We start from the raw sequence: 230686 nt of genomic DNA on the forward strand, positions 1-230686 counted from the left end.
GAATTAAAGCTTGATCGCGATCTTTTTGTTCTAAGTCACCGTGTAACGCTAACGCGCTGTAACCGCGGTTAGCCAGTTCTTCAGCTACCTCTTGCACTTCACGTTTAGTGTTACAAAAGACCACACTTGAGTCAGGTTGATAGCGGTTAAGTAATAAACGTAACGCTAACATACGCTCTTGATTATTTTGCACCGAATAGAAGGTTTGCTCAATACTCGCATTATCATGGGTTGCAGCCACAGTTACCTGCTTTGGCTCGGTTAATATACGCTTGGCAATTTGTTGAATGCCTTCTGGGTAAGTGGCACTGAATAAAAGCGTTTGTCGTTGTTTCGGACAATGTTCAATAACAGTATCAATCGCATCTTGAAAGCCCATCTCTAGCATACGATCTGCTTCATCAAGCACCAAAACAGATAAGTTTTGTAAGTTTAGTGAGCCACGTTTTAAATGGTCTTGAATACGTCCTGGTGTGCCAACAATAATATGTGCACCATGCTCTAGCGACCCCGCCTGTGGACCTAATGGTGTACCACCACATAATGTCAGTACTTTAATATTATGAATAGCGCGTGCTAATTTTCGAATTTCAGCGGCTACTTGGTCGGCTAGTTCTCGAGTTGGGCAAATCACTAACGACTGAATATTAAATTGCTTAACACGTAAGTGATGTAAAATACCTAGGGTAAATGCCGCAGTTTTACCTGATCCGGTTTTACCTTGTGCAATAACATCTTCACCTTTTAAAATAAGTGGTAAAGATTGCGCCTGTATCTCAGTCATCTGCTGATAATTTAATGATTCTAGGTTGCTTAAAAGGCTCTTTGATAAAGGCAAACTTGCAAAAGAGGTGTCACTCACGATAATAATTTCCTGATCGGCTAATAATGACCGCTACAATAACAGTTTGTGGGGTGGTGAACAAAATTATTAGGTCAAAATACAGTATTACTTACAAGGTGATGGAAAAAGCTACTTTGAGGGGCAATCAAAAATTAGTTGATTAAGTGACCAAAGCACAAATTCGTGACTTTGGCCGGCAAATTGAAATTTAAGTTATAGTTGTGGTGCGTCGAAGTTAGCGGGTTGATCGCTATAAACACATACATTGTGAGCTTCCACTAAGCCGTCTTCGGCAACACATTGTTGTTCAAAAAATGCCACTATCTCTTTTCGTTGACAATGTGCTTCAAAAGCTGCTTTATTTGCCCAAATTTCATTAAATACAAAGGGAAAGCTTTCACCTGTCGCGAAAGGATTATCTATTTGTCTTGTAACCAAGTATTGAATACAACCATCTTCGCGTTGAGAGTTAGGCTCTAGTGATTGAAGTACCTTGAATAACTGCTCTTCTTTGCCTGGTTTAGGGCGAAACATAGCGATGCAATAAATTTTTTGTGACATTATTTTTCCTCTATCGGGACAGATACATCATAGGATGTATGTTTAATACATTGTGAGCTAAATAGTGGTATGACGCGTATCAATAATATCAACGTCATTCTGAATATTGTTATAGGTCTAGCGTATTTCACTTAACCTTTACTGTATGATATTAAAATACATTGATGATATTAAGCTTAATTCTAGGTATTTAATACGCATTACAGAGTCTTTGTCTTATTTGTTAAACAACCAGTTACTATCATTTATACCAAGCATTTAAAACTATTTTTTATTTAAGGAAGTTAACATGGATATCTTATTGGAATACGTACTGAATATACAAGTGTTTATCTTGATATTAGTGGTGATCATTTTAAAGAAATCAATTATTTTTGTACCACAAAATCGAGCCTATTTAATTGAGCGTTTTGGTAAGTATCAGTCAACACGTGAAGCAGGTTTAAATTTTTTAGTGCCATTTATTGATCATATTGGTGCAAACCGTTCTTTGAAAGAACAAGCGGTTGATGTACCAAGCCAAAGTGCTATTACACGAGATAACATCTCATTGAGTGTGGATGGCGTATTATTCTTCCGAGTATTAGACCCGTATAAAGCTACTTATGGGGTTGATGATTATGTGTTTGCTGTGACGCAATTATCACAAACTACGATGCGTTCAGAGTTGGGTAAAATGGAGTTAGATAAAACCTTTGAAGAGCGTGATGTATTAAATACTAATATTGTTGCATCAATTAACGAAGCTGCTGGCCCTTGGGGCATTCAGGTCTTACGTTACGAAATTAAAGATATCGTACCACCAACAACCGTCATGGAAGCCATGGAAACTCAAATGAAAGCAGAGCGTGTTAAACGTGCTCAAATTTTGGAGTCAGAAGGTGATCGCCAAGCGGCTATTAACGTTGCGGAAGGGCAAAAACAATCAGTAGTATTACAAGCACAGGCTGAAAAAGAAGAGCAAGTATTACGTGCACAAGGTGAAGCAGAAGCGATCATTGCTGTTGCAGAAGCACAAGCTGAAGCATTAAATAAAGTAGGTGAAGCTGCGAATACAGAATCAGGTCAAAAAGCGATTCAGTTAGACCTCGCAACCAAAGCGATTCAAGCTAAAGCGGCCATTGCCAAGGAATCTTCAGTAGTACTGCTGCCTGATAGCGGCAATGATGCAGCTTCAATGGTAGCGCAAGCAATGACAATAATTACTAGCTTGAATAATAATAAAGGCTAATTATGGAATATCTACTGGCACACCTTCCGCAAACACTCGTCGTACTAGGCTTGATCTTTTTAGTGATTGAGGTCTTAGTGTTGGGCTTCTCAACTTTTGTTTTATTATTTGTTGGTATAGGTACCATTGTTACTGGTTTATTAATGGCACTAGGTTTTTTACCTGAAACATTAGTAAACGCATTACTCGCGACGGCGGTTTTATCGTCGTTGGTGGCTTTAGTGAGTTGGCAGCCCATGAAGCGTATGCAGAACAAAGTAGAATCTCATCAAGTCGATAACGGTATGGTAGGAGAAACATTCACCTTAGAGGAAGATCTACTGGTAGGCAAAACAGTGAATCATCGATATTCAGGAATTGATTGGCAAGTGAAATCTAAACAAGCTTTATCGGCAGGCACTGAAGTTAAGATAGTCAATATGCAAGTGGGTGTATTAACGGTGGAATCGGTTTAGTTCAGATGGTTTTGATTAACAATAAAGTTAAGTGAACAGTAGATGTAATTTAACGACACTCATTCAGCCAAAAATAAAGCCGATAATTATATCGGCTTTATTGTTTTAGCTGTTATGGGGTAACTAATCGCTAGGATTAAGCACGACCCATGAATTTCTTTTCTGTAGTGTTCACACGGATTTTATCACCCGTTGAAATGTGCTCTGGTACTTGTACTGTCAATCCTGTTGTTAAGATTGCTGGTTTAGTACGTGCCGTCGCAGAGCCGCCTTTGATTGATGGGTCAGTTTCTGTGATAGTTAAATCAACACTTGCAGGTAACTCAACACCTACTGGTGCACCATCAACGATAACTACTTGTAAACCTTGTGTATTTTCATCAATGAATAATACTTCTTCAGCGATGCTTTCTTTGTTTAAGTTATAAGGAGTGTAGTCTTCGTTATCCATGAAGACATACTCTTCACCGTCAATGTAAGAAAACATAACATTACGACGAATTAAGTCAGCCAAAGTTAACATGTCGCTGTCTTTGAACGTTTCATCGGTTTTTGCGCCAGTTACAACATCGTACATACGCATACGGTATAAACTACCTCCAGCACGCCCTTGTGGGACAGAACGTTCGATGTCTTTGATAATGTAAACGCTGTTATTAAATTCAATCGCGGTGTTTTTCTTGATATCACTTGCCTTAGGCATCTTATCTTTCCTTTATTAAGTACTTAAATACATCTAGCAGGTTTTGGTAAACCGGCTATTTTCGTGGCTTGCTTTGCAGGACCATCGGGGAATAATTTATACAGGTAACGACTACTGATTTTATCTTTACCATATTTATTTTGCATTGCTTTTACTAGGGCTCTAATCGCTGGAGAAGTATTAAACTCTTCATAAAATTCGCGTACAAAGTAAACCACTTGCCAGTGTTCATCTGTCATTGTAATTGTTTCTATATTTGCAATTGATTCCGCTAAGGCAAGATCCCATTGAGTGGAATCGAGCAAGTAACCTTGGGCATCTGTTGCAATTTCTTGACCATTAAAAAGCAAGTTGTCTTCCTCTAATCTTTGGGCGCTTGATTGCTGCAAAATTCTATAATAAAAGTCGCAAATTTCCTATCTTAAAAGCACGCTTAAGCTTGTCTACTGTGCATTGAGTCTATTTTTCTCATTAGCACTTTCAATCTTGGCTAATAATAACTGTATATCCATTGCTGAAAATGCAATCAACCTTAGTTGCTCAACAATTAACTTAGCTTCATCAGACATATTTTGTTTGTATTTCTCAAAGCTATCAATGTCGATTTTAGTGTCCGATGATTGTTTTAATTCAGGACGGTAGGTATATAAAATTTGTTGCGATGTTGCCTCAAATAACTCTGATAACACGGCTAATTCAGTTACAGATTCTATTTTATGGCGATGCGATGAGAGTGCGGCAATATAACAACATAAAGCATCACATCGATTAACCAACCCATAGACTTCTTTTTTAAGGTGTTGTTTAGAGTTGGGTTCAAACAACATGCTTTGCCAAGCATTGGTTAACGCAGAATCAGATTTAAAAGCGGCAAAACGGGTTTGACGGAAGATAATACTTTCGCTTCGACCAAACTGATACTGCTGAGCAACTTGCTTAAAATAACGGCTCGTTTTTAAAAGGTGGTTATTTACCAAGCCAGGAAAACGTTTAAATTGCCAGTCGGGATAGATAATACTAATGGCCGCAAAGCTCAAGGCACAACCAATTAAGGTTTCATAAATACGAGCGTATAAAAACGCGACACCAGAAGGAGCCAATAGATTTGTTAAGATCATTACCATGATAGTAATAAAAATAACCGCGAGTCCATAATTGGTTTTGACATAGGTGATAAATAAAAATGCAGCTAAAACCATTAGTACACTTTGTGAAACAGTTCCGTGCAGAAAATAGAAGATGGGGAAGCTGAGCAAAATACCTAATAAGGTGCCAAAGCTTCTTAACATTAATCGCTTTCGTGTTTCACTAAAGCTAGGTTGGCAAACAAATAAAACGGTTGGTAATATCCAGTAGCCATTATTGAGGTTGAACTTAGCTTGAATCGCAAAGGCGATTACTAATGACACACTTATACGAACAGCATGTTTATAAACAGGTGTTTTTTGTTGGTAAGCTTTGTATAGCACCTTCCAAAATGAACGTGGTAATTGTTGTTCGTTATCTACAATAATTGGATGTTGTTGCGATTTAACATCGCTTAAAGACATTAATAATGCATCTATCCCATTTAAATTGTCATAGATTGCCTGTAATGCTTGCATTGCTTCCTGGTTATTATCGAACAATTGTAATTTTTGTTTTAATAATAACAGTTGATCTGACAAGGCTTGAACTGTCCACTTTAATCGCTTGCTATGTAGATACGGTTTTTTATCTTTAATACAGCTACCAACTTGATGACAATCGCTACTAAGTTGTAATAATAGCTGGTGGAAACCTTCTAAAATCTGACTACGCCCAAAGGTATGCTCTAGTTGACTGTATAGATATTGACTGGCACAAATGCGTTCATGGATTTGCTCTGCAACGAGGTAATATTGATTAAGGCGTGCTAACTCCTGTTGGCGCCTATTGGCTTGGTATTGGCCTTTTACCATATCTTTAGAAGAAGCTAAGCGAGCCACAATACTAATATTTAATACTGCTAATTTTTGTCTAGTATCGGTAATCGCCTGTCGAGAGTTTCCTTTTTGAGTATCGAACAATTCCGATTTTTGTAATTGATAGCGGCTTAATGCATAAAATAACTGTGCTAATTGTTCGCGCAGTGTTCGGTTAGGGCTCAAATGTGACCAAGCAATAGCAAACAGTCCGTACCATAAAGCACCTAAGGCTAATAGTAGTGGGGATTCAAACCATGCAGCCTCTGGTTGATGGCCAATCAGGGTATAAATAGCAATAAGGATTGCACCAAATCCAATACGGCTATAGTGCATACCTAAACTTGCTAACATCATAAAGGCAAAAGTAGATACCCCTAAACCCGCTGCAAATAAAAAAGGGTAGGGTAAAAGCAATTCAACGCTCGATGAAGCTACAAAGAAGCAGGCAATGACAGTTGCTATAAACTTTTGTCTATCTTTAGTGTTCTCATCAACCTCTACAATAGCTGACGCTAACACACCTAAACATAATGATAGCGAAATTGCTAAACTTGATTGTTTAAAGAAACCAAATTGTAGATCAAAAATAGCAGGGACAAATACACAAGCCATTGCGATTACAATTCTAAAGCCGGAATGGGTATTAGAATCTGTAACTAGGCGTCTGAGCATTAAAGTAAAAGAGTGTTGCATGCAAGACTTCTCATGAGAGTGAAATGGGTCAAATAGAAAGGTTATTTTATACTAATCAGATAAATTAATAGATCTAATTTCTTATTCATTTAAGCATATTTTGATGACAAAAAATGAGCCTATAGCGAGTCTCTTAATGATCATTTTCAAGCTGCGCATTATAGACATTATCAGGATCAGAATGAAATAGTAAAAATCCTCACAATCAAAGGGATAATTTGAACTTTTAAGGTTTATTTTTAGTTATTAAATTTTGTATGTTTGGTGTGACTTCTTAAGTGAGTTTTGCGACAATAGCGAGAATTTCTTAACTACAAAGAGTATTGCTTGATGTCTGCACAAATCATTGATGGGAAAGCGATTGCGGCTAAGGTTACTGATAAAGTAACTGAAGGTGTGAAAGCACGTATAGCAAAGGGCCTTCGCGCTCCCGGTCTCGCTGTTGTGTTAGTAGGTGGTGATCCTGCTTCACAAATTTATGTTCAAAGTAAACGTCGTACTTGTGAAAAAGTTGGTTTTACATCTAAAGCCTATGACCTACCTGACACTACCACACAAGATGAGTTATTGGCTTTGATCGATCAGCTTAATGATGATGACAGCATTGATGGTATTTTAGTGCAATTCCCATTACCAAAATCATTAGATGAAACGCTAGTGGTTGAACGTATTCAACCAAGCAAAGACGTAGATGGCTTCCATCCTTATAACGTAGGGCGTTTAGCGCAACGTATTCCTAAATTACGCTCTTGTACGCCACGTGGTATGATCACTATGCTAGAAACTATTGATGTTGACCTACATGGCAAACATGCAGTAGTAGTCGGGGCTTCTAATATCGTTGGTCGTCCAATGACTTTAGAGTTATTGTTAGCGGGCTGTACAACAACGACTTGTCATCGTTTTACGACTGACTTAGAGCATCATGTGCGCCAAGCGGATATTTTGGTCGTTGCTCGCGGTAAAGCTAACTTTATTCCTGGTGAATGGGTTAAGAAAGGTGCGATCGTACTTGATGTAGGTATTAACCGTCTAGAGAATGGTAAAATTACTGGTGATGTTGATTTTGAAGTAGCTAAAGAAAGAGCTGCGTACATTTCGCCTGTACCAGGTGGTGTTGGCCCAATGACAGTGGCTACTCTGATTGAAAATACGTTATTTGCTTGTAACGAATTTCATTCATAATTAGTGAGTTTATTTAAGTTAGCAATAAAAAAGACTGCCTAGGCAGTCTTTTTTGTATCAGAGCCAAAATAGTGGATTAACTACTTTAGGTTATCTAAATATCTTTCAGCGTCTAGAGCTGCCATACAACCTGTCCCAGCAGAAGTAATTGCTTGGCGATAGATGTGATCAGACACATCACCAGCAGCGAATACACCAGGAATAGTAGTTTGAGTTGCATTACCTTCGCTACCTGTTTGTACTTTAAGGTAGCCATGGTTCATTTCTAATTGGTCGATAAACATATCGGTATTTGGTTTATGTCCAATTGCAATAAACACACCCATTACATCAATTTCTTCGGTTTTTTCAGATAACGTATCTTTCAGGCGTAAACCTGTTACACCCATATCGTCGCCTAAGACTTCTTCTAAAGTGCGGTCAGTATGTAAAATGATATTGCCGTTTTTGACTTTTTCATTTAAACGATCTAATAGAATTTTTTCTGAACGGAATTCAGTACGGCGATGTACAAGGTGAACTTCAGATGCGATATTTGATAAATAAAGTGCTTCTTCAACAGCCGTGTTACCACCACCAACAACCGCAACTTTTTGATTACGGTAGAAGAAACCATCACAGGTTGCACAAGCTGAAACACCACGTCCTTTAAATGCCTCTTCAGAATCTAAACCTAAGTAACGTGCTGATGCACCTGTAGCAATAATTAATGCATCACAAGTATAAGTGCCAGTATCACCTTTTAAAGTAAATGGAGGTTTAGTCAATTCTACTTCGTTGATATGATCAAAGATGATCTCTGTATCAAAACGTAAAGCATGTTCTTTCATGCTTTCCATTAAACCTGGGCCCGTCATATCAGCTGCGCCACCAGGCCAGTTTTCAACTTCAGTTGTTGTGGTTAATTGTCCACCTTGCTGCATACCAGTGATTAAAACTGGTTTTAGGTTAGCACGTGCTGCATAGACTGCCGCAGTGTAACCAGCTGGGCCTGAACCTAAAATTAACAATTTGTTATGTATTGCTTCGCTCATATTATTACCTTGAATAATGCTACTCAATCGAACCTTTAAACCATCACCAGTAATGAAGTGAGGTTGATTAATTGATTGTTGATAAATGCTATTGATTCTAAACTGTTGGGTGACAAACTTCAGTAAAAAAAACGGATATTCCATAGGAATATCCGTTTTTATCAATAGTTATTATCTACTAATTATAATGATGTTTTAACTGTTTCACTACTTGAACGGTTACTAGCAAAAGAGCTACCAGCTTGTTGTGATGCTTTCACAATCGCTTGACGTTCAGTCGCTGCAACGATCTTTATCTCTTTAGAAAGATCTAAAGGCTCTGAAATCGTTTTAACCATAGCTGAAGTTGATAAGCCTTTAGCGATACTGACCGTACCCGTTTTACCTATTACAGTGTCAACTGGTGTTGATTTAACCGGTGCTGCTTCAACGGCTACTGGCGTCTCTTGTTCAGTTGATACTGGAGATACTTCCGTAGGCGCTTCTTCTACCGTTTCAACTTCAGGTGCCGATTCAGGTGTTACAATAATTGGCTCTGGTGTTTCTTCAACGACTACAGTTTCAACTGGCTTAGCTTGCTCAGGTACAGTTTCTGCTGGTGCTGCCGCTTTTTCTGCTAACGGTAAGATTTTTTGAGCAGGAGTGACTACAGAATTTTCAACACTTTTTTGCAGCTTTTCAGCTTCTTGTTGAGGGGCTTCAGTTGGAGCAATGCTATCTACTGTTTCTGCCACTGGCGCTGCTGATTGCACTTTTGGTGCTTCAACTTGCTCTGTTTCAGTCTCAGGATAGCGTGATGTTACTGCTTCTTTAGCTGAATCATTCTGTTGATCGCGCTTATTACGTTGGCCATTGTTACGTAGGTAACGAGAGCGACGTTGTGGAATTTCAACCGGTGTATACGCTTCTTCTGTATTCGCTGTTACTTCTTCTGCGACTACTTCCGTTGCTTTATCTTCAACGTTAGGCACTGGTTGCTTTTTCGTTTCTTTAGCGGCTTCAGGTGCTTTTTTAGCTTTGTTTTTAGCTTTTGGCTTTTTAGGCTCAGCGGCTTTAACAGGAACTTCATTGCTGACGTTAGCTGCGTCATTTACGTTCGTTTCAACAGCATTTTCAGGCTGTTGCACACGTACTTTTTTACGCATATTGCGACGTTTACGACGTGCTACGATCACTTCTTGGTTATTACCTTTCTCGTTATTATCTTGAGCTGGTTTTCCTTCGCTTTCGTATTTTTTAGCTTGTTGCGTTGGTTTACGATCTGATGGTTTACGATTATTTCGACGCTCATTTGAGTGCTCAGCCGATTTGTCATTGCGGTTATTACGCTGACGATTACGGTTTTGATTACCTTTATTATTGCGTGGATTACGTGTCGGCTCTTTTTTAGTTTGTGGCTCTGGTTGAGGTGTTTTCTCTACTTCAACTTTTGGCTCGGCACTAAAGAACTTAACGATAGACTGAATCAATTTAGCAACAAAAGAAGGCGATTGCTCAGCAGCTTTCACTGGTGCATTCGGTTTAACTTCTGCTTGTGGTGTTGCATCTTTCTTCGGCGCACTGAAGCCATTTAATAGTGGCTCTTCAAGCTCTTCATGTTCTTTCTGGGCACTGTTTGGAATGTATACCGTATGTTGCTTCTCAAGTGCATCATAGTTGATATCTTCTTTACCATCTTTACGCGTGCGCTTAACTTCGAAGTGCGGCGTTAATAGGTTGGCATCAGGCACGATATACACTTCACAGCCGTGACGGTTTTCAATTTTAGCGACTGCTTTACGTTTTTCATTAAGCAGATAAGCTGCAACAGCTACCGGTACACGCGCTTGAATCTGTGCTGTGTTTTCTTTTAGGCCTTCTTCTTCGATTAAACGAAGAATCGCTAATGATAATGAGTCATTATCGCGAATAGTACCTTGACCATGACAACGGGGACATACACGAGACGCTGATTCACCTAAAGAAGGGCGAATACGCTGGCGTGACATCTCCATTAAACCAAAGCGAGAGATACGACCTAATTGGATACGAGCTCTATCTTGACGAACAGATTCTCGCATTCTATTCTCAACTTCACGTTGGTGGCGGGCAGGGGTCATATCGATGAAATCGATCACCACTAAACCACCTAAATCACGTAAACGTAATTGGCGTGCAATTTCTTCTGCTGCTTCTAAGTTAGTGTTAAAGGCAGTTTCTTCGATGTCTCCACCACGTGTAGCACGTGCAGAGTTGATATCTATTGAAGTTAATGCTTCAGTTGGGTCAATAACAATTGAACCACCTGATGGTAGACGCACTTCACGTTGAAATGCCGATTCAATTTGGCTTTCAACTTGATAGTGAGTAAATAATGGAATTTCACCTTGGTATAGTTTTAAACGGTTAACGTAGTCTGGACGTACCATTTCAATGTGGCTTTTAGCCAGCTCGAAGGTTTTAGCGTGGTCAATAACGATTTCGCCAATATCACGACGAAGATAGTCACGAATAGAGCGTACAATGACATTACTTTCACGGTGAATTAAGAAGGGTGCTGCTTTGGTTTTTGATGCTTGATCAATGGCTTGCCAATGATTAACCAGTACATTTAAATCCCATTCAAGTTCTTCAGCTGATTTGCCAACACCTGCGGTACGAACGATTAATCCCATACCTTTAGGTAATTTAAGATCAGATAAAGCTGCTTTTAACTCGGTACGGTCATCTCCTTCGATACGACGTGAAATACCGCCAGCACGAGGATTATTTGGCATTAATACTAAGTAACTACCAGCTAAACTAATGAAAGTAGTTAAGGCAGCGCCTTTATTACCACGTTCCTCTTTTTCTATTTGAATAATTACTTCCTGGCCTTCTTTAATCACATCCTTAATGTTTGGGCGGCCTTTGAATGAATATCCTTCTGGGAAGTAGTTACGTGCAATCTCTTTAAGTGGTAAAAAACCGTGACGTTCTGCGCCGTAGTCTACAAATGCAGCTTCTAAACTTGCTTCTACACGTGTGATTTTACCCTTATAAATATTTGCTTTCTTTTGTTCGTGACCAGGACTTTCAATATCAAGATCATACAGCTTTTGCCCATCGACGAGGGCTACACGTAACTCTTCTGCTTGAGTTGCGTTGATTAACATTCTTTTCATTTGTGAACTCTTGTAGTATTTTTTTCGTTATTTTCTATATGTACTAACTGTTTTTCTGCATGCTTGACCTCATGTCTGGTTATACAATCTCTCGACTGGAAGTATTCAGAGGTGCGTTAAAAAGCGGATACAAAAAAGGTTAAATCAAAATTAATTCAACACATCAGCGTTACATTCTAATCATTTGATTTGCTTTCATAATAGCCATGCCTACCAGCAATCTTATAGTGAAGTAATTGCGAGGCATTAACTTTGTTATTGTCGCATTTATATCTACTTACAAGCAACAAAGTTTTTGCATATTATGCGATCAGGCATGATAAACTTAACGAATGGAACAGATAAATCACTCAGTACGCATTATTGACATCGCTCAAGAAAATGCACAACAACGTATCGACAACTTTCTTCGCTTACATTTGAAGGGCGTGCCTAAAAGCATGATCTATCGAATTGTGCGTAAAGGAGAGGTTCGAGTTAATAAAAAACGCATTAAACCCGATTATAAATTGCAGGTAGGCGACAGTGTACGTATTCCGCCTGTTAAAGTAGATCCGGAAAATGCATTACCTTCACCCAAACTCAACAGCATTAAAAATTTAGAATCCGCTATTGTCTATGAAGATGATGCCCTAATTATTTTAAACAAGCCTTCTGGGCTGGCTGTACATGGTGGTAGCGGACTTGATTTTGGCGCAATTGAAGGCTTACGAGCATTACGCCCTGATTCACGCTTCTTAGAGTTAGCTCACCGTTTAGATAAAGCCACTTCTGGCTGTTTATTGATTGCCAAAAAGCGCAGTATGTTACGTGCATTACATGAGCAATTACGTCAGAAAACCATGAAAAAACAGTATTTCGCGTTAGTAAAAGGCCAATGGGATAAAAAAGACCGTTTGGTACGTGAACCTTTATTAAAAAATGCCCAAGATTCAGTGGTCAAAGTCAGTCCACTAGGTAAAGCATCTGAAACTCATTTTAAAATTATACAGCGCTATGAAGGCGCAACATTAGTCGAAGCAAGCCCTGTCACCGGACGTACTCACCAAATTCGTGTGCACAGCGCATGTAAAGGTCATAATATTGCTTGTGATGAACGTTATGGTGACAGTGCCTTTGATAGTAAAATGACGGCACTAGGATTAAACCGTCTTTTCCTGCATGCAGCGCATATTACTTTCTTTCACCCTGTGTTAGAGAAAAGAATGACCGTTAGTGCACCACTTTGTCCTCGCTTAGAGGCACTTTTGAGCAAATTACAACGAAGCTAAGATGAAATATCAATTAATTATTTTTGATTGGGACGGCACGTTAATGGATTCGCTTGATAAAATTGTGCTGTGTATGCAACAGGCGGCACAAAAAGTTGCGATTCCAGTGCCAAGCGAAGAAGCAGTAAAACATATTATCGGTTTGAGTTTGGAAAAAGCAGCAGAGCAATTGTTCCCTGCATTACCTTATGGTAAGCAACAAGCTTTAGTGGATGCCTACCGAGACCAATATCATGCTAATCAACACATTGATACGCCATTCTATAACGGTATATCAGAGTTGTTGATTAATTTACAACAACGCGGTTACTTATTAGCCGTTGCAACGGGTAAAGGCAGAGTTGGCTTGGATCGTATGATTGCCAAAACTAACACGTCTACTTTGTTTAATGCCACTGTCTGCGCAGATGAAGCTAATTCTAAACCTGATCCGTTAATGATTAGACAGTTATTAGATAAGTTAAGCATTTCTGCGGACCAAGCTATCATGATAGGTGACTCTATTTATGACTTAGAGATGGCCGCAAACGCAGGGGTTGATAGTTTAGGTGTAAGTTATGGTGTGCACAGTGCAGAGCTGTTGATGCAAGCTAGACCTAAAGCCATTTTGAATTGTCTTGCGACTGAGCTAGATAGTTATATTTAAGTTATTTATGAAGGGTTTATTGTGAAAGAATCAGCTTTGAAAGATAAAGTATTGTTTAGCGAATATATAAAATTAACTGGACGTGGTGAAAAAGGTCGTCGTCCTTTAACCATGGCTGAAGCAAAGCAAGCATTAACTGATTATTTACAGGGTGATGCCAGTATTTTGCAACTGGCTGTGTTGTTAATGTTACAACGAGTGCGATGTGAAACGCCAGAGGAAGCGGCTGGCTACATTGAAGCGCTACGTGCACAATTCTCTGAGCAATGGCAAACTTTACCTGTCGATTTAGATTGGCCATGTTTCGCAGGTAAAAAAAGACAACCACCTTGGCTATTATTGGCTGCAAAAGTATTAGCAGCAAATGGTATTAAGATTTTTTTGCACGGTCACATGACAGTCGATTTAATCAAATACCAAGTGGAATCAGCTTGTCCGCTATTAGGGATTGAAATTGCAGATACACCGGAAAAAGCTAAACTCGCTTTAGAAAAAGAGGCATTAGTTTATGTTCCTTTATCTGCATATTGTCCTGAATTAATTGAGTTATTAGCCTTGCGTGAACAAGTTGGCCTACGCACACCATTAAATACAGTCGCTCGAAGTGTTAACCCTACTAAAGCACCCTATAGTATTCACGGCGTTTTTCATAAAAGTTATGAAAAAATACATGCTGAAGCTGCACTATTAAACAATGAGCATAGTATCATCGCTTTTAAAGGTGAAGGGGGGGAAAGTGAAGTCAACCCACGCGTTTCAACCTTAGCTTGTGGTGTGACACAGGTAGATGGTCAAACTCGTTATATTGAACAAGATTGGCCAACTTACCTAGCAGACTTTTCCGGAGCACACACCGAAGTCTCTGCAGAGTATTTATTAAAAGTATGGAACAAAGAAATTGAAGACGTATATGGTGATGCTGCCGTTATTACTACTATGGCGATGGTATTAAAGCAGATGCAGCCGGCATGCTCACAGGATGAAGCGTTACAAAAAGCAAAACAGTTATGGGAAACTAGAACTATTTAGTCAGCCAGTTGTTAAATGCTCTATTAAAAAGGAAGCGAATAGCTTCCTTTTTTACTTTCTACTGACTAACTCTTAAATAGCTAAAACGCTAAGAGTAGATGTCTGTTAATTTTATCTGATTTTTCTGATTTGAATGATCATGCCAAATAGAGGGTGATCAAAATAGTGTATCTCGCCACTACGCAAACGGGTTGATTGATCAAATAATGTTTCAGTAATTACTTTTTCAGTACGTACATTTCGTTGTACTGGTTCTTGATTAACAATTTGTACTACACCATCTTGTTCAATTGCTTTTGTTTCTGGAGCTCGAACAGATAAAGGTGATGAAACTGCCTTTTCTGTTTCAGTTCTTACTATTAATTGGCTATCGATGTGCAGGTAGCGCTCTACATAAATCAGTAAATTACCATCGATTTCATAAAGGTCTTGTAGTATCTCTTTCTTTTGTAAGGCAGCTAAGACATCCAACGATTCATCTGATTGTGCTTTGTCTGTACTTGAAGGTGCGCTAGATAAACCAGTTTGCTCCATGGCTAAAGCATAGTTTTTTCCTGCAAAAAGATGAATAGGTAATGCATTCTGTTTACTTTGTATTGGCATACGCCAAGCTGTATGCAATAAAGGGGTGAACAATTGATGATTATTCAGTCTATTAAGTTGCTCGTTAAGTCTTGTACCATTTAATCGCTTTAATCGATGACCTCCCTGTACCATTTGAGCATCAGTGAGACGTACCGGGTTTTGTTGATGTAAACAAGGCTCCCCAGCTAAACAGCTTGTCGCTGGATTGGCTTTAATAACTTCTAAGCGATCACGTTGTTTTAAATAAACATTATTTTGGTCGAGTTGTTCACTGTTATCTTTTACATCAACATTACGTTTAAATACGAGTACTTCAACGTCAAACCAACGGTCACCAGCTGCCTGCACATTTAAAGAACAAGTTGCGGCAAAAAACAATGATAAAATATAACGTAAATTCAAAAGGTTATCCTTTTTTTGATTTATTTAATAAGGTTTAATTTAAAACTATCAAGTAACTGTTTCAACCAGTTTAAGCGTTCTGCACTATTCTCTAATGCAATACTGAATTTTAATTTACTCGGTCCATCAAGTTTAAAGGTATTTGATTGTGTTTGCAGTAATGAAACAAGGAACATTGGATCAACTTTTGAATGCTCCGTAAAAGTTACGGCGCCACCTAAAGCATGTGCTTCAATACGTGCAATGCCTAACTTCGAACATCTTTGTTTGATTGCTGTTACTGCCACTAAATTTTTTGTTGAATCTGGTAATAATCCAAATCGATCAATTAGTTCTACTTGTATCTCATTAAGTTCATTATTATTTTTACTATTTGCAATACGTTTATACAAAGATAAACGCATATTCACATCCGGAATATAATCGTCTGGAATAAGTGCAGGAATTCTTAACTCAACTTCTGCTTGAGTTGATAATAGGTGTTCTAAACTTGGTTCTTGACCATTACGTAAAGCCTCCACCGCTTGATTAAGCATATCCATATATAGATTGAAGCCAATACTGGTAATTTGCCCTGATTGTTCATCACCTAGTAATTCACCGGCACCACGAATTTCTAGATCGTGTGTTGCAAGTGTAAAACCTGCACCTAAAGTATCCAGTGAACCGATTGCTTGAAGACGCTTTTTAGCATCTTTAGTCATTAACTTTGGTGTTGGTGTTAATAAATAAGCATAAGCTTGATGGTGCGAACGACCAACACGACCACGTAATTGATGTAACTGTGCTAAACCAAGATGATCGGCACGGTTAATGATAATGGTATTCGCAGTAGGTATATCGATACCAGTTTCTATGATAGTCGTACAAACTAATACATTTTGGCGCTGATGATAAAAATCAGACATAACGCGTTCTAGCTGTTGTTCATTCATTTGACCATGGGCAATGGCAATTCTTGCTTGCGGTAATAAAGTTTGTAAATCAGCTGCCGCTTTTTCGATAGTATCGACATTATTGTGTAAGAAATACACTTGACCACCACGCATAATCTCACGTGTAATCGCATCACTGATGGTTTGATCACTGCGTTGTTCTACAAAGGTCTTCACAGCTAAACGTTTGGCTGGCGGGGAGGCGATGATAGAGAGATCACGCATTCCATTCATCGACATATTTAAAGTACGAGGAATAGGTGTTGCTGTAAGCGTTAAAATATCGATTTGCGCTCGTAAACGTTTAATTTTTTCTTTTTGGCGTACTCCAAAACGATGTTCCTCATCGATTATTAGTAAGCCTAAATCCGCGAAATTAATACCATCACTTAGTAATTTGTGTGTACCGATTAGAATATCCACTTTACCGTCAGCGGCATCTTGTAAAATCAGCTTCTGTTCTTTAGCTGTCTTAAAGCGCGATAATACCTCAATTCTCACTGGCCAATTAGCAAATCTATCTCGAAAATTTTCAAAATGTTGTTGAGCGAGCAAAGTGGTCGGTACTAATAAAGCCACCTGGCGCGCATTGTCGGTTGCCATAAAGGCTGCACGCATTGCAACTTCAGTTTTCCCAAAGCCTACATCACCACAGACCAGTCTATCCATAGGTTGTGATGAACACATATCGGAAATAACTGAGTTGATGGACAGCGCTTGATCATGTGTCTCTTCATAGGGAAAGTCATTACTAAATAATGCATAGTTTTCTTTATTTAATTGATACCTAAAGCCTTTTTTAGCTGCGCGTTGTGCATAAATCTCAAGTAGTTCAGCGGCGACGTCACGAACTTTTTCGGCGGCACGTTTTTTGGCTTTTGCCCAGGTATCATTGCCTAATTTACTAATAGGCGCGGTTTCTACGTCACTGCCACTGTAACGACCGATCAGGTGCAATGAGGTAACAGGTACATACAGTTTATCACCACGCAAGTACTCCAATGTTACAAACTCATTAACACTGCCAGAGACTTCGATAGTTTGTAGTCCTAAATATCGAGCAACACCGTGGTCAATATGCACAACAGGCTGGCCTACTTTTAATTCGGCTAGGTTACGAACGATATGTTCTGAGTTTTCTTCACCATTATTATCTTTATTTTGGCGTCGTCTTTGGGTTATTTTGTTACCCAATAATTCTGTTTCAGTGATAAAGGCAAAAGCGGAATCAATGATCAAAAAGCTATGTTCAACACGACTAACGGTGATATACACTTTGTGTTTATCTGGCTTACATTCACTTAGGTGGTTGACTGATTTTATGTTGAGTTTAAGTGGGCTGAGTAACTCTAATAATGCTTCTTTACGACCTGCCGATTCAGCACTGAGTAAAATGGTGCCATCAAAACCTTCAATAAAAGCACTGATATTAGCTAATGGATTTTTATCTTTATGGTGGATCTTAATATCTGGCAATGTGGTCAGCGGTAAATTAGTTTTACCAGCTTTAGGTAATGCAAAAGAGGCGTTTTGTAACTGATACTTTGGAAACTCATTGAGTCGTCTGAAACATTGTTCTTGGCGAAGGTAAAGTTCAATGGGCTGCAATAGCGGACGAAGTAAATCAACGCCTCGCTCTTCGAAACGATGTGTGATGGTTTTCCAGAATTCGTCGATAGCAGTACCAATATCACCAAGGATACATAAACGACTTTGTTTAGGAAAATAATCAAATAAAGTGGCTGTCTCATTAAAAAATAGCGGCAGATAATATTCGATACCAGCAGGTAAGTTTGTTTGTGAAATCTGCTGATAAATCGAATCGTTACTGGTACATATTTTTGCTGGGAATTTATCTTGGTAAGCTTGTTTAAAGTTTTCGATAGCCTGTTTATCTGTTGCAAACTCATGAGCGGGTAACATCTTTATCTGTTTGATAGTTGGTAAAGAGCGTTGCGTTTCAGTATCAAAAGGGCGAATGGAATCAACTTCATTATCGAAAAAATCGATACGGTAAGGAGTGTCGCTAGCCATTGGGTAAATATCAAGTAATGAGCCCCTTGCACAAAACTCACCGTGTTCTTGTACTTGGTCCACTGCGTAATATCCAGCTTCTTGTAATTGCTCTCGTAACAGTTGTAACTCTAATTGTTGTCCGGTTTTAACCACTAATGTATTTTGTTTTAAATAACTAGGCGGCGCTAATCTCAACAATAGAGTCGTTACTGGGATAATCAAAATACCTTCTTTCATAGAAGGCAGTTGATACAAGGTTTCGATACGTGTTGAGATAATATCTTGATGCGGTGAAAAATGATCGTAAGGTAATGTTTCCCAGTCTGGAAATAGATTTACTTCAAATTTGTTCTCGGCAAAAAATAATAACTCTTGATGCAACTTAATGGCACTGGGTGTGTCATTAACGATGACGATTAACGGCGACTTTTGTGGATTAGCCTGGGCACATTGGCTGATCACTAAACTTTGACTACTACCGACTAAATTGGCTAGTTGTTGTGTGTCGGTTGTTGATTTTAATGTTTGTATGTCGAGTAAATTGTTCATGTTTTGACTTATTTTATTTATTTAATTGCTAAGAAAAGTGCGTGTGAAAACAGTGCGTATAGGTAATTGTAATGCATAGTTATAGCGCTCTTTAACTGTTAGTTTCCCGTAATTTCGCTCTGTCTTTTAGCTGTTGAGATTGTATATGTAAACTGGCACGAATTAATAGCTCACGATCTTGGTCTCGAATAAGAGTGTAAGTTAATGTACACTGCTCGGCGCTTATTTCTGTGACGTTAGCATAACAATAAATAGCAGAGGATTCTTCAGGTAAAAATATTTTTAACCTGACAATATCTTCTTTTTTCAGTGTGTTATTGTTTTTTATGATTAAGCTACCCGCACTAAACTTAATGCTTTGATGACGTGATTTTTCTTCATCTTGTTGGGTTAGTACATAGCTTAATAGGGTATTAATTTTTTGGTTTTGGGCTTGCAGATATTGCCATAGCGCTTTACTGGTTTCATTGTTTAATTTTAATGGTGTCAAGATGTTTGCATCGGCTTGTGCTAAGTCACTGGCCATTCTAAATGGGCCTGGAATCTCTTGCTCAAAAGCCTGTTGATTGAGAGGGATTTCCTCTTTACCAATTGATTTTAAGTTGATTGAAAGTGTATGTTCTACCAAAAAATATTCATTATTATTCATATTTACAAACCAAGCAGTAATTAAGTGGTGGCAAAACACCTTATTCTAGGAGTTTTGTCTGTCTTAGCGAATAAAGATACATTAGAATGGCTTGCATTAAAATGTAATCAATAAGTTAAGTCTAATTTAGTGAGGTTAATGATGGATTGTGTGGCACATTTCTTCATATTAATCACGTTAGTCTGAATTAAAGATAATTATTATAAAAGGTAACTATGTTTTATCCTTTAAGTGTTTTCATCGGTTTACGTTATACAAAGTCAAAGCGTAATAACCAATTTGTCTCGTTTGTTTCCTTATTTTCTACTGGTGGCATTATTCTCGGCGTCTTAGCATTGATCACTGTATTGTCGGTGATGAATGGTTTTGAAGCTGAATTAAAGCAGCGAATTTTAGGAGCAATTCCCCAAGCTAAGTTAACTAACCAAACTAATACTATTACGGACTGGCAACAGCGTATAGATCAACTTCCTGACGATCCTTTAATTGTTGATGTTGAGCCAATGATTAATGCTGAAGCGATTTTGCAAAGTAAGATTGGTTTACAAGGAGTAAAAATTGAAGGTGTTTATCCTGATAAATATGCCAGTGAAACAGTCAAAAGCAATATAGTGGTAGGTAGTTTAGATAAGTTAGTTGCAAGCGAATATAAGATCATCATTGGTGACCAGTTAGCACGCATGTTAGGTGTGACGATTGGCGATAAGGTAAGAATAACATCTACCAGAGGAGTGCGTTATACGCCTTTAGGGCAAGTGCCTAGCCAACGCAACTTTACTGTTGCGGGCTTGTTTGATGTTGGCTCAGATGTTGATAAATATCTGGTGCTGATGCATGCCCAAGATGCCGCACGTTTAATTCGTATTCAGACAGACCAAGTGACTGACTTACGTTTCTATTTTACTGAACCTTTTGCGGTGGAGTCATGGACACCTCCGGCATTACAAAAAGATGAGATGATTATTGATTGGCGTAGCACACATGGAGAGTTATTTGCGGCGGTGAAAATGGAAAAAAATATGATTTGGTTACTACTGTGTTTAATTATAGCAGTGGCTGCATTTAATATTTTATCTTCCTCGGTGATGGTGGTTACTGATAAAAGTGCCGAAGTAGCGATATTAAAGACTCTTGGCATTAACGCCAATACGATTAATTTGATATTTATTATTCAGGGGGCATTTAGTGGCATCGTTGGAGCATTAATTGGTACAGGTTTAGGGCTATTATTGAGCACCTACATCAATGAAATTATGTCGTTTTTAGGCCTACATTTATTGGCTAATGCATCAGGCGGCACCCGACTTCTTCCCGTTGTACATGAGCCTGTGCAAATAGTATCCATTATGTTAGGTGCAATGTTTTTAAGTTTATTAGCAACTTTATATCCGGCTTACAGAGCGGGTAAAGTTAGCCCAGTTGAGGCATTAAGATATGAGTAATTCAATAGTAGTTTGTCAGGATTTAAGTAAAGTTTATCAAGAAGGGCGTTTAGCAACATCGGTGTTGCAAGGTGTTAACTTAGCCGTTGAACCAGGTGAGTTATTAGCAATTGTAGGCACATCAGGCTCAGGTAAAAGTACTTTACTGCATTTATTAGGTGCTTTAGATGCTCCTTCAACGGGAGATGTTATTTTTAATGGTAAAAATATTCATAAGTTATCTGCAAAACAACAAGCAAAGTGGCGTAATCAAGAGCTAGGGTTTGTTTATCAATTTCATCATTTGTTATCTGAGTTTACGGCTTTAGAAAATGTCGCAATGCCGCTTTTAATTGCTGGTGAGCCGATTAAAGTAGCACAGCAAAAAGCCTTAGATTTATTAACCCGTGTTGGCTTAAGTGAACGAGTTGCACATCGTCCATCGGAGCTTTCTGGTGGTGAAAGACAACGTGTTGCAATCGCAAGAGCACTTATTAACAAGCCTTCTTTAGTATTAGCAGATGAGCCCACAGGTAATCTAGATGCAAAAAGTGCAGAGTCTGTCTATCAGTTATTAAAAGAGCTCAATGCGGAACTGGGAACTGCTTTTATTGTTGTTACTCATGACCAGCAATTGGCTAATAAATTAGATCGACAGTTATATATGAGTAACGGCATTTTACAGGATACGCAGTAATGTTTAGACCTTTATCATTATTTGTTGGTTTACGTTACAGCAAAGCAAAGCATAAAAATAAGTTTGTCTCATTTATCTCCATGGCCTCGATTTTTGGGATTATTTTAGGTGTGGCGGTATTGATCGTGGGCCTTTCTACCATGAATGGTTTTGAAAAAGCATTAAGAGACCAGCTGTTATCGGTTATTCCCCATGCCGAGCTTGAAGTAGTAGAGGGTGACTTTGAAAACGAAAAAGCAGTGTTATCTAAAGTTAGAGAACACCCAGGCGTAGCGGGTGCTAGCCCGTATATCGTGATGAATGCGCTGTTACAAAATAATATTAATATGAAAGCATTACAAATGCGTGCGATTAATCCTGAAACTGAAACTCAAGTGACTGCGGTTGAGCAGTATATTAAACAGGGGGGCTGGGAATTATTATCCAGTGAAGAAAACAGTATCATATTAGGAGAGCCTGTTGCTCAACAGCTTAAGCTAGCTGTTGGTGATACGGTAACACTATTATTACCTCAACCGAGTACGGTTAAATTAAGAGCGCCACGTAAATTTGCATTTACGCTGACCGGGACTTTTAAAATGGGGGGGCAAGTTGATACGACCTTAGGCTTCATCCATATTAATAAAGCCAAACAAATATTAGATGTACAGCATGCAACAGGCATTGCTTTTAAAGTCGATGATGTTTTGCAGGCACAGACATTAGCTCGCGAAGTGGCCTATAGCATCCCTGTGTACATGTATGTGAAGAGTTGGATCACTAGCCAAGGATATTTATACCAAGATATTCAAATGGTTAAATCATTGATGTATGTAATCCTTTTGTTAGTTGTTGCGGTGGCTTGTTTTAATATCGTTTCGACACTAGTGATGGCAGTTAACGAGAAACGAGGTGACATCGCTATTTTAAAAACAATGGGGGCTAATAAATGGTCTTTACGTGCTATTTTTATGGTACAAGGGGCATTTAATGGGTTGATGGGTAGCTTTTTTGGCGCTTTATTAGGTACTTATCTTTCTTTAAATTTAAGTTCTATTTTTGCTGCAATTGAAAGTTTATTAGGACGTAAATTTCTATCTGGTGATATCTATTTCATTGATTACTTACCATCACAAATCGATTATCAACAAGTAGTTGTTATAACTATTGTTGCTTTTGTTATGAGTGTTGTAGCGACTATTTACCCTGCATGGACAGCAAGTAATATTGAACCAGCTAAAGAGTTAGGCTATAGCCACTAAACTTAGCTATTAAATACAAGGTTAAAATATGGTGTGTTGTTAATTCAACGCACCATACTCTGCCAGTAAGTCATATACTCCCTCCGCAATTAATCGATATCCTTGTGCATTTGGATGAACTGTATCGCTGTGTAACGCTGGTTTCTTTAATACATCTCTCATAATGCCATTGCCCAGTGGAATCTTGTACTGTGTTGCTAACGTTTGGTATTGCTCAATATCAGACAAAAAGATCGTGGCTTCAGGCACGGACAATAAAATAACTTGAATATCTCTGTCTTGAGCCATTTCAATCATCTGTGCAAGATTGTCCTGCATTTTATCTAAATTTCTATTTCGTAAAACGTCGTTACCACCATGACAAAGAATCAATAACTGTGGCTGATATTTATCTAATAGTTTAGGTAAGCGTTTAAGTCCTTGTAGGCTAGTTTCGCCGCTAATACCTGCATTGATTACCTGTCTGTTTAACAGCAAGCCTAGTTGGACCGGATAACTTTCTTGTTTATTAGCTCCGCGACCAGAGGTTAAGCTATCACCAAAAGCTAAGATAGGTTGCTGCTCATTTAGAGGAGTTAAAGATGGAGAGTCACTACAGGCCATTAATAGTAAGGTAAACATTAAACAAAGGGGTATTTTCATGGACTAGGCTCGATAGTAACAATAATAAAAACAGCTGAGTGCTATAAAATATAGGCAAAAAAAAGCGCACTATACAGTGCGCTATGGGCATTTTTATATTAATTAATCGTCTAAAATACCTAGGATGCTCAATAGGTGAACAAAGATATTAAAGATGTTTAAGTATAATGAAACGGTTGCACGGATGTAGTTTGTTTCACCACCGTTAATAATACGGCTTGTATCGACTAGTATTAATCCAGACATAATCATAACTACAACACTGCTGATAACCAGTTGCATTAATGGAATTTGTAAGAATATGTTAGCAATCATCGCAACGATTACTGCAATCATACCAGCCATTAAGAAGCCACTCATGAATGAGAAGTCTTTACGAGAAGTTAGTACATAAGCAGATAAAGCAAAGAAGATGATAGCCGTTGTACCAAGTGCTTGCATAATTAGTGCAGGGCCGTTTGCCATTGTTAGGTAGTGATTTAACATGTTACCCAGTGATGCACCCATCACGCCAGTAAACATAAATACCCAGAAAAGGCCTTTGCTTGAATCAGCTGTTTTAGAAACAACAAATAATAAACCGAAGCCAACTAGCATTAATACTAATGACATTATAGGCCCAATGCCGACCATGGTTGCTATGGTTGCAGTAACGGCACTGAATGCAAGTGTCATCCCTAACAGCATGTAAGTATTTTTTAATACTTTATTGATTGATACACCAGCACCACGTGCTTGAGTGTTAATTGAAGAATTCATAATGTACTCCAGTTGATTAAATAATAATTAATAAACATCATAACACTTGGATTTAGCTTGTGTAGTGTTTTCGTATGAGATTAGTTAACAGAGTGTGATATATGTAATAGTAATTTTAAAAAGATAGTGTTTAGGATAAGTAAAAGGACTATTTACACTTTTTAAGTAATAACAATTAGTTATGAGGATTTATAGGAAATGAATATCAGTGATATAGACATTGGTAGCTGAGCAATGATAAAAATAAAAAAGGCACCGAAGTGCCTTCATAGTATTAGGTCTTTTAAAAGGGCTTATTTAGCGCCTTCGATGATACCAACAAACTCTTCAATAATTAGTGCTGCACCACCTACTAAACCGCCGTCGATGTCAGCTTGAGCAAATAGCTCTTTTGCACTGTTTGCTTTAACACTACCACCGTAAAGAATTTGCACTTTCTCTGCAACTACTTCACTTTGTGCTTTTAACCATGAGCGGATGTGGGCGTGAACTTCTTGAGCTTGCTCAGAAGTTGCAACTTTACCTGTACCAATTGCCCATACTGGCTCATATGCGATTACTGAGTTTTCAACTGCTGCAATACCTGCAACGTCGATAACAGCTTTAAGTTGTGCTTCAACTACTGCGAATGTTTTATCAGTTTCACGCTCTTCTAGCGTCTCACCGATACAAAGAACAGGAACCAGGCCATTTTCTTGAATAGCCACAAATTTAGCTGCAACAACTGCATCAGTTTCATTGTGGTATTGGCGACGCTCAGAGTGACCTACTAGGCTATATTTAGCACCAAACTCTTTAACCATTACTGGTGAAGTTTCACCTGTGAATGCACCAGAAACATTTGTGCTTACATCTTGAGCACCAAATTCAATGCTGTTGCTTGCTGTTAAGTTAGCAACTTGCTCAATGAAGATAGCCGGTGGGCATACTGCAACTTCAACATTGCTTGCTGCATCAGCTGCGCCTTCAATGCCTTTGATTAAAGTTGCAACTGATTCTTTTGTACCGTTCAGTTTCCAGTTACCCATTACAAGAGGTGTTCTCATGTTTAACTCCGTTAGTTTATTTAAATTGTATGCTTTTCAGACATTTTGGTAATTAAAAATCACTTTACTTACCATATTGTGATCTATCCCAGTAAATTATCTGTTATCTACTGTAAATACAAGTAAGGCTTCAATGAAAGTCCCATTTTTATTGTGTTCAATCAATAAAGTCTTAGTTTACTTGCGTAAATTGCACTGCAGGTTGCTGTTGATAGAACTCGTTGTCATTTTGTTCTTCAACTTTTGTTGGATTCGTGAAAGCTTCTTTGTCAAAAGCGATATCTCCCCCATCAATTACGCCTGAATTACTATCTATCGATTTAAAATCAAATAAATCAGTATCTGCTAAATGAGATGGGACTACATTCTGCATCGCGGTGAACATAGTTTCTAAACGACCAGGAAATTTTTGGTCCCATTCGCTGAGCATCTCTTCAGTTAATTTACGCTGTAAGTTAGGCTGAGAACCACACAGGTTACAAGGAATAATTGGGAACTTTTGTAATTTAGCAAAGGCTTCAATGTCTTTTTCTTTACAGTAAGCCAAAGGGCGGATCACAACATGTTCACCATTGTCAGAGACTAGTTTTGCTGGCATTGATTTCATTTTTCCTGCAAAAAAGAGGTTAAGCATCATAGTCGCAAGCATATCATCACGGTGATGGCCCAGTGCAATCTTTGTTGCTCCTAGCTCTTTTGCAGTATTGTAAAGAATGCCACGACGTAATCGAGAACATAGGCTACAGGTGGTTTTACCTGGTTCTAGTTTTTCTGTGACTATGCTGTAAGTGTCTTGCTCTACAATTTTATAATCAACACCTAACTTAGCTAGGTATTCAGGCAGAATATGCTCAGGGAAACCCGGTTGCTTTTGATCCAAGTTAACAGCAATGATATCAAAGTTAATCGGTGCAACAGCTTTAAGTTGACTCAACATCTCTAATAATGTGTAACTGTCTTTACCACCAGAGACACATACCATGACTTTATCGCCATCTTCAATCATATTGTAATCTGCGATAGCTTGACCTGTTTGTCTACGCAACACTTTGTTTAATTTTTTGAGGTTAAATAATTCTTTTTCTGAAAGTTGCTGCGTCATTGTAAACCTTGTTTATGGAGAGTTATAAGCACGCGCATTGTATAAAAAGAGATGAGTGTATGTAAAGAGCTGAGCCCTTTATATTGGTGAGGGGCGAGCGATTAGAAAGCCTTGTATGCCATCAATATACATATGTTCTAAGATATGCTTTTGCTCAAGGCGTTCGATACCTTCAGCTACCACTTGACATTCCATTCGGTGAGCAACATCAATAATCATGCGAATAAACTGTTGATTGGTACTGTCATGCTCAATATCTACAATTAAGCTTGAATCAATTTTAATATAATCTGGCTTTAACTCTTTGAATAAACGGAATGAACCGATTCCTTTGCCAAAACGGCAAATCGCAGAGCGGCTACCTGCACGTTTTAACATATCAAAAAATCGCTTACTGGCTGTAAGGTGGTTGTCTAATGGTTTTTCATGCACTTCAAATACTAGTGATCCCGCGATATCAGCTTCACGCAATAATAGGCGCTCTAACCAAATAAGAAATGCACTATTTTGTAAAGAAGCATAACTTATATTAATTCCCCAATGTGTATTTAAGTCTGCTTTCAATCGGTAACTCGCTATCGTACGTTCAATAATCAATTGTTCTAGTTTGACTATAGTATCGGTACGTTGAGCCATTGAAAAAACAGTGCTTGCAGGAATAACACTACCCGTTTCCCCTAAAAATCGGGTGAATATTTCTTGGTATCCTTTCATGTTACGGTGTATGGCATGGACCGGCTGTTGTAAAAATTCAAATGAACGATTAGTCATCAATGCATTGATCGCCGTCCGCCAGTGTTGTTCACCTAATTGGAACTCAGTATTTTCTTCAAGCACCCATGAGTTAGGGCCTGCAATTTGTGCTTTAGCTAATGCGATATCTGCTCTAGCAAGAACATGTTCAGGTAACTGTTTGGCAGAAATACGTGTCATACCATTAAAAGCGACACTTTCTAGATTATGCGTTGCTTGATATTGGTCAAATTTAAACTTTAACTCCTCACTATATTTATGTGCATGAGGGGTGGTCATATTATGGGCTATCACTGCGAAATCTGACCCACTAATACGGAATACTTCAGTATTCGCAAAGTTTGCTGACACTTGTTTAATCATTTTCGAAACACTTAATAAATAGTCATCGCCTTGATGAAAGCCTAGGCTAGCGTTTACCGTAGATAATTCAAAAATTCTTATAATCGATAAAATAGCATGATCCTGATTATTTTCGGCTGATAGCAGGTCAGTTAACTCCCTACGAAATGCATGGCGGTTATTCAAGCCCGTTAAACTGTCTTTATTGGCTTGGGTAGTTAACTTAAATATTTGTTCATTTTTTTCCGCTAAGTCATGGGTTAATTGTTTTATTTTTTTCTTAATCGTGTTCGCGGCTATGGTAAATATGGACTTTACACTTTCGTCATCGAGTGTTTCTTTAATTAATAGGCGTTCATTTTTTCTGAATAAGGTCAGATATATAAGATTGCAAAATAGTGTCGCAATGACTAAAGCGGCAATAATTAATAAAATAATTTGATGGTATAACTTGGAGTATTCGACATTCTTAGCCGTGTATTCGATTACTTGATTTGTTGAAATTGAATATTGCTTTGAGGTGGAGATCGGCAAAACTTTACTAAAAAGCTCATTATCAGGTTGTTCTGATAAGATCAGGGGAGCTGCTAGCTGATCATTCGTGATCTTAATGTAACTGAAATCTTTAGTATTTATTTTGTTTTTTAAGTCAGCTTCAGAGGTGATGTCATTTAATACCGCTAATCTTTTATCAAGACCATATAAGTGCTGTTGTTTTGATAAAATAGGGTTGAATAATGCTTTTATAACAAAAACCAAGGCGATGATAATTACAGCAATAAGAAAATTAGAGATCCAAAAATTTCGTCCAAGGTTGTTCATTTGTAACCTCCTTTGATCTTAATGACTTATTGAAACTCGCTTTATTACCACCTAGGGTAAAGTATAGTTAGAAACTCTTTAATTGCAGAAAATAGTTTCATTTACTATTTTAATGAATGAAGAGTGTCACGTTTCAATAGTGCTATGATTAATAATTAATTTTTTTATTATATAGCAATTTAAAATCATAATTTAGTTTTTTTGTTTAATATTTGCTACTTGCGATAATCCGGTTGGTGCGTTAATAGTAAATATTTTGTTTGCTCATGTTGTGGGTTATCACAAATCTCTTCTGAAGAGCCTTTTTCGACAATCTTTCCTTGATGCAAGACCATGATTTGATCACTCATATGTTTAACAAGGTGCATATTGTGTGCAACAAAAATATAACTAGTCCCTTTAGTTTGTTGAATCTTTAATAGTAAATTAACAATCTTAAATCTAAGTGAAATATCTAGTGTGGTTAAGATCTCATCGACTAAAATAATGTCTGGATTTAAGATCATAGCTCTGGCAATAGCAACTTGGTGTTTTTGCATACTTGAGAGCATGTTAGGGTAAAATGCTAAATAATCAGGTAATAGACCTACTAACTTTAAAGTTTCAATAATTCGTTGATAACGCTGCTTTGCGTCTAAACTCGTATTTAACTCAATTGGTGCATTTAAGATTTTCCCTATGGTCATTTTAGGGTTAAGTGAACTACTTGGATCCTGGAATATCATACGGACTGATACACAACGTTTTTGTGAACTTAAAGTACGAATGGAGTGGCCTTTGATATAAATATCACCTGCATTTGCAGTTAATACACCTGCAATGGTTCTTACTAAGGCACTTTTACCTGAGCCACTTTCGCCTACAACCGCCAACGTTTCACCTTTTTCTAAGGTAAAACTTACTGGTCCAAAGGCTATTTTTTCTTTACTTCCAAAGAAACCAAAGGGTTGCTTAAAGCTTTTACACAGATCGCTTACTTTTAATAATGACGACATAACTAACTCAGCTTACTTGGGTAGTGGCAACGAAAACTGTGTCCTTTTTTAATGGTTAAGGCTGGATTTTTAACACATATTTTTTGAGCTTTTGGACACCTAGGACCTAATCGGCACCCGATAGGTAGTTGGTTTGATGAAGGGATATTACCTGGCAAAGTATATAGTTGTGCTTTATGTTCGTTGATCTCTTCATTATTGATCATGGTTTTAAGCATCGCTTGTGTGTAAGGATGCATTGCGGAACCCATGATTTGTTTATAAGAGCCTGACTCAACGGTTTGTCCACAATAAACCAGCGTCATGTAATCTGAGATACTACTGGTATTAGCAAAGTTATTACTTAGTATTAATAAAGTCGTGTTATTGAGTTGATTAAGTTTATAAAGAAGACGATAGATCTGCGATTGTGTCACTGATTCCATTGCTGTTGTTGGCTCATCGGCAATGATGAGACGTGGATTATTAGCAATCGCCATAGCAATCATTACCTTTTGGCAAACACCTTCAGATAATTGATGCGGGAAACTTTTTAATACTGCTACATCGTTTTGTATGCCGACTTTATGTAATAGTTCTTTAATTTGTAAGCGTCTAGAAGGCACTGTCACACGCTTTATTTTACTTAAAATAGGTCTAAAGCGCTGCTGCCAGGTTTTTTTAGGTAGTACGGATTCAATTTGCGTACGTATTCTTTGGCTAGGGTCTAGGTAAGAGCTAGGCTCTTGGAAAATAACTGAAATTTCAGTACCTAGTATGTTTCTTCTCTCTTTTTGAGATAGTTTCGTTAGATCGGTTTTATCGAGGAACATACGATCTGCGGTTACTGTCCAGTTACTGCTATGTAAGCCTAAAATAGCTTTGGCAATTAAGGTTTTACCTGAACCAGACTCACCAATTAGACCATGGATTGATCCATCAACAATATTAAGTGTCGCTTTATCGATAACCCGAATTGTGCCTTGGGCAGTTTCTATATCTATGCTGAGGTTCCTGATATCTAATAAAGCCATTATTCTTCTCCCTCAATCACCGCGTGACGTAAACCTTCTGCAAATACATTCACAATAATAATGATGATAAAGATCGCTAACCCAGGAAAAGCGACTAACCAAGGAGATAAATAGATTAACTCCATATTATTGGCAATCAAGGAGCCTAATTCTGTTTGTGGTAGTTGTGCACCAAACCCCAAGAAGCCTAAGGTCGCAATTTCTATAATCGCCATGGTAAATAACCGGTTTAAGATAGTGGTCGTTGGCTCAAGAATATTGGGCAATATACCATATCTGAATAAGCGTGTTTTGGCTGCACCGTCCAACTGTAAGGCAATGATATATTGTTTATTCAACTCTTGTTCAATGGCCAGATAACTTGCTCTGATGAATTGAGGTAATAAAGATAAGGCGATTGCTAATAAGCAGTTAACATAACTGGGACCAAAGAAAGTAATTAAGATTAGCGCTGACAGTAAAGAAGGGATCGCGAGAAGGGCATCTAACAAATGGTGTAAAATACTAGCTTTCACTCCTTTAGTGAGAGCCGCACCTGCACCAATTGACATGCCTATAATAGATACAAAAAACGTAATTAATAGCGCGCCACCTAGGGTATATTGAATGCCATGAAATAGGCGTGACAAGGTATCTCTTCCTAGGTCATCGGTACCTAATACATGGTCAATAGAGCCTCCATCTACCCAATAAGGCGGGAGTAACATTTTATCGGGATCTTGAAGTAAAGGTGAGTGAGGCACTAACCATGAGGCAAAGAGTGATATCAAAATTAAACACACAATAACCCACATTGCGACAACAGCAATACTTTTACTTTTAAAAATCGACCAGATATAACGTAGTGGTGATTGTATTTTATCTTCATTAAAGCCGTTATTTATCAGCATATAACGAACCTCTTCTAATTGGGCTTATAATCACCATAATGATTTCTATCGCGATACTGAACATTAAAATAAAGCCAGTGATAATTAACATACCAGCGGGTAACGCGTGATAATCACCGGTTTTCAATGAATTAAACAGCCAAGTACCTATACCGTTAAGATTAAATACAATCTCAATAGTCATCGCAAAAGACAAGATGGTACTTAGTTGTAATCTCAATTGCGGGATAATCGGAGGTAATGCATTGTTCAGTGCATGCTTAAAGACAATTTTAGTACGAGAAAAACCTTTTGCATAAGCAGTTTGGATATAGTTACTACGCATTACCATGGTCATTGAATGACGTGTTAAACGCACAATTTCAGCAATTAAAAAGAATGACAATACCGCCGCTGGTAAAATAAGGTGAGCAACCCGATCAAAAAAGGCAAATAAACCGTATTCGGGAGTAACAAATAGGGTATCTATTAATAGAAAACCGGTCACAACTGGAATGTCGTAAACTAGGCTCATATTACCATCTACGGGTAATATATCACCCCACACACTGGGTAATAATACAGCCATCACACCAACCCAAAAAACAGGTAAAGCTAAGCCAATAATTGCCACCGTCATGATTGCGTAATCTAATTTAGTATTTCGAAATAAACCCGCTAATAAACCTAATGGGATAGCGATAATACAAGAAAATAGAAGTGCAACAAAACACAGTTCTAAGGTTGAAGCAAAAAAGGTTAACCCACGTTGTAGCAGTGGTTGTTGATCTAAAGCTGAGTGTCCGAGGTCAGCACTAAATATGTGCCATAAATATGAAAAATACTGTAGCACATAGTCTTGTTGCACAAGAGGCTGTGTTTGATGGTGAACAAGAATAGTTCGATCGATTGCAAAGGCAATAATAGTTAGAATAAACGCCGTAATTAACAATAAATTTAAACGTCTTATTAAGAATGACAGCATATTAGTTCAAATCTTGTTTGATGGCATTTTGAAAGTTAATGCCAGTTAATGGATTGACTTCTACGTTTAAAATAGATTTAGAAATCGCATCTAATCTTAAAACATGTGCAATAGGCAGATAAGGTCGTTGTTGATAAACTATATCCTGAATTTGATAGTAGTTTTTAATACGCTGCGCAAAATTACCCTCAGTTAATGAGTCATCCAATAAATCTTGAGTCATCGTATCACACCAATAACTAGTATTACCCGTTTCTGGCGTTGAATGACAACTGAGTAATGGTCTGAATATGCTATCAGGATCGTTAATATGTACATTGATGCCAGTCAGGTAAGCATCATAATCCCCGCTATTTAAATGGCTTTGTAATGCGTTGTCGTTAAGGCTGATAATCGTACTTTTTACCCCTATTGCGAGTAAATTAGCCTGAATTAATTCCGCTGTTTTATGAAAATTAGGGTTAAAGACATTAGCACCATCAGGCAACAAAATTTGTAAAGATTGGTTGAAATTAAATTGCGCTGCATTTAACTCTTTTTTAGCTTGCTCTGGGTTAAATAGTTGTTCATTAAACCGTGGTTTTAATGCCCAAGATTGTTTACTTAACAATGTGTCGGTTTGCATTGCACTTTGAAAATAAACAGCCCTAAGAATGGTTTCTGTATCTATTGCTTTAGCTAATGCTTGACGAACCCGAGGATCACCTAATTTTTCTGCTTTAGTGTTGAATGCCAATAAGGATATATTTGCTGTTGATTTACTGTTTAAACTGATTTGTTTATTTTCACTAATCGTTTCTAATTGACTGGCCGCAGGGTAAGAGATTGCATCACATTCACCGGATAATAATTTAGTATAGCGTTTTGTTGCACTTGGATTAGTGAAGAAAATGAGATTTTCAATATTACTGATCGAATGCCAGTATTGCTTGTTTTTTTGATAACGAATCGTACCGTTGTTATCAAAGCTTTTGAACACAAATGGGCCTGTACCTATAGGTTTAAAATCAATTCTTTCCGGATGACCTTCTGCTAATAATTGTTGTGCATATTCAGCGGAATGGATCACTGCATAATGTGCAGCTAAATTAGCGAGCAATGTCACGTCTGGTTTCGACAAAACAAACTCAACTGTATGCTCATCTATTTTATTTATAGAGGAAAGCAGATCAGTGAAAGGATGGTTATAAAAGTAATTCACGGTTTTATTATTGATCATATGGTAAGGGTGTTGGTGATCAAACATACGATTAAAACTGAATAACACATCATCTGCATTAAAATATCTGGTTGGTGTAAAATAGTCGGTTTGATGAAAACTAACATGCTCTCGGAGGGTAAAACGATAGCGTAGCTTGTCGTCACTTTGTTCCCAACTTTCAGCTAAATCAGGTACAAACTCATTTGTATTGGGATCAACTTTTACTAAACGATTAAACAGTTGATGTGTTGTGGCATCTAAACTAGCTATGTCATCGCTTATTTGTGGATTGAATGACGTCGGTTGACTATCAGTACAATAGATAAGCGTATTTTGTGTTAACGTTTTGTTTTGATAACAACCGCTGAGGCTAACAATCAAAGACAATAAGCATATTAAACGCATAGCATTACTTTATTCCATTATGATAATAATACGGTTCATCTTTAGAAGATAAACGGTATCAGGTTAACTTAATATTTAATAAGTTAATTCAATTATTTAGTAAAATCAATCACACTGATATTAGTTAATTATAATCTAACTTACCTAGGATTTGATAGCACAATATAATGGCGATGAATGCAAAGCTAATACTACCGAGTGCTTGACCAATAAGTATACCATGTGCGCCATAGTAATAAGCACCAATACTGACAAAAGGAATTGTCCCTAAAGACATTTTTCCAATATTAAGCAGACTAGCTAATTTGGGGTGACCAACATTATTGAGAAATGACATTGCCACTAAGTTCATTGCCACAAAAATAAAGCTTATGCAGATATATTGGCAAAAGAAGCGTAGTAAGCTCGCAGTTTCACCCGTTGCATTAAAGAGCGTTACAATTAATTCTTGGGAAAATGATAAAAGTAAAGCGACTACAAATACATAACGGATAATAAAATTTAAGGAATGATTCAAGGTCAATTTTACTCGTTTGAATTGTTTTGCTCCCATATTTTGGCTGATGATTGGACCAATAGCACCGGGCATCGCAAATAAGATCATAAAAATGACCGGAATTAATCGACTGATTACTGCCCATCCTGCCACTGTATCAGCACCTAATTTCGCTATTTCATAGGTGACATATAAATGAGTAATTGGTGTTGCTAGTTGTGTAAAACATGCAGGATAAGCAATTCTGGTAATCTCTGGTATCGTTTTTATTAAGCTATTAAGCGGGATTTTAGTAATGAAGTTAGCTTTTATTAATAGATAGTAAACGGCTAAACAAACCATAGTACTTCGGGCAATTAATGAAGCGATTGCCGCACCTTTAATATCTAAATCAAAATAGAAAATAAATAAAGGATCTAACAGTAAATTAACGATACCTGCTGACATAGTGCAGTACATGCCAATTTTGGCTTTACCCAGCGCTCGTAAGGTCGCGATAGCTTGCATACCAAGTGCCACGACTGGAAAGGTGAGGATAGTGATAGTGAGATAATCGTAAGCTGCTTGCAATGCGATACCTTCGGCACCTATCATTTGAAGTAAGCTTTTTGCGTTACAGAATACTAATCCACTCAACAATATACTAATAACAAAGGTTATTAGGTAACTAGTCATCGCTGACTGTTGTGCTGTTTGATATTGCTTTTGACCTATTTGCCGAGCTACTACTGCTGAATTAGCAATCATCATTGCAATGGTAAAAGAGGTGGTGAAAAAGAGTATGGCGGCCGCATAAGCAATGGCCGATAGTAAATGGGGTTGTTTTAGTAAACTAATGAAATAGATATCGATTAAATCAACCATAAAAAAGACACTTAAACCAACCACGTTGGTTAGTGCCATTTTCGTAATATGCTGTGCAATATCACCCTGTGTAAATTTAGCTGTGATCGATGTCATTAACTAGCGTGCAAATTAGCAAATTTATCAAGCAGTTGCTCTTGGGTTTCAATATGTTTTGGATCGATAATGATACAGTTGATAGGGCAAACTGCGACACAAGTTGCCTTTTCATAAAAACCGACGCATTCAGTACATAAATCAGGATTGATCTCGTATATTTCAGCACCAAAGGTGATCGCTTCATTAGGACATTCAGGATCACACATATCACAGTTTATACAGCTGTCTTCTATTAATAGTGCCATATTAGTTTTTGTGCGGCTGACGGGTATCGTTACCCTGAGTTAAGTGACGCATTAATAATCCATGGTTTAAATCAATCTCTTTTGCTATTGGCATATATAAGGTATGGCCTGATCCTGGTGCAACCTCTATTTGCTCACCTTTACGGTTTTGTAGTCCCTCAAGTTTAAAGTTGATATTACCCTGTGGGGTCATTAACTCCAATTTATCACCGACTAGGAATTTGTTCTTTACATTTACCTCAGCTAAGCCATTGCTATCACGCCCGATGATTTCACCGACAAACTGTTGCGTTTCACTCACCGAATAACCAAAGTCGTAATTTTGATATTGATCATGCGTATGACGACTCAGAAAGCCTTCCGTATAACCACGATGAGCAAGGTTCTCTAATGATGACATTAATGATGAATCAAAGGGGTTACCGGCGATCGCATCATCCATGGCTTTACGGTAAATTTGAGCAGTTCGTGCGCAGTAATAAAAGCTTTTAGTGCGACCTTCAATTTTTAGGGAGTGTACGCCCATTTTTAATAATCGCTCGACATGTTGGATTGCACGTAAGTCTTTAGAGTTCATGATATAAGTACCATGCTCATCTTCATAAGCTGGCATGTACTCACCTGGACGCCCTTGATCCTGTAAAAGGAACATTTGATCCGTTGGTTGTCCTTCACCTAGTGTTGGCTCTACTGGTTGGATGGCAACTATGTCACCAGTTTCATTCTGTGTTGCTTGATGGGCATCGTATTTCCAACGGCACGAATTAGTACATGTACCTTGGTTTGGATCGCGTTTATTAATATATCCCGATAATAGGCAACGTCCTGAATAGGCCATGCACAATGCCCCATGTACAAAGACTTCAATTTCGATTTCAGGACAATGGAAACGAATGTCTTCTATTTCATCCAAGGAAAGTTCACGAGAAAGAATGACTCGTTCGATACCTTGTTGATACCAAAACTTAACGGTAGCCCAGTTGACGGCATTAGCTTGTACACTTAAATGAATTGGCATATCAGGGAAGACATCACGTACCATCATAATTAAACCAGGGTCAGACATAATTAATGCATCTGGTTTTAAATCAACCACGGGTTTCATATCTCGGATAAATGTTTTTAATTTAGAGTTATGTGGTTGGATATTACACACGACATACAGTTTTTTGCCTTGAGCATGGGCTTCATTTATACCTATTTGTAGTTTTTCAAGGTTAAACTCATTGTTACGTACACGTAAAGAGTATCGAGGTTGACCGGCATAAACTGCATCTGCACCATATGCAAAAGCGTAACGCATGTTTTTTAAAGAGCCTGCTGGCGATAATAGTTCAGGTTTCATCGGTCCCTCTAGGTTAAAAATCAAACAAAATAACTTGTAAATAATGTGAAGATTCTACTTGTTTTTATAAAAAAGGGGTAGAACAAGTAGATAAACATTAACTATTCATAATAAATATCATTAAATTAGCTGGAATAAGCGGCTAGAGCGATAATTCGTTTCACATTTAATAAACGCAACATTATACTACTGAATAATTTTCTTAATGATAATCAGAGATTTACTTTGGCTATCTTTCAACATCGTTTTTAAATATTAGGTTTTACATGGAAAACACAGAAAAGTTTACAAATAACAAACAAATCATTGCCTTCTTAACAGAACAGTTCCCAGCTTGCTTTATCGCTGGTTCTGAGTCTGCAAAACCATTAAAAATTGGTGTATTTCAAGAATTAGCTGCTCGTCTAGAAAATGAACCTCGTGTTAGTAAAACACAATTACGTGGTGCATTACGTCAATACACAATGAGCTGGCGTTACCTGCACTGTGTAAAAGCCGGGGCAAAACGTGTTGATTTAGACGGTGTTGAAGGTGATGAAGTATCACAAGAACATGCTGATCACGCACAGTTATCATTAAAAGAAAGCAAAGAAAAAGCCTTTGCTAATAAAAAGAAAAACGAGACGGCTAAAACGCCAAATCGTGCAGCTAAAAAAGTGGCTATTCCAACGCGTAAAAAAGATGCACCCAAGAAAGCTGCTAAGAAACCTGAAATTGACTTAAGCCAATATAAAGAAGCTAACCATAATGAACTTAAAGTTTCTCAGCCAGTCAAAGTCTTGCTAGGTAAGTCTCCCGTCTCTGCTACAGTAGTAGAAATCTTAAAAGAAGAAGTTCAAGTGCAACTAGATTCAGGAATGGTTGTGAAAGTGAAAGCTAAGCATTTAATCGTATAAAAGGTCTTTTTAATGAAAAAACTCTTTCGTCATGTATTAATTTTATCCCAGCTCTGTTTTGTTGGGGTCACCTTTGCCGCCTCTGATAGTACAACACTAAACGAGATTCCACAGCTGCATCAAGAGTCTCAACATGCAAAAGTGGCGAAAAGAGTGAGTGACTTATTTAGTCGCTCTCATTATAAATATATTCCTCTAAATGATGAATTATCAAAAAAAGTATTTGATCGTTATATTGAGCAGTTAGATTTTAATAAACAAATCTTTATGCAAAGTGATATCGATGAAATGAAAGCTTATCAATACAGCTTCGATGATAACTTGAAGTTTGGTCAGTTAGATTCTATCTACGCTATTTACCAGTTAAACTTAACACGTCGATTTGAGCGTTTCAGCTATGCATTGTCGTTATTAGATAAAGAGATCACGTTTGATACAGAGCAATCTTATCAATATGATCGTACCGATGCGGATTGGCCGAAAGATAAGCAAGAATTAGATGCGTTATGGCAAGCTCGTGTTAAGTCTGATGCACTCACTTTAAAACTATCTGGTAAAGAATGGCCTGAAATTAAAACGTTATTAACTAAACGTTATAATTATTCGTTGAAATACCTAACACAAACTGAAAGTGAAGATGTATTCCAAACTTTTATGAATGCGTATGCTTATACTATTGAACCGCATACCAGTTACTTATCACCTCGCAATGCAGAACGTTTTAAAATGGAAATGAATCTGTCATTAGAAGGGATTGGTGCAGTGCTTCAGCTAGAAGATGATTACACTGTAGTGCGTAGTTTAGTGCCAGGTGGACCTGCTGAAAAATCCAAACTATTAGCAAAAGACGATAAAATTATCGGTGTCGGACAAGAAGGCGAGAAGATCGTTGATGTGGTTGGCTGGCGTTTAGATGACATAGTTGAGCTTATTAAAGGGCCAAAAGGCACTACGGTTCAATTACAAATATTATCTGGCAAAACCGGTGATGTGAACAAAGTCATTAAAATTGTGCGTGAAGAGATTCACCTTGAAGACAGAGAAGCGAAGTCGTCTGTTGAAGTGATTGATGGCAAAAATATTGGTGTTATTTCGATTCCAAGTTTCTATATTAATTTAAGTAAAGATGTTGAACGTGAATTGGCTTCATTAGCGAAGAAAGATGTTAAAGGTATAGTGATTGATCTGCGTAACAATGGTGGTGGTGCGTTAAGTGAAGCTACATTACTAACAGGTTTATTTATCAAAACTGGACCTGTTGTGCAAGTTAGAGATAGCCGCCAAGAAATCTCAGTACAATTCGATGATAATGAAGATATCTCTTATGATGGCCCATTGACTGTGTTAATTAATCGTAATAGCGCTTCTGCCTCTGAAATCTTTGCTGCAGCCTTACAAGATTACGGCCGTGCAATTATTATTGGTGAGCAAAGTTACGGTAAAGGTACCGTTCAACAACATCGTCGTATTGCTCGCTACTATGATACAAATCAAGATGCTGTAGGCTCTGTACAATATACTATCGCTAAGTTCTATCGCATTAATGGAGGCAGTACACAAAACAAAGGTGTAGTACCTGATATTGCTTTCCCGACAGCAATTGATTCAAAAGACACAGGTGAAAGTTTAGCGAAAAATGCACTACCATGGGATAATATTAAATCAGCTAAATACAACAAAGTCGATGATTTGAGCAAGGATGTTAAGATCCTTGAAGCAGAGCATCAACAACGTATTAAAAAAGAAGTTGAGTTTACTTACTTAGCTGAAGATATCGAAGAGTATCGTCTAGAAAAAGATGATAAGAGTATCTCTTTAGTAGAAAAAGAACGTGTAGCCGAGCGTGAAAAAAATAAAGCTAAAAATCTAATTCGTACTAACGAACGTCTTAAACGTGCAGGGCTTAAAACAGTTAAGTCATTAGACGATGTGCCAGATGATTTTGAACCGCTTGATGCTTTTTTAATAGAAGCTGCACATATCACTTTGGATTATGCTAATTTATAATTTCGGTTAAAAATTAATTTTAAAAGCCGACTTTGCTAGTCGGCTTTTTTATGTCAGTAGGAATGACTCATGTATAAACCATGGCTAGATAATTACCCGCCCGGTGTCAGTGCTGAAATTAATGAAAGCACATTAATCAATCTTGTTGATATGGTGGAAGATACCTTTGAACGCCATCCTGAACATACTGCCTACATTAATATGGGGCATAAATTGACTTTTGCTGAGTTAGAAGTGAAATCTCGTCATATAGCGAGCTATTTACAGCATGCAACAACCTTAAATAAAGGTGATCGGGTTGCTGTTATGATACCTAACTTATTACAATATCCGATTATCTTGCTCGGTATATTAAGAGCAGGGTTAATCGTTGTTAATGTCAATCCTTTATACACTCCTTTTGAACTAAAACACCAGTTAAATGATTCCGGTGCAAAAGCGATTTTTATTGCTGAAAATTTTGCACATACACTGCAAAGTATTATTCAAGAAACTAATATTAAACACCTCGTATTAACCAAAATAGGTGATGGCTTGCCATTCATCAAACGCCGCTTGGTCAATTTTACCGTTGCTCATGTTAAATGTATGGTACCTAGATTTGAGTTGGCGAATACCTGTGATTATCATAGGGCATTAAAAATAGGCGCTAAAGGGCAATATACTCGTCCTATGATCAGTATTAATGATATCGCATTTATTCAATATACAGGTGGCACGACAGGCATATCAAAAGGTTCAAGTATGAGCCATCGTAATATAGCTGCAGTACTTGCTCAAGCAGAGGAAACTTTTGGTCTGGGTTTAACCCAAGGTAAAGAGATGATGGTTACTGCATTACCATTGTTTCATGCGTTTGCATTAAATGTTAATTGTTTCTTTTTTCTTAAAAGGGGGGATACAAATTTACTGATTGAAAATCCACGTAATATCGGGGCTTTCATTCGGTATTTAAGTAATAACAAATTTACTTTTATTACTGGAGTGAATACCTTGTATAAGGCATTACTTAATCATCCTAAAATTGATAAGGTTGATTTCACTAATCTTAAATTTACAGTGGCTGGTGGAATGCCAACACACCATAAAGTAGCCGAAGATTGGAAAAATATTACTGGTAATACGATCATTGAAGGCTATGGATTAACTGAAACAGCAGCGATTATAAGTGTTAATGCCTATAATTCACCCAAACATACAGGTGCAGTAGGTCTTCCTATGCCAAGTACAGATCTACGTTTGATGGACCAATATGGTCAAATTGTTAAACAACAGAACTGCGTCGGTGAAATTCAAGTCAAAGGGCCACAAGTTATGACTGAATACTGGAATAACCCTACTGAAACTGAAGTTGCTTTTGATCAGGGGTGGTTTAAGACAGGTGATATTGGATTATTTGATAACGATGGTTTATTACGTATAGTTGATCGTAAAAAAGATATGATTTTAGTATCTGGCTTTAATGTGTACCCTAATGAGATTGAAGATACAGTACTGAAATTAGCTGGTGTTTATGAAGCTGCAGTAATTGGCGAAAAAGATAAAGACGGTAATGAAGCGGTTATATTATTTGTTGTTATCAATGATCTGCAAGTGTCCATTGATAAGATAAAGGCCCATTGTCGCGATTATTTAACAGGTTATAAACAACCTAAAAAAATCAAAATAGTTAATGAGTTACCTAAGAATAATGTGGGTAAAGTACTAAGGCGTTTATTAAAAGAAAAACCATAACAGCAATTAACTTATCTATTAACATAACTTATTTAATATAATTGCTGTAACAAGTTTATTCTTAATCGATGAGATTTATTGTTGGTAATAATCAATTGGTAATACAACCAATTCAGTACCTTCAGGGTTTGCATCTACAAAGCTTAAGTTTTTATACCAATCACCAACATCAAAGCGATTGCCTGTTTGACCATTGACTTCAAATTGATGGTTAAAGGCTTGGTGTGTATGTCCATGAATTAATTGCTGGACACCGTGGTATTCCATTAGGCGGATCACTTCCTGTTCTGTCACTCCCATCATATTATTATTTTTATATTGTTTTTTTGATTGGCTTGCAGTACGAATTTTCCAACCAATTCGTTTACGTAAGCTCAATGGCAAGCAATTAAAAATAAACTGTAAAACTGGGTTATGGATCACCTTACGCATACGCTGATAATTCTTATCATAAAGACATAAAGTATCGCCGTGCATGATTAAGGTTTTGGTACCATACAAATCAATTTCAGTGTGCTCTGGCAGAAGTATCATCGAAGCTTGCTTCGCATATCGTTTGCCAAGCATAAAATCACGATTACCATGAATATAATAGATTTTAGTATTATTCTTTTTGGCATAGGTCGTTAATTTTTGCGCAACTTCATCCATTAACGGGGTATGTTCATCATCTCCGATCCAAACTTCAAACATATCCCCCAAAATATACAGGGTTTCTGCATTGGTTGCTTCTTTATCAAGAAAACCAAATAGGGCGTCGGTAATATGACGATGATGCTCACTTAAGTGTAAGTCGGCAATGAATAAAGTGCGCATAATAAGTTACGCTACAGTAACTTTATTAATCACTACATCTTCAAGTGGTACATCTTGATGTACAAAATGAGAGTTACCTGTTGCAACACCTTTGATTTTATCTACTACTTCTTCACCAGCAACTACTTTAGCAAATACACAGTAACCCCAACCATCAGTGGTTTCTGATTTAAAGTCTAAGAACTTGTTATCACCTACGTTAATGAAGAATTGAGCTGATGCTGAATGTGGTTCCATAGTACGAGCCATTGCTACTGAATACTTTACATTTGATAGACCATTATTTGCTTCATTTTTAATTGGCTTTTGGCTATCTTTTTCTTCCATGTTAGGTGCGAAGCCACCACCTTGGATCATAAATCCGTCAATAACACGGTGGAAAATTGTATTGTCATAATGACCACTTGTTGCGTAATTAATGAAGTTGGCTACTGTTTTTGGCGCTTTTTCTTCGTTCATTTCTAAAGTGATATCACCGAAGTTTGTATGTAAAGTAATCATTGTTAAATCCTATCTATAAAAAGAGTTTCATCATACCTTAAACGCCTTTAAATTAAAAAGACAGGTAACTTTGGAAAGATAAAATACTGGTAAAATAATACCTTTTTTAACGTTATTTTAATGGCTTAGTATTTCAGATAAATTATTGACAACAGAAATTGATTAATTACTTCAATGAAGTGATAGAAAGGGTGAATTTGTCCTTTTTGCAGGTTAGAATAAGATTTTTACAGTAATCGTATTGGATGGAAAATGTTAAAGATCTATAACACCCTAACTCGAACCAAAGAAGAATTTAAACCCCTTGTAGCCGGCAAAGTGGGAATGTATGTATGTGGTGTTACTATTTATGATTATTGTCATATTGGCCATGGCCGAACCTTTGTAGCTTTTGATACTGTTGCTCGTTATTTCCGCTTCAGTGGTTATGACTTAAGCTTTATCCGTAACATTACCGATGTCGATGATAAAATTATCAAACGAGCAACAGAGAATGGTGAAACTTGTGATCAGTTAACCGAACGTTTTACCGATGCGATGCATGCCGACTTTGATGCATTAAATATGATTCGCCCGGATATCGAGCCACGTGTAACGGATCATATGCCAGATGTTATTGAAATGGTTGAAAAGTTGGTTGAAAAAGGTCATGCCTATGTTGCTGATTCTGGCGACGTGTTGTTTTCTGTTTCTTCATTTCCAGAGTATGGACAATTAAGTGGTCAGAACTTAGAAATGCTTCAAGCAGGCTCTCGCGTTGAAGTAGAAGATAGCAAGCATGATCCTTTAGACTTTGTATTGTGGAAAATGGCTAAAGAGGGCGAGCCATCTTGGTCTTCTCCATGGGGCGAAGGTCGCCCAGGTTGGCATATCGAATGTTCTGCAATGAATAAAAAACATTTAGGTGAAGTGTTTGATATTCATGGTGGTGGTTCAGACTTAAGTTTCCCTCATCATGAAAATGAAATTGCACAGTCATGTTGTGCTCATCACGGTCAATACGTAAATACTTGGATGCATTCCGGTATGGTGCAAGTTGATAAAGTAAAAATGTCTAAGTCTTTAAATAACTTTTTTACTATTAAAGATGTATTAGAAGTTTATGACAGTGAGACAGTACGTTATTTCCTTATTTCAGGTCATTACCGTAGCCAGCTAAACTATTCTGAAGATAACCTTAAACAAGCGAGAGCTAGTTTAGAGCGTTTATATACAGCGATTCGTGATGTTGAATTGGTTGATCTTGCTAATGTTGATCAACAAGTTAAAGATAGTAAATTCTACCAAGGTTTTGTGAAAGCCATGGATGATGATTTTAATACACCTGAAGCGCTAGCGGTATTGTTTGATCTAGCTAAAGAAATAAATCGCACCAAAACCGATGATGAACAACAAGCGTCATTATTGGCTAGCATGTTGGTAAATTTCGCTAACGTCTTAGGTTTATTATCTCAATCACCAGAGCAGTTTTTACAAGGTGATGCGGGAACATCGGATGAAGTGGCTGAAATTGAATCATTAATTTTACAACGTAATACAGCACGCGCAAATAAAGATTGGGCAAGTGCCGATGATGCTCGTGATAAATTAGCCGCTTTAAATGTTGTCTTAGAAGACGGTGCTAACGGCACTACTTGGCGTAAAGTATAAGCCACTATAATTTATGTTAAATTTTACAATATCGAGGTTAAGTAGGTACTTTGTTGTTGCATAGATAAAAAAAGGAGAACTCAGGTTCTCCTTTTTTTACAATTGCTTATTTTTTGGGGCTTGTTTATGGGTTCATCATTTGCAAATTTCCAAGAGGTTATTTTACTCGGAGATAGGGTGTGCGCGTTTGTTTTTGAAGTCCTTTAATGCAATTTCTAAAGCTGAGATGGTCGTTTCTAACTCAACATCAGTTTCTTCCAACAATTGAATAAGGTCCACAGCTAACTTAATTTCAATAGGGGCATTGGCTAGAGTTGTCCTAGCTTCAGTAACTTCTTTAGTCATTATCTAAGGCGTCCATTTTAAATTCTAAGGATTGAGTAAACTCATTACATTTTTGGTAGCGCTCTTTTAATACATTGACACGACTTCTATGAATCTCTTTATGTGCCAGTGGCGCTGCCTCGTATAAGATATTTTCTTCATCAATCATGGTCAAGAGCCTTTTTTCATATTGATATTGACGCTGTAGCTGTTGATATACTTTTTCCTGTTGCGTTGAGTATCGTTTATATAATCCTTCGGCTTTACCAGCATCCAATTGATTAACGATATTAAGCAGGGCAGAAAATTGATTAACGAATTGCTCACACTCATAATTAATAATGATTTCACCCATATTATGACTGATCACATAACGTAAATGTGAAAGGGTATTTGATAATTGTTCACTGTAACCGCTTAAAGTTAAGCTACTTTGTTTGAAAAGATGTACTTCAAATCGGAACGATTTATTTTCCGTAAGCGTTATTTTACTATCCCATTCTTGGCAACGTAAATGTAAGGCTTTTACTTGTTCATCTAACGCTGCTAAGTGTTTTAAATCGACGGACTGAACCATGCATTGTATCCTAAATTAAGTGCCATGATTAAGACAATAATAATAAATAACGGGCGAATAAATTTAGCACCAAAATAGATCGCTGAGTGCGCACCAATAAACGCACCAAGCATTAGGCATGCTCCCATGGTTAAACCGATAAACCAATTAACCTGCCCAAAATAAATAAAAGTTAATAGAGAAACAAAGTTACTAGTGAAGTTCATGGCCTTCGCTACACCACTAGAAAGTAGTATATTTAAACGGTATAAATGCATATTTGATATCACCCAAAAAGCACCGGCACCTGGACCAGAGGCACCATCATAAAAGCCTAAGATAAACCCTTGAACTCGTTGGGTGAATCTTTGCATTGGTGACTTTTTAGGTAATATCGCATTGTCAATTTCTTTAACTCGACTGATTAATGTATAAATAGCGGCTATCATAATAACAACAGGTAAAAATTTATTAAGTAGTGAAGCTGATATGTAGTTGACGAAAATGGTGCCACATAAGGCGCCGATCAAAGTGCTATAAAAGCAATGTTTCCAGAAAGCGGGATCAAATAATTTCTTACGAAAGTAAGTAAAAGCGGCTGTACCAGAGGCAAAACTAGCGGAAAGTTTATTCGTACCCAATGTTAAATGGGGCGGTAAGCCCACACTTAATAGTGTAGGGACAGTTAGCATACCACCACCTCCAACAACGGCGTCGATAAATCCTGCTAATAAACCAACAAACGCTAATACCATCCAACTATGTGGATCTAATACAAATTCAGTCATCTATTTCTCTATCTTTAAAGCAAAGGGGGGAAGAGCATCAATAAGGCTTTTTCCATAACGTTTAGTGATCACGCGTTTGTCTAGCAAGGTGATTTTACCAGTATCAGTCTCTTTACGAATTAAACGTCCACAAGATTGGATCAGTTTTTTACTGGCCTCTGGAATAGTAATTTGCATAAATGGGTTACCACCTTTTGAGGTGATCCATTCAGCATGGGCTTCTTCCACTGGGGAATCTGGTACAGCAAAGGGTAATTTAGTAATAATTAAATTAGTCAGGTAATGCCCAGGCAGATCTAAACCCTCGGCTAAACTACCAGTACCAAATAAGATACTGGTCAAACCTTGGTCGCAATTGTTTTTATGCAGAGAAATCATTTTAGTGCGTGATGTTTCACCTTGTACTAATAATGATTTAGGAAATTTACGTCTTAATTTCTCGGCCACTAAATTCATCTGCCAATAAGAGGCAAATAAAACTAAATTACCTTCTTTCAATTCAATACGTTGAGCAATGTTGTCGATTAATTCGTTATCAAAACCTGACTCTGTTGGGTCGTTTTTCATTGCTGCTACATGAAGGTTGATATTGGGATAATCAAAAGGTGATTTTAAACGTAAATACTGTGTGCCGTCATTTTGTGCTAGGCCAGCTTGGCGCATGAAATAATCAAAACTGTTTAGTGATGTTAAGGTCGCTGAGCACAATACAACTCCTGCGGCTTGCGACCACAGCATATATTCTAACAAGCCTCCGACTTCTAAAGGACTTGCGCATATCGTATAAGCGTCATTTTCATTATTTATCCAGGCTGCGATTGGCGCTTGATTTGAGCTGCGATCTTTTAAAAGCATTTTCCACAGGTCAGAAAGCGCTTCTAAGCGTTGAATATAGAAACCCGTTTCAATCAATATTGGTTCTGCATCGCTTAGTTTAATATTGTCGTCTTTTAATTCTTCAGAGGTAATATTAGAAAGTTTGTTTACCGCACTTAGGCACTTTTTAGTCTCTTCTTTTAAGCTAATCAATGAGTTAACAATACCTTGCGGAACTTCACCCATGCTAAAACGATATTGATTAGACTTGTTATAATTAAGAGGGTTGTTTCTAAAGTAAAGCTCAATATTATTTAAATCTTTAACCATTTCGTTCGCACTTTCCAGCATATTTAAGCCGGGTGTAATAGTGGTTTGTCTATGTACCACGCGATTGACATGGGTGCTGACTTGTTTAATCTTTTTTAACCAGTCTTGGCTGGTTTTAATATTAACACTGGCACTAGAAAAGTCTCGAGCAATTTTTGGTAGATGATGTGCTTCATCTAACACATAAAAAGACGCGTCTGGTTCAGGTAAAATAACACCGCCACCTAATTCTAAGTCTGCTAATAGCAGGGCATGATTGACTACAATGACATCTGCTTTATTGATCTTGTCTCGGGCACGATGAAAAGGACACTGACGATGGTTAGCTAAGGCTTTTTTACAGCTGTGCTTATCGGAGATAATTTGTTGCCATACACGACGCGGGATCGGCTTTGGCCAACTATCCTGATCACCATTCCATTTACCGTCTAAGTAAGCATTTCTAAGTCGATCTAACAACTCACGGTCACCCGCTTGTGGCTTTTCAGTAAATAGCTGAGTTTGTTCTGTATTGTCTACTTGTTGGTTGAGTAACTTGTGTTCACAACAGTATCGTTGTCTGCCTTTAGCTAGGGTAAATGTAAATTTGTAATCACTGTGACGGAGAAAGAAAGGCAGATCTTTAGTTATCAACTGCTCTTGAAGTGTCACCGTCGCGGTTGAGATGATCAGTTTCTTATTAGCGCGCAATGCAACAGGTAATCCTGCTAAAATATAAGCTAGGGATTTACCAATACCGGTTCCTGCTTCGGCCACTAAAATACGACGTGCTTTATCATAGTTCCCTGCTAAAACTTTTGCGATTTCAGCCACTAAATAGTTTTGTGCTTTACGCGCTTTAAATTGCGGTAATGCCTGTGTAATGAGTTCGTAATTGGTACGAATTTCTTTTTTTAGTGAGTCTGAAAGCATAGCTACTATTACTGTTTCTCAATGTCATTGTGCAGAAATTAGGGTGGAATTAAACGCAAAAAACCTTTATCTGGTAGTGTACCAAAATAAAGGTTCATTATCTGCGATAATATCGCTATATGATATGTCGATATTGTGTGCTATTGAAGAGGTTGTAAGCGTTAAAAACCGTTTATAAACAACTTATTTTGGTTGCTCTAAAAACAATACAGCAGCTTCAACTCGAGACTTAATTTCAAGCTTTTTCAATAGACTTTTTACATGTACTTTCACAGTACCTTCAGAGATATTAAGGTTATCTGAGATTTCTTTGTTACTTAATCCTTTTGAAATTTCTCCCATAATTTGGCTTTCACGACGGGTTAATGTCGCAATCTTTTCTCTGATGTTATTTTCTTGATCTAAGCAATCGAGGTATTCAGTTAGTTCTTCACTAACGACTAATTTACCTTGTTGAATACGGTGTAAATTTTCCAGCAAAATCTCAGGATCTGTGTCTTTTAAAAGATAGCCATCAGCACCTTGGTTAATTAATGAAATAACATCTTGTTTTGCATCCGAAACAGTTAAAATAACAATTTTACTGCTGATGCCATCGTTACGTAATGCCTTTAAAGTTTCTAAGCCTGAAACTGCTTTCATGTTTAAATCTAGCAGTACCATATCAGGGTGTTGCTTTTTAACCATGCTCACAGCTTCAATGCCGTTGGTTGCTTCATCTATTACCACAAAATTTGGGTCAATACTGAGTAGTTGTGTCACACCTTTACGCATAAGTGGGTGATCATCAACAACAATAACGGTAGATACATTGTTCATTTGTAATTCCTTTATCGAGTCATAGTTAAAATACAATAATCGAAAACAATATAATGTAAATTAAAAATAGTAAGAAAAATGAAATATAAGTGATTTTTGTGAATCTTAAATTTCAAATATAAGTTTGATTTCAGTGCCAAGTGGTAAGTTTGTTATCTCAAATTTAGCATTAAGTTCAGCAGCGCGCTGATTCATAATTTCTATACCGTAGTGATTGTCTTTACCTGGCTTCTCTTTAATACCGATACCATCATCTGTAATAGTGATGATAACTTTTTGATCTATAATGACACAGTTTACAATAATATTGCTACAATTTGCATGTTTCATTGCGTTGATCATGGCTTCGCGAATAATTTGCAATAAATGTATGTGTTGGTTTGCATGTGTTTGGAAATTAGACTCAAATTCACCTAATTGAATTTTAGCGGTAGTTTGTTTCTGCAATTGAGAAATCATCACTAGTACAGCTTCTTTAAAATCAGACTCGCTGATATTTAACCTAAAGGTAGAGAGTAATGAGCGTAGTTGAACATAAGCATCACTAACCGCTTCTTCAATATTACTGACAGAATTTTTGACCGCTGTCTTTTCACTGTCAGCGTCTATTTGTCTATTTAACACAGTGCATTGTATTTTAAGGAAAGATAAAGCTTGTGCGATGGAGTCATGTAATTCACGGGCAATAACGCCACGTTCGTCCATTAATAGTAATTTTTGTTCTTGTAAGCTGTATTCTTCTTGGTATAAGGCTCGGGCTAATAAACTACTAAAGCTTACGATTATTGAGGTGTTTTCAGCCATTGGAGTCGCTTGAATATAATTTAAATACCCAAAAGGTTCTCCATTAATCATGATTGGAATACGTTTGTTATTCTGGTTATTTTTTGTGGCACAGCCGTAATCACTGTCTATTTCAACCCCGTTTACTAGTTCTAAACATAACTTACTTAAATTAGTTTGTTTGGCCAAAGCGTTTAAAGCTTCAATAATGATTGGATGGGTCAATTTAACCGTACTCAGGGTTTGAGAGATGGTAAATAAAAACTGAATACTTTCATTGGCCGTTTCTAATTCCGTCTTCTTATCAAATACCTTCTTTTGCATTGCTGTAATTAATGACTCAAGCTCTTCGGACATACTTTTTAAGCCAGTCGATAGAAATCCAATTTCATTACTGGTTTCTATGAAATCAACATTAAAGTGGTGATTAGAAATGGAGTATACGTTTTCTTCCAGTTTGTTAAGTGGTGTGACAATACAACGGCGACAGTAAAACAGCAGAAATATCGCGCTGAGTACCATAAAGCTGAACATTATCATCTGCGATACAAAAATAACCGATGACTCTTTTTCGATCAAAGCTTGATATTGCGTGATAGTAAATTCAATACTTTCTTTTAAATGTGTTAACTTTAGGGTTAGCTCTTCATCGGACAACTGATCAAGCTGTTGTTGAATAGCGATGAGTTCAAACCTTAACTCTATATTAGCTTCGTGTATTTGATTAACATCAAAGAATTTGTTTTGTAAAAGCTGATTTGCGACTAAAGGGGAATACTCGTTGATTATTAGTTGAATTTTTTGACGATCTAATCGATTAGGAGAGATAAAACTTTCCGTCTCATATCGAAGAGTCGTTAAACTTTTGATAGCATCATCATTACTGCTTTGGCTCTGTGACGTTGTCATAAAAATAAAAACGTGCGTCCCTGATAAAATTAAGATCAGTAAAGCAATCGTCGAAATCACTTTTGTTATAGAAAGTGAATGTAATAGTAGATTAATCTTCATAGATAGTTAAAAATAAAAGGTTACAAGTTGATTGAGAGGCCCAAGTAGGGAATTGATTTCATTCATATATTAATTAGCTCCGAGCTTTTATCACTAAGTTTAGCACGTTTTGTTTTAAATATGTGATGCTAGCCGCTTAACTGAACTTTTGGTTAAGAAGGGTATGCTTAGAAATGAGTTTGCCTCCCGTGTTTGGAAAGGAACTGACCATGCAATTAGTCGATAAATTTTATCGAAAGTTTGAATATTTGCGCCTATCGATCACCGATGAGTGTAATTTTAAATGTAATTATTGTTTACCCGATGGATACCAACGTACTCATCAAAAACAATTTTTGTCACAAAATGAAATACAAAACTTAATTACTGCCTTTGCAGAATTAGGAACCAGTAAAGTTAGGATCACAGGTGGTGAGCCCAGTTTACGTAAAGACTTTTCTGGAATCATAGAACAAATTTCTGGTGTGCCAGGAATAAAAAAAGTCGCCACCACAACGAATGGCTTTAATCTTAGTAAACATGCTATTGATTGGTATCAAGCAGGGCTGAATACTATTAATGTTAGTGTTGATAGCTTAGATGCTAATACGTTTAATATTATTACCGGTAAAAATATCTTCCATAAAGTGATGGAAGGTGTCGAGGCTTGCGTGCAAGCAGGGTTTGAGCAGGTGAAAGTCAACAGTGTATTAATGAAAGGGTTAAATGATAACGACCTTAATACTTTCTTGTCCTGGATAAAAACGCAGCCTATTCAATTACGCTTTATCGAATTAATGCAAACCGATGATAATAATGAATTTTTTAGTCGTTATCATCTTTCTGGTGAAACCATTAAGCAAGCTTTGTTAGCGCAACAGTGGCAACAGAAACCGCGTATTGCTAACGACGGTCCTGCAGAGGTTTTTTCACACCCAGACTATCAAGGTGAAATTGGTTTAATCATGCCTTACAGTAAAGATTTTTGTGATAATTGTAATCGTCTACGTGTGTCTGCAGTAGGGCGTTTACACCTTTGTTTGTTTGGTGAAGAAGGTGTCGACTTAAGGCATTTATTACAAGATAGCAAAGATAAAGCAGAACTCAAAAGTACTATATTAGCCGCTCTAAAAGAGAAGAAATCATCGCATTTCCTCGATTTAGGACTCACCGGTGGCACGCCTCATTTAGCGTCAATTGGTGGTTAAGATAGTGTTTATTTATTGAAAAATTATTTTGAACATAATTTAATTGTAGTGCTTATCTTTCGGACTCTTAATGTTGAGTATGAGAGTGGGTATTGAGAAAGTCATGAATGTAAAAATAGCGGGTATTGTCCTAGCGGGCGGACAATCTTTGAGAATGGGACAAGATAAAGCCATGCTCACCATTGATCAACATACCTTATTGGTACGTGCATTTAACTTACTAAAGCAGGTCGGCTTAAGCGATTGCTTTGTAAGCGGGGATTATCCTGATTTTCCTTGTATTACAGATAAGCATAGCGGGTTAGGCCCACTTGCTGGTATTGCAGCTTGTACTGAACATTTTTTTGATGATTATAATGCACTATTTATCATGCCAGTGGATATGCCTTTTTTGGCAGCACAAGATTGTATTACATTAATTGAGGCTTATTCACAAAGGTTGTCGCAACAAGCAAGCTCGCCACAATCATTACCTCAAATAGCTGGCGTTTATTATCAAGAGGCTATTTTCCCATTAATTTTGACCCTAAATAAGCCATTACGTGATTATTTGTCAGATATCATTCAAACACCTCATAAAAAACATCGTTCTTTATATCGCTTATTTGAAACCCTTTCAGTACAAGGTATTCCAACTAATGCGAATAATATACAGCGATTTGAAAATACCAATACACCTGAACAATGGCTGCGCTGTTTAAGCAATTTTTCGAAGCCAAGTCAGTTCAAATAAACATTTTTATAACTTTATATAGTGACAAGGATTAACATGAGCCATCTATCAACCAAAGCATTTACACCGGCTACTATTGCCGTATTAACTGTCTCAGATACCCGTGATGAATCGACAGATACCTCGGGTGGTTATTTAGTCGAATCTTTAAAAAAAGCTGGGCACCACCTTGCAGATAAACAGATCGTTATCGATGATCCCTATAAAATACGTGCCGTGGTATCTCAATGGATTGCAGACCCTGCCATAGAAGTTATTTTAACGACTGGCGGAACTGGTTTTACAGCAAGAGACACAACGCCTGAAGCAGTATCTGTTTTATTCGATAAACAGGTGGAAGGCTTCGGAGAGGTATTTCGTGCTGTCTCATATCAAGAAATTGGGTCATCAACAATTCAAAGCCGTGCGCTCGCTGGGTTTGCTAATAATACAGTTATTTTCTGTATGCCGGGCTCAACAGGTGCTTGTAAAACTGCTTGGACAAATATCATTGAGGAGCAAATAAACTCTCAACATAAACCCTGTAATTTTATGCCACATGTAGGAGCTAAATAATGTCTAGCGGTTTTACACATATTAACCAAGATGGTAAAGCGAATATGGTTGATGTAACAGGCAAAGACAGCACAGTTCGTCAAGCTATTGCAGAGGCCTATGTTGACATGTCTACAGAAACATTAGACCTAATTATTAACGGTCACCACCATAAAGGTGATGTCTTTGCCACTGCACGGATTGCTGGAATAATGGCGGCTAAAAAGACTGCTGATTTGATCCCATTATGCCATCCATTAGCATTGACCAAAGTAGAGGTGCATATTAATGCTGAGCCTGAATCTAATCGGGTTAGAATTGAAAGCTTATGCAAACTTTCTGGTAAAACGGGTGTTGAAATGGAGGCGCTGACAGCTGCTTCTGTTGCCGCTTTAACCATTTATGATATGTGCAAAGCCATTCAAAAGGATATGGTGATCTCAGCGGTTAAATTACTTGAAAAAACCGGCGGGAAATCTGGGCATTATTCATCACAACAGAATACACAACAGGATAAGGCATGATTACGGTTTTATTTTTTGCTAAATTGAGCGAGCAATTAGGCGTTAGAAGTTTGCAAGTTGAATGGCGACAAGCACAAGATACTGATCAACTATTTCAATATTTAACTGAATACAAAGCAGAGTGGGCGGTTACGTTAACTTCTCAACCTTGTCTGAAAGCGGTTAATCAAGCTATGGTTAATAATAATATTGCGTTAAAGGAAGGTGATGAAGTTGCTTTCTTTCCACCTGTTACAGGCGGTTAAATGATCAGTGTGCAAGAGCAAGATTTCAACCAACAGGTTGAGTATGAACGTTTACGGTGTCAGTCATCAATTGGTGCTATCGTTACTTTTACAGGTTTAGTGAGAGATATCAATGACGGGCATACAGTCAGTGATTTATCTCTAGAGCATTATCCTGGTATGACTGAAAAGTGCTTGGTTGAGATAGTTGAAAAAGCTAAAGTTCGCTGGAATATTATTGCTTCTACCGTGATTCATCGAGTTGGGCATTTAACTATTAATGATCAAATTGTATTTGTTGGTATAGCCAGTCAGCATCGTGGTGATGCTTTTGCGGCTTGCGAATTTATAATGGATTACTTAAAAACTGAAGCGCCATTTTGGAAAAAAGAAACCATGGAAGGTGGCGAAACAAAATGGGTTGATGCTAGGGAAAGCGATCAAAAGACACTCTCTAAGTGGGCTTTGTAATGAACTTGTAGGTCATTGCTGCCATTTATTTCTCTATTCATATCCTACACAAATCCGTGTTATGGATAGTAATTAAGGTGCTCAAAAATGTATGGTTATGTTGCGTGTTTTTATTTCGTAGTCTTCAGTTTGTTTAGTATATCAAGTCAAGCGGCAATTAATGTTGCAGTTGCCAGTAACTTTAAGATATCTGCGGTGGAGATAGCTGAGCAATTTACTGAAAAATATAATATCAAGGTAAATATTTCTAGTGCATCAACTGGAACTCTGTATCAACAAATTTTACATGGTGCACCTTTTGATCTCTTTTTATCAGCCGATCAACAACATGTACAGTTACTGCAAGAGGCGAATAAAGTCGGTAATAACCAAAGTTTTGTTTACGCTCAAGGACGGTTAGGTTTTTGGATGCCTTCAGCTGAAAGCGATCCTACTATTGAAGATTTTATGGCTTACGCTGGTCGTTTGGCCATTGCTAATCCTAAGTTTGCACCCTATGGAGTGGCGGCACAACAAGCTTTAACTTCTGCAGGTAAATGGGGTAAACAACAATACATACAGGGCAGTAATATTAGTCAAACTTATCAGTTTGTTGAGTCAAATAATGTTGCTGCAGGCATGGTTGCTTTTGCTACGTTAGTACAAAAAAATCAACAACATTATCTGTTGATTCCAGCTAAGTGGCATCAACCAATCATACAAGCTGGTATTGTTTTAAATACTCAACAAGTTGAGCAAGCAAACTTATTTCGTGATTTTCTACTTTCAAAACCAACCCAACAATTGATTCATGCACAAGGTTATAATTAGTGTTAAGTGATGGTGATTTACAAGCGATTTGGCTTACTCTTAAATTAGCAGGGCTAACGACGCTTTTATTAATGATTATTGCGCCACCTTTAGCTTGGTGGTTAGCACGAAGCCAAGCTAAAATTCGACCTTTAGTGGAGTCGTTAGTGGCGTTACCATTGATCTTACCACCCACAGTGCTAGGCTTTTATCTATTGATCGCATTTTCCCCTAATCATTTTCTAGGCCGTTGGTGGTTAAGTTTTAATGAGCAATCTTTGGCCTTTTCATTTACTGGATTAGTGATTGCCTCCATTGTTTACTCTTTACCTTTTGTGGTGCAACCTCTGCAAAGTGCCTTTGTGCATTTAGACAAGCGTTATCTTGAGGTCAGCGCTACCTTAGGTTATGGAAAGTATGAACGGTTATATAAAATAATTTTTCCGATGTTGTTGCCTAGTTTTATTATTGCAGCAGCATTAGGTTTCGCCCATACGATTGGTGAATTTGGGGTGGTGTTGATGATAGGGGGTAATATTCCTGGTGAGACACAGGTGCTATCAATTCAATTATTTGATCACGTGGAGTCATTACAATATGACCAAGCGCATCAACTATCTCTTATGTTATTGGCCTTTTCTGTTTCTTTGTTAGTGGTGATCTATGGCTTTTTACAGAAAAGACAACAAAGGATATTAAATGCTTAAGTTTGATATTCAAAAGTCATTTATCAATCAACATACTGGGACGAGTAGCGAGCTTCATTTTAAAGCTCATATCGATTTGTCTGGGGTATGTGTTATTTTTGGCGACTCAGGTGCAGGAAAAACAACATTATTGCGTTGTTTGATTGGCTTAGAGGAGTGCGTTGGTGATATTCAATTTAAACAACAGGTTTGGAAATCTAAGTATCAAAAGCAATATGTGCCAACGGAAAAGCGTCGTATTGGTGTGGTATTTCAAGAGCCAAGATTATTTCCCCACTTAAATGTACAGCAAAACTTACAATTAGCTGTGAATAAAGCGTCTTCAAATACCTTCAATATTGAACAACTTGCTAATAAACTAGGGTTTTCTGAACTTTTAGCACATCAAACCACTCAGTTGTCTGGGGGGCAAAAACAGCGTGTTGCTATTGCGCGTGCTTTATTAACAGATCCTCAGTTATTGGTCATGGATGAGCCACTTTCATCCTTAGACCAAGGTAGCAAGCAATTGTTATTACCCTTCATCAAAGAGATTAGTCAGCAAATCCCTATTTTATATATTACTCATTCTGAACAAGAACTGTTTTATCTTAGTCGTAATATGTTGCTAGTGAATGATGGGCAAATAGAAGCGAGTGGCGAACCGCAACAGTTGTTTTTAAACAGTGATTTATCATTAATTAAATTGGCACATCAAGGGCTAATATTAAGCGTAGATGTAAAAAGTTATGATCCAGATGAAGCATTAATTAAAGGCTGTTTAGATGGTCAAAATTTGTATATTTCAGCTGAAACTTCACCATTCTCTGAGCAGGTACAAGTCAAAATTAATAGCCGAGATGTCATTGTGGCACTACAGCCTATTGAGGGTAGCTCTTTATTAAATTGTTTATCTGCAAAGATAGTGGAGTTCGCCATTGATACGCAAAAAGCAGTGGTATTGACCTTACAGTTCGACTCACAATATCTGTATGCCTACATCACCCTACGGTCATTTAACAAACTGCAGTTAGCGGTAGGCAGTCAAGTCTTTGCACATGTAAAAACCATGAGCATTGTTAATTAGTTATGTTTATTGGTATGGTTTAACCTTGCCCTAATCCGGGGATGCTATGCCAATAACCGTTACATTGTGAGCTATTTAGTGGGCGGTAGTGGTTTTGCTGCAATAGTTGTCGTTTGAACTCAGTTACCGTTTCTAAACTGTTTAGGGAGTTTGGACTGATCCGAAGGATATCCACTAAATCGTGCATGCTTTCAAGGTCATTAATTAAGTTATAACAATATCCAGACAAGGTTTGTATACCATTTAGTACAAAAACTTGTTGCTCCTCTTGAGTATGAATCAGGCGACCTTGTGGATAGTTGATGCAGGTTAAACCACAATCGTCTTTTGCTTTATTTTCTGAACGAGCAGTGAAACACCGAGCTGAATAAGCTAGGGGTAAGTGGCCATAGGAAAACACCTCTACTTCATATTGGTCGCGCAATCCCATTTTATGGGAGTCTTCAACTAGGTCCGCTAACCAATCTCGTGATAACTCTACAGGCATCACCCAGCGTTGCATACCTTGATTAATCAGTAATTTTAATGTTTGTGCGTTGTAACAGTTGATAGCGGGCCCACATATAAAGGGCAATTTCTTTTCGGTTAATATCTGCACTGTCCCTAGGTCATTGGCTTCAATACTCACCTCTCCATTTTCACAAAGCTTTTTTATGACACTTAATTCAGATGGTGCCTCTAATAGCGCCATAGTAGATAACACTATCTCCTTATTATGTTTATTCAGTGAGCTAGCTAATTCAATCCAATCTCTGGTTTTTAGCTCTCTGCGTTTACTGCATACGGTTTCACCTAGATAGATAATATCAGCATCGCTGCTGATTGCATGTTGGTAAAAATCTATAGTTTGCTGTTTTGGCCAATAATATAGCAATGGGCCTAATGATACTTTCATATATTTCCTGTCGTGACTTTTTATTGCCAGCTACGGTGATAGGCACCAAGCGTAGTTTGATTACCTTCGGAGAGATTTTCTAATTGCTGATCCCATTGTGGCTTCACTTGATATTGGGCTGGGGACTGCATGTAGCTATCAATGGCTGCTCGCCACACTCTGGTTATTTGTTCCACATAAGCTGGGCTGCGTTGACGACCTTCAATTTTTACTGAGCTAATACCCATCTCAATTAAGTCGGGTAAAAGTGATAGGGTATTTAAACTGGTAGGCTCTTCGAGTGTATGATATATCTGCCCATCAAGGTTAAAACGACCTTTGCATAAAGTGGGATAGCCTGCTTTTTCATCATTATGATATCGGTCGATTAAGATGTTATTTAAACGCGATGTTAAACCTTGTGACGTTTCTTGCCAGCGAACAAATTTGGCGGGAGAACAGGCTCCAACAGTATTGGGTGATTCACCCGTAAAATAAGAAGATAAGTAACATCGTCCCTCTGCCATAATGCATAAGCTACCAAAGGCAAATACTTCTAAAGGAATATGGCTGTTACGTGCGAGTTGTTTAACTTGATGCAGCGATAAAACACGCGGTAATACCACGCGTTTGATATTAAAATTACGCTGATAAAACTCAATAGCAGCGGTATTAGTAGCAGAAGCTTGTACAGATAAATGCAGTGCTAAATCTGGGTATTTTCGGGTGGCGTAATCTAAGGTGGCAATATCTGCAATAATTGCGGCATTTGCTCCTAGGTCAACACATTGGTCAACCGCATTATACCAACGTTTTTCTTGACCTGGGTGAGCAAAGGTATTGATTGCCACATGTAAATGTTTGTTATTATCAGCAACGTACTGCGCACCTTTTACTAGCTTGGATGCATTAAAGTTAAGTCCTGCAAAGTGTCGTGCATTAGTCTCATCCTTTAAACCGATATAAACAGCATCCGCACCGCAATCAATGGCTACTTTCAACGCAGGTAAACTGCCAGCAGGGCATAATAATTCCATACTTACTCCTTTTTAACCACTTATTGTAGTGGGTAAATGGATGGTTTTATTGATGTAGGGCATACATTGTAGGGTTAATAGTGATCCCATCAAATAATTGAGATATGCGAAAAAACATGATTAATTGATGTATAGCAAGTTGTTTTTAGCGGAACAGATTAGAGTAAACATTCCATTCGTCATAGACTAAGAGTAATGATTATGTTGGCCTTGTTTAAAAAAGAGATACACCATCAACTTGTTATTAACGCACCTAAAGTATTAGCTATTCCGTCTCGGTTGATGCCTTTTTATATGCAGAAAAAGGGATTAACTGTAATATTAAATCGATTATTTGATGAACAGATTAAAGAGGGGGATTTAGACTTTTTAAAGGGTAAGTGGCTGACGATTGCTATCGATGACCTGTCTGTATCCTGGCAAGTAAGTTTTAATAAGGAGCTGGTTATTAAAGCAAATGATGGTACACCGGATGTTACTTTCACCTCTAATATTAATGACTTGATTTTAATAGCAGGGCGAAAAGAAGACCCAGATACATTGTTTTTTCAGCGTCGCTTAAACATTGAGGGAGATACTGAACTAGGATTAGAAGTGAAGAACCTTTTAGATAATATTGATTTTGATAATTTTTCCCCTTTTTTACAAAAACTAATGACGCAATTTTCTTTGTTTGTGCAACAGGGCGTTAATCAACCTAATCATTTTATGCCAATTATATTAAACGACTAGATTAAATTTTACGCAAGGAAATAGCCATAGTTAAAGAGGGCAGCTTGAACCCCATAAAATTAACTCGGTTAATTTCTCGGCGGAGGAATAAGGAAAGGTGATAATTATTAAATGGTACTTCCCTTTACGAAACTTACCATAAAGAAATAAGTTATTTTACCCAGTAAAATTGTATGGGAACGGTATCTTTTAAGCGCCAAGGTCTATAGGCTTAGTATTTTATATTTAACGCCAGTGAACAGATGCCAAACGATAACTCAACTCCAACTGCTGAATCGATAGCAGTGACCAATATAGATAAAAGTGAATTAACTTGTGCTAAATGTAATGCTGCCTGCTGTCAGTTAGAAGTGATGTTGATTACTGATACGGGTGTACCTGAACAGTATATTGATCGCGACCAATGGGGTGGTGAAACTATGAAAAAATTAGATGATGGCTGGTGTATCTGTGTCGATCGTGAAACCAAGTTGTGCACTATTTATGAAAATAGACCTTGGGTTTGTAGAATTTTTGAAATGGGGTCCTACGAGTGTAGCGATGAGTTTATTCCAGCAAATTGACATGAGTTGAAGCTAGTAAGTTAATACAGTAAAAAGGAGGTAGATTAACTAACCAACCTCCTTTTTTATTATTGAGTCGCTAGTTGTTTGAAATACAAACAGGTATCAATTAAGCGATTAGCAAATCCCCACTCATTGTCACACCACACTAGCAATTTTACTAAATGGCCATCACTGACACGTGTTTGTGTTCCATCAATAATGCAAGATCGTGGGTCATGATTAAAATCCACCGATACTAAAGGTGCTTCCGTATACCCTAAAATCCCTGATAAAGATGTTGTTGAGATCTGTTGTAAGCATTGGTTAATGTCATCAATGGATACTTTTTTATCAACAGTAATACTTAAGTCCATTGCAGTGACATTGATGGTGGGAACACGTACTGCAATGGCTTCGAATTTATCTGCAAATTTAGGTAAAATACGTTCAATACCTGCCGCTAATTTAGTATCAACGGGAATAATTGATTGGCTCGCCGCGCGTGTTCTGCGCAAATCATGGTGATAAGAGTCAATCACAGGTTGATCGTTCATAGCAGAGTGAATGGTGGTGATCGTGCCACATTTAATATCAAAGGCAGCATCTAAACTGGCAATTACTGGTACAATACAGTTAGTAGTGCAAGAAGCACCTGAAATATAGGTTTCTTGTCCTGTTAATGATAAGTGGTTAACACCATAAACAACTGTTGCATCTACATCTTGATCAGCTGGGTGAGAAAAAATAACTTTTTTAGCGCCGGCTGTTAAATGTGCCTGAGCATCTACCTTTGAGCCATAAATCCCAGTACAGTCGATGACTATATCGATATCTAATGCTTCCCATGGCAAATCACAGATCTTTTCAAAGGCTAACAACTTGATAGCATGATCGGCAATAATGAGATTTTGCTCACTTTGTTTTACGCTAAAAGGAAAGCGTCCATGGGTTGAATCATATTGTGTTAAATGGCAGATAGCATCCGCAGCTGCTAGTTCATTAATGGCCACAATCTCTATTTGAGTTTGATGATTACCTTCAAATAAAGCGCGCACCACACTGCGGCCAATGCGGCCATAACCATTAATTGCAATTCGAAGAGACATTTATTGTTCCATAGTTGAAGGTGGATAGCAGATCATCACTGATAAAGACAACTTATGTTGTGCTCAGGTATTTATATGGCGGTTAACTATGTTAGAAAACGCTATGCTGAATAGAAATGCTATAAAAAGCACATTGTAAAACAAAAACATCTGAAGCACAGAAAAAACTGTCTGAATTTATGGAAAGTAATCAATTAATTAAAAGTGCGCTTATCACTTATTGATGTTCATCTAATATAAGTAAAACTAGGGGGAGCAGAGTGATACGAATCGTTTTTATGAATAGGTTAAAAAACTAAATTTATTTAAATCACTGAAATGTCATATTGGTTTTGTTAACATAGTCACGGTTTTAAAGATACACAAACAGAGTGAATACTCTAAATGAGGAAAAATGAGTTTAAATAAGGATAAGTACAGTATTGATAATACTGACTACACAGTAGGTCAAGATAACGTACAAAAGTGGGGTTTTGATGTTCATAACCCTGTATTTGGGTTTAGTGCAGGTTTTATCGCACTATTTTTAGTGACGATTATGTTTGTTGACCCAGAGTTATCTAAAGCAACATTAGATGGGTTAAAATGGGAAATAATTGGTTCATTTGATGGACTATTTATGTGGTCTGCCAATATATTTGTCATATTCTGTCTTGCATTAATTGTATCACCTTTTGGTAAAATTCGTCTTGGTGGTGCAGAAGCAAAAAGTGATTATTCAACACTATCATGGTTATCTATGCTATTTGCTGCCGGTATGGGGATAGGTTTAATGTTTTGGGGGGTTGCAGAGCCAGTTGCTTATTTCACTGGTTGGTATGAAACGCCGTTGAATGTTGAACCTAATACACCGGAGGCTGCTAAACTGGCACTAGGTGCAACTATGTTCCACTGGGGGCTTCATCCTTGGGCAATTTATGGTGTTGTTGCATTGTCATTAGCTTTTTTTGCTTACAATAAAGGCTTACCGCTTTCAATGCGTTCTATTTTTTATCCAATCTTAGGCGATCGTACTTGGGGTTTACCCGGCCACATTGTTGATATTTTTGCGGTCATCGCGACATTATTTGGTTTAGCAACATCTTTAGGGCTAGGTGCACAACAAGCAGCAAGTGGTTTTCATCACGTTTTTGGTATTGATGATGGATTAACTACACAAGTCTCAATCATTGTTGGTGTAACTATTTTAGCCATCATATCAGTTGTACGTGGCATTGACGGTGGTGTTAAATTAATTAGTAACATCAATATGCTACTGGCAATTGTGTTAGTGGTGTTTGTTGCATTAGTCACTCTAGCGGTTTCTATGGGAACTATCCCAACAACGGTCATGGGTTACATTGAAAATATTATTCCTTTAAGTAACCCACATGGTCGTGAAGATGAAGCTTGGATGCATGGTTGGACAGTGTTTTACTGGGCTTGGTGGATTTCATGGTCACCATTCGTAGGTATGTTTATTGCGCGTGTTTCACGTGGTCGTACAGTCCGTCAGTTTTTGACTGCAGTACTAATTATCCCAACATTAGTGACTATTCTTTGGATGTCTGTATTTGGTGGTGTTGCAATTGATCAAATTATGAATAATGTTGGTGAGTTAGGTACTAATGGGTTAACCGATGTATCACTTGCGATGTTTCAAATGTTTGACCAATTACCATTGGGTAATATTTTATCTTTAATTGCTGTTGTATTAGTCTTGGTATTTTTCATTACCTCTTCTGATTCAGGTTCATTGGTTATCGATAGTATTACTGCTGGTGGTAAAGTTGATGCACCTGTTCCACAACGCATTTTTTGGGCTTCAGTAGAAGGGGCGATTGCTATTGCATTATTGTGGGTTGGAGGAACATCATCAATTCAAGCGTTACAAGCGGGAGCGATCTCAACGGCATTACCGTTCACAATTATTCTATTAATCATGTGTGTAAGCTTGATTATGGGAATGAGAACAGAGCCTAAATTAACAAAATAGAGAAACGTTAAGCTACATTAAAGTGACTTAAAAACCGATTAATCTGTGATTAATCGGTTTTTTTATATTTAGTGGATATCAAAACAAGCAAGTACAACTATCGTTCTAACACTATAACCATAAGTCTTTGATTGGTGTTTCTGGACTGTAATGATAACGCACTTGAGCTTGTAGTAATTCTGCAGTAGCGATGGCATCAGTTAAGGCATCATGAGGTTGATAACTGGGTAGATTATAACGTAAACGGCTGTTCCCTAAACGAATCGATCCCGGTTTTTTACGTTTTAACCAGTTTAAAAATCCCTCACATTGTTTGCTTTGTATAGTAGCTTCAATTTGCATGGTATCTATGACTGGAAAAATGACACCTTCATCGATGAGCGCTCTTAAGTTTAAGTCTAAGAAAGCTCTTTCAATGTTGCGGTAATGGACCACGACCACTTTACCAGCTATTTGTTCTAAAAAGGGCCCTAAAACTCGTAGTAAATCTGGTGCACCTTTTAAATCTGAGTGAGTGATTCCATGAATAATAATTGATTCTTCCTCTAACTTATCTTGCGGAGTGATATACCATTTTTTGGCTTTACGGCATAAAACTCGATTTAAATTGAAGGGCACTAAACCAATGCTAATAATACTGTTTTGTTTGGGGTCTAAACCTGTAGTTTCAAAATCTAACGCAACAAACTCTATCTCTTTCAGTGGGGTGTCATCGTTGTAAGTGCCGGCCTGATAGAATTCAGCTAATCGTTTATCTTTACAATGTCGCCCCTGCAATTGTAAATAAGCATTCCAATTTAAAATCTCTTTATTAATAAAGTTATGCATATAAAACCCTAAAAAGTATTAGCCGTATAACGGTATTTTAAAAAGTTTTGTGCGTTACTTAATACTAGAAAGGCATCTTTTAAATAACGTCTTTCAAGGTCAGACATATTCTCTGGCTCAATATTATTATCTGGTTCAATATCTGATTCGACATCAAGCGCCTGATGACGTAAGCGGACAATTGATATCAATTCCATTGCATGATGTAAATCAGCCCCTTTAGATTTTGGTAAAATTCCTGCTTCAATAATATCATCTAAGCGTTGAAATGAGTTTTGAGATTGTGAACCAATGGCTAATGCATGAACACGTATCAAATCTGCTAATGGTGCAGTACCACGGCGTTTAAGATTAATAGAGTTATTATGACGTCCATCATTTTCCATAACAAAATCTTTGAAGAAACCCAAAGGTGGTTTACGGTTCAATGCGTTACGCGCTAAACAAGCTAAGAAGCGTTTATTGTTTTTAGTGCGGCTAAGAATAAAGCGGTTCAGTTGTTCAGCCCATTTTGTACGGCCATACACTCCATTTAAATCAAAGAAAATATTACAGTTTAATAACGCTTTCGGATTAGGATCGTCAATCCATTCACCAAAGCAGGCTTCCCACTGCATTTGTGTCTTACGGTACTCTGGATTAGTGGCCATAATATCGCCAGTACAATAAGTGTAACCACAAGCATCCAATCCATCACACACAAAATGCGCTAGTTTTTCAAAGTATTCACCATGTATTTCTGGATCATAGTTATTATCCAGTATTAAACCGTTGTCTTGATCTGTTACCAAGAGTTGCTCATCACGTGCCATTGAACCAAGAGCTAAAAAGCAATATGGTATAGGTGGTGGGCCAAATTTTTCTTCAGCAAGTTCAAGTAAACGTTGTTTAAAGCTCCGTCCAATTTCAGACATCGCTCTTCCCACCATGTGCGAGTTAGCATCTTCATTAACCATACGGATAAAACAATCTTTCAATTGGTTAGATAATTGCGCTAAATCTTCGGTGCTTTGTTGCTGGAAAATACTGCTTACAAATAATAAACTGTTTTGCGATTCATACCTTACGATATCAGATACTTCGATTAAACCAATCGGGCGATCTTTCTTTAAAATGGGTAAGTGATGGACATTATTACGTAGCATTAACAACATAGCTTCGGAAATATAAGCATTGTGATCCAGTGAGATAAGATCCGTAGACATAACACTTGAAACAGGGTTATCTACCGTTAAACCTGAGGCAATCACTTTGGCACAAAGATCGTGCTCTGTAATTAATCCCACAAAGTGTTTTTCTTGCTCATTGTTAAGGTCGTTAATTAAGGCTGCAGATTGACCTTCTTCTGCCATAATTTGAGCAACACGTTGAATAGTTGTATCACTAGCAAGGATCAATGGTTCACGAGTTAACAGTGTGGTTACTTTAGAAGTGGTTAAATCAGATCCTTGATTTTTACTGGTTACTGCTTGTTTTAAGCGTGCGCTATCTTCCGATTCTACATAATCGGCAAAGTATTCAAAACGTTCACATAAATCATAAAAAATATGACCTGGAATACAATAGAGCAAGGTGTCTTTAGTTGCTTTTGCTGGAAAGCGAACTTTATTATTAGTTAGTAACCCCATTTGGCCAAACAAACCGCCTTGGTCTAATCGGTTATAAAGGTTGCCGTTACGTCGATAAAGCTCAACAACACCACTGCGTAGCATATATAATTCATTGATTTCATCTTTGAACTCAACAATATTAGTATTCGCACGTTGATAAGATATTTCTATGCTTTTAACAACCTCTATCAGGGCATCTTCAGGAAGCTCATCAAAAGGGGGATATTGGCTGATAAAGTCTTGAATTTCTAATAACTCAACTTCCATGGTGTTCTCGATAATGTTGGGGATAGATTAATGCCGATATTACACAAGTTTATTTGAGTATGTTAGTGGTGAATAAAGAAAATAATAGGATCAATGATCGCTATAAATAAGTAAAAATATTGAATTACATTAGTTTGTCTTCATTTACAAATGTTCAACGAAGAAAGCAGTGTTGAGAAGACTATATTTATGATAAATATAGATATTTTAAGTAAGAAAATGTATACATCCAGTCTGACTTTATTTAGCTTTTCGTGTATTTGACTGTTTTGTTATAGGCTAGCTGTTTGCCTGATTAGTTTGCGCTAATGATTTATTAAAGGATTAATTATAATGGGTATGTCAACGAGACTCGATCTCTTTTTAGATGTTGTACAGCATGGATCGTTTGCTAAAGCTGCAGGGGTAAGAAACATTGATCGTTCTGCGTTATCGAAGCAGATAAAAATATTAGAAGATGATTTAGGTGTGCGATTACTGAATCGTTCAACACGCGCTTTATCTTTAACTGATGCCGGCAAAGAGATTTTAAAACAAGCCGAATCAGTGCGTGAGTTATTAGCTAATACACAACGTTTAGCGGAATCTTATCATTCAACACCCAAAGGATTATTAAGAGTTACTAGTCCCTCTCTGTTTGGGAAAATGTATATTCAAGATGCAGTTACCCAGTTTATGGCGGAGTATCCAGAGACACATATAAAACTTGTTTTAGAAGATAGACGCGCAGATATTATTGGTGAGCGTTTTGATATTGCATTTCGTATAGGGCCTCCACGAGATTCTAGCCTTATTGCACGTAAACTGGCGAATAATAATACCGCTATTTTAGCCTCACAACATTTTATCGACACTTATGGAGAGCCTACCACACCTGAAGAGTTAGTTAAGTTACCGGCTATTATCTATTCTAATGGTGAAATTACAGCCAATAAATTAATTATTTCAGATAAACCGAATAGTGAACAGATGGAGACACATGTTTTATCTGGGAGACTTGAGGTGAATGAACTGAGTGTATTGATGGATGCAGTGGAAGCAGGACTAGGCTTTTCACAACGTAGCCTATTTGCATTAGACAAAAATATTAAAGAAAAAGGCTTAGTGCCACTTTTAACTAATTATAAGTTACCTGAAACAAATTGGGGATTATATGCAGTATATCCACACCGAAATCAAACGCCATTAGTAAAGTTATTTATCGATACAGTGCAAAAGATGATAGGAACACCACCTATTTGGGAGTCGTACATAGATGACTATAAAGAGATGTATAAATAGTAGAAAGCAAAATGCCAGCATAAAAGCTGGCATTGATTCAATTAAGTTTAGCAATCAGATTAATGATTTTCAGACTTAATTGTAGAGAAGTGGTAGTCAACATCAACTACAGCACGGTAAACAATTTCACCACGTTGTTGAGCAAATTCTTGAACTGATACTTTAGAGTTATCAATTTCAATGTTGTTTGCCGGTGATTGAGTGATGATCAATAATTTTTGACGTAATTGAGCATCAGATAAATTTTCTAGGTTATCGACATAAGCAAAACCTGCTTCGTATGCTTGTGCTTTATCAGCAAATGCATCTGTGTTGAAGTTTTTCTCTGAGTGTACAACTTGTGTGCTTGCTAGTGCGCCAGTGCTGATTAATAAAGCGGCTGCTAATGTAGTTAATTTTTTCATTTTTTATACCTTAATTCTGTTCGTTTCTGTACCGTGTGTGGCGATTAAAAGGCTCCGTTACGCGGAGCTACTTCATATAATTAGTTGTCGTTTTTAAGTGTAGTAAAGTGGTAATCTACATCTACAACTGCACGGTAAGCTACTTCGCCACGAGCTTGAGAGAATTCTTCAACAAATACTTTAGAGTTGTCGATTTCAATGTTTGTCGCTGGAGTTTGAGAGATAACTAATAATTTTTGACGTAATTGAGCGTCAGATAAATCTTTTAAGTTATCTAGGTAATCAAAACCTGCTTCATAAGCTTGTTCTTTATTATCGAAAGAATCAGTGTTAAAATTTTTGTCAGAGTGAACAACTTGTGTACTTGCAAATACGCTTGTGCTGATAAGTAAAGTTGCTGCTAAAGTAGTTAATTTTTTCATGTTTGTTGCCTCTATAAAATTTCAGAAAGTTTGTTTATTACTTCTATTTATAGAGTGAGTAGCATATCCCTATAGGCTTTCCTCTCACTCGATGGAAACATTATGAGCTTATTTTTTGTGATCGTCATCACATTATATTTCCATTCATTGTGGCATTTTTTGCACCAATCATTTTATTCTTATACTGTCCGAGCAAATTACTAAATAATAAAAATCATATTAAAATTTATAGGGCCACTTTAAGTAATTGATTTTATTTGTTTAATTTTCCCATAGAGATATGTTGATTTTTCGTTATTATTTTCGCCCTTAAACAGACGTTGCTAATATGTTTGTAAAATTACTATTTAGGGTATTTCTTATGCTTTTTTTGAATAATGCCAAATATATTAATGAAGAGAGCTAAATTTAAGTAGGTACAGGCTTAGTTTGAGGCTTAAGTAGACATTTGTTCTGCTGGGTAATAAGTGGTTAAATGATTTCAGTTATAGTTTCAATAAATCACCTCGTACCGCGTAACACTGATGTCATTGTATAATCTAAAAAATATTATAATTTTAAACATAATTCCCCTTTCATTAACCAGAATTGACGCTATATAGCTAGAGCTTGATAGTCACAAAATTTATATCTGCAAGCGCTACTTAAAATAAAGGCACGTTAAAACATCAGCCTACCACTGCCTGTATGGCGTTTTACATGATGCCCTGGTAGTCGGCTTAAACAGTAAGCATTTTTAACTTCACCTTTTAAAACTGATTCCATTGCGTAAATGGGCTACCTTCACCTGGTCCCTTTGTACTTTCTTGTGAAAGAAAGTTATATAACGTTCTGTATGAAACCGTTGTAATGCTTATATTGTTGCTAAACATGAATCAATAGACGTTTGGTTTCTGGGTTTGATAGGAAGTCGTTGCTTGAAAATAAATGCCACGGTCATCATAAATAGAGCGATTGCCTGTATCGTGCTATATACAAATGTCATGGTATAAAAAGCCTATTTTATCTGTCATAGAAAACCTTATTTAGTCTAACCTTAAAATATAAAGACATCTAAGCTTAATCGCTTAGATGTCTGTGCACTTCTATTTAAGGGGGGATGATGCGATTATTCGCTAATTTCTTTGGTCATTTTACTTAACTATTTTTATAGACTTTTAAGCAAGAATAAGAAAAAACACAACAGATATTGCCGCTGTGATTAACGTATAAGGTAATTGCGTTAAAGCATGATTCATTGGGCTAATGCCGCATGCTTTAGCAGATAACACCGTTGAATCACCGTAGAAACAAGCATGTGAACCAAAGGCCGATGCGGATATTAATGCACCTACGACTATGGGTAAATCTGCACCTAAGTTCATTGCTAGTGGTATAACAATCGGCATCCCCACAACAAATATGCCCCAGAATGATGCTGTTGCAAAAGCCAATGCTGCCATGGTGATAAATACAAGGGCAGGTAAGTAATCCACTGTCATGAATTGAGATACGGATTCAATCACATAGGATGTTGTTCCTAATGAATCATTTACCTGTGCTAACATAAAACCACAAAATAAGGTGCCTAATGGTGCAATCATATCGATAAAGCCACTTAAAATAGCATCGAACATTTTTCCGATAGGCATAATATTTTGTACTGCATATAAACCTACAGTTAAAAAAATGGCAGCCATTGCACCGGCCATAACGTCGATATCAAATAACCAAGTAAAGAATATTAGCGCACCGATTGGGATAAAGAAGTTAAGCATATTACTGTTTTTCACTGCTGGTTTTATTTCTTGCTCTGCTGCTGCATCTTCTTCACACAATACCGCTCCAGTAGTCATTGCACGTTCTTCAGCTGCTTTCATTTTACCGAATAAAGGAATGTTACGGTTAATAACTAAAGCAACAACAATAAGACAAACCCAAGCATAAATCATATAAGGAATAGCGCTAATAAATAGATCCATGCCTCCACCTTCTCCAGCAGCGCCAGTTTCCTCAAGCAAGCCAGAGAAAAATACAGCCCAAGTTGAGAAAGGTAAAATGATGCACACTGGTGCAGCTGTCGAGTCAACAATATAAGAGAGGAATTCACGAGATACTTTAACTTTATCGGTTGCTTTACGCATTGATGAACCAATGGTTAGGGCATTTAAATAATCATCAATAAAAATCACCAACCCCAATGCCATAGTAGAGAATAATGTGCCTTTGCGACTAGTCACTTTATTGGATAACCAGTTACCAAAGCTGTCTGCACCACCAGCACAACTTATTAAAGCAATCATACTGCCCATCAATCCACAGGCAATAAATATCCACGCAACAACATCATTTTGAAATACGGTTAAAAATATATCACCTAATGATGGAATAAATTCAGCCGGTGATTTAGTCATTAATAAGCCTACTATAACCCCAATAAATAGAGACTCAACCGTACGTTTAGTGTAGATAGCTGTAGTAACGACAACCAATACGGGTAATAAACTCCAAGCACCATATTCAGATTTTTCTGCGCCTATTACGTGGTAGCAAGCTAAGGCAATGGCGGCGACTATAAATGCGATAATGGTTACTTTAATATTGATATGATTTTTTTGTATACGGCCTAATTCGGGACCCATCTTTGGTCTTGTCATGATTAACTTCCTTTGTATTCTCTTTCAGAACCATGATGCATCAGCAATGATAATGGTTCATGGTATTATTTTTAAAACATTAAATTGCAATGTTTGGCAATCTAATGTTTTTTAATTAAAGGGGGGTTATTTTTCGGTATTAATTACTTTAGGTTGTTGCTGGGTGATACAGTGGATATTGCCCCCACCAAGCAGTATTTCTCGAGCGGGAATACCAATGACTTCTCTATCTGGAAATTGTTCCGCTAAAATCGCTGCTGCTGTTTCGTCTTTTTTAGGATCTAATTTTGGAAAGACAATATGTTTGTTAGCAATATAAAAATTCGCATAAGAGCCTGCTAAACGCTGACCTTCTTCGCGTGGTTGACTATCTTCATTATCATCAATACCGGTGGCTTCTTCTTTACTGATAAAGAGTGGGCCAGGGTGGGGTAATTTGACCACTTTTAATTGTCGGCCTTGCGCATCAATGCTGTTGGTTAAAATATGATAAGCATCTTTAGATATTGCGTGTTGAGGGTCATTTGGATCATCACAGTAATGAAGAGCTACAACACCTGGTTTAATGAAGCAACATAGGTTGTCGATATGTCCATCCGTTTCATCTTCTATGGTGCCTTGGTCTAACCAAATAATACGTTCCACATTTAAATAGGCTTTTAATAATTGTTCAATCTGCTCTTTACTTAGATCTGGATTACGGTTTGGGTTAAGTAGGCACTCTTTTGTTGTAATTAATGTTCCTTGGCCATCAACATGAATTGAGCCTCCTTCTAAAACGAGTGGGGCATCAAAACGCGTTGCATCGGTAATTTCACATACCTTTTGTGCTACGCGACTATCTTTAGACCAATCAGGATAAAGTCCACCTTGTTCACCACCCCATGCATTAAAGTCCCAATCGACAGCGGCAAGATCGCCGTTGTCGTTGACTAAAAAACTTGGGCCAATATCACGCATCCAAGCATCATTGCTACTCATTTCTACTACTTTAATATGGTCAGGTAATAGGTTACGGGCATTATCATATTGCTGATCACTCACTGCCACCGTCACTTCTTCACTTTTAGCGATTGCACAGGCAACTTCCACAAAAGATTTTTGGGCAGGTACGGCGTTTAAACGCCATACATCATTACGTTCAGGCCACAGCATCCAACAGCCATCGTGAGGTTCAAACTCACCGGGCATTCGAAAACCTGCTTCTACCAAACTATTGTTATTTGTCATGGCCACCACCTATATGAATTTGTCTATTTTTAAGTCTTCAATAGTCGATTCGATTGCAGAACGAAGAATAGACACAACCTCATCTACTGTATCGCGTGTCCAAATAAGTGGAGGTGAAAGTACATTTAAGTGTGCTATTGGTCTAACGATTAATCCTAAATTTTGGCAATGTTGGGCAATACGCTTTCCAACATTGGCTTCATAAGGAATAAGTTCTTTTGTCTCTTTATTAGCAACACTCTCAATGCACATCATAAAATGACTACCACGTACATCACCTACAATTGATAACTCTTTTAATGTTTTAAGTTGTTGCTCTAAATAAGGGCCTACTGCTAATACGTTTTCACATATTTTTTCACGTTCCATTATTTCGATATTTTTTAATGCTACAGCACAGGCAACAGGGTGACCAGAGTATGTAAATCCAGTACTAAAAACCGCACCTTTGGCTTGTGGTTTTTTGATTACATCGTAAATTTCATCACTTAATAATGTTGCACCTAATGGGATATAACCTGAAGTTATTCCTTTTGCACAAATGATGATGTCAGGTTGAATACCAAATACTGACTCACTAGCAAAGAAGTGTCCTAAACGTCCAAATGCGGTCACTACTTCATCTGAAATAAATAGGATGTCATTGGCTTTACATAAATCAAAAATTCTTTTGTGGTAACCTTCAGGTGCGACTAAAACACCGCCTGCTCCCATAATTGGCTCTGCTATAAAGGCGGCAACTTGATCTGCGCCTCCCATTTCAGAAAGGTTGGTTTCAAAGTCTTTGACTAGATAGTCACAGTATTCTGCTTCATTCATTCCTTCAGGCATGCGGTAACAATTGGCTTCACTAATATGCGTCACTAAGTCGTTGACTACATCAAATCCTTCATTATTACCGACAGTCCCAGTAAGCGTTGATGCCATGTAAGTGGTGCCATGATAACCACTGTGGCGAGACATAATTTTCTTTTTACTTGGCTTACCAATCTGGTTGAAGTAATAATGGACAATGCGTATTGCCTGATCATTCGCGACTGAACCACCACAGCTGTAAAATACATGATTTAAATTAGATGGTGCTAGGGAAGCAAGTTTGGTTGAAAGTTGAATTGCAGGGATGTTAGATAAGTTATTAAAAGGTGAGTAATAAGCCATTTTAGTTGCTTGTTCAGCCATTACTTGACCCAACTCAGCTCGTCCATGTCCTATATTGACACACCATAATCCTGCAATACCATCTAAATACTTATTGTCATTGATATCATAGATATACGCACCTTCACTGTGAGCGATGATATCGCAGCCAGATTGATGAAAGTCTGAGAAATCAGTAAATGGATGTACGAAGTGGTCTTTATCTTGTTGCCATAGTGCTTTAACATCATATTGCATATTTATAACCCATTGTTTATTATGAAGTAAGTATCATTGAAGATATATCATGCTTTTTAAATTACTATCAGTGCTAAGATGTTTGATATACCGCTAGGGGGGTAAATAGTTAATTTATTCATCTTTTATTACACTAAAGGACAGTTATGGATTGGAATAAATCAATAGCAAATATGATCAATCATATGTCGCTACAGAGTTGGCCTGGTGTCATGATTGAAAGTCTACAAGACTTAGCGCATTTCGATACTTGGTTAGTTGCTACCTATAAACAACAATTCAAACCGATCGTTGTTCACACTTCGTATCAGATTGAATCGCAGAAGAAAATTCATCGCTTTCTTAATAAAGCCTATTTATTAGATCCGCTTTTTAACGCTATAGAAAATGGGTTGAACGACGGTTTATACCGTTTGCGAGATCTCGCCCCAGATCAATTTAATAATACAGAGCAATATAAAAGTTGTTACAGCGATTTTGATTTAAGTGATGAGATAATTTTTGTCACCCGTTTTGATAATGGTGTGGTGTTTACTATCTCTTTAGGTAGAACATCAAAATTAGGTGGAATTAGTCGTGTTGAGCTTAATCGATTAAAGAGTGTACAGCCTATTTTACAAGCAATGAGTAAACAATTTTGGAATACACAATTTTCCCAGTATGTGCATGATGAGCAATCACGTTACTCCTTAGAATATGCAATTAATACTTTTGATAGTAACGTATTGACGCCTCGTGAAAAACAAATAACTGGTTTGATATTGCAAGGACATTCATCTAAATCAATTTCTGAGTCGTTGAATATCAGTGTGGGAACAATTAAGGTGCACCGTAAAAGCATTTATATGAAACTGGATATCTGTAGAGAGTCAGAATTATTCTCACAATTTATTAATCATTTACGCACCCTCTCATAAATATACCCCTCTCTAAGCAACCATTCTAGATAACTTATACCTGTAGGGGTATAGGTTTGCTATCGGATGCTCCTTATTATCAAGGCAAACAGATAATAAGGAGGTGTAATGAACAACCCAAGAATTAATCAAAGTAGACTCTGGGATAGCCTGATGGAAATGGCTAAAATTGGTGCTACAGAAAAAGGAGGCTGTTGTCGTCTTGCTCTGACTGATATTGATAAACAGGGACGTGATCTATTTATTGACTGGTGTATTAAAGCTGGTTGTTCAATTCATATTGATAAAATGGGTAATATATTTGCTCGCCGTGAAGGCAGTGAACAAAGAGTTGCAGCTATTGGCACAGGAAGTCATTTAGATACACAACCTACTGGTGGTAAGTTCGATGGTATTTATGGTTGTCTTGCAGGTCTAGAGGTGATTCGTAGTTTAAATGACCAAAACATCACAACCAGTCGTCCCATTGAAGTGTCTGTTTGGACTAATGAAGAGGGCTCGCGTTTTGCTCCTGCTATGGTTTCTTCTGGAGTATACAGTGGAAAATTTGATTTAGAATACGCACATCAACAAATAGATAGTGACGGTATCAGCATTGCAGAAGCTTTGCGTGCAATAGGGTACATGGGAGATGATGAAGTCGGGCAACGTGACCTGCATAAGTTCTTCGAGTTACATATCGAGCAGGGCCCAGTACTAGAGCAAGAAAATAAACAAGTTGGGATCGTTACGGGTGTGTTAGGCATGCGCTGGTATGACGTTACCCTAACGGGTACCTCTGCACATGCCGGCCCAACACCAATGAGTTACCGTAAAGACGCTCTTTATGCTGCAACACAAGTGTTTAACGAACTTTATCAAATTGCTGAAAGAGGTGAAGCTGAAGGTGCGCGTTGTACAGTGGGTGAGTTAGCTATAATCAAAGGTTCACGCAATGTTATTCCCGGAGATGTAACCTTTACACTAGATTTACGTCATGCTGAGTTAGCGGGTTTATCTGACTTAGAAGTACAAGCGAAACAAGTTATTAAAAACGTGGCAGAAAGCACTGGTGTAGAAATTAAGCTTGATAATATTTGGGATAGTCCTCCTGTTGCCTTTAATGATGCTTGTATTGCCGCTGTTAGTCATGCCGTAGAAAACTCTGGATTAACTTACCAACGCTTAGTCAGTGGTGCTGGACATGACGCTGTTAATATCGCCAGTGTAGTGCCAACCTCTATGATCTTTATCCCCTCTATTGGCGGTATTAGTCACAATGAATCAGAATATTCTAGCCCAGATCAAGTGGGAGATGGCTGTCAGATTCTGTTTGATGTGATACTTAATGAAGCGAATAAATAAAGGCGCTAAATAAACTAATAAACAAGAGAAAATTTAATAACCAATCACCTCTTGTCTATTAACTACTTTATAACTAGCTACTATTTACCAACATAAACTTCATATGTGTTGAGTTGGTACCTGAATAAATTAATCATTTAACATGGAGTATGGAATGAAAAGTTACTCACAATGGCAAGAGATGGCCAGCTCAATCAAATTTAACACGGATGCTTTTATCAATGGCACATTTGTTCCTGCGCAATCAGGGGAAACATTTTCATCAATTAACCCTGCTACAGGAAATGTACTTGCTGAGGTAGCAAGTTGTGATAGCGAAGATGCCAACATTGCTGTAGCAGCAGCGAAGCAGGTATTTGATTCTGGTACTTGGTCTAGAAAGCCTGCTTTAGAGCGCAAAAAAATATTATTAAAGTTTGCCGATTTAATCGAACAACATACCGATACCTTGTCATTAATTGATACCCTAGATATGGGGAAACCTATTTCAGATTGCGTTGGCTTTGATCTACCTAATACAGTAGAAACATTTCGTTGGACTGCCGAAGCAATTGATAAAGTTTATGGTGAAATTTCACCGACTAATACTAACAGTATGGCGTTAATGACCCATGAGCCGATTGGGGTAGTAGCGGCGATTGTTCCTTGGAACTATCCATTAATGATGGCTAGTTGGAAAATTGCTCCTGCATTGGCGGCAGGTAATAGTGTCATTTTGAAACCTTCTGAGAAATCGCCATTGAGTGCACTGTTTTTAGCAACGCTAGCAAAAGAAGCTGGTATTCCAGATGGTGTTTTTAATGTTTTACCTGGCTTTGGTCATACAGTCGGTAAGGCACTTGCCTTACATAATGAAGTTGATGTGATCACCTTCACTGGGTCTACCAAGGTAGCGGGTCAGTTAATGGGCTATGCTGGGCAATCAAACTTAAAACGGACTTGGCTTGAGGCTGGTGGTAAATCACCTTGTATTATTTTTGCCGATTGTGAAGATTTAGAAGCTGCTGCGTTTGCTGCTGCATTTGGTATCTTTTCAAATCAAGGCGAAGTGTGTATTGCTACTTCACGGCTATTAATAGAAGAGTCTATTAAAGATAAATTTATCAGCTTATTAGTAGAACAAGCGAACAAATTTATTCTTGGTGATCCCCTTAATCCAGAGACCAATATGGGCGCTATTGTTGACCAGCAGCACCTTGATAATATTCTTAGCTTTATTGAGTCTGGCGTTAGGGAAGGGGCTAATTTATTGTACGGAGGTAAACAAGCCACAGTGGATGGTCAAGGCTGTTTTGTACAACCAACTATTTTTACCGATACGCAACAAAACATGAACATTGTTGAAAATGAAATCTTTGGACCTGTTGTTGCTGTGAATACTTTTACAACATGGGAAGAAGCTGTTCGCTTAGCAAATGATAGTAAGTATGGCTTAGCAGCGGGGGTCTGGACTGATAACCTGAAAAAAGCACATAAAACAGCACGCGTATTGCAAGCGGGTATGGTATGGATAAATAATTGGGCTGGCAGTGATTCGACAACACCTTTTGGTGGTGTGAAACAGTCAGGCAATGCACGGGATAAATCTCTTCATTCTATTGATAAATATACTGAGATGAAAACCACTTGGATTGATTTAAGCTAATAGTCGTTAATAATACTGTTACTCATAAAAATCCCCCCTAATGCATTCATTAGGGGGGATTTTTTGTTAGCAGCCTTTATAAAAACCTATCAGGGAATACCGCGGATAGGTTTAGGAAGAGGAGCAATTTAACTAACTATTTTTATCTACCACGCTATTAAATAAACGAGTAAATTTATCTAAACCTTCATTAATAATCTCGTTTGAAATAGTTAATGCTGGTAGGAAGCGGATAACATTACCGTAGAAACCACAGGCAAGAAGTACTAAACCATGTTCAGCAGCATTAGCAATAATAGCTTGGGTTAATGCGGTGTTTGGCTGTTCAGCATCACCATTTTTAACAAACTCAATGGCTATCATTGCACCTTGATTTCTGACATCTAGAATGACGTCAGGATGCTGTTGTTGTAATTGACTTAAACGTTGATGAAACAAATCACCTATCTCAACAGAGCGTTGTACTAGGTTTTCTTCTTCGATTACCTCTAAAACAGCTAAAGCAGCCGCGCAAGCAACTGGTGAACCACCATAAGTACCGCCTAAGCCACCAGGCAGTGGTGCATCCATAATCTCGCTTTTACCTACAACTGCTGAAATCGGGAAACCGCCAGCAATACCTTTGGCCATGGTCATTAAATCAGGTTCAACACCAGAATACTCAAATGCAAACATTTTACCAGTACGGCCAAAGCCAGTTTGAATTTCGTCTGCAATTAACATGATCCCGTGTTGGTCACAAAGCTCACGTAATGCTTGCAGAAACTCAGGTGGGGCCACGTAAAAACCACCTTCACCTTGAACGGGTTCAACAATGATAGCAGCTACATCAGTAGGGCAGATATCTACCTTAAATAAGTTGTTTAATGCTTTAAGTGAATCTTTAACAGATACGTCATGACGATCCATAGGAAAAGGCGCATGGAAAATATCAGAAGGGAACGGACCAAATAAATTTTTATAAGGTGTTACTTTGCCTGTTAATGCCATGGTTAAATTCGTACGGCCATGGAACCCCCCATTAAAAGCAATGACACCACGACGACCAGTATGTGCGCGGGCAATTTTCACACAGTTTTCCACTGCTTCAGCACCCGTGGTCACAAAAATTGCTTTTTTAGGTGAGTTACCTGGTGCTGCTGCTGTTAGTTTTTCCGCTAACGTGACTGCAACTTCATAAGGATTAACCATGACACATGTATGGCTAAATTTATCGATCTGTTGTTTTGCGGCCTCAACAATTTTGGGATGGCTATGGCCGGTATTGCAGACTGCAATTCCAGTCCCAAAGTCGATATAACGTTGACCTTCAACATCCCACAGCTCAGCATTTTTAGCATGCTCTACATATATTGGATAAATGTTGCCTTGCCCACGTGCGAAGGCTTGTGTTTTTCTACTTTGTAAACTGCTGTTTGTCATGTTCATCTTCCTGATAGATAAAGAGTTTGGCTATTTATAGTTTGTATTGTCAGAGAGTTTGCTTGGCTTATTTATCTAAACCACCCATACATAAATATTTAATTTCTAAGTAATCATCTAAACCATATTTTGATCCTTCGCGACCACTACCTGATTGTTTGATACCACCAAACGGTGCTGCAGCATTAGAAATCATTGCTTCATTAATACCAACCATGCCGTATTCTAAACCTTCTGATACACGCCATACTCTGCCAATATCACGAGAATAAAAGTAAGCGGCTAATCCGACTTCACAGTCGTTGGCCATTGCTAACACTTGATCTTCATCTTCGAATGCAATGATAGGAGAAACAGGACCAAAAATTTCTTCGCGAGCAATGGGCATTTGGTTGGTCACATTAGTTAAAATGGTGGGTTGGTAAAAAGTATTACCTGCGCTATCTCGTTGACCGCCTAATAAAACCTTAGCACCTAAAGCAACAGAATCGGTTACTAATTTCTCAACGCCATCAACTGCACTTGAAGAAATCATTGGGCCAATGTCTACGTCTTTTGTTAAGCCATCACCGATATTTAGACTGGCAACGGCTGTTTTAAATTTTTCAGTAAACTCTTCTAATACCGAACGTTGTACAAAAATTCGATTAGTACAAACGCAAGTTTGACCTGCATTACGGTATTTAGAAGCCATTGCTCCTTGCACTGCTGCGTCAATATCTGCGTCATCAAAGACGATGAAAGGTGCGTTACCACCTAATTCCATTGATACTTTTTTTACCGTTGAAGCACATTGTTCAATTAATGTTTTACCCACTGCTGTTGATCCAGTGAAAGTGAATTTTGCAATATCAGGATGCTGCGTCAACACTTTACCCATCCCTCTAGAGTCATCACCTGCAACAACATTGAATACGCCTGCTGGAATACCTGCGCGCTCTGCTAATTCAGCCATGGCGAGTGCAGAAAGTGGTGTTAATGCCGCTGGGCGAACGACAAAAGTACAACCTGCCGCTAATGCAGCTGCTGCTTTTCGTGCAATCATCGCATTAGGGAAGTTCCAGGGTGTAATAGAAGCGACAACACCCACAGGCTGTTTAACAACAACAATACGTTTGTCACTTGATGGACCTGGAATAGTATCGCCATAAACGCGTTTGCCTTCTTCTGCAAACCATTCTATAAATGCTGCACCATAGCCAATCTCGCCTTTTGCTTCAGCAAAGGGTTTACCTTGTTCTAAGGTTAGAATACGTGCAAGGTCATCTTGATGTTGAATCATTAAATTGAACCAGTTTCGCATTAAAGTACAACGCTCATTAGCTGATTTTGCCGACCACTTTTTTAATGCTTTTTTAGCTGCTTTTACGGCAAGTTTAGTATCTGCCACACCAGCATTGCATACCTTTGCAAGTTCTTCGCCTGTTGCTGGGTTGGTCACGCTAAAGAATGAATCGCTGCTATGCCAACTACCATCGATGTAGGAAAATGTTTTGAGTAAATGCTTATCTTGTAATGCGTTCATGGTTATCTCCAAGCTTATATATGTTTAAAAATGCTTAACAGTTTGAACTGGCCACTAGTCTCATTGGCGAGACTTGCTCTGTGAGCTTATTGAATAACAATTTAAAATAAGGTTAAATACAAAACTTTAAACAATAAGTTTGAAGCGAGTAAAACTATGAAGAAGTCGTCGATAATTCCTAAACCTATCGCAGAGTATGATTTGCGTTTACTACGGATCTTTGTTTCTGTGGTCGAGAATGGAGGATTTTCTGCCGCCGAATCTGCTTTAGGGATCACCCGTTCTACTATTAGTATTCATATGTCTAATCTTGAAGAACGTATGAAACTGAAGTTATGTTTGCGTGGCCGCGGTGGTTTTGCTTTAACTGAGGATGGGCACACTGTTTATCGCGCAGTGATTAATCTCTTTGATTCCTTGAATGATTTTTCATTATTAGTTGGCTCATTGAGTAATGAATTAAGCGGTGAGTTAGTCATTTTATGTGCTGACCAATTAAATCAAACAACGCAAAATAAATTATCTCAAGTGATTAAAATAATTCATCAAGATTCACCAAACTTACACCTGGTATTAGACAGTGAACCTATCGCTAATATTGAAAAGTCATTATTAAAAGATAAAGCACATATTGGTTTATTTCCTGGATATCAACAAATAGAAGGCTTGACCTACCAACATATTACCGATGAGGCTGTTTATTTATGTTGCAGTAAAGATCATCCTTTTTTTAATAAAGTTGATACTGTAATTAGTGCTGCTGATTTGGCTGAGGTACCTGCCATTCATCCTGGGGTGGATATTGAGCCTTCTGGTAGTGAGCAATTGAAAAAATTAAACCTAATGGCCAAGTCGTATCAATTTGATACACGTAAAGCGATGATTATGTCTGGAAGTTACATTGGGTTTATGCCGCAAAGTTATATTCAGGAGGAATTAAATCAAGGCGAGATGCGCATCATTCGCCCTAGTGAGATAACTTACCCATTTAATTTATCTTTAGTGGCTAAAAAAACACCCCGTGAAGCTAATAAAGTTGCATTACTGACCGAAGTATTTAACCGAGTTTTTAATGAGGTTTAAGTTACAATAAAGAGAGAATCGGCATCAATAAGGCAAATAATTCAGCTTGTGAGCTGATATTACATTTTGCATAAAGTTGTTTACGAAATACTTTAACTGTTTCCTTACTAATATTTAAATTAAGGGATATCGAAAGCGAGGAATGGCCTTGTAATATATACAGCGCAACTTCCGCTTGTCTTGGACTGAGACTAATATCATGTTGTTCTTTTAAGGTCGCTCTTAGGCGTTGGGTGACTGGTTGCAGGACAATATTTATGCCCTCTTTAGGTTTATAGTGTCGCCAATGGAATGCACATAATCTTGACAATATAGTTTCGTAGGATTTAATTCTTTTCAGCTCACCTTTACTAAATTGAACGCCGCTACTCTCATCTCTACCAAAACAGACTGTTAAGGTTGTTTCATGAGCAATCCCATAAAACAGAGCAAATTCATCCACTAAGGTAGTGTTACTGTAATATTGTTTGAAGTAAGTCGTTTGTTTGAATTGGTCTGGCGCAAGATCAAAGATACGATGAATACCTGATTGTATTCCTCCTAATACCCCTTCATAGAAAGGATCTAATAAATAAGCCGCTTTAACATAGTAGTTATCTACTTGATTATAAACGTTGTCATCATTGCTCTCTCGATATAACCCTTCGGGATTGTGATCTTTATGATAAGCAATGATGATCATGTTATCGAAAGTGACAATCTTACTTACAAAGTGACTTAATGCTTCAGGAAAGTTCGCGGTATCCAAGTGACGCACTAACTCGCCTAATGCCTTATCTTGCTTGCTTTGCAGGTTGCTGGTTATTTGCATTCCTTTACCTAATCAAATAATTAAATTATGTATATTTATTAAACCATACCACACTGGGGTTATATACCCCTTACTGAACAAGTTTTATGATTAATTCCATAATATTCGGGTTATGTTTTTGTTTGATGGCTAAATAAAGTTGAAAAAGGAACTTATTATGACGACTGCAATATCGCTTAAGTCAGTGACCAAAAAGTTTAAAGACTTTCAGGCTCTCAATGAAATATCTTTTGATATTCAAGAGGGAGAATTCTTTACACTACTTGGTCCTTCAGGATGTGGGAAAACGACTTTATTGCGCCTATTAGGGGGATTTGAACAAACCAGCACAGGTGTTATCGAGTTGTTTGATGAAAAAATAGAAAACCTGCCAGCCAATAAACGTCCAATTAATACTGTATTTCAACATTATTCACTTTTTCCACATTTAACCGTCCATGAAAATGTGCAATTTGGTTTAAAAATGCAAGGTGTTGCAAAAGCGGAAAGAGTTAAACGTGCCGACGAAATGTTAGCACTAGTACAGCTTGAAAAATTTGCTGACCGTAAACCTAATCAATTATCTGGTGGACAACAACAACGAGTTGCCTTAGCGAGAGCCTTAGCACCCAGACCAAAATTATTATTATTAGATGAACCTCTCTCTGCATTGGATCTTAAATTACGTCAAAACATGCGTTTAGAGTTGAAAAAAATTCAGCAACAAACAGGTATTACATTTGTATTTGTGACCCATGATCAAGAGGAAGCATTAACCATGTCGGATCGCATTGCTGTCATGTCAGCAGGGCACTTACAACAATTAGGCACACCATCAGAAATTTATGAAGAGCCAGTAAATGAATTTGTAGCTGATTTTATTGGTGAAACAAATCTATTAAACGTTAATGTGTTAAAGAAAGGAGAACATTCTGCTGATGTCACTATTCAGGCATACGATACAGAGCACCACGACAGTGCTGTTATTCAGGTACCTTACTTTAATCGACTATTTTTAGGCCCAACTGCAAAGTTATCAATCAGACCTGAACGTATTACGATTGGCCCTTTCACCGGAGAAACCCCACTCACTGCGATTGTTGAACAAAGCATTTATATGGGGACTGATACACAATATATTGTGACTCTTAATACGGGCTGTGAATTATTAATACGTAGTCAAAATATTACTAGTGAGAAAAAGACTTTTGAGCAGGGCGATAAAGTAAATATTAGTTTCGATCTATCTACAGCTCGTTTAATTAGGGGGTAGGGATGTTGAATATATTTAAATTATCAAAAGAAGAGAAAGTGCGTTATGGCCTGATTTCTCCCTCGATGTTGATGATCGGTTTTTTCCTACTGATACCCATCTCAATTGTATTTGTTTATTCATTTTTACAACCGGGTACATACGGCGGAGTGGAATGGGTATTTTCATTAGATGCTTATAAACAGTTTTTATTTCAAGAAGATTTTTTAACTGAAGAGCTACAATTTACTTCTGCATACTTAGAGATTTTTGGACGTTCGTTTTTACAAGCCGCCATAGCCACCTTACTGTGCTTTATGATTGGTTTTCCTACCGCTTATTTTATTGCCACAAGGCCTGCTAATACTCAAAGCTTATGGTTATTTGCAATCACTATCCCTTACTGGGTTAATTTATTAGTACGTACCATTGCCATGTTATTCATTATTAGAGATCAAGGTCCGCTCAATGAGTTTTTAATGTACTTAGATTGGATCGATACGCCTATCAAATTAGCTTACACTCCGTTTGCCGTATCACTAGGACTATTCTATTCCTTCTTGCCCTTTATGGTTTTGCCAATTTATACCGCGTTGTCTCGTTTTGATATGTCACTTTTAACTGCTGCACATGACCTTTATGCAAGTCGTTGGGCTGCACTTAAAAATGTACTCATACCAAGTGTATCGAATGGTATCTATGCGGGTTGTTTATTGGTATTTATCCCTTCAATTGGCTCATTTATTGCGCCAGATTTATTAGGAGGTGGGAAACAATTAATGATAGGTAATTTGATTGCATTACAATTCCAAGGTTCACGTAACTGGCCATTTGGTGCAGCCATCGCGATTATTCTATTAACCATCATACTGATCACTTTACTGATTTTCTCTCTACGTAAAAAAGGAGAGCAACAATGAAACACAGCATAAGTTATTACCCGGGTACTAAACCAATCACCATATTATGTTTATTTATTTTGTATACGCCACTTATCGTTATTAGTTTGTATTCTTTTAACTCGTTACGTTCGATTACTACGTGGGGAGAGTTTACATTTGATTGGTACATAAAAGCATTTAGTAACCCTGCTATTCAAAATGCCACGATGAACTCTTTATTAATCGCCGTCTTAGCCTCTTCAATTGCGACATTAATCGCACTTGCTGCAGCGATGGGGATGTTAAGAGGTGCACCATTAAGAAAGCAAAAAATAGTCGTGGGAGTGACCAACTTACCTTTGCTACTGCCGGAGATTGTAGTGGCAGTAGCAAGTTTAATCTTCTTCATTGCTATCGATATGACCTTGGGATTAGGAACGATTTTATTAGCTCATATTGTATTTTGTATTCCTTTTGCGTACTTGCCTATTTCAACACGACTAAAGGATATCAAGCAGAGTTTTGATGAAGCTGCCTATGATTTATACGCCTCACGCTGGCAGGCATTCCGTCATGTTACTTTGCCAATGGCTATGCCGGGTATCGTCTCTGGTTTGATGCTTGCGTTTGTTGTTTCTTTAGATGACTTTATCGTCGCTAATATGGTTGCTGGACCAGGCTCAAGCACTTTACCAATGACCATTTACAGTATGTTACGCATTGGATTAACACCAGAAATTAACGCTATATCGACTATTTTATTATTGATTTCAATTTTGTTTGTTACTGCCTCTTGGTGGTGCAATCGTTCAAGTAAAAGTACTACATAAACTAAATGAAAGGAGTTCTATTATGTTAAAAGTAAAAGGTATATTTCCCTATAAAGCAAAAGTATTGGCAATGGCTGTTACGGCGAGTTTATTAGGGGCAACAGCAGCTAATGCTGCAGGGCAATTAAATATTTATAACTGGTCTGATTATATGGATCAAGCGGTATTAGATAAGTTCTCTAAAAAGTACGATATCAAGATAACTTACGACACATATGATAGTAATGAAACATTGTTGTCTAAATTAAAGTCTGGCGTTACGGGCTATGATGTCGCTGTTCCGGGCGATTATATGGTTAAAATTATGATTGATGAAGGGTTACTTGAAAATATCGAAGCGTCTAAATTAGATAATTTTAGTAACGTTAAGGAAGAATTAATAGATGTTTATTATGATCCTGGTCATCAATATTCAGTACCTTACCAAGCTGGTACTACGTCATTTGTCGTTGATAAAGCAGTGTACGATGGTGATATTAATACCTTAGATATTTTATTTAATCCACCTGAGGAGCTTAAGGGCAAAATTAACATATTCCGTGATGTGAACGAAGTCATTAATGCAGCACTTCGTTATAAAGGTTATGAAATTTGTAATAGTAATCGTCAACAATTAAGTGAAGTAAATGATCTGTTAAGCGAAGCGAAAGAACACTGGTTAAGTATTGCGTCTGATGGTGCAAAAGAGATGTTGATTTCAGGAGATGCTGCCGCATCAATGTCATGGAATGGTATGGCATTGCAAGCACGTTTAGAAAAACCAACCTTAGAGTATGCTTATCCTAAAGAAGGGATGACAGCATGGGCCGACAACCTTGTTGTGTTAAAAGGATCAAAAAATATTGAGAATGCAAAATTGTTCTTAAACTTTATGCTAGACCCTGAAAATGCAGCCGCTATTTCTAATGTCACAGGTTATACACCCGGTGTGAAAGGTGCTGACGCTTACCTTGTAAAAGAGTTTAAAGGCGCGCATGAATTAAACCTTCCTGAAGGTACTGCAACACCACAATTTGTACCACCATGTAGTCCTGAAGTCGTTAAATTATATGACCGCTTATGGACTAACTTATTAAGATAGTTTGGCTGGTATGGTGGAATAGCTGAGATGTTAATCCACCTTTACTTCAATTTATAAAATGGTTCTTCACTAATTACCTTGCAAGAACGTCTAATTCATCAATAGGGAAAAGTAAAATGGATAAATCATTATTAAATGCAATCCTCAAAGCTGTAGAAGATAGGCGTGACAATATTATTCATGAATTAACTGACTTAGTGTCTTCTGATAGTACTTTAGGTAATGAACAGCATGCGCAATCTATTATTAAAGAAACCTTTATAGAGTTAGGCACCGAAGTTGAAGAGGTAACTATTGACCTTGAAAAATTGGCTAGCTTACCAGGTTTTTCGCCACCAGTGACTCATGATACTGATGGTCGAGTTAATGTAGTGGGCATTCATAAGCCTAAAAATACAGTGGGTAAGTCACTTATTTTAAATGGCCATATGGATGTTGTTCCTACTGGACCACGTCACCTTTGGGAAGTTGATCCTTTTTCACCACATGTACAGGGCGACTGGTTTTATGGGCGTGGTAGTGGCGACATGAAAGCAGGAATTGTTGCCTATTGTAATGCCTTTGCAGCATTAAAAGATTTAGGCTATCAACCTGCAGCTGAAGTTATTTTACAAAGCGTAGTAGAAGAAGAGTGTACCGGTAATGGCGCACTAGCGTGCCTAGATGCTGGTTATACTGCCGATGCGGCTGTTATCCCTGAGCCTTTCGGGCAGTCTTGTCTTGTTGCTCAATTAGGGGTGATGTGGTTTCAGTTAAAATTAACAGGTAAACCTGCACACGTACTCGATACTTCAAATGGTAGTAACGTATTTGATTCGCTATACGTGGTGACAAATAAATTAAAAGCATTAGAAGAAGAGTGGAATAAACACGAGCATCGTCATCCTTGTTATAGCGGACATGATCATCCTATCAATTTTAATCTTGGTAAAGTACAAGGAGGGGACTGGGCTTCAACGGTTGCTTGTTATTGTGAGGCTGATTTTCGTGTGGGTTTTTATCCAGGAATGTCGCTTGAATATGTTAAAGAAAAATTACAACAAACTATTAACGAAGCGGATGTTGCAAGTGATATCAAGGTTGAGCTTTGTTATACAGGTTTCCAAGCTGAAGGTTGTGCCATCGAAGAAGAGGCTCCATTAATTGTATCAATCAAAGAAGCACACCGCATTGTCGCGAATAAAGATTGCGAAACATTAGCTGTAACTTGTACAACTGATGCACGTTTCTTTCAGTTATATGGAAACACACCTGCTACTTGCTATGGTCCTGTTGCTGAAAACATACATGGTTTTAATGAGCGAGTATCTATTAACAGCACAGTACAAGTTGCACAGGTCTTAGCTGTGTTTATTGCTAACTGGTGTGGTTTAGAGAAAATATAATTAATGGTAATAAGTTATAGATGCTTATGCCATCAGCAGTAAATAGTGCTTAATCGGCTGTTTCTGATTAAAGTCATAGCCAACATCTCAGGGAGTTTTTGTTGGCGATAATAAGGTAAAAACTATGTTAATGTTCGAAAGAATAGAGGATAAGCATCATCCTGATTTTGAAAAAGCTTTTGCAATTTATGAAAAGAGCTTTCCGGTTTTTGAAAGAAGAGCGAAGTATGATCAGGTCGCTGCTTTAACTGACAGTGAATACCATTTTATTGTTATTAAAAAGGTAGAAGGGGATCTGTTAGGAATTTTACTCACGTGGAATAAAGAAGATTTTATTTATATTGAGCATTTTGCTATTACGCCTTTAGCAAGGGGGAAAAGTTTAGGGACTCGTACTTTAAAACACCTTAAGAAGGTTGCAGATAAAACCATTTTGTTAGAAATAGATCCGCCCGTGGATACCGTCTCTAAAAAGCGTAAAGCCTTTTATCAGCGCCTTGGTTTTGTGGTTAGCGATAAAGAGCATATCCACCCATCCTATCGTAATGAGACTGAGCCACATTCGCTAGTCATTATGTCTTACCCAGAATTAACAGAAGCACTTTATGTTAGTTTTCAAAGCAACTTAACCAATCAAATTATGCAATATTCAGAGATTGATTGCTAAGCAGATAAAGATTGAATTGCTCAGGTTTTATTATGTTTATGGTGGCAGTTCAAGAATGAATCTGCCACGTAAATTAAACATTAGATGATCTTATATCATTTTGGCCATATAGAATGGAGCTTATTTAATAGTGACTGTTGCATCACTTACCCACGTTTCTGTTATCGCTTGATCTTTTTTATCAGCTAAGTAGGCTCGTATACTCACCGGGTTTTTATTAACCTGTTTATAGTCAAAGGTTAATCGCCATTGTTTTGTACCGACAATCGGGTAAGCGCGTATAGGTTCTAGAATTTCACCGTTGCTGGCTTCAACAATAGGTTGAATCTCACTGTCTCGATCAAGCCCTTCCAGCACAGGCCCTTCAAAATCAATGACCATTTTATTGATGTCTTCAGGTATTGGTTGCCCTGGAATTCCGCCTAAACCTTGTCGAGTACTGACTACACTTGCTAAGGCTTGTGATTTTGGATCTAGTGGACGCCACTCAATATCATAGGAAAAACTAAACTCATCGCCTTTACGAGCGGGTTTCTCAGGTACCCAGTAAGCAACAATATTATCGAAGGTTTCATCCTTTGTTGGAATTTCGATTAATTGAACGGCACCTTTACCCCAATTTCCAAGAGGTTTAATCCAAGCTGAAGAGCGCTTATGGTAAAATACGCCGTCGTCTTGGTAGTGATTGAAATTACGATCTCTTTGAATGAGTCCAAATCCTTTTGGATTTTCATCGATAAAACTATTGGTGGATACTGACTTCGGGTTATTTAGTGGACGCCAAATATGTTGCCCTGTACCTGTGTGGATAGCCAAACCATCACTGTCGTGAATCTCAGGGCGCCAGTCCTTAGCGATGGTTTTATTGGTTTCTGAGTACCAATACATACTGGTTAACGGTGCGATGCCTAATCGTTCAACATCTGCACGCATATATAAATTAGCGCTCACAGAGGTAATATGCCCTTTTGCATTTTTGTTATCTTTACTTAAGCCAAAACGATAGGCTCCAGTAATGGAAGGCCCTACAAGTAATGCCCAAACCGACAAGCTTTCTCCTTCTTGTTCTGCAGGGCCAAGCCAAAATGCAGAAAAACGCGGGAACTCTTCAGGTTGGCTCATGCCTGTATTGATGGCAATACCTCTGGCTGATAACCCATATTGCCTTTCAGGACCATCGGTACGAAAGTAGGATGCACCAAGAAATGATATCCAATCAGGCTCCATCTTCGGACGCATGATTCTGAAGCCTGCAAATCCAAAGCCTTCAGGTAGGTCGTGGGCTGGGCTATCAGCCGGCATATCAAAAAATTCATTGTTAAAAGGTACGGATTGAACCCAGTTTTTATTGTCTCTGATGTAGATTCTCACTGGGTCTGGAAAATATCGTCCGGGGTAAAATAATTGTACGGGCGAATTTTTCCCACTTGGGTAGAGGGTTTTTTCATTCTTAAAACTTATTTTCCAGTGTTGGTCATAAGTCATTTTATCGATTAACTCTGGGGCAGGGTTGACCGATGGAGAGTAAGGTTTGCTTGCAGCCTCTTTGGCAAGTGCTTTTAAGTCTTCGAAGGTAAACTCCCTTCCATCTAACACTTCTGCTGCCGAGGACAGCATAGAGATAGAAGCTGATGTAAAAATAATGATGACGGCAAGTAATTGTGATTTCATAAAAACTCCAATAAGTTGACTCTAAAACGTGCGTGTTTTCCACACTTCATTTATTAACTCTCTGAACTATTTTAGAAATAGCTTTAACTAAATATGTGTTTTTAAATAATGATCATGTTTGATAGGTTTATCTCGCTAAAGCCGACAATGCTTTAAATAAATCAGGTGTTGCCAGTACATAGGCTTGCTCCTGTTTATTAAGGTAACTAACTGCTTCAGCTACATTTTTTGCATCGGATATTTTCATTGTGGCTGTGGCTTCAATGATATCGACTTGTCCAGCCTTTCTAATGGGAATTGCGTCGATTACTGCGAGGTGACGTGCATACCATTTAGGATCTGAAGCCATTCGAGCTAAATCAGGAGCATCATTCACCGACTGCTCATAAATACTTCTTGCTTCATTCATTGCTTTTAGAATGTTTGGCTCTGCTTTTTCATACTGTGTGGACAATATTCTGCATCTTTTAATAAAATCCCCAACGGCCCATGATCCTGTAAACATAGATAAAGGTACCGATAACAACATGCCGATGATGGCAGGTGATAGCCAAGCTAATAAAGCTAATGAGTTGAGGTAACCTGCAATGGTGAGTAATAGTCCTGCAATCATGTGCCAACGGTGTCGGTAAATTAGGTGTTTAATGGGCAAGCTACCATCGTCACGTCGTTGCGGATTCCAACCTGAGTCTTGACCCATTAAAATCGACAAAACAGCGCCAGTATGAATAAGCATCATAATAGGCGCGACCATCGCTGATAAAATAACTTCTACAATAAAGCTGATGATTAACATGAAAAAACCACCGCAGCTTTTTCTTAATCGGCCATCAATTATGTAGGAAATCAAGCCTAAGGTTTTTGGCGTAAACAGTATCACCATGGTAAAAGCAAATAAGCTTAAGGCGCGAGCCGCATCCATTTGTGGCCAAGTTGGAAATAATGAAAATTCATCACCAAAGTATTCAGGGCGAATATATTCCGCCTGTAATGACAGTGCTAAACCAACAAGAATCAACATCAACCATAATGGGGAAGAGATGTAGGACATGATCCCCGTTAATAGATGCGAACGACTCACCCAATGTAGACCCTTTGCCGTAATAATACGACCATGTTGAAGGTTACCTTGGCACCAGCGACGGTCACGAATAGCTAAGTCAGTCATAGAGGGAGGGCACTCTTCAAAAGAGCCATAGAGATCCGCTGCAATGGTAACACTCCAGCCTGCTCGTCTAATTAAAGAGGCTTCAACAAAATCATGACTTAAAATATGACCACCGAAGGGTGGTGCACCTTTAATACTGGGCAAACCAGCAGCAGACATCAGTGCTTCAGTGCGAATAATGGCATTATGTCCCCAGAAATTGCCTTCTTTATCACTCCACCAAGCAAGACCACCACCAACAACAGGGCCATAAACACAAGAGGCAAACTGTTGTAATCTTGCCATTAATGTTGTGCCGTTAATCAGTTGTGGTATGGTTTGAATCAAACCCGCATCGGGATCTGCTTCCATACGACGAGCTAATTCCAACATGGTATCTGCTTCCATCAAACTATCAGCATCTAGCACTAATAGGTGATCGTAATTTGCTCCCCAACGAGTACAAAAATCTGTAATGTTACCTACTTTTCTGGCTGTATTTTTTTGACGTCGGCGGTAATAAACATTGATATCCTTGTCTAATCGCTCGCGCAGCTGGTGAAAGCAAGCTTCCTCTTTTAACGCAACCTCTGGGTCTGTGGTATCGCTAATAACAAACCAGTCAAAGGCATTGGTTTCTTCTGATTGATAAATAGCCGTTGCCATCACTTCAATAGAGGCATAAATACGGTCAGGGTCTTCATTATAGGTTGGCATCAATACCGCAGTGCGACCCACTAATTGATTGGTTAAACGTTTAGGCTTGCTACGGCGTTGTTTGCACACTAAAAAGAAGCCAACAATCGACGCACTGAAAGAGATGGTGATCCAACTAAAGGTTAAGGCGAATAAAACCAGAAATACATATTGGATAAAGGTCATGTTATTGGCCCCTAGCACCGCATGCATTTCATTAATGCCCCAAACAGACAATAACAATGATGACCCTAGCACGACCCATCTTCTTAGCACTTGAGAACTAACCCCATTAGGATTAACGCTAGCCCGTTTACTGCTGGCATCAAACTGCCTTAATGACTGAATAGGCATCTCTTTGAAATGCTCATCTGGCATGCCAGGTTCCACGGATTTCCACACTGATTGAGCTGCATTTTTATCTATTATTTTGTCCATTGATACATCCAATTTTCCGCTTTTCTACCATCGGTAAACTGTAAGTCCAATCTCAATTCAATTAATTCTGCATCAAGTGGATCAAGTTCAAAAGTGACGCGGTATCCATTATTGTGGTTTTTAGCGACAACCACGTTATGGATTTCACCCGCTGTATTTTCGATGTGCGCAGTAGGGTTTTGATTGTTGGTGTTGTCAGTTGGATTTGGAAAACGGTAGTCAATAACAAACAAACGTTTTTCAGTTGGACCATTAATACTTGCTCGACCATTTCGTGTTGCTTCAACGATCGCTTCACCTTTATTCGCAGAGGGAGCTTGTCCCCACAATAAACGATAAGCAAAATGGTATTCCGAGCCTGCAGGTATCACCTCGTTAGGTGCCCAATAAGCAACAATATTATCGTTAACTTCAGAGTCTGTTGGGATTTCAACTAATACAACAGAGCCTCTTGCCCAGTCTCCCAAAGGTTCAACCCATAAACTAGGACGTTGCTCATATTTAGCTTCTAAGTCTTGAAAATTATTAAAATCACGGTTGCGTTGTATTAAACCAAAACCAAGGGGACCATTATCACTAAACGCACTGACCTCTAGGTTATTAGGGTTACGTAAAGGGCGCCATAATCTATCTCCACGGCCGTTAATCATCAATAATCCGTCTGAGTCGTGAACCCGAGGACGAAAGTCATCTACTTGGTCTCGGTCGTAAGAAGAAAACATAAACATACTGGTTGCGGGCGCGAGGCCTACTTTATCTAAATCTTCACGAGGAAATAGGGTGGCTTCAACATCCATCACAGTATTATCGCCAGGGCGAATAGTAAAGCGGTAAGCACCTGTGGTACTTGGACTATCTAATAAGGCATAAACAACGATCGAGCTACTATCATTGGCTGGTTTCTCAATCCAAAATGCGCGAAAAGCGGGAAACTCTTCGCCTTCAGGATCGGCAGTTTTCAGAGCCAAACCACGTGCTGATAAACCATAACCTTGATGTTTACCGAGAGAGCGGAAATAACTGCCACCTTGAAACACTGCGACTTCATCATAGTAATCTGGTGAATTTAACGGGTTATGTAAACGAATACCTGCAAAACCAACATCAGCATTAGGCAAGGCGCGTTGCATTACTTCTCCTGTAGTAAACATTTCAGGGTTATAACGTAAATGCTGTGATTGGCCATTTTCAACGATAGCTACCTCTACCGTTTCTTTAAAGTAAAAGCCGCGATGAAATAGTTGCATTTGAAAAGGTAATGATTGACTTTTCCAAATAGACGCATTTGGGTTAAAGCGGATATCTCGGTACTGGTCATAGTTTAGGTCTTGTAATTCAGCTGGTAGTGTAGAGTCAGGCTCTTGATATGACTTTTTAGCCAAATCACGCGCTAAATTAATTACCGTATTACGATTAAATTCACCATTTACTGCATAGATGATATTCGGCGTGTCTGCTGCTTGTGCACTTGGTAAAGTCTCATTAATAAAAGTGGTATCAGAGATTGCCAAACCGGGCAACAAACTGCTTACTACTATCAATTTTTTTAAAGTAAAATGACGCATGCTTGTAGATAACAATGGCATATAATTTAACTCTCCAGTGATGACCAAAATATATTAACTAATAGATGACAATAAGATGTTACTAATAAGTGGTTTACATTTTTATTTAATGTGAAACTAGGTTTATATAAATAAATAGAAAGCTTTTTTATTTGGCTATAATATGAACATTTAACATCAATCACACATTAATTAAAAGTCAATTCTCGATGGCTTTCATAATGAGAATGTTTATCGTTTAACTTGTTGTGTTTATGATGAATACATACTATTAATAAAGACTGCACATAGGTTTAATAGTTTCATTTAAAAAGTATTAAATTTAAAACTCTCGATATTTTCATTAATAACATCAAGTTAAAGTAACTAATTTGTTGTTATTTGTGCCTGGCATCATCAGGTTGATTATCATTTTTTATTTTCTTCTTGCTGTTTAGCAGCGCTATGTTGGCAATTTAGCAAATCGTATTCTAAAAATGAAAAGCACTTTTTTACCAATTAATTGGAGAGTGTTATTAATTCAATAACTAGATGTGTTCAAATTTACTATGTTAGTTTCTGCCGTTTTAGGTGTGGAGTTCATTAGCAAGAGATGAGTTTACTTACCCCGTTCAGGGGATAAGGTCATAATTTAGTGTAGTCTGTATGCTCAAAGGCACTGATCTAAGGAGAGAGGTGTTTTGTAACATGAAGGTGTGTATTTGAGCATTAAATATCAATATAGGAAATATAGACACTAGCTAATTGAACAATAGATAGTTTTAGTCATATTACTTTGAGTTTTTATTAAAAGTAAAATTTAACAGAGGTTTAGGTGTTTTAAACAAAAATAGGGTATTCGCTTGTTAAAGCCAAATATGTTTGTTGCGGTTTGAGACTAAAAAGTGGTGCTCGCTACTGGACTTGAACCAGTGACCTACGCCATGTCATGGCGGCACTCTACCAACTGAGTTAAGCGAGCTTATTAAGAAGCTGTTGAAAGCAAAGTGATTTTGCGACATCTTGGTGAGACTGTCAATAAAACTTTACTAAGTTTAGACTGTTTGATGTATTTTTGTGCGGCGAAAGGCTTAAGTGTTTATTTATCCTCCGTTTTCTGCCATTTGGCGACTTCTGATTTGGTACGCTCAATCAATTTAGGTATCTCTGCTAAGGATTGTTTGTAAATAATATTAACTCTTTTATAGCAAACGATGGTTAATAACATACCAGCTATAAAAGCTAACAAGGTTAATAGGCTCAAAATAGACAGGCCGCGCTCTTGATAAGTTTCGATCAAGCTTAGAATTTTTCCCTGTTCTAATGTCACACGAATATAACCAATTTTTGTCTGATCAGAATAAAGCTCTGCAATATGTGGAATCACACCATCAACAGCATGTGAGCCTTCATCATTCAATTGTAGTAATTCAGGTAAAGGAAGCACTTGTTCTGATTGATAAATAATTTTTCCAAATTCATCATAGATAGTTGCGTCTCGAACAATAGGATCGTCGCTTAAATCATCTATTAATAACTTTAAATCTTCTTGGTTTTGTTGGGCTAGATAGCGCGAAGCTTCAGCTGCTGCAAGGTTAGTCAATGAATAGGAAAATTTTTCTGTTTGTTGGTAACGAACACCGTTGGATTCATTTTGTAGGCTGTTAAATTGGAAAGCAATGATCGCAAATAGACACAGTATTGCGGCTATTTGTGACAGTCGTACTATCCAAAAAATTTTTTTACCCATATCTTTAACCCTTACGTTACACTATCTCTACTTGCATTATAAATTAGCAATCGTTATCTTGTGACTCATCTTTTTATTCTATTTTTATAACAGAATTTTACATCAATTAACCCATAGGCATATTACAGTGCAAACGACTATAACACTTCAACTCCCTTCAAACCCTCTTTCAATTATGCAATGGAAATCTGATTTACAGTCAATGATTGAAAATAACCATTCATTATTCTTGATTAATGGCTCAAATGATATAGCTACTCAATCTGAGTTAGTCTTAATGGGAAGAGATTTAAACACAAATACACTGATAACGTTAACTAATTTATTAATTAAGCAGTCAGTGTCTAAAGCACAATTGAACCATTTAAGCCAAGTCGAAGGGGTTGATTTAGTTAGGTTATCTTTAGATAAAACAAAAGATGAGTTACAAGAAGTGATTAAGCAGTTTGCTACTGATACGGGTTGTGACTTTGCTTTGGTAGCTAAATTACCAGATTTTTCTAAGCCGGGTTTAGTCTTAATGGACATGGATTCAACGACAATTCAAATTGAGTGTATTGATGAAATTGCACGTTTATATGGTGTGGGTGATCAAGTTTCTGCGGTAACAGCCGCTGCAATGCGAGGTGAGTTAGACTTTAATGAAAGTCTACGTACTCGTGTTGGTAAATTAGCGAATGCACCAGAAAGTGTGATTAAAGAAGTCGCTGATAATATGCCATTAATGCCTGGTTTATTAGCACTGATTGCAGGATTAAAAGCTGCAAATTGGAAAGTAGCGATTGCATCGGGGGGCTTTACTTATTTTGCTAACAGATTAAAGGAAGATCACGGGTTTGATGTTGCCTATGCTAATACCCTAGAGATTGTAGATAATACATTAACAGGTCAAGTTATTGGCGAGATTGTTAACGCAGATGTTAAAGCACGTACCTTAAATGAGTTGGCTGAACAGTTTGATATACCTATGTCTCAAACTGCTGCGATTGGCGACGGCGCTAATGATTTGGTTATGATGGCTGCTTCTTCTTTAGGCATTGCCATTCATGCTAAACCGATTGTACAAGAGAAAGCTTCTGTGGCCCTTAATCACTTAGATTTGGAAGGGGCGTTAGGCTTGTTACAAGCTTCTTTACCTTTAGCTTAGTCTTATATGTTGAGTAGCTACTTAAAAGGCTACTCAACCTTTACATTTCCCTGTGCTTGGTAACAAATCTAACAACCCACATACTTTCAAAAGCAACGGCTACAACACTTGTTCTGTTCTATCTATGACCTGTATGATTGCTTTCACATTTAATAACTCTTCTTCTAAACGCTTACTAAGGTGCATAGCATGGCAAGAGATAATATCTAATTCTGATTTAACTAATGCCAAATTAGGGATATCAATAGTGCTTAATCGATAGTGAAGTATCTGCAACTGTTCAAGTTTTTTATGTTCAACAATAAATTCACGTTTAGCAAATTCAGACTCAAAATCTTCATCTAAATAAGTTTCAATAGACCACTTATTATTATCATCTTTAATTTTTTTGACGTACAGCGTGCGTTCAAAATTGGAGACGGTTTCACCAAGATTAGTGTGTCGCAATGGCGTAACCAAGAGACGATCGAGTAATCGATTATTGGATAGCGGAATATGGTTATTTTGATTATTGCTTTTACAGTCAAAGTTAAAAATTTGTTTCAGTGCGGATGAAGTACTCGTAATTGAAGAAAAGCTAATTTTAGGCTTACCATTAATGATTGAAACATAGAAAAAAGCAGGATGTAATGCGACCTCTGCTGCCTCATGTAAGCGCGGTGTAACCGGTTGTTTATATGACTTTAATGGGATTTCGTTAAAGTGGGCAGGGTTACTTCTCACTAGTAAACTAAAGAATTGCTGCATTGTCATATAGCTATCACGTGAAGCTATTTGTAAATGATAAATATGCTTTGCACTGGCTGAAACAACGCGGTAATTAATGTTTGCTAAAGTGAACTGTTTTGTGACTTTTTGTAAATCAATAAAATTAATACTGACCAGACTACGCTTGGCAATCGCTTTAGGGGTTGCTAATTCAATCTTTAAACCAGACCCTGAAAAATCAACGACTTTCGCGGCTAATACTTGCTCTGCGACTTTGAGTTCGATATTACTTGTATAACTGTAGCGCTCTTCTTTACGTAATTCATCTGGAAATAGGTCATAAGTGGGAGTAAAGCCTTTCTCGGTATCTTTATGAACAAACTTATTGAGTAAATTGGGGTTACCTTTTTCTGCTCTTGGATCAATTTCTATCATTTCATGTGTTGCGATTTCAGTTAACGTTGCAACATGAGTGATATCATTAAAAATTTTAGGGCGCACATCCGTTAGCTTGTAATTTTTGATGGCTTCATAGGTGTATTCTTGCAGTGTTAGGTGGTAGCAGTGCCAATTAGTCTTGCTTCTACCATATTCAATAAAAAGGTGTTTTAAGCCACTTTGTTGTAGCTCTTGCTCTGTAGCAGATAGCAGATATTCTTCACCCTCTTTAATGTAGGTAAAGCTGTAAATTGTAGTGCTCATTTTAGGTTGAGACAAATCCACAAAGGATTTTAAACGTTGAGCAGTAAACAGAAAGGGCATTTGATTGGTATTATTACAACGCCATTGATTCAGAATCTCTTTATTTACTGCATTTCGCAGCATAAAAAGAATCGGCTTTTCTTGATTGCTATTTAGAAAAATCGGTAAGGTGTTTAATGCATTTAAGGTGCTATTCTTTAATGCTTTTTCACGCGCAATGCTAAAGTAATACAGTACATCTAACTTATACTTATGCTGGTTGGCACGTATAAACCCTTGAATAAATTTAACAAATTCAGGTTTGTCATCTTCTAAATTGAGGTAAAGATAAAACCCAGTTCGTTCTTGCTGCTGTTTAACTAAACGGTAGCAAATTTTACGGTTGGTGATGGCTTTGTCTTTATATTCACTGCCTAAAGCAGTAAACATGACTTTAACTAACTGCTCTTCTAAGTATTGTTCTTGTTCAGGTAATTTAACTTTAATACCAGTTACTGAAATATTAGAGGTAGCAGCTTCGATGTTGGTACCATCCGCTAATATGATACTGACCTTAGACACAAAAAACATACGTGCAGCCGCTTGCCTGCGATGATTATTTAATTCTATGTTTTCAGTGATATTTTCATTTATTTCAGTCGCACTGGCTTGTAGTGCTTTTGCATTTTGAATCTGCTTTACTTTTTGTACATGCTCGATGACATGTTCATAAGCACCGACTGTATAACCTCCGTATAGCTTAATTGCTGATTTAAGAGCTCTATTTGCCGATAAGGTAAGGTAGTGGGTGATTTCAAAATGTACATATTGATCGGTTTTTTCTATGACTTTTTCACGTAAATCGATAATCCGTGTACAAGGTTTAACAAGACGATTGAGTTCCATCTTAATTAGGAATTTATCGCTATTACTTTCCCCAAAAAATATCTTATCAAGCATGCTATTAAAATCTGGTTTATTTCTATAGGGAATCAATGCATTGATTTGAGGTTGGTAATCCTTAAAGTTCATAAATATTAGTATCTCATGTATTCGGTAAAGCGTTGAAATATGGTGGTAAGTAGATAGTAATTAATTTACTTACCACTAGCAATAAGTCATTTATAGTGGCTATCTACCACATTAAGTCATCAGGAATTGCAAATTCTGCGTACGGATCATCTTCATCAGTTGCAGTGTCATTTTCACTTTGGTCGTGTAATGCAACTAATACTGACTCATCAATGGCACGTAACTTTTCTGCTGCTTCTTTATTAATTAAATAAAACTCATCGTTTAAAACACAAATTGCAAAACTACCCTTAATTAAGCCTTGTTGAATTTTAGGTGTTACAGCAATACGTTTCACTTTATTGTCATAGGTGAAATGATAATCCAGTTCGCCTTGATAATCCTTTTCACAATGTTGTGCAATCATTTGTATTAGCTTGCCATGTGCGGCACGTGCTGCTAGCTCTTGTTGCGTTTGTTGATTATTTTCTAAATCTTTTTGTTTTTGCAATTCTGCTTTTTCTTGTACTGCTTTTTGAAGATCAGAAACAGCGACAGTGCCTTTTTTCTTTTTTTGTTTCGCTTGACGGCGTTTTTCAGTTTGCGCCTGTTTCGCTTTTTGTTTATTGATTAATCCTGAATTCATTAATTGATCTTGTAATGAAGCCATATTGAAACCCTTTGGTAAAATTTGAAAAGATTAGTTTATCACACTATAGAATGTGCTATGTCGACTTTGTGATTAAAATGGTCTAGATTTAAAAAACAACATAAAAAATGAGGGATCTGAATATGTTAGATAATTTACAGGTGAAGAAATTCATGTCAGGTAAGACGATTGCATTTACTAAAGAAATGAATTTACAAACAGCAGTGGACAAGCTTTTAGCATCTAATTTAATTGGTGGACCCGTGGTCAACTCTGAAGGACATGTTGTAGGTTGGTTGTCTGAACAAGATTGTTTAGCTAAATTAATTGAAGCAAGTTATTACAGTGATCATTCTGCTTTAGTTGAGGATGTTATGTCTGGTGCTCCATTAAGTATTCCTTCTACATTAAGTATTGTCGACTTAGCGCAAAAGATGATCAATGAGAAACCTAAAATGTACCCAGTATTAGATGAAGACAAGGTCTATGTTGGATTAATCACTCGTAAAATGGTGCTTGGTGCCATAAAAACTCAACTCTAAACTGAATAGTGATAAGTCAGTCTTAAATATTTATTTCTAAACAGGGCGCTTAAAGTACTAAAAATAAAAGGGTTTAATGAATATAAATACTTAAATACTTAAATACTTAGCCTTAGTTAATAAGAGACAATTAAATAATCATTAATACAGCGTATTTTAATAGTACGCCGTATTAATCTTTAGCAAAATCCAGGTTTAATCAGAATATATTATTGCGTTATCCCAATAATATACTTTGTGGTTTCCAGCATTGTGCTTCAACTTTAGACGTTTTGTATTGATTAAGCTGTTCAAGAAAATCACCTCTTAATATTTCTTTAACACCAAGGCTTGTTAGATGTGCAGTGATCATTTGGCAATCAATAATTTCTCCGCCATGATGTTGAAAATGTTGGCATAATCCAATAAAAGCCAATTTAGATGCGTTGCTATGTTGATGAAACATCGATTCGCCACAGAACACACCGCCCACATTCACTCCATATAAACCGCCAACTAATTTATTATCAAGCCAAACTTCAACTGAATGTGCTTTACCTTGTAGGTGTAATTGATGGTATGCCTTAATAATATCGGAGCTGATCCATGTTTCCGCTTGTGTTTTACGAGGCATAGAGCAGGCATTAATCACATCAATAAAGGCATGATTAATAGTCAGTGTTAGTGCGGTTTGACGAATAAATTTAGCCATACTTTTACTGATATGAACCTGTTGTGGTTTGATCACTGCACGTTGTTTAGGGCTCCACCATAAAATGGGCTCACCTTCAGAGAACCAAGGGAAAATCGCATGTTGATATGCGTTATGTAAACGTGCAACAGATAAGTCTCCTCCAATGGCAAGTAGGCCATCAGGATCGTCTAATGCATTTTCAGGATCTGGGAATGATAGGTTATCTTCAGAAAGAACAATTAAACGTTTAGTCATTGTTTATTTATAAGCTCCATCAAAAAAGCCAGTCACATGACTGGCTTGTTTTTATTTGATACCACTACGTGATATTACTTGTATCTATTTTTCAGGGTACTTTAGATCTGTTTGGCCAGTGTATAACTGACGAGGACGACCGATTTTTTGGCCAGGTTGATCTAGCATCTCTTTCCAGTGAGAAATCCAACCGATAGTACGAGATACCGCAAAAATAACGGTAAACATAGTACGAGGAATGCCCATTGCACGCAATACGATACCTGAATAGAAATCAACATTCGGATATAGCTTTTTCTCAATGAAGTATGGGTCTTCAAGAGCAATGCGCTCTAATTCCATCGCAACATCTAACAATGGATCGTCAATATTTAATTCTTCTAGTACTTCATGACATGTTTTACGCATTACAGTGGCACGTGGATCATGGTTTTTGTATACACGATGCCCAAAGCCCATTAAACGGAATGGGTCATTTTTATCTTTTGCTTTAGCAACGAATTCTGGAATACGATCAACGGTACCAATTTCTTCTAACATTTCTAAACAAGCTTCGTTTGCACCGCCGTGAGCAGGGCCCCACAAAGATGCAATACCAGCTGCAATACAAGCAAATGGGTTTGCTCCAGAAGAACCAGCTAAACGTACTGTTGAAGTAGAAGCATTTTGTTCATGATCAGCATGAAGGATTAAAATCTTATCCATTGCACTTTCAAGTACAGGATTAACTACGTATTCTTCACATGGAATACCAAACATCATTTTTAAGAAGTTACCCGCGTAAGATAATGTGTTATCTGGGTACATGAATGGTTGGCCAACCGAATATTTGTAACTCATTGCAGCAAGCGTTGGTACTTTCGAGATTAGACGGAAAGCTGCAATTTCACGACAAGATTCGTTCGCCACATCAAGAGAGTCATGGTAGAAGGCTGATAAGGCACCAACTACACCGACCATAATAGCCATTGGGTGTGAATCACGACGGAAGCCACGATAGAATGCTACAAGTTGCTCATGTAACATAGTGTGGTGTAATACAGTATGTTTGAATTTAGCAAATTCATCTTCTGAAGGAAGTTTGCCATTTAGTAATAGGTAACATACTTCTAGGTAATCTGATTTATCTGCTAATTCGTCGATTGCGTAACCGCGGTGTAACAAAATACCTTTTTCACCATCGATGTAAGTAATTGCAGACTCACAAGAAGCTGTTGCTAGAAAACCAGGATCGTAAGTGAAGTAGCCTGATTGACCTAAGCTACGGATATCAATTACATCGTTACCAGCAGATCCTTTATGGATAGGAAGTTCAACAGGCTCTTGCCCTGGTAACTGAAGTATTGCGATTTTATCCGACATTATTTTCCCCTTTGTCTGTAAATTATAATGATTCTTATATTCTGTATTCTTTAGACTGTTTTTTGATGGCATATTTTTACAGTCTAAATTTAAGCTTGTCAAATTTAACATTTAAACTTTGCGAGTTACTAGGCGTCTTTGACACCTTAAAATCTATTAGGAAAATTAGTACTACAAGTTCGTTCAAGTCTCTGATATCCTGATGTTTGAGTTAATTATTTTTTGTGTTTTATCTGTCACAAAGTTCATTTTTTTTTCGTGCTTAGCTCACAAAAGATAGAATTGACCATCACAACTTGTTAACATTGTGATAACAATAGCGTCTGTAAACCAACCCCTAACTTTTGGCCATTAATAAAGAGATAAATTGTGCGCAAAGAGAGACCCAAAAACTTAGACCTATCCACGGTTAAATTTCCCATTACCGCCATTGCTTCTATTTTGCATCGTGTATCTGGGATCATCGTTTTTATTGCTTTAGCAATATTCCTCATCCTTCTAAACTGTTCATTATCATCCGCTGAAGATTTCCAACGTGTGCAAGGTTACCTTGATATGTTTATCGTTGAGTTTATCTTTTGGGGAGCATTAACTGGCTTGGCATACCATGCGGTATTTGGTGTTCGCCATATGATTCAAGACTTGGGTCATTGGGAAGAGTTAGACAGTGCTTCATTAAGTGCAAAAGTGGGCTTCGGTATCACTGTTGTATTATCAATATTAGCGGGGATTTTAGTATGGTAAACATCGCAGGTACTTTTGGACGCAGTGGTGTACATGATTACATCCTGATACGTGCCAGTGCAGTTATTTTATTAGCCTACATTTTGTATCTTGTGGGTTTTGTGGCAACTGCTGATTTGACTTATCAAGTTTGGACAGGCTTTTTCTCATTAACATTTACTAAAGTGATGACCCTGTTAGCTTTAGTTGCAATGTTAGTACATGCATGGATTGGACTATGGCAAGTACTGACCGATTACGTTAAATGCACATTATTACGTGGCACATTGCAATTTGTGCTAACAACAGTGGCATTTGCGTATGTTATTTTTGGCTTTGTAATTTTGTGGGGTGTTTAAGTGAGTTTACCAATTAGAGAATTTGATGCGATTGTGATTGGTGCTGGTGGTGCAGGTATGCGCGCAGCATTATCAATTTCGCAAGAAGGCAAAAGCTGTGCGTTGATTAGTAAAGTATTTCCAACGCGTTCACACACTGTATCTGCTCAAGGTGGTATTACCGTTGCTCTAGGTAATGCACATGAAGATGATTGGCAGTGGCATATGTACGATACCGTTAAAGGTTCAGATTTCATCGGTGATCAAGACGCTATCGAATATATGTGTAATGAAGGCCCTGAGGCGGTACGTGAGCTTGAGAATATGGGGTTACCATTTTCTCGCTTTGAAAATGGTTCAGTTTACCAACGTCCATTCGGCGGTCAATCTAAAGAATTTGGCGGTGAACAAGCTGCGCGAACTGCAGCAGCAGCAGACCGAACAGGTCATGCCTTGTTACATACGCTTTACCAGCAAAATATTAAAAATAAAACAACCGTTTTCTCGGAATGGTATGCGCTTGATTTAGTTAAAAATGATGATGGCGATATTGTTGGTTGTACTGCTATTGAAATAGAAACCGGTGAAGTGTGCATGTTTAAAGCACAGGCTACCGTGCTTGCTACAGGTGGTGCGGGTCGTATTTATGCATCAACAACTAATGCACATATTAATACTGGTGATGGTGTTGGTATGGCTCTTCGTGCAGGCGTGCCTGTACAAGACATGGAAATGTGGCAATTTCACCCAACCGGTATAGCAGGTGCAGGAACACTCGTTACTGAAGGTTGTCGTGGTGAAGGTGGTTATCTTTTAAATAAAGATGGTGAACGCTTCATGGAGCGTTATGCGCCTAATGCTAAAGATTTAGCGGGTCGTGATGTGGTTGCTCGTTCAATCATGATCGAAATCCGTGAAGGGCGTGGCTGTGATGGACCTTGGGGTACACACATTAAATTAAAATTAGATCATCTTGGTAAAGAAGTGCTAGAAAGTCGCTTACCAGGAGTATGTGAATTATCACGTACTTTTGCACACGTTGATCCAGTGCATGAACCAATTCCGATCATTCCTACTTGTCATTACATGATGGGTGGCGTACCTACAACTGTTAATGGTCAAGTATTGAAACTTGATAAAGATGGTAAAGATGTAGAAGTGAAAGGGTTATTTGCAGTAGGTGAAATCGCATGTGTATCTGTTCATGGCGCTAACCGTTTAGGCGGTAACTCTTTACTAGACTTAGTGGTATTTGGTCGTGCAGCCGGTAAACACTTAGGCAAAGTATTGAGCGTTGAAAACACTTCTAAAGCACCAACTGAAGCAAATATTGAAGCTGCATTAGAGCGTTATAATCGTTGGGAAAATGGTGACGGTACTGAATGCCCTAACGAAATTCGTAAAGACCTAAAAGAGTGTATGCAGAATAACTTCGGTGTATTCCGTGATGGTCCAGCGATGGCAGAAGGTCTTGCTGAACTTGAAAACATTCGTAAGCGTTTGAAAAATGCTAAGTTAAGCGATAAGAGTAGTGAGTTTAATACTGATCGCATCGAATGTTTAGAGTTAGATAATTTGATGGAAACTGCTTTGGCAACTGCTAAATCAGCTAATTTCCGTACAGAGAGTCGAGGTGCGCATAGCCGTTTCGATTTCCCTGATCGTGATGATGCAAACTGGTTACATCACAGTATGTATATCGCAGAAACAGAAAGTATGTGTAAACGTGACGTTAATATGGCGCCAGTACTACGTGAAGCTTTCCCCCCTAAAGCGCGTGTTTACTAGAAGGTTTATAGATATGAATATTAATTTCTCAATTTACCGTTACAACCCTGATGTTGATGCTAAACCTTATATGCAGGATACATCGTTAGATGTACCTGAAGGTTCAGATATGATGGTGTTAGATGCACTTATCTTGCTAAAAGAAAAAGATGCGTCACTTTCTTTTCGTCGTTCATGCCGTGAAGGTGTTTGTGGATCTGATGGCGTTAACATGAATGGTAAAAATGGACTTGCATGCATTACGCCATTGTCTGAGGTGTTATCAACAGGCAAAAAAGTAATTATTCGTCCATTACCAGGCTTACCTGTGATTCGCGATTTAGTGATCGACATGACACAATTTTATACTCAGTATGAAAAAGTGAAACCATTTTTAATTAACGATGACAGAACTCCACCTGCTGGTGAATTTAAACAATCACCAGAAGAGCGTGAAAAACTTGATGGATTGTACGAATGTATCTTATGTGCATGTTGTTCAACTTCTTGTCCTTCATTTTGGTGGAACCCAGATAAGTTTATTGGTCCAGCTGGGTTATTGGCTGCTTATCGTTTTCTCATTGACAGCCGAGATAGTGCAACAGAAGAACGCTTATCGAATTTAGATGATGCTTTTAGTGTTTTTCGTTGTCACAGTATCATGAACTGCGTTAGTGTTTGTCCTAAGGGATTAAACCCAACCAAAGCGATTGGTAAAATAAAATCGATGTTATTACAGCGCGCTGTTTAATTACTAATTTACACATGATTAGTGAAATAATCATAATAATATAAGGAACGTTAATGCCAACTAATGTTATGGAAACTTGGTTAGCCTCATCGCATCTTTCCGGGGCAAATTCCACTTATATTGAAGACCTTTATGAGTCTTATTTAGACGATCCATGCTCTGTGGATGCTAATTGGCGAGAAGTCTTTGATGAATTACCAAGTGTGAGCGACACTCCTGAAGAGCGTCACTCCGTTATCCGCGAACAGATGAAACATGCGGCTAAAGCGCCAAAATGTTTCACTCCTCCTCAAGGTGCTGTTCATAATGATGCTAAACAAGTAAAAGTGTTGCAATTGATCGGGGCATATCGTCATCGTGGTCATGAAGCCGCTAACTTAGACCCACTTGGTTTAGTTAAAAACGAAACAATTAAAGAATTAGACCCATTTTACCATGATTTAACAGGGTCTGATTTAGATGCCAACTTTAATGTAGGTTCATTTGCTGCTGGCAATGAAACTATGATCTTAAAAGATTTAGTGGCTTCTTTAAAACGTACTTACTGCGGTTCGTTAGGTGTGGAATATATGCACATCACGGATACTGAAGAAAAGCGTTGGATTCAAAATCGTATTGAATCAAGTGAAAGTCGTCCATCTTTCAGTAATGAAGCAAAACAACGCTTCCTTGAAGAGTTAACGGCAGCTGAAGGATTAGAGCGTTACATTGGCTCGAAATTTCCAGGTGCAAAACGTTTCTCATTAGAAGGTGGTGATTCTTTTGTTCCAATGCTTAAAGAATTGATCCGTCGTTCTGGAGAGCAAGGGGCTGAAGCGGTTGTTATTGGTATGGCTCACCGTGGTCGTCTAAACGTACTGGTTAATGTATTAGGTAAAAAGCCAACTGATCTTTTCAATGAGTTTGCTGGTAAACACGACAATATTGATGGCTCAAGCGATGTTAAATATCATCAAGGCTTCAGTAGTGATTTTAAAACACCTAAAGGTAACGTTCATTTATCACTAGCGTTTAACCCATCACATTTAGAAATTGTTAATCCAGTGGTACTTGGGTCGGTTCGTGCGCGTCAAGAACGTTTAAACGGTATCGGTGAAAGTGTACTGCCTATTACTATTCATGGTGATTCGGCGATTGCTGGTCAAGGTGTTGTGCAAGAGACATTCAATATGTCACAAGCAAGAGCCTTCAAAGTAAGCGGTACTATCCGCATTGTGATTAATAACCAAGTTGGTTTCACAACCTCTAATCGTGAAGATACACGTTCTACGCGTTACTGTACTGATATCGCGAAAATGGTCCAAGCACCTATTTTCCATGTTAACGGTGATGACCCTGAAGCGGTAATGCATGCAACGCAAATTGCAATTGATTTCCGTAATAAATTTAAACGTGATGTTGTCATTGATTTAGTGTGTTACCGTCGCCATGGTCACAATGAAGCTGATGAGCCAAGTGCAACACAGCCTGTGATGTACAAAAAAATCAAAAAACACCCAACTACACGCGAAATCTACTCTAAACAGTTAGAAAGCGAAGGTGTGATTAGCAGTGCAGATGCTAAGAGTTTAATTAGCACATATCGTGATGCGTTAGATAACGGTGAGTGTGTTGTTAAAGAATGGCAAGAGATGCAAGGTAACTCTATTGATTGGACTCCTTACCTTAAACATACTTGGCAATCACCTTACGAAGCTTCTTTCCAAAAAGAGCGTTTAAGAGAATTAGCGGAATCTATTAGTCAATACCCTGAAGATCAAGTACAGCATTCACGTGTTGCAAAAATCTATAAAGATCGCTTGATGATGGCACGTGGTGAAAAACTATGTGACTGGGGCTTTGCTGAAAACTTAGCATACGCAACGTTACTCGATTCTCGTTACAACATTCGCTTAGTCGGTCAAGATTCTGGTCGTGGTACTTTCTTCCATCGTCATGCTGTTTTACATGAGCAATCTGAAGCGGGTCGTTACATTCCACTACAAAATATCTCAGATGAGCAAGGCCATTTTGATGTACATGATTCTGTATTATCAGAAGAAGCGGTTTTAGCATTTGAATACGGTTATTCAACAGCTGCACCTAAAGGTCTATGTATATGGGAAGCGCAGTTTGGTGATTTTGCAAATGGTGCGCAAGTTGTATTTGATCAGTTCTTATCATCAGGTGAGCAGAAGTGGGGCCGTATGTGTGGTCTAACTGTGTTGTTGCCTCATGGTTATGAAGGTCAAGGACCAGAGCATTCATCTGCACGTTTGGAACGTTACTTACAATTATGTGCTGAACATAATATGCAAGTATGTATTCCTTCTACACCTGCACAGGTTTACCACATGTTACGTCGCCAAGTGATTCGTTCTATGCGTCGTCCATTAATCGTTATGTCACCTAAATCTTTATTACGTCACCCGATGGCCGTATCTAGTTTAGATGAACTATCGTCTGGTACATTCCAAAATGCAATTGGTGAAGTGGATGAGCTAGATCCAAAATCGGTCAATCGCGTTGTGCTTTGTAGTGGTAAAGTTTACTACGAATTATTAGACAAACGTCGCACTGAAGAATTAAATAACGTTGCTATCGTTCGTATTGAGCAACTTTATCCTTTCCCAATGGACGAGCTAAACGACATAATTGAACAATACGCGCATGTTAAAGACTTTGTTTGGTGTCAAGAAGAGCCACAAAATCAAGGTGCTTGGTACTGTAGTCAACATAACTTTAGAACTGTTCTGCCAGAAGGTGCTAACTTGCAATATGCAGGTCGTGCAGCATCAGCATCAACAGCGGTAGGTTATATGTCACTGCATGTGAAGCAGCAAAAAGCATTAGTTAATGAAGCACTTGGTTTTGATGAACAGTAATCAAAATTAAATTTAATTATATAAAAATTTATTGTAGGAAGTATTAATTATGATTGAAGTATTAGTTCCAGAATTGCCTGAATCAGTTGCAGATGCAACAGTGGCAACTTGGCATAAACACCCTGGTGATTTTGTAGAGCGCGATGAAGTTTTAGTTGAAATCGAAACTGACAAAGTAGTCCTTGAAGTACCTGCTACAGTGACAGGTATTTTAAAAGAAATTATTGAAGATGAAGGCGCAACGGTTTTATCTAAGCAATTGTTAGCAAAACTTGAAGAAGGTGATGCGCCAGCGGCGAAAGAAGAGGAAGTAGTCGAAGAGCAAGCTCCTGCTAAAGCTGCTGATGCAAGCCCATCTGTTCGTCGTTTAATGTTAGAGCAAGATATAGATGCTCGTGATATTAAAGGCTCTGGTAAAGGCGGCGTAATTACTCGTGAAGACGTTGAGAAATTCCGCACAGAGAAGAACAAAAGTGAAACTGCGCCTAAGGTTGATATCGTTGCTGCTGTTGCCGCACGTAGTGATAAACGAGTTCCAATGACTCGTCTTCGTAAACGTGTTGCTGAACGTCTGTTAGAGGCGAAAAACTCTACTGCAATGTTAACCACTTTCAATGAAGTGAACATGAAACCTATCATGGATCTTCGTAAGCAATACCAAGAAGTATTCGAGAAAAAACACGGTATTCGTTTAGGCTTTATGTCTTTCTACATTAAAGCTGTAACTGAAGCGTTAAAACGTTACCCAGAAGTAAATGCAGCGATTGATGGCGATGATATTGTTTATCATAACTTCTTCGATATTAGCATTGCAGTATCTACACCACGTGGTTTAGTAACACCTGTATTACGTGACACAGATACACTTAGCGTTGCTGAGATTGAACAGGGCATTCGTGACCTTGCAATTAAAGGCCGTGACGGTAAATTAACGGTTGATGAAATGATGGGTGGGAACTTCACTGTAACCAACGGTGGTGTATTTGGTTCATTACTTTCAACGCCAATTATCAATCCACCGCAAGCTGCTATCTTAGGTATGCACAAAATTCAAGACCGCCCAATGGCTATTGATGGCAAAGTTGAGATATTACCTATGATGTACTTAGCACTTTCGTATGATCATCGTTTAATTGATGGCAAAGAATCAGTAGGATTCTTGGTAACAATTAAAGAGCTACTAGAAGATCCAACTCGTCTATTATTAGACATTTAATTCCACGCTTCAGTATCCCTTCCTTAGCTGCCTATATTGGTAGGCAGCTAATTTCATAAATTGTTTTTACACTCACAGCTTTCGGGCTATTAAGTTTAACTCAACAAATGGAAATCAAACATGAATTTGCATGAATATCAGGCAAAACAGCTATTTAAAGAGTACGGTCTACCAGTTCCACAGGGTGTTGCCTGTGATAGTGGTGAAGATGCAGTTAATGCCGCGTCTAAGTTAGGCGGCGACAAATGGGTTATCAAGTGCCAAGTACATGCAGGCGGTCGCGGTAAAGCGGGTGGCGTGCAGTTAGTTGATTCAAAAGAGTCTATTCGTGAATTTGCTAATAAATGGTTAGGTCAAAACTTAGTAACTTATCAAACTGATGCCAATGGTCAGCCAGTGAACAAGTTGTTATTAGAAAGCTGTAGCGATATTGCCAATGAATTATATTTAGGTGCAGTTATTGACCGTGCATCACAACGTGTGACGTTCATGGCATCTACTGAAGGTGGGGTTGAAATCGAGAAGGTTGCTGAAGAAACACCTGAACTTATTCATACAGTGACGATTGATCCATTGGTTGGTGCGCAAGCATATCAAGGTCGTGAATTAGCATTTAAATTAGGTCTTTCTGGCAAGCAGATTGGTCAATTTACAAAAATATTTTTAGGCTTAGCGACTATCTTCCAAGATAAAGATTTATCTCTATTAGAGATTAATCCGCTGGTTGTGACTGGTAGCGATGACCTGATCTGTTTAGACGGCAAAATTTCCATTGATTCTAATGCAATGTATCGTCAAAAAGCACTAAATGACATTAACGATACTACTCAAGATGATGCACGTGAAATGCATGCTGCTCAGTGGGAACTTAACTATGTAGCACTTGATGGTAACATCGGTTGTATGGTTAACGGCGCTGGTCTAGCAATGGGTACAATGGATATTGTACATTTGCATGGCGGTAACCCGGCTAACTTCTTAGATGTTGGTGGCGGTGCAACTAAAGAGCGTGTGACTGAAGCGTTTAAGATTATTTTATCTGACGATAAAGTGGAAGCGGTATTAGTGAATATCTTTGGTGGTATTGTACGTTGTGATTTAATTGCTGACGGTGTTATCGGAGCTGTTGAAGAAGTCGGTGTATCAGTACCAGTTATTGTTCGTTTAGAAGGTAACAACGCTGAATTAGGTCGTAAGATTTTAGCGGAGTCTGGTTTAAATATTATTGCAGCAACATCATTAACAGATGCAGCTGTGCAATCTGTGAAAGCGGTAGGTGGCAAATAATGAGCATTTTAATTAATAAAGATACTAAAGTAATTTGTCAGGGATTCACTGGTGGGCAAGGTACATTCCATTCTGAGCAAGCGCTTGAGTACGGTACAAAAATGGTCGGTGGTGTATCACCAGGTAAAGGTGGTCAAACGCATTTAGGTTTACCTGTATTTAATACGGTAAGCGAAGCGGTACAATCTACAGGCGCAACAGCTTCTGTTATCTATGTACCAGCTCCATTTTGTAAAGATGCTATTTTAGAAGCAATTGACGCAGGCATTAAGTTGATTGTTACTATCACTGAAGGTATCCCTACTTTGGATTTAGTTGAAGTTAAAATCAAACTAGATCAAGCGGGTGTTGTGATGGTTGGCCCTAACTGTCCTGGTGTTATTACACCTGATGAATGTAAGATCGGTATCATGCCTGGTCATATTCATAAGAAAGGTAAAGTAGGTATTGTTTCTCGCTCAGGTACATTAACTTATGAAGCTGTAAAACAAACTACTGACGAAGGCTTTGGGCAATCAACGTGTGTAGGTATTGGTGGTGATCCAATCCCTGGTTCAAGCTTTATTGATATCTTAAAGCTTTTCCAAGAAGATCCAGAAACAGAAGCGATTGTGATGATCGGTGAAATCGGCGGTACTGCTGAAGAAGAAGCGGCTGCTTTCATTAAAGCTAACGTGACTAAACCTGTTGTTTCTTACATTGCTGGTGTAACTGCACCTGCTGGTAAGCGTATGGGGCATGCTGGTGCTATCATCGCTGGCGGTAAAGGTACTGCTGAAGATAAGTTTAAAGCATTAGAAGATGCAGGTGTTAAAACCACTAAATCGTTAGCGGATATCGGCAAAGCATTGCGTGAAATTACTGGTTGGTAATTAACTTAGTTTAATTTTACCATCTCATTATCAAACCTCGCTTATGCGGGGTTTTTTTATGTATTCACTTTATCACTCAAATTTTATTCTCTCCTTATTACATAGTCTTTTTTGACTGAGAGTGACACTGCGCTCTTGTCAAAGAGCGAGTCGATTTACTTTATGCTTTTTATATACCTTTACTGAACTAGTTATTGCCGTGTATCGGAAGAAAGGTCATTTATAATAGATATTCATATCACATTGGGCCGCGTATTTTACCGGACTTTTTTATAAAAAATATTTATTAAAATAATGGGATTTATTTACCCAACTTGTTGACTAAGTACTGTGACAAGCTTAATTAACACTTAAGCTTTATTGTTAATTTCTTATTTAGTCTGTGACAAGGTTATCCATGAACTTAGTTAAAATACTGCCTGCGTTATTATTGTTTTATGCAATCCCAAGTATGGCAGAAACAAGCGTTACCAATGTAACTCCAATCAATCCAAGCAACCTCTATGGCAGTTGGTTTTGTCAGCATAAAATTGAAGAGCCTAACTCTAAAATGGTGGTTGATGTTAATTACCGTATCCAATATAACCAAGATAATACCTCGCAAGGTTATGGGATTTTATTGTTTACGTTAAGCGGTATGCCAAAATTAAAATACAGTATAATGGATAGTTCTTCGTGGCAGTTAAAAGAAGACGTTTTGAGCATGAATTCTCAAAATATAGACTTTAAAAATGTCAGTCATCCAGAACTAGAATCAATTTTAAATTTAAAGAAGATATTACCAGCGACGGTTAATGAATCAGGAAAGATTGTGAATTTAAGCAAGAATGAGTTAACGGTTAAGTCAGATGCTTACAGTGAATTAATTCAATGCGTTAGAGCTTAATATGATTAGGTCAATTTCACTGACCTAATCAACTGATCTATATGCAGGTTAATCTCTTTTAATTGCACGCAGAATAACGAATTTTTTGTTTTCTGCAATTAACTCACAATTACCAAAGATACGATTTAACTTATCTTGATAATCTAAATGACGGTTACCAACAATAACTAATTCACCATTAATTGCTAAGCAGAAGTGTGCATCATTAAACATGCTCCAAGCAATATGGTCGGTAATAGCATGTTGTTGATGGAACGGTGGGTTACATAAAATTAAATCATAGCTACGAGACTTGAATCCAACTAAACCATTATTCACTACAAAACGCGTGTTATCTGAACGCTCTTCTTCAAAGTTTTTTAGCATATTAATACGTGCGGAATCAACAGCCATATATGACTCATCAATGAATGTAATTTGCGCATCTGGATAAGCTTGTGCTGCAGCCATACCCACTACACCATTGCCACAACCCAGATCCACAATTTTAGTGAAATCGCCTTCAGGAAGGTTGTCCATCAAGTAACGGCCACCAATATCTAAGTGGTTGCGTGAAAATACATTGGCGTGATTGTGTATTTTCCAATCAAAACGTTCTATGTCCCAAGTGATTGCTACTTCTTTTTCTGGAACGTTTATTTGATCAGGTAAGCTAAATATAAGACGAGATTTCTTCTTAGCTAATGAAGTTTTAGTGGTACCGATATATTTTTCAAATAATGCTAATGTTGATTTATGAATCGCATCAACTTTACCGGCAGCAACAACGATCGTGTCTTTATTGATAACAGTGCTTAATTGTTGTAATTGATGTTCTAAAAAAGACAACGTCTTAGGTACTTTAATTAGCACTACTTTTGCATTTGTTGGTAATGGCTGCAAACTATCTTGAATTAATAGTGTCTCAGTAGGACATTGATTACGCTGCATATTGAGTTTAATAGAGCTGACAGATAAAAATGAATCTGAAACAACGGTTCTTTGTGTCTCTTTAAAAAAACAGCTTAGTGCACCAAAACCATCATTGATAATTAATAATTGCCCATCTTCGGTAATGTATTTACCTAATTCATTATCCTGGAAGTGGTTGATCAGGTATTCATCTGCTGAATCCCATGCTTGTAAGGTTTCATTTTTTCTGCGTGGGTGACGATGTAAAATTAATGTTTGATCTGCAATGATTAATGCTTCATTCATAGGTTTAGCCTAGTTATGTATATAGTGTAAGTTAATGTGCTATTTTAACTTGCTTGCTTGCTTAAGGTAAGTGATATTATGCCTGTACTCAAAATGAATAAGGATGAGATGCTTTGTGAATATAATAATAACTAAAAATAAATTAATGAAAGCACTAATTATGTGTATTTCATTATTCACTATAACAGCTTGTGATAACCAAATTGATGATATTTTATCTGATATTGCCGATGGAGAAGATGAAGTCGTTTGTGGCACTGATACGACTACCGTTAACTTTAAACAGATTGCCTATTGGGGCGAGAATGATGAAGATACGCTAGATGATATCGATTTTACAATGTTAACTCATGTTATCTATAACAAAATTGGTGTGACCTCTAGTGGCGAATTAGTATTACCGGATGACACTGACGATTTTGAAGATATGATTGAGGCCGCACATGATGCGGGTATTTATGCTATGGCTTCAATTGGTAACTCAAGTGACTCCGCATTTAATACGATTGCTGCTAGTGACTCTGCTATGAGTAATTTTATTGATAACATGGAAGACCTAATTGATGATTATGACCTTGATGGTATTGATATCAATTGGCAGTTTCCAGAAGGTGATGATGAAGGTGATCTTTTTGAAGACTTGGTCAAAGAGGTCAGTGAATCATTAGAAGACGAAGATAAAATCTTTAGTTTTGTGGTTGATACTGGGCAAGATGATGATGACACAGACGATGGCGTTCAAGATGATGTATTAGATTATGCTGATTTTATGAACGTGATGGCATTAAATACAACCGATGATGACGATTTACATTCTTCATTGGAAGATGCTGAAGATGCCATTGAATATTGGACTGATCGTTGCGTGGTTAAAAACCGACTAGTATTAGCAATCCCAGCTTATTCTAAAGGTGATGGTGTGCTGGATTTCCGAGAAATTGTTGATGACGATGATGATAATGCCTGTGTTGATGAAGCTTCTAATGTAGAAGATGAAGACGGTAATGATTACGATGACATTAACTACAACGGTATTCCAACAGTAAACGATAAAACAGAGTATGCCCAGTCTTATGCGGGCGGTGTAATTATTACGTCATTAGAGCAGGACTATTTTGATAGTGATTATTTCTCAATATTAGCGGCAGTTGATTGGCAAGTATCAGGTAGTGCAAACGATATTTGTGATTAATTATAAAATATAATTCCATGGTTTTTTTTGTGGTTAAAAGGGCGCATAATAGCGCCCTTATTTTTTCTAACCACATTAAGGTCGAATTATGCCGATTAAAGCCGCTTTAACTGAACGTAGCAACGGATGTTGTGAATTGTGTTTATCTACCAACGAATTGTCTATATTTGAAGTCCCACCAGTTAAAGAACCTAATTCGGATAAGTCAGTATTAGTCTGTGCGACCTGTTCTGAGCAAATTGCTAAAACAGCTGAAATGGATAATAACCATTGGCGTTGTTTAAACGATAGCATGTGGAGCCAAGTGCCAGCAGTACAAGTAACGGCTTTCCGTATGTTAACTCGTTTAAGTAAAGCTGGTGAAGGCTGGGCACAAGACTTATTAGATATGATGTACATGGAAGATGAACAAAAAGCATGGGCTGATTATGGAGTTGCAGCTGATGATATCGAGGAAGTAGCACCAACACGAGACTCTAATGGCACAATTTTAGTGGCGGGTGATAATGTAACTCTGATTAAAGACTTAGAAGTCAAGGGCGCAAACTTTACCGCAAAACGTGGTACTCCAGTTCGTAATATCTCATTGACTGATAACCCGGAGCATATAGAAGGACGTGTTAATGGCGTACGCATTGTTTTGTTAACAACTTACCTTAAAAAGATGCCTTTGTTTGAAGATAAGTAATATCAGTTACATGAACTAACCATTCAACGAACTATATGCAAAAATTATAAAGGCCCTAGCACTCAATAGTGATAGGGCCTTTATCAATAATAAATTTTTTATTCAATGACGATTAAAGTACTTTCCATGTCATATTTTCGCCTGCTTTAATAGGCACTACAATATCATTACCAAAAGCTAATGAATCTGGCACCGGCCACGCCGTTTTTTCTAATGTTACAGTATCTTGATTTCGAGCAATGCCATAGAAATCAGGACCATTGAAACTAGCAAAGCCTTCTAATTTATCTAATGCATTTTCAGCTTCAAATACTTCAGCATAGAGTTCTAACGCAGCAAATGCGGTATAAGAACCTGCACAACCACAAGCTGACTCTTTTGCGCCAATAGCATGAGGTGCTGAATCGGTACCTAAAAAGAATTTTTTGCTGCCGCTAGTCGCTGCTTTAACTAACGCGGCCTGGTGTGTGTTTCTTTTTAAAATTGGTAAGCAATAAAAGTGTGGTTTAATACCGCCCACTAGCATGTGATTACGATTAAACATTAAATGATGTGCCGTGATTGTCGCGCCAACATTATCACCAGCTTTATTAACAAACTCGACAGCATTGGCTGTCGTAATATGCTCTAAAACAATCTTCAGATCTGGATTCTGAGCAACAATTGGTGATAACACCTCTTTTAAAAATACCGCTTCACGATCAAAAATATCAACGTGATTTGAAGTCACTTCTCCATGAACCAGCAAAGGCATGTTGACTTCTTGCATTGCTTTAAAAGTCGCCTTTAGTTTAGTTGCATCTGTTACACCTGAGTCAGAGTTAGTCGTTGCGCCTGCAGGATATAATTTAGCTGCATAAACATGGCCTGATGCCTTGGCTTTTTTGATCTCTTCTGGTGTTGTATTGTCTGTTAGGTAAAGCACCATTAAAGGTGTAAAAGTCGTTTTTGGTTGTGCAGCTAAAATACGATCGCGGTATGCTAATGCGCTATCAGTTGTCATCACTGGTGGCACTAAATTAGGCATGACTATCGCTCTCCCCATATAACGGCTGGTATCGCGAACTGTATCTGCCAACACTTCGCCATCGCGTAAGTGTACGTGCCAATCGTCAGGTCGTGTGATCGTTAGTTTAGTGCTCATATAATACTCCGTGTGATAGAGGCTGGGGAAGTTGAGGCTGATTCTAGAAGTTACATTAAGTTAAGTAAAGAGCAAACTGGCCGGTTTAATCATTTAACGATATTACCGCTTATACTTAAGATACAAGCGGTGTAGTTGTTGGTTAACTTAATTGAGCATAATGTGCTCGAATAGCCTCTGCAATTTTTGCCTTAATAGTTGCGCTAACATGAACTGCCTGTTGCTCTGGGAACAAATTAACTAATGCTTGTACCAAAGGTTGTTGTGCTGTTTCAGATTGCTCAACCCAACTTAAAAGTAAATGACGATTAATATAAGCGGGCAGAGACCCCAACGTACCAACATCATTTTGGTTATGAATTAATAGGCCTGCAGTGGTTCCTTTATCTAGTGTTAATACCTGATAAAAATACAGAGTATGATAATCCAATTGTTGAGCAAGCTCCTGGTCAGAAGGAGGTGGAAGGCTACTAAATTTATCGGTTAATATAGCGATATAACAATCGATAACTTGCTTAGCGAAGTTAATGGCAAAGTGCTTTGGTGTTTGTTCATCGCCGACAAATCCCTCTAAATAAAAATGAGAAACACCACGATGTTTATTTAATGCTGGTATATAAAAATACTGTTCGCCTTGTTCAATACCGCTATCGTAATATTTACCACTTGCATGCCTTAATGTTTCATTGAACAAGGTTTTATCTGCTGCATCTTCGATAGCTGGATTTAAATCAGCCATCAGTCGCCAGTAGCGTTGACCATTCTTCAATTCAGTCCAACTAACATGAATATGAATAGAAGGTGCTAAAGGGTGTTGAGGATGAATAATTGTCGATAATGCGGTAGCAGATAAAAAGGCCTTATCAGGCTTATCTTCATATTGTACTTGCGATATATTGACGGAAGCGCGGTTAAAAACACTGTTATTGCTAGCTTCATAGCGTTTCCCTCCGCCATGAGAACCCTCATCACGTAGCCATTCAACAGGTGAGAATTTAGTGCCTGTCGAAAGTGTCGACAATTTATCTACAAAATAATGTTGTACTTGACTAAGTTCGGTTAATGCAAATTTTGCTTGTTCTGATGTGGCGAGTACGCGCATGAGCTTCCTATAGTATCGAGTCAATCATGGATTAATGTTGGATGATAGGAAAGGTAATGGTTACTGTAACCCCAGTCAAGTTTGTATTATTTGCGATCTGCAAATCTGCATCATGATAGTCACAAATCATTTTCGCGATATATAACCCTAACCCTAAGTGAGCATCATGTTGATGTGCTTCGGGTCTAATTGATACCATAGATTGAAATAGATCTTGCTGTGTTCCTTCCACCAGTAAAGGGCCTTTATTACTAATACTAAGCACCGCATGTTGATGGTGGGCTTGTAGCTCAATAATAATTGCTTCACCTTGCGGAGAAAACTCAACGGCGTTATGCACTAATTTATCTAATAATTGAACGATAAAGTCAGGATCTGCCTCTATCAGAATAGATGCCGATGACTGATGTTCGGTAAAGGCATTATTAGGATAAATCATCTGATAACCTTGTACACAACCTTTGATTAACTCATTCAGATCGATATTTTGCTTATCAAGATGAGATAAACTTTGTTCGATACGACTCGCCTCACTCATGCTGGTTAAAATTTTATTTAAACGTTGAATGCCTTGTTGAGAGCGAATTACATATTTCTGCTGTTCTAAATCAGACGGAAGTGCGGCAAGGTTTTCTAGAGACGATCTCACTATCGCAACAGGAGTGCGTAATTCATGGGATAACCTTGCTGATAACTGCTCAACATATTGATGATATTGACCTAAGCGTTTTATCATATTCTCCATACTGCGTGATAAATCACCTATTTCATCTTGTTGTCCACTGGCAACAAAGTGTCCGGTTAAACGGCCATTTTGATCGAGCATTGATTCACTTTGATCGCGTAAGTGCCTAATACGTTTAACCACTGTCGACATAAAACCAAAAAGTAATATTCCAACCACAATGAGTACGGTAAACAATACATTAAATAGCTTCTGTAACGCTTCATTTCGTAAGCTTAGTAACCCATGATTGGTTTCTTCAGCTAAGACAGCGCCAACTACTTTTCCATTGACAAAAATAGGGTGTGCTGCGCTTAGAATGGATGCCTTATGGTCCTGGGTTGATCGCCAGTGCGTTGCAGCAATACCAGATAAAGCTTGAGTTAATAGCGTCTCATTTAAGTGAGTTGGATTTATTTTAATATCAGTAAAGCTAGTGTCCGGTTTATCTAAAAACAGCCCATAAATAGGTGATAAAAGCTGTTCTTGTATCGTTTCCCAAAGGTTATGCTCTTGCTTATTCTGGTTTATATCATTCAAGCTGCCTGGCCAAATACCTTTTGCTTGGTGAATATCTCCGGTGTTCGCAATAACTCGTTGAAACTTATCCACGACCCACAATCGAGAAGAGGTATGGCTCATAGCTTGTAGAAGGCTCTTGATCTCTGGAGATGGAATTAAAACACTGCCTAAGCCTTTAACATCTAATAAATTTGAGGTCATGATTTGTTGATCGATTTTATTACTATTAATGTTAGATCTAGTATTAAGTTGAAAACCTAGTTTATTACCTAGTAACTCAAGTGGTAAACGAAGCTCTATATCGTAGCCAGTGCTGGTTGTTTTCCAGATGCCTTGAATTGATTTTTCTCTATTAGTTGGGGTTGTGTAAAGGCTATGCTCAGGGTAACGATATGCATTAAACCAACCATCTGAAGTGACGGAAACAATATAACGCATCAATTTCCCTTGTGGAGAGCTCATGGCGATGATCATATGGTCAGCTTTATTCAGTTGAGGTGTATCGATATTACGAATAAGTGGATGTTGATTTTTTACTTTGAAAAAAGCATATAAATAACCATTATGTTTACCTAATATCTGTTGAAACTGTACTGGATTGTTAACTTTTGATGTTGTTGATGTTGCTGAGTAATGATTCTTAAAGCTAATAATACTTTGCCAATCATCTTCCTCTCCATCTAATATTATCGGCTGCTCAAGGTTATAAACATATAAGTCATGACCTTGTTTAATATTGTCATTATTGTTGATATCAGTATTAAATAAGCTTGAACGTTCATGCAAAGCTGCTGCAATCCCACTGGTGGTACCTAATAAGGTTTGTTGTTGACCTGATTTTAAGAAGCTTTCCATTTCAGTGACAAATTGATAGGCAAACCAAGGTAGCAATAAAAATAAACTGCTCAAGATTAAAAGTTTGGCTCTTAAGCCAACTTTAATAGCCATTATTTAACACTCTCTGTACTGACATCCCAACGATAACCCATACCGTAAATGGCTTTAATTTCATCAAAACCGGGGTCAATTTGGATAAACTTTTTTCTAATCCTCTTAATATGTGAAGTGATAGTATTATCATCAACAAGCATATTAGCTTCATTCATTAATTGTTGACGGCTTCTCACCATACTAGGTTTATTCGCTAGCGCGTGAATAATCCAAAATTCAGTGATAGTGACATCCAATAAAGTCTCATTCCAACTAACTTGCATTTTGTCGTTATCGATAATTAACGCCCCTCGAATAACGACTGAGCTTTCTGTAAGCGGGACAGATTCATGTAAGCTCGCACGCCTAAACAAAGCGCTGATCCTCACCATTAAATGTTCCAATCCAATCTCTTTACTAAGGTAATCATCTGCCCCCAAACGCAGCCCTGAAATAGTATCAAAGTCATTATCTCTGGCAGTTAAAAATATAATTGGAACTGTTGCAGAAAGTTGGCGTAATTGTTGGCAAAGGAGAAAGCCACCATCATATTCGTGACCTAACCCCACATCAATAATCGCTAAATCGGGTAGTTGAATTGTAAATGCTTGTATAGCTTGCTCACGATCTTGATAGCCATCGACTTGATAACCATGACGGATCATTACATCACGATAGTTTTCTCGAATAGCAAGGTCATCTTCAATGATGGCAATACGTTTCATAAATTACAAAGTCCTCTTGGTTTGTATCAATGCAAGCTAGAGATTGACTCCGCCACTTTTTGAACATAATTGATCAGTAGTTTGCCTTTTTTGCTCCCTAATCTTGCCATTTAGGTTTGTTTTAATACAGACATCAAAACAACAACCTAAGTTGCATTTATTATTAAGGAGTCACACTATGACAACATCATCTCAAAAACTATCGGCTAATTTAAAAAAATCCATGGTATGCATTGTTGCCTTGTCTGCACTAACTGGTGGGTTAGTCATTTTAGAGGATTACAGAATTACTAGGGAAGCACAGCAATTTTCAGAGCATTTAAAACAATTTAGTCATCCTGTCACAATAAAATCACAGCAGGGTCATGAGCAAGTGTTCTTTAAAAAACATCAGGATGATAGTCTATTGACAACTGATGCTAATGAATTAGCGAAAATTGCAGAGCAAAATTTAGTTGCTAAACAGAGAAGTATGATGTCAAAACCATTAGACGTACAACCAGAAAAAATAGCATTAAATAAGTCGATCTCACAGGAAGATCTAAATGAAAAACAAGCTCAGAAAATAGATCCAAATGATATGAATGTCCTATTTTCGTTATCTTCTTCACAGATTACACCTGAATATAAGTTACAATTATTGGACGTTGCTGATTACATTAATAGCCATGGTGACCAGACAAAGTGGCAAGTGGTAGGGCATACCGATAAATCAGGACGTGCTAGTTATAATTTAGATTTAGCAAAAGAAAGGGCTAATAATGTCGCTCGATTTCTTGTTGAGCATGGCGTTCAACAAACACAGCTAACCTTATTCACCTTAGGTGAATATGAAGCAGGGCATACTGAAAACAGCACTTATAACGCAAGTTTAAGAAAAGTGCAGGTGATGCCTTACGAATCGAGTATCGAAAAGTTAGCTAAAATGATTAAGAGAGATAACCAACAAGCAGAGCAATATCGTTTGGTTAAGGCACAGCTTAATAATCAAAAAAATGTAATCGAAAAGGAGTTTCGACACATCACTGAAACATTAAAGGAAGATAATAATACGGTACAACTAAATACTGAATTAAATTTGGGTGATATAAACTTGCAAGAACAAGAAGTTAGCATGAAACAGTCACTTTCAAACCATCGAAGTAATAACAATAAAGAGTTGCTGGTGGATGATGATAGTAACCTGCTTAACACTCAAAATAGTATCAGTACTAGTCAAGTATCGACTTTATCACTAAAGGAACCTGAGTCACTGGCTTATGCCTCAGGTTATTCACTATAAAGGGAGTTATGTATGTCATCACAACAAGATAACCAATCAAATATGAATGATACGTTTAATGCGGGTGAATTAGTTAATTCAATTCTCATTTCGAGTATTAGTTTGTTTTGCTTAATTCATTTTTTTATTTAAATATTTATTATTTTTTAATCACTTAGTGGCGGCGCTCAGTCGCCATTAAGCCCGCTTTAACACCTCTATTGTCACCTCAGTTAATTGTCGAAAATTAGTACAATTTATCTATTTAATGTATTGTTATATTTTAACGTATTAAAATCTCTAGAAATAAGTTGTTGGCACCATAGAAATTGAAATAATATAAATTATTCATTTTTTGGCCCTAACAAAAAAGAGGTATTTGTTGTTAAATGACTAATAAATAAGGATTATCAATTTTTCTCTGAAATTGATTTTTATCTATTAAAAGTCAGAAAATTGCATGATATTAATGGAATTAATATATTGATTAGGGTAAAAAATAGAAGTGGCTCATCAAATAAATGGAATATAGATGAATAAAAAAATATTAGTTTTTACTGATTTAGATGGCACATTATTAGACCATTACACGTATCAAACAGAAGATGCACAAGATATGATGGATAGGTTGAAGCAAAGTGACATTGCCATTATCCCAAACAGCAGTAAAACATTACCCGAAATCGAACTGATTCGACAACAACTCTCTTTTCACTCTCCTTTTATCACCGAGAATGGCGCGGCCATTTACATCCCAATCGACTATTTCGAAAAGCAACCTAAAGACACCGTAATATCAGGGCAATACTGGGTTAAATCTTTTTCATATGATAGTGAACATTGGCAATCACTATTAAAACAACATGCACAAGACTTTAAACCTTATTTCCAAGGTTTTTCTGAAATGTCTGTTGAAGATCTTATGGCGTTAACCGATTTAAGTCATGAAAATGCGTCAATGGCTAAGCAACGACAATTCAGCGAACCTCTGCATTGGAAGGGAGATGAACAAACACAAGCTAAATTTATTACTTGTATGGAGTCTCAAGGTGCAAGAGTTTTACAAGGAGGGCGTTTTTTGCATATCAGTGGACATTGCGACAAAGGGCAAGCGCAACAGTGGCTTAGCGAGCAATATTCACAATATGCTGCAAAATCTTCTTCACAAACATCTTTCATTGCACCACAAGAACATATCATCACAATTGCACTAGGGGATGGTAAAAATGACATCGCGATGCTGGAACAGGCTACTTTTGCTGTCCAAATAAAATCCCCAGTGCATGAATTTCCAACTCTCAATAGACAAAATAATATTTATCAAAGCCGTCAATATGGGCCCGCTGGCTGGGCCGAATCGTTACATGAAATTTTATCTTCGACACTAATTTGCTAAATTAAGGAATTGTATAATGGCTGATTTTTATCAAAATGGCATTGTCACTACAATGCATAACCTGAGACAGCGTAGTAATGAAAACCTAGAAGCAGAGCTACAAAAATTTTCATCTGCACGCCCAATGGGCTTAATTTTACCTTCACTCTTTTCTGAATTAGAAGGCGATGCATTCCCAGATATCGTCGATCACCTTTGTGAAGTACCTTACCTAAGCGAAATTGTTATTGGATTGGATCGAGCTAATGAAGAGCAATATCGTCATGCACTTAAGTTTTTCAAAAAGCTTCCACAGCATCATCGAGTATTATGGAATGAAGGACCTAGATTAAAAGCCTTAGATGCAAAATTACAAGCACTGGGCGTTGCACCAAAAGAATTGGGTAAAGGCCGAAATGTTTGGTATTGCATGGGTTATACATTAGCTTCAGGCAAAGCAGAATCAGTGGCATTACATGATTGTGATATCGTAACCTATGATCGCGCCCTATTAGCACGCTTAATTTACCCAGTGGCAAACCCTGGTTTTAACTATGAGTTTTGTAAAGGTTTTTACTCTAGGGTTGCCGATGGCAAGGTGAATGGTCGTGTATCACGCCTATTAGTTACGCCGTTAGTTAAAGCGTTAAAGAAAACTATTGGCCATAATGATTACCTAGAATTTATTGATAGCTTCCTTTACCCATTGGCAGGCGAATTCTCATTCCGTAAAGATGTATTAAGTGATTTGCGTATTCCAAGCGATTGGGGTCTTGAAATTGGTGTGTTATCTGAAATGCACCGTAACTATGCAAGTAACCGTACTTGTCAGGTTGATATTTCAGATGCATACGATCATAAACACCAAGATTTATCGCTGGACAATGTAGAAGGTGGATTATCTAAAATGTCTGTGGACATTACTAAAGCCTTTATTCGTAAATTGGCAACACAGGGTGAAACATTTAGTACCGAAAGTATTCGTACTTTAAAAGCAACTTATTACCGTATCGCATTAGATTATTTAGAAATGTATCGTGGTGATGCACTAATGAATGGGTTAAGTTTAGATATCCATAATGAAGAAAAAGCCATAGAGATGTTTGCTGAGAATGTCATGACTGCTGGCCAGATCTTCTTAGATAAGCCAATGGATACGCCTTTCATTCCATCATGGAGCCGTGTTATCAGTGCGATGCCAGATGTGTTGGACCAGCTGAAAGAAGCGGTAGAGTTAGATTATCAAGAGTTCAGTGAGTAAAAGCATCACTCATATTAAAATCAATAATAAAATGACACCAAGCAATCACTGTTAATTACTTGGTGTTAATAAGGGGAGTTTTATGGCGGAATTAAGTGCAGCAGAAAATGAACTGTTACTGTTAAAAAGTAAATTAACACAACAGCTTAATTTTATTTATAAAGATGTTGAGCTAAGTATTAGTTGTGAAGATTTAAGCGATCAATTAGTTGAATTGATGCGTTTAAATGAAAGCTGCACAGCGCCAGTTCCTCATGAAAATCATTGGTCACAGAAAGATATTATCATGATCACCTATGGTGATAGTGTTATGAAAGCGGATGAAAAACCGTTAGTGACGCTTCAGCATTTTATGAATCATTACCTTGGTGATAGCGTTAATAGTGTACATATTTTACCCTTTTTCCCTTATAGCTCAGATGATGGTTTTTCAGTTATTGATTACTCTAGTGTTAATGAATCGCTAGGGGGTTGGGAAGAAATTCAATCAATCGCGAAAGATCGTCGCTTAATGTCTGATTTAGTGATTAACCATTGTTCTAGTCGAAGTGCATGGTTTGATAATTTTATTAAAGGCGAAGGGATTGGTAGTGACTTTTTCTATACCGCATCACCTGATGATGACTTATCAAATGTGGTCCGTCCAAGAACCTCTGACCTATTAAGAGAAACAGAAACAGGTAAAGGCACTCAACATGTATGGTGTACCTTCAGCCATGACCAAGTCGACTTTGACTTTAGAAACCCTGAAGTGCTCAAAAGCTTTGTGTCTATTATCCGTTTATATCTGGATATGGGAGTTAAAATTTTCCGTTTTGATGCCGTAGCGTTTTTATGGAAAAAACTTAATAGCACTTCTATCAACTTACCTGAAACCCATGAAGTAGTTCGTTTATTAAGAACCTTATTAGAGCATGCTCAACATGATGCAGTGATTATTACGGAAACAAACATCCCTAATACTCAAAATCTGACCTATTTTGGTAATGCCAATGAAGCCCATGCAATCTATAACTTCTCATTACCTCCTTTACTGATTAATACGTTAGTAACCGGCAACTGCTTATACCTAAAACGCTGGTTAATGAGTATGCCTCCTTCACAAAATGGTACTTTCTATTTTAACTTTATTGCATCACATGACGGTATCGGTTTACGTCCTGCTGAAGGGTTATTAAATGATTATGAATTAACAACGTTAGTAGAAACCATGCAGCAATTTGGCGGTAAGGTTTCATGGCGTACCACTGAAACCGGTGCACCTAAAGCTTATGAAATTAATATTGCACTCTACGATGCATTACAAGGAACAACCAAAGGCAAAGATAAATTAGGACTACAACGCTTTTTGTGTGCTCATGCCATTATGTTCGGGCTAGAAGGGGTGCCTGGCGTTTACATTCATAGTTTATTAGGAACGCAAAACGATTATGAGAAAGTGGCTAATACACAGCACAATCGCTCTATTAATAGACATCGTTGGGATTACGAAGAGTTACAAGATAATCTAGATGACGAAACTAACCACCATTCAATCGTACTAAACTCATTAAAAGATTTATTGGATATTCGTATTAAACAACCAGCATTCCATCCTAATGCAACGCAATTTACGTTACATTTAGGGTTACAAATGTTCGGTTTCTGGCGTCAAAGTTTAGATAGAAAACAAAGCATATTCTGTATCAGTAATATTACAAGCCATGAAATGGAACTTGCTATTCATGACCTCAACCTTATTATGACAGATAATTGGTATGAATTAATCTCTGGCGAGGTCATAGATGTACAGGCAGATATGATGATGCTTGCACCGTATCAAACAGTCTGGATAAGTAATATTTTATATGAATAATCACTCATAAAGATGCTATAGCGCATAACTGGACATACTAACTAAAATCAGTTTAATACGTGGTTTGTCTATGATGTGATAGATATGTTCAAGAAAAGTGACTTAACCATTTAAGCACCAATAATGTTAAAGCCAATCGTGATAATACGATTGGCTTTTTCATTTATAAGGAAGAAGATGCGTCAGTTGATTCACTGGTTGATTCGGGGTTATTCAACTCCAATTGAATCTCTGCTAATTTATTTTGTATAGTGATCAAATTATCAGGACCGAAGCGAAGCAACAGCTTTTGTGCATCATTTAAATCCTCTAAAGTCGGATCATCAAATAAGTACATAACAGAAGGTGAATGCAAAGTAATTGGCTCTTCAATGACAGGGACGCTTAAAGCAACGTCAATCGCATTATTTAACACATCATGAAACTCCGATCCTGGACGAGCGATTTCATGATATGACTCGTCTATCAAAGGTTTAAAAGTATGATAAGCCTTTATCAACTTCTTAACATCTAATGAGTCAATGTAAGCCGCATATTTATCATAACGCTGGTAACTTTGTTGAGATAAAATAGCCTGTCCAGCTTCCCTATCAATGACAAAAGGTAACTTAGGTGGAAGTAATGGGCTGAAACTAGCAATGAAATCACCTCGGCTAAAATTATCAATAAATACAACAGTACTGCTAATAATCCCTTTTTGTAGCATCTTGTTATTCATTAAACTTGGCTTACTAAATTCCTCAATGGATAATAATACGTCTGGGTCAGACTCCATTAATGTCGGCAAATCAGGATCTACAGGCGCTATAATTGTAGGTTCTGCGGATGAAACTAAAGGCGCACCTACATTTTTAGTCATGCTAGTGTCACTTTCTGTTGGTTGAGTGATAACCGTTGTTTTATCTTCATTGCTAACTTGTTGGTTATTATTAAATAAGGAAGATAATTCAAGTCTTTCAACTAGCCTATGGTGCTGGTCTGGGTAAGTGAAATAAAAAATACTGTAACCAAATATTGAGACACAAATGACAATTAATAGAATATTTAGCCAAGAATACGATTTTTCTTTTGGGAAGTCAGGGTAGGGCATGTGTTATTTACTCCATTTTAAAGTAGTTAACATGTTGAGATAAGACATTAACTCAACTGCACATTCACTATATCTGAATTTAACAACAGTTTATGTAGATTTTTTGCTTAAGCATATAAATTAATTGAGATAAATAAAGTTAAACCTGTTTAAAAAATAGCATTAAAAAGCATTTTTAATTAATATATGAATTAATATTGTGCAATGCGTTTAATTATTCGGCAAGCAACAAAATATATGTAAATAAAGTTTGACGATAAGTCCGCAACTCAGTAATATCTCGCCTCGTTGACAGGCATTAAGCGTTTCAACACAAAAGGTAACGAAATGATTGTTTAGTTTCCTTTGCTGCTAAAGCATAAAATTGGTGGTTAACGTAGTTTGATAGCGTATCTCCAGTGTTTTGGATAAGAGTTGGACCAGAGGGTTTGACTCATTATGACAAAGCACAAATAAAAAATTGGTGGTTAACGTAGTTTGATAGTGTATCTCCAGTGTTTTAGATAAAAGTTGGACCAGAGGGTTTGACTAATTATTACAGAGCGCAAATAAAAAATTGGTGGTTAACGTAGTTTGATAGTGTATCTCCAGTGTTTTGGATAAAAGTTGGACCAGAGGGTTTGACCCATTATTACAAAGCGCAAATAAATACTCGGTGATTAGCGCAGCTTGGTAGCGCATCTGGTTTGGGACCAGAGGGTCAGAGGTTCGAATCCTCTATCACCGACCACATTTAAATATAATGAGGAATCGTTATAAAGGTATAAATCCTGCTTTTGCGCCCTTAGCTCAGCTGGATAGAGCAACGGCCTTCTAAGCCGTAGGCCACAGGTTCGAATCCTGTAGGGCGTACCATTTTTAAAAAAGTTTAGTGGCGGATGTAGCTCAGTTGGTAGAGCCCCGGATTGTGATTCCGGTTGTCGCGGGTTCAAACCCCGTCATTCGCCCCATTTTTTAAATCTTAAGTTAAAAAGTTTAAGTAGTTGCGGAAGTGGCGGAATTGGTAGACGCGCTAGATTTAGGTTCTAGTATCGCAAGGTGTGAGAGTTCAAGTCTCTCCTTCCGCACCATTTAAACTAAAATCAACCACTCACTGTTGATTAAAATTTAACAAAAACTCGGTGATTAGCGCAGCTTGGTAGCGTATCTCCAGTGTTTTGGATGAAAGTTGGACCAGAGGGTTTGACCCATTATTACAAAGCACAAATAAAAAACTCGGTGATTAGCGCAGCTTGGTAGCGCATCTGGTTTGGGACCAGAGGGTCAGAGGTTCGAATCCTCTATCACCGACCACATTAAAGAAGCTCGTAGCATTTATTATGTTACGAGCTTTTTGCATTTTAGGAATAAATTCTCGGTGATTAGCGCATTTTGGTAGCGCATCTCCATGTTTTGGGTAAAAGTTGGACCAGAAGTGTTTTTAGGTTCGAATCCTCTATCACCGACCACATTAAGAATAATCCGCTTAGCTAGAAATAGCTAAGTGGATTTTTTCATTTATGGCTCTGAAAGTACGAGATTAGCTTAAAAGATAGCTCAGACACTAAGCTGTCGCTTATTCGCTCCATCTATCACCGACCACATTAAAGAAGCTCTTAGCATTCATTATGTTACGGTCTTTTTGCATTCTAGAACCTCTGCTTTTCGTTTCTAAAATACAAATAACAATATTCGGTGATTAGTGCAGTTTGGTAGCGCATCTCCAATGTTTTGAAAAAGAGTTGGAACAGAGTGTTTTTAGGTTCCTGTCTAATATCACGACCACACTTAAATGAACCGCTTAACTTTATAAGTTAAGCGGTTCATTCGTTCTATCGATAAAAAAATCTAGACTAGTTAAAGGTTTTTAAACAATAGAGAAGACATTCATTAGCTAACCAAGCGAGGCATAATAAAACTATTACTACGGAATAACTTTTTTCTGTAACTAATTAATAGTTAGATTAAATATAATGTATAAAAAATATAAAATAAACTCAATTTTATACTTTTCATGAGTAACTATTAAGTGTTAATATCTTAATTATTAGGTACTTATGTACTCCGTTCAGCACCTAAACTCTTTCGAACTGACGTATTGTCTTTCATCTACTTTTTATACCTAAAATAAGGACAGGTATGACGGCTAATTTTTACAATAAAAACGCCAATAAACTAGCTGAAATGTACCTATCAAAAACCTTTGAGGAAGTCCACGCATCTTGGTTAAGCTATCTGACTCCTATTTTAAATAAGAAAGAGGCCCGCATTTTAGATATAGGCGCTGGAGCAGGGCTAGATAGCAAGTACTTTGCACAGAAAGGTGCTGATAATAATATTTCTGTGACTGCGATTGAACCCGCTTCAATGTTAGCTGAACTCGGTAAAAATCATACCCAAGGTTTGAACATTAACTGGTTATAAGATTCACTTCCCGATCTCACCGCCGTCACGCGTAAAGAAATCAGTTTCGACCTCATTTTATTAAGTGCCGTTTAGATGCATATTCCAGATGCGCAACGCACTCGTTCATTACGAAAACTCGCTAACTTATTAAAGCCCGGCGGCCTATTAGTTATCTCATTACGTCATGGTGAAAGTGGCGATGAACGAAATATGTATGAAGTTTCTAGCGATGCTTTAGTACAAATGTCTACAAAACTCGGACTATCTCCATTATTAATCACAGATAAAAAGCCTGATGTAATCGGCAGAGCTAATGTCTCATGGCAAACGGTCGTACTAAAACTACCTGACGATGGGAGCGGAGCATTTCCATTCATTCGTCATGTTGCGTTGAATGACGGTAAGTCTGCAACACATAAACTCGCGTTAATGCGCGTGCTATTACGTATAGCTGACGGACACCCCGGTGCCGTTATACGACGTGAAGATAATAGGGTTAGATTACCTATTAGTTTAGTTACTCTTTACCGGGTGCATCAATATAAAGACTTAATTGATAAAAAATGCTGTAACAGACTGCTTTTTTCATAACATTCGTTCAGAGACAATTAAATGTAACGGGTATCATTAATTATTTTTAGATACTTTATAACTAAAGAGATCGATATTATAAATTAGGGGGATCTTACTGTTGAATATAAGCTCAAATAACTAAAAAGTGTTTAATCAAATCTCCAATTCAGTTGAACCTTATCATTAGTAGGGATTAAACTGGCTATTTTCTATTTCATGTATTTATGTTTTTGATTACATAGGGTAGTAGGTATTATTTAAAAGTTTTGATTTTTGATTGTATTATTGATTAAAATTTAAATAAATAGCTTTGAAAACGTTTATATTTCCAATAATATTTCTTTGTATTTAAACTGTGAAACTTTAGAGAATTTTAACATGATATATTTGGATACAGCAGCTTCATATCCCCTTCTGCCTGAAGTAAAAATAGCTCTGTCTGAAGCTTTCGATAAATACTATGCTAATTCCGCATCTAACCACACCTATGGTGAACTTATATCTCAAAAAATAAGTGAAACTAGAGAACGAATTGCAGATGAAATTGGTGCGTACCCCAGTGAAATAATTTTCACAAGTGGCGCAACAGAATCAAACAATATAGCATTTAAAAGTCTGCTTTTAAGCAACGATTTACCTATTGAGAAAAAGCATATTGTCACCACGCAAATAGAACACAAATGTATATTTTCAATCTGCGATTATTTAAAGACATTAGGATATGAAATTACTTATGTGAAACCTAACAAGTTAGGTATTATCGAAGCTGAAACTATAAAATCTGCAATCCGCACCGATACTGTTTTAGTTTCTGTAATGCATGTAAACAATGAACTTGGCACTGTTAATCCGATAGAAGAAATAGGACAAGTTTGTTTTGACGCTGAGGTTTTATTTCATAGTGATGCAGCACAAAGCTTTAAAAAAATAGATATTGATGTAGATGATTTAAATGTAGATGTTATGTCGTTTTCTGCTCATAAAATTGGTGGGCCGAAAGGTATTGGCGCTATCTACATCAGAGATTTAAGGCACAAACATTTAACTCCTGTAATCCACGGAGCGGGGCAAGAAGAGGGTTTAAGAGGTGGTACCGTTGCTGCACCACTTATTATAGGTTTTGGTGAAGCTGTTGTTTCATTTCCTAATCATTACAATAATTTTGAAAGTAAAAAAATTGCAGCATACCTATTAAATAAATTAGAAGAAGGGCAAATAACTTTTATAAAAAATGGAATAAATACGTTATCAAACTGTATTTCGTTAACGCTGCCAAATACAGATACTGAAACCTTGGTTAGAGCAAACGAAGAGAAACTGTGTCTAGCTCAAGGGTCTGCTTGCTCATCTAAAGAAATAGAGCCTTCTCACGTATTAACCGCGATTGGTTTAACACGTGAGTTAGCTGATAAGACTTTTAGATTAAGCTTTCCGTTAGATATTGAAACTAAATCGATTGATGAATTGGTAAAAATAATTAAATCGTTTTCGCAAAGTTAATTATTTATAACACGTAACGCAGGCACCACCGCCTTCTGCTTCATCATAAATATCATCCATAAAATCAGTATCAATTTCTTTTACTGCGATTTGCAGCGCATTACGACGTTTGTTCTTTTTCTTCAAAAAGCGTTCAAATTTCTTTTTATGATTTGTTTCAATCTGCTCTTGCCGATCAGGGTTCTCTAGTGTTGATAATGGGGTTCCTTTACCGAGCCAATAAAATGTTCCGTCTTCACGCTCATCTTCAGCCGCTTTCTCATACTTTTTAGCTTCTTCAAACGCTTCAGGGTATATTTCTTTTAAGCGTAACCATTCTATTTTCTGTTGGTAAAAACAGAATGTACAGCCGCTACGAGAACGCCAGCCGTAATAACCTGGTTTACCATCATCCATTGCTTCAACAATTTTACGCATGGTTGAGGCATTCAGATTACCCTTATATTCAGGATCTTTATGCTTCTCTTCAACCAAGTATTCAAAAAAGTCATTAATTTCGTTTTCATCTTGCTCTTTAAGTTCTCTATAAGCAATAACATCTGGATGATCTGCAAATAAGTCAGCTTTTCTTAAAATATCAAATACGCCATTTCTATCTACGCCATCTTCTCTGAAAGGCATTTTTATTTTCATATAGCTTTCAGAAATAGAGTTAGTCATAAATCCTGTTCGCTCTGGTTCATCAGATCTAATACCTACGTATGAAACTATTTCATCGTACCCTTCATCCTTCATTTTTTTATTTACCCATTGCTCGTATGGTACTAATTTCATTTGAATAGTACACCAGCGAGCTTGAGGTGAAGGAAGGTAGTTTTTATGTTTTTTCAAATGAAAGTCGAAATCTTTTTTCTCTCTATTTGACGTAAAAACCTCTTCATATGGATCAATAATAGTTCCGACATAACCTTCTAAGCGGTTAACAAAATCTATAACTTCAGGAAGCTCTTTACCTGTATCGGTAAAGTAATAATGCATATCAATACTTGGATAATTTTGTCTCATGTACATGGCAAGTGCAGCACTATCTTTACCTCCTGATAGGCCAAGTACATGTAATGTTTTTTTAGACGTTGTCATCTAAGTATCCTCTTCTTCAAATGATTCAAGTAATCTTAATAGAATTGCACGTTTTTGTGCGGGATCAATTTTATTTAGTGTTGATTTAATTGTCGTCAATTGTTCGTTAAACTTTTCATCCACTTTTTTAGGTGTTAAATCCCCCAAAACAGCATAATGAGAAGCGGCTTTGAATTTATCAATCATTTGCACTAACTCAGAATTAGCTTTTTCTAGCGCCATATCATTCCAGTTACGTTCTGCAACACTAGAGAGTAATGAAATGATACTTGAAACCCATTTTTCATTACTTGTAAATTCAGCTAAACGTGAGGCAAAAGTTTCTAACTTATAATCAGAGGTGTAGTTAGCAACTTTCTGACAACGAGAAAATAAATGTTCATCTAGTTTAAAGAATGACGCTATACGATCTCGATATCCATTTATCATATCTTCATGAGCAGAGCGTAATTCACTGATGACTTCTGATATTTTATCAACGCTAACATCTACTTTATTATTCTCGAATAGCTTAGGGATATCTTCTATTAAATATTGTGTTGGATCAGAAGCCAATAATGTTAAATCTCTGAAACCTTTAGCAAGTTTAGATATATTATTAGTTTTCTTTGTCCAGGGGCTAAGCTCACTCACAAACTGTACATATTCTTGTGCAAGCTTTAAGGTTGAAGGTTTCACTGAGTCATCATTAATTGCATTAGCTAAAGCTGTTAGATGGTTTAACTTAATGCCATCCATGGTAATAAACTTAATGCCAATACTTTGTGGCTCTTTAATTAATTTAACTGCATACTCTTCGTCAGGCTCAGCTATAAAAATGTCATTATTGTGAACGTCTTGGTCGTAAAATGCTAAATGCTCTGTGTTAGCCAAGAGAAATGCTAAACACCATATAGGTAAAATACCTTTGGCAACACCATAAGGTTCACTACTCCACAAAGTATATAACTCAGAAAGATAAATAATTTTATTCTGATTCGATTTAAGATGCTCAAGAGCAGAGGAAAATAAGGTAACCATGTCTTGATTACTTCCATCAGGCATACAAAAATCACCTAACTCTGTTTCAAAATTAAACTGATGTAATCCTTTATGTACTAAACATGATAAGTACAAACCTTTTTCTGGTGGGAAGTTATCTGCACCAAAACCAAGTTCAAATTCATCACCATTTTCAACCATTCTAATGAGTAGTTTCTTAATTGCAGAGTTTGCACTACCTGAAGGTTTAGAGCGATTCACTAATTCATTAACGATAGTCGGTGCGACATTAAAAATATTTTCAGCGATAGCTGAGGATATTTGAGAAAGCGAACGACCTTTTATAAGCTTCCCTTGATGTTGCCAGCTAGCAGCTTCAAATACTGAAGATAACTCTTGTTCTATTTGTTTTGCTGCAAGAAAAATACGACTTTCTAATTCTTTTTGAGCAATTAAATCGTGCTTTATTTTGGCTTCTTCTTGAGCAATTTGGTTTAAAGCGATTAATTCGGTGGCAACTTCTTTTAGTTTTTCTAAAGAAACTGCTTCACCTACTGTTGCGTAGGGTAAATCATGCATGGCAGATTTAAGTTGTTTTGCAACGGCTTCATTAGCAGGAAGCAAAAAGCTTAAAAACGATGCACCTTTTAAAGGCTCTACTTTTAAAGACTCAATAAAACCAGCTTCTATCTTATTAATTAGTTTAGTATTTGCCCAACGCATAGTGCCAGATTTATGATAATGTGCTGTTGCTAAAATACTTTGAGGAATATCACATACTTTCGTCCAATCAACACCTTGACTAATAGACTCTATACGTTCTACTACCATGGAATGTATATCAATATCACTCCCTTGGAAAACAAATAACGCATTATGATTTTGACGATATATAACAATCGTCCATGCTTCTAAATCTTTAATTGCGTTTTTTATATCGGCTTTACTTTCACCACGTGCAAAAAAGTAATCAATAATAAATTCTTTTTTAGCATGTAATTGGTGCTGAAAGCCGAATATAGTTAATAGAGATATAACTTTAGTTATTGATACATGTAACTCAGAGCCTTTTTGCTCTGCTCTATGTATGGCATCACAGCCTTCTAACCAGGCTTTACTATCATGCGAAGTAACAATTAAGTGGTGTAAATTGTAGTGTAAGTAATCCCAAAGCATTTCTGGGAGATACAACGCTGTTGTTTTACTAGTTTTATCATAACTATTAGATAAAAACTCTCTAAATCCTAGTTTTTCATAAGATGCTAAAAAACCAAATAAACTACGTTCATTTTGAGAAAAGCGACGGCGTGAAATTGGTCCTAACAATAGGCTGACCACAGGGTCGAGAGGCAAAGTTTTTAATAACGCCTTTTTGTTGGTATTTTTATGTTCAAAACATGTAAGCACATGGTTGATTAGAGTTTCATACTTGTTTTCTAAAGCTTTAGTTATGTCATCCGTTTTTGTAATGGAGTCACCTACTAAAACAAGTGATTCATCAATTGAGGGGTTAAAACTTAAATCTCTATAGCGACCTTGAACTTTAGCCCACTCTTTTTGTGCTTTAACGTCTTTATTTTTAGCGTAATCAGAAAACGATTGATGTAAAAAACCGACCAACAAAATAGAGTTTTTTGCTTGCTGCGCAATATCTGCTAATGATTGAAAAAAATGTAAATCTTTATTGTTTCTTGATTGGTGGTCTAGCGCTTTACCCATTTCATCAAGAAAGATTAACGTACCATCTGCCTTTATAGGTGAATCAGATAAAACATTTTTAATTGCTGTTAAGCATTCATCGTCGTCTAAAGCTTTAATTTCATCAGCAATAAACTCAATGTTAAAGGCTTTATAGATACTCATTAAGATGGCGTTTGCCGGTGCTTCTAAACCACAAACATGCTTAATAACCTGCCAACCATTCTTAACATTGAAACGATCAGAAAAATCATCAAGCACACCATCGGCTTTATCGAGCTTAGTAGTTGCGTATATGCGCTCTTTTTTATTAGCTGAGAGCAAACTCGCTAAATATAAGGCTAAGGTAGATTTACCAGAACCATAAGGTCCCGTTAAGGTGTAAGCACGTTGCTCACTACCAGCAAAATCACGGCTAATGGTATCTAAAACATTAACGGCAGTACCATGCAGAATAAAGCTATCAATAAATATTTCAAAATCAGCTAATTCGCTATCAATTCTTGTTGAGCTTTTATAGCGTTGATTAATAGAAATTATAGAATTAGTCATTACGCATCCCCTTTATAAAATTGTTCTATTATTGATAAAGGGTTATCTAAGTAATCTTTATTTATTTTTACCTGCCTTAAGCCTAAAGAATCAATCCAAGATATACCTTCGTCAGTATATTCTTGCGCTTCATCTAACTTTTGTCCTAAACCACTTTCAGAAAGCCTAAAAATACGCCCAGGGGAGCAAGGTTTAGTTAATAATGAGTCAAAATCAATACTGTTAATCTTTGAGTCCTCTGTTTCGATTTGTGCGAACTTTACCAAACCATAAATAAAAATTTCAATCGGTAATTCAGGCCTTTCAACTAAATCACTCACATAAAAACCGCCGCCATTATCTGTTACTAAATTTAATTCCGATAACGGTGAGGTGAAGTGATCTTCATCTATAACTTGCTTTTTTTTTGCCGCATCACTTTTAAATTTTTTGCAATACACATTTAAAAAGCAATCAATATCTTTTTTAATTGTATTTTCATTACCAATATCGTTAGTAACTAATTTTTTTGCATCATTAGCACAATCAGAAAGCAGTTTTGATTTTTCAAAATGTTGTGCGTGAGAATAATTAAAGAAGTAACGATAAGCAGTTAAGCTTTCAAAATTAAAGTTAAGCCAAAAGTGTACTAACCAAATAGAGCCTAAATGTTCTAGATAAGGATCTTTTCCATTTTCAATATCAAACAAATAGTTACCATCATCAGAAGTAATATAATCTATAGTTGATTGTTCTCTTTTACTTATAACTAGCCCCGCAGACTCAGCCCAGTAGCGAATTGCATTCACCATGTTTTTACCCACACCAAGCTTAATTATAGCTTCTTGAGTTTCTTCTACTCTACTAGTTTGTAATTTACCTCCAGAATTCATATGGTTAACAGCTTTAAATAGCCATCCATATCTGAGGGGAAAAGTGTCATGTCCTGTAAATTTAGCTTTCATTCCTATTACTACCTCTGGAGAAATTATCCAGGCGTATGTTATCTTGTTTAAGGTAACCTTTAAAGTGATTTTGCAAAGATGCTGTATAAATTAACAGCTTTATTTTCCGTGAGGTAAATATTTTATTTATTTAACATTGATGTACTGGTTATATATATGTTAATAAGGTACAGTTGGTAACTGTTTGTTTTGTTGGGGTATTTATGTTAACTAAAATTATATCTAACTTTTCAGAGGATGAGTTATATTCTTTTCTGGAGCGATCTACAATTAATTTTGCTATTAATACCATACAAAATACTGGTGACTTTGAAGGTTTATCAAAGAATCAGCTTGCTGAGATTATTGCGAACACGAAACAAGTGGAATTTGTGTTTAATGATAAACTAAGAAAACTTCTAATTGATAGATTAACACCTGAACTCTTTGTTGCAATATTTCCTGAGTTCGAACTTTCAGAAAAGTTAATTAAACCCAAACATTATGAAGCTGCAATTCAATGGGCATGCTCAAATTTGCATGTATTTTCTAAAAAGATTGGTTTAGAAGAAATTTATCATAATGAAGTTGATAGTAGTAATTCATTTGAAAGCATTTCCAGAATAGAACCTCTATATTCGCTATACCCTTATCAACAGCAAATTTCTAAAGATGTATTTAACGCATTTGAACAAGGTAAATCCAGAGTTTTAATTCATTTACCAACAGGTGCCGGTAAAACTAGAACCGCAATGAATATCGCTGCTGAGCATCTTAGGCAATCAGAGAATAACTTAGTTTTGTGGTTAGCAGACAGAGAGGAGCTTTGCTCACAAGCTTACTCTGAATTTTCAAAAGCATGGCAGTCTTTGGGTAACCGGCCTACCTCCCTTTATGGATTTTATTCAAGTTCCACAGAAAGCCTAAGTGGCATTGACTCTGGGTTCGTGGTTGCTGGCTTACATAAATTTTTAAGTTTAAGAAAAAGCGACTCAAGGCAACTACAACTTTTATACAGAAAACTAGCTGAAAAAGTCACACTAGTTATTTTTGATGAAGCTCACAAAGCTGTTGCCCCCAAATTTCAAGAAGTGGTTCAGGACTTTATTGATGATGAGGCGTTTCATGCTGACCTAATAGGTTTAACAGCAACCCCAGGAAGAAGCTACTCTGAGGATGGATTATCTGAAGAAGACGCTCGCCTAGCTAATTTTTTCTACAACAATAAAGTATCTATGCAAATTTCGGGCTATTTATCACCAATAGATTACTTAGTAGAAAAAGGCTACTTAGCTAAAGCTAATTTTAAATCATTAAATTATGATTATTCAGGTATTGCTGCATACGAATTAAGAGATGCGGGTGGTGTTGAAACGATGACGACGCTAGCAAATAACATAGAGCGTAATCGACAGATCTTAAATACGATTATTGATGAATGTAACCTTGGGTCACAAATCATTGTTTTTGCGTGTACCGTAGAGCACGGAATTAACCTTGCTACTGCACTTGCTTATCAAGGCATAAAAGCAGCATCTATTGATAGTAAAAATGACACAATAGAGAGCCGCAGAGCAAAAATAGTGCAATATAAAAAAGGCGAACTACAAGTTCTCGTTAATTTTAATGTACTAACGGCAGGCTTTGACGCCCCTAAAACTAACGTTACCGTAATAGCTAAACCAATGAACTCTTTAGTACAGTATTTACAAATGGCTGGTCGTGCCATGAGGGGGGATAAAAGCGGCGGTAATAAAGAATGCAATATTTATACAGTGATGGATAACATACCTGAGTTTCAAAGTATTAGCCTCGCATTTGGTTATTGGAATGATATGTGGGCAGAAAAGGAAATAAAATAATGAGTAATAGATTTTTAAGTGCTGAGACCGTTATTGAGTCATTAAGGGATAATGGATATAACAATACTGCTTACGCGTTGGCGGAACTTATTGATAATAGCTTGCAAGCAACGGCCAACCGTGTAGAAGTTGGCTTTATAGAAGAACAATTAAACGCGCGAAAAAATTATACCGTATCAGAAATTTCTCTTTGGGATAATGGTGTCGGTATGGATATCGCGACACTTAGAGTTGCGATGCAATTTGGTGGCGGTACACACCGAAAAGATACAGGCGGTATGGGTAAATTTGGAATGGGATTACCAAACTCATCCATTTCACAGTGTAAGCGTGTTGATGTATGGAGTTGGCAGGCGGGTGGAGAGCCTCATCATACTTACTTAGATGTTGATGAAATGAAAAGTGGTGCACTTGAAGAAGTGCCAATGCCTACAGCAAAAGCGATACCTTCTAAGTACGAAAAAGCATTTTTTACTAAAAAACCAGAATCTGGCACATTAATTATTTGGTCTAAGCTTGACCGTTTAAGCTGGAAAACGGGTAAATCTATTTATCGTCATTGCGAACATTTAGTAGGCCGTATGTATCGTAATTTCATTAGTGATGAAAATATAAAAATAGAAAGCATTACTTATCGTAAATCAGCAGATGACAGGCTTGATGTTTACGATAAGGAAACTTTTAAAGCTAATGATCCAATGTACCTCAAAAAGAACACTTCGCTACCAGAATTACCTGGTAGTTATAAGAATGAGGCTTTTTTTGAGAAGATGGACGAAGAAGTCATTTCTGTTGAATACATTGATGAAAATGGAGAGCCTAAACGAGATGATGTAACCGTTACTACCTCAATGGTTAAAAAGAACATATCAAATCGTATTTTAAAAGACACCGTTGGTAAATTAGGTGGTACAACTTGGGGTAAACATTGTAGCAAAAACGTAGGTGTTTCAATAGTTCGAGCTAACAGAGAGCTAGTTTTAAGAGATTCATTCTTAACTTCTGCTTTAAGAGAGAGCAAAGGGCGCTTTATTGGTATTGAAGTGTCATTTCCTCCAACGCTTGATGCTGTCTTCGGCGTAACGAATAATAAACAAGATGCAATTCGTTTAATTCCTTATGAGATGAAAACAATTTTTACTCAAGCTGGGTTTGATTCTGAGCAAGAATACTTACGAGATTTAGAAGAGAACTCTGATTCATTACTTCAAGTACTTAAAGTGGTGGCAGTAATTAAAAAGCATGTATCAGCTTTAACTAAAGTGTTAGATACAATAAATGTTGAAGGTAAAGCAGTCAAAGGGGAAGAGCCTAAGACAGCATCTGAAGGAGCTGCGAGTAAAGCAACAATAGGCTCTGCCCACCGCGAATTACACGGGCACAAAACAAAAGAGAAAACACCAGAAGAGCTTAAAAAGGAAGATGTTTTTGACCATCTTAAAAAAGCTGGAGGAATGAGTGATGAAGAAGCTGAAGAGAAAGCTGAACGCCTTATTCTTACTGGTAACCGTTTCTTAATTGAAGACGTAGCACGAGATTCTGAAGCATTTTTTGACGTATCAACAAGTAAAGGGTTAACACTCGTATTGTTTAATACTAATCATGTTTTTTATCAAAAGTTGGTTAGTAAACTGGATGGTGATGAACTTGAAATTATGCAAACTACAATTGCAGGTTTTGCACGAGTGATGAATGAAACCACCGATGAGCGACGTTTAGCCTATTTAAACACCATTCGTCGGGAGTGGGGCTTAGTTATTAGTGAATTTCTTCAAGGCCCTGAAGATGACGAGTTGGACGACTTTTAATGTCGAACTTAATCTCAAGTTCAGAGCTTACACATCAGCTAGAAGAGTTATTACCTAGCTGTAAAGAGCTAACTGTCATATCTGCTTTTATGACCCAACCAGCGACACGATGGTTGGGTCAGTTAATTTATAGCAATAAACCTAAAGTACAGTTGATAGGCCGTTTTACGCCAATTGATTTTGCAAAAGGTGCAAGTGACTTAAATGCACTTCGTGATTGCATTAATAATGGCTATCAAGTTAAAGCACTCGTAAACTTGCATGCAAAAATTTATCAAATAGATCATGACATTATTTTTAATGGCAGCGCTAATTTAACGGGCAAAGGCTTAGCGCTAGTTAATAATGGTAATTTAGAGTCGTGTAGCAGAGTAAATGCCTGCGAACAATCAAAAGCATTCATCAATAAAATTGTGGAATCAGCGACTGATTTAACACTAAGTATGCTTGATGAAATGCAAGCTTATTTAGAACAATTTTATGACACTAATGAAACTGAGTTACCTGCTATATGGCCTGAAGATATACTGCCACAAACATCTGAACTGTTTGTATCTGACTTTCCACTAGGTAAACTAGATGTTTGCTTGAGTGAATATCAAGTCAACCCATCATTACCCTTTGCTCAAATTGAGAATGCTAAAGGCGATTTTGCATTAGCGTCAGCGTTGTTTAAGCGAACAAAAGCATACTGCTGGTTAAAAAAACAAATAACTAAAAACCAGTCAGAACGCGATCTAGGTTTCGGTCAAATCTCAAGGTTATTGCATGACGCTTTAGCAGATGACCCTGGGCCTTACCGACAAGAAATTAAAGATCTCCAAGCAAATTTATATTCTTATTTAAAGCTCTATGCGAGCGATGAGGTAGAAGTTTATATGCCTGGTAGAAGAAGTGAAATCATAAGAATAATTAATTAAGGAATGATATGGCAATCGAAAATCTCGAAAGAGAACTTTCAGTAATTTATGATGAATTAGATCATCATAAGCTTGTTTTACCTAATTTTCAAAGAAGTTTTGTTTGGAGTAGAGATAAGCAAAGAAAGTTATTAGCATCTTTTATTGTTGATTTACCAATGGGTAGTCTACTGACACTAGAAGGGATTAGCACAGACTTTTCGAAAAGGAAGCTTTGTTATCCAGATGAGGTGGAATTAGAAGAGAAAGACTGCGAATTTGTTTTAGATGGTCAGCAGAGACTCACGACCTTAAGATCTATTTTTTATGATCACTTTTCAAACCCCGACTGGAAGAATAATTGGGATCAATTATTTGGTTCTCTGCGAACCCGGTGGTTCTTAAATATTAGAACTGAAGAACGCGATATTTTTGGTCTAAATGATTTAATTTTTAAAGAATTGAATACATTAACAGATTCAGAAATTGAGGGTAATATAGAATTTAAAGTCATTCATAAAACGAAGGATAAAGAGTTACATCACCCAAAGGTGACTAGAGTTTTAACTCATGGAGATAAAGTTGAAGGTTTATCGAAAGCTGATATTACAAATGGCTTCGCTAATGATTACTTATTACCTCTTTGGGAAATTTATAAAGGTGATAAAGGTATCCATAAAAAGGTATTGAATAAGATCGCCGAGAATAGAATTGCAGAAATAAAAGATGATCTAGATGAAAGCACTCCCATTGAACACTATAAAAAGATTTTTAACTCTTTGGGCATAGAAGATTGTGACTTTGAAGAAATATATGACGACTGTAAAAATAAAGACATAAGCTTGAGGTTTGTAAATCAATTTGCTCAATTACAAGCTGAGTGGGTGAAATCTTTAACATTTGAATTATCAAACTTACTTAATAGAAAAGTTCCTATTGTGCAATTAAAGAGAGGAGAGATAGATCGAGCTGTAGCTATCTTTGAGGCAATAAATCGCGGCGGCGAACCCTTAAGCGTATATGACCTAATAGTTGCAAAGTCGGCACAAAACCGTGAAGAAAATAACTTAACTCAGCAACTAATTCTTGGTCTTGGTAAAGAAGTGTTAGTTCCAAAAGCGCTTTCTAAGAGTTTTAATAAGCAAGATAAAAAAATACAATGGAACTCTATAGGTTTCGGAGCCGTACATGGTAATGAGCCATTAAAAATAGTTAAAGATTGGTTCGTTAATTTACTTTCTGTACTGTCCTATACAAAAGAACTCGGTGAGCCAATTGACATAGGTCATATAAAACGCGAAAAAGCTCTCAAATTAAGCGCGGAGTTAGTAAATAAAAATATTAAGCATACAATAAATTCTATTAATAGAGCGTTATGTTTTTTAAACCTTAGATGTGGTGTTGTAAGTTGTAAGGATGTTCAATATAAACTCACTTTGGTCGTTTTAGGTTATTACCTTTGTGATGATGATATCTGGAATGATGTGGATAAGCTCAATAAGCTTGAGTATTGGTACTGGTCGATTACCCTTGGTGGTGGATATGCTAAGGCGCAAAATATCAGATGCATAAATGATATTAAAGAACTTGATAAGCTAATATTCCACGATGAAAATAAGTTTGAGGTTTATGAGAATAGGATATTAAATGTTGAAGATTATGTGAGTGAGAATATTTTACTAAGGAAAGATGATGCAATAGATAAAGAGCCTACATCGATTAAAAATATTCTTCTACAGTTTATACTATCTAGACAGCCTCATGATTTAGAGCCGCAAGGTAATGGTGTTATGTTAACCGCATGGGATGTAGCTTTTAATGATTTAGCACTTGAACTACACCATTTAATACCACTTGCAAGAGTAAAGAAAATAGGTGAAGTATCATCAGAGCTAAGGAAAAACCCAGAGAATATACTCAATAGCTCTCTAAATCTAAGTTACATAACTAAAGAGTCAAACCGTTTAATTTCAGATTTTGCGCCAGCCGAGTATCTAAAAAAGGTAGGTAATAAATCGCTTGCCAGCCACTTTATAAAGATTGATACAACAGCATTTGATAAAAACATATTGGATAAAGATTATACCGATAATTTAAAAGAGCGTTTTAGTCTATTACAAAACTCAATCACTTTACATTTACGAAGCCTTCAGTAAGTTATAATTTCTGATACGCGTTCCGTTTTGCTCAAGTAGCTCAGAAAGTAGAGAAAAGTAAATGTTATTTGAACCTACTTTTAGCTTATATAATTCTTTTAAAAGGCGTTTATTAAACGCCTTTTGTTTTTTATAATCTTCAAATGTATCGTCGATATAATCAATTTTATTAAGGAGCAATGGGCGTTTTTCTTCAATTACGTAATCAAAAAAGTCAACATCTTGATCTGCCATTTTTATTTTCACACGTTCTTTTAGCTGTGGAAGAGGAGAGTCATAAAATCCTTCATAACCAAGGAGTGTTACCTTACCTGAATGTATGTGAATTTTTATAAGCTGAATATCATCAAGCTCACCGTACATTTGTAGTGCTGCGCCTATATACACGCGAAGTACTAGCGGTAGCAGAGTTATAAAATCCTTATGAAGCGTTAGAGAGTGTGGGAGCCCATTTTCAAAGTCGACTTTACTCGCGGGTAATATCTTCTCTGCTTCTAGGCACAGTGATTCAATTAGTGCGCTGTCTGCTATTTGAAAAAGCAGCTCAGTAGCTTGGTGCTGCGCTATTTTATAAGTGTCGAAGAATGCTTTTATGTCGCGTTTTAAATCTTCAGGTTGTTGGGCGTAAGGCTTACGCTTTTCAAACATAGCGAGTGCAAAGTAAAGCAGTAAATCTTCTCTACGCATTGTTTCGGCGGTTGTTAGCTCCTCTTCTTCAAACCATTTTAAAACAAGTTGCAGGGCTTTTTTATTTGAGCCAATAACTTCTTTTATTTTGTCACTTTGCGAAAACTCATTGTTTGCTGGGCAGCGGCCAAGCGTTAAGCATGTGAGCCAAAATGATTCAAAAAGTTGCTGGTGCTGAGTAAATAAAATTCTCGCTTGTTCTTCATTAACAGGTTCTGGCGCTGTTAGGTGCTGCCATTTATAAGCGCGTTTATGGCGGTTTTGTAAAAAGTGTTGTTCAAGTTGCTTATCTTTAAATATATAATAAATACCAGGGGCAACAGCAATGGCGTTTTCGTCAACGCTCATTTCTATAAATGCTTTAAGCTCTGATTGCGTGTAGTATTTTTGAAAGGTGTTACGACTCGTAATTACGCCATCTTTGTATGGTTGAAACTGACTTATCAGCGTTTCGTTTCCGAGCATTGCTGATACAACAAGTAACTTTTGTGAAAGCTCCCATGCCCCAAGTAACGCTCCTATTCGCTCATCTTTGTCTTCTATTACATTAATTACAAAACCAATGTTAACAATGTCAGAAATAACTTTATCAGCATCAGGGCGGTAGTTTAAATCCCAACCTAATGCATCTATTCCATGGGCTTCGAGTTCGCGCAAGTCGTCGCCTCTACCGCATCCATAATCAAATATTGAATAGTCGCAATTCAAAAAGCCATTTTTAGCTAGTGTTTTTAAAGGGGCCGAAAGTTCATGTCGTACAATGGCCGTTAAATGACGATCTATTATTTTATTATCATCAGGGCTTTGTACGGCAGAGCTTCGAAATAAACGACCATCAACTAGCTCGTATCCTTTTTTAGCAATTAAACGTTCCCAAGAACCTTTAAAACCGATCATACGTGTATTTTCGTATAAGCCTGCTTGCTCACCTTCAGCAGTTAGGTCACAAAATAATTGGTAATACTTACTAGCAGGCGAAACCATAGTTTCTTTACGGTGCAAAATAGGTGGATTATCGGAGTTTGAGTACTCAGTAATACGGTGAGATAATTTGCTTAAGTTTACGTTTATGCTTCGATTTAATGCAGGGTAAGAATCGTTGTAGAAATCTGGATAACTTAACAGTGATAAACGGAACTCTTTTTTGAAAAGTTTAACCAAGTCCCATTCATTTTCTGTAATGTTTAAGGCATTAGCAACAGCTGGTATGAATTTTATCAGCGTATGAGGTAAAGCCTCAAATGCATCTTTATGTAAGTAAATTGCATCAGGCAGCTGTTTACCCGCCTTTACATCCTTAACTAGTTTTGCAAATAGTAATGCATCCATGAATGACCTATTTATAATGGGCTGTTATAAAATGAGTGGCTCGATAGCAGTGATTTTTTTATTTCTCTTCTATTCATCTTAACGAATACTCTGTTTATCATGCAATAAATTTCTAAATTTCTAAATTTCTAAATTAAAAATAAATACAAGTAAGGGCAAGTGTTATAAACCACATTTTATGAAACAGTAATAGATTTATGATCCACTGTACAATGACGCGTACTTGGTTCCTGTTATCTTACACATAAATACCCAAGTACTGCAGTTTCTTTTCATGATTAATATGTACGATTGAAAAATATCATGAAAAGGCAAGTGACTTACATTGGTACCGTTTTTGGTTGGGCCTCATAATATTTACTCAAGGTTTTGTTGCGTAGGAATTATAAAATCGTTAACAACTGTGCTTGTATGTTGATAGGGGTTATAAGGCTAACTCAATAGCCTTAATATTTATTAGATTGGTGTTTTAAACTGCCGCCTGCGCGATGTTTTGAATGCGACCTACGATTGAGCGTAAACCATTGCCGCGAGTAGGGCTGAGGTGTTTTTCTAGGTCTAGGGCTTGGAAGTAAGCTGAGATATCGAAATCTACAATCTCTTGGGGCGTTTTATGATCAAATGCTGCTAGTACTAGTCCAAGTAATCCACGTACGATAATGGCATCACTGTCTACTGAGAAAGTGAGTAGTTCGCCTTCGGTACCAGGTTGGATCCAAACATTGCTTTGGCAACCTTTTACAAGGCGTTCAGAGGTGTGCCACTTATCATCAAAAGCGGGGAGTTGTTTCCCTAAATCAATAATATACTTATATTTATCTTCCCAGTCGTCGAAAAATGTTAAATCTTCAATGATCTCTTCTGTTGTTGGTAATGACATGATACCTCTAATATTTATACTTTATAGACAGCGTAAAAAAAAATCGCAGTTAACTTGTTTATAAAACAACTAGCTAAGTGCGATTTATTATATTGGATTATGTGCAGTGGTGAAAGAGGTTAGAAGAACATACCAGATTCTAATTGGGCTTCTTCACTCATCATTTCTCTTGACCAAGGTGGATCAAAGAGTAATTCAACTTTTACATTGTCAACATTGGGTACTTTTGCTACACGATATTCAACGTCGCTAACAAGTACTGGGCCCATGCCACATCCAGGTGCTGTTAAAGTCATGTCGATCGAGACAGTTTTGTTACTTTGTTCTACTGATACTTTGTAGATTAGACCTAAAGAAACTAAACTAATTGGGATTTCTGGATCGTATATGCCATCTAGTGCTTGCCATACCTGATCTTCATCAATTTCATCTTTGCCAAGGTCTTCAAACTCCAAGACTTCAGATTGCTGGCCAATTGCTGATGCATCGGTACCATCGATGCGCAACATGTTACCCATCCAAGTCACTGTGTAGTTGCCACCCAAGCTCTGATTAATGGAGATAAACTCTCCTTCAGGAATAATGGTTGGTTCGCCAGTTGGGACTCTACGCGCTGCACAAGCGCGTTGTGTTACTACCATCTTTTGCATCAGTTAGCTCACATTAAAGCTTTCGCCACAGCCACATTCAGCCACAACGTTAGGGTTGTTATATTTAACAACTTGATTAATACCTTCGGTAACAAGATCTATCTCTGTGCCGGCTATCATCATCATTGATTTAGCTGCGACAGCGATATCAAAATCAGAAAATTTGATAATAATATCGTCTTCAGCAGGTTGGTCTTCGATTTCTAGTACGTAGGCAAAGCCGGTACAACCGCTTACTTTGGTACTGAGTCGTATAACACTATCTGGCTTGTTAGCCATTTGTGCTGAGAAGTATTTTTCTGCTGCTTCAGTTAATAAAATATTAGCAGTTGGATCAAATACAGATACGGTCATTAATAACTCCTAAGACAACATTGTTTTTGCTTTGTTGAGTGCAACAAATAAAGCATCAATATCATCAAATGTATTGTAAATAGAGAATGAAGCACGTGCAGTGCCTGGCACATTAAAGCGCGTCATTAAAGGTTGTGCACATAGGTCGCCCGTTCTGATTGCGATACCTTGCTGATCAAGTAAGAACCCAAGGTCAGCAGGGTGGCCTTGTTCAAGTACAAAACTTAATACACCAATTTTATTTTTAGCGTTACCTATGATGGTTAGGCCTTCAAATGCTTGTGCTTTTTCAGTGGCATAGGCAAGTAATGCATGTTCGTGTGCTAATACTGCATCTTGATCTAATGCACTAAACCAACGTACTGCTTCACCCATGGCAATGGCACCGCCTACATTTGGTGTTCCTGCTTCAAAGCGGTATGGCAATACATTCCAAGTAGCATCTTGCAAGGTCACTGTGGCAATCATTTCACCACCAGTACGCCATACAGGCCAACTTTCAAGGACAGATTCTCTCCCCCAAAGTATACCTATGCCCATTGGGCCATAGATTTTATGCGCAGAAAAAGCGTAAAAGTCACAACCAATATCTTGTACATCAGCCCAACCATGTGCAGCACCTTGTGCGCCATCAACTAATACTAAGGCATCTACTTTTTTAGCCTTTTCTGTCATTGATTTAACGGGATTGATTGTACCGAGTACGTTTGAAACATGCGGGAAAGCAACGAATTTTGTGTTCTCATTGAGCAAGCTTTCATAAGCGACTTGATCTAGTTCACCAGCATCGTTCACAGGTACGGTACGCAACGTTGCGCCTGCTTCTTTACAAGCATGTTGCCATGTTACTAGGTTTGCATGGTGATCCATTTCCGTTGCAATGACTTCATCACCCGGTGAAAGTAGGGTACGTAAACCATTGGCTACGATGTTTATACTTTCGGTGGTGCCGGTTGTCCAAATCACTTCTTCACGTTTTGGCGCATTTAGAAATTGCTGGATAATATCACGCGCATTTTCAAAGCCACGTGTTGCTTGATCCGCAAGGAAGTGTGCACCTCGGTGCACATTGGAGTTACTGTTCGAGTAATAATCAACCATTGCATCAATCACACATTGTGGTTTCTGTGTGGTTGCTGCGTTATCTAAGTACACCAAGGGTTTACCATTGACTTGACGCTTTAGAATTGGAAATTGTTCGCGGATAGCTAATACATCAAAACTCATTAGACTCTCACTTAGTTTACTTTCATGGCAGAGAAGCGTGCACGAATTATTGGACGAATCCATTCAGCGAGTACTTTATTTGGCATTAAATCAATTAATTCATTGATGAAACCAAAGTTTAAGATCACATTCGCTTGTGCGCGGTTTATGCCTCTTGTTTGCAAGTAATACAAAGCTTGTTTATCAACTTCTGCAGACGTTGCACCATGGGCACAACGTACATCATCGGCATAAATTTCTAGTTCTGGTTTAGTGTTGATTTCAGCTGTTTTTGATACCAGTAAGTTACGGTTGTTTAATTCAGCTAAGGTTTTTTGTGCGTCACGGTGAATATGAATTCGACCGTTGAATACTGCTTTAGCACGACCGCCTACAATACAACGTACGTTTTCTTCTGTAGTGCCGTTTGGCATTGCGTGTTCAACGGTTGCATGAAGATCGAATAGCTCGTTATTATCTAACAGGTAGATAGCGTTTAATTTTGCATCTACAAATTCACCTGAGTGAATGATGTCAGTATCTAAGCGTGATAAGTCACTACCAAATGCTACGATAGTACTGTGCATAGTTGAATGATCTAACATGTTGAAGTGACAACCACCAACAGAGACATTGCTACCAGTTTGTAATGCAAAACGGTAATGCTCAAGGTGTGCTTTTGGAGATACAAAGTACTCTACAAAAGCAGTGTTTAATGTATTACCCTGTGCTTGAACATCTTCAATCACTGCTAGCTCAGCACCTTCGCCTAGTGTCACTTGTACACGAGTATGAGATTCAGCACCTTGGCTTAATAGTGAACTAATACGTAAAGGTTGTTCAACTTTAACACCAGCTTCAACATTCACGATCACGACATCTTGTGCTAATGCATCATTCACCAAACCAAATAAATGACGATCAGGTTTTACTTCAGAGAAGTCAGCAATTGCTTGCAATTGTTGTTGAGCTGCTAACTCACTACCTAAAGAGACAGTTAATCCTGTTGGAAGTGTGTCGCTTAATGCGCTTTTATCTAACTTGCCATTTTTAAATACTAATTCAATAGCAGATAGGTCGGCAATTGCTAATGGCGTTAATTCACTTACTACTTCAAGCTGTGTTGCTTTAGTGCTTTGAATTGCACGCAGTGGTGTGTAACGCCAAGCTTCTGTTTTACGAGTAGGCCATTTAGTTGTTGATAAAAGTTCAAGTGCACGGCTACGTTTTGGATTTAACCAATCGTCTATTTTTTGCCCTCGTGAGATGGCATTTTCTAACCATTCGCTCATCTATTAACCCTCAATGTTGTCTTCGTCTTTGTGAGTTTCTAACCAAGCGTAACCTTGAGATTCTAATTCTAGTGCTAGCGAAGCGTCACCACTTTTCACGATTTTACCGTCAGCTAATACATGAACAAAATCAGGTTTGATGTAATCAAGTAGACGTTGGTAATGCGTTACAACAATGAAGCTACGCTCAGGAGAACGTTGGCTGTTAACACCAGCTGCTACCATTTGTAATGCATCGATATCTAGACCAGAGTCTGTTTCATCTAAAATACATAGTTTTGGTTTAAGCAGTAACATTTGCATTAATTCGTTACGTTTCTTTTCACCACCAGAGAAACCTTCGTTAACGCCACGCTTTAAGAATGCAAGCGGTAAGTCAACTTGTTTACAAGCTTCTTTTGCTTGCTTTAATAGTTCAGATGAAGTGATTGGCTCTTCACCATTTGCTTCACGAATTGCATCAACAGAGGCTTTTAAAAATTCTAAGTTGCTTACACCTGGGATTTCAACAGGGTATTGGAATGCTAAGAATAGGCCTGCCGCAGCACGCTCTTCAATTTCCATCTCTAGTAGGTCTTTACCATTGAAAGTGATCGTACCGCTATTTACTTCGTAACCTTCACGGCCTGATAAAACATAGCCCATAGTACTTTTACCAGCACCGTTTGGTCCCATGATCGCGTGTACTTCACCTGGTTTAATATCTAGATTAAAACCTTTGATGATTTGCTTTTCTTCAATGCTTGCGTATACGTCTTTGATTGTTAATAAACTTTTTTTGTCTGACATCTTAATAATCCTTAACCTACAGAGCCTTCAAGGCTAATCTCTAATAATTTACTTGCTTCAACGGCAAATTCCATTGGCAGCTCTTTGAATACTTCTTTACAGAAACCATTAACGATCATCGATACTGCTTTTTCAGGATCAAGACCACGTTGGCGACATAGGAACATTTGCTCGTCACTTACTTTTGACGTTGTTGCTTCGTGCTCAACGATGGCAGAAGGGTTACGACTTTCAATGTAAGGGAAAGTATGTGCACCACATTTATCACCGATTAACAGTGAATCACACTCGGTAAAGTTACGTGCGCCATCGGCAGTCGCTGCCATTTTTACTAGACCACGGTAACTGTTATTACTGCGACCTGCTGAGATACCTTTGGTAATGATGGTTGACTTGGTATTTTTACCAAGGTGGATCATTTTTGTACCTGTATCTGCTTGTTGTCTACCACGTGTTAATGCAACTGAGTAGAATTCGCCAACACTGTCATCGCCTTTTAGGATACAGCTTGGGTATTTCCAAGTAACCGCTGACCCTGTTTCAACTTGTGTCCAAGAGATTTTAGCTTTGGTATGGCAAATACCACGTTTAGTAACGAAGTTGTAAATACCACCTTTGCCATTTTCATCGCCTGGGTACCAGTTTTGTACTGTTGAGTATTTGATTTCTGCATTGTCTAACGCGATTAATTCAACGACCGCTGCGTGTAATTGATTTTCATCACGCTGTGGAGCAGTACAACCTTCAAGGTAGCTAACGTGACTGCCTTCATCGGCAATGATAAGCGTACGCTCAAACTGACCTGTATTTTGTTCGTTAATACGGAAGTAAGTTGATAACTCCATTGGGCAACGTGTGCCTTTTGGAATGTATACAAATGAACCATCAGTAAATACTGCGCAGTTTAATGCTGAGTAGTAGTTATCTTTACGGCCAACAACACTGCCAAGGTATTTTTTAACCAGTTCAGGGTATTCAACAATCGCTTCAGAGATAGGGCAGAAAATAACGCCTGCTTCCTGTAGTTTTTCTCTGAATGTTGTCACAACTGATACTGAATCAAAAACCGCATCAACAGCGATACCTGCGAGCATTTGTTGCTCGATTAGAGGAATACCTAGTTTTTCATAAGTACGCAGTAATTCAGGGTCAACCTCATCCAATGACTTTGGTTTATCTTTCATACTTTTAGGTGCAGAGTAGTAAGAGATAGCTTGAAAATCTATTTTAGGATAATCGACTAAGGCCCAATCAGGCTCTTCCATCTTCAGCCATTCTCTAAATGCACCTAGACGCCATTCTAGCATCCACTCTGGTTCATTTTTCATTTTAGAAATTCGCGTAATAACACTTTCATCTAAACCTGGTTCAAAGGTTTCTGACTCGATATCAGAAATAAAACCAGCTTCATATTCTCTTCCTAGTGCTTCATCTATTTCTACTTGCACTGTCATATAAAACTCACTCTTTGTCGGGGGGAGGATGGTAATAATCGTTTTATCTTTTTTGCCAACTAACCAATCATTTCGCTAGTTTGAATAGTAAATAATTGACTATCAATTCTTTGTTCAGCCACGTTGTTTTGAGCATCATGTTGGCGCATCAAATCACCTAAGCTAATTTTACTTAAAAAGCCGTGTATTTGGTCACTTAAGTCACACCATAAATAGTGTGTTAAGCAAGTGACGCCATTTTTACAATCTGCGCTTTTTTTACATCCGGTTGCATCAATGACTTCATTAACTGCATCCATAATTTGTGCTACAAAAATATCGTCAATTGAACGACCCAATTGATAGCCTCCACCAGGACCTCTAACACTTTTTACTAAAGAGACTCGGCGAAGTTTAGAAAATAACTGCTCAAGATAAGATAATGAGATACCTTGTCGTTCTGAAATATCTGATAATGACACAGGACCTTGTTCTGGGTGTAATGCAAGATCAAGCATTGCAGTCACCGCATAACGGCCTTTTGTTGTTAAACGCATAAGCTATCCAATTCAGTCAATTATTCTTGAGTAGTAATGATACATAAAACCTACTGTTTTAATCAAGTATTTACTTGACTATTTTAGTCGGATATCTGGAAATTAAGGGAGTTGACCTCTTAAATACTGTCTAAGCTGTTGAATGATAGTCATTAATGCCTTTTAACCCCATTCAAAGGTTGAATATTGCTGCTGCATTATCAGTTATTTTATTTCAAGTCTGTCCATATTGTTCGCGCGCAGATTTTAGCTAATTATGCTGTTTATATAAAGGGAATTAATAGAATACTGGCTATAAATGGTGAAGTTAACTTACAAGGTGGTCGTTGAGTATAGGGGAGTGATTAACTTAGAGTCATAAAGAAAGTTTGGTTTATTGGATGCCTAAACGAATAAAGGTGGCTCATTACTGACCCACCTTTGGTTATTTAATTATATTGTATAGGGAAGGTCACTTACATACGGTAAGTTAAATTTAAACCTACAGTACGGCTTTGGCCAACTGAAGCACGGTAACCACCGTTAATTAAGTAGACTACGTCTTCATCGGTTAAGTTAGTGATGTAACCACTGATTAATAGATCGCCGATAGTATAATCAACATTGGCTCCTACGATTGCATATTCACCCGCTTTATAATCATCAGTATTATCAAGGTCAGAGTAGTATTCACTTACGTAAGTCACATCTGCACCTAATGTTAGGTTTTCACCGACATATTGCGTTAATGCAAGTGACGCATTGAAGTCTGGTGCATTTGATAATTCATTGCCACCAAAGCTATCGTCGTTATCAACTTTGGTTTTTAATAAACCAATTGCTGGACGAACTTCTAAGCTATCCGTTAACCAATGTGCTAATTCAACTTCTAAACCCATAGTGTGAGATTCATCTACGTTAGTAATTTTGTAGTCTGAAATGCCTTGGTAATCACTGTAGTCATTGTAGAAAACTGCCGTGTTGATTGTGGTGCTGTTATTAAAGGCTGTTTTAGCACTTAACTCATAGGCTGTTACTGATTCACTCTCATAAGTATAAACTTCAGAAGCGCCACCGTAGTTATAGTAACCAAGCCCCCCTGAGTTATAACCTTGACGGACAGAAATACCAAAGGTCGTGTCTTCAACTGGACTGTAGGTAAAGGCTAATTTAGGTAAAAGGTAAGTGTCTTGTATGTCATTATCTACTTCATTAGTCACATACGTGGCAGAGAATTCTCTATGCTGCTTTTCACGTTGAACACGTGCGCCAGCAGTAACAGTGAATTGCTCATCAATGTAATAGTTCATTTCACCAAATACACCTACACGTGTTTCATCGGTTTTACCTTGTGTAGAATAACTTTCACTGGCAACTGTATTTTCGCGATCTGCCGCCATGATGCCGACGAAACCATCGATTTTTGAATCAGTTGGTGTGAAGGTTAATTGGCTTTCAATTTTAGCTGTTTTGTCTTTGAAGTTATAAGTTTGTTCAGTTGGGTATTGATCAAAAATATTTCTTTGGCTGTTGTATGATATTAGGGTTTTACTGCTTACTTGACTGTTAATTTTGTAGTTGATTTCAGAAGAAACATTATATACATCAGAGTCTTGAATACGCGTATTGTAACTGTAATCACGACCAAGGTATTCGTTGTAATTAGTACCTAGTGTTAGTGTTTCGTCTTCATAACCTGTTCCACCATCCCAGTTTGCCCAGTTTAAATAATTACCATCGGCTTTGCGGTAGTTGGTTGTTAGTTTGATTGAAAGGTCTTCATTGAATGCTGGCTCCCACAATAATTTACCGCGGAAGTTTAAATTTTGTGAGTCTTCAGGATCAACAGGGATACTATCCCCATCATAAGTAATATAACTTTGACCATCGGTACCATCAAAGGCAAAGCGGTAAGCTAACTCGTCATTGATTGGGCCTGACGCCATTAATGCAACGTTTTTCATTACATTACCATTTTCATAAATTTCTGCACCACCACGAATTGCATATTCAGGTGCAAAAGTAGGATCGTTAGTTTTAACGGTTACAGCGCCACCGATAGAGTTCTCACCCTGTGTGGTTGATTGTGGGCCACGTAAAACTTCTACCTGCTGCACATCCCATACACCAGAACCACTGAAGTTATAGCCTGTAAATGCATCAGAAACGCCATCAACATTAGTATCGACACGTTGACGAGCACCACTTCGAATTGCATAGAATCCGGTTGCTGCGCCACTACCGTTAACACCACGGATATTGACACTACCAAAGCCAGAAGTAACGACATTGGGTGCTTTGATAACGACGTCATTTACTGTTTTTGCACCGGTTTTGTCGATATCTTCACCGTGTATTACTGTTACTGCTGTCGTGGTATCTTTAATATCTCGATCCATTTTTTCACCTGTCACAATCATAACTTCTGTGTGTGAAGGTTCTTCTGCCATGACTTGACCGCTTAACGCGAGCATAATGCCTGCATATACTTTGCAATGCTTCATATTTCCTAATTCCATTATTGTGTTGTTATAATATTTATTGGTAATGATATTTATTCGTATTAATGATAAGGTAAATATTCTCAAGTTCACAGCATAATAGGTTATGCAAAATGGCTATTTGGTTATGGAAAAAAATAATATGAAGTTTCAAGGAAAGTTAAAACAAGCTTTACCTAAAGGCACTTTTATCCGCACCATTGGGGATTTAAAGCAAAAAACTATCTTTTCAGACAGTCATTCTAACGCGAGTAATACGGCCAGTAACAAGCAAAGTTTAGCGCTAATAGAAGGTGACCTTATTTCATATCAAGCAGACAATAGCTTTATTCTGCATGGTGGAAAAACCAAAGAATTAGTGGATTTTCAAGTTCTTGCTACAGCCAAAAAGTCACTTTGCATTACCATTTTGTTAGAGGGGAAATTAGATTTTGGTTATGATGATTTAAACTTCTTATATGATGCGATAGAGCAGCCGCGTGCTGTGATTGTTAGTCTGACGAGATCGGTGAGCTTTCGTCGTACTCTCTATAAAAATAATCAAGTCACTAAGCTCAATCTTATTTTGCCACATGAATGGATCGCGCAACGTATTGTATCAAATGACAACTTTAGCGAATTAGTTAACCAACACTTAGCGCATTTTGAACTTAATGTAGATGAAGAAATAGTCTCTTTGACAAGCAACATAATAAAATCCAGTGAGCCAACGTCGATCATTGAACAGATGAACCTTGAATCCTTAACACAACAATTATTGATTCAAGTGCTTATGCAACTTAATGATGCCACTAGTGATATAAAACAGTTTGCGAGTAACAATTTTGCAAATGAATCATTGGGCTATGATCCTGTCTTAGATAAATTAGTGTCATATATAGAAGCAAATTTAGATCAGGATATGTCGGTTAGTCACTTAGCTAAGTTTTCAGCAATGAGTATTTCTAGTTTGCAACATAAATTTAAAAATTCATTAGGTATTAGTGTGTTAAGTTATATTCGTCGTCGTCGTTTAAATATTGCCAAACAGCAGTTGGAGTCAGGTTTAATGACGATTTCTGAAGCTGCTTACAACGCTGGGTATCGTCATCCATCTAATTTTACCAGCGCATTTAAAAAGGTATTTGGCATACCGCCGCAGGATCTCATGCTTAAAACAGATCAGGTTTAGTTATCTCAATAGCCAGCTTTCATACTCTTAATTAACATTTCTGTTAAAAATCAAAAAAGGTTATTAATGAACAACGTATTATTATTAGACAGTTTATTAACATATTTTAATCTCTCAAGTAATGCCATCGGCTCTTCACGGTGGTGGAAAAATCTTGCTAAAAGTGAAGCTCCTTTTATCAAAGTACAACAAGATGGTTTTTGTAAGGTGCTGTTTATGTGGCAAGATCCTGAAGGCGATCAGCATTTATCATCTACAACTTCAGTTATCTTAAATGTTAATGGGCTAACTAATCATAATACCTGGCAACCTAGCTGCTTACAAAGACACCCGGAGACTAATCTCTGGTTTGCTTGTTTGACTATTAATGATCAATGGCGCGGTAGCTATTCTTTTATTCCAATTCACGATAATCAATCTCCTCAGCTTGTTCAACAACAGAGTGATGGCAGCCGAGAAGCACAACGTCGCTGGTGGTTAGAGGTAGTTAAACAGCAGCGGGTGGACCCATTAAATTCAGGTCCGCCAATTGCCTCCGGTTGGGGATTGAGTTCGCCATTACATTTACCGAATGCACCATCAGAATTAGGCTGGCATGAATGGGATCAAGGTAAACTTAACAACTTACCTATTGCTGAAAATATTACCGTTACATGGTCTGCTGCAAAGCTCAAGAATAAACGACAATGCACCATTTTCTCAACAGCAACGAGCAGTGCTCCTTTGGTTATCTTGTTGGATGGAGAGAAATGGGGAGCGGATACTGGCACCTTATCTGTGCTGCAATATTTAACTAATATTAATAAACTCAGGGCTGCTCATTATTTATTAATCCCATCGCTGAACAATAAAACACGCTGGAGGGAGTTAAGTTGTTATCAACCTTTTTGGCAGTCGGTCACTGAACATTTGTTACCTCAAGTTGAAAAGCAGTTATTAGAATCTGAACAATCAATCACTGAATATCTTGTGGCCGGGCAGAGTTTAGGTGGGTTATCTGCTGTGTTCGCAGGTGCCTATTTTCCGGACTATTTTAGCAAAGTTATTTCATTATCAGGCTCGTTTTGGTGGCCAGAAATTGAGAGGATGCAAGATCCCGATGCATTTAAATTAAACAATGAAAAATGGGATACAAGATTACCTAAAAACAGTTTAGCTGACCGGGTATCAAATAATGAGATAACTGTCTCTGGTTTAGATATTTACCAAACGGTAGGCAATGCTGAAAAGCAATTATGCGTTTATAACGATATGCATTATGCCGTGTTTGAGGAAAAGGGCGCGAATATAATGTATCAAAAAGTGGAGGGGGGCCATGATTGGTTATCATGGCGATCATCTTTGATGAATGGTTTAATAACCTTGTTACCCGCACAAACTTAATTTACTTGATTGAAGGTTAATTCGCCGTTTTCCTCCCTCGAGGAATAATTAACGGCGTATTAGAAATAGGGTCAGATAAGATTAAACAGGATAACCCAAAGACTTGTTCAATTAGTGCTTCTGTGACTATTTCATTAGGCGAACCTGTCGCAATGATTTCACCAGCTTTTATCATGATTAAATGATCAGCATAGCGACAAGCATGATTAAGGTCGTGTAAGACTGCGACTAGAGTATGTCCTTGAATCTGATTAAGATCTTGAAATAGATCCATTAACTCGATTTGGTGAGCAATATCTAAATAGGTGGTGGGCTCGTCCAACAGCAATAGTGATGTTTCTTGTGCCAATGCCATTGCTACCCATACCCGTTGTCGTTGGCCACCGGACAATTGATCTACATTGAATTCTGCAAAATCGATGACTCCGGTTGCTTGCATTGCTAGTTCAACGGCTTGTTGATCTGCTTCAGACCATGGTTGAAACCACTTTTGATGAGGGAATCGACCACGGGAGACTAAGTCAATAACTTTAATTCCATCGGGGGCAATGGCTGATTGAGGTAATAAGCCTAACTTTTTAGCCACTTCTTTCGTTGATTGGTGGTGAATGTTCTCCCCATTCAATAAAATTTCACCAGATTGCGGCACTAATAAACGACTTAATGATCGTAATAGAGTCGATTTACCACATCCGTTGGGGCCAACAATAACGGTAAATTTACCCTGTGGAATATCAACGGTGAGGTCTTTGGCGATCACATTATCTTCATAGGCTAGCGTGACTGATTTTGTAGATAGCGCAGCTTGTGCAGTATGTGTCTCTGCTGTGTTTACAGCGCTTAGCTGAGAGGATTGTTGTGTCATTATTTACCTTCTCGAATAATCAAATAAACCAGGTATAGGCCACCTAAACTGATGGTGACAAGGCCGACAGGCAGTGTCGCGTTTTGCAAACCATGTTGAGCCATAAAGTCTGCACTCATGAGTAATAAAGCACCGACTAAAGCAGAGCCAACTAGGGTGATATGTCGTTGAGGATGTAATCGACGTGCTATTTGTGGAGCTGCGAGTGAAATAAAAGAGATTGGGCCTGTAATCGCTGTGGCAACTGCTGTTAAAGAGACACCGATTAACATAATGATTAATCGACTTTTATTCACTGAAATACCCAGTGCAGCGGCCGTATCATCGCCCATCTCTAACAATTTCATTCGGGTTTTAAGTAATAAGGCTAAGCCCACTAAAGCGACAATTAATAGGGTTGCCGGCATGATGCGTAACCAAGTCATGCCATTAAGTGATCCCGCACTCCAAAGTGCTGCTGTCATTGCTGTTTCTAATGACACGGTTAGCGATAGCCATTGATTAAAAGCGGTCAAGGTTGCACTGATGGCAATACCTACGATAATCAGTCTAAAACCTGAATGCCCATCTCGATACGCAAATAGATATACTAAAATCGCGGCACCTAAGCCACCAATTATTGCACCAATCACACTATACCAGTAAAGGTTTCCGAATAGGGCGATAGAGATAAGCACACCTGTAAAGGCCCCCACATTAAAGCCTGTAATATCTGGACTACCGAGTGGATTTCTAACTAATGATTGGAATACGCCACCACTAATGCCAAGTGCTGAACCAATGATCATCGCTGAGAATAATCTTGAAGCGCGCCATTGCCACACCACAATCGATTGATATTTATCTGCTTCACCGCTGATTAACTGCCAAATACCTTGCAGGTTATGAGCGATATCATCACCGATAAACAGCGTAAAATAGACTAAGATTAGCACAACAACGAGTCCTAAAATCTTAGTTAAAAAGTTGCCTACATTGGAGGTCATAAACTACTCGCTCCTTTTCGACGAACTAAATAAATAAGAATAGGTGCACCGATAAAAGCGGTGACAATAGATACTCTAAGCTCACCAACTACCAGTAAACGACCGATAATATCTGCAATAAGTAATAAACAAGGCGTTAGGATAAAGCTAAATGGGATAATCCAGCGTTGATCTGGGCCAACCATCCAACGCGCAATATGAGGCATCATTAAACTCACAAATCCTATTGGGCCAGCTGCAGCGGTGGCTGCACCGCATAATAAAGTAATGGTAATTAATCCAACAATTTGTACTCGAATAGGGTTGCTTCCAAGAGTAGCAGCTAAAGCGTCACCTAAACCAAATGCGTTTAATGCAGGTGTAATAGTTAAGGCTAATAAACATCCGACGATAACAACCGGAGCAATATATAAAGGCACAGATAGGGTGCGGATATCTAGACTTCCTACACTCCAAAATCGTATTTGATCGAAAGCTAGTGGATTAAATAAGGTTAAAGCAGAGCTAAGTCCGGCAAATACCGCGCCTAAGGCGATACCCGCTAAGGTTAATTTTAGTGGGTCAACTTTACCGGCGCTGAGGCTTCCAATAGCAAATATTAATAAACTCGCTATTAACGACCCCAGTGCAGCATAAATGAAAAACTCGCTAAATTGTGTCGCCCCTAAAAAGACGACGGCGATAGCGACTGCTAAACTCGCGCCTAGGTTAATGCCGAGAATGCCAGGGTCAGCCAATGGGTTTCGTGTAATTGCTTGTATCAATGCGCCTGAAGTACCCAAGGCCATTCCTACAAATAATCCGTTTAAGGTTCTGGGTAAACGGCCTTCAAAGATAATCGTGCTGGTTAATCCTGATTGATTGGAAAATAGTACATGATAAATTTCACTAACGGATATGGGCTTAGCGCCAATACACAGGCTAGCAATCATGATCAGGCCTAATAGCATGATGCAAAAGATTAACAATTGGTAACGACTTGCCGTACTTTTTTTGATTTGGCAATTAGTCATTGTTGCTACCAAATAGCGATTGTAGGCGACTTAATAAATTGCTTGCACTGTAATAGTCCAGTCTAAAAGTATCGCTACCTACTGCGTATACCTGTTTATTTTCAACTGCTTGATTAGATTGTAGAAAAGGATTGTCTAATACTTGTTGTTCTATTGCTTTTTCAGCTGCAAATAACAGAATGGATTTTCCTGTTACGGCATCTGGGAATCGCTCTCCTTTGGCAATAATAATATCATTGCGAACACCCATACTAATGTCTCCTTTGATTGATTCAGGGACAGTGGCAAGGGTAAATCCTAAGGTTTCAAGTAAACGGCCTTGCGCTGATTGGCTTGTCCAAATACTCGCGCCACTATCATCTAGGGTATACACCATGGCAGTAGTGGGTTGTTCAGGCAGTGTAATATTTTGTTTCGTTTGTTCTACTTGTTGTTGAAATGAATTGATCACTGACTCGGCCTGAGTTTCTAATCCAAAGAGGTTTCCGAAGGTTTGTGCTAGTTGGAGCCAGCTTTTATCGTCGTAACGAATGACTAACGTTGGCGCGATATCTTTAAGTTGATCATATAAACGCATCGCAGAATCAGCACCAGTAGCAGAAATTATAATAACATCGGGTTGCGCTTTAATGATGGCTTCGGCATTGGGCTCACTTTGATATAAAGCTTTTAAACCACGTTGCTCAGCAATCGTGTCCCATTGACGCATAAATCCTTTTTCTGAAGCGACGTTGGTGTTAGGCATAGTTGCTCCAGAAGCAACTAAAGGCGCATCTATTGCGAGCAAAGTACCTGATAGGGTGACACTGGTAGAGACAATACGTTGCGGTGGTTTATCCAGCGTGATTAGCCCCTGTGATGTCATGATACTTCTTGGCCACCCAGAAGGATCTTTTTCTATTTGATCGATTGCTAATGTTGAACTGGTTTCCTGTGGATCACCGCAACTTGCTAATACAAGTCCTGTAAACACTATTAAAAAAGGGCGGACAAGCAATCGAATCATGTGTAACACCTTGAAAAAATAAAATGATTATATAGATTAATTCTTCTCTTTTATACTAATGAGAATCATTAATATTAATGAATTTACCTAATCACTTATTAAGGTGGTAACTAATTGTTCGGACAGTTTAAACTGGCAGATAAATTGACGACCTATATGCATCGCTTCCGATAGGTTTTGGCATAACGTTAAGGTCAGTTGTTTTGTTGTGAAATCTAACTCTGTCACCATAGCAACATCGAAATCAACATAGTGACTAAACGCTTTAAATATCGCTTTATATAAACTCTCTTTTGCTGAAAAAATCAAGGTAATTGCCTGTTCAAAGCTAATATGAGGGAGCATGATTTGGTATTCGCTCTGATCAACAACAATGTTATTCACTAAGCTATTAGCATCGCTTGTAGATAACCAATGTTCAATATCTATACCAATAAAATTATGGTTTTGTGATTTAGTGATAACACATAGCGCGGTATTTTTTGAGTGAGAGATAGAACCCAGTAAACCCGCGGGCCATGCAGGTGCTTTGTGCTCATCAATAGGAATATTTAAGCCTTTAACTCCTAGATGTTTCATGGCTATTTTAGCTAAGTAACGACCTGCCAAAAATTCGCTTTTACGCTTAGCGACGGCATTGTCTAATGAGCAGGGTAGCGGAATCTCTAGGGTGTTGAATTGGTCATTATTAAATCGGTTTGATGAAAAAGTACAACTTGCGATGACGATATGGCCAACATCTTGTATCGATACAGAGTCTGTATCGATACAAGTTGGGTTATCTATCAAAATGTTATTGGGACATTTTATATTTAACACTGAAAACCTTATTTTCCTAAGGTTGCACCGCCATCAATAACAATATCTTGTAATGTTATATGGTTGGCTTGTGAGGAGCATAGAAATACAATTGTCTCGGCAATATCGTCTGGCGTCGCTAACTTACCGAGTGGAATACCTGGTTTAAACTGTTCAGGAAATCCATTAATGGTATTCGCTTCACCGGTTTTATCTTGCCATAATGACCATTGCATCGGGGTTTGTGTCGAGCCTGGAGATACAACGTTACATCGAATTCCATATTCAGCAAGTTCAATACCCGCCACCATAGTTAAATTGGTTAATGCTGACTTAGAGGCGCTGTAAGCGGCCATTGCCATACGAGGCATGTGATTTGCATTTGACGAGACACTGACAATTGCGCCGGCATTAGCAGCCTTCATCACTGGAATCACTTGTTGCATTATATAAAATGCACCAGAGACGTTAACATCAAAAGTACGTTGCCATTGTTTACTGCTTAACTCAGTTATTTGTCCCATTTGTAAGATACCAGCAACATTCACTAATGCATCAATTTTATTTTCTGGTGTTAATAGCGATTGGCAAGCTTCTTTGACTGCTTGCTCATTACTAATATCTAGGGTGATTTGCGTTATTTTATTGTGTGTTTGATCGAAATGTTGATCAAAAGCAACTACATCAGCACCCAATTCCAGAAACATTTCAGCTGTTGCAGCACCAATACCTTGATTCGCACCTGTCACCCATACTTTTTTATTGTGCCATTGTTGAGAATTAGCCAATTGTTCTGCCATTTAAGCTTGTCCTTCTTGACCTGATGATTGGGATATAACTTGCCAGAAACCATCAACACTAGGTGTTTTAGCTAGGTCTACAAAGTTGGCATTGATACCTTGTTGCTGCCATTTAGAAATTAACGTCATTACTGCAACAGAATCTAATCCAAAATCCATCAGATTATCGTCATCTTGTAGCTCATCAGCATCTTCAATAAAGGGCGCTATCTGAGCGCGCAAACTTGATTTAGTGAATGCAATATTAGGTTCTGTATTCACAGGGGTATTGATAAGGTGATCTTTACTGACCACTCTTCCGGCATTTCTAGCAATATAGTTGAGCGCTAATAAGTGGTCTTCTCGACTGAAATCAGCAATACCATCAGCGACTAAAAATGGTTTTATATCATTCATAAAGGCATCAACACCTGTTTGCATTACCCCGATATGACCATAAATACCACAGATAAGCAGTTGATCGCGCGATGAGTTATCCATCATCTCTTTGAGCGGAGAACGATAAAATGCACTGTAACGCCACTTGGTTAATACAATATCGTCTTGGTCTGGATATAAAGCATCAATAATAGGTTGTTTTTCTGGATGCTCTGGTAAACCTTTTCCCCACATATCATTGAGTAAAGCACGATCCCCCTCTGGTTGTTGTTGTGGTTGTGCGGTGTAATATACTGGGATATTGTTAGCCTTACAGTATTGCTTCAGCTCGGCAATATGCTTTACGACTTGGTCGATTAAGGCATTGTCTTGGCCATAAAACTCAACAAAATATTGTTGCATATCATGAATTAACAAGGCTGATTTGTGTGGTTCAAAAGGCCAAGATACTTTATTGCTTGGGATCTCTTCTGACGTTGGTAATGTATAAGCGGCAAGTGATTTAATAGACATAATTATCCTGTTATTCAGTAAGTTGTAGAGAAGTTAGTTCGCGTAAAGCTCGTTTGTCGATTTTACCTACGGCGGTTTTGGGTAAATTATCAACAAAGGTAATACGATCTGGAATTTTGTAAGATGCAACACCTTGCTCTCTTAAGAAGCGGCGAACATCTCTGGCTTTTATTGTTGATTTGTTAATGATGTAAGCGCAACTGCGTTCACCTAATACGGGATCTTCCATGGCGACTAATGCAACATCTGAAATAGCTGGAAGCTGTAACATCAGTTCCTCTACTTCTTGCGCATCAATTTTTTCGCCACCACGGTTTATTTGATCTTTATTACGACCCATTACAATTAAATAGCCGGTTTCAGTTTGTTGAACTAAGTCTCCGCTGCAATAAAAACCGTGCTCATCAAAAGCTCGGCTATTCGCGATAGGGGCGTTGTAATAACCTCTGAAGGTATAAGGGCCACGTGTCCATAACGCGCCGACTTCACCTTGTTTGACTGGGTTTCCTGATTCATCAAGTATTTTAATTTCGTCACAAGGGGACATAGGTTTACCTTGTGTATGAGTGATATGCCATTGGTTGTCAGTAAAGAGGGTGTAATTGACTAATCCTTCAGCCATGCCAAACACTTGTTGTAATTTACATCCCAAAACAACACTGACTTTTTCTGCAATGGTGACGCTTAGTTTTGAACCACCAACTTGAATCAAATTTAGGGAAGCCAGTGCTTGGCTGCTGTGAGTATCGGTCACTGCATTTATCCAAAGATGTAACGCTGGTGGTACCAATGAAGTCATGTTTACTTGATGCTGTTTTATTAAAGCAAAACAAGTCGTTGGACTTGGATCTGGTGCCGTGACAACCGTACCGCCAGCAAAAAATACCCCCAGCGCTCCTGGTGAACTGAGTGTAAAGTTATGTGGTGCAGGTAGTGCGCATAAATAGATACAATCAGATGAAAGTTGGCAGACTACTGCACTTTGTCTGATGCTGTAATAATAATCATTGTGTGTGCGAGGGATCAATTTCGGGGTGCCGGTACTCCCGCCTGACAATTGAAAGAAAGCCACTTGATCGGCTGCAGTATGCTGATTAATTTTATCTGCGTGTTTACCGTTCAATAATAATGCAGGTTGTTCATCAAGCCAGCGCATATCAGCAGTTACACTGTTATTTGAACTCGCCGCTATTACGGGTGAAACTAATAAAGCTTCACAGTTTTCTGTTCCGTATTGCGCTAATTTAGCGAGTAATGTGGTTTGTTGATCTTGACTCTCTAATAAAGGATGCTCTGTTGATAAGATATATAAAGCTGGATTAAGTTGTTGAGCAAATGCCATTAATTCATGGGAGCTATGATTGAACAATGCATTAACTGCTGCGATGCCGCATTTTAATAGCGCGAAATACACAATATAAAATTCAGCACTGTTTGGCAATTGAACCAATGCCGTTGATCCTGCTGGGATACCTTTTAAGGCTATTTCTGCTGCGAGTTGATTACTTAATGCTTCAACTTGGTGGTAAGTGAAGGATCTATTGTTACAAATAATCGCTGTTTTATGCCCATTATCTGTCAGCTGTCCCTCGATGATATGGGTTAATGGTTGGTGATTCCAATAACCTTTCTTAACATAGTCATTGGCAAATTTTTCAGGCCATGGAGTAAATTGAATTGTCATTAGAGTGCCATCGCCTGTGTAGATTGTTGAGGTTCATTAGCTGCATTAAAACCAAGGGCGGTCAGCATGGTATTTAATTTTGCTTCTGTTTCATTAAATTCAGCAGCGGGGTCTGAGCCTTGTACTATACCTGCTCCAGCGTAAAGCCGAATTGAGTTTTGTTGAATCACACCACAACGAATAGTCACTACCCACTCTCCATTTCCATCGGCATCCATCCAGCCAACAGCACCACAAAATTGTGCTCGTTCATAGCCTTCTAAGTGTTGGATAGTGGCTTTAGCTAGATGAGCAGGTGTCCCGCAAATAGCAGGCGTAGGATGAAGTGCATAGGCAAGATCAAGCGCTGAAGTATTTTCTGATGTTAGGGTGCCATCAATTTTCGTCGACAAGTGAATCATTGCCGATGTTTCGATGATTGAAGGGGCTTTGGGGTTATTTAGTTGATCGCAAAATGGTTTAAGGTTTTGATATACCGCCTCAGCGACTAATTTATGCTCAAAACGATCTTTTGTACATGACCATAGTTCTTCAGAAAGCTGCTCATTTTGTTTTGTTATGGCTGTGCGTTTTCTGGAACCTGCTAATGGGTTGCTACTGACTTGATTACCTTGTTTTTTAACTAATAGTTCTGGACTCGCACCGACTAAGATACTGCCATTAGATTGTGGAATTGAAAAAACATAGGCAGAAGGGTTTTGCTGATATAAAACTCGCGCCATGCTTTGCGCATTTAAAGTTTCTGAAGTTTGTACATCAATGGCTCTAGATAAAACTACTTTATCCAATTGTGTATTTTCAGATAGAGATAGGGCTTTATTCACGGCACCTTTAAAATGTTGTTCTCCGGTTACTTGCGATAATGAAATTAGTTTTGTTGCATTACTTTCTGAGTTCTCTGAACTCGAGTCAAAATTGTCAGAATATACACTGTTATTTGGGATAAAAAATTCTGTTTTCTGAGTAATATCAAATGGGATTGAACCGATAGCGATAGGGTTGTCATGACCCATTTTTTTTAATTCTTTTAAATGACTTTTAACAGATGTTATGAATTCAGAAGTGTTTAATCCTTCATTTGAAAGTGTTTTTTTGATACCTGTAGCAGTTAATATTTTATGTTGAGAAGTGAAAATGAACTGTACTTCAGACTGGTTGCTTTGCTGCGTAACATTTTTTTGATCAAGGTTTTCAGTATTCATTAGTAGGTTCCCCTTTAAACTGAATGCTTATTTTTTAAAATCAATGAAAGCTCATAAGTTATTAATTAATATAAATAAAATTGAACTTAGTTATTTACTGTATTACTAAGTTTCAATATTTACTTTAATTTTAAAAATGATGAGTGCATTAAAATGCTAGCATTATTTTTAACAATAGATCAATCGAATTAATAATTATTATCATTTGCGATCGAAATTGTTTTGTGTGTACAATCCACTTCTTTTTTGCGAATGGTTAAAAATATATTTCGCATATTTATTTGATTTTTTATCTCAGGATGAGTCTATGACTTTAGAAAATAGTGCAGCAAAGCCAACCAGTAATTGGGTCGTAAGGTTAGCTTTTTTGATAAATATAATATCGCTTGGCGGTTTTATGATGGTGGTGCCTTTAGGGCCTGATTTAGTGAAGAGTATTGATCTGAATCCTGCGCATATTGGTTACTTAATCGGTGGAGCGATGTTTGGATCTGCGTTATTAACTTGGTTATTGGCTGATCAGCTTGATAAATATGATCGAAAATCAATATTGGTACTATTTTTATTATTAAGAGGCCTGTGTTTAATCGCCTGTGGATTTGCCTCCTCTCCCTTAGCATTGATTATTTTGTTTACTTTATCGGGTAGTTTTACTGGACCTGCTTCATCGGTACTAATGGCTGCTGTGATTGATGTGACACCACCGCCAAACCGCGGACGAGTGATGGCCTTTATCGGTAGTGCTTTTTCTATCGCTGCGATCTTAATGGTGCCATTATCCTTGCTAGTTTCTTTGTATTTTTCATGGCAAATTAACTTTTGGATATTTGGTGGGTTAGGTATATTACTGGCTTTGTTGTGTGTAATAGTTTTTCCTTCAATGACTGCGCATATTCAATCAGGGAATGCTGCAAAACAGAAAGCTGTTTCGCTATTATTGTCACAATTAAAAGTTAAAATAGCGCTGTTAGTTGTTGCAATTCAGATACTTGCTCACTTCTTGATCATCAGTAATTTCTCTGCTTATTTTCAGTTTAATCTTGCATTTCCTCGAGAGGATATGTCTGCATTATATTTTGGAGGTGGTATTGCTAGTTTTATTATTTTGCAGTTCACTGGCAAACTATTTGATAAAGGCATTCGTCACCAGTTACATATCGTTAGTGCATTAATGGTTGCGTTATCTCTGTACCTTATTTTTATCGCAACACCACAAGTGAATGAATTGTTTGTCCTTTTTGCATTAATGATGACGGTTAGTACGGTGAGAATGAGTGCCACAACAAGTATCATCAGCCATCTACCTGCACCACCACAACGTGCCGCTTTTATGTCCATTAATAATAGTGTTAGCAATGTTGCTTCTGGGGCTGCAGGGTTTTTATCTGCAGCGTTATTGACTACTACTGTAGATAATAAAATTGTCGGTATGGATTGGGTTGCTATGATTAGTATTCTATTAACTATTGCTGCGCCAATTATTTTGTGGCGATGGGTAAATCATGACTCTCTAGTAACCGATTCTCATCATCAAGCCACACCGCTAGCTAAAAATTAATTATATATGATAAGAGGAAAATTTTTTCTCTTATCAATCAACACAATGTCGATCTAATACCTCACTAATATTGATAAATGCTTATGCCGATATAGGGATAATTGTATTTAAATATCAGTTGATAGTGATAATCATTAAGTTTTTTGGTGTTTGTGACATTTAACCATAACCATTAATGATTGAAGTTAATGGTTTAACAACTCAGCCTGTTAAGGTTTTAAGGATAAAAAATGCAAAATGAATATATCAATCCATTTGATAATACTGACCATCAATTCTTTGTATTAATTAATGATAAACAACAACAGAGTTTATGGCCAACCTTCACTGATGTGCCAAAGGGCTGGCACGTATTGTTTGGGCCTGAGCAGCGAGAGAAGTGTATGGCATTTCTATTATCGGCGTCGTCTTAATAGGTCGTTTTTGAAAATAGCGTTAAACAATCATTATGAAAAATAGACCTGATAAACGAGTATGCCTTGCTTATCATCATTTTTAACATCACTAAATAAAAGGATGTCATTTTGCCAAATACTACTTCAACTGAAATTTCTATTGCTCATTCCTTGCCAATTGTAGGCCCTCAATTAGGAATTTGGGTAGCAGATCAATTAGCCGCTAAGGATAATACTTTTGCTGTTGCTCAATATGTTGAGTTATTAGGAGATATCAATGTTGAGCGACTTAATGAAGCTATCAAACTTGGGCTGATAGAAGCGGATACAGTACATACTCTATATCAAGAGCATGCGGATGAGAGTGTGCAAATACTACAATCAGCTGACGGTAAAGCGCGGCTTGTTGCTGATTTTGTTGACTTAACAAATGCCAATAATTGTGCAGTTGATGATGCTATTAGCATCATGCGAGATGATATTGCACAGGCTCCAAGAGCGAATGCAGAAGATAATCGCTTTCGACATATTGTGTTTAAGTTACCGACTGAAAAAGGTAAACCGAAATGGCTTTGGTATCAGCGATACCATCATTTAATGTTAGATGGATTTAGTTTTACTGCATTGACACAACGCATCAGTAATATTTATTCAGCTCTGCTGTCTGGAGAAGAGGTAGGAGATTCACCATTTACCCCCTATGACGCAGTTGTTAAAGAATATATTGCTTATGATAAAAGTGATAAAAAAAATAGAGATAAACAGTTTTGGCAAGATTATTGTGAGCAGGATATTGCGCCTAGCTCATTGTCTTATCGTCAGTCAGCGAGTACTGATGGACTTAATATAGATGTGATCAGAGAGCAGTTTGTACTGTCGGATGAGATTGCCGAATCACTAAGGCGTCATGTTGATTATTCTTTATCAGATATTGCTAGCACTGCTGTGTTTATTTATTTGGCTAATCTCACAGGCCAACAGACTCAATGCGTAGGTTACCCATTAATGAGACGGATGGGCTCTCAGGCTTTAACAACATTGGGTACTTCAGTGAATGTACTCCCGTTAATCATGACATTAAAACCTGAATTTACCTTTGAAGATTGCATTAAAGCTTTGATGCAACAAATTAAAAAAATTAGACGCCATCAGCAATACGAAGCAGAGCAAATACAACGAGACTTAGGGGCGGCTGGCAACAAAGAAAGACTTTATAGTGCAACGTTAAACTGTAAATTATTTGATTACCAGCTAGATTTAGCAGGTGTAAAAGGTAAAACTCATCAAATGGCTACCGGGCCGATTGAAGATATCGAGTTTGGTATTTATCTACTTCAAGGTAAATTATCAATAGAATTATCTGCCAATGCAACACGCTACAACCAAGCTGAATTACAGTTACATGGCCATCGTTTATTAAATTTATTAGCCCAGTATGCACATAATGTAGCGTTTAATTTACATCCTGCTTTAGATAGTTATTCAATGGTCACTTCTGAAGAGAAGCTACAATTAGTTGAGTGGTCAAATGGCCCCAAAGTTGATACAAGCCCTTATGGTGAAACTATCGTTTCGTTGTTGGTAAAACAAGCTAATACAGCAGGGCATAAAACCGCGCTGGTTCATGAAGGGGATTCATTAAGTTTTGAAGATTTATACAAACGTGTTAATCAATTAAGCCGCTTGTTACTCTCTCACGATGTGAAAGCAGGTGATTTGGTTGCGGTTGCTGTGCCACGCAGTATTGATTCTATTATTTCTATTTTTGCCATCATGAATATAGGTGCGGTGTACCTGCCGCTAGATCTAGGACATCCAGCAGATCGTTTAGCCATGATGTGTGAAGATAAAATCCCCAGCCTTGCATTAAGCACCATCGACAATAAACACCTGTTACCTGACACAGTATTAACCCTTTGTTTAGATGATAAGCCAACGTTAACCGTACTTGAAGCTTGTTATGATACGCCTTTATCGGTAGATAAAACGGATGTTAGAAAACAGCAGCTTGCCTATGTGTTTTATACTTCTGGTTCTACTGGAAGACCGAAAGGGGTGATGGTCTCGCATGGTGCATTAATCAACCTAATTAGTGCTTTACAGGCGAAAGTTTATCCAAGTGTTGACTGTAATAAGCAACAATTAAATGTTGCATTAACTGGATCCTTGTCCTTTGATACCTCTTGGGATCCTATTATTTTAATGGCTTTAGGCCATAAACTTCACCTTTATTCTGATAATGTAAAACAAGATGTTTTCTCGTTATTAGCCTCGATTGAATCAGATAAAATAGATACTTTAGCCGTTGCACCTTCTTTGGCGACACAACTAGTGCAAGCCGGTTTATGTGAAGAGGGCAGACATCAACCTCAATTAATGGATATTTGTGGTGAGCCAGTACCACCTTCGCTTTGGCAAACCTTACGTAATAGTACTATTGCTTCACATAACATCTATGGGCCAACGGAATTTACCGTTTATGCAACCAGTGAGCAGATAACTGATAAAACGCCTGATGTTGAAATTGGTAAACCCTTTGCCAATACTTCAGTGTATATACTCGATGAACAGCTAAAACCTGTTCCCATTGGCGTTAATGGTGAGTTGTATCTCGCTGGTGATAATATGTCTTCTGGGTATTTGAATAGACCTGATATTACAGCCAGTCGATTTGTAGCGAATCCATTTATGGATGGGGATGTCATGTACATGACGGGGGATATTGTACGTTGGTCAGCACAGGGACAATTAATATTTGTTGGGCGCTGTGATAATCAGGTAAAAATTCGTGGCTATCGTATTGAGTTAGGAGATGTAGAAGCTGCGCTGTCATGTTTAACGGTAACCAAAGAAGTAGCTGTTATTGTTGAACAAAATGATAATAGTCAACGTTTATTGGCCTACTGTACTTTGAATAACCATCAACTAGGCGATGAGTCAGAAGTTGTTGCTCGTATTTTAAAACAACTGAATGCGGTATTACCAAGTTATATGGTGCCTTCTGTAGTCTCGATTTTAAATGAAATGCCATTAACCGTGAGTGGTAAAATTAATAAAAAAGCATTACCTAAACCGATTATGTTAAGTCAGGGGGCCTTAATACCTAAGACGGTGAAAGAAGTGTTGTTATGTCAGCAAATGGCTTCTGTATTGGATATTGATAGCGTGGCGTTAGATGATGACTTTTTCAAAATGGCTGGAGACAGTATCAGTGCTATGCGGTTAAGTATTGCATTACATAAACAAGGTTATGAGTTAAGACCACAGACCATTTTTCAAGCGAGAACAGCAGAAAAAATGCTGGGCGCGATGAAAGAAATTCAAGCCACCTCGAAAACCACACAGCAAATAGTTGATGATCAGCTAGATAAAAGTCGCGCTAGAACTAAAGTGTTAAATACTCTATTTAATCAACAAGAGTATCAATTACTACGTCAGCATTATGGTGAACAAGCGGATATTCTACCTACTCTGCCTTTGCAAGCCGGATTATTATTTCATGCGCAAATAGCAGGAGAAGATAGTCAATATAGTTTTACCACCAAACTAAGTATCGCTGGAGAAGTTGATACTGAACAGTTGCAACAGGCGATCGCTAAATTGATCGTACAACACCCTCAATTAGCGGCACAATTCGATGTGCAATTAACAGGCAAAGCCTTGCAAATTATCCCGGAAATTTCATTATCTGGTGCAAAACAATACGCACCTCTGCATACATTGGATTTCAGCACTTTAAATGAATCAGATAAACAAAGCGCTTTATATTCTTTAGAAATGGATGAAGCCTACAGAGTGTTTGAACTTGATAACAATAATGGCCAAGGTGAAATATTGCCATCATTACTGTTTTTTAATCTAATTAAACTTGCCGATAAACAATATGAACTGTTAATTACGGCACATCATCTCATTATTGATGGTTGGTCTACCCCAATTTTATTGAGGGACCTATTTGTGCATTATGTTGGTAGCTATGTTGATGACTCTGCGCAGGTGGATACTTTAAATGCGCGTTATCAAGATGTCGTAATAGAGATGGCGAGTAGTTCAACTGAAACGGCAAAACAAGCTTGGAGAACAGCATTAAATGACGTAACACCGACACTGCTTTATGCACAATCGACTTCAGATGTACAAGAATTAAAAACCAGTTTAGATACACGGTTAAGTGCCCAAATACACCAATATTGTCAACACCATGGAGTGACGCTAAATACCTTAATACAAGGCGTTTGGGGCCTACAGCTAGGTGCTATGTGTGGACGAGATAAAGTGGTATTCGGTAGCCCAGTTTCTGGTCGATTCAGTGATGTAGTTGGTATTGATCAGCAAATTGGTTTATTCAGTAATACCTTACCAGTCGCTATTGACTTTAATAGCTACCAAACGGTGTTAACTCAGTTATTGGCGTTACAGAAACAGCAAATCACTTTAATGTCTCATGATAACTTAGGATTAGGTGAAATCCAGCGGATTGCTAATCTCGATAATCTATTTGATACTTTATTGGTGGTGGAGAACTATCCAGCTGATCAGGACTTCCTAAGCCAGTCATACCGTGGACTAGAAGTTAAACAAGTTGAAAATAGAGGATATACACATTATCCACTGACTATATTAGTACTACCTGGTGATAATATACGTATTTTGTTTGAATACAGAGATGTGGTTAAAGCACCTGAACAGTTAGTACAACGCTTTATCCAAATATTAACGCAACTAGTTAATAACTCAGAAATTTCAGTACCCGAATTAATATTTCAAACTGAGCAAGATCAGGAAGTGATATGCAAAGCGAACCAGACTGATGTTGTTGTAAAAGAACATTCTTTGCGTAATTTACTACAGCAGCAAGCACATCTAACGCCGACTAAAATCGCATTAAAAGATGCGCAACAATCATTTACCTACCAACAAATGCGTCATCAAGTAGAAAACGTAGCAACAGGCTTGTTACAGGAAAATAATAGCGATGATTCCGATACAGACTTCATTGCCATTGCAGTCCCTAGGAGTTGTGAATTAAGTATTGCTCTGCAAGCAGTTATTGAGATAGGGGCTGCATACCTACCCCTTGACAGCAGTTATCCTGATGAACGATTAGCTTTTATGTTATCAGATGCAAAAGTCACCACTTTAGTCACAACCAAAGAGCAACTGCCAAGGTTTGCTAAGCCTGCTTTTAGTGGTCTATCACTTAACATTATTTTAATCGATCGCTTATTAATACAGCAAAAAACGGATAATTCATTTTCTGAGCATGCTGTAAAAACAATTAAAGCTGACGATCCTGCTTATGTTATTTATACGTCTGGCTCTACGGGTAAACCAAAAGGTGTGGTGGTCTCGCATCAAGCTATTGTTAATCGACTGTTATGGATGCAAGCTGCGTATCAACTCACTGGCGAGGATGTTATTTTACAAAAAACACCTTCAAGTTTTGATGTATCAGTGTGGGAGTTTTTCTGGCCATTAATTGAGGGCGCATGCTTATTTATGGCTGAGCCTGAGGCACACCGAGACCCTCAAGCCATATTAGATACTATTATTTCAGAAAACATTACAACCTTGCATTTTGTTCCTTCGATGTTAGCGACCTTTGTTGAGCATGCATCAGGAACTAACCAACTATCTGCATTAAACAGTAGATTAAAGCGAGTATTTTGTAGTGGTGAAGCGCTACCAATTGGTTTGGTTGAACAGTTTGAAGCAATCAGTGATAAGCCATTACATAATCTTTATGGGCCAACCGAAGCTGCTGTTGATGTTACTTATTTTCCGGCTAATGAAGCAACTAAAAATCAACTAACTGAAGTGCCAATTGGTTTGCCTGTTTGGAATACTCGGCTACGAATTTTAGATCATCAACTTCGCCCTGTTGGTGTTGATTGTATTGGAGAACTGTACTTAACAGGACAACAACTCGCCAATGGATATTTAAATAGGCCCGATATTACTGCAGATAGGTTTGTTGCAGATCCTCAAGCGGACGGTCAACGCATGTATCGCACCGGCGATATTGCTAAATGGTCAAATGATGGCAATGTGATTTATTTGGGGCGCACTGATGACCAATTAAAAATTCGTGGCTTACGTGTAGAGATAGGAGAGATAGAGCAAGCGTTACTAAGTTTTGATGAGATTAAAAAAGTGACGGTTGATGCACGAGCTTTACAACGCTCAATACCAACACAACCACTTCAAGATAATCGTCAGCTGGTGGCCTATTATATTGCTAACAATCAGGTGAACCAAGGGCTGCATTTAAACGCTTCGCAAATGTTAAGTAGACTCTCTGAGAGCTTACCTACGCACATGATTCCCATTGCTTTAATTGAAGTAAACGAGTTTCCACTGAGTGCAAATGGTAAGTTAAATAAAAAGGCATTACCTGACCCAGAACAAAGTCAATCTAGCACAGGCAGGAAACCAACAGCAGGTGTTGAACAAACTATTGCTCAAGCCTTTAAGAAGTTATTAAATGTAAATGATATTTCAGCACAAGATAGCTTCTTTAATTTAGGTGGTCATTCGTTAATGGCCATGAAGTTAGCCGTTGAATTAAGAGCGAGTTTAGGATTGCCTGTGTCAGTTGGACAGATAATGGTTTCACCTACTATTGAAGAGTTGGCTTCAGTGTTAGTTGATGAAACATTACGTAATGATCCTGAAAAAGCAGGTTTTGGACATATCTTACCTATTCGACAAGGGCAAGGTACACCGCTTATCTGTATCAATCCGGGCTCAGGCTTTTCATGGCAGTACACTGGACTTCCAAAATATCTTGAAGGGAATTACCCAATAGTTGGTTTACAGTCACCTCGACCTAATGGTGCTGTTGCTGTCAGTGAGGATATGGAAGCTGCCGTTGAGCATTATTTTAGGGCATTGAAGGGTGTACAGCCACAAGGACCTTATCATTTCTTAGGGTATTCGTTTGGTGGAACTGTCGCGATTGCCTTAGCGGCTAAACTTGAGAGGTTGGGTGAGCAGGTCTCTTTTGTTGGATTATTAGATACCTATCCACCGGAAGGACAAGAATGGAAACGTCCTACTGAAGCAGAAGCAAGTGAGGAAGTGGAACGTGAAAAACGTCAATTCTTTGCTGCTGCCGAAAATGATATTTCAGACAAAGCAGGACTCGCAGAACAAGACAAAATGTTTAATGATATTGTGGCTAACTATGATGATACGGTGCGCTTATTGTCCAAAGCAACTACGCAAAGTTACTCAGGAAAAGTACATCTATTTGTCGCTGAAAAAACCTTACCTGAAGGTTGGGATGAAGTTAAGTCCTGGGCACCTTTTGTTAATGACTTGACAAAATATAGGCTGCCATTTTCGCATGATGATATTTTATCAAGCGAAGCGTTACTGAGCATTGGAACTAGGCTATCTAGATTAGTAAAATCAAGTTTAAATTAGTAACAAATAAAACCTCATTACCTACGAAATTTGTATGTAATGAGGTTGTTCGATTCACTTTACTTCTTCTACTGATTTGTAATCTGAGTTAAATTTCCTCTATCAAAGCATAAATAATCTTCTTTTTGCTTATAATTATTAATTATAAAGCATCCATATTTAATTAAGATCACTTTGAAATATATTTATTTACGTCAAGTGATTTATTTCCCATTTGAATGCTATTTATATGAAATCATTATTTATTTCGTAATGTCCACTTGATATCTTTTTGTTTTTTTACTATATACTACTAAGGTGATATTTAATGGACTATGTTGTTAAAAGGAGATTTACATGAGCAAGGGGTATTACGAGCTAGAACCTAGGATTTTACTGGACGCTGCTGCCTTAGTAACGGCTAGTGAAGTCAATGATAGCCAATCAGACTCAGCAGATGTTGCAGCAAAAAAACAAGTTGATAACGAAGAAAAGTCAGAGGCAAAATTAGCTGAGATTGAATCACTTTCTGCGAGCCTAGTATCCCTTAATTCATCTGCTGACAACATAGACCAGATTGTGTTTATTGATAGCCGAGTTACTGATAGTGGTTATACTGTAGATGCAGATGAAAATACGCTAGTCATTATTTTAGATGCTAATGAAAATGGCATCGATCAAATTACAGAAACCCTTTCTCAATATGACTCTTTAAGCTCAATTCAAATAATCAGCCACGGTGATGATGGCGAATTACTTCTTGGTAGTACCAACCTAAACTCTGATACCTTAGCAGACTACAATGATTTGATTGCAACCTGGCAGGATGCCACGGAAGAGGGGGCAGACTTATTATTGTTTGGTTGTAATGTTGCTGAAACTGAAACTGAAACTGAAACAGGTCAAGAATTTGTACAAGAATTCGCTTTATTAACAGGACTGGATGTAGCGGCTTCTGTTGATGTGGGTACTGGCACTATGGTTGCACCAGTTGATTTGAGTGTTGCCTCATAGGTGACATAAGAAGGGTCGATAACGAGTACTTCATCACCCGCGGTTAATAAACAAGTTGCAGCACAGTACAAGCCATTTTGTGTGCCCGGCAGTACAACCACATTTTCTACACCAACAGCATGTTTAGCTGTTTGATTATGTACCTCTGCTATTTTCTCACGTAAAGCCATATGACCGCAGGTATCGGTATAATGAGTATCGCCTTCTTTGATCGCTCTAATTGCACTATCACAAATAACATCTGGTGTATTAAAATCAGGATCACCGACACTCAATATGATTGTATCTTCACCTTTTCGTTGCGCATTTAAGGCTTCAAAATGGATATTCCAAACATCGCCACCTTGGCTTTTTATACGGTCTACAAACGGTGAATAATTCAAATCCTTCTCCTTATAAATGCACTCTTTTTTATCGTTTTTATTCATTTAGCATTTTTAGATTACCCTTAAATATACGATCGTTCAATAGTGTTTTTTTGCTAAAAGAGTGCGTTTATTTAGCTTCACAATAAAGGTGCAAAAAAGAGGTGATAGGTACATTTTGGTGCGAGGTTAAATGTATTGATAATGCTTATAACTAACTAAATATTAGTGGTTAGCTTCTATTTATATGAACCACAAGGGGGCATGAAAAAATATTTAATTATTATTCAGGTAAATCGTAATTTGGTCGATATAGTCTTTAGATCAATCTTTGGAATTAAATAGAAGACGTATAGAAATGTTCAATTGCTCTCTATTTAATCGGTGCAATCTAGCCCACACAATAGTCACAAACTGTCCTATTAAGTATCTTTTGTATTACTTTAGTAATATATTTATTGAGTGCATAAGCAATTCAAATGGAATGAAGGATGTACTAAGCAACTAATAATCCAGATCGATGATTACCAGAAAATGGGTACGGATAACCAATAATTTAATTTTATAAAATAAGATGGAGTTTAAAATATGTTACGTTCGCTTAAAGTGCAAATATACCTACTGGTCTTTATTCCCTTTGTGATAATGGCCGGTCTTGGTTTGTACAGTGAAATTCGTAGTACGACTGTCATTGAAGATAAAGTGTCAGAGATGACCTTAAACAACACTTTAGCAATAGAGAAAAAACGTTTAAAAACTGTCGTGGACTCAGCTTATTCTATGATACAGGATTACATTCAATTACCCGGTGATAGCGGTTTAAAAGAAGCGTTATCTGTTATCGATAAGCTACGTTATGACAATGGTACGGGATATATTTTTACTTATGACTTAAAAGGTGTTCGTTTACAAAGTGGTTCTGGTAAGGGTATTGGTAAAAACTTTTATAATAACCAAGATAAAAAAGGTAATTATATTACTCAGAATGTTATTAGCGCTGCAAAAGATGGAACGGGTTATAGCACTTATTACTTTGTTAAGCCTGGTGCAACGGAACCTTCTCCAAAATATTCATACTCTTTATTAGTACCAAAATGGAACATAGTCATTTCAACGGGCTTTTACATCGACGATGTAGAGAAAGCACAAAAAGAAGTCGATGCAGCGATTGTTGAAGTTGCTACAGAGGCAATCAATGATGCAATTTTTCTGTTCTTGATCGCTTTTATAATAGTGGCTGTTGCCGTCTTTATTGCTATTAATAAATTATACTTGCCACTTAATAACTTAAGTGTATCAGTGAATGGATTAGCCGCAGGAGAAGGAGACTTAACGGCTACCTTACCAGCTAGTTATATATCTCTACTCGATAAAATAGCAGCAGATTTCAATAAATTTTTGGCTGCGATGGGATTAGATATTAAGAATTTAAAAGGCACCAGTGAAGAGCTTAACAATATTGCTAGTCAGTCAAGTCAGCAGCAAGCTCGTTTAGAGGCATTATCAAATCAACAGAAAGAAGAAACGGTACAAGTGGCTGCAGCTATTGACCAAATGTCTTCAACATCAAATGAAATAGCAAATACAGCAGAACAAACACGTGCTTCAGCTACTGCTGTGGAAACAGAAATAAGAGGTGTACTACAACAAGTAGAAGTGTCCAATGAGCAGCTTGAAGATTTAAATAGTTTAATGAAAGGAGTAGAAGGTTCAATCAACGAGTTGGGTGATAACGTGACATTGATCCATTCTGTATTAAGCGTTATTCAAGGTATTTCAGAACAAACTAACTTGTTAGCATTAAATGCAGCTATTGAAGCTGCACGAGCAGGTGAACAGGGGAGAGGGTTTGCGGTAGTTGCTGATGAAGTGAGGAATCTTGCTAAACGAAGCCAGGATAGTACAGTTGAAATCAAAGGGATTCTAGATAAGTTACAAGATAGTGCAGAGAAAACAGTACAAGATATGGCGCGTTCAGATGAACAAAGACAAGTTGTGACCGATGCCATGGCAAAAATAAGAGAGTTTATTCACAGCAGTAATCAAGGTATTCAACAATTATCAGAGATGAATGTACAAGTAGCAACAGCAGCTAGTGAACAATCAACAGTGTCCTCTGAGATAGCGGAACGAATTAACGGCATTGCTTCATTGGCTGAAGATATTGGTAATAGCTCGACAGAAGCAAGGTCACAGTTTGCAAGTTTAGAACTACAATCTAAATTAATCGCTGAGATGACTAATAAGTTTACTGTTTAGCAGATAATAAAAACGATATAAGCAATATGCCGATTGTTTATATCAATGGTTATTTAAAGACATTAAGGCTACGTACAAAGAATTTGTCGTAGCCTTTTTTATTGTTTAATTTTGGACTTTAATTATATCGTTGATGACAATAATTATACTGCGACTAGAGAAGAGTAGTGGCTCTCCATAACTAACTACTTAAATTCCTGAATAAGGAAGTTGGCCTTCTCTGGTCTAAATAATCTAAATTAATTGATCTGTTAGTAAAACAGATCAATTAATTGACGCTACAATTGTATAACCTTTGCAATTTAATAATACAATATGTCGAGGTTTATTTAAAAAAGTTAGTCTTTAGTGCTCTGTATATTTAGTTTTAAATAGCTTTTGAAATAAAATTTTATAGCATCGTTTTTTTAAAATATTCGAGTATAATTTCTTTTATTATTTTAGTGAAAATAACCATTTCATGTACTTCTTTCTACCTGTTTAAAACTCACCAAATTTTCCTATCTTAAGTTAATAAAAGAAAATTAAGACGTTTGTGCCAGTGTATATAGGGCTTATGTTTTTTTTATTAATCTGTTTACAGATCTAACTTCTTAGCGATTTTATGCTGAAACTGAGATCTAGTTAAGACTTTCTAACAATCTTGAATACGTCTATTTAAAACTTGAGGTAGGCTTATTAGCAACAAAAAAAGAACTGTATGCACAGGGTAAGCGTGAATAAATAGTTACTTTTTACACGCAGACTATTTTGCATTTGTCATATTATTAAATATTATAAATAAGGGTTCCAATGAAACACGGAAAATTAAATTTATTACTAAGCACTTCAGTTGCTATCGCTTTATCTGGTTGTGCAACAACAGATGAGCCTGTTGGTCCAATTAACTTAGCAGGTACTTCAGCACCGCTAGTAGTGGTTGAAGCAACATCAAGTACGCATGATGGTAATGGCCCTGATCGTCTAATTGATGGTGATACGTCAACGCGTTGGTCTGCAAGTGGTGATAACTCTTATGCAGTGTTAGATTATGGTCAAGTTGCTGAATTTGATGCAGTACGTATCGCTTTTTCTAAAGGCAATGAGCGCGCTAGTACATTTGATATCTTAGTGAGTGAAGACGGAAATACTTGGACAACTGTACTTGAAGGTGAAAAGTCATCTGGCAAGATCACGTCGATAGAACGCTTTCCATTTACTGCGGTAAAAGCGCGTTATATTAAATATGTTGGACATGGTAACACTAAAAATATGTGGAACAGTTTAACTGAATTTTACGCAGTGAATTGTGCTATTAATACTTGTCTTGCTAATGAGTTTGTAACTAGTGATGTTATTGCCGCTAATGAAGCAGCTAACAAAGCTGCTAAAGCTAAACAAGCTGAAGAAAAAGCAAGAATGGCTGCATTACGTAAAGGTGACTTCGGTACTTACGTTCCATTGAAATGTGATTCAGCAGTCTCTGATTGTACTAAGAAAACATGGTGGGATGTGCCACTTAAATCGCCAGTAATTCCTGCAGTACCAAAAGCAGGTAATAAGCCAGGTGAAAACTTTGACTTAACAACTTGGTACCTATCACAACCTTTTGACCATGATAAAAATGGTAAGCCTGATGATGTTAACGAATGGTATTTAAATCAAGGCTATGAGCAACCAGAGCTTTTCTATACTGGTGACGACGGTGGTCTAGTTATTAAAACCTTCATCAAAGGTACACGTACTTCTAAAAATACTAAATATACACGTACAGAAATGCGTGAAATGTTACGTCGTGGTGATAAATCAATTCCAACGAAAGGCGTTAACAAAAATAACTGGGTATTCGGTAGTGCTCCTGAAGCTGATTTGAAAGCTGCTGGTGGTGTAGATGGTGTAATGGATGTAACAATGAAAGTTGACCACACTACAACAACGGGTGAATTAGGCCAAGTAGGTCGTTTCATTATTGGTCAAATTCATGATCAAGATGATGAGCCGATTCGTCTTTACTACCGTAAATTACCAAACAGAGACACAGGTTCAGTTTACTTTGCACATGAAAACACACTGGAAGGTTCAGACAACTACTTTAGTTTAGTAGGTGATTTAAGTGGTGAAGTTGAAGATGGTATTGCACTTGGTGAAGTATTCTCATACCAAATCAAAGTTGAAGGGAACACAATGACGGTTACATTAAAACGTGACGGTAAAGATGATGCTGTGCAAGTGGTTGATATGAGTAAGAGTGGTTATGACCAAGGCGGTCGTTACATGTACTTTAAAGTGGGTGCGTATAACCAAAATAACACTGGTGATGCCGAGGATTATGTACAAGCAACTTTCTACAAAATCAAAACATCACACGATCAATACCATAAATAATATAAACATTATTTAAACGTCATTAAAGCCAGCTTTTGCTGGCTTTTTAGTTTCTGCCACTCGTTAGTTGTTTTCAACTCATCTATAATGAAATGATTAATAAACAAATCTATTTGTTTATCTTCGGTTTTATTCTGTTTTGTAATATTAGATTAGACTTTTTGTCATATAGTTCCTATGTCTTTATCAAAGCAGCATGCTTTTTAGCCTCAGTACAAATTAACGATGGAATCAATTTATGAGCAAAGGAAAGTTTGTTAGCGGTAATATTTTTAACCATATTATTGTAATGTCTTCCACCAATGCTATTGGTTTAACTGCATTGTTTTTAGTTGACTTAGCAGATTTATTTTTTATTAGTTTATTAGGACAAACTGAGCTCGCTGCAGCGGTTGGTTATGCCGGGACTATCGCATTTTTTACTACCTCCATCAGCATTGGTTTATCAATAGCAATGACGGCGTTGGTGTCAAGGTCTATTGGTCAACAGGATCGAGATAAAGCTCGTCAATATGTCATTAATATACTGGTGTCAGGCTTCATTATCAGTTCTATTATCGCCGCCATTATTTGGTATTTTACGCCCGAATTAGTGACACTCATTGGTGCGCGCGATGAAACACACGATCTTGCAGTGGAATATCTAAGAATTCTGTTACCTTCGTTACCTATCTTGTGTATAGCGATGAGTGCAGGTGCTTCATTACGCTCTGTTGGTGATGCGAAATTAGCGATGTACTCTACATTAGCTGGTGGGGCAGTTAATGCCATTTTAGATCCTATTTTTATCTTTGTTTTTGATATGGGATTACACGGTGCAGCATTGGCATCAGTTATTTCTCGCTTTGCAGTAGCCTGGTTGGCTTTATATGGAGTGACTCGCATCCATCAATTAATGGGACGTTTTGATTACAAGTCATGGTTGGCGGATCAACGAGATATCCTTAAGGTTGCGATACCTGCTATTAGTACTAATATTGCAACCCCATTAGGTAATGCTTATGTCACTTTAATGATTGCTTCTTTTGGCGATGCTTATGTTGCTGGTTGGGCTATTGTTGCTCGATTAATGCCTGTTTCTTTCAGTATGATCTTTGCTATGTCTGGAGCTGTAGGGCCTATCATTGGCCAAAACTTCGGTGCTTTATTGTATGATAGAGTTCGCTTAACCAGTAAAAGAGCCTTACAATTTACTGTGGGTTATGTACTTGTTGTATCGTTAATTATTTACTGTTTGCAAAATCAAGTTATTTTATTGTTTAGTGCGCATAGTGAAGCTGCTGACATGGTTGCATTCTATTGTACTTGGCTATCTGTCACTTTTATTTTTAATGGTGTTATTTTTATAGCAAATGGTACTTTTAATAACTTAGGGTATCCAAGTACCTCTACCATTATGAATATAGGTAAAGCTACAATCGGAACCATACCATTTGTGTATTTTGGCGGTATGTGGTTTGGTGCATTTGGGGTTGTTGCTGGGCAAGCTGTAGGCGCTATTTTGTTTGGTATTATTGCTTGGTATTGGTCACAATATATTCTCAATCGCCTCGGTAAACATGACGCTGTAGAATTAATGCACCAAGATCAAGGTGAGGTCAATTTAACGCCAAGTTTACCTTTACCTCCATTTAGTTCTAATCGAGGTTATATATACTCCGAACAGGATGATGTTGATAATGAATCGGCTAATAGCCTTGATAACAGTCAGCTTAAAAGTAAATGAACTAAATTAATTTCTATTCAATTCATATTAAACCTCATTATTGGTGATTGTTTATAACGATTATTATTTCGATATTAATCGGGAGCAGCCACCAATTGATATTTTATTCTCAATTTTTCTAAATTAATCAACCTATATGCTTAAAAAAAAGACTAAAAAATAATTAATATCAGTACTTTATAATGTTTAGTTAATTAGTTTATTTGGCATAGCTAAATTTGACTTTTGGCCTCTATTGATTGTTATTCATTTAGTATAGACTGAATTTAATAACTAATTCGTATTACTATCTTATATTAATTGGTATTTATTCGCTGAAAATTATTGAGTAAGCTTTTTTGCATATTTATTACTTTTTGCATGTTAGATAAGCGAACAAACATTGATGTTATTTAGTTATTTAACAATACAAACAATCCAATTAATCATGCATATGCATAACGCTAAGTTAGCGCTAAGCCATGAAGAACATGGATTAAAAGTCACAAAGATGACTTAACCATAAAGAAATGCTCTAAAAAATGGAAATTATGAAATGAAGAGCCTCAAATATAAAATATTTTTATTATTTGTTTCGATACTGCTGATAGTACAAGGGATTACTTTTTATGCACTTTACACCACGAATAAAAGCCAAGAAGCAACTGAAGTAAATAGTCGACTCACTTCCGCTAAAACCATCTTTACAGAATTATTTAAACGCCGTATTGAATATTTATCTGCATTTACAGCTATCACAGCAAAAGAAAATAATATTATAAAAGTGTTTGTAGATGGAAGTATCCATCATTTATTAATTGCTTTAAATAATCAAAGACAAGAGATTGATACAGATTTAGCGATGTCTATTACTTCTGATGGTTTAATTACAGGGCAATTACAACGAGAGTTAGTTAGCAATATTGATAACTCAATCGAAGATAGTAATTTTTATAATAAGATTAACCGTGGGGTAGAGGTTGGCGAGCAATTTCGTTATCCGAACTGGTTTGAATCGACGCAAACATCACATATCTATGCTATTGATGGTTTGTATTACCAAGCGAGTATTTCCCCCGTCGTTTATAGAGGAAAAAAAATTGGCTGGCTTGTATTTGGCTTTGAAATAAACCAACGCTTAGCTAATGAATTTAAGTCCGTCACAGGTTTACAAACCGAGTTTGTATTAAAAGAAGGCCAGCAATCATTCTTAACAGCTTCTTCTGAACAACATATCCAAAATTTTAGCCTACAAAAAAAGCTAAACTTGACAAGTGCAATTGATGAACAACGCCTACCTGATGATTTTATTGGGACTTCAGCGGTATTGACACGTTTCGAAGACCGTGAACTTGTTGTTTACATGTATAGCCTAAAAGAAAATATTATTTCTATGATTGAAGAGCAGTGGTGGCCACTGTTGATGTTGGCTATCTTAACGCTTATTGCTTCTTTAACCAGTGCCTATTTTATTGCTGCTTCAATAAGTCGACCAATCAACCGGCTTGTTAAGCATGCAAAGGTCATTGCAAGTGGACACTTTCAACAAAATATTACCTTTAAAGAAAAAAATGAAATAGGCCAGTTAGCTAATGAATTCAATCATATGCAGGTTGCTTTGTTACAACGAGAAGAAGCAATAACGCGTTTAGCTAACCATGATCTGCTCACTGATTTACCAAATAGGCATCGCCTTAATGAGTTTTTAGTCGGTTTAAAAGACGATCACTTTATGATGTTGCATTTGAATTTAAGTCGGCTGAAAGATGTGAATGCGACATTAGGTTATGACGTAGGGGATTTAGTTATTCAAGCACTTGCGAGTCGATTACAAAAGATCTCAGAACAGCAACATGTTCAGTTTTTAGTGCACCTAGGGGCAGATGAATTCATTTTAATTGTCGATACCATGGAAGTCAGCGAGGTAAGCGCTCAAGTCAATAAAGAACTAGAAGAGATATTTAGTTTCCAAGGTATTAGTTTGCAGCTGCAAGTACGAATGGGTATCGCCTTATACCCTGAACATACCACTGATGTTACTAAACTTGTGCAAATGGCGGATACTGCTTTACACCACACTCGTAACACAGGTAGCTTAGTACAAATGTATCAGCCTGAATTAGATGTAAATACAGTAGAAAGGTTAAGTTTAATCAATGACTTAGTGAAAGCTATTCCAGCGAACCAATTTGAGTTATATTTTCAACCTAAACTGTGTATGACGTCTAGGAAAGTTAAACACGTTGAAGCTTTAGTACGTTGGAAGCATCCTACCTTAGGAATGATCCCACCAGATAACTTCATCTCCATTGCAGAAAAAACTGGTCAGATAGAAGCACTAACTCGGTGGGTTTTTACTGCGGCTTTAATACAATGCAAAAAGTGGAATGAGCTAGGGTTAGAGATCAACATGGCTATTAATATTTCAGCTGAGAACTTAAAAGAACCTGATTTCTATGATTTTGTTTGTTATACCATGCATGAGCAAAATATCAGTCATAGTCAAGTTACATTAGAAGTGACTGAAAGTTCTGTCGTAGGGGACACGGCCGCAGCGATACAACTGTTAAGTAAATTCAAAGACTATGGTTTAAAAATCTCGATTGATGATTATGGTACTGGTTATTCATCGCTAGCACAGCTGAAACAATTACCTGTACATGAGCTTAAAATAGATAAATCCTTTATTCAACGACTTGAAAAAGATGTTGATGATCAAATTATTGTGCGATCTACTATAGATTTAGCGCATAACATGGGCTTAAAAGTGGTCGCGGAAGGGATAGAAGACGAATATTCTTTATCTTGGTTATCTGATTATGCTTGTAATTATGTACAAGGTTATTTTATTAGTAGGCCAAAACCTGCTTCAGAGTTAACGCCTTGGTTACTTAATCCTCCTTCTTTCGAAAAGACAGATTACCAAATCTGATCTCTTAAATTCAGTTGCTCGAAAACACCTTATATAAGAATAAAAACCACGCTCCTTTCAATAAAGCAGCGTGGTTAGTTTTATGTTTATTACCTATTTTTTAATTTTTTATTTAAAAAATGAAGTTAAATTAATCGTTTGATCATACGACTTTGTGAATAATGGAGAAGTAATTTCAAAGTGTAAAGGTAATTCAGGGCTGGTTAATAGTGAAAAAACATTACTGAACATATCACTTGGTTTAATGCTTAACGGCAGTTGAATGCTATTGCTTCCTTCACTGATTTTTTGATTGTTTACTGCACCAGTGAATAGTTCGCTACCTTTCGAAGAAACTGAGTAATTAACATCATCTAGCGGTAAACTAAACTCATTTTGGTTATCAACTTCTAAACTAAGAATAATATCTAACTGACTAAAGCTTGCATTCACCACCTCTAAATCAGCGATAGAAACCGTCGGTACATATAAGGTTGCTGATTTTTCAAATGGGATAGATAAGCCAAGTGCGCTCACACTTCCTTTTACTTGATAATCTAGTTTGTTTTCTTTAAATAAAAGCTGTTGTAAAGAGGTCAGAGTTTCTTGAGTTAGTGCTAATGATAATGCCACATCTTTATTACTATTGGCTGCGAGTGTACCAATAGAATCTGTTTCACCCTCTAACATTTTACTGTCGTTTAAAGATAACTCGTAGCTCACATTATTAATTGGCAGTGAGAAAGCGTTATTATTGGCAATATTAAAGGTTGGGTTTAACTCGATGCGATCCATTGAAACTTCACCCACTGAAATTGATTTGTAATTAACTTCGGGTTGCTGCACATAGTCTTTAATACTTTCTTGTAGAGTGGTACAGGCTGTTAATACGCTAACTGCTGCGACAAAGGTGAGTTTTTTAAACATGGATTGATCCTGTAAGTTATTTTAGATTTAAAGGATTATATCAGATTGATATCTATCTCATACTAAAGCGATAATATTTAGAGTTTAAATTTTAGGTCAATAAACTAGAGGTGAATAGATCATGCTTGGGGGATTAAAACGGGGATTACTAGATTATAGCCAGCAATCTCCGTCTTAATGTTGATAACAATTCTAATCATTATTTGCTGATTTATGCTTAAATAGATCGGCTATAAGATTTATTTTATTGTTTTAAAATCACCTATAAAAGTGCTTATTCGTTGAGCGTTAACACCACGATCGCTGCGACCAATACGTGAGACACTTCGAATATCTATTTTACTACCATTTTCTTGTTCACTGATTCGTATGATCACATCGTCAGCGAAATGGAAAAAGGCAGTGTAAGCTGTCGCTTCAAGAAAACCCTTTTCCGGATCTTCATAGACTATTTCCCAGCCTATTTTGTCTGCCAAAAGAAGAGATTTCTGGTAGGCATTTTTTGTAGAAAGGCTTGTCAGAAGCGGTTTAACATTCGGGTAAGCTTGCTCTTGTTGTTCTGCTATTTGTTGTCCACCATATTGCAACGTGTTTTTCGCCCCAGGTCTATCATCACCTAAGAAAACAAATTTAGGTGGGTTAGTTGTATCTGTTGAAATATCGTGAATAGGAGGATAGCGAACTGGCTCGCGCACCAAGCTAATGATACTTGGTGTTAATATCCCGATCCCAAGAATGAATGCGGTGATTGCTTTTACATTGAATATTTTTTGCTTGTTATAGCCGTTAATTATAAAAGTTATTACTGCCACTGTTAATGCGGTATAGCCAAGGGTATCGTTATATTGTCGACTTGCAGAAAACCCGACGATAGGTTCCCATAAATTAAGTGAAGCGCCGAATACCATTATCACTGCAATACTTATACAAACAATTGATAGGGTTAAGCAAAGGGTATTAATTTTTGACATGATGACCTCATTTTTAATTAGGTAATTATTAAGTTAAGCATCTTCTTCCCACACTTGCAGTATTCTATTTAATAAGTGATTCAATTGTGCCTTTTCCTCTGTGTTTAATACATTAAATTTTTGTTTCTCAGTATTATGTAATTTTACAATGACTTCACCGATCAATGATTGGCCTGATTCACTTAGCTGAACTAATTTCCCGCGTTTATCATTAGGGTTATCCATCCGTTGAATTAATCCAGCAGTATGCATTCTATTAAGTACTTTGGTTAAGCCACCAGAGCTAAATAACATAGCACTGGATAATTCAGTTGGAGTAAGGCAATAGGGAGGCTTTTCTTTTCTTAAGGTTTCTAATACCGAAAATTCAGCAACTTGTAACCCATAAGGTTCAAGTACCAATGATAAATTCTGTTGGCAATAAGCACTAACACGATGAATACGCAATATTTCAGGTGATATTTGGTTATTTGATTCTGGCCAGTTTGCTTTTGTTTTCGCTAGTACATTAGCAATGGAGCTTTGTTTACTCATATTACTTCCTTCAATTAATATAATGTAAATATACCTTGCTAGAAAGCTAAATTGCAATTATTATCTTTCTAGAAAGCTAAATAACGAGGGTTTTATGAGCAAACACATATCTACATCACTATTATTGTTACTTGCAGGCATCTCTGCATTAACACCATTCGCCACTGACGGCTATTTATCAGCAATTCCAATCATGGCAAAAGATCTTAATACGGATATTTCCATGGTTGCTGTTACCGTTAGTCTTTATATTTTGGGTTTGGCTATTGGACAATTGGTAGGAGGACCGTTATCCGATAAATTCGGCCGTAAATCTATTATTGTTGTTGGTCTCATTATATTTACTTTAGGTAGTTTCGCTATTCCGTATGCACATTCTTTAGAAATGTTATGGACAGTGAGAATGATACAAGCCTTGGGTGGCGGTATTGCCGTGGTAGGCGTACCTGCAATTATTCGAGATAATGCACATGGTAAAGATGCTGCACGTCTATTTTCATTAATCATGTTAATCACCATGCTAGCCCCCTCAATTGCGCCATCTGTTGGTACGCTTATATTAAAGTTATCGAACTGGGGATGGATATTCACTTCATTAGCTATTGTTGGTGCGATTGTGGCGGTAGCAACATTATTAGTAATGCCTACTGAAATAAAAGTTAAACAAGCGAACAAAAGTGGTGGTTATTTAAGTGTATTCAAAGAAAAGAGAGCGTTAGGGTTCTTATTGGCGCAGGGCTTTTCTTTTTCAGTGTTAATGACATTTTTGACTAACGCTCCATTTGCTTATATTGCACATTTTGGTGTGAGTGAAACCTTTTTCTCTGGGTTGCTTATACTTAATGTAGCAGGGGTTTCAATTGTTAATCGTGTTAATACTTATCTTTTACATAAGTACGAGCCGAATCAATTATTGAAGTCATTTTTAATAGTGCAATTAACTGGTGCGGTTATTTTGATTGTGGCCACAGCTTTCTTCCCTGAATCTTTATGGTTAACAGTATTAGGTTTTGTGGCTATTACAGCAACAATGGGAGGAGTTATTCCAAACTCCAGTGCATGTTTTATGAATTATTTCGGAAAAAGTGCAGGGGTTGCAGCTGCAACATTAGGTGCTACTCAGTATATGTTAGGTGCTGCTATTAGTGCATTAGCTGCGCTTTTAAGTTATGACTCATTGTGGCCTATTGTTTGCGTTATGACGGTAGCAACAGTGATTGCGTATTTAGGTGGAGCGATTAAACAACCATTATCATCAATAGACGTTGATGCAAAAAAATCTGAAATATAAGTCGGATAAACTGACCTATTAATAAGCATAATATTGAGGTGGCAGGGATTATACTCTGCCAACCTTTTTTATTTACTAGGTTAAGCGTTAAGTTTTTCTATTTGATGTTTACTTTCATTGTAAATGTAAATCGAGTTACCTTTGATTTTTTTAGCCATGGATTTAGCGTGTGTGGTTAATACGGCAACATCATGGTGACTCTTACAATAAGGAGGAGGAAGACAAACACAACCAATTGATATGCTTAATAAGGGATAGAACTGTTTTTCACCCATTCTATCTTCACCTGAAATACCGCCATTAACTAGATCTTCTGGTCGGTACCGATAACCTACCCAATCTGAAAATTTATTTAAAATACGTTCGCACTGTTGCTTCCAATCGATAGATGATGAGATAAGAATAAAGTCATCTCCACCAATATGGCCAATGAAATCATCAGTTCCATTCACTTTTGCTCTAAGAATATCTGCCAAACCCAAAATAATTTGATCACCTTTTTCATAACCATAATAATCGTTATAGGGTTTAAAATTATCTAAATCTATATAACACACAGTGAAAGGGGTTGATGTTGATAGAATATAATCGAGCTTTTTACTAATAGGGACATTACCGGGTAACAAAGTAAGTGGGTTCGCATAACGTGCGTTATTAATTTGTAAGCTTGTTATCTCTTTTAACAAGTCAATGATCAAGCCAATGCCTTTATATTGACCTTGTTTAACAATGATAAACTCTAACACCTTCTTATTATTGATTTTTTCACTAATCATTAAACTAGCTTGCTCTATGGCTAAGTCCTCCTCTAAGAGCAATACGTCTTGATCAATTAACCTGGATAATTCAAACTTATTCGATAGATCGTGCCCATATTTAGAAAATAATAGATTGGTTAATCCACTTCTCCGTACTACACCCACAGGTTGGTTATCTTTAACAATAGGAATGCAATCTAAATCTGGGTATTGATTAAATAGGTCGGTACAGGTTTGTACATTGGATGAAATGTCTATCGCCTGAAAGGGTAATAAAAGATCACCAATCGTCGCGCTAGATAAAATTCTGTTACTAGTTGCATTGATTAAATTCCTATCCTGAAAAAAGTGTGATGATAATTTAACAATGGGCGACTCTTCAGGACGGCTAAAATAATAACCTTGGCAAAAAGGGGTACCAATTTTTTCAATAAATTGAAATTCATCAGCTGTTTCAATTCCTTCGGCTATCACTTTACAATTAAGTTCTTCTGCAATGTTTTTAATGGAACGAACGAATTGCTGCTTGACCTTATCGGTATCAATGTCGCATATAAAATGGCGGTCTATTTTTACAAAATCTGGACGCAGTTCATACCACATTCTTAAACCAGAGTAGCCAGAGCCTAAATCGTCCATGGCAATTTCAAAGCCCATCTCTTTATAATGCTTAAGTGCATCTCTAACTAGCTCGTAATTCTCTAAAGGGCTGTGCTCGGTTAACTCTATGACCACCTGAGAGGGTGATAAACCACTATTTTGTAATAGTTTTAGAGTTTCACCTGATTTAAAATTTGGCTCAAATAAGGTTTCAGGGCTGGCATTAAGAAACAGTTTCCCGGGTAATTTACTTTGTTTAAAGGCTGATATCGATAACTCACGGCATAACAATTCTAATGCAACCAAACAACCTTGTTGTTTGGCTGCTTCAAATAAAGCAATCGGTGAATGGAAATCTGTACCTACGGGACCTCGTGTTAGCGCTTCGTAACCAAAAATAGCTTGTTGGCCATTCTCAATGATAGGTTGGAATACGATAGATAAGTTTCTATCGTGAATAATTGATTGAATCGTTAACGTCTTTAAATTGGGCATAATTTCACTGTCATTAGTTAAACATTATTCATAATAATCACTTTAATAAAGGGCAATAAATTTACTTTATGTCGTTATGCCAACTGTCCTAAATAGATAGGGTAAATATTAAAATAAATAACAACTATTCAAGTGTCGTAATTTACATATTTACTCAGTTTTTAAAAGAACAAAGTCGTTAAGTTAAGCAGCTTGACGGGTATTACGTAAAAAATAGAAATTAAAGTGCATCCATGTGCCTAGGCTACAAATAAAATATGTCACTTTTATGACTGTGATATCTATTAAAAATCAAGTGTTTATAGATAAACCATAAACACGAGAAGTAAACACTAGCGGAGAGGGACAAAGAGGGGGATGTTAGCGCCCGATAATTTTTTTAAAGATGGATCCTAAAATTGATAGAAAACTCACAGTTTCTGCATCAGCGGCACTTTCAGCACACTGTTTTTTAAGTTCTTCTTTATTATTTGGAATAGATCTTACTAATTCTACCATCTCTTTTTCATCAAAGATAAATCCTTCAGCCGGACTGTTTTGAGATTGATATCGATCGATTAATAAATCTAACAAGTTAATGATAATACTGGTTTTATTGAGGGAACCAATATTATCGAAAATAGCTCCATTACCTAACTCTACAGTGCGTCGACGGGCACGAAATTGTTCTTTTTGCTGACTTAATTCATTCCATGTTAATTTATTAACACTGGTTATAACTTTATGATCATTGCGCCAATAAATAGCATCTCTTCCGATCACTATGCCTCGATGAAATTGAGTAAATGACGTTCGCATCGCAGCAAGAATATATTCATCATCGGGTATATCTAATACAGCCCGGGCATAATGCTCCACATCTTTAGGTACAAGTGGGTTCATATTGAAGTTATTTTCACCGTGGTAATAGGTTAATACTTTCATTACCTCATCCAACATACTCATTTGTAACTCCTTGATATTTTTAGTATCAGTTATATTAACTAAATTTAGCCTTTATTTGTAGTACAAATGAGCTTAACTTATTTGAAATAGTTGCATCAACTAACAGTTTTACACAAATTGTGAGTGATATGCCAAGCTGGTGTGTATTAGCTGTCCTATGTTTGTGAGCTGTCATAGTATAGAATTCACCGGTGAAGTGGTTTTTATATGATGGTAGTGTAAAAACACGCAAACTATTTCTTATCTCAAATAAAATGAATCGAAAAATATGACACAAATTACAATCGCGACACATAACGGTAACTTTCATGCAGATGATGTTTTCAGCATTGCAGCTCTAAAATCTATCTTTCCTTCATTTAAATTGGTGAGAACCAGAGACCTAGAGGTGATCCGTCAAGCGGACTTAGTTATCGATGTAGGGGGTATTTATGACTCAGAAACAGGGCGCTTTGATCATCACCAACGAGGTGGTGCGGGGGCACGTGAAAATGGTATACCTTACTCTTCATTTGGCTTAATTTGGCAAAAATATGGAGTACAAATTTGTGCGGGTGATGAAGATGTTGCTACGTCTATCGATGCAGGGTTAGTCTCAACCATAGATGCTATTGATTGTGGGCATGTAGAGGGGGTTGCACAGGGTATTAGCCTTAGCCAAACGATCTCTATGTTTAACCCAACATGGCAAGAAGATGCGCATTTTGATGAATGCTTCGATCAAGCTGTTGCTTTTGCTGAGAAAGTGTTGGCACGATTCGTTGCTTCAGCGAGTGGTGGCTTAAATGCAAAAGCGATTGTTGCTAAAGCGATTCAACATGCACCTGATCCGAGAGTTATTGTGTTAGAAAAGTATATTCCTTGGAAGCGAACTGTACATGCAATGTCACAGGAAGCGCTATACATGGTTTATCCTTCTTCAACGGGACAATGGCGTATTCAAACCGTGCCGGTTGAGCCAGGATCTTTCGAAGATAGAAAATCATTACCTGCAAACTGGGCGGGTTTATCAGATAAAGCATTACAAGAAGAAACTGGACTTGCAGACGCTATGTTCTGTCATAACGGTTTATTTATTGCGGGCTCTGAATCTTTTGAAAGCACCATGAAAATGGCTGAAATGGCATTAAAAGCTTAATTCCTTATTATTTAAGATGCTCGGTCATCTTTAATGTAAAAAAAAGCGCTACCTTTCCAGAATAACCAAAGCCAATACGCTAGTGTATTGGCTGTTATGTTTCTCTCATCATTGCATATTGAACTAATTGCTACTGTGCTCGTCAAAATATTGATATTAACACCCAATTTTATTCGGTATTGATATGAATTTTTTGACTATTTAAGAGGGCACAATGAACGAATCAATTACTTTATTTATGAGAAATATATTCTCAAAAGCATTGACCATCATCTTTTTAGCGTTAGCTGCTGCAATTACCTTTTCATTATTCCAACATGTTGTCGATGGCTTTATTAATCAATCTGATTTTACTGAAGTGTTATTAAAAAGTATTAATATTGGGGTGATAGCACTCGCTGTGTTTGAATTAGCATTGATTATTAATAAAGAGTATTCAGAGCCAGATGATCATCATCATAAAGATGCCATTAAAACGCTTAGAGGAACATTACCGCGTTTTATTGGTACTGTATGTGTAGCATTATCCTTAGAAGGGTTAATTATGGTGATTAAATATAGTCAATTGGATTTAGCGGGTAATTTATATTATCCCGTCGCGATCATCATCAGCACTGCATTCTTGCTTATTTCATTAGGTGTATTTTTACGATTAACAGAAAAAAGTACAGTAGGTGGTAATAATGAAGGTCAAGATGACCAGTTTAAAAAAGTAGAAAAGTAATAGAATATACAAGTGGCTTATTAAACATTTAAGTAAGCCACTTAATATTTTGGATGGTTATGATTTAAAACGATTTACCAATTTATCTAAACTTGCAGCCATCGACTTCAATAAATCTGTTGAAGATTCAATATTCTGCGATGCATGTGCACTTTCTTCGGTACTGTCACTGATATTGACTACATGTACATTAATTTCATTGATTACTGCAGATTGCTCTTCAGTCGCTGTTGCAATTTGCGTATTTAAGTCTGAGATATGTTGAACATTGTTAACAATTTCATTTAAAACAGAGTTAGTTTTTTGTGCTGCACTTAATCCTAAAATTGCTTGTTCACGACTTTTATGGACAGAGTCTACTGCTAATTTAGAGCCGTCTTGCAATTCAGTGATCATTCTATGAATTTCATCTGTTGATTCGTGGGTCTTCTTAGCTAAGTTTCTCACTTCATCTGCAACCACTGCAAAACCACGTCCATATTCACCTGCACGAGCGGCTTCAATAGCAGCATTAAGCGCTAATAAGTTAGTCTGTTCAGAGATACCTCTAATGACATCAAGCACACTACTAATCGAATCACTACGTTGAGCTAGCGTTTCAATGTTAGTAGAAACAACTTCCATATCTTCGGCCATGTGGCTGATTGTTTGTGTCGATTCATTAACGACTATTTGCGCCTGTGATGTCATGTCCGTTGCTTTGTTTGTTGTATCTGCTGCTACGGCTGCATTATTCGCAATTTCAGCAATTGTACTGCCCATTTCATTAATAGCTACCGATACTTGGTGTGCTTCATCTCTTTGTTTATCAAGTGATAATTTAGACGCATTGGCATCTTTATAAACAGTTTCAGAAGCACTTCTAATGTCTGTTGAAGTGGATTTTACATCATGGACTACGGTACGAATATTAGCTACAAATGAGTTAAAGCCTTTTGCTAGTTGTGCAATTTCATAAGCGCCATTTTCATCAACTTTACTGGTTAAATCACCTTCGCCATCACCTAATATTTGGAATTTTTCAGCCATTTTTTGTAAAGGCAAAACTAATTTATTGGAAACAATAATACTTAAACCAACGAACACGGAAACGATAATCAAAAATAGGATTAACATGTAGTTACGTGCTTCCGTAATCGGTTCATATAGCTCACTTTTTGGAACTTGTGCAATGATATACCACTGTAAACTCTCAATATAGCTGGTTGAAATCATGTAATCACCCACTTCTTGGAAAGCGAAAGATTGTTTAGCAAAAAGGGTACTTTTGTCTAATTCAGGAAAAATATCATTAACATTCTTAGTTTCTGCAAAATTACGGTTTTTATGAACTTTAATCAGGCCTTTTTGGTCTACTAAATAAACAAATCCTGTTTGCTCAATTTTAAATTGTTGTAACAGGGTGGCGATATCAGAAAATGTTCTTGATACACCGGATGAACCTCTTCCATTAAGTTGTTGATAGTTTACAAATACATTAATTGTACCGTCAGATTCAGTGTAAGTACTGGCAGAAGTTTCCTTGCCACTGTTTTTGAATTTGAAATACCAACTGTCGTGTTGATTATTCTGCAGCACTCGAAGAAAGCCTTTTTGATTCCAATACTGTTCAGAGTTGCGCTCAATATATGAGGCATTACTCAAGTTATTGCTATTAGCAATACCTGATAAATATTCAGTTAAACGTTTATCTATCTCTGGTCTGTCATTGTTATCTATTAATCGATAAATAAATGGATTATTAGCAATTGATTTCGTAATTGCCTTCATCTCAGAAATTTCTTCATCCACTGTTTGAGAAACACGTTGTACTAAATTTGGTAATTCCGAATTTTGTAGGCGATTTAATAACAGTTCACGTGATTTTAATTGAGCGACAAGTGCAATCACACTCGTTGATACAACAACAACCAGTAATATAGATAGAATGATTCGGTTTTTTATAGAAAGTGAGCGCATAAGTCCCTTTATTTTTTTATAAGTATTTAAATGTTTGTAGGGTATTGTTATTAAAAATAATTAACCCTATATGAGTAGTATTGTAACATTAAGTTATCGATTAACCATGGAATTATATAAATAGATTTTCAAAAATAATTTTAAAAATTATTCATCTTAAAATTAGTCGTTTAGCGGTATTTAGGCTAGAAATATGCATATTTTGATTTGTTTAATTTTGCATAAATAAAGTAATTAACTACCCTTAAAGTAGTATTTTTAGTTTGTTGAACGGATGTTATCAAAATTGATTGTCGCAACATGATTAATACCTAATGGAAGTTGTCCTTTATTAGGCGCTTAAAAACAATGCAAAACAGGCGAAACGCTCCGAATTCAACCCAGATTGAAATAGAGTTGCCTAAAAGATCGGAGAAGCAACATGGTTTATATCTATAACAAATACGTTATTTTATATCTATTTTTAGGGTTTTATTTACCCTTGAGTTCAGTTTACGCTGCTAGTCTACATATTACTTGGGCTGACAGCTCGTCTAATGAAGATGGGTTTTATGTTGAGAAACGTGGTTTAAATGAAAATGATTCCGCTATCATTTCAACGCTTTCGGCAAACACCACCAGTTACACAGATAATGATGTGTTAGTGGATGAAAGTTATTGTTATCGAGTTATTGCTTTTAACTCAGCAGGATCAAGCTATTCAGATGAGTCCTGTATGGAAGTGGCAGAAGCTGACGATAACGGTTATGACAGTGATAATGACATAACAGAAGTAGAAGAGACGATTGAATATGTTGATGATTCATACAGTGTGGCTTTATCACATGAGTTTATCAGTAAGCCAATTGAGATAGATGTTACAGAGCATGGTTTATATTCATTTTATGATGAGAGTCATTATAACTCTGACAATAGTGATGCCACTGTGTCATCTGTAGTGTTTGATGTGACTAGTGGTAATAGCCGAAGTAGAGCTACTGATTACTTTGCATTTAGTGATGATGATACTGTTTTAAGTAGTGGTTATGTGAGCATGGCATTCAATACAGGTAATAGTATTACTTTTGATATGTACAGTAATGGCACTTCACAAATTGCACGTATTTACCTTCAAGCAGGCGCATGGAGTAGCTCTTCAGCCTCAGTGAAAATTATTGCTGGCGATCAAACCGAAACAATTACCTTAACAAAAGGGTATTCTTGGCAGTATATGGCAGTCGATATTAGTTTTGAAGGAACAGTACCAGTAACGATCACCACAGATAGCGATCACGGTGGTTACAGTTCAGTGATGGTTGCTGGTATTGTTTTTGATGAGATAGAAACTACTACTAGAGCCGTAGAAGAAGTTATTCAATATGCTGCATTAGTCGATATTCAGACTGATAACGGTACTAATATTGATGTATCAGATAACACATTTTTCAACCACCAACTTGAAGTGGTGAATAGTACTTTATCAAATGCGACACTGTCGTCTTTATCCTACATAGGAACGACTAAATCACGTACTAATCGTTACACATTTACCGATCAAAACGACAAGACCTATAAAGGTTATCAATCAATGAGTTGGAATCCTGATAATGGCATAGCCTTAACTTTAAATAGTGGTGAGCAACAAGTCAATATGGCATCAATCTATCTTACCGCTGGGGCATGGAGCCATGAATCAGCTTCAATAGAATTAATTATTAATGGAGAAAGTGAAATAATTACTTTGAGTTCTGGTTTTTCTTGGAAAAACTACAAAGTTGACATTGAATTTGAAGGTGAATTGAACCTTGAGATTCGTCCTATTGATACTTTTGCTGGCTATAGTTCGTTAATGTTTGCAGGGGTAACATTAGACTATTAAGTAAAGAATTAATAAATGTCTAAGTAAATCGTTTTGTCATTTATTTATTAAATTTATGTTTTTTATTGATGTGCTGATTTGAGATATTATTATTTAATTTTAGTAATAAATATTTCATTTCAGCATTTTTTATATCTAACAATAAATTCTTAAGTTTATGTTTTTAAATGTTTATATTTTAAATTTACGGGGTAATAAACAATACTGAAACGGGTATTCTCTATCAGGTTTTATTATTTATCTATATTTTGATTTTTTTATTTTAGTTAGATGAGTTATTTCTTATTGATGAAATTACGTGTATTTGTAAAAAAGGAAAATATTAGCGACCGAACAAAATAGCGTGTTAATAGCATCCATTTTAAATACTTAAAAATATAAATACATTAGAAAATTAACTCAATTTCATGAGAGGATATTATGAAATTCATCACTATTTTGGCTTTATTGTTGTCAGGGATTACTCAATCATTAGCACAAGAGATAATCGAGCATTCACACCTTCCCATTACTGTGCCAGTTGACATTCCATCTCCAAGGTTAAGCCTAAAACTTAGTAAAGATACTATTGATGGCTATAATTTGACTTTAAATACTCAACATTACTCCCTAATCCCACCACCTAAAAAAGCTACTATGGCTGAGTTAATGAAAGTTAGTATTGACCCAAGATCAAATGTTGTAGAAGGGCATGCTCATTTGTATATTAATGGCACTAAAATTCGACGAATTTATGGAAAAACTATCCATATTCCACTGCATTATTTTAAGAATGGTATAAATACCGTTTCAGTCACTTTGAATAACCATGGTCACATGTATTGGGTGGCTGAGAATAAAAAAATCTTAGCAACGCTTTACATAGATACAAATAGTTCTCCCTTTATCACTTATCGATTTGAAAGCTTCCCTATCCTATAAATACACAACTCATCTTTGATATAAATATACATGTTATTTTTTAGATATTGCACATTTATTGCACATTGTTCCGTTAAATTAACATTATATTGATATCGGAGGAATAAAGTGAAAAACAAGGAATGTTTAAATCTATTATTTAGTGGTTTTTTACTACTCGTTATTGGTGGTTGTGGTGATTCATCTTCTGAAACATCTGATTTGATCAGTGACGAAGTCTCGGAAGTTGATGACGTAGAAGAAACTACCGATGAAGATACAGAAGAAGACCAAGATTCTAATTGGATAATTAATAACATCAATACATCAACTTACATTTTAGATGATAATGGTGACGGTGTCGTTGAGGACGTGCAATCAGCAGAAACAGTGACAGATGGGGGCATTGAATATACCTATGTACTAACCAACGGTATCCCTAAATATGATATGACTATGACAGATAAAATGGTCGAGAATTTAGATGACCGCCCTAAAGCAGAAACTGATTTTGTCGATGGATATACTACCGTTGCTGCAGGTGATCTTGTCTTGTTCGGCCAAGATATCGGTTATAACAGTAGTAGCGAAAATTGCGATGATACCGGTGGCGCAGGTTATTGGCCACCTGGACCTGGTTGTCCATATCAACAGTCTGTAGAGGCTTATTTTATCGATACACCAACAGACTTAGATGATAGTGAAGTGTGTGAAACGGGGTTGAATAGCATTGGTTTAATGGTCAATGGAGTTGCTATTTTTAACTGGGGTGATGGCATGACTTATAGTACCAACCAATGGTATAACTTAGCGCCTGAAGCTGAACAATATGATGTTGATATTTGTGCTGGACATGCGGCAAATGGTCTTTATCACCACCATCAATATACTAGTTGTTTAGCTGAGTTAGTTGGAGATGAAGGTGATCAGCATTCACCTATATATGGTTTTGCTGCAGACGGTTATCCATTATATGGCCCATACGAAAGTGCTGGTGAATTAGCCGTAAGTGGTTGGAAAGTACGTGACTATGGTGCTTCTGAAGCAGAAGGTGGCTGCGATACTGAAGGTCAGAGAACTTGTGTGCTTGTAGATGAATATGACCTTGACGCTGGTGTCACTGAAGTCGAAGAAAATGGCCCTGATATCGGTGAAGATGTTACTACATTATCAGATAATGTAATTGCTGCTGATAATGGATATTATTATGAAGATTATTATTATGCAGATGAGGAAGTCACTGGTGCAGTGTTAGATGAGCATAATGGTCACGATACTGGTGATGGCAAAGGTTATCACTACCATATTACCTTGACTGAAGATGATGATGGGACACTCTCTCCTTCTTTCCCATATCAAATGGGCCCTAGGTTTAAAGGTGAATTACCAGATAACTCATTTGCAACTTGTGATACCAGTACAGATACAGTGGTAGGTGGCTTTCCAGCTAGGTAATAGCAATTAACGTAAAACAATTGATTAGGTTATGTATAAAAAAGGTGCGTTTGAAGCACCTTTACTCATTAATATCTATCGGTAGTAAGCCTCAACGGTACCTTTAACTGTTCTCATAAGAGGTTGGCCGCGACGGTCTAGAGCTTTATGTGCTGAAACTAATGCCCAACCTTCGCTGATACAATATTCTTCTACATCAAAACGTTCTTTGCCATTAAGTCTAATGCCAATATCGTGTTCAAATATCTCTGCAACATGATATGGACTACGAGGGTTAACAGATAGACGGTCCGGGAGTGTTGGTAGCGACTGAGTGTCGTTCATAAATATAAACCTATAAAAGTGAAAGTAGTGCATTGTAAGCAATATGTTAAAGCTGCTCAAGCGATGTAGTTATAAATTTTGAAGCAAATAGCGCCGTAATTGGCTAGTTCTATAAGTCTGATATCAAATCCGCTAAAGATAAATTTATAAAGATTAGATTATAAAAAAGTAATAAATATTATTTAAGGAAGTTTAATGAAATTACCAAAATTCAAACAATATGTATTAGCGAGTAGTGTTGTTATGACTTTACTTATTAATAGCGCTTGGGCTGGTATTGATGTTCACAGCATTAATAAAGATGCCTTGGTCAAAGATCCTGTCATCGTTGAGTGCTCATTGGAAAATGGTGACGTGGCTAATTGTGCAAAATTTGTTGTTAAATATCAGCCAGATAATCTGAAAACAGGCCCATTTTGTCCAGAAAGTATTGATCAAAAAGGTGGTATTTGGGATTGGGACGGGGAAATGGCTGGTTTATACCAAATAGATAAAGGCTTTTTATCAATGTTGGATAGCCAAGGTTACCACTTCTATGATGAAGATGGAAAAGTAAACATTACAGATGTGCGTACTACTCAGCCTAAAAATAACAATTCTTGTTTACAAGCTTCCGTTGATAAGACTGTTGAAATGACAGTATTAATACCAATCAATCCGGTTAAAGCTGAAAAAGTAAATGGTTTAGGTACAGTAGCAAAGGTTGGCTTAGCGTTAGATGGTGTGCCTATTTTTGCTGATGCACCTTCTGTATTAGAAACAGGACATATGCCAGCGTTAGATAAATGTGGTGGACATGTCGACCCAGGTGGTTGGTACCATTGGCATTCAACAGCTACCGATATTGATTCTGTTTATAAAGAAGAGCACTTAGATATTGAATGTCATATTGAGCAAAAAGCCAGTGCTATTTTTGCTTATGCCTTTGACGGCTTCCCAATTTACGGTAGTTTAGAGTTAAGCGGAAAAATACCAGAAAATCTAGATATTTGTGGCGGTCATTTTGGCCCTACAAATGAATACCCTAAAGGCATATACCATTATCATGCTTCTACTACTTTTCCTAATTTACCAACGTGTTTACATGGCGTAGTTGCTAAAGATAACTTTTCAACAACAGCGAAACAAGGAATAGGTGCTGAAGGAGGGCCTGGGCAAGGTGGTGGTCCAGGGCATGGTACTCCTCCTGGTTTCGATAAAGCAGCGAAAACACTAGGTGTGACAGAAAAACAGTTAATGCAGGTTATTATGAATAACGGCGGAAGAAACTTAGATGTCACGGCTGCAGCAAAAGAATTAGGGGTGACAGAAACACAACTCAAAGAAGCTTTACCAACTCCACCAGAACATTAAAACTTGAACGATATCGCTAAGTGAATACTTGATGCGCTTAGCGACTTTTCCTGACACTAACCATTCGCATGGCAGGCTAGTATAAACAGTCTGGCCCCCTATAATTTCACTTATTTAATTATTTAAAATCATTATTAGTGGTTAAAATCCACTGTTATATATTGGTTATATGTAAACAAGTGATTTACATATTTATGGCAGATATTAATTTAGCTAAAACCTCAATTTTAGTCCCATCATTATTACACAGATAATGGACTCCACTGATTACCTGAAAATTATCAAATCTACTTATAATTTTGTTGCCGATGAAACAGTACAAACCGTGTCTATTGTGGTTAAAGATACTACGTAAATTAATTTAATAGGGCAAAACTACTAGGTAAGTGGGGGAGAGCCTTTGCTGTAACCGCAGGTAAACTCATTGAAAGTATGGTGAGCATAAAAAAGAGTTGCCAAAAAATAGCAATAACTATTCATTAGGTAATGGACTTCGTAGGTTTTTAAGGAGAACCATTAACCACATAAATAATGCCGTCTCGTTAAAATCATCAGAGAATTTACACTGGGTACAAACTGTTTGTTGGTTAACAGGCGTAAAATAAACACGTATTAACCACATATTTTGTTAGTAATAAGATGAATATACTAAATAAACGTCATTGGTAGATCTAGGTCACACTTTAGAGGTATATTGGATCTTAGAATCTTATTTTTAGAAAGTTTAATGATTTAATTTTTCTTGTTAATCAACACAATAACCTTTGTTGGCTGTTTTATAGTCAACGTTATCAAACATAAAGTTATAAATAATAGATAACTTTTTACACGTGATCTACCTCACTTTATATGGAAATAATATGAAACAAGTTCAATTTAGAAACATTGATAAGTTATTTATTAAGATGTCACTTTTTGACAAGTTTTGGGTCATCTTAGCCCTGTTTATAATTATACTTAGTTTTGTTTCTGTTAGTCGTTACCTCGATACAATAGACAGTATTGAATCTCAATCAGCTAAAGCTTTAGAACAACGTTTATCAGGTATGGTCACAGCACTTGAATCCACTAATCAACTAGATAAAATTAGTCTTTTAGGGGTGACATATCCGGCCTCTATTTATCAAACTGTGCGTAACAATGACCATGTTACCGCCGTGGTTAAAACTAAGTCACAACAATTTGCTTCATTGTCAGAATCTGTATTAACAATTGAAAAACCAGCTAAACAAAGTGCATTTAATAGTTTATTACTTACTTTTTTGTGGTTATTCCCATTCGCGTTAGTACTTTATTGGACTGCAACCTTTTTACGTGGTGCATTATGGGTATTGTGGGATACAACCTTAAAAATCGTTAAAGGCGATTTAACTTCTCGCTTAGGCTTTATTGAAGGTCGAGATGAGTTCGGGACCATTGGTGCATCTTTAGATAAAGCTATGGATACCTTATCTGAACTTGTTGATACCGTGAAAGAAAATGCATCAATGTTACACTATACTTCATCGGATATTGCTGAGCATAGTAAGCAAAGTGAAATGCAAATTAATCAACAATATACATCGCTTGATTCTGTTGCTACGGCAATGGAAGAGATGACCGCTTCATCACTTGAAGTGACAGAAATATCTCAAAATGCTTCTAAGCAGGTTGAGTTGAATTCTGAACATGTCAAACAAAGTGACCAACGCGTTCAATTAGTGATAAGTGAGATACAACAGCTATCTAATTATATTGAAGAAACTTCATATTCGGTGGCGACATTAAAAGAGAATGCGACACAAATAGATGAAGTGATCACTACCATTAATTCAATCTCGGATCAAACTAACTTATTGGCATTAAATGCTGCTATAGAAGCTGCACGTGCAGGAGAAATGGGACGAGGTTTTGCCGTGGTTGCTGATGAAGTTAGAACATTGGCGAGTAGAACACAGTCTGCGACGGTAGAGATTCAATCGATGATCAGTAACCTTCAATCTGAAACGAACAACATATCAACTATTACCAACAACACAGTAAATCAGGCACAAACGAGTACAAGTTTGATTAAAGAGATTGGTACTGATATCAATTCAATCGCTGAATCATCACAAGCTGTGATAGAGATGACATTTCATATTGCGACATCATCTGAAGAACAAAGCTCGGTAGTTAATGATATTGCATCTGAATTGACTGGTATTCGCGATCAATCAACATCTATTCGTGACTATGCCCATAAATCTTCATTGGGGACGAAGAACTTATCTGAAGGTGCAGAGAAACTAGGTAAAATATTAGCGCACTATAGAACTTAATCTGTAGTAATGACACCAATTACCTGATCTTGGCTTAAAAGGGATTAATATTATTGCAGTGTGAACTGCAATAATATCCTTAGCCACTTTTATAAGAAGCGAAATTCAATGAGCTCATCCTCTCAACAATCTCCGTCAAAGATAACCTTTTTTGAACGATTTGAAGCCGATATTTTATCCGGTAAGAAAACATTAACGATAAGAAATGAGGAAGAGAAACACTATTTACCCAATACACATGTCGATGTGTATACTTTTGAAGATGATCGATGGTTTTGCCGGTTAAACATATTAGCCGTAGAGCCAATATTATTTAATAATCTGTCTATAGAGCATGCACAACAAGAAAATATGACCTTGGCAACTTTAAAGTCAGTAATACAAGAAATTTACCCAGGTATTACCCAACTATATGTTATTTATTATGAATTAGTCGCTGCTTGATGCCAATTGATATAGTGTTCAGCAGGCATAGGTTTTGCGATTAAATACCCCTGGATACCATCCGTTTTTTTGTCTTTCAATATGTTGAATTGCTCTATTATTTCAACGCCTTCGGCCATTACCGAGATATTTAGATTTTTCGCTAAATTGATAATTGTTTCAACAATAGGTAATCCAGTTTGAACATTTTCAATGTTATCAATGAAGCTTTTGTCTATTTTCAATTCGTCAACAGGGTAAGCATGTAATGTTGATAAGCATGAATAACCAGTTCCAAAATCATCAATTGAAAATGTAAACCCTTGATCTTTAAGCTCATGCATTTGTTGTACAGTATAAGGTAGATCATTCGATAACATACTTTCTGTTATTTCTAGTTTAATTTGATTAGGATGAATATCATATTGATTTAAAATAGAAATCAACTCTGTTTTTAAAGTTGGGGAGTTAAATTGATTTTGTGCCATGTTGATGGCTATTCGATAACCCGGTGGGAGACTTGAGTCTTTTGATAATTGATTTAATAGTAAGCAGATATCATGTAATACAATATTTTGAAGTTTTTGTATCAAACCAAATTGTTCAGCTAAAGGAATAAATTGATAAGGAGGAACTAGACCTTTAGTAGCGTGGTTCCAACGAATTAAAGCCTCTGCACCACTTACGTTACCTTCTGTATCTACTTGTGGTTGAAAATGGGCACAGAACTCATCATTTTCAATTGCTCTTACTATCTCGCTTTCTAACTCTGTTTTTGTTTCCAATAAAGTTTGCTGTTTAGGATCAAAGAAACTATACCCGTTACCTCCTTTGAATTTAGTTCGATACATAGCTGTATCAGCAAACTTCAGAATATTATCTGAATTTGCATGGTTTTTATCGATTAAATAGATACCAATACTGGCGCTGATTTGAAAGGCAAGTTTACCTATTTCAAATTTTTCGATAAATATTTTCTGTATTTTTTGCACTAACTTAATCACGTTAGATTTCGCTTGTTGTATATTATCAGCGATTTCATCTTCTAATATAACAAATTCATCACCACCAATTCTTGCTAAAGTATTAACATCTCCTAAAACAGTGGCAAGACGTTCTGCTGATTGAATAAGTAATTGATCTCCCGCACTATGACCTAAGGAATCATTAATGCGTTTAAAATTGTCAATATCTAGAAATAACAACACACTAATGGTGTTATCTTGTTTTATTTTTTCTACACAATCGCCAATACGTTCAGTAAGTAAACGTCTATTGGGCAAGTTAGTTAATGGATCATAATAAACTAATTTTTTAACTTCATTCTCACTGTTTTTACGATTAGTAATATCCCTGATCACCCATAACACATGACTTTGATTGTCATAATCAATCTTGATAGTTCTACCTTCGAAAATATATTCATTGGCTCGAATAGTTAGTGTGTATTCAAAAACCTGTATTTCGTTAGTTTGTAATGTTTTATTTATTTTATCTAACGCCATTTTTGCATCGTCTTTGGATAAAATGTCATGAATGCTTTTACCGACTAAATCTTGTATTGGGTCACTCAATAAGTTCTCAGATGCCGCATAAACATTAAGATATAAACCTTCTTTAGTGATAATAATGGCGGGGTCAGGAATGACTTTTATGAAGGCATTTAAGTTTTGATTAGTCACTTTTAAATCTTTGATCAACTTTCTCATATGAGATGCATCGTTGCTTTTTTCAATAGCAATACTGGAAAGGTGAACAAAGTAATCAATTAAATTTAAACATTCTTGTGAAGCTGATTTTGGAGAATCATAGTAGATTGCAAAAGTACCTAATACTTCGGATTTGGTCGAAATAATAGGAGTAGACCAACACGACTGAAATTGATGATCTTTTGCGATATTCTTAAATCCTTCCCATAAAGGTGAATTAGAAATATCCTCTACTAAAACACGTTCACCAATAAATGCAGCTGTACCACAAGAACCAGCAGATGGTCCAATTGTGACTCCATCTATTACTTCAGAATAAGTGTTCGGTATACTAGGAGACGCAATACTATAAAGGAGGTTATCGACTAACTTTAAAATAGAGCATTTAGCTGTTTTGTCATCAATTAGTTCTTCAATAGATATACATATAGACTCCAATATTTCTTGAAGAGGGTCTCCTAATGCTATTTTAGTGAGAATCTTTTGTTGGCTTGCTAAAAGCTCAGTATTTTTCTTTAATTCCATAAAATCTGTTATGTCCCATTTGATAACAAAATCAATGATACTTCTTTATGGATATAAATATTTCAATTATCATCATATTGTAAAATAAAATACTATATAAATATAAATAAATATCTGTTTTATATAACATTATAGCTAAATTGATAATTATTACTAATAATTATCAGCAAGTTGAATAATAAATAAACGAATACAATAGTTAAACAGATCTCTTTTAGTGCAAATAAAACAAGGAAATTGAAGGTTAAATGATTAAAAAATCCACTTCAAAAAGAAAAAGTAAAAAAAGAGTATTGGAAAAGGTGAGGTATTAAGCTGAGCAAGATATGAATGGCTAAAATTAATGAAGGTGTGTAGGTTGAGTGATGTGCTAAGTTAACCTCGAAATAACATGAGGTTAACTTAATAAGTTTTTAAGACTTTCCTAACCAAATGTCTGCATTGATTGGTGGTTGTTTGTTACGTTTCTTTTTACCTATACCTTTGGGTTGTGCCTTTAATTTAGTTTTTGTTTCAAATACTAATTTTTCAAAGTTAGTGGTTTCAAATCCAGGCTCTTGTTCACGCTCTAAATAGATCTTATGTTTTTTCTCTATCACATTAAAGTGGTGGTAATCTTCGTAATCAATAAGAGAGATCGCTAGGCCTATTTCACCTGCACGGCCACTTCGGCCAATACGATGCATGTAATCAGCAGGGCTTCTTGGCAGATCAAAGTTGATCACGACAGGCAATTTTTCAATATCTAATCCACGCGCTGCAATATCCGTCGCGATTAACACTTGAATTTCGCCTGCCTTGAATGCATTTAACACTCGCGTTCGGGCACCTTGCCCTTTATCACCGTGAAATACTTCAGCAGTAATACCGCGTTTAGCGAGCTTATCTGCTAAATGTTTGCACGCCGTTTTAGCGTTAACAAAGATTAATGTTTGTTGCCATTGATGTTGTTTAATCAAATGTGATAACAATGCGGTTTTTTGGCCCTTATCAACAGTGAATAAACGCTGTACTAATGTACTTTCTTCTGCATTTTGTAACTGAATTTCAACGGGGTCATTAAGAAGCTCTGCGGTAAGAGTATTAACTTGTTCAGGGAAAGTTGCTGAGAATAGTAGAATTTGTTTTTTAGTGGGTAATAAGCTTAATAAAGACGACAGTTCATCACTAAAACCTAAACTTAGCATTCTATCTGCTTCATCTAATACTAATGTTTGTACTTTATCGAGTTTTAACGCATTACTGTTGATTAAATCTAATAAACGACCTGGTGTCGCCACTACAATATCACTTCCACCACGTAACGCTTGCATCTGTGTATTGATAGAAACACCGCCCAATACCGAGACTGTTTTAATGGCACCATTAAAGTGTACCGCATAAGATTTTATGCTATCTGAAACTTGTTTTGCTAACTCTCGAGTAGGTACTAAGATCAGATGCGTTACAAAGTTACCGGTAGCTTTATGTTTTTTGTTAACAGCATCAAGGCTATTTAAAATTGGTAAAGCAAATGCAGCTGTTTTACCAGAACCTGTGTTTGCACCCGCAATAATATCTCGACCTGCTAATATACTAGGAATTGCCTGCGCCTGAATAGGAGTCGGTTTTGTATAGTGGATCTCATCTAAACGAGTTAATAAAGGGGAGACAAGTTTAAGTGATTTGAAAGAGATCACTGTGTCAGAATTTGTATCGGGAATCGCATTAAATGTCATTAAATAAATAGCTCTAAGGTAAATAATAACCATCTATTTTAGCCTATTTTAATCAGTTGTTCGCGATTAAAGGTATTGAAAGGTTAAGTATTTTTCTTTTAAGGTGCTTTATTACCTCTAATTAGCTAAAAATCATAAAACTACTACCAGCTTCACAATCAATTTATTGTCAATTAATGTAATATTAATGTATCTCTTTTGGTGTAGTTGAGAGTAGTGAAACTAATACATCAAAATAATGTACTGGAATTGCTTTAATAACAAGGACATTTTAATGCGTAAAAATTTACCTGTGACCGATCAAAGAAAAACGTTTGCAGAAGACACAAAGCTCATCTCAGTGACAGATATTGATGGTAATATTATTGATTGTAATCAGGAGTTTATAGATATAAGTGGTTTTACTCGAGATGAATTAATTGGTCAACCTCATAATCTAGTACGTCATCCTGATATGCCTAGAGAGGCATTTGAAGCCATGTGGGGGCAGTTAAAACATGGTAATCCTTGGATGGGGTTAGTGAAAAATCGCTGTAAAGACGGTGGATATTATTGGGTTGATGCCTATATAACACCTGTAACTGAAAATGGACAGATTGTGGGGTATGAATCAGTTAGATCGTGCCCTAAACAGCAAGATGTAACGAGAGCTGAAAAACTTTACAAACGGGTTAATGAAGGAAAAGGCTTAAGAAAAACACTGCTGATTTCTGTTCCGAATGCATTACTTGTAGTGCTGGTCTTATTGTCATTATTTCTGCTATCAATTAATTCAATGATCGCTGCTATCGTCTTATTACTCATATCTAACCTTGTATATGCGTTGTGGATGAGTGTCATGAATAAAAATAACTTGTTGGCTTTAGCTGAGTTATTGAATGGTTACTTTTCAAATGAGCAGGCGGCTCAATCTTATACATCAAGTACGGGTTTATTAGGGAGGGTTAAAGTTGGTATTTTAAGTCAACAATCACATTTGATAACGGTATTGAGTCGTATTGAAGTGGCTGCAATAAAAGTAACATCTGAATCCCAGAATTCGTTTGAGTTTGTTCAACATTCTAAAAATGGTTTAGATCAACTGCAAGCTAAAACGGAGCAAGTTGCGACTGCTAGTAATGAGATTACTGCCACCATTAATGAAGTATCATCTAGAGTCTCTGACACAGCCGAGCATGCTGAAACTGCATTAGCATTAGCAACAAAAGGGGAAGCATTAGCAAATGTGACCAGTGCGTCAATTGATAAATTAAGAGAGACGGTACAAACCATTAATCGCTCTGTCACGGAAGTCTCTGCAGAAGCGGAAAGAATATCCGCGGCAACTAATATCATTGACCAAATAGCTAAACAAACAAATCTACTTGCATTGAATGCCGCTATTGAAGCAGCTAGAGCAGGAGAGCGAGGGCGGGGTTTTGCTGTTGTAGCAGACGAAGTTCGCAACTTAGCAAAACACACGCAAGACTCTACAAGTGAGATCTTTAAAATTGTTCAGCTATTAACAGATAAAACAAGCACTGCAGTTGTTCATGCGGAACAGGGGACTGTTGAAGCCGAAAATGGGATGAGTAAAGTCTTAGAAAGCAGTGAAATGCTTAAAGGTATTGTTGACGCAGTTGCACAAATCTCAGATATGTCGATTCAAATTGCCACAGCGATTGAACAGCAAGCGCATGTATCTGAAGATATTAATCAGCAAGTTGTGGGTATTTCTGGCTTAACAGATCAAAATGTTAACTTAACAACAGAAGCAGAAGCTTCAATAAATTACTTGAAAAAGATTGCTGATGATTTACATGAATTGGTATTGCGTTTTAAGTAGCGGATAAACTCGAGTATCTGCTTAGTAATTCATTTAGCATTACTGATGAAGCTCCATGTTTTAAGCAGATACTTTATTTCTTCCGCTTTTCTTAGCGATGTATAAATTTGCATCAGCGGTATCAAATAATGCTTCCGTTGAGTGGCCTTGCTCTTGGTAATTCGCTACACCAAAACTACAGGTGACACTATGCGCTAAAAAAAATGCATTATTGATGTCGCTGTCATCATTAGATATTTTCGAGACATCCAAATCAAAAGCGGTAATCTGATTTAAACCAAAGTTGCCCACCTGTAAACGAGTTTCAATAACTTGCCTTAACCTTTCCGCCACTAGAACTGCATCACTCAATTCAGTGTTAGGCAATAAGATTAAAAATTCTTCGCCGCCGTATCGATAAGCAAAATCGGAAGGGCGCAATGTATCAGTAATTAATTTACCAAAAAGTGCTAAGGTATCATCCCCAACAGAGTGACCGTATTTATCATTGACGGATTTAAAGTTATCTAAATCACACATTATCATAGAAAAATCGACTGGGTCACCCAGATACTGTTCATTATCTAAACTAGCTAATTTTCGCTCCAAGTATTCTCTTTTCTTCAACCCTGTTAAATGATCTAATGATAAGTTATTAATTTCATTTAAATTTTTAGCTGCTAAATGAAGATGGCCATCCGCTAAAAGCTGATTATGGGAATCTACAAATGCATAATTCATAATATCTCGGTAAAACAGTTTACATTGCAATTCACTTGTACATCGTAATGCATCATCTGGGCTTGGATATTTCACGAAATCTAACAATGTAAAGAAGCTATCTCCAAACTTAAAGCCAGTATCCAATTCAATTAATTCGCCTTTTTGATTCAAAACTTCCATAAATCTCCTTACACGCGAAACGAATCAATATTTAGAGTAATGATACTTTAAAACGTTCGGGCTAGGTTAAGTTATATTTGTTAAATTATCGGCAAGTTATTATCAAACTTAACTTTTTATTAGGTATAAATAACCGTTATGCTCTCAAAATGATTAAAAAATCACTACAAAGCGTTAATACTCTCGTTAATCCTAGGTAATTAAACCCGCCAATGAGCACTTAAACCAATTGGAAGTGTTAATAGTTATTATTTTCTTTTTCTGTCAACCGTCAATAATTGATTATATGTTTCTAATCACGAAAGTTAAAAACCTTAGCAGGAAATTGTGAGTGACTACCTACAGGGGGTTAAATATTATTGTAATACTTAAATGAGTGTTGTTAATTTGTTCGTGTGTTCATTACTGATCAGCTTTGAATAGTAAAAGAATGCACGAATAGTATTTTAAATTAATTTATAAAATACCTTATTAATCTGATGGTTACTTTACCTTAAAGGAACGATAGCATGAAAATAAGTCATCTTAACAAATCGATTTTTCTTGGACTTTCTGTATTAAGCGCTAGTGCATTAGCTGCCGATACTGCGCCATATAATTATGAAAACAGCGCAGGTACAGCAATATTTCAATCTGCACTTGATCAAGTTAAATTAACTTCTCCGGATGGTTCTACAAAGCTTGCGGATGCGAGTTCGAGTGATCCTGATCTATCATTTGATGGATATGTAACTGATGATTTTAGAGTACCAAGTGGTCAAAATTACATGCAAATCACTCATGAAGGTGAGTCATCATCACGTACTGAGTTTCGTCATCTAACGGATTTTAATCGTTCTGATACCAACACAATGGAAGGCACGATTAAAATAAATTCAACGAGCGATGGTTTAGATGAAGTTACGGTGTTACAAGTGCATAACTCTGACAGTGATAATATCGGTGCACCATTGATGCGTATTGCTCAGATAGTAGAAGATGGCACTAAGTTTTATGAAGCAAAATTGAGATTATCGGCTTGCGATAAAGACACCTGTGATGCTGAATATGATACTTATCGTTGGTTAGATAGTAGCGGTGAACCTACTGTCAGTACAAATCAACATCGCTCTTTTTACGTACAAGTTAAAGACAGTGTTGTGACCATGAAAATGGATGATGTACGTGGCACATTAATGTGTAAGTCTGGTGGTGAATATTCAGCTGATAATTGCGATGATGATGATCAAGCACATACAAATAGCAGTGGTGACCATGTCATTGACAGTGATTGGCCTGAGGATGGTTTTTTCTTTAAAACAGGCGCTTATATTCAAGATGCAGGTACAACTGTTATTCGTTATAAATCTTTATACTTTGATGTAGAAGGGTAATTTTATAAACATCGCAACAGGAAGTCATTGGCTATCACTGTGGTGATTATATTAAGCAAGTTTCCAGCTACGAGTTGAGTAGCTGGTTATTGATAGTGATTAAATATTAGTGTCAATCCATACTAAACGGTGATCAGAAGACAAATCTTTACCAGTACCTGATGAGCCTACACGTTCATCATTTACTAATAAACGTCCATTTTCATAGGATGCAGGCCAAAATACCGACGAATCATTCACCTCCATATCTGTAGAGGGGATAACGTAATCAACACGTAAACTAAAAGTACTAGTGATGCGCTCAGGATAAGTCGTGTCATCACAATCCCCGTTATCAACGCACTCACTAGCCCCTAAGCTTGTTGGTACATGAGTTCCCGTTGTAGCTGTTGTATTGACTCGTTCATGACTAATTAAAGTTTGTATAGTTGCTAAGTAACCATCTCCACTTTCTGGATCTGCGTTAAGGTCTCCCATTACCACAAAAGAAGCCTCTTCATCTAAGCCACCAGTGACGCCATTATCATCGTATATATAATCTGAATTTGAAATATAATCATTCCAAAAATTGATTTCAGCACTATTTAAAAGTTTATTATTTTCCGTAACCGTATCGAAAACGGGTGGTGTAGGATGCGATAATAACAAATGGATCGTTTTATCACCGTTAGCTGTTGGGATAATGATTGGAGCATCAACATGATTTTTAGACGATAATGGTTTTTCTGCCCAAGCTTCATCGGTATACCAGTTATCACCGCAAGACAAGCCCTCAGGTATTGGATTATCTTCATCTTCACAATTTGTGACAGTAGGATTACTTTCTCCAGGCATATCTTTCCACTTAAAGGTTTGGAAAGTTCGAATATTGTCAGTATCGATTGGGTATTGTGATAATAATCCAAATGCGTATTGTCCATGATAATAACCAAAACCCCATGCATCATTGGGTAATTCAATTGAACCGTTATGGTCTAAATCATAGTCACTTAATAAGCCGATATTGGTTGCGAAGCTCTCTGAGTATCCAAATTCGATAGGGTCGAGTAATTGCTCCTCAGAAGACGTTGCGCCTAACGCATTCTGTGATACTGACAGGTAGTTAGTTTGAAAAGTTGTTAATGCATCTTTATCATCACCCGTACCATCATTATTGAATTCAGCCGTCATCAATACAGCAGGGCGTTCACTCTGAATAATAGCTGCTACATTTTTTATTTGAATCACTTTTTCAACGGTTTCTAATTCATCATCTGTTAAATCACCAGAAAACCATTTAGTCATTAAGGCTGCTTGTTCAGTAGAAATTATTTGTAACTCTTCCACCAATTCTTCGTAACTATATCTGTCAAAAGATAGGTTATAAGTTCCAAAACGTACACTGGTATTAGTGGTTTGCTCTGTCGTGTTAGAGTCATCGTTACAACCTGTTAGTAAAGCTAATGAGACTGCAGCTGCTGCTATTGTTTTTATAAAATCCATTTTACCTTCCGCTATTTATTGTAAAGTATTTAAGAAATGATTCGTTAGCGTCATGAGCATGCCAAACGAATATGGCACTTTTATGTCACCTGACCATTTAGACAGGTTTGATTAGTCAATTCAAATAAATTTACGTTATTGGTACTTTTAAGTGATATTAATATCTCGTTAGTAGTGTATTTCTTAATAAAATAGAAAGGTTTTTAGTATGAAGTAATGGAGTATTATTTAATGTTGGCCATTGAGAATGCACTCAATACTACGAGTCAGTCTTAAATTTGATTTTTGAAAAGTATTGAGTGCAATATCAGCAGATATTATTAACTTTACCTTTAAAAGGTGAAATTAAATGTTTGAAATCTAAAATGAGACCAATCACTTAAAGCAGTGATAGTTTGCTCTGTAGGAGGTGCAATATAGATCAAGCCTACGATAGCAACGACCGAAGTCAGTGTGATTAATTTATTATCGAAGTCAGCTACCTTTAAAGCGGTTCCATAAGAGCGTTTGATTCTTACGTTACTTAAATCAACACTGTAAATTTCATCCAACATTAAATGAATTAACCCACCCAATAATACAAACCCACCTGCTAACCATGCAAAGATGGCTGCTTTTGTATTTAATTGACTATTCAATTGCCATGTTACTTGCGTCGTTAATAACGCGCTTAACACTAAAAATAGTAAAGAATGGCAGCTGCCTCTATGTACTGTGATCCACTCAAAAATAGTTCTAATGATATATTTCATAAATCCGTAAACCAATAAAGGCACTATGATTAACTCGATAAAGCTAATTTCAATGACTAATTCTGTGGTTATGTAATGGAGCACCAGTAAGACGGCACTAAATGCAAATAAGTTAAAAATAGTATCGAGGGAAGTAGAGTTATCTGAATCTATATCTGGTAATAGCCCGCCGATTGAACCTAAAAACCATAACCAGAGTGCGCTGTTTAAATCGATATGTCCTGCTGATAATAAGGTAGCGGAGCCTAAACCTGTGATTATCACAGCAGTATTAAGATGAGTATTGAAGTTAGCCATTGTATCTCTTGATAGAAAAATAATAGGGCATTTTAGCAATTGAAAAGTTCAATATTCAATAATCTTTAATGATGTGGATGTTGATATTGCTCAGTACCTAACACTCATGAGTATTATAGTAGTTTTACATTTTTAATTAAGGGGTGTCACTTAGTGGTTAAAAGGAGAGAGAAACGATACAGATAGTTTGGGTTACCTGTATCGTTCAATATGTTTTAAAGCACTGATACTTGTGGTTTATCTTGAAAGAGAGTTATCAGATATCGCTTAGCATTATTTTCATGCCAATTATATTTTGGTATAACTAAGCGGCTATTTGATAACTCTCTTTACCTGTATGTTTTGCTTTACGGTTGAATGAACCTTTGCCTTTTTTCGCTTTTTCAACACGCATCGTAAATACTTTACTAGTGACTAAAGCGGCCATTGCCGAATGATTGATAGTACCACGACCGATCTCTGTTATTTTTTGTGCTTGGACGCTGACATTACTAGTAGCAGCCGGTACTGAGTTACCTTTAAGTTTTTTACCCATTTGTTTATCTCCTCTTTAGGTGCGCGCAGTCTATCAGCAAATTTGTAATTTAATAGTGCTTATTTATCTATTTTAGTCATTATTTTTAGCAATGACTTTACATAAAAAAGGCTAACAGAAAATAATTTCTGTTAGCCTAAATAACTTATTTAGTTGGTTAGTTTATTCACTACTCTTTATTATTTTTACTTGTTACTGAGACTAATCCCGGGTTCTTAATCCATAATATTAACGTTGCACTACAAGCTAATATAATCAATGTTGCTGGTAATCCACCTAAGTATGATAGCTTCTTGACACCATCAATTCCTACCGTGCTTATCATTATCCAAGAAACAAGACCAATTAATGTACCCCATAGTATTTTAATGGGTAATGACGTTTTAGCATCAGATTCTGATGTGAAGTTTTTAGTACATAAATCACCAATGGCATCAGTACTTGAATCTGCGGCCGTTACATAAGATATAAAGGCAATCAGTACCAAGAAGAATGAGGTAACTGCACTGAATGGTAAGTCATTCATAATGTAATAAAGTAGTTGTTCAATGCCTTCATTATTTAATACATCATAAAGTTTACCAGCGCTTTGGGTATCCATGAAAATAGCGGTACCTGAGAATACTGATATCCATAGGAAGACAAATAAGCTTGGGTAAATGACATTTATTTGAATGAATTCTTTTACCGTATAACCACGAGATATTTTACCTAAGAACATTGCCGTAATGGGAGCCCAAGCAAACCAAACAGCCCAGTAGAATACACTCCACCATTGTGGCCAAGGATCATTTGCTGCTTGCCCTGTAAATAAGCTTAAGCGGAAGAAGCTTTGCAAAAATGCACCTAATCCTTCAACTCCAATAGATAAAATATACAGTGTTGGCCCACAGATGAAGATGAATACAAAGAGTGCGATCAGCATCCAAAAGTTAATGTTAGATAAACGTGCAATCCCTTTAATTAAACCGCTAATGGCAGACAAAATAAAAGTACCTACAATGATTGCAGTGATAATACCTAATGTTAATGTATTACGTTCAATATCAATATATTGACTGATTCCACCTAATAGTGTTAACACACCCGTACCTAATGAAGAAGCCATACCGACGACTAGCGAGTATAAGGCTAATGAGTCGATAATATCCGCCATAACAGGAGTAATAAAGCGTCCAAATGCAGGGCGTAGTGAACTTGAAATTGAGAAGGGCATTTTCAAATTATGGAAAGCCAAAGCAAAGATTAACCCGGGAACACAATAAATTGCATAAGGGGTTGGTCCCCAGTGTAAAAACATCGCAGAGAAAGCAAATAAAGTGGCGTTAGGACTTGCTGCTTCAATACCAAAGCTAGCTGGTGGAGCATGTAAGTGATAGATAGGCTCTGCAGTTGTCCAAAACAATACTCCCACGGCAAAAGTCGTACAAAGTACGATCATAAACCACTGTGGTTTTTTAATCATTGGCTCACTGCCATCTCCACCGATTCGTACAGTACCTAGTTTAGAAAAGTAAGTTAGTACAACTAAACCTAATAAGTAGAAACTTCCTAAGCTAAATAACCATGAAAAGTGCTTTAAAATACTGCTGTTAAGGTTACCCGTTACCTTAATAAAGGTGTCTAAATCTACTAAACTTAATATCAGCGCAGCGGCTAATATCAAGAAAGTAGGTAAGAACACCAAGGGTCTTATTGTTTTAATCATATGTCATCCTTGAGTTAGTTACGTAAAGTTTCGTTTTATTGTGTCGTTAAAATCTTTGCTAAAGATTAAGGTTTGATCTTGATAAGCTCGCCATTGCACTTGCAAATAATAGTTATCTTTATCGCAGGTCATCACATAGTGGCCCTTGATAGTGGTTCTCCAATTTTCCCTGCCCATATCAACTTTTACTTTGATATCATTCTTTGCACTTAATGGATCGCGGTGATGAACTGATTGCTGTTGATCCATAATGAATTGAATATCACTTTGTGCTGATTCATAAAATTGACGGCCAAAGTCTTCACGCGTTTCCAGTGTAGTAATGCCGGTTTTGTAATCTTTATGAACAACACGCTTGCTTTCTGAAGCCGCTAGTTCTTTGCCATTAAAAGTAACTGGTTTGTGATATTCAGGAATGTTTTCACTGATGGTCGGGTGCTGATTAAGTGGTAGAATTACCGCACATTTTTGAGTATTAAAAGTTAATGTCGCTTGTTCTGGATTTGGCCAGATTAGTGGCCAGTAAGCAGTAGACACGGCAACGCGTAACTTGTGGCCTTTGGGGATCACATAAGCCATCGCATTGAGTTTTATATTCACATCATATTCATGGCCTGGAATTAGCGCCTCAGGTGTTTCATGACTATTTCGATGTGTTAAATTCAATACACCATAAGTAATTCGTGTGGCCTCACCATTTGGGTGTACATCTGATACGCGTACTACTAAGTTGGCTTGTTGTTTATCACTGCTAACTGCAAATTGTGCTTCTATTTGACCTGCGATCGGCATATCTTCAGTAAGTATGTCGGAGTCGAATACTAAAGATCCTGCATCATCAGCACGTTGATCACCGGGTTGTTCCATATCAATTCGAATACCCACACAGAAACTACCACCATCTAATCCTGTGGTTTGTGGAGAACAGATAGGCACTTTATAGTCAGCAACTTGCTGCTGAGTACTTAACCCTCGTGCTGATAAATACCATGTTTGAAGATGAGTATTAGTTGATGGCCAGTTTGGTTCGCTAACCCAAGCACCCGGACGAAAATCATAATCGGTTTGCGGTGCGACACTGTTTTGTAAATAGTATTGTAATGCGGGTTCTTGGTCTATTTTGTTATCGACCTGTTTTAACCAACGATCCCACCAACGAACAGACTCCTTCACATAATCTATTTTAGGGTTAGGGAAGGCAATATTAGGGTACTTATGTGCCCATGGTCCAATTAAACCTTTTTTAGGTCCATTTAAATTTGTTAACAGATTAAACACGGTATCTCGGTAACCATCTGACCAGCCACCCATGGCATACACAGGGATTTCAATGGCAGAATAATCTTCACAGACTGAACCATGTTGCCAGTATTCATCACGAGTTTGATGCGATATCCAAGGCGTTGCCAACTGCGGCATATTCTGTAATCGATTTAGCCAAACAGCTTGCCAATCTTGACCGATCAATAATGGATCTGGCGAGCGTGCTTGTGCATAGGCCCAGAAGAAAGCTGCCCAGGTCATATTGTCGTTTAATAAACAGCCACCTTCAAAGTGGATATCTCTATTGTAGCGGTCATCGGTAGAGCATTGTGTGATAATCGCTTTTAAAGCGGGTGGTCTAAGTGCTGCAATTTGCAAAGAGTTGAATCCACCCCAAGAGATGCCTACCATGCCTAAGTGACCATCACACCAATCCTGTGCAGCTATCCAGGCAATCACGTCGCAACCATCTTGTAACTCTTGAGCTGAATATTCATCGTCAAAGAAACCCTCAGATTCACCACATCCACGTAAATCGACACGTATGCAGGCATAACCTTGTGCTGCTGTTTGTGCCATTGTGATTTCATCACGTACTACTGTGCCATCGCTTTTACGATACGGTAGAAACTCTAAAATGGCGGGTACTGGTTGATCAACAGCATATTGTGGTATCCAGGCTCGGAACGCTAAACGTGTTCCATCTGGAAGGGTAAGCCAATCATGACGGATCTCTTTCACTTTAATCATTGATTTCAATCTTTTTTCTGTAAGGTTGAAATGATATTAGACAGATAGGTTTGTTAGTAAATCGTTATTTAGTTAATATACCTTGAACTTAAAGTTAAGGGTGAACAGTAAAGTGTCAATAAAGTCTAGGTTAATTCCACCAACAGGTTATCTGTTAGTGTTTGAGTCAGCAGCACGTTTAGGCAGTTTAACCAAAGCTGCTGACGAACTATGCGTGACTACTACAGCGGTGAGTAAACAGGTTAAAAATCTAGAAAACTTCTTGAATATCAAGTTATTTACTCGTTCTAAGCAAGGTGTGCAATTAACTGCACAGGGCTATCAATATTTACAAAGGGTAAGAGAAGCTTTAGATATACTTTCTGAGGAGACCAAAGTCCTAGAGGGCGCTTCGACGGCAGTGACACTCAACTTAGAAGTAGGTCCATGTTTTATGCACTTCTGGTTATTGCCAAAAATAGAACAGTTTAGACAAGCACATCCTGACATTATGCTGAATATCACTATTAGTAATGAGCGTTATATAGATGCAAGCGATAACTATGATGTGACTTTTTATTACTCAACAATTGCAACTGCAAATGAAAATTGCCAACAAATTTTTGCAGAGCGAATTCAATTAGTATGTAGTCCAAAATTTTTAGAAACTCATGGTGGTCATATAGACCTGCAAAGTATCTTTGATCAACCTTTAATCATGCTTAAAAAAGAAATGCCATTCTGGGAAGGGTGGAAGTCTTGGGCTAATAAAGCAGGGTTAACTTATCGTATTCCAAATAATGCGTTAATGGTTGATGATCAAGTTGCTGTTATTCAAGCTGCGATAAATGATACGGGCATAGCGTTAGTGTGGGATTGGCATGTGTCAGAATTAATCGCTAAGGGAGAGTTAGTGAGCATCACTGATTATATGGAGTTCGAAGAAAAGGCGTATTTTTTACATATTGCTGGTAAACAGAATAATGTTGCAGCTAACACCTTTGTAGGGTGGGTAAAACAACAAAAAGGGGGATATCGAGGCTAATGTCAACGCATATTGATATCATTTATGCATCACATTCTTCGATATTTATCACAGAGAATGAAAAGTTTTGAGGAGAAAATTCTGCGTTAATTTTATCTAATAAACTTTGGTCAAACTTACTCTCAAATGATATCGAAAAATTAACTTCTAACAAATTAGGGATATAACTTGTAGCCGAAATACTCATATCCTGGTTGAGTACTTTAAATCTCTCCAATTTGTTGTTGCTTGCAAATGCGTTGAGTAACTTAATCTGTTTATTATATAAATCAGTTAGGCTGCTCTTTTTATCGATGCTAAATACCTGATAGTAATGAACTTGGTTGAGTTTAACTGTAGGACAAGGGGCGACTTCATCAGCTATAGAGTTATTGATAAACAGCAGTGGTGCTAAACAAAGTACAAGATACAGGGATTTAATGTTTTTCATGAGCGCTCTTTGTTTAAATAAAGATTAGTGATTGGCGGTTTTATACTTCGCAAAGGATGTTTTTTAAGATAACTGCAGAATAAGAGAAATTAAGCGGTTTAAGCTCTATATTTATTTTATCGATAATACTCGCGTCATTGTCTCTTTCAAATGTCATTGCAATGGTTATTTCTGACTTTTCCGGTTTTGCGTTAGCTGCATCAAGCTCTGGTGGAATCGCCTTTATGGTCAATTTATTCAAACCTTGCTGTTTGGCAAAGTCATTGAGTGTAGCTATTTGTGCTTCATATATTTCCGATACACTATCAGTATTACCAGGCTCGAGTTGATCGTGCTGATACACTTGGTTAATTTCAATTTGAGTGCATTGATTATTGATAGCTGATTGAGCAGTGTCGATAATTAATAGCGGTGCTACGCAAGCTGCAAATAATAATAGTTTTGTCATTTTCATGTTAATCCCTCAACAAGATAGTGTTTTATGAGCTTTTACTCCATTGATGGTATTTTATATTTATTTGATTATCAATATTTAATAATGGTTGTTTTACAAACGAACAGTAATATATAACCATTAAGGATTAGTTTTAACAGGTTGTTTCAAATTATCTGTCTAACCTCTGCTTTTTCTTTTTTGAAAAGTGTTTATTTAGCTACCTTTACCCTGAAGTTTACATTAAGTTTTTTCATCTCATTCTACCCTCAAATATCAAGTGACTGACGTTATATCAATTACCTTTCCAACAACGTCATTCGTTACTGTTCCAATCCGCAAGACTATAATAAGATGTGATTGATAAAGCTGAAACAAAATAGGAAGCGAATAGATTATGTCAAACTACGACCAACTTACTGCGCATTACCAAACCATTAATCATTTTAATCATGCTCAATCGATGTTGGGCTGGGATGCTGCGGCAAATATGCCAGCTGGTGGCAATGACGCCCGTTCACAAGCTATGGCTGAATTATCGGTGCATGTACATCGCCTATCGACACAACCACAACTTGGAGAGTGGTTTGACAAAGCACAACAGGAGTCATTATCTAGTGAGCAGCAGTCTAGCTTACGTGAAATGAAACGACAGTGGCAACAAGCTACTATAGTACCTGAAGCACTAGTGCAGGCTCAGTCTATCGCAGGTTCTAAATGTGAGCATGCGTGGCGTTCACAACGTCCTGTTAATGATTGGGAAGGCTTTGAAAAAAATTGGAAAGAGGTCGTTAAACTATCTCGTGAAGAAGCGAAAATTCGTAGTGAGGCGCTGGGACTGACACCTTATGATGCAATGCTTGATAAATACGAACCAGGGACAACAACAGCTTCATTAGATATTTTATTTTCAGATGTAAAAACTTGGTTACCTGAGTTAATTGAAAAAGCTTTAGAGAAACAGAGAACACAATCAATCATTATGCCTTCTGGCACTTTCTCGACATCTAGTCAAAAAGCGTTGGGTATAGAAACCATGAAATTATTGAAATTTGATTTCGACCATGGGCGATTAGATCAAAGTGTTCATCCATTTTGTGGCGGTGTTCCATCTGATGTGCGTATCACTACGCGTTATGATGAGAGAGACTTTGTACAAGCATTAATGGGTATCGTTCATGAAACCGGTCATGCGCGTTATGAACAAGGTTTACCAAAAGCTTTTGCAGGTTTACCTGTTGGCGAAGCACGTTCTATGGGGGTTCATGAATCTCAATCACTGTTTTTTGAGATGCAAATTGGTCGTAGTAAGCCTTTTATCTCTCATTTATCTAAACTATCTGCTGATGCCTTTCGTGCACACCAAGATCCGGTATTTGCAGAAGAGAACCTCTATAAAATTTACACTAAAATTGAAAAAGGGTTTATTCGTGTTGATGCTGATGAGTTGACTTATCCAGCACACGTGATCATGCGTTATGAAATAGAGCGCGACTTAATCAATGGTGTTATCGAACATAGCGATGTACCAGGCTTATGGGATGAGAAAATGCAAGCGTCATTGGGGCTCTCCACCAAAGGTAATTATCAAAATGGATGCATGCAAGATATTTGATGGTGCCTTTGGCTATTTCCCATCTTACACACTAGGTGCCATGTATGCCGCACAATATAAAGCAACCATGCAGGAAACAGTTGATATTGATGGTGCAATTAAAAGTGGTGACCTTAGCCCAATTTTTAAATGGTTAAGCGATAACATTTGGTCACAAGGTTCACTGCATACTACTGACGAACTAATCAAGCGTGCTACAGGTGAAACCTTAAATACAGCACATTTTAAAAAGCATTTAGAAACGCGTTATTTATAATCGTAGGCAAGAAGGCTATACGAGCGATTGTTTAGCCTTCATTTTCTTTAATGTCCAAATCTAGATTCTAGTCCTCATGATTAAAATTAATATGCCTTTGTATTTTTTGAGTTGATCTAACTTATTAAAAGTAAACACAGCCACTTTAAAATCAATAGTTAAGAAAATACACCGCCCCAGCACAATTATATTTTAATGCTATTGTATTATTATTTTGTTTATCTATTATAGGTTTGTATAGTTGTAAATGAAATTTATTCATAAATCATGCTAAAGGGATGTGTATGGTACTCAGAGTATTTTCTTACTTAATATTTACTTTTTCTTTTATTTGCTTTTCTGCTGTCGCTGAGCCTGCTTACATAGGCACTATAAAAGCCTTACAAGGAAAAGTATCAATCCAATTAGGGTCAACAATAGTCGACGCTCAATTGAATGATAAGGTTTACGAAGGTTATTTAATAGATACAGAGGACAACAGTAGTATTGGGCTTGTCTTTATTGATGGTACGCAGTTATCAATTGGTCCAAGCTCTCAAGTTATTATTAATCGTTATTTGTTCTCTCCTAAGAAAAAGCAATACTCCTTTGATGTCATGATCCAAAATGGCAGTGCAATTTATTCATCAGGTAAACTTGGCGAATTATCCCCTGAGTCAATTAAAGTACAAACACCTGAAGCAACAATCGGTGTGCGTGGTACAAAGTTCTTAGTAGAAGTGGATTAATATATGGAAATGTTTATTTTAATCACCTTTGCATTTGTTGCGGTATTGAGTGCTACTCAGTCCACAACCACCACTGTGACGTTACTCCCTGACGATAAAGAAAATAGCAAAATCATTGTTTTAAATGAATCAGGCTCACAAGTTGTTGATGAGCAAGGATATGCTGTAATTGTCACTTCTGACGTTGATAGCCCAACACCTCCTGAACAAGTCGACTTACAAAAGATAAAGTTACAACATGCAGCCTTATTCGCCATTCAACCTCAAAAACCAGAAAAATTCCTACTTTATTTTGAAAGTAATGGTGTGGTATTACTTAATGGCTCTCAATTACTAGTACCTACTATTATTGAAGCTGCTAAGGCAAGAAAAGCACCTATTATCAATATTATTGGTCATTCTGACGCTGCAGGAAGCACTGAATACAATTTGAAGCTCTCTACTGAAAGAGCAAATGCCGTTGCTAAATTATTACAATTTGAGAATATTAAAGAGGCTGAATATAGAATAGATTCACATGGAGAGAGTGATCCACTGATCAAATCCCATAAACAGGTTGAACCAAAAAATAGACGTGTAGAAGTTGAAATTTGGTAATGCCTTATTCATGATAAGTGACTTAAAAGCCATTGTTAGTAAACTAACAAAATACTTACCCTCATTAGCCGGTTTTCTTGTTGCTACTTTGTTTGCATATTACACAATTTCAACGCCCATTAATGAGAGAACATTAGACTGGAAAGTATACGATTTTTATAGCAGTTATTATCCACATTCGGAGCCTAATAATAGCATCATCATTATTGATATTGATGACCAGAGTATAGAAGCCATTGGTCAATGGCCATGGCCTCGTTTTCAAATTGCTGAAGCATTACGTATCATTATTGAAGGTATGCCATCATCTATTTTAATGGATATATTATTATCAGAGAAAGACCGTACATCTCTAGTAAACATTCAACAACTTTTTGCATCACAATTTGCAATCGATCTAGATTTGATGTCTATCCCACAAGCGTTAAAAGATTATGATACTTACTTTTCACAGGTCATTGATGGTGCACCTGTGATTCTTCCTTCTTTACTTTCTCAACACAAAGTGAGTCAACAAGTTCAATGCGTCAATCGCTATCTCGAAAAATCCAGTGATAAATCAATCAATGTTGATAGAGGAGGAAATAGCCTAACCAACCTAAACCTTGAATATTATAACGGCATCATTTGCCCTTTACGGCAGTTTTACCAACACAGTGCTTCAACTGGATTTATTAATCCCAGCATAGATAAAGATGGTCTAGTAAGACGGATCCCTATTGTAAAACAATATAATAATCAATTAATACCAAGTCTCTCTCTTGCTGGGCTAACGGTTACTTTAGGCAGTGAGTTTACTATCAAGAATAGGGGTTTAGGGGCTACGGTTGAGCTACATAATAATCATATCCCCGTTGATCAATCTGGTGATGCACTTTTAAACTTTAGAGGGAAAGGACGTCACTATCAAACGATTCCAATGCTGAAGTTATTGAGTGGCACTATTTCACCTGATTACTTTACCGGAAAAATAGTGTTACTCGGAGCAACGGCATCAGCATTGAATGATGTTTCTAATACTTACTTAGATCCTGTTTTTCCTAACATTGAATTACATGCAACGTTAATCGACAATGTAATCAGTGGGGATGTGTTAACCCTACCTGTGTGGTTTGAGCAACTAGAGTCGATTATGATCCTAGTCATTGGTGCATTACTCTCTTTATTAATGGCCAGAAAAAACGTGACGGCTTTAAATATATCAGCTGTTTCATTATTTTGTATGTTACTGATCCTGCCGCCAATCCTACTTTATAATGCGCAGGTTTACCTATCTCCATTTATTTCTATCGTTAGCTTAATAACAAGCTTTATTGTAATGACGACTTTAAAATATTATCGCTCAGAAAGGCAGTTAGCCTCTGTACAAAATGCTATTGCTAACGCTAATCTATCTATCATTGATTGTATGGCAACAGTAGCGGAATTAAGGGATTCTGAAACAGGCGGACATATAACCAGAACTCGATTATATGTTAAAACGCTGATTAAACAGCTACAGAAAAACCCTAAATATAAACATGAAATTAATGATGACTATATTCAATTTGTTTCTGCCGCATCGCCTTTACACGATATAGGAAAAGTAGGCATTCCCGATCATATTTTACTTAAACCGGGTAAATTATCTACCGATGAACTGGTTATTATGAGAACTCATGCTGCTTTAGGTGGCGATATTTTAAGACAAACTATTAAGAAACTAGGCCCCAATCCTTACCTTAATATTGCGGTAGAAATTGCAAATTATCATCATGAAAAGTGGGATGGAAGTGGTTATCCATTAGGGCTGAAGGGCGATGCTATTCCTCTATCCGCTAGAGTAATGGCTGTCGCTGATGTATTTGACGCATTGATTAATAAGCGTATTTATAAAAATGCAGTGAGTTTTGAAGACACCTTTAGTTATATTAAACAGGCGTCAGGTGAACACTTTGACCCAGATGTAGTTGATGCTTTTATCGAAATAAAAAAAGATTTGCTTTATATCGCGCAGACAATAGATGATTAGTTATCAGTACTGCAATTAAGTTTTATTAAAATACAAGCTCAATATAATAAACGTTTAACCCTCTTTAATTCGTTTAACTCGCTCAAAATAATTATTAGTATTAATTCATGTTATCGCTCTATTTTAGCCAGAAATAGCAATATTGCATTATTTAGCCATAAAGGGCTAAATTTGCATTTTTAGCTAAAAAGGGCTAAATTAATATTTGGATACTGAAAGGAGTGTTAATGTGGATCCTATTTCTAAACCTATTGCAGTGATCAGTGGTGATATTGTTAGCTCAACGAAATTGAGCTCTAAACAGTTTGAACAATTACTCATACGCATTAAAGATATTCAAGGGTGGATAACGGAAGTAAACGCATCCAATGCGCATCGTATTGAACGTGGTGATGAGTTTCAGTCTGTCGTTCATGATATTGAGCATGTACTTAGGTATACCATTGTATATCGACTTGGTATTAAAGCGCTTGGCAAGGCTTTTGATAGTCGTATTAGTTTTGCCATTGCTGCAAATGCTGACTTACGAGCGTTAATTTCGGAATCAATGGGTGAAGCTTTTGTGTTGTCTGGAAGAGGGTTAAAAGGATTAAGAAACGAACGGTTGCTTTTTAATTGTGAACATCCAAATTTGACCGAGCAATTTGAATTACTGTTTAAATATCTTGATAAGCAATTAACTGAGCTAACTGCTCGACAATGTGAAGTAATGCTACCAATGCTTCAACACCAAGATGAGTTAAGCATTAGTGAATTAGCGGAACAACTGGATATTGCCACAGCTACCGCTAGCAAATCACTAAAAGCGTCAGGTTGGCCGCTTATCAAGGCGCTTAACATGAAGTTTAATAAGCAAGTCATGGAGCTTAAGTATGCTTGATTTTTATAATATTGTTATTTCCTTAATGCTGATGCATATCATTTGTGAATTTTACCTCCAACCTAAACGTTGGACAGAGATTAAGAAAGAAACTAGAGCTCGTTCACCTGAACTGTACCTTAATTCATTATTACATGGCGTCTCAATATTTTTGCCTGCTTGGCTGTTAGCATTTGATTTAAAAACAACGGCTTATTTGGTCGCTGTTGTGACGGTTAGTCATGTAATCCTGGATTTATGGAAGGCAACAGCAGAGAAAGGGGATAGATTCTCCTATTTTGTATTTCAACAAACTTTGTATGCGTTGTTATTAACAGTGATTGCCTTTTATATGACAAAGGGAGTGACTATTGAGAGTGTATTAAAGCACGATAAGTTTTTTGATGGCTTAATGGTGGTCTTCGCTTACTTGTTAATCCTTAAACCAACTTCAATTGTTATTGGCACTGTGTTAAAAAAGTACCCAATAACAAATACTGGTA

The 230686-nt window shown here is 37.2% G+C and carries 187 protein-coding genes, 7 tRNA genes and 1 riboswitch (2 of these 195 cut by a window edge); of the genes, 95 read left to right on the top strand and 99 right to left on the bottom strand.

The window, feature by feature from the left end:
- A protein-coding gene (gene dbpA, locus AC0L3W_RS03985) for an ATP-dependent RNA helicase DbpA (protein ID WP_409439624.1) crosses the window boundary here: on the bottom strand, positions 1-862 show its 5' portion. Its footprint begins 527 nt before the window's first position; only the first 862 of its 1389 coding nucleotides appear in the window; it begins with the start codon at positions 860-862; its stop codon lies off the left edge, out of view.
- 195 nt (positions 863-1057) lie between these two features.
- A complete protein-coding gene (locus tag AC0L3W_RS03990; protein WP_409439623.1) occupies positions 1058-1405 on the bottom strand; it encodes a putative quinol monooxygenase in 348 nt (115 codons plus the stop codon).
- Between the two features lie 289 nt (positions 1406-1694).
- Here AC0L3W_RS03990 and AC0L3W_RS03995 point away from each other — a divergent pair, with 289 nt between their 5' ends.
- Positions 1695-2636 carry an SPFH domain-containing protein gene (locus tag AC0L3W_RS03995; RefSeq protein ID WP_290039241.1) on the top strand — a complete coding sequence of 314 codons (942 nt, stop codon included), beginning with the start codon at positions 1695-1697 and terminating at the stop codon, positions 2634-2636.
- A gap of 2 nt (positions 2637-2638) precedes the next feature.
- Positions 2639-3091 carry an NfeD family protein gene (locus tag AC0L3W_RS04000; protein ID WP_290039242.1) on the top strand — a complete coding sequence of 151 codons (453 nt, stop codon included), beginning with the start codon at positions 2639-2641 and terminating at the stop codon, positions 3089-3091.
- Positions 3092-3227: 136 nt separating this feature from the next.
- Here the strand turns inward: AC0L3W_RS04000 and efpL are convergent, their stop codons facing one another.
- The 3 genes from efpL to yccS all read right to left on the bottom strand — a co-directional run bounded on the left by efpL (position 3228) and on the right by yccS (position 6433).
- Entirely contained in the window at positions 3228-3794 is a 567-nt protein-coding gene (gene efpL / locus AC0L3W_RS04005; RefSeq protein WP_290039243.1) for an elongation factor P-like protein EfpL, read from the bottom strand.
- A 23-nt stretch (positions 3795-3817) separates the two neighbouring features.
- Positions 3818-4144: a TusE/DsrC/DsvC family sulfur relay protein gene (locus AC0L3W_RS04010; RefSeq protein WP_290039244.1), complete on the bottom strand. Its 327-nt coding sequence runs from the start codon at positions 4142-4144 to the stop codon at positions 3818-3820.
- A 93-nt stretch (positions 4145-4237) separates the two neighbouring features.
- On the bottom strand, positions 4238-6433 hold the full coding sequence (gene yccS / locus AC0L3W_RS04015) for a YccS family putative transporter (RefSeq protein ID WP_409439622.1): 2196 nt from the start codon (positions 6431-6433) through the stop codon (positions 4238-4240).
- 330 nt (positions 6434-6763) lie between these two features.
- On the opposite strand from yccS, the gene folD reads away from it, so the two are divergent.
- The gene (gene folD / locus AC0L3W_RS04020) at positions 6764-7618 is read left to right on the top strand and encodes a bifunctional methylenetetrahydrofolate dehydrogenase/methenyltetrahydrofolate cyclohydrolase FolD (protein WP_290039246.1); all 855 of its coding nucleotides are present in this window, start codon (positions 6764-6766) and stop codon (positions 7616-7618) included.
- Positions 7619-7698: 80 nt separating this feature from the next.
- On the opposite strand, the gene trxB is transcribed toward folD, so the two are convergent.
- Together trxB and rne are read right to left on the bottom strand one after the other, a co-directional pair.
- Complete coding sequence (trxB, locus tag AC0L3W_RS04025) at positions 7699-8652, bottom strand: thioredoxin-disulfide reductase (protein ID WP_290039378.1); 954 nt, start codon at positions 8650-8652, stop codon at positions 7699-7701.
- A gap of 182 nt (positions 8653-8834) precedes the next feature.
- Positions 8835-11795: a ribonuclease E gene (gene rne, locus AC0L3W_RS04030; protein WP_290039247.1), complete on the bottom strand. Its 2961-nt coding sequence runs from the start codon at positions 11793-11795 to the stop codon at positions 8835-8837.
- 332 nt (positions 11796-12127) lie between these two features.
- On the opposite strand from rne, the gene rluC reads away from it, so the two are divergent.
- The 3 genes from rluC to AC0L3W_RS04045 are packed head-to-tail and all read left to right on the top strand — an operon-like array spanning position 12128 to position 14741.
- Positions 12128-13066 (top strand): 23S rRNA pseudouridine(955/2504/2580) synthase RluC, encoded by a 939-nt coding sequence (gene rluC, locus AC0L3W_RS04035; RefSeq protein WP_290039248.1) that lies wholly within the window; start codon positions 12128-12130, stop codon positions 13064-13066.
- Position 13067: 1 nt separating this feature from the next.
- Positions 13068-13712, top strand: a complete 645-nt coding sequence (locus AC0L3W_RS04040) for an HAD family hydrolase (RefSeq protein ID WP_409439621.1) — start codon at positions 13068-13070, stop codon at positions 13710-13712.
- 21 nt (positions 13713-13733) lie between these two features.
- Positions 13734-14741 carry a glycosyl transferase family protein gene (locus AC0L3W_RS04045; RefSeq protein WP_409439620.1) on the top strand — a complete coding sequence of 336 codons (1008 nt, stop codon included), beginning with the start codon at positions 13734-13736 and terminating at the stop codon, positions 14739-14741.
- A gap of 111 nt (positions 14742-14852) precedes the next feature.
- Here AC0L3W_RS04045 and AC0L3W_RS04050 read toward each other — a convergent pair whose 3' ends face one another.
- The 3 genes from AC0L3W_RS04050 to AC0L3W_RS04060 all read right to left on the bottom strand — a co-directional run bounded on the left by AC0L3W_RS04050 (position 14853) and on the right by AC0L3W_RS04060 (position 19877).
- Positions 14853-15728 carry a peptidoglycan binding protein CsiV gene (locus tag AC0L3W_RS04050; protein ID WP_290039252.1) on the bottom strand — a complete coding sequence of 292 codons (876 nt, stop codon included), beginning with the start codon at positions 15726-15728 and terminating at the stop codon, positions 14853-14855.
- Positions 15729-15748: 20 nt separating this feature from the next.
- Entirely contained in the window at positions 15749-19228 is a 3480-nt protein-coding gene (gene mfd, locus AC0L3W_RS04055; protein ID WP_409439619.1) for a transcription-repair coupling factor, read from the bottom strand.
- A gap of 91 nt (positions 19229-19319) precedes the next feature.
- Complete coding sequence (locus tag AC0L3W_RS04060) at positions 19320-19877, bottom strand: PilZ domain-containing protein (RefSeq protein ID WP_290039254.1); 558 nt, start codon at positions 19875-19877, stop codon at positions 19320-19322.
- A gap of 215 nt (positions 19878-20092) precedes the next feature.
- Between AC0L3W_RS04060 and AC0L3W_RS04065 the strand changes: the two genes are divergently transcribed.
- From AC0L3W_RS04065 to lolE, 3 genes are read left to right on the top strand one after another with little or no spacing between them, the layout of a single operon-like run.
- Positions 20093-21319, top strand: coding sequence for a lipoprotein-releasing ABC transporter permease subunit (locus AC0L3W_RS04065; RefSeq protein ID WP_409439618.1), 1227 nt, complete (start codon positions 20093-20095; stop codon positions 21317-21319).
- Positions 21312-21995, top strand: coding sequence for a lipoprotein-releasing ABC transporter ATP-binding protein LolD (gene lolD, locus AC0L3W_RS04070; RefSeq protein WP_290039256.1), 684 nt, complete (start codon positions 21312-21314; stop codon positions 21993-21995). Before AC0L3W_RS04065 ends, lolD begins: the two co-directional genes overlap by 8 nt.
- A complete protein-coding gene (lolE, locus tag AC0L3W_RS04075) occupies positions 21995-23236 on the top strand; it encodes a lipoprotein-releasing ABC transporter permease subunit LolE (protein ID WP_409439617.1) in 1242 nt (413 codons plus the stop codon). The genes lolD and lolE overlap by 1 nt, the downstream gene beginning before the upstream one ends.
- Positions 23237-23275: 39 nt before the next feature.
- Here lolE and AC0L3W_RS04080 read toward each other — a convergent pair whose 3' ends face one another.
- From AC0L3W_RS04080 to trhP, 13 genes are all read right to left on the bottom strand, one after another.
- Positions 23276-23878: an arylesterase gene (locus AC0L3W_RS04080; RefSeq protein WP_409439616.1), complete on the bottom strand. Its 603-nt coding sequence runs from the start codon at positions 23876-23878 to the stop codon at positions 23276-23278.
- A gap of 102 nt (positions 23879-23980) precedes the next feature.
- Positions 23981-24637 carry a Bax inhibitor-1/YccA family protein gene (locus AC0L3W_RS04085; RefSeq protein WP_409439615.1) on the bottom strand — a complete coding sequence of 219 codons (657 nt, stop codon included), beginning with the start codon at positions 24635-24637 and terminating at the stop codon, positions 23981-23983.
- A gap of 293 nt (positions 24638-24930) precedes the next feature.
- Positions 24931-25683 carry a triose-phosphate isomerase gene (gene tpiA / locus AC0L3W_RS04090; RefSeq protein ID WP_290039260.1) on the bottom strand — a complete coding sequence of 251 codons (753 nt, stop codon included), beginning with the start codon at positions 25681-25683 and terminating at the stop codon, positions 24931-24933.
- A 172-nt stretch (positions 25684-25855) separates the two neighbouring features.
- Complete coding sequence (gene ttcA, locus AC0L3W_RS04095) at positions 25856-26785, bottom strand: tRNA 2-thiocytidine(32) synthetase TtcA (RefSeq protein WP_290039261.1); 930 nt, start codon at positions 26783-26785, stop codon at positions 25856-25858.
- Between the two features lie 78 nt (positions 26786-26863).
- Positions 26864-28702 carry an EAL domain-containing protein gene (locus tag AC0L3W_RS04100; RefSeq protein WP_409439614.1) on the bottom strand — a complete coding sequence of 613 codons (1839 nt, stop codon included), beginning with the start codon at positions 28700-28702 and terminating at the stop codon, positions 26864-26866.
- A 215-nt stretch (positions 28703-28917) separates the two neighbouring features.
- Complete coding sequence (locus tag AC0L3W_RS04105; RefSeq protein WP_290039263.1) at positions 28918-29697, bottom strand: ATP-binding cassette domain-containing protein; 780 nt, start codon at positions 29695-29697, stop codon at positions 28918-28920.
- A gap of 2 nt (positions 29698-29699) precedes the next feature.
- Entirely contained in the window at positions 29700-30710 is a 1011-nt protein-coding gene (locus tag AC0L3W_RS04110) for an oligopeptide/dipeptide ABC transporter ATP-binding protein (RefSeq protein WP_290039264.1), read from the bottom strand.
- Positions 30710-31600, bottom strand: a complete 891-nt coding sequence (locus AC0L3W_RS04115; protein WP_290039265.1) for an ABC transporter permease subunit — start codon at positions 31598-31600, stop codon at positions 30710-30712. The genes AC0L3W_RS04110 and AC0L3W_RS04115 overlap by 1 nt, the downstream gene beginning before the upstream one ends.
- A complete protein-coding gene (locus tag AC0L3W_RS04120) occupies positions 31587-32564 on the bottom strand; it encodes an ABC transporter permease (protein ID WP_290039266.1) in 978 nt (325 codons plus the stop codon). Before AC0L3W_RS04120 ends, AC0L3W_RS04115 begins: the two co-directional genes overlap by 14 nt.
- A 1-nt stretch (position 32565) precedes the next feature.
- On the bottom strand, positions 32566-34170 hold the full coding sequence (locus AC0L3W_RS04125; protein ID WP_290039267.1) for an ABC transporter substrate-binding protein: 1605 nt from the start codon (positions 34168-34170) through the stop codon (positions 32566-32568).
- Positions 34171-34294: 124 nt separating this feature from the next.
- Positions 34295-35626 carry an MATE family efflux transporter gene (locus tag AC0L3W_RS04130; RefSeq protein ID WP_409439613.1) on the bottom strand — a complete coding sequence of 444 codons (1332 nt, stop codon included), beginning with the start codon at positions 35624-35626 and terminating at the stop codon, positions 34295-34297.
- Positions 35626-35874 (bottom strand): YfhL family 4Fe-4S dicluster ferredoxin, encoded by a 249-nt coding sequence (locus AC0L3W_RS04135; protein WP_290039269.1) that lies wholly within the window; start codon positions 35872-35874, stop codon positions 35626-35628. The genes AC0L3W_RS04130 and AC0L3W_RS04135 overlap by 1 nt, the downstream gene beginning before the upstream one ends.
- A gap of 1 nt (position 35875) precedes the next feature.
- Positions 35876-37219 (bottom strand): prephenate-dependent tRNA uridine(34) hydroxylase TrhP, encoded by a 1344-nt coding sequence (gene trhP, locus AC0L3W_RS04140; protein WP_409439612.1) that lies wholly within the window; start codon positions 37217-37219, stop codon positions 35876-35878.
- 266 nt (positions 37220-37485) lie between these two features.
- On the opposite strand from trhP, the gene proQ reads away from it, so the two are divergent.
- From proQ to AC0L3W_RS04155, 3 genes are all read left to right on the top strand, one after another.
- A complete protein-coding gene (gene proQ / locus AC0L3W_RS04145) occupies positions 37486-38115 on the top strand; it encodes an RNA chaperone ProQ (protein WP_290039271.1) in 630 nt (209 codons plus the stop codon).
- Positions 38116-38127: 12 nt separating this feature from the next.
- A complete protein-coding gene (prc, locus tag AC0L3W_RS04150; protein ID WP_290039272.1) occupies positions 38128-40122 on the top strand; it encodes a carboxy terminal-processing peptidase in 1995 nt (664 codons plus the stop codon).
- Positions 40123-40191: 69 nt separating this feature from the next.
- The gene (locus tag AC0L3W_RS04155) at positions 40192-41856 is read left to right on the top strand and encodes an AMP-binding protein (RefSeq protein ID WP_409439611.1); all 1665 of its coding nucleotides are present in this window, start codon (positions 40192-40194) and stop codon (positions 41854-41856) included.
- Between the two features lie 75 nt (positions 41857-41931).
- Here AC0L3W_RS04155 and AC0L3W_RS04160 read toward each other — a convergent pair whose 3' ends face one another.
- Positions 41932-42672 (bottom strand): UDP-2,3-diacylglucosamine diphosphatase, encoded by a 741-nt coding sequence (locus AC0L3W_RS04160; RefSeq protein WP_409439610.1) that lies wholly within the window; start codon positions 42670-42672, stop codon positions 41932-41934.
- Between the two features lie 6 nt (positions 42673-42678).
- Complete coding sequence (locus tag AC0L3W_RS04165; protein ID WP_290039275.1) at positions 42679-43173, bottom strand: peptidylprolyl isomerase; 495 nt, start codon at positions 43171-43173, stop codon at positions 42679-42681.
- Positions 43174-43425: 252 nt separating this feature from the next.
- On the opposite strand from AC0L3W_RS04165, the gene cysS reads away from it, so the two are divergent.
- The gene (cysS, locus tag AC0L3W_RS04170; protein WP_290039276.1) at positions 43426-44823 is read left to right on the top strand and encodes a cysteine--tRNA ligase; all 1398 of its coding nucleotides are present in this window, start codon (positions 43426-43428) and stop codon (positions 44821-44823) included.
- Positions 44824-44985: 162 nt separating this feature from the next.
- Here cysS and AC0L3W_RS04175 read toward each other — a convergent pair whose 3' ends face one another.
- The 6 genes from AC0L3W_RS04175 to AC0L3W_RS04200 form a co-directional block, all read right to left on the bottom strand.
- A complete protein-coding gene (locus tag AC0L3W_RS04175) occupies positions 44986-45168 on the bottom strand; it encodes a DUF2496 domain-containing protein (protein ID WP_409439609.1) in 183 nt (60 codons plus the stop codon).
- Positions 45161-45724 (bottom strand): primosomal replication protein PriC, encoded by a 564-nt coding sequence (gene priC, locus AC0L3W_RS04180; RefSeq protein WP_409439608.1) that lies wholly within the window; start codon positions 45722-45724, stop codon positions 45161-45163. The genes AC0L3W_RS04175 and priC overlap by 8 nt, the downstream gene beginning before the upstream one ends.
- The gene (locus tag AC0L3W_RS04185) at positions 45703-46491 is read right to left on the bottom strand and encodes a TSUP family transporter (protein WP_409439607.1); all 789 of its coding nucleotides are present in this window, start codon (positions 46489-46491) and stop codon (positions 45703-45705) included. The genes priC and AC0L3W_RS04185 overlap by 22 nt, the downstream gene beginning before the upstream one ends.
- On the bottom strand, positions 46492-48549 hold the full coding sequence (gene dinG, locus AC0L3W_RS04190; protein ID WP_409439606.1) for an ATP-dependent DNA helicase DinG: 2058 nt from the start codon (positions 48547-48549) through the stop codon (positions 46492-46494). It lies immediately after the preceding gene.
- A gap of 183 nt (positions 48550-48732) precedes the next feature.
- On the bottom strand, positions 48733-49368 hold the full coding sequence (narL, locus tag AC0L3W_RS04195) for a two-component system response regulator NarL (protein ID WP_290039281.1): 636 nt from the start codon (positions 49366-49368) through the stop codon (positions 48733-48735).
- Positions 49369-49473: 105 nt separating this feature from the next.
- Positions 49474-51060 (bottom strand): histidine kinase, encoded by a 1587-nt coding sequence (locus AC0L3W_RS04200; protein WP_409439605.1) that lies wholly within the window; start codon positions 51058-51060, stop codon positions 49474-49476.
- Positions 51061-51227: 167 nt separating this feature from the next.
- Positions 51228-51381: riboswitch (molybdenum cofactor riboswitch) on the top strand.
- Here AC0L3W_RS04200 and moaA point away from each other — a divergent pair.
- The 9 genes from moaA to modC all read left to right on the top strand — a co-directional run bounded on the left by moaA (position 51372) and on the right by modC (position 57397).
- On the top strand, positions 51372-52349 hold the full coding sequence (gene moaA, locus AC0L3W_RS04205) for a GTP 3',8-cyclase MoaA (protein WP_290039283.1): 978 nt from the start codon (positions 51372-51374) through the stop codon (positions 52347-52349). (Overlaps the previous riboswitch by 10 nt.)
- A 70-nt stretch (positions 52350-52419) precedes the next feature.
- On the top strand, positions 52420-53082 hold the full coding sequence (locus tag AC0L3W_RS04210; RefSeq protein WP_290039284.1) for a molybdenum cofactor guanylyltransferase: 663 nt from the start codon (positions 52420-52422) through the stop codon (positions 53080-53082).
- Positions 53083-53118: 36 nt separating this feature from the next.
- Positions 53119-53637 carry a molybdenum cofactor biosynthesis protein B gene (gene moaB, locus AC0L3W_RS04215; protein ID WP_290039285.1) on the top strand — a complete coding sequence of 173 codons (519 nt, stop codon included), beginning with the start codon at positions 53119-53121 and terminating at the stop codon, positions 53635-53637.
- Positions 53637-54140 (top strand): cyclic pyranopterin monophosphate synthase MoaC, encoded by a 504-nt coding sequence (gene moaC / locus AC0L3W_RS04220; protein ID WP_409439604.1) that lies wholly within the window; start codon positions 53637-53639, stop codon positions 54138-54140. Before moaB ends, moaC begins: the two co-directional genes overlap by 1 nt.
- Complete coding sequence (gene moaD / locus AC0L3W_RS04225) at positions 54137-54385, top strand: molybdopterin converting factor subunit 1 (protein ID WP_290039287.1); 249 nt, start codon at positions 54137-54139, stop codon at positions 54383-54385. Before moaC ends, moaD begins: the two co-directional genes overlap by 4 nt.
- A complete protein-coding gene (moaE, locus tag AC0L3W_RS04230; protein WP_409439603.1) occupies positions 54386-54835 on the top strand; it encodes a molybdopterin synthase catalytic subunit MoaE in 450 nt (149 codons plus the stop codon).
- Positions 54836-54922: 87 nt separating this feature from the next.
- A complete protein-coding gene (gene modA, locus AC0L3W_RS04235; RefSeq protein ID WP_409439602.1) occupies positions 54923-55645 on the top strand; it encodes a molybdate ABC transporter substrate-binding protein in 723 nt (240 codons plus the stop codon).
- Entirely contained in the window at positions 55645-56331 is a 687-nt protein-coding gene (gene modB / locus AC0L3W_RS04240) for a molybdate ABC transporter permease subunit (RefSeq protein WP_290039290.1), read from the top strand. The genes modA and modB overlap by 1 nt, the downstream gene beginning before the upstream one ends.
- A complete protein-coding gene (gene modC / locus AC0L3W_RS04245; protein ID WP_290039291.1) occupies positions 56324-57397 on the top strand; it encodes a molybdenum ABC transporter ATP-binding protein in 1074 nt (357 codons plus the stop codon). The genes modB and modC overlap by 8 nt, the downstream gene beginning before the upstream one ends.
- 19 nt (positions 57398-57416) lie before the next feature.
- On the opposite strand, the gene AC0L3W_RS04250 is transcribed toward modC, so the two are convergent.
- On the bottom strand, positions 57417-58292 hold the full coding sequence (locus AC0L3W_RS04250) for a U32 family peptidase (RefSeq protein ID WP_409439601.1): 876 nt from the start codon (positions 58290-58292) through the stop codon (positions 57417-57419).
- Positions 58293-58312: 20 nt separating this feature from the next.
- The gene (ubiU, locus tag AC0L3W_RS04255; RefSeq protein ID WP_290039293.1) at positions 58313-59308 is read right to left on the bottom strand and encodes a ubiquinone anaerobic biosynthesis protein UbiU; all 996 of its coding nucleotides are present in this window, start codon (positions 59306-59308) and stop codon (positions 58313-58315) included.
- Between the two features lie 201 nt (positions 59309-59509).
- Between ubiU and ubiT the strand changes: the two genes are divergently transcribed.
- Together ubiT and AC0L3W_RS04265 are read left to right on the top strand one after the other, a co-directional pair.
- Complete coding sequence (gene ubiT / locus AC0L3W_RS04260; RefSeq protein WP_409439600.1) at positions 59510-60040, top strand: ubiquinone anaerobic biosynthesis accessory factor UbiT; 531 nt, start codon at positions 59510-59512, stop codon at positions 60038-60040.
- 242 nt (positions 60041-60282) lie between these two features.
- The gene (locus tag AC0L3W_RS04265) at positions 60283-60603 is read left to right on the top strand and encodes a YkgJ family cysteine cluster protein (RefSeq protein WP_290039295.1); all 321 of its coding nucleotides are present in this window, start codon (positions 60283-60285) and stop codon (positions 60601-60603) included.
- Positions 60604-60671: 68 nt separating this feature from the next.
- On the opposite strand, the gene epd is transcribed toward AC0L3W_RS04265, so the two are convergent.
- On the bottom strand, positions 60672-61691 hold the full coding sequence (gene epd, locus AC0L3W_RS04270) for an erythrose-4-phosphate dehydrogenase (RefSeq protein ID WP_290039296.1): 1020 nt from the start codon (positions 61689-61691) through the stop codon (positions 60672-60674).
- A gap of 394 nt (positions 61692-62085) precedes the next feature.
- On the opposite strand from epd, the gene AC0L3W_RS04275 reads away from it, so the two are divergent.
- Positions 62086-63666: a BCCT family transporter gene (locus AC0L3W_RS04275; protein ID WP_290039297.1), complete on the top strand. Its 1581-nt coding sequence runs from the start codon at positions 62086-62088 to the stop codon at positions 63664-63666.
- Positions 63667-63777: 111 nt separating this feature from the next.
- Here the strand turns inward: AC0L3W_RS04275 and AC0L3W_RS04280 are convergent, their stop codons facing one another.
- Together AC0L3W_RS04280 and AC0L3W_RS04285 are read right to left on the bottom strand one after the other, a co-directional pair.
- Positions 63778-64494: a 3'-5' exonuclease gene (locus tag AC0L3W_RS04280; protein WP_290039298.1), complete on the bottom strand. Its 717-nt coding sequence runs from the start codon at positions 64492-64494 to the stop codon at positions 63778-63780.
- An 8-nt stretch (positions 64495-64502) separates the two neighbouring features.
- Positions 64503-66371: a DUF294 nucleotidyltransferase-like domain-containing protein gene (locus AC0L3W_RS04285; protein ID WP_290039299.1), complete on the bottom strand. Its 1869-nt coding sequence runs from the start codon at positions 66369-66371 to the stop codon at positions 64503-64505.
- Between the two features lie 333 nt (positions 66372-66704).
- Between AC0L3W_RS04285 and AC0L3W_RS04290 the strand changes: the two genes are divergently transcribed.
- Complete coding sequence (locus AC0L3W_RS04290; RefSeq protein ID WP_290039300.1) at positions 66705-67652, top strand: LysR family transcriptional regulator; 948 nt, start codon at positions 66705-66707, stop codon at positions 67650-67652.
- A 59-nt stretch (positions 67653-67711) separates the two neighbouring features.
- Here AC0L3W_RS04290 and AC0L3W_RS04295 read toward each other — a convergent pair whose 3' ends face one another.
- The 5 genes from AC0L3W_RS04295 to AC0L3W_RS04315 form a co-directional block, all read right to left on the bottom strand.
- Positions 67712-68056 (bottom strand): DUF3316 domain-containing protein, encoded by a 345-nt coding sequence (locus AC0L3W_RS04295; RefSeq protein ID WP_290039301.1) that lies wholly within the window; start codon positions 68054-68056, stop codon positions 67712-67714.
- Positions 68057-68136: 80 nt separating this feature from the next.
- Positions 68137-68478 (bottom strand): DUF3316 domain-containing protein, encoded by a 342-nt coding sequence (locus tag AC0L3W_RS04300; protein ID WP_290039302.1) that lies wholly within the window; start codon positions 68476-68478, stop codon positions 68137-68139.
- Between the two features lie 1157 nt (positions 68479-69635).
- Positions 69636-71114, bottom strand: a complete 1479-nt coding sequence (locus AC0L3W_RS04305; protein WP_409439599.1) for a Na+/H+ antiporter NhaC family protein — start codon at positions 71112-71114, stop codon at positions 69636-69638.
- A 126-nt stretch (positions 71115-71240) separates the two neighbouring features.
- Positions 71241-72344: an agmatine deiminase gene (aguA, locus tag AC0L3W_RS04310; RefSeq protein ID WP_409439598.1), complete on the bottom strand. Its 1104-nt coding sequence runs from the start codon at positions 72342-72344 to the stop codon at positions 71241-71243.
- 9 nt (positions 72345-72353) lie between these two features.
- Positions 72354-73739 carry an aminotransferase gene (locus AC0L3W_RS04315; protein WP_290039305.1) on the bottom strand — a complete coding sequence of 462 codons (1386 nt, stop codon included), beginning with the start codon at positions 73737-73739 and terminating at the stop codon, positions 72354-72356.
- A 146-nt stretch (positions 73740-73885) separates the two neighbouring features.
- On the opposite strand from AC0L3W_RS04315, the gene AC0L3W_RS04320 reads away from it, so the two are divergent.
- The 3 genes from AC0L3W_RS04320 to AC0L3W_RS04330 all read left to right on the top strand — a co-directional run bounded on the left by AC0L3W_RS04320 (position 73886) and on the right by AC0L3W_RS04330 (position 77645).
- Positions 73886-74656, top strand: a complete 771-nt coding sequence (locus tag AC0L3W_RS04320) for a helix-turn-helix transcriptional regulator (RefSeq protein WP_290039306.1) — start codon at positions 73886-73888, stop codon at positions 74654-74656.
- A gap of 108 nt (positions 74657-74764) precedes the next feature.
- Positions 74765-76000 carry a Zn-dependent hydrolase gene (locus AC0L3W_RS04325; protein ID WP_409439597.1) on the top strand — a complete coding sequence of 412 codons (1236 nt, stop codon included), beginning with the start codon at positions 74765-74767 and terminating at the stop codon, positions 75998-76000.
- Positions 76001-76154: 154 nt separating this feature from the next.
- A complete protein-coding gene (locus tag AC0L3W_RS04330) occupies positions 76155-77645 on the top strand; it encodes an aldehyde dehydrogenase (protein WP_409439596.1) in 1491 nt (496 codons plus the stop codon).
- Positions 77646-77777: 132 nt separating this feature from the next.
- Here AC0L3W_RS04330 and gabT read toward each other — a convergent pair whose 3' ends face one another.
- On the bottom strand, positions 77778-79067 hold the full coding sequence (gene gabT / locus AC0L3W_RS04335) for a 4-aminobutyrate--2-oxoglutarate transaminase (protein ID WP_290039309.1): 1290 nt from the start codon (positions 79065-79067) through the stop codon (positions 77778-77780).
- Between the two features lie 67 nt (positions 79068-79134).
- Complete coding sequence (locus AC0L3W_RS04340) at positions 79135-80592, bottom strand: NAD-dependent succinate-semialdehyde dehydrogenase (protein WP_290039310.1); 1458 nt, start codon at positions 80590-80592, stop codon at positions 79135-79137.
- A gap of 156 nt (positions 80593-80748) precedes the next feature.
- Between AC0L3W_RS04340 and AC0L3W_RS04345 the strand changes: the two genes are divergently transcribed.
- On the top strand, positions 80749-81675 hold the full coding sequence (locus tag AC0L3W_RS04345) for a LysR family transcriptional regulator (RefSeq protein WP_290039311.1): 927 nt from the start codon (positions 80749-80751) through the stop codon (positions 81673-81675).
- A 1-nt stretch (position 81676) separates the two neighbouring features.
- On the opposite strand, the gene AC0L3W_RS04350 is transcribed toward AC0L3W_RS04345, so the two are convergent.
- On the bottom strand, positions 81677-82486 hold the full coding sequence (locus tag AC0L3W_RS04350) for a helix-turn-helix transcriptional regulator (protein ID WP_290039312.1): 810 nt from the start codon (positions 82484-82486) through the stop codon (positions 81677-81679).
- Between the two features lie 157 nt (positions 82487-82643).
- On the opposite strand from AC0L3W_RS04350, the gene AC0L3W_RS04355 reads away from it, so the two are divergent.
- The 6 genes from AC0L3W_RS04355 (at position 82644) to AC0L3W_RS04380 (ending at position 88561) form a co-directional block, all read left to right on the top strand.
- On the top strand, positions 82644-83738 hold the full coding sequence (locus AC0L3W_RS04355) for an ABC transporter ATP-binding protein (protein ID WP_409439595.1): 1095 nt from the start codon (positions 82644-82646) through the stop codon (positions 83736-83738).
- Between the two features lie 2 nt (positions 83739-83740).
- Positions 83741-84637, top strand: a complete 897-nt coding sequence (locus tag AC0L3W_RS04360) for an ABC transporter permease (RefSeq protein ID WP_290039314.1) — start codon at positions 83741-83743, stop codon at positions 84635-84637.
- Positions 84634-85428, top strand: coding sequence for an ABC transporter permease (locus AC0L3W_RS04365; protein ID WP_409439594.1), 795 nt, complete (start codon positions 84634-84636; stop codon positions 85426-85428). The genes AC0L3W_RS04360 and AC0L3W_RS04365 overlap by 4 nt, the downstream gene beginning before the upstream one ends.
- A gap of 22 nt (positions 85429-85450) precedes the next feature.
- Positions 85451-86509, top strand: coding sequence for an extracellular solute-binding protein (locus AC0L3W_RS04370; RefSeq protein ID WP_290039316.1), 1059 nt, complete (start codon positions 85451-85453; stop codon positions 86507-86509).
- A gap of 116 nt (positions 86510-86625) precedes the next feature.
- Positions 86626-87894: an ArgE/DapE family deacylase gene (locus tag AC0L3W_RS04375; RefSeq protein WP_290039317.1), complete on the top strand. Its 1269-nt coding sequence runs from the start codon at positions 86626-86628 to the stop codon at positions 87892-87894.
- A 124-nt stretch (positions 87895-88018) separates the two neighbouring features.
- Positions 88019-88561, top strand: a complete 543-nt coding sequence (locus AC0L3W_RS04380; protein WP_290039318.1) for a GNAT family N-acetyltransferase — start codon at positions 88019-88021, stop codon at positions 88559-88561.
- A gap of 120 nt (positions 88562-88681) precedes the next feature.
- Here AC0L3W_RS04380 and AC0L3W_RS04385 read toward each other — a convergent pair whose 3' ends face one another.
- The 5 genes from AC0L3W_RS04385 to AC0L3W_RS04405 all read right to left on the bottom strand — a co-directional run bounded on the left by AC0L3W_RS04385 (position 88682) and on the right by AC0L3W_RS04405 (position 95807).
- Entirely contained in the window at positions 88682-90232 is a 1551-nt protein-coding gene (locus AC0L3W_RS04385) for an OpgD/OpgG family glucan biosynthesis protein (RefSeq protein WP_409439593.1), read from the bottom strand.
- Positions 90233-90359: 127 nt separating this feature from the next.
- On the bottom strand, positions 90360-92513 hold the full coding sequence (gene mdoH, locus AC0L3W_RS04390) for a glucans biosynthesis glucosyltransferase MdoH (RefSeq protein WP_409439592.1): 2154 nt from the start codon (positions 92511-92513) through the stop codon (positions 90360-90362).
- A complete protein-coding gene (locus AC0L3W_RS04395; RefSeq protein ID WP_409439591.1) occupies positions 92501-94099 on the bottom strand; it encodes a glucan biosynthesis protein G in 1599 nt (532 codons plus the stop codon). Before AC0L3W_RS04395 ends, mdoH begins: the two co-directional genes overlap by 13 nt.
- An 864-nt stretch (positions 94100-94963) precedes the next feature.
- Positions 94964-95039: transfer RNA gene (locus AC0L3W_RS04400), tRNA-Val, on the bottom strand.
- A gap of 117 nt (positions 95040-95156) precedes the next feature.
- Positions 95157-95807 (bottom strand): AhpA/YtjB family protein, encoded by a 651-nt coding sequence (locus tag AC0L3W_RS04405; RefSeq protein ID WP_409439590.1) that lies wholly within the window; start codon positions 95805-95807, stop codon positions 95157-95159.
- A 127-nt stretch (positions 95808-95934) separates the two neighbouring features.
- On the opposite strand from AC0L3W_RS04405, the gene serB reads away from it, so the two are divergent.
- A complete protein-coding gene (gene serB / locus AC0L3W_RS04410; RefSeq protein WP_409439589.1) occupies positions 95935-96954 on the top strand; it encodes a phosphoserine phosphatase SerB in 1020 nt (339 codons plus the stop codon).
- A 99-nt stretch (positions 96955-97053) separates the two neighbouring features.
- On the opposite strand, the gene AC0L3W_RS04415 is transcribed toward serB, so the two are convergent.
- Both AC0L3W_RS04415 and AC0L3W_RS04420 read right to left on the bottom strand, forming a co-directional pair.
- Positions 97054-99375 carry a PilZ domain-containing protein gene (locus AC0L3W_RS04415; RefSeq protein WP_290039324.1) on the bottom strand — a complete coding sequence of 774 codons (2322 nt, stop codon included), beginning with the start codon at positions 99373-99375 and terminating at the stop codon, positions 97054-97056.
- A 103-nt stretch (positions 99376-99478) separates the two neighbouring features.
- Positions 99479-100024: a DUF2058 domain-containing protein gene (locus AC0L3W_RS04420; protein WP_409439588.1), complete on the bottom strand. Its 546-nt coding sequence runs from the start codon at positions 100022-100024 to the stop codon at positions 99479-99481.
- A 122-nt stretch (positions 100025-100146) separates the two neighbouring features.
- On the opposite strand from AC0L3W_RS04420, the gene AC0L3W_RS04425 reads away from it, so the two are divergent.
- Complete coding sequence (locus AC0L3W_RS04425; RefSeq protein WP_290039326.1) at positions 100147-100545, top strand: CBS domain-containing protein; 399 nt, start codon at positions 100147-100149, stop codon at positions 100543-100545.
- 217 nt (positions 100546-100762) lie between these two features.
- Here the strand turns inward: AC0L3W_RS04425 and aat are convergent, their stop codons facing one another.
- Together aat and gltA are read right to left on the bottom strand one after the other, a co-directional pair.
- Positions 100763-101473 carry a leucyl/phenylalanyl-tRNA--protein transferase gene (gene aat / locus AC0L3W_RS04430; RefSeq protein WP_409439587.1) on the bottom strand — a complete coding sequence of 237 codons (711 nt, stop codon included), beginning with the start codon at positions 101471-101473 and terminating at the stop codon, positions 100763-100765.
- A gap of 84 nt (positions 101474-101557) precedes the next feature.
- On the bottom strand, positions 101558-102835 hold the full coding sequence (gltA, locus tag AC0L3W_RS04435) for a citrate synthase (protein WP_409439586.1): 1278 nt from the start codon (positions 102833-102835) through the stop codon (positions 101558-101560).
- A gap of 369 nt (positions 102836-103204) precedes the next feature.
- On the opposite strand from gltA, the gene sdhC reads away from it, so the two are divergent.
- From sdhC to AC0L3W_RS04480, 9 genes are all read left to right on the top strand, one after another.
- Entirely contained in the window at positions 103205-103579 is a 375-nt protein-coding gene (gene sdhC, locus AC0L3W_RS04440; RefSeq protein ID WP_290039329.1) for a succinate dehydrogenase, cytochrome b556 subunit, read from the top strand.
- Positions 103573-103917, top strand: a complete 345-nt coding sequence (gene sdhD, locus AC0L3W_RS04445) for a succinate dehydrogenase, hydrophobic membrane anchor protein (protein WP_290039330.1) — start codon at positions 103573-103575, stop codon at positions 103915-103917. Before sdhC ends, sdhD begins: the two co-directional genes overlap by 7 nt.
- Positions 103918-105684: a succinate dehydrogenase flavoprotein subunit gene (sdhA, locus tag AC0L3W_RS04450; protein ID WP_290039331.1), complete on the top strand. Its 1767-nt coding sequence runs from the start codon at positions 103918-103920 to the stop codon at positions 105682-105684.
- A 13-nt stretch (positions 105685-105697) separates the two neighbouring features.
- On the top strand, positions 105698-106414 hold the full coding sequence (locus AC0L3W_RS04455; protein ID WP_290039332.1) for a succinate dehydrogenase iron-sulfur subunit: 717 nt from the start codon (positions 105698-105700) through the stop codon (positions 106412-106414).
- Between the two features lie 53 nt (positions 106415-106467).
- The gene (gene sucA / locus AC0L3W_RS04460; protein WP_290039333.1) at positions 106468-109278 is read left to right on the top strand and encodes a 2-oxoglutarate dehydrogenase E1 component; all 2811 of its coding nucleotides are present in this window, start codon (positions 106468-106470) and stop codon (positions 109276-109278) included.
- Between the two features lie 49 nt (positions 109279-109327).
- Entirely contained in the window at positions 109328-110494 is a 1167-nt protein-coding gene (gene odhB / locus AC0L3W_RS04465) for a 2-oxoglutarate dehydrogenase complex dihydrolipoyllysine-residue succinyltransferase (RefSeq protein WP_290039334.1), read from the top strand.
- A 120-nt stretch (positions 110495-110614) separates the two neighbouring features.
- On the top strand, positions 110615-111781 hold the full coding sequence (sucC, locus tag AC0L3W_RS04470; protein WP_409439585.1) for an ADP-forming succinate--CoA ligase subunit beta: 1167 nt from the start codon (positions 110615-110617) through the stop codon (positions 111779-111781).
- The gene (gene sucD, locus AC0L3W_RS04475; protein WP_290039336.1) at positions 111781-112653 is read left to right on the top strand and encodes a succinate--CoA ligase subunit alpha; all 873 of its coding nucleotides are present in this window, start codon (positions 111781-111783) and stop codon (positions 112651-112653) included. Before sucC ends, sucD begins: the two co-directional genes overlap by 1 nt.
- A 397-nt stretch (positions 112654-113050) precedes the next feature.
- A complete protein-coding gene (locus AC0L3W_RS04480; RefSeq protein ID WP_409439584.1) occupies positions 113051-113539 on the top strand; it encodes a hypothetical protein in 489 nt (162 codons plus the stop codon).
- Positions 113540-113587: 48 nt separating this feature from the next.
- Here AC0L3W_RS04480 and AC0L3W_RS04485 read toward each other — a convergent pair whose 3' ends face one another.
- Positions 113588-114736, bottom strand: a complete 1149-nt coding sequence (locus AC0L3W_RS04485) for a methyltransferase (protein WP_409439583.1) — start codon at positions 114734-114736, stop codon at positions 113588-113590.
- A gap of 115 nt (positions 114737-114851) precedes the next feature.
- Between AC0L3W_RS04485 and AC0L3W_RS04490 the strand changes: the two genes are divergently transcribed.
- Positions 114852-115928: a glycosyl hydrolase family 18 protein gene (locus AC0L3W_RS04490; RefSeq protein ID WP_290039339.1), complete on the top strand. Its 1077-nt coding sequence runs from the start codon at positions 114852-114854 to the stop codon at positions 115926-115928.
- Between the two features lie 88 nt (positions 115929-116016).
- The gene (locus tag AC0L3W_RS04495) at positions 116017-116616 is read left to right on the top strand and encodes a PhnA domain-containing protein (protein ID WP_409439582.1); all 600 of its coding nucleotides are present in this window, start codon (positions 116017-116019) and stop codon (positions 116614-116616) included.
- A gap of 112 nt (positions 116617-116728) precedes the next feature.
- On the opposite strand, the gene pyrC is transcribed toward AC0L3W_RS04495, so the two are convergent.
- From pyrC to pdsR, 4 genes are all read right to left on the bottom strand, one after another.
- Positions 116729-117760: a dihydroorotase gene (gene pyrC / locus AC0L3W_RS04500; RefSeq protein WP_409439581.1), complete on the bottom strand. Its 1032-nt coding sequence runs from the start codon at positions 117758-117760 to the stop codon at positions 116729-116731.
- A gap of 142 nt (positions 117761-117902) precedes the next feature.
- Positions 117903-118862, bottom strand: coding sequence for a coproporphyrinogen III oxidase (locus AC0L3W_RS04505; protein ID WP_290039342.1), 960 nt, complete (start codon positions 118860-118862; stop codon positions 117903-117905).
- A 31-nt stretch (positions 118863-118893) separates the two neighbouring features.
- Positions 118894-121056, bottom strand: a complete 2163-nt coding sequence (gene pdsS / locus AC0L3W_RS04510) for a proteobacterial dedicated sortase system histidine kinase (protein WP_409439580.1) — start codon at positions 121054-121056, stop codon at positions 118894-118896.
- Entirely contained in the window at positions 121056-121763 is a 708-nt protein-coding gene (gene pdsR, locus AC0L3W_RS04515) for a proteobacterial dedicated sortase system response regulator (protein ID WP_290039344.1), read from the bottom strand. Before pdsR ends, pdsS begins: the two co-directional genes overlap by 1 nt.
- Before the next feature lie 178 nt (positions 121764-121941).
- Here pdsR and AC0L3W_RS04520 point away from each other — a divergent pair, with 178 nt between their 5' ends.
- The 4 genes from AC0L3W_RS04520 to AC0L3W_RS04535 all read left to right on the top strand — a co-directional run bounded on the left by AC0L3W_RS04520 (position 121942) and on the right by AC0L3W_RS04535 (position 127515).
- The gene (locus AC0L3W_RS04520; protein ID WP_409439579.1) at positions 121942-123045 is read left to right on the top strand and encodes an OmpA family protein; all 1104 of its coding nucleotides are present in this window, start codon (positions 121942-121944) and stop codon (positions 123043-123045) included.
- A 511-nt stretch (positions 123046-123556) separates the two neighbouring features.
- Positions 123557-124420: an HAD-IIB family hydrolase gene (locus tag AC0L3W_RS04525; protein WP_409439578.1), complete on the top strand. Its 864-nt coding sequence runs from the start codon at positions 123557-123559 to the stop codon at positions 124418-124420.
- A 16-nt stretch (positions 124421-124436) separates the two neighbouring features.
- The gene (locus AC0L3W_RS04530) at positions 124437-125660 is read left to right on the top strand and encodes a glycosyltransferase family protein (RefSeq protein WP_290039347.1); all 1224 of its coding nucleotides are present in this window, start codon (positions 124437-124439) and stop codon (positions 125658-125660) included.
- An 82-nt stretch (positions 125661-125742) separates the two neighbouring features.
- A complete protein-coding gene (locus AC0L3W_RS04535) occupies positions 125743-127515 on the top strand; it encodes a sugar phosphorylase (RefSeq protein ID WP_290039348.1) in 1773 nt (590 codons plus the stop codon).
- A gap of 163 nt (positions 127516-127678) precedes the next feature.
- Here AC0L3W_RS04535 and AC0L3W_RS04540 read toward each other — a convergent pair whose 3' ends face one another.
- Complete coding sequence (locus AC0L3W_RS04540) at positions 127679-128605, bottom strand: DUF3014 domain-containing protein (RefSeq protein ID WP_409439577.1); 927 nt, start codon at positions 128603-128605, stop codon at positions 127679-127681.
- A gap of 653 nt (positions 128606-129258) precedes the next feature.
- Between AC0L3W_RS04540 and AC0L3W_RS04545 the strand changes: the two genes are divergently transcribed.
- From AC0L3W_RS04545 to AC0L3W_RS04585, 9 genes are all read left to right on the top strand, one after another.
- A tRNA-Pro gene (locus tag AC0L3W_RS04545) sits at positions 129259-129335 on the top strand.
- A 48-nt stretch (positions 129336-129383) separates the two neighbouring features.
- A tRNA-Arg gene (locus AC0L3W_RS04550) sits at positions 129384-129460 on the top strand.
- 19 nt (positions 129461-129479) lie between these two features.
- Positions 129480-129555, top strand: a tRNA-His gene (locus tag AC0L3W_RS04555).
- 35 nt (positions 129556-129590) lie between these two features.
- Positions 129591-129675 (top strand) — tRNA-Leu (locus AC0L3W_RS04560).
- A gap of 146 nt (positions 129676-129821) precedes the next feature.
- Positions 129822-129898, top strand: a tRNA-Pro gene (locus tag AC0L3W_RS04565).
- Between the two features lie 62 nt (positions 129899-129960).
- Positions 129961-130053: transfer RNA gene (locus tag AC0L3W_RS04570), tRNA-OTHER, on the top strand.
- A gap of 670 nt (positions 130054-130723) precedes the next feature.
- Entirely contained in the window at positions 130724-131008 is a 285-nt protein-coding gene (locus AC0L3W_RS04575) for a class I SAM-dependent methyltransferase (protein WP_409439576.1), read from the top strand.
- A 75-nt stretch (positions 131009-131083) separates the two neighbouring features.
- Positions 131084-131581 carry a class I SAM-dependent methyltransferase gene (locus tag AC0L3W_RS04580; protein WP_409439575.1) on the top strand — a complete coding sequence of 166 codons (498 nt, stop codon included), beginning with the start codon at positions 131084-131086 and terminating at the stop codon, positions 131579-131581.
- Between the two features lie 360 nt (positions 131582-131941).
- Complete coding sequence (locus AC0L3W_RS04585; RefSeq protein ID WP_409439574.1) at positions 131942-133063, top strand: cysteine desulfurase family protein; 1122 nt, start codon at positions 131942-131944, stop codon at positions 133061-133063.
- Here AC0L3W_RS04585 and AC0L3W_RS04590 read toward each other — a convergent pair whose 3' ends face one another.
- Genes AC0L3W_RS04590 through AC0L3W_RS04600 form a run of 3 tightly spaced genes read right to left on the bottom strand, consistent with a single transcriptional unit; the run spans position 133064 to position 138318 of the window.
- On the bottom strand, positions 133064-134143 hold the full coding sequence (locus AC0L3W_RS04590) for a phosphoadenosine phosphosulfate reductase domain-containing protein (protein ID WP_409439573.1): 1080 nt from the start codon (positions 134141-134143) through the stop codon (positions 133064-133066).
- Entirely contained in the window at positions 134144-137374 is a 3231-nt protein-coding gene (locus AC0L3W_RS04595) for a hypothetical protein (RefSeq protein ID WP_409439572.1), read from the bottom strand.
- On the bottom strand, positions 137374-138318 hold the full coding sequence (locus AC0L3W_RS04600; RefSeq protein ID WP_409439571.1) for a DUF4007 family protein: 945 nt from the start codon (positions 138316-138318) through the stop codon (positions 137374-137376). Before AC0L3W_RS04600 ends, AC0L3W_RS04595 begins: the two co-directional genes overlap by 1 nt.
- Before the next feature lie 203 nt (positions 138319-138521).
- Between AC0L3W_RS04600 and AC0L3W_RS04605 the strand changes: the two genes are divergently transcribed.
- Genes AC0L3W_RS04605 through AC0L3W_RS04620 form a run of 4 tightly spaced genes read left to right on the top strand, consistent with a single transcriptional unit; the run spans position 138522 to position 145022 of the window.
- A complete protein-coding gene (locus tag AC0L3W_RS04605; protein WP_409439570.1) occupies positions 138522-140159 on the top strand; it encodes a DEAD/DEAH box helicase in 1638 nt (545 codons plus the stop codon).
- Positions 140159-141967: an ATP-binding protein gene (locus AC0L3W_RS04610; protein WP_409439569.1), complete on the top strand. Its 1809-nt coding sequence runs from the start codon at positions 140159-140161 to the stop codon at positions 141965-141967. Before AC0L3W_RS04605 ends, AC0L3W_RS04610 begins: the two co-directional genes overlap by 1 nt.
- Positions 141967-142887, top strand: a complete 921-nt coding sequence (locus AC0L3W_RS04615) for a phospholipase D-like domain-containing protein (RefSeq protein WP_409439568.1) — start codon at positions 141967-141969, stop codon at positions 142885-142887. Before AC0L3W_RS04610 ends, AC0L3W_RS04615 begins: the two co-directional genes overlap by 1 nt.
- An 8-nt stretch (positions 142888-142895) precedes the next feature.
- Positions 142896-145022 carry a DUF262 domain-containing protein gene (locus AC0L3W_RS04620; RefSeq protein ID WP_409439567.1) on the top strand — a complete coding sequence of 709 codons (2127 nt, stop codon included), beginning with the start codon at positions 142896-142898 and terminating at the stop codon, positions 145020-145022.
- Here the strand turns inward: AC0L3W_RS04620 and AC0L3W_RS04625 are convergent.
- The 10 genes from AC0L3W_RS04625 to AC0L3W_RS04670 all read right to left on the bottom strand — a co-directional run bounded on the left by AC0L3W_RS04625 (position 145005) and on the right by AC0L3W_RS04670 (position 156682).
- Positions 145005-147038, bottom strand: coding sequence for a DNA phosphorothioation-associated putative methyltransferase (locus AC0L3W_RS04625; protein ID WP_409439566.1), 2034 nt, complete (start codon positions 147036-147038; stop codon positions 145005-145007). The genes AC0L3W_RS04620 and AC0L3W_RS04625 overlap by 18 nt on opposite strands.
- 469 nt (positions 147039-147507) lie before the next feature.
- Positions 147508-147918: a SufE family protein gene (locus AC0L3W_RS04630; protein WP_290038318.1), complete on the bottom strand. Its 411-nt coding sequence runs from the start codon at positions 147916-147918 to the stop codon at positions 147508-147510.
- Positions 147919-148037: 119 nt separating this feature from the next.
- Complete coding sequence (sufT, locus tag AC0L3W_RS04635; RefSeq protein ID WP_290038340.1) at positions 148038-148571, bottom strand: putative Fe-S cluster assembly protein SufT; 534 nt, start codon at positions 148569-148571, stop codon at positions 148038-148040.
- Positions 148572-148922 (bottom strand): HesB/IscA family protein, encoded by a 351-nt coding sequence (locus AC0L3W_RS04640; protein ID WP_409439565.1) that lies wholly within the window; start codon positions 148920-148922, stop codon positions 148572-148574.
- 9 nt (positions 148923-148931) lie between these two features.
- Positions 148932-150149, bottom strand: coding sequence for an aminotransferase class V-fold PLP-dependent enzyme (locus AC0L3W_RS04645; RefSeq protein ID WP_290038314.1), 1218 nt, complete (start codon positions 150147-150149; stop codon positions 148932-148934).
- An 11-nt stretch (positions 150150-150160) separates the two neighbouring features.
- On the bottom strand, positions 150161-151420 hold the full coding sequence (locus AC0L3W_RS04650; RefSeq protein ID WP_409439564.1) for a SufB/SufD family protein: 1260 nt from the start codon (positions 151418-151420) through the stop codon (positions 150161-150163).
- Between the two features lie 3 nt (positions 151421-151423).
- Complete coding sequence (gene sufC, locus AC0L3W_RS04655) at positions 151424-152209, bottom strand: Fe-S cluster assembly ATPase SufC (RefSeq protein ID WP_409439563.1); 786 nt, start codon at positions 152207-152209, stop codon at positions 151424-151426.
- A gap of 11 nt (positions 152210-152220) precedes the next feature.
- Complete coding sequence (gene sufB / locus AC0L3W_RS04660; RefSeq protein WP_409439562.1) at positions 152221-153663, bottom strand: Fe-S cluster assembly protein SufB; 1443 nt, start codon at positions 153661-153663, stop codon at positions 152221-152223.
- Between the two features lie 59 nt (positions 153664-153722).
- Positions 153723-154199: a Fe-S cluster assembly transcriptional regulator IscR gene (gene iscR, locus AC0L3W_RS04665; protein WP_290038311.1), complete on the bottom strand. Its 477-nt coding sequence runs from the start codon at positions 154197-154199 to the stop codon at positions 153723-153725.
- A 455-nt stretch (positions 154200-154654) separates the two neighbouring features.
- Positions 154655-156682 (bottom strand): TonB-dependent receptor, encoded by a 2028-nt coding sequence (locus AC0L3W_RS04670; RefSeq protein ID WP_409439561.1) that lies wholly within the window; start codon positions 156680-156682, stop codon positions 154655-154657.
- 139 nt (positions 156683-156821) lie between these two features.
- On the opposite strand from AC0L3W_RS04670, the gene AC0L3W_RS04675 reads away from it, so the two are divergent.
- Positions 156822-157850 carry a helix-turn-helix domain-containing protein gene (locus tag AC0L3W_RS04675; RefSeq protein ID WP_409439560.1) on the top strand — a complete coding sequence of 343 codons (1029 nt, stop codon included), beginning with the start codon at positions 156822-156824 and terminating at the stop codon, positions 157848-157850.
- Positions 157851-157916: 66 nt separating this feature from the next.
- Positions 157917-159233, top strand: a complete 1317-nt coding sequence (gene fes, locus AC0L3W_RS04680) for an enterochelin esterase (protein WP_409439559.1) — start codon at positions 157917-157919, stop codon at positions 159231-159233.
- A 16-nt stretch (positions 159234-159249) separates the two neighbouring features.
- Here the strand turns inward: fes and AC0L3W_RS04685 are convergent, their stop codons facing one another.
- From AC0L3W_RS04685 to AC0L3W_RS04725, 9 genes are all read right to left on the bottom strand, one after another.
- On the bottom strand, positions 159250-160098 hold the full coding sequence (locus tag AC0L3W_RS04685; RefSeq protein WP_409439558.1) for an ABC transporter ATP-binding protein: 849 nt from the start codon (positions 160096-160098) through the stop codon (positions 159250-159252).
- Complete coding sequence (locus AC0L3W_RS04690; RefSeq protein ID WP_409439557.1) at positions 160098-161084, bottom strand: FecCD family ABC transporter permease; 987 nt, start codon at positions 161082-161084, stop codon at positions 160098-160100. The genes AC0L3W_RS04685 and AC0L3W_RS04690 overlap by 1 nt, the downstream gene beginning before the upstream one ends.
- Entirely contained in the window at positions 161081-162097 is a 1017-nt protein-coding gene (locus AC0L3W_RS04695) for a Fe(3+)-siderophore ABC transporter permease (RefSeq protein ID WP_409439556.1), read from the bottom strand. The genes AC0L3W_RS04690 and AC0L3W_RS04695 overlap by 4 nt, the downstream gene beginning before the upstream one ends.
- Complete coding sequence (gene fepB, locus AC0L3W_RS04700) at positions 162090-163103, bottom strand: Fe2+-enterobactin ABC transporter substrate-binding protein (RefSeq protein WP_409439555.1); 1014 nt, start codon at positions 163101-163103, stop codon at positions 162090-162092. The genes AC0L3W_RS04695 and fepB overlap by 8 nt, the downstream gene beginning before the upstream one ends.
- Before the next feature lie 87 nt (positions 163104-163190).
- Entirely contained in the window at positions 163191-163922 is a 732-nt protein-coding gene (locus AC0L3W_RS04705; protein ID WP_409439554.1) for a 4'-phosphopantetheinyl transferase family protein, read from the bottom strand.
- Positions 163923-163930: 8 nt separating this feature from the next.
- Positions 163931-164701 carry a 2,3-dihydro-2,3-dihydroxybenzoate dehydrogenase gene (gene dhbA, locus AC0L3W_RS04710; RefSeq protein WP_290038298.1) on the bottom strand — a complete coding sequence of 257 codons (771 nt, stop codon included), beginning with the start codon at positions 164699-164701 and terminating at the stop codon, positions 163931-163933.
- The gene (locus AC0L3W_RS04715) at positions 164702-165592 is read right to left on the bottom strand and encodes an isochorismatase (RefSeq protein WP_290038296.1); all 891 of its coding nucleotides are present in this window, start codon (positions 165590-165592) and stop codon (positions 164702-164704) included. It lies immediately after the preceding gene.
- Positions 165593-165602: 10 nt separating this feature from the next.
- Entirely contained in the window at positions 165603-167276 is a 1674-nt protein-coding gene (locus tag AC0L3W_RS04720) for a (2,3-dihydroxybenzoyl)adenylate synthase (RefSeq protein ID WP_409439553.1), read from the bottom strand.
- Positions 167276-168478, bottom strand: coding sequence for an isochorismate synthase (locus tag AC0L3W_RS04725; protein WP_290038293.1), 1203 nt, complete (start codon positions 168476-168478; stop codon positions 167276-167278). The genes AC0L3W_RS04720 and AC0L3W_RS04725 overlap by 1 nt, the downstream gene beginning before the upstream one ends.
- A 307-nt stretch (positions 168479-168785) precedes the next feature.
- On the opposite strand from AC0L3W_RS04725, the gene AC0L3W_RS04730 reads away from it, so the two are divergent.
- The 4 genes from AC0L3W_RS04730 to AC0L3W_RS04745 all read left to right on the top strand — a co-directional run bounded on the left by AC0L3W_RS04730 (position 168786) and on the right by AC0L3W_RS04745 (position 178852).
- Complete coding sequence (locus AC0L3W_RS04730) at positions 168786-170036, top strand: MFS transporter (protein ID WP_409439552.1); 1251 nt, start codon at positions 168786-168788, stop codon at positions 170034-170036.
- Positions 170037-170266: 230 nt separating this feature from the next.
- Positions 170267-170449 (top strand): MbtH family protein, encoded by a 183-nt coding sequence (locus tag AC0L3W_RS04735; protein WP_290038289.1) that lies wholly within the window; start codon positions 170267-170269, stop codon positions 170447-170449.
- 111 nt (positions 170450-170560) lie between these two features.
- Positions 170561-177859, top strand: coding sequence for an amino acid adenylation domain-containing protein (locus AC0L3W_RS04740; RefSeq protein ID WP_409439551.1), 7299 nt, complete (start codon positions 170561-170563; stop codon positions 177857-177859).
- 336 nt (positions 177860-178195) lie between these two features.
- Positions 178196-178852 carry a DUF4347 domain-containing protein gene (locus AC0L3W_RS04745; RefSeq protein ID WP_409439550.1) on the top strand — a complete coding sequence of 219 codons (657 nt, stop codon included), beginning with the start codon at positions 178196-178198 and terminating at the stop codon, positions 178850-178852.
- Here AC0L3W_RS04745 and AC0L3W_RS04750 read toward each other — a convergent pair.
- Complete coding sequence (locus AC0L3W_RS04750; protein ID WP_409439549.1) at positions 178741-179235, bottom strand: aminotransferase class I/II-fold pyridoxal phosphate-dependent enzyme; 495 nt, start codon at positions 179233-179235, stop codon at positions 178741-178743. The genes AC0L3W_RS04745 and AC0L3W_RS04750 overlap by 112 nt on opposite strands.
- Before the next feature lie 570 nt (positions 179236-179805).
- Between AC0L3W_RS04750 and AC0L3W_RS04755 the strand changes: the two genes are divergently transcribed.
- The 4 genes from AC0L3W_RS04755 (at position 179806) to AC0L3W_RS04770 (ending at position 188477) form a co-directional block, all read left to right on the top strand.
- Complete coding sequence (locus tag AC0L3W_RS04755; RefSeq protein ID WP_409439548.1) at positions 179806-181476, top strand: methyl-accepting chemotaxis protein; 1671 nt, start codon at positions 179806-179808, stop codon at positions 181474-181476.
- A gap of 792 nt (positions 181477-182268) precedes the next feature.
- On the top strand, positions 182269-183840 hold the full coding sequence (locus AC0L3W_RS04760) for a polysaccharide lyase family 7 protein (protein ID WP_409439547.1): 1572 nt from the start codon (positions 182269-182271) through the stop codon (positions 183838-183840).
- 238 nt (positions 183841-184078) lie between these two features.
- Entirely contained in the window at positions 184079-185566 is a 1488-nt protein-coding gene (locus AC0L3W_RS04765) for an MATE family efflux transporter (protein WP_409439546.1), read from the top strand.
- 535 nt (positions 185567-186101) lie between these two features.
- Positions 186102-188477 carry a bifunctional diguanylate cyclase/phosphodiesterase gene (locus AC0L3W_RS04770; protein ID WP_409439545.1) on the top strand — a complete coding sequence of 792 codons (2376 nt, stop codon included), beginning with the start codon at positions 186102-186104 and terminating at the stop codon, positions 188475-188477.
- A 108-nt stretch (positions 188478-188585) separates the two neighbouring features.
- Here the strand turns inward: AC0L3W_RS04770 and AC0L3W_RS04775 are convergent, their stop codons facing one another.
- The 3 genes from AC0L3W_RS04775 to AC0L3W_RS04785 all read right to left on the bottom strand — a co-directional run bounded on the left by AC0L3W_RS04775 (position 188586) and on the right by AC0L3W_RS04785 (position 190888).
- Positions 188586-189383 carry an LEA/WHy family protein gene (locus AC0L3W_RS04775; RefSeq protein WP_290038272.1) on the bottom strand — a complete coding sequence of 266 codons (798 nt, stop codon included), beginning with the start codon at positions 189381-189383 and terminating at the stop codon, positions 188586-188588.
- A 239-nt stretch (positions 189384-189622) separates the two neighbouring features.
- Complete coding sequence (locus AC0L3W_RS04780; protein WP_409439544.1) at positions 189623-190354, bottom strand: DUF1499 domain-containing protein; 732 nt, start codon at positions 190352-190354, stop codon at positions 189623-189625.
- Positions 190355-190387: 33 nt separating this feature from the next.
- Positions 190388-190888 (bottom strand): MarR family winged helix-turn-helix transcriptional regulator, encoded by a 501-nt coding sequence (locus tag AC0L3W_RS04785; RefSeq protein ID WP_409439543.1) that lies wholly within the window; start codon positions 190886-190888, stop codon positions 190388-190390.
- A 94-nt stretch (positions 190889-190982) separates the two neighbouring features.
- Here AC0L3W_RS04785 and AC0L3W_RS04790 point away from each other — a divergent pair, with 94 nt between their 5' ends.
- The gene (locus AC0L3W_RS04790; protein ID WP_409439542.1) at positions 190983-192179 is read left to right on the top strand and encodes a multidrug effflux MFS transporter; all 1197 of its coding nucleotides are present in this window, start codon (positions 190983-190985) and stop codon (positions 192177-192179) included.
- A gap of 80 nt (positions 192180-192259) precedes the next feature.
- On the opposite strand, the gene AC0L3W_RS04795 is transcribed toward AC0L3W_RS04790, so the two are convergent.
- Together AC0L3W_RS04795 and AC0L3W_RS04800 are read right to left on the bottom strand one after the other, a co-directional pair.
- Positions 192260-194032: an EAL domain-containing protein gene (locus tag AC0L3W_RS04795; RefSeq protein ID WP_409439541.1), complete on the bottom strand. Its 1773-nt coding sequence runs from the start codon at positions 194030-194032 to the stop codon at positions 192260-192262.
- A 360-nt stretch (positions 194033-194392) separates the two neighbouring features.
- Positions 194393-194977, bottom strand: a complete 585-nt coding sequence (locus AC0L3W_RS04800) for a hypothetical protein (RefSeq protein ID WP_290038266.1) — start codon at positions 194975-194977, stop codon at positions 194393-194395.
- Positions 194978-195245: 268 nt separating this feature from the next.
- On the opposite strand from AC0L3W_RS04800, the gene AC0L3W_RS04805 reads away from it, so the two are divergent.
- Positions 195246-196115 (top strand): MYG1 family protein, encoded by an 870-nt coding sequence (locus AC0L3W_RS04805; protein ID WP_409439540.1) that lies wholly within the window; start codon positions 195246-195248, stop codon positions 196113-196115.
- Positions 196116-196329: 214 nt separating this feature from the next.
- A complete protein-coding gene (locus tag AC0L3W_RS04810) occupies positions 196330-196839 on the top strand; it encodes a hypothetical protein (RefSeq protein ID WP_409439539.1) in 510 nt (169 codons plus the stop codon).
- A gap of 57 nt (positions 196840-196896) precedes the next feature.
- Here AC0L3W_RS04810 and AC0L3W_RS04815 read toward each other — a convergent pair whose 3' ends face one another.
- Complete coding sequence (locus AC0L3W_RS04815) at positions 196897-198798, bottom strand: methyl-accepting chemotaxis protein (protein WP_409439538.1); 1902 nt, start codon at positions 198796-198798, stop codon at positions 196897-196899.
- Between the two features lie 421 nt (positions 198799-199219).
- On the opposite strand from AC0L3W_RS04815, the gene AC0L3W_RS04820 reads away from it, so the two are divergent.
- The 3 genes from AC0L3W_RS04820 to AC0L3W_RS04830 all read left to right on the top strand — a co-directional run bounded on the left by AC0L3W_RS04820 (position 199220) and on the right by AC0L3W_RS04830 (position 203011).
- On the top strand, positions 199220-200656 hold the full coding sequence (locus tag AC0L3W_RS04820) for a hypothetical protein (RefSeq protein ID WP_409439537.1): 1437 nt from the start codon (positions 199220-199222) through the stop codon (positions 200654-200656).
- Between the two features lie 420 nt (positions 200657-201076).
- Positions 201077-201577 (top strand): hypothetical protein, encoded by a 501-nt coding sequence (locus AC0L3W_RS04825; protein WP_409439536.1) that lies wholly within the window; start codon positions 201077-201079, stop codon positions 201575-201577.
- 108 nt (positions 201578-201685) lie between these two features.
- Positions 201686-203011, top strand: a complete 1326-nt coding sequence (locus tag AC0L3W_RS04830) for a YHYH protein (RefSeq protein WP_290038258.1) — start codon at positions 201686-201688, stop codon at positions 203009-203011.
- A gap of 75 nt (positions 203012-203086) precedes the next feature.
- Here the strand turns inward: AC0L3W_RS04830 and AC0L3W_RS04835 are convergent, their stop codons facing one another.
- Positions 203087-203335 (bottom strand): DUF3297 family protein, encoded by a 249-nt coding sequence (locus AC0L3W_RS04835; protein WP_113819964.1) that lies wholly within the window; start codon positions 203333-203335, stop codon positions 203087-203089.
- A gap of 195 nt (positions 203336-203530) precedes the next feature.
- Between AC0L3W_RS04835 and AC0L3W_RS04840 the strand changes: the two genes are divergently transcribed.
- From AC0L3W_RS04840 to yqfB, 3 genes are all read left to right on the top strand, one after another.
- Positions 203531-204688: a YHYH protein gene (locus AC0L3W_RS04840; protein ID WP_409439535.1), complete on the top strand. Its 1158-nt coding sequence runs from the start codon at positions 203531-203533 to the stop codon at positions 204686-204688.
- Positions 204689-205548: 860 nt separating this feature from the next.
- Entirely contained in the window at positions 205549-206988 is a 1440-nt protein-coding gene (locus tag AC0L3W_RS04845; RefSeq protein WP_409439534.1) for a methyl-accepting chemotaxis protein, read from the top strand.
- 108 nt (positions 206989-207096) lie between these two features.
- Positions 207097-207432, top strand: a complete 336-nt coding sequence (gene yqfB / locus AC0L3W_RS04850; RefSeq protein WP_290038254.1) for a N(4)-acetylcytidine aminohydrolase — start codon at positions 207097-207099, stop codon at positions 207430-207432.
- Here the strand turns inward: yqfB and AC0L3W_RS04855 are convergent.
- Both AC0L3W_RS04855 and AC0L3W_RS04860 read right to left on the bottom strand, forming a co-directional pair.
- A complete protein-coding gene (locus AC0L3W_RS04855; RefSeq protein WP_409439533.1) occupies positions 207411-209645 on the bottom strand; it encodes a sensor domain-containing phosphodiesterase in 2235 nt (744 codons plus the stop codon). The two genes, yqfB and AC0L3W_RS04855, sit on opposite strands and share 22 nt — an antisense overlap.
- 413 nt (positions 209646-210058) lie before the next feature.
- Positions 210059-211363, bottom strand: coding sequence for a DEAD/DEAH box helicase (locus AC0L3W_RS04860; protein ID WP_409439532.1), 1305 nt, complete (start codon positions 211361-211363; stop codon positions 210059-210061).
- Positions 211364-211637: 274 nt separating this feature from the next.
- On the opposite strand from AC0L3W_RS04860, the gene AC0L3W_RS04865 reads away from it, so the two are divergent.
- Entirely contained in the window at positions 211638-213188 is a 1551-nt protein-coding gene (locus tag AC0L3W_RS04865; RefSeq protein WP_409439531.1) for a methyl-accepting chemotaxis protein, read from the top strand.
- A 60-nt stretch (positions 213189-213248) separates the two neighbouring features.
- Here AC0L3W_RS04865 and AC0L3W_RS04870 read toward each other — a convergent pair whose 3' ends face one another.
- Complete coding sequence (locus AC0L3W_RS04870) at positions 213249-214070, bottom strand: GGDEF domain-containing protein (protein WP_290038251.1); 822 nt, start codon at positions 214068-214070, stop codon at positions 213249-213251.
- A 509-nt stretch (positions 214071-214579) separates the two neighbouring features.
- On the opposite strand from AC0L3W_RS04870, the gene AC0L3W_RS04875 reads away from it, so the two are divergent.
- A complete protein-coding gene (locus AC0L3W_RS04875) occupies positions 214580-215443 on the top strand; it encodes a polysaccharide lyase family 7 protein (RefSeq protein ID WP_290038250.1) in 864 nt (287 codons plus the stop codon).
- Between the two features lie 99 nt (positions 215444-215542).
- Here the strand turns inward: AC0L3W_RS04875 and AC0L3W_RS04880 are convergent, their stop codons facing one another.
- The 5 genes from AC0L3W_RS04880 to AC0L3W_RS04900 form a co-directional block, all read right to left on the bottom strand.
- The gene (locus AC0L3W_RS04880; protein ID WP_409439530.1) at positions 215543-216925 is read right to left on the bottom strand and encodes an endonuclease/exonuclease/phosphatase family protein; all 1383 of its coding nucleotides are present in this window, start codon (positions 216923-216925) and stop codon (positions 215543-215545) included.
- 332 nt (positions 216926-217257) lie between these two features.
- A complete protein-coding gene (locus tag AC0L3W_RS04885; protein WP_409439529.1) occupies positions 217258-217974 on the bottom strand; it encodes a metal-dependent hydrolase in 717 nt (238 codons plus the stop codon).
- 304 nt (positions 217975-218278) lie between these two features.
- Positions 218279-218509 carry an alternative ribosome-rescue factor A gene (locus tag AC0L3W_RS04890; protein ID WP_409439528.1) on the bottom strand — a complete coding sequence of 77 codons (231 nt, stop codon included), beginning with the start codon at positions 218507-218509 and terminating at the stop codon, positions 218279-218281.
- A 169-nt stretch (positions 218510-218678) separates the two neighbouring features.
- Complete coding sequence (locus AC0L3W_RS04895; RefSeq protein ID WP_409439527.1) at positions 218679-220217, bottom strand: BCCT family transporter; 1539 nt, start codon at positions 220215-220217, stop codon at positions 218679-218681.
- Between the two features lie 18 nt (positions 220218-220235).
- Positions 220236-222230, bottom strand: coding sequence for a CocE/NonD family hydrolase (locus AC0L3W_RS04900; protein WP_409439526.1), 1995 nt, complete (start codon positions 222228-222230; stop codon positions 220236-220238).
- 112 nt (positions 222231-222342) lie between these two features.
- On the opposite strand from AC0L3W_RS04900, the gene AC0L3W_RS04905 reads away from it, so the two are divergent.
- The gene (locus tag AC0L3W_RS04905; RefSeq protein ID WP_290038243.1) at positions 222343-223254 is read left to right on the top strand and encodes a LysR substrate-binding domain-containing protein; all 912 of its coding nucleotides are present in this window, start codon (positions 222343-222345) and stop codon (positions 223252-223254) included.
- A gap of 22 nt (positions 223255-223276) precedes the next feature.
- Here the strand turns inward: AC0L3W_RS04905 and AC0L3W_RS04910 are convergent, their stop codons facing one another.
- Both AC0L3W_RS04910 and AC0L3W_RS04915 read right to left on the bottom strand, forming a co-directional pair.
- Entirely contained in the window at positions 223277-223684 is a 408-nt protein-coding gene (locus AC0L3W_RS04910; RefSeq protein ID WP_409439525.1) for a hypothetical protein, read from the bottom strand.
- A 40-nt stretch (positions 223685-223724) separates the two neighbouring features.
- A complete protein-coding gene (locus AC0L3W_RS04915; protein WP_290038241.1) occupies positions 223725-224138 on the bottom strand; it encodes a hypothetical protein in 414 nt (137 codons plus the stop codon).
- A gap of 376 nt (positions 224139-224514) precedes the next feature.
- Here AC0L3W_RS04915 and AC0L3W_RS04920 point away from each other — a divergent pair, with 376 nt between their 5' ends.
- The 7 genes from AC0L3W_RS04920 to AC0L3W_RS04950 form a co-directional block, all read left to right on the top strand.
- A complete protein-coding gene (locus AC0L3W_RS04920; protein ID WP_409439524.1) occupies positions 224515-225732 on the top strand; it encodes a carboxypeptidase M32 in 1218 nt (405 codons plus the stop codon).
- Entirely contained in the window at positions 225710-225988 is a 279-nt protein-coding gene (locus AC0L3W_RS04925; protein WP_409439523.1) for a hypothetical protein, read from the top strand. The genes AC0L3W_RS04920 and AC0L3W_RS04925 overlap by 23 nt, the downstream gene beginning before the upstream one ends.
- Before the next feature lie 284 nt (positions 225989-226272).
- On the top strand, positions 226273-226716 hold the full coding sequence (locus AC0L3W_RS04930; RefSeq protein ID WP_290038239.1) for a FecR family protein: 444 nt from the start codon (positions 226273-226275) through the stop codon (positions 226714-226716).
- Between the two features lie 3 nt (positions 226717-226719).
- Positions 226720-227313 (top strand): OmpA family protein, encoded by a 594-nt coding sequence (locus AC0L3W_RS04935; protein ID WP_409439522.1) that lies wholly within the window; start codon positions 226720-226722, stop codon positions 227311-227313.
- A 10-nt stretch (positions 227314-227323) separates the two neighbouring features.
- Complete coding sequence (locus AC0L3W_RS04940) at positions 227324-229324, top strand: CHASE2 domain-containing protein (RefSeq protein WP_409439521.1); 2001 nt, start codon at positions 227324-227326, stop codon at positions 229322-229324.
- A gap of 229 nt (positions 229325-229553) precedes the next feature.
- The gene (locus tag AC0L3W_RS04945) at positions 229554-230204 is read left to right on the top strand and encodes a hypothetical protein (protein ID WP_409439520.1); all 651 of its coding nucleotides are present in this window, start codon (positions 229554-229556) and stop codon (positions 230202-230204) included.
- A protein-coding gene (locus AC0L3W_RS04950) for a DUF3307 domain-containing protein (RefSeq protein WP_290038235.1) crosses the window boundary here: on the top strand, positions 230197-230686 show its 5' portion. Its footprint extends 269 nt past the window's final position; only the first 490 of its 759 coding nucleotides appear in the window; the start codon lies at positions 230197-230199; the stop codon falls past the right edge of the window. Before AC0L3W_RS04945 ends, AC0L3W_RS04950 begins: the two co-directional genes overlap by 8 nt.

It is taken from the genome of Psychromonas sp. KJ10-5, from assembly GCF_055808325.1.

Excerpts from the sequence above, each read along its gene's own strand:
- AC0L3W_RS04355 (WP_409439595.1), top strand. The coding sequence starts at position 82,644 with ATGACGACTGCAATATCGCTTAAGTCAGTGACCAAAAAGTTTAAAGAC.
- AC0L3W_RS04610 (WP_409439569.1), top strand. The coding sequence starts at position 140,159 with ATGAGTAATAGATTTTTAAGTGCTGAGACCGTTATTGAGTCATTAAGG.
- AC0L3W_RS04920 (WP_409439524.1), top strand. The coding sequence starts at position 224,515 with ATGTCAAACTACGACCAACTTACTGCGCATTACCAAACCATTAATCAT.
- AC0L3W_RS04300 (WP_290039302.1), bottom strand. The coding sequence starts at position 68,478 with ATGAAAAAATTAACTACTTTAGCAGCAACTTTACTTATCAGCACAAGC.
- prc (WP_290039272.1), top strand. The coding sequence starts at position 38,128 with ATGAAAAAACTCTTTCGTCATGTATTAATTTTATCCCAGCTCTGTTTT.
- AC0L3W_RS04060 (WP_290039254.1), bottom strand. The coding sequence starts at position 19,877 with ATGAATAATAATGAATATTTTTTGGTAGAACATACACTTTCAATCAAC.
- fes (WP_409439559.1), top strand. The coding sequence starts at position 157,917 with ATGAACAACGTATTATTATTAGACAGTTTATTAACATATTTTAATCTC.
- AC0L3W_RS04275 (WP_290039297.1), top strand. The coding sequence starts at position 62,086 with ATGAGTTTAAATAAGGATAAGTACAGTATTGATAATACTGACTACACA.
- AC0L3W_RS04065 (WP_409439618.1), top strand. The coding sequence starts at position 20,093 with ATGTTTTATCCTTTAAGTGTTTTCATCGGTTTACGTTATACAAAGTCA.
- AC0L3W_RS04640 (WP_409439565.1), bottom strand. The coding sequence starts at position 148,922 with ATGACCGTATCTGTATTTGATCCAACTGCTAATATTTTATTAACTGAA.
- modA (WP_409439602.1), top strand. The coding sequence starts at position 54,923 with ATGTATGGTTATGTTGCGTGTTTTTATTTCGTAGTCTTCAGTTTGTTT.
- dhbA (WP_290038298.1), bottom strand. The coding sequence starts at position 164,701 with ATGGCAGAACAATTGGCTAATTCTCAACAATGGCACAATAAAAAAGTA.
- AC0L3W_RS04595 (WP_409439572.1), bottom strand. The coding sequence starts at position 137,374 with ATGACTAATTCTATAATTTCTATTAATCAACGCTATAAAAGCTCAACA.
- aat (WP_409439587.1), bottom strand. The coding sequence starts at position 101,473 with ATGACTAAACGTTTAATTGTTCTTTCTGAAGATAACCTATCATTCCCA.
- AC0L3W_RS04865 (WP_409439531.1), top strand. The coding sequence starts at position 211,638 with ATGCGTAAAAATTTACCTGTGACCGATCAAAGAAAAACGTTTGCAGAA.
- AC0L3W_RS04340 (WP_290039310.1), bottom strand. The coding sequence starts at position 80,592 with ATGAACGCATTACAAGATAAGCATTTACTCAAAACATTTTCCTACATC.
- AC0L3W_RS04730 (WP_409439552.1), top strand. The coding sequence starts at position 168,786 with ATGACTTTAGAAAATAGTGCAGCAAAGCCAACCAGTAATTGGGTCGTA.
- AC0L3W_RS04370 (WP_290039316.1), top strand. The coding sequence starts at position 85,451 with ATGTTAAAAGTAAAAGGTATATTTCCCTATAAAGCAAAAGTATTGGCA.
- AC0L3W_RS04820 (WP_409439537.1), top strand. The coding sequence starts at position 199,220 with ATGGTTTATATCTATAACAAATACGTTATTTTATATCTATTTTTAGGG.
- AC0L3W_RS04695 (WP_409439556.1), bottom strand. The coding sequence starts at position 162,097 with ATGACTAATTGCCAAATCAAAAAAAGTACGGCAAGTCGTTACCAATTG.
- ubiU (WP_290039293.1), bottom strand. The coding sequence starts at position 59,308 with ATGGAATTATTATGCCCTGCTGGCAGTTTACCTGCGTTGAAAGTAGCC.
- AC0L3W_RS04160 (WP_409439610.1), bottom strand. The coding sequence starts at position 42,672 with ATGCGCACTTTATTCATTGCCGACTTACACTTAAGTGAGCATCATCGT.
- AC0L3W_RS04860 (WP_409439532.1), bottom strand. The coding sequence starts at position 211,363 with ATGACATTTAATGCGATTCCCGATACAAATTCTGACACAGTGATCTCT.
- odhB (WP_290039334.1), top strand. The coding sequence starts at position 109,328 with ATGATTGAAGTATTAGTTCCAGAATTGCCTGAATCAGTTGCAGATGCA.
- aguA (WP_409439598.1), bottom strand. The coding sequence starts at position 72,344 with ATGACAAATAACAATAGTTTGGTAGAAGCAGGTTTTCGAATGCCCGGT.
- AC0L3W_RS04130 (WP_409439613.1), bottom strand. The coding sequence starts at position 35,626 with ATGACATCGATCACAGCTAAATTTACACAGGGTGATATTGCACAGCAT.
- AC0L3W_RS04735 (WP_290038289.1), top strand. The coding sequence starts at position 170,267 with ATGCAAAATGAATATATCAATCCATTTGATAATACTGACCATCAATTC.
- AC0L3W_RS04685 (WP_409439558.1), bottom strand. The coding sequence starts at position 160,098 with ATGACACAACAATCCTCTCAGCTAAGCGCTGTAAACACAGCAGAGACA.
- AC0L3W_RS04405 (WP_409439590.1), bottom strand. The coding sequence starts at position 95,807 with ATGGGTAAAAAAATTTTTTGGATAGTACGACTGTCACAAATAGCCGCA.
- AC0L3W_RS04575 (WP_409439576.1), top strand. The coding sequence starts at position 130,724 with ATGACGGCTAATTTTTACAATAAAAACGCCAATAAACTAGCTGAAATG.
- AC0L3W_RS04395 (WP_409439591.1), bottom strand. The coding sequence starts at position 94,099 with ATGCCATTGTTATCTACAAGCATGCGTCATTTTACTTTAAAAAAATTG.
- sucD (WP_290039336.1), top strand. The coding sequence starts at position 111,781 with ATGAGCATTTTAATTAATAAAGATACTAAAGTAATTTGTCAGGGATTC.
- AC0L3W_RS04210 (WP_290039284.1), top strand. The coding sequence starts at position 52,420 with ATGTTGAGTATGAGAGTGGGTATTGAGAAAGTCATGAATGTAAAAATA.
- AC0L3W_RS04675 (WP_409439560.1), top strand. The coding sequence starts at position 156,822 with ATGAAGTTTCAAGGAAAGTTAAAACAAGCTTTACCTAAAGGCACTTTT.
- AC0L3W_RS04110 (WP_290039264.1), bottom strand. The coding sequence starts at position 30,710 with ATGGCTTTATTAGATATCAGGAACCTCAGCATAGATATAGAAACTGCC.
- AC0L3W_RS04800 (WP_290038266.1), bottom strand. The coding sequence starts at position 194,977 with ATGAGTATGTTGGATGAGGTAATGAAAGTATTAACCTATTACCACGGT.
- AC0L3W_RS04620 (WP_409439567.1), top strand. The coding sequence starts at position 142,896 with ATGGCAATCGAAAATCTCGAAAGAGAACTTTCAGTAATTTATGATGAA.
- AC0L3W_RS04900 (WP_409439526.1), bottom strand. The coding sequence starts at position 222,230 with ATGATTAAAGTGAAAGAGATCCGTCATGATTGGCTTACCCTTCCAGAT.
- AC0L3W_RS04120 (WP_290039266.1), bottom strand. The coding sequence starts at position 32,564 with ATGCTGTCATTCTTAATAAGACGTTTAAATTTATTGTTAATTACGGCG.
- ttcA (WP_290039261.1), bottom strand. The coding sequence starts at position 26,785 with ATGACGCAGCAACTTTCAGAAAAAGAATTATTTAACCTCAAAAAATTA.
- AC0L3W_RS04775 (WP_290038272.1), bottom strand. The coding sequence starts at position 189,383 with ATGTTTAAAAAACTCACCTTTGTCGCAGCAGTTAGCGTATTAACAGCC.
- AC0L3W_RS04845 (WP_409439534.1), top strand. The coding sequence starts at position 205,549 with ATGAAACAAGTTCAATTTAGAAACATTGATAAGTTATTTATTAAGATG.
- AC0L3W_RS04745 (WP_409439550.1), top strand. The coding sequence starts at position 178,196 with ATGAGCAAGGGGTATTACGAGCTAGAACCTAGGATTTTACTGGACGCT.
- AC0L3W_RS04855 (WP_409439533.1), bottom strand. The coding sequence starts at position 209,645 with ATGGAATTAAAGAAAAATACTGAGCTTTTAGCAAGCCAACAAAAGATT.
- AC0L3W_RS04925 (WP_409439523.1), top strand. The coding sequence starts at position 225,710 with ATGGATGCATGCAAGATATTTGATGGTGCCTTTGGCTATTTCCCATCT.
- AC0L3W_RS04000 (WP_290039242.1), top strand. The coding sequence starts at position 2,639 with ATGGAATATCTACTGGCACACCTTCCGCAAACACTCGTCGTACTAGGC.
- gltA (WP_409439586.1), bottom strand. The coding sequence starts at position 102,835 with ATGTCGGATAAAATCGCAATACTTCAGTTACCAGGGCAAGAGCCTGTT.
- AC0L3W_RS04125 (WP_290039267.1), bottom strand. The coding sequence starts at position 34,170 with ATGCGTTTAATATGCTTATTGTCTTTGATTGTTAGCCTCAGCGGTTGT.
- AC0L3W_RS04770 (WP_409439545.1), top strand. The coding sequence starts at position 186,102 with ATGAAGAGCCTCAAATATAAAATATTTTTATTATTTGTTTCGATACTG.
- AC0L3W_RS04760 (WP_409439547.1), top strand. The coding sequence starts at position 182,269 with ATGAAACACGGAAAATTAAATTTATTACTAAGCACTTCAGTTGCTATC.
- AC0L3W_RS03990 (WP_409439623.1), bottom strand. The coding sequence starts at position 1,405 with ATGTCACAAAAAATTTATTGCATCGCTATGTTTCGCCCTAAACCAGGC.
- AC0L3W_RS04520 (WP_409439579.1), top strand. The coding sequence starts at position 121,942 with ATGACAACATCATCTCAAAAACTATCGGCTAATTTAAAAAAATCCATG.
- cysS (WP_290039276.1), top strand. The coding sequence starts at position 43,426 with ATGTTAAAGATCTATAACACCCTAACTCGAACCAAAGAAGAATTTAAA.
- AC0L3W_RS04290 (WP_290039300.1), top strand. The coding sequence starts at position 66,705 with ATGGGTATGTCAACGAGACTCGATCTCTTTTTAGATGTTGTACAGCAT.
- AC0L3W_RS04265 (WP_290039295.1), top strand. The coding sequence starts at position 60,283 with ATGCCAAACGATAACTCAACTCCAACTGCTGAATCGATAGCAGTGACC.
- AC0L3W_RS04600 (WP_409439571.1), bottom strand. The coding sequence starts at position 138,318 with ATGAAAGCTAAATTTACAGGACATGACACTTTTCCCCTCAGATATGGA.
- AC0L3W_RS04885 (WP_409439529.1), bottom strand. The coding sequence starts at position 217,974 with ATGGCTAACTTCAATACTCATCTTAATACTGCTGTGATAATCACAGGT.
- pdsS (WP_409439580.1), bottom strand. The coding sequence starts at position 121,056 with ATGGCTATTAAAGTTGGCTTAAGAGCCAAACTTTTAATCTTGAGCAGT.
- AC0L3W_RS04605 (WP_409439570.1), top strand. The coding sequence starts at position 138,522 with ATGTTAACTAAAATTATATCTAACTTTTCAGAGGATGAGTTATATTCT.
- pyrC (WP_409439581.1), bottom strand. The coding sequence starts at position 117,760 with ATGAGCACTAAACTAACGATCACACGACCTGACGATTGGCACGTACAC.
- rne (WP_290039247.1), bottom strand. The coding sequence starts at position 11,795 with ATGAAAAGAATGTTAATCAACGCAACTCAAGCAGAAGAGTTACGTGTA.
- AC0L3W_RS04040 (WP_409439621.1), top strand. The coding sequence starts at position 13,068 with ATGAAATATCAATTAATTATTTTTGATTGGGACGGCACGTTAATGGAT.
- AC0L3W_RS04875 (WP_290038250.1), top strand. The coding sequence starts at position 214,580 with ATGAAAATAAGTCATCTTAACAAATCGATTTTTCTTGGACTTTCTGTA.
- AC0L3W_RS04175 (WP_409439609.1), bottom strand. The coding sequence starts at position 45,168 with ATGACTAAAGAAGTTACTGAAGCTAGGACAACTCTAGCCAATGCCCCT.
- AC0L3W_RS04540 (WP_409439577.1), bottom strand. The coding sequence starts at position 128,605 with ATGCCCTACCCTGACTTCCCAAAAGAAAAATCGTATTCTTGGCTAAAT.
- AC0L3W_RS04250 (WP_409439601.1), bottom strand. The coding sequence starts at position 58,292 with ATGAAAGTATCATTAGGCCCATTGCTATATTATTGGCCAAAACAGCAA.
- AC0L3W_RS04165 (WP_290039275.1), bottom strand. The coding sequence starts at position 43,173 with ATGATTACTTTACATACAAACTTCGGTGATATCACTTTAGAAATGAAC.
- AC0L3W_RS04895 (WP_409439527.1), bottom strand. The coding sequence starts at position 220,217 with ATGATTAAAACAATAAGACCCTTGGTGTTCTTACCTACTTTCTTGATA.
- AC0L3W_RS04810 (WP_409439539.1), top strand. The coding sequence starts at position 196,330 with ATGAACGAATCAATTACTTTATTTATGAGAAATATATTCTCAAAAGCA.
- dinG (WP_409439606.1), bottom strand. The coding sequence starts at position 48,549 with ATGCTTTCAGACTCACTAAAAAAAGAAATTCGTACCAATTACGAACTC.
- AC0L3W_RS04155 (WP_409439611.1), top strand. The coding sequence starts at position 40,192 with ATGTATAAACCATGGCTAGATAATTACCCGCCCGGTGTCAGTGCTGAA.
- AC0L3W_RS04425 (WP_290039326.1), top strand. The coding sequence starts at position 100,147 with ATGTTAGATAATTTACAGGTGAAGAAATTCATGTCAGGTAAGACGATT.
- AC0L3W_RS04890 (WP_409439528.1), bottom strand. The coding sequence starts at position 218,509 with ATGGGTAAAAAACTTAAAGGTAACTCAGTACCGGCTGCTACTAGTAAT.
- AC0L3W_RS04590 (WP_409439573.1), bottom strand. The coding sequence starts at position 134,143 with ATGACAACGTCTAAAAAAACATTACATGTACTTGGCCTATCAGGAGGT.
- AC0L3W_RS04805 (WP_409439540.1), top strand. The coding sequence starts at position 195,246 with ATGACACAAATTACAATCGCGACACATAACGGTAACTTTCATGCAGAT.
- AC0L3W_RS04835 (WP_113819964.1), bottom strand. The coding sequence starts at position 203,335 with ATGAACGACACTCAGTCGCTACCAACACTCCCGGACCGTCTATCTGTT.
- trxB (WP_290039378.1), bottom strand. The coding sequence starts at position 8,652 with ATGAGCGAAGCAATACATAACAAATTGTTAATTTTAGGTTCAGGCCCA.
- AC0L3W_RS04725 (WP_290038293.1), bottom strand. The coding sequence starts at position 168,478 with ATGAATACTGAAAACCTTGATCAAAAAAATGTTACGCAGCAAAGCAAC.
- AC0L3W_RS04455 (WP_290039332.1), top strand. The coding sequence starts at position 105,698 with ATGAATATTAATTTCTCAATTTACCGTTACAACCCTGATGTTGATGCT.
- AC0L3W_RS04495 (WP_409439582.1), top strand. The coding sequence starts at position 116,017 with ATGCCGATTAAAGCCGCTTTAACTGAACGTAGCAACGGATGTTGTGAA.
- sufB (WP_409439562.1), bottom strand. The coding sequence starts at position 153,663 with ATGACAGTGCAAGTAGAAATAGATGAAGCACTAGGAAGAGAATATGAA.
- AC0L3W_RS04535 (WP_290039348.1), top strand. The coding sequence starts at position 125,743 with ATGGCGGAATTAAGTGCAGCAGAAAATGAACTGTTACTGTTAAAAAGT.
- AC0L3W_RS04790 (WP_409439542.1), top strand. The coding sequence starts at position 190,983 with ATGAGCAAACACATATCTACATCACTATTATTGTTACTTGCAGGCATC.
- epd (WP_290039296.1), bottom strand. The coding sequence starts at position 61,691 with ATGTCTCTTCGAATTGCAATTAATGGTTATGGCCGCATTGGCCGCAGT.
- iscR (WP_290038311.1), bottom strand. The coding sequence starts at position 154,199 with ATGCGTTTAACAACAAAAGGCCGTTATGCGGTGACTGCAATGCTTGAT.
- rluC (WP_290039248.1), top strand. The coding sequence starts at position 12,128 with ATGGAACAGATAAATCACTCAGTACGCATTATTGACATCGCTCAAGAA.
- AC0L3W_RS04420 (WP_409439588.1), bottom strand. The coding sequence starts at position 100,024 with ATGGCTTCATTACAAGATCAATTAATGAATTCAGGATTAATCAATAAA.
- AC0L3W_RS03995 (WP_290039241.1), top strand. The coding sequence starts at position 1,695 with ATGGATATCTTATTGGAATACGTACTGAATATACAAGTGTTTATCTTG.
- AC0L3W_RS04135 (WP_290039269.1), bottom strand. The coding sequence starts at position 35,874 with ATGGCACTATTAATAGAAGACAGCTGTATAAACTGTGATATGTGTGAT.
- priC (WP_409439608.1), bottom strand. The coding sequence starts at position 45,724 with ATGGTTCAGTCCGTCGATTTAAAACACTTAGCAGCGTTAGATGAACAA.
- moaC (WP_409439604.1), top strand. The coding sequence starts at position 53,637 with ATGTCTAGCGGTTTTACACATATTAACCAAGATGGTAAAGCGAATATG.
- AC0L3W_RS04350 (WP_290039312.1), bottom strand. The coding sequence starts at position 82,486 with ATGCAAATAACCAGCAACCTGCAAAGCAAGCAAGATAAGGCATTAGGC.
- AC0L3W_RS04935 (WP_409439522.1), top strand. The coding sequence starts at position 226,720 with ATGGAAATGTTTATTTTAATCACCTTTGCATTTGTTGCGGTATTGAGT.
- AC0L3W_RS04815 (WP_409439538.1), bottom strand. The coding sequence starts at position 198,798 with ATGCGCTCACTTTCTATAAAAAACCGAATCATTCTATCTATATTACTG.
- AC0L3W_RS04630 (WP_290038318.1), bottom strand. The coding sequence starts at position 147,918 with ATGTCATTACCAACAACAGAAGAGATCATTGAAGATTTAACATTTTTC.
- mdoH (WP_409439592.1), bottom strand. The coding sequence starts at position 92,513 with ATGGACAAAATAATAGATAAAAATGCAGCTCAATCAGTGTGGAAATCC.
- mfd (WP_409439619.1), bottom strand. The coding sequence starts at position 19,228 with ATGAACAATTTACTCGACATACAAACATTAAAATCAACAACCGACACA.
- AC0L3W_RS04765 (WP_409439546.1), top strand. The coding sequence starts at position 184,079 with ATGAGCAAAGGAAAGTTTGTTAGCGGTAATATTTTTAACCATATTATT.
- AC0L3W_RS04755 (WP_409439548.1), top strand. The coding sequence starts at position 179,806 with ATGTTACGTTCGCTTAAAGTGCAAATATACCTACTGGTCTTTATTCCC.
- AC0L3W_RS04100 (WP_409439614.1), bottom strand. The coding sequence starts at position 28,702 with ATGAACAACCTTGGACGAAATTTTTGGATCTCTAATTTTCTTATTGCT.
- moaE (WP_409439603.1), top strand. The coding sequence starts at position 54,386 with ATGATCAGTGTGCAAGAGCAAGATTTCAACCAACAGGTTGAGTATGAA.
- AC0L3W_RS04185 (WP_409439607.1), bottom strand. The coding sequence starts at position 46,491 with ATGACTGAATTTGTATTAGATCCACATAGTTGGATGGTATTAGCGTTT.
- AC0L3W_RS04345 (WP_290039311.1), top strand. The coding sequence starts at position 80,749 with ATGAAGAAGTCGTCGATAATTCCTAAACCTATCGCAGAGTATGATTTG.
- fepB (WP_409439555.1), bottom strand. The coding sequence starts at position 163,103 with ATGATTCGATTGCTTGTCCGCCCTTTTTTAATAGTGTTTACAGGACTT.
- AC0L3W_RS04295 (WP_290039301.1), bottom strand. The coding sequence starts at position 68,056 with ATGAAAAAATTAACTACATTAGCAGCCGCTTTATTAATCAGCACTGGC.
- folD (WP_290039246.1), top strand. The coding sequence starts at position 6,764 with ATGTCTGCACAAATCATTGATGGGAAAGCGATTGCGGCTAAGGTTACT.
- AC0L3W_RS04930 (WP_290038239.1), top strand. The coding sequence starts at position 226,273 with ATGGTACTCAGAGTATTTTCTTACTTAATATTTACTTTTTCTTTTATT.
- AC0L3W_RS04480 (WP_409439584.1), top strand. The coding sequence starts at position 113,051 with ATGAACTTAGTTAAAATACTGCCTGCGTTATTATTGTTTTATGCAATC.
- gabT (WP_290039309.1), bottom strand. The coding sequence starts at position 79,067 with ATGACAAACAGCAGTTTACAAAGTAGAAAAACACAAGCCTTCGCACGT.
- AC0L3W_RS04320 (WP_290039306.1), top strand. The coding sequence starts at position 73,886 with ATGGATTGGAATAAATCAATAGCAAATATGATCAATCATATGTCGCTA.
- sucA (WP_290039333.1), top strand. The coding sequence starts at position 106,468 with ATGCCAACTAATGTTATGGAAACTTGGTTAGCCTCATCGCATCTTTCC.
- AC0L3W_RS04690 (WP_409439557.1), bottom strand. The coding sequence starts at position 161,084 with ATGACCTCCAATGTAGGCAACTTTTTAACTAAGATTTTAGGACTCGTT.
- AC0L3W_RS04080 (WP_409439616.1), bottom strand. The coding sequence starts at position 23,878 with ATGAAAATACCCCTTTGTTTAATGTTTACCTTACTATTAATGGCCTGT.
- AC0L3W_RS04200 (WP_409439605.1), bottom strand. The coding sequence starts at position 51,060 with ATGACAACGTCACAGAGCCAAAGCAGTAATGATGATGCTATCAAAAGT.
- efpL (WP_290039243.1), bottom strand. The coding sequence starts at position 3,794 with ATGCCTAAGGCAAGTGATATCAAGAAAAACACCGCGATTGAATTTAAT.
- pdsR (WP_290039344.1), bottom strand. The coding sequence starts at position 121,763 with ATGAAACGTATTGCCATCATTGAAGATGACCTTGCTATTCGAGAAAAC.
- AC0L3W_RS04280 (WP_290039298.1), bottom strand. The coding sequence starts at position 64,494 with ATGCATAACTTTATTAATAAAGAGATTTTAAATTGGAATGCTTATTTA.
- AC0L3W_RS04915 (WP_290038241.1), bottom strand. The coding sequence starts at position 224,138 with ATGAAAATGACAAAACTATTATTATTTGCAGCTTGCGTAGCACCGCTA.
- AC0L3W_RS04365 (WP_409439594.1), top strand. The coding sequence starts at position 84,634 with ATGAAACACAGCATAAGTTATTACCCGGGTACTAAACCAATCACCATA.
- yqfB (WP_290038254.1), top strand. The coding sequence starts at position 207,097 with ATGAGCTCATCCTCTCAACAATCTCCGTCAAAGATAACCTTTTTTGAA.
- AC0L3W_RS04720 (WP_409439553.1), bottom strand. The coding sequence starts at position 167,276 with ATGACAATTCAATTTACTCCATGGCCTGAAAAATTTGCCAATGACTAT.
- ubiT (WP_409439600.1), top strand. The coding sequence starts at position 59,510 with ATGTTGGCCTTGTTTAAAAAAGAGATACACCATCAACTTGTTATTAAC.
- AC0L3W_RS04910 (WP_409439525.1), bottom strand. The coding sequence starts at position 223,684 with ATGAAAAACATTAAATCCCTGTATCTTGTACTTTGTTTAGCACCACTG.
- sdhD (WP_290039330.1), top strand. The coding sequence starts at position 103,573 with ATGGTAAACATCGCAGGTACTTTTGGACGCAGTGGTGTACATGATTAC.
- AC0L3W_RS04305 (WP_409439599.1), bottom strand. The coding sequence starts at position 71,114 with ATGACAAGACCAAAGATGGGTCCCGAATTAGGCCGTATACAAAAAAAT.
- AC0L3W_RS04825 (WP_409439536.1), top strand. The coding sequence starts at position 201,077 with ATGAAATTCATCACTATTTTGGCTTTATTGTTGTCAGGGATTACTCAA.
- AC0L3W_RS04115 (WP_290039265.1), bottom strand. The coding sequence starts at position 31,600 with ATGCTGATAAATAACGGCTTTAATGAAGATAAAATACAATCACCACTA.
- proQ (WP_290039271.1), top strand. The coding sequence starts at position 37,486 with ATGGAAAACACAGAAAAGTTTACAAATAACAAACAAATCATTGCCTTC.
- sufC (WP_409439563.1), bottom strand. The coding sequence starts at position 152,209 with ATGTCAGACAAAAAAAGTTTATTAACAATCAAAGACGTATACGCAAGC.
- AC0L3W_RS04785 (WP_409439543.1), bottom strand. The coding sequence starts at position 190,888 with ATGAGTAAACAAAGCTCCATTGCTAATGTACTAGCGAAAACAAAAGCA.
- tpiA (WP_290039260.1), bottom strand. The coding sequence starts at position 25,683 with ATGAGAACACCTCTTGTAATGGGTAACTGGAAACTGAACGGTACAAAA.
- AC0L3W_RS04625 (WP_409439566.1), bottom strand. The coding sequence starts at position 147,038 with ATGGATGCATTACTATTTGCAAAACTAGTTAAGGATGTAAAGGCGGGT.
- modC (WP_290039291.1), top strand. The coding sequence starts at position 56,324 with ATGCTTAAGTTTGATATTCAAAAGTCATTTATCAATCAACATACTGGG.
- sucC (WP_409439585.1), top strand. The coding sequence starts at position 110,615 with ATGAATTTGCATGAATATCAGGCAAAACAGCTATTTAAAGAGTACGGT.
- AC0L3W_RS04525 (WP_409439578.1), top strand. The coding sequence starts at position 123,557 with ATGAATAAAAAAATATTAGTTTTTACTGATTTAGATGGCACATTATTA.
- AC0L3W_RS04780 (WP_409439544.1), bottom strand. The coding sequence starts at position 190,354 with ATGTCAAAAATTAATACCCTTTGCTTAACCCTATCAATTGTTTGTATA.
- AC0L3W_RS04580 (WP_409439575.1), top strand. The coding sequence starts at position 131,084 with ATGCATATTCCAGATGCGCAACGCACTCGTTCATTACGAAAACTCGCT.
- AC0L3W_RS04870 (WP_290038251.1), bottom strand. The coding sequence starts at position 214,070 with ATGGAAGTTTTGAATCAAAAAGGCGAATTAATTGAATTGGATACTGGC.
- AC0L3W_RS04530 (WP_290039347.1), top strand. The coding sequence starts at position 124,437 with ATGGCTGATTTTTATCAAAATGGCATTGTCACTACAATGCATAACCTG.
- trhP (WP_409439612.1), bottom strand. The coding sequence starts at position 37,219 with ATGAAACCTGAACTATTATCGCCAGCAGGCTCTTTAAAAAACATGCGT.
- AC0L3W_RS04880 (WP_409439530.1), bottom strand. The coding sequence starts at position 216,925 with ATGGATTTTATAAAAACAATAGCAGCAGCTGCAGTCTCATTAGCTTTA.
- AC0L3W_RS04385 (WP_409439593.1), bottom strand. The coding sequence starts at position 90,232 with ATGAAATCACAATTACTTGCCGTCATCATTATTTTTACATCAGCTTCT.
- lolD (WP_290039256.1), top strand. The coding sequence starts at position 21,312 with ATGAGTAATTCAATAGTAGTTTGTCAGGATTTAAGTAAAGTTTATCAA.
- AC0L3W_RS04505 (WP_290039342.1), bottom strand. The coding sequence starts at position 118,862 with ATGCGCGTACTCGCCACATCAGAACAAGCAAAATTTGCATTAACCGAA.
- AC0L3W_RS04615 (WP_409439568.1), top strand. The coding sequence starts at position 141,967 with ATGTCGAACTTAATCTCAAGTTCAGAGCTTACACATCAGCTAGAAGAG.
- moaD (WP_290039287.1), top strand. The coding sequence starts at position 54,137 with ATGATTACGGTTTTATTTTTTGCTAAATTGAGCGAGCAATTAGGCGTT.
- AC0L3W_RS04795 (WP_409439541.1), bottom strand. The coding sequence starts at position 194,032 with ATGCCCAATTTAAAGACGTTAACGATTCAATCAATTATTCACGATAGA.
- AC0L3W_RS04380 (WP_290039318.1), top strand. The coding sequence starts at position 88,019 with ATGTTAATGTTCGAAAGAATAGAGGATAAGCATCATCCTGATTTTGAA.
- yccS (WP_409439622.1), bottom strand. The coding sequence starts at position 6,433 with ATGCAACACTCTTTTACTTTAATGCTCAGACGCCTAGTTACAGATTCT.
- AC0L3W_RS04670 (WP_409439561.1), bottom strand. The coding sequence starts at position 156,682 with ATGAAGCATTGCAAAGTATATGCAGGCATTATGCTCGCGTTAAGCGGT.
- AC0L3W_RS04105 (WP_290039263.1), bottom strand. The coding sequence starts at position 29,697 with ATGTCGTCATTATTAAAAGTAAGCGATCTGTGTAAAAGCTTTAAGCAA.
- AC0L3W_RS04715 (WP_290038296.1), bottom strand. The coding sequence starts at position 165,592 with ATGTCTATTAAATCACTTGCCGCTTATACATTACCAACGTCAGAAGAG.
- AC0L3W_RS04585 (WP_409439574.1), top strand. The coding sequence starts at position 131,942 with ATGATATATTTGGATACAGCAGCTTCATATCCCCTTCTGCCTGAAGTA.
- AC0L3W_RS04360 (WP_290039314.1), top strand. The coding sequence starts at position 83,741 with ATGTTGAATATATTTAAATTATCAAAAGAAGAGAAAGTGCGTTATGGC.
- moaB (WP_290039285.1), top strand. The coding sequence starts at position 53,119 with ATGAGCCATCTATCAACCAAAGCATTTACACCGGCTACTATTGCCGTA.
- moaA (WP_290039283.1), top strand. The coding sequence starts at position 51,372 with ATGCAATTAGTCGATAAATTTTATCGAAAGTTTGAATATTTGCGCCTA.
- AC0L3W_RS04325 (WP_409439597.1), top strand. The coding sequence starts at position 74,765 with ATGAACAACCCAAGAATTAATCAAAGTAGACTCTGGGATAGCCTGATG.
- AC0L3W_RS04330 (WP_409439596.1), top strand. The coding sequence starts at position 76,155 with ATGAAAAGTTACTCACAATGGCAAGAGATGGCCAGCTCAATCAAATTT.
- AC0L3W_RS04650 (WP_409439564.1), bottom strand. The coding sequence starts at position 151,420 with ATGAGCGAATGGTTAGAAAATGCCATCTCACGAGGGCAAAAAATAGAC.
- AC0L3W_RS04415 (WP_290039324.1), bottom strand. The coding sequence starts at position 99,375 with ATGAACTTTAAGGATTACCAACCTCAAATCAATGCATTGATTCCCTAT.
- AC0L3W_RS04840 (WP_409439535.1), top strand. The coding sequence starts at position 203,531 with ATGAAATTACCAAAATTCAAACAATATGTATTAGCGAGTAGTGTTGTT.
- AC0L3W_RS04485 (WP_409439583.1), bottom strand. The coding sequence starts at position 114,736 with ATGAATGAAGCATTAATCATTGCAGATCAAACATTAATTTTACATCGT.
- lolE (WP_409439617.1), top strand. The coding sequence starts at position 21,995 with ATGTTTAGACCTTTATCATTATTTGTTGGTTTACGTTACAGCAAAGCA.
- narL (WP_290039281.1), bottom strand. The coding sequence starts at position 49,368 with ATGAACAATGTATCTACCGTTATTGTTGTTGATGATCACCCACTTATG.
- AC0L3W_RS04645 (WP_290038314.1), bottom strand. The coding sequence starts at position 150,149 with ATGAGTTTTGATGTATTAGCTATCCGCGAACAATTTCCAATTCTAAAG.
- AC0L3W_RS04375 (WP_290039317.1), top strand. The coding sequence starts at position 86,626 with ATGGATAAATCATTATTAAATGCAATCCTCAAAGCTGTAGAAGATAGG.
- AC0L3W_RS04315 (WP_290039305.1), bottom strand. The coding sequence starts at position 73,739 with ATGCAATATGATGTTAAAGCACTATGGCAACAAGATAAAGACCACTTC.
- AC0L3W_RS04285 (WP_290039299.1), bottom strand. The coding sequence starts at position 66,371 with ATGGAAGTTGAGTTATTAGAAATTCAAGACTTTATCAGCCAATATCCC.
- AC0L3W_RS04085 (WP_409439615.1), bottom strand. The coding sequence starts at position 24,637 with ATGAATTCTTCAATTAACACTCAAGCACGTGGTGCTGGTGTATCAATC.
- AC0L3W_RS04940 (WP_409439521.1), top strand. The coding sequence starts at position 227,324 with ATGATAAGTGACTTAAAAGCCATTGTTAGTAAACTAACAAAATACTTA.